The organism is Nocardiopsis gilva YIM 90087, assembly GCF_002263495.1.
Classification (GTDB): domain Bacteria; phylum Actinomycetota; class Actinomycetes; order Streptosporangiales; family Streptosporangiaceae; genus Nocardiopsis_C; species Nocardiopsis_C gilva.
In genome coordinates, this window is the sequence record NZ_CP022753.1 from 1,755,541 (window position 1) to 1,986,226 (window position 230,686).

The following is a 230,686-nucleotide window of genomic DNA, read 5'->3' on the forward strand; positions in this document are numbered from 1 at the left end:
ACGTGCCCTTGTCGAACCGCTTGAGCGGCGTGTGCACGTCACCGGTGCTGCGGTCGACCAGGGCGGCATGCCGCTGGCCGAACGTCCCGCGGCGGCTGTCTTGGCCGACCAGCCGGACGGGGTGCTCCTCCAGCAGCAGAGAGCCGAACGCCAGCATCTCGCCGGTGGCCCAGTCGAGAGCGTCGTCCTCGGCCATCTGCGCACGGCGCGCCAGCTGCGGCTGCAGCCGCGGGTGCGGGGTGAAGCCCTCGGGCAGGCTCACCTGCGTCTCGATGATCTGCTTGACGGCCTCGTCGGTGGTCGCGGTGGTGACGGCGGTGTGGTCGATCCGGCCCTCGTCGAACATCTCGGGCTTGATGACCGACCCCGGCTCGACCGGCTTCTTGTCCGCCTCACGCGTCTCGGCGAACGCGCGTTCCAGCTCGTGCTGGTAGTCGCGCAGTGCCGCCTCGGCGTCCTCCACGGAGATGTCGCCGCGGCCGATCAGGGCCTCGGTGTACAGCTTCCGGGTGGACCGCTTGGCGTCGATGATGTTGTACATCAGCGGCTGCGTGAAGTGCGGGTTGTCCGACTCGTTGTGGCCGCGGCGGCGGTAGCAGACGAGGTCGATGACGACGTCCTTGTTGAACGCCTGCCGGTAGGCGAAGGCCAGGTGCGCCACCCGCACGACCGCCTCGGGGTCGTCCCCGTTGACGTGCAGGATCGGCGCCTGCACCATCCGCGCGACGTCGGTCGCGTACACGCTGGAGCGGCTGTCGGTCGGGGAGGTGGTGAACCCGACCTGGTTGTTCACGATGACGTGCACGGTGCCACCGGTGCGGTAGCCGCGCAGCTGCGACAGGTTGAGGGTCTCGGCCACGACACCCTGGCCCGCGAAGGCCGCGTCGCCATGGATCAGCAGCGGCAGCACGGTGAAGCCGTGCGGGCCCTTGTCGAGAATGTCCTGCTTGGCGCGGACGATGCCCTCGGCGATCGGGTCGACCGCCTCCAGGTGGCTGGGGTTGGCCGCCAGCGAGATCGCGATCTTCTCGCCGTCGGGCGACTCGAACGTGCCCTCGGTGCCCAGGTGGTACTTGACGTCCCCGGATCCGTGGGCGCTGCGCGGGTCCATGTTGCCCTCGAACTCGCCGAAGATCTGGGCGTAGGACTTGCCGCAGATGTTGGCGAGGACGTTGAGGCGGCCGCGGTGCGCCATACCGATGACGACCTCGTCCAGCTCGGCCTTGGCGGCTCGCGAGATGACGCCGTCGAGCAGCGGGATCAGCGACTCGCCGCCCTCGAGCGAGAACCGCTTCTGGCCGACGTACTTCGTCTGCAGGAAGGTCTCGAAGGCCTCGGCGCTGTTGAGCCGGCGCAGGATGTGCAGCTGCTCGTCGCGGCCGAGCTTCTCGTGCTCACGCTCGACGTGCGACTGGATCCACTCCCGCTCCTCCGGGCTCTGGATGTGCATGTACTCGATGCCGACCGTGCGGCAGTAGGTGTCGCGCAGCACACCGAGCACGTCGCGCAGCTTCATGACCTGCTTGCCGCCGAAGCCCCCGGTCGGGAACGTGCGCTCCAGGTCCCACAGCGTCAGGCCGTGCTGCAGGACGTCGAGGTCGGGGTGGCGGCGCTGCTTGTACTCCAGCGGGTCGGTGTCGGCCATGAGGTGGCCGCGGACCCGGTAGGCGTGGATGAGCTCCTGGACCCGGCTGGCCTTGTCGAGCTGGTTGCTCGGGTCGACCGAGATGTCCTGGACCCAGCGCACCGGCTCGTAGGGCAGGCGCAGCGACTTGAAGATCTCGTCGTAGAAGCCGTCCTCGCCCAGCAGCAGCTGGTGGATGCGGCGCAGGAACTCGCCCGACTGGGCGCCCTGGATGATGCGGTGGTCGTAGGTGGACGTCAGCGTCATGACCTTGCTGACGGCCAGGTCGTTCAGGGTCTCCACGGACATGCCCTGGAACTCGGCCGGGTACTCCATGGAGCCGACGCCGAGGATGACGCCCTGGCCCGGCATGAGGCGCGGCACGGAGTGGACGGTGCCGATGCCGCCGGGGTTGGTCAGGCTGATCGTGGTGCCCTGGAAGTCCGGCACGCCCAGCTTGTTGTTGCGGGCCTTGCGGACCAGGTCCTCGTAGCCGCTCCAGAACTCCTTGAAGTCCATCTCGTCGGCGCGCTTGATGCTGGGCACCACGAGCTGGCGCGAGCCATCGGGCTTCTGCAGGTCGATGGCGAGGCCGAAGTTGACGTGCTCGGGCTTCGCGACGCCCGGCTTGCCGTCGACCTCGACGTAGGAGTGGTTCATCTCCGGCATCGACTTCAACGCCTTCACCATGGCGTAGCCGATGAGGTGGGTGAAGGAGACCTTCCCGCCCCGGGCGCGTCGCAGGTGGTTGTTGATGACGATGCGGTTGTCGAAGAGCAGCTTCACCGGCACGGCGCGCACGCTGGTGGCCGTCGGCAGGGTGAGGCTGGACTCCATGTTGGTGGCGGTGCGGGCAGGTGCGCCGCGCAGCCGCTCTTCCTGGACCTTCAGAGCGTCGTCCGCGGGACCGGCCTCACCGGTCGGGGTCGATGCTGCCGACTTCTTGGGTGCGGGGGCCGGCTTCGCGGCGGCACCGGAGGTCGGGGTGGCGGACGTGGCTGCGGCGCCCGGCTTAGCGCCGGTCGCGCCGTCGGCCTTGGTGGTGCCCGCCTTGTAATCGGCGAAGAAGTTCCACCAAGCCTTGTCAACCGAGTTCGGGTCGTGGAGGTACTTCTGGTAGAGCTCCTCGACCAGCCACTCATTAGGGCCGAAATCTGTCAGGGGTTGAGACGCCTCAGACGACACGGCGGAGATCGCCCTCTTCCGCAGCTCGCTTGTGAATGTGTATATGAAGAGATGGCTGCTACGCAGGCGGGCTCAACGTGCGGCGGCATCCACGTGGCCACCTGGACACACGCCCGGCCAGCAATCTCGACTTACAGGCTACTTGTCCGGGCATGAAGATGTAGCCCCCTGGCCGCGTGAGGACTGGGATATACCTAACAATCGTTCACATGGCCGTGGGCAACGCGTAACTCTCCCGTGGCCCAGATGTGACGTTTTTCCTGGTCAAGAGCGTGCGTGCGGGTGTGTCCCGGCGCAGGGCGAGGGCATCCGCCGCGCCGATTTCACGTCACCATGCCCACTTCCGGCCGTGTCCAACCGCGGCGATCTTCTCCGATTGGCAGGGAACCGGACTGTCGGGCTCGACGTCTCAAGGAATGTGCGCGGCCGGGCAGGACGGCCGCGTCCGCGGTCGGCGGACCTGGGCGTTGACGATGATCGGCCCCCCAAGCTCGCCGGGCGCGGACGCGGGCTCGGCCGCGCACGGTGACTTCAGGCGTCCGCAGAGTGTCATCAGAGCTTGCGGTGATCCCAGCTCACGACCCGGTCGACGTCCAGAAACACGGCCACGCGCTTGCGACCGGCCTTGGCCAGCTGCTCTTGGGCCTCCGGCACCCGCAGGTCCTCCTGGCCGACACCCGTCATGGCGGCGGTGACGCCGGCGCCCACCCGCAGCACCGACTCGGGGTCACCGGTCACCTCGGCGGTACCGTACAGGGCCACCCCGCGCAGCTCCGCGTAGTCCTCCCCGTCCTCGACCAGGCAGGTCATCCGCGCGTCGCGGCGCAGGTTCACGGTCTTCTGCGCCGCGGCGTACGTCCAGAAGGCCAGGCGGCCGTCCACCATCGCGTAGAAGAGGGTCGACAGGTGCGGTTCGCCGTGCCGCCCCACGGTCGCCACCTGCACCTTGCGGTGGGCGGCGAGGAAGTCCGCGACCTCGGCGCCGGTCATCCGGATCTGGGCGCGGCGGTTCCCCGCCCCGCTTCCCGGTGTGCCGCCGGTCGGGCGAGCTGGGCCGCGGGGTCCTGCCCCGCTCCCTCATCAGCGGTGTTTCCTGACACTGGCATGTCCGGCATCCCAACTCCTCGTCCGGGGTGATGTGGTGGGGCGCGCAGGTCGGTGACCCCGAGGAAACACCGGTATCGCGCCCAGAACCCGTATCCCCGGCCCGCAGCCCGTATTCTGACCGCCGCCGGAACAGCCGCACAAGCCCGTCCCGGCGGGGAATAACGCATAGCGGCACGATCGAGCACCCGCGCCCCCGCTCGGACGGGCGGAGCCCGGGAGTAGCCCACAGCTCGGAAGGAACAGCGAACATGACGGAACTGCGGCTCGACGGGCGTGTCGCCGTCGTCACCGGAGCCGGGCGCGGGCTCGGCCGGTCGCACGCCCTCGGCCTGGCCGCGCGCGGTGCCCGACTCGTCGTCAACGACGCCGACGGCGAGGCCGCCGCCCGGGTCGCGGGGGAGATCCGCGACAACGGCGGACAGGCGGTCGAGGACGACGGCGACATCTCCACCGAGGAGGGCGCGGAGGCCCTGGTGGACACCGCTGTCGAGGCGTACGGGCGGACCGACATCGTCGTGAACAACGCCGGGCTGCTGCGCGACCGCGCGTTTCGGAACATCACCGTGGCCGAGTGGGACACCGTGATCGGCGTCCACCTGCGCGGCACCTTCCTCGTCTCCCGCGCCGCCTTCGGGCCCATGCGGGAGAACGGCTACGGTCGCATCATCACCACCACCTCACCCGCCGGCCTCTACGGCAACTTCGGGCAGAGCAACTACGCCGCCGCAAAGATGGGCGTCATCGGGCTGACCAAGACGCTGGCCATCGAGGGCGCCGGATACGACATCACCGCCAACGCCATCGCCCCCGTCGCCTACACCCGGCTGACCGAAGACCGCTTCCCTCCCGCGGCCCGCGAGGCCCTGGCCCCCGAGCGCGTCACCCCTCTCGTCCTGTGGCTCGTGCACGAGGACTGCGAGACCACCGGGGAGATCTACTCGGTCGGGGGCGGACGGGTCGCCCGCGTGTTCGTCGCCGAGGGACCCGGGGCCACGCCACCCGACAACAGCCCCGAGGCGCTGCGCGACTGCTGGCCCGACGTCAACGCCGAACGCCCCTACGTGATCCCGCGCAACGTCGCGGAGCAGGCGGGGGAGTACCTCAAGAGGCTGGCCTGAGCCCGAGGCGCCGCGTGGCCGAACGCGCCGCCGGAGCGGCCCGGGGATCGGGAGTACGCCACCGAAACGGCGGCCGATGATGGTGGAATCGGCAGCGTTTGCCCGCTCGGTCTAGACAAATCAGCCACTATTCCGTTATCGCGGCTGCAGATCCGCTCCCTAGGTCCGGTTTTGCCCCGGCGCCCGGCTCCCGCTTTTAGCATGTCGGAACGGAGGTGGGGCGGGTGAAGGGTTTCGGGGAGCTCGAAGCCGCGATCATGGACGCGCTCTGGCGGGCCGACGGCCCACTCGTGGTCCGAGAGGTCCGCGAGGCGATGATCTACGACCGCGACGTCGCCTATACGACCGTCATGACGGTGACCAACATCCTCTACCACAAAGGGCTGCTGCATCGGGAGAAGGCCGGCCGTGCCTGGCTCTACTGGCCGCGGGAGACCCGCGAGGAGCACACCGCGCGCGTCATGTCCGAGATCTTCAGCGGCTGCGGGGACCCGGGAACGACCATGCTGCGCTTCGTCGAGAGCTTCTCCGACGAGGAGATGGCGCGCCTCAACGAGGTGCTCCGCGAGGTGCGCGCACGCCGCACCGCGCAGGCGCGCAGCCTCATGGACTGACCCGGCCGCAACGGCCTGAACTGGCCCAACAGAGCCAGCAGGCCCAGCGGAACCAGCCAGACCGACCGCCGGCCGGAACGGGGAACGCCGACGACGCGCGCCCAGCGTCACAGTGACGTCGGCCACGCGCGGTCCTATGCTCCTGTGCGTGGACGAACCTCTTGTGGAACGCATGCGACCGTTCGGCGAAACGATCTTCGCCGAAATGACCCGCCTGGCTGTCGAGACCGACTCCGTCAACCTCGGCCAGGGCTTTCCCGACACCGACGGCCCACGATCCCTGATCGACGCCGCCGCCCACCACATCCAGGACGGCGTCAACCAGTACCCGCCCGGCCTCGGCCGCCCCGAACTCCGGCGCGCCGTCGCCGCCGACCGCGCCCGCCGCCTCGGCCTCGACTACGACCCCGAGACCGAGGTCTACATCACCGTCGGCGCCACCGCCGGTATCGCGGCGGGCGTCCTCGGCCTGGTGGAACCCGGCGACGAGGTCGTGCTCTTCGAGCCGATGTACGACTCGTACGCCGCCGTCATCGCCATGGCCGGTGGCATACGCCGCCCCGTCACCCTGCGCCCCGGGCCCGACGGCCGGTTCACCTTCGACCCCGACGAACTGCGCGCCGCCATCGGCCCCCGCACCCGCATGATCATCGTGAACACCCCGCACAACCCCACGGGCACCGTGTTCACCCGCGAGGAGCTGGGCGTCATCGCCGACGTGTGCGCCGAACACGACGTCATCGTGCTCACCGACGAGGTCTACGAGCACCTCACCTACGACGGCGCCGAGCACGTCCCGCCCGCCTCCCTGCCCGGGATGCGCGAGCGCACCCTGTCGGTCTCCTCCGTGGGCAAGACGTTCTCCGTCACCGCCTGGAAGACCGGCTGGGTCATGGGCCCCGCCGCGCTCGTCCGGGCGGTGCGCACCGTCAACCAGTTCCTCACGTTCACCGCCAACGGCGCCCTCCAGCTCGCCATCGCCGACGCGCTCACCGGAGAAGCCGACTGGGTGCGCGCCCAGCGCGACGCGCTCCAGAACAAGCGCGACCGTCTCGCCGACGGACTGCGGCGCGCCGGGTTCGACGTCCAGCGCACCCAGGGCACCTACTTCGTCATGGCCGACATCCGCCCCCTCGGGTACGACGACGGCATCGCCCTGGCCCGCGCCCTGCCCCGCACCGCCGGGGTGGCCGCGGTCCCCGCCCAGGTCCTCTACGACGACCAGGACGCCGGGCGGCACCTCGTCCGCTTCGCCTTCTGCAAGCGCGACGAGGTCCTCGACGAGGCCGTCGACCGCCTCACCCGCGCCTTCGTCGGCTAACCCCTCGCTCTTCCGTTGATCTCGGGGAAATCGGGGTCTCACCGGCGTTCTTGACCCCACTATTTCCGAGATCAACGGAAGGGGGCCGTCGTGGCATGGTCGTGCCGGGGATAACGTGCTCGGCGGGACCGCACCCGGCTTTGACCGGGCACGGCCGCCCGCTGAGCACGCCGACCACCGAAAGAAGGCCACCGTGACCACGACGATGCCCGCCGACCTGCTGCGCGTGGCCGAGCAGGCGAAGGGCTTCATGCCCTCCGACGAGGGCACGGCCCTGTACGAGACCGCGCTGGCCTACGCGCCGCTGGGACCCGTCCTGGAGATCGGCACCTACTGCGGCAAGTCCACCGTGTTCCTCGGCGCGGCCGCCCGCCGGGCCGACGGCACCGTCATCACCGTCGACCACCACCACGGCTCCGAGGAGCACCAGGTGGGCTGGGAGTACCACGACCCGGAGATGGTCGACCCGGCCACCGGCCGGCTCGACACGCTGCGCGACTTCCGCCGCACGATCGCCGCCGCCGACCTGGAGGACCGCGTCATCGCCATCGTCGGGCGCTCCACCGACGTCGCCCGGCTGTGGAACACGCCGCTGGGCATGGTCTTCATCGACGGCGGCCACACCGAGGAGGCGGCCCAGGCCGACTACGCCGGGTGGAGCCCGCACGTCACCGTCGGCGGCGCCCTCGTCATCCACGACGTCTTCCCCGCCCCCGCCGACGGCGGGCGTCCCCCCTACAACATCTACCGGCGTGCGCTGGACTCCGGCGACTTCACCGAAGAGCGCGCCGTGGGATCACTGCGCGTACTGCGGCGCGTGCGCTGATCACCCGGCGCACGCGTCCCTCGACCCCCGCGTGCGGGGCCGATCCGCGGCGTACAAGCCCGGCCCCGCACCACTTTTCTCCCGTGTATGCGTGCGCACGAGGCACGCTGAGGACATAGGCTCGGTGAGCAGACGAACAGCACGATCGGCGCGGGCAAGGGGTGCATGAACTGGTGACGACCAACGGTGCGGCGGGACAGATCGGTCGCTTCACACTGGACAACGGGCTGCGCCTGGTGACCGCCCCGGCGGCGACCGGCCAGCTGGCCGCGGTCAACCTCTGGTACGGCGTCGGATCCCGGCACGAGGTCCCCGGCCGGACCGGCTTCGCCCACCTCTTCGAACACCTCATGTTCCAGGGCAGCGGCAACGTCAAGAAGAGCGAGCACTTCGACGCCGTGGAGCGGCTCGGCGGCGACATCAACGCCTCCACCTCCACCGACCGCACCAACTACTTCGAGACCGTGCCCGAGCACGCGCTCGACCTGGTCCTGTGGCTGGAGGCCGACCGTCTGGCCACGCTGCGCGACGGCATGACCCAGGAGGTCCTGGACAACCAGCGCGACGTCGTCAAGAACGAGCGCCGCCAGCGCTACGACAACGTCCCCTACGGCACCGCCCTGGAGCGCATCCTGCGCCTGGGCTACCCCGAGGGCCACCCCTACCACCACGCGACCATCGGGTCCATGGCGGACCTCGACGCCGCCGACCTCGACTACGTCCTCTCCTTCCACAAGCGCCACTACGGCCCGGACAACCTCGTCCTGACCGTCGTGAGCAGCCTCGACCCCGAGGACGTCCACGAGCGCGTCAAGCGCTACTTCGGCGGCATCCCCGCCCGCGAGACCGTGGCCGAGGCGCCCGACGCCGCCCTCGAGGGCCCCATCGGCGGCCCCGTCCGCGACCGGGTCGTCGAGACCGTCCCGGCCCCCGCGGTGTTCCTCGGCTTCCGTGTCCCCGCCTACGGCGATCGCGACTTCGACGTCATGCTCCTCGCCTCGGCCGTCCTCGGCCAGGGCCAGGGCAGCCGCCTCTACCGGCGGCTCGTCGTCGAGCGCGGCCTGGCCGTCGACGACGGCGGCGGTTCCGCCGACCTCCTCCCGTTCCGCTACACACCCAGCCTGATGCTGGTGAACATGATCGCCCGTGAGGGTGTCAGCGGAGACACGCTGGAGGAGGCGATCCTCGAAGAGGTCGTCCTGATGACCGAAGAGGGCATCACCGAGGAGGAGCTGGAGCGCGCCCGCGCCGTCCTGGAGCGCGACCACCTCCAGTCCGTGGCCCACCCCAGCGGCCTCGCCGACACCATCGGCAGCTGCACGATGCTCTTCGACGAGCCCGAGCTCGCCTACACATGGCCGCAGCGCTGGGCCGAGATCAGCGCCGACGAGGTCGTCGCCGCGGCCAAGCGCCTCCTCGGCCAGGAGAACCGGCTCACCGTGCGCTTCGACCCGGAGGAGACCCCGGAAGCCACGGAAGCCGCGGGCGAGTCCGCCAGCGCCTGACCCGCCCCCCGGTCGCCCTGATCGAACCGCAGTCGTCCACGTCCGTCCCGGCCAGCGTGCTCAAGCCGAAGAAAAGAGTCGTTTCCTCTCATGCTGCAGACCCGTCCCGAGCCCGGCGCCGCCCAGCCCTACACCTTCCCCAAGCCGCAGCGACTCCAGGTCGGCGGGGGAAGCGTGATCGCCATCGACGTGCCCGGCCAGTCCTTCGCCGCGATCCGCCTCATCCAGCCGGCGGGCGGCGCCGCCGAACCCCTCGACCGCATGGGCGTGGCCACCCTCACCGGTGAGGTGCTCGAAGACGGCATCCACGGCAACAGCTCCCTGGCCCCGGCCCTGGAGCGCCACGGCGCAGAATGGGTATCGCGCGTGAGCTGGGACGCCTTCGTCACCGGCGTGGACGCCCCGGTCAACCGGATCACCGACGCCACCGCGCTGTTCGCCGAGGCCGTGCGCACCCCGGCGCTGCGCGCCGACGATGTCCTGCGCCGCCGCGAGCAGCTGCTGGAGCGGTTCTGGCTGGACGTCTCCCAGCCCTCGACCCTGGCCAGCCGCGCTGTCGGCGGGCAGCTGTTCACCGGCCGGTACGCCACCCCGCTCAACGGCGGTCCGGTGCGCCTCGCCGACGTCACACCTGAGATCGTCGCGGAGTTTCACGCCTCCTCCATCGCCGGTGTCGCCGGGACTCTCGTGGTCGTCGGGGACCTGTCCGACGTCGACCTGGAGGCGCTCGGCCGCACGGTGTTCGGCGACGCCACCCCGACGGCACCGGAGCCGGTGACCGCGCCGGAGCGGGCCGCCGGCGAGTTCCCGCGGATCCTCCTGCTGAACCGTCCCGACTCGGTGCAGTCGGCGATCTTCATGGCGCACCACGCGCCGTCGCGCTCCGCGATCGACCTGCCCCGGGCCGAGGGCATGAGCGACGTCCTGGGCGGCATGTTCACCTCCCGGCTGAACATGAAGCTGCGCGAGGAGCTGGGCTACACCTACGGCGTCGGGTGCCGGTTCGACCTGCGCCGCGACAGCGGGGTGTTCTGCATCAGCACCCAGGTCGAGGCGCCCACCACCGCCCACTCGATCACGGCGTCACTGGAGGAGATCGACAAGCTGCGGACGGGCGGGGTCACCGAGGGCGAGCTGTCGGCCGTGCGGGAGTCCAACACCGTCGGGCTTCCGGTGACCTACTCCACCGCGCGCAGCCTCGCCTACGCCATGGTGGAGATGGTGGTGCACGACCTGCCCGAGGACCACGTCGACCGGCTGCGCGCCGGGTTCGAGCGGGTCACCGCCGAGGACCTGCGCCAGGCCGCTGTCGACTACCTGCACCCGGACCAGCTCGTCGCCGTCGTGGTGGGCGACGCCGGACAGCTGGAGAAGCCGCTGCGCGAGACCGGTGTCGGGCCGGTCGAGGTGCGCGACCCCGAGACGCTGTGGACCTGAGCGGAGCCGACGGGCTCAGCTGCGGTCAGATATCCGCTATGGGCAAGATCAAGTAAAAGAGCGGTAAGTGTTCGCATAAGGGGTTTTTGTGCGAGATAACGATACCGAACCCATGTGAGTGTGATCTTGCAACTACCAGCTCGGATGCCGCTCACAGCTGATATAACGAGTGATCCGACCAGTAACCGACGCGACCGCGACCGGAAGAGCCCGCAGGAGGCCGACGTGGCCCGTGATCAGACTCGCGACTAGCCGTGTCCTCCATCGAGAAGCCCGAAGCAGAGCGGCAGGACCAGCCGCTGGAGCCCGCACGCCCGAGCACGCTTGAGGCCCGTCCGCAGGAGCGGGTCCTCAAGGGGCGGTACCAGCTCCTGGAAGAGGTCGCCCGCGGCGGTGTCGGAACCGTCTGGCGCGCCACCGACCTGGTCCTCGACCGCGAGGTCGCGGTCAAGGAGCTGCGGCTGCCCACGGACCTGAGCACCGCGGAACGCGAATCACTGCTGCAGCGCACGACGCGCGAGGCCCGGGTGGCCGCACGGCTGACCCACCCGGGCGTCGTCACCGTGCTCGATGTCGTGGACGAGGACGATCGCCCGTGGATCGTCATGGAGTTCATCAACGCCCGGACGCTCGACGGCGTCATCAAACTCGCCGGTCCACTGCCCTACCAGCGCGTGGCCGAGATCGGCCTGCAGCTGATCGAGGCGTTGAAGATCGCGCACGACGAGGGCATCGTGCACCGCGACGTCAAGCCCGACAACGTGATGATCAGCGACAGCGGGCGCGTCGTGCTCACCGACTTCGGCCTGGCGGCGTGGACGGGTGAGTCCGCGCTGAGCAGCTCCGGTCGGATCATCGGCTCGCCCTCCTACATCCCGCCGGAACGCGCCAAGGCGGGGCCCGTGGGACCGGAGTCGGACCTGTGGTCGCTGGGCGCCACGCTCTACGCGGCGGTCGAGGGGCACCCGCCCTACGACCGCAAGGGCTACATCCGCATCCTGAAGGGCGTGGAGCTGGAGGAGCCGCCCGCGGCGACCAACGCCGGCCCGCTGGCCCCGGTACTGGCCGGGCTGCTGCACGTCAAGCCCACCGACCGGCTCACCCACGACAATGCCACCAAGATGCTGCGCATCGCGGCCCTGGCCCCGTGGGCACCGGAGACCAGCCCGGAGACCGCCAAGAACACGGCCGAGACCGGTGCGCAGCCGGTCATCCCGGCCCAGTCCGAGAACGACCAGAACGAATCGGCCCGCGAACACTTCCGCCAGGGCGCACAGGCGCTGCGCAACACCCTGCACGAGTCGATGTCGGAGAGCATGTCCCACCTGCAGGAGCGCCTGCAGCGCCACCGGCCCGAGTCGGTGAGCCACATGCTCACCTCGATCCGCGAGTCCACCGACACGCTGGGCCTGACCAGCTCGGGCAAGCACCGCAACAGCACCCTCCTGCCGGTGGCCGCGGCCGTCATCCTGGGCGTCGCCGTCCTGGTCGCCTTCGTGGTGTGGATGCTGGTGTCGAGGTAGCGTCCGACCATCCGACCACATGCGAAAGGCGCGGGACACGATGTCCCGCGCCTTTCGACCGTGTAGGGCCGGCGGGATTCGAACCCGCGCTGGCACGGACCTAAACCGTGTGCCTCTACCTGTTGGGCTACGGCCCCACGGGGTGACTAGCTCGCCCATGGTCGCGATGTACCACGGGCGGAATCAGTCGTCTGAGAATGGCAGCTTGGAGCAACGAATCGCAAGTTGTGGCGTGTGCCGCCGAGGAACGCTCCAACGCTCACCGGCGGCACTCCGCCAAGCGGCTCGTCCGCTGCCTACACCCCGAGTTCGCGCTTGATGCGGTCGACGTGGCCGGTGGCCTTCACGTTGTAGAACGCCTTCTCGACCTTGCCGTCGGGGTCGATGACCAGGGTGGAGCGGATGACGCCCTGGACGACCTTGCCGTAGTTCTTCTTCTCGCCGAACGCGCCGTAGGCGCGCAGGACGTCCTTGTCGGGGTCGCCGAGGAGGGGGAAGGTCAGGCCCTCCTTGTCGCGGAACTTGGCGAGTTTGTCCGTGGTGTCGGGGGAGATACCGAGGACGGTGAGCCCGGCGGCGTCGAAGTCGCGGAGGTTGTCGCGGAAGTCGCAGGCCTGGGTGGTGCAGCCGGGCGTCATGGCCGCGGGGTAGAAGTACAGCACGACACGCTTGCCGGTGGACTTCAGCAGCTCGCTGAGGGTGACGGGGTTGCCGTCAGCGTCGCTGAGGGTGAAGTCGGGGGCGTCGTCGCCAGGCTGCAGGCGGACGGTTGAGTCGCTCACAGTTCTCCTTGTCACGGTGGCTGCTGTCGTGATCAGCCTATTCACGGGCGTGGTCATCGGCGCGCCGTCCGGCGGGCGGGGGGAGGGCAGGCGAGGCCGCGGGCGCGGGGAAGCGCGGTGGGAGCGGCGCGCCCGGGCGGGGTGGCGGGGTGCGTTCCGGATTCGTCCCATGTGAGGGTGCCACGGACGCGCTTCGGTTGCGATCCGCACTCGGTTGATCCGCAATGGGTTGATCCTGGTCGGCGATGGCCTATTGTTGTCCGAACTCGTGTATCCGGCGTACCCCCGCCAGGGCGGCGTCCTGTACCTAGACTCATGCGCTACATCCCCCTTGTTCTCCGGCGCTGCAGTCGATGCCGCAGGTCCGGAGCACGTCCGCTTCGCGTTTGGGAGTTCAGGCAACGATGGCTGATTTCACTCTGGACGACGTCCGGGAACGCACGTGCCGGGAGCGTGACTCGTGGTGGACCGTGGGGCTGGTCGATCCGCTGGCGATCCGCCTGGTGCGGGCGACAGCCAACCGCACGGCGATCACCCCGAACCAGGTCACCGTGGCAGCCCTCTTCCTGGGGCTGGGGGCCGCGGCGTGCTTCGCGATCGGCACGTGGAAGTACCTCGTCGTCGGAGCGGTCCTCTACTACCTGTGCTTCCTGCTCGACTGCACGGACGGCAAGCTGGCGCGGCTGACCGACCGGGAGTCGCTGTTCGGCTCGTGGATGGACTACGTCTTCGACCGGTTCCGGGTGCTGATCTGCGCGATCGCGCTGATGGGCGGCCAGTACGTGCTGACCGGGCACGTGGTGTTCGTCTGGCTGGCGCTGGCCGTGGTCTTCCTGGACATGCTGCGCTACCTCAACGCACTGCAGGTCTACAAGGCGCGCCGCGAGATGCGGTCGCACATCGCCGGGGCGCTGGAGCGCGCGCGGGCGACGCTGTCCATGCTGGAGCCGGAGGACGAGGCGGCGCACCCGGACCGTCCCATGAGCGACCAGGGTGAGCAGGCGGTGCTGCGGCACGGGATCTCGGTGCTGGAGCAGATCCTGCGCACGCAGACGGAGAACGAGGCGCGCTGCGCCCGCGCCAGCGGCAAGCAGCCGGATGTGTCGCTGCCCAAGGTCGACCTGCATCAGGAGTTCCGCAGCCGGTTCCCGTGGTACCAGCGGACCTGGGATCACCTGCGGGCGCGTAGGATCCGGACGCACCTGGTCAGCGGCATCGAGTTCCAGATGGCGGTGTTCGTGATCGCCCCACTCGTCGGGGTGGTGTCGAGTGCGGCGATCGGGTGGATTACCGTCGTCATGGGCGTTTTGCTACTCGCTTTCGAGATCGCGATCGTCTATAAACTGTGGTTGTCCACGCGGGACTTCTTCCGGGTCGTGGACGGAATCGAAGGCGCGTTGGGTTTCACGCGCTCGTCTGATGACGTGGTCGATGGGACAGTGGCAGCTGCGCCCGCGGAATCGACTCAGACGACCCTGCGGTAGCGGAAGGAAGCGGCTGTATGGAGGATCGCGACCCCGCGGGGGCGCGCCGGGACCCTGCCAGTGTGCAGGCGGAGATCGAGCGCACGCAGCAGCGGTTGGCGTGGGCGATCGATGAGATCTCGGACCGGGCGAACCCGCGGAACGTGGCGCGCCGGAGCTGGGGCCAGGTGTGCCGGACCGGCACGTACCTGGCCGAGAAAGCACGGGCGCTGGTGGCCGGGGGTGGCGCGGTCCGGGTAGAGAGCCACGTGGAGGAGCCGCCCAAGGGCAGTATCCGGCTCAAGGGCGACGACGAGGTGGTGTCGACCTACACCACGCGTGGCCAGCTGCCCCCTGAGGTGGTGCTGCTCGGGGTCGGTGTCGGCGTGGTGGCCACGGTCGGCGTGATCGCGATGTGGCGGCGCAAGCGCAAGCGGTAGCGGCGAGCGGAAGACGAACAGAGACAGGGCCGAGGCCGGACCCGGGGGAAGATCCCGGACCGGTGTCGGCGATCGCGGCGGGGGCGCGGGCCACGGGGCCTGCGCCCCCGCCGCCGTTTGACCGGAGTCGGTCCGCGGCCGCAGCCGCGGGCCGCGGTCACAGGAAGGTGCGTCCCTCGCCCGGTAGGTGGGGACGGTCGCGACGACCCGTGGGACGGGGTCGGCCCCGGCGCCGCCCCCGTCAGCGGCGCCGGTCTCGATGAGGTGCAGTTCGGCGAAGCGTTCGCACAGCTCGCCGGCCTTCGCGTGGCGCATCCAGACGCGGTCGCCGATGGCGAGCCGGTCGGCGGCGGCGCCACGCAGCGGCGTCTGGGCTTCCCCCGGACCCTCGGTGGGGCTGTAGCCGAGCCCACCCGGGAGGTAGGGCTGGGGGAGCGCTGCCGCGCCGGCGGGGCCGGAGGCGACGTAGCCCCCGCCGAGGGCGGTCGCGTAGCCGCGGCCGGGGCGGCGCACGATCGGGAGGGCGAAGAGGGCGGCGGGGCGGCCGGTGAACCCGCTGAAGTGGTCGAAGAGGGCCGGCTGGAAGAGCCCGGATCCGGCGCCGATCTCGGTGACGGCGCGTTCGCGGCTGGTCAGATGGGCGCTGCCGGTGCCTCCCCCGTTGACGAAGCGGATGTCGGCGACCTCGCGGACGGCGCGGACGATGGCGGCGCGCCTGCGGGCGAGTTCGATCCGGGACTGGTGCTTGATCCAGCGCACGGCGCGCCCGTAGAGGGGGTTGCCGGGCGGGGTGTCGGCGACCCCGGCGATCTGGGCCTCGTAGGCCATGATGCCGTCGAGGCGCAGGGTGGGGCGCTGGGTGATGGCGCGGGCGAGCGCGGCGGTCTGGGCGGGGGTGCGGATGGGGGAGCGGTGGGCGCCGATGCGCAGGCGCGGACCGAGGGGCTGCCAGCTGGTGTCGACGTCGATGCAGACCTTGATGGGGTGGGCGGGGTCGGGCGCCGCCGCGGTGATGAGGTCGAGGTGGGCGACGTCGTCGACCATGAGGGTGATGGAGCGCGCTGCGCGCGGGTCGGCGGCCAGCTGGGCGATGGCGTGGGTGTCGACGGTGGGGTAGGCGACGAGGATGTCGTCGGTCAGCGGGGTATCGACGTCGTGGGTGCCCTCCCTAGCGTCGCCGGCGCCGGTGGTGGCCAGCCAGATCGCTTCGGGGAGCGTGAAGGCCATGATTCCGGCGTATCCGGGGAGGGCGAGGGCTTCCCGCATCAGGTGGCGGCAGCGGACGGACTTGCTGGCCAGGCGGATGGGCGTGCTGCTGGCACGTGCGGCGAGGTCGGCGGCGTTCGCGCGGAACGCGGTGAGGTCGACGGCGGCGAAGGGCGGCTCCAGGTGGGCGGTCGCGGTGTCGTAGATGTCGCGGGCGCTTCTCATGCGGTGAGGCATGCCACAAATTATGAGAGATATTCATGTATCGCGCGACGGCTGTGACGTGCGGGTCGCCGCGTTCTCGAACGTGCGGCTCGGTGGGCGGATAACCTGGAAGATCGTCCCCTGCCAGCAGAACGAAGTAGCCCGGGAGAGTTGCGACCCATGAGTGATCGCGAATACGTACTGACGCTGTCCTGTCCCGACAGCCGGGGAATCGTCGCCGGGGTGGCGAACCTCCTCAACGGGCACGGTTGCAACATCACCGAAAGCCAGCAGTACGGCGACCACTACACCGGACGGTTCTTCCTGCGCGTGCAGTTCCTCGCCGAGCCCATGGCCGGGAGCGGAAACGGGGACGACGTCGTGACCGAAGAGGTGCTGCGCGGGGCCGTCGCGGCGCTGGCCGGGGACTTCGACATGGAGTGGGAACTGTGGCGGTGCTCGGTGCGCCCCCGCATGCTGGTGATGGTGTCGAAGTTCGGGCACTGCCTGAACGACCTGCTCTACCGGCAGCGCAGCGGGCTGCTCGACATCGACATCGCCGCGGTGGTCTCCAACCACCCCGACCTGGAGTTCCTGGCGCGCTCCTATGACCTGGACTTCCACCACCTGCCGGTGCGCCGCGAGACCAAGGCCGAGCAGGAGGCGCGGCTGCTGGAGCTGGTCGACTCCTACAACGTCGATCTCGTGGTGCTGGCCCGCTACATGCAGGTGCTCTCCGAGGACCTGTGCGCGAAGCTGCCGGGGAAGATCATCAACATCCACCACTCCTTCCTGCCGAGCTTCAAGGGCGCCCGCCCCTACCACCAGGCGCAGGCCCGCGGTGTGAAACTGATCGGCGCGACCGCGCACTACGTGACGGCCGATCTGGACGAGGGCCCGATCATCGAGCAGGAGGTCTCGCGGGTCGACCACACCCACACGCCGGAGCAGATGACCGCCATCGGCCGCGACCTGGAGTCGTTGGCGCTGGCCCGAGCCGTCAACTGGCACGCCCAGCGGCGTGTACTGCTCAACGGCGGCAAGACGGTGGTGTTCCGCTAGATCGCGTTCGGTCCACGGGGGCGGGAACGGGTCACGTGGCGCCGCGCCCTCCACCACGGTCCATCGCGCGGATTCCGGGCGCCGGGCACTACGGGAATTCGGTCCCGGCGCAGCGGCTTTCTCTTGGAATCACCGTGATCTTCGGCGGCCGCGGAGTATTCTCATCGATCACACCCAAGATTCTCTACTTCTAGTGATTCTCTGGTTACCATGAGTGATGTGGGGGTTCGGTGGTCCGATCGCGGGTGAGGATGCCATGGAGGGCGACGCGCAGCTCGACGCGGCGACGATCGCTCGGCGGATCGCGGCCGAGGCCCGGACCATCCCCGACGTCGTCGACCTGTCGGCCGGTGCGTTCCGCACCACGGTCACGCCGGCTCCCGAAGGGCGGATCGTCGGGGTCGCGGTGCGCCCGACCAGTGTCGAGGTCGGCGTGGTCGTGCGCTACGGGCGCCCCGCGCCGCAGATCGCGGCCGAGATCCGCGACCAGGTTCGCCCGCTGGCGCTGGGCAGGATCGTGCACGTCACCGTCGAGGACATCGTCGCCGGGGCGGGCTGATCGCGCTGCACGGGCGGCCGCCGCCTAAGGCGGGCACCACCGCGCCGAAGGAGCAGGAACACAAGCGCACAAGGAGGCAGCCAGGCGGACACGGACGCGCGGCCGGATCGATGACGCGGATCGCGCCGCGCCGGGTCCGCCGGTGACCGCGGCGTCGGAGGTCTTCGGGGGGAGCCTCCGGCGCCGCTTCTCTGTCCCGCCGCGGTCAGTGCTCAGCCGAGGAGGGCGGCCAGCACGGCATCGGTGTCGGAAAGGTCATCGAGAACGGTGTCGGCGTCCAGCGAGCGCAGGGTGGCGGCGTCGGTCTCGCCCGTGGCGACGGCGACGATCCGGGCGCCGCCCTCCTGGGCGGCCCTGATGTCGTTGGCGTTGTCGCCGACGAGCACCGTTGTCGCGGGGGTGAACTGGACGCCGACCCGCTCGTAGACGCGGCGGCGGGCGATGGACACGAGCTCGGGCCGGTCCATGTGGTCGTCGCCGTAGGCGCCCAGCGAGAAGTCCACGAGGTGGTCGAGGCCGAACGCGGTGAGCTTGCGCTCGGCGTTGCGCCGCGTGTTGCCGGTCAGCAGGGAGGAGATGATGTCGCTGTCCTCGGCGCAGTGCCGCAGGATGCGCTCGGCTCCGGCGAGGACGCGGCCGCGCTCGACCATCTCGGCCGCCCGCGCGGCGAAGAGGCGGTCCTGCACGTCGAGGAAGCGCGCGAAGCCGTCGTCGGCGGGATCCACGCCGTTGGCCAGCAGCGTGTCGTGGAACCAGCGCCACTCGGTGCGTCCGGCGCCACGGGTCTCCTGGTGCTCGGTCAGGCCGCTGTATTCGGCGAACGCGGCCGAGAAGACCTCGAAGCCGACCCCCTCGACGTCGAGCAGGGTCTTGTCGATATCCCACAGCACCAGGCGCTTGCCCACGTGTTCTCCCATCAGCTCCACTGCACGTGCTGTCACCGTATCCGAGCGCGTGCGTCGGTTCCCCCTGTTCGTTGGAAATGTGCCGGTGACGCCCGATACGGGAGGGGCGACGTGCGTATCACCCAAAGGTGAGGCTAGGCTAACCTACGGAATCATTCGCTGGCCGTATCCGATCGCTCAGGAGTGCCCGTGCAGAGCTGCCATCCGCTGGTCGGCGTCGCCGCCTGGATCAACGCACGCGAGCTCTACATCGACGTGGACCTCCTGGGGGTCAACGATCCTGCCCCGCCCGGGGCGGAGTGGACGCGGCTCGACCGGATGCCCGACCGGGTTCCCGAACTCATCGCCCTCCTGCTGGAGCGCTCCTGCGCGGGACACACCACGTCCGCCGCGGCCTTCCTCGCCTCCGACATCGCGCGCCAGGTGCTCGCCTTCGCCTGCGTGGCGGCCTACCTGACCGGGCGGGCCCCGGACCTCGCGCCGGAGCGGACGTGGGTGCGCCACGACCCGGAGACGGGCCGGCTCGACCGGCTCGCCCTGCGCCAAGGCGCCGTGGCCGTCATCGACGGCGACCCGATGGAGCGCCGCCCCGGCGCCGTGTGCGTCGCGGACGAGGACGCACTGGACGCGTGGTTCATGGGTGCGGCGGTGGCCACCCTGGAGCCGGTGATCGATGCCGTGCGCGCCCATACGCGCTACGGCACCCGGCCGCAGTGGAGCATGGTGGCCGACGCGCCGCACGCCGCGCTCATCGGGGCCTCGCACGAGGTCGGCGCCGACCAGTGGGCCGCATGGGAGCGGGCCCGGCGGATGGTGGCGTGGATCAACGCCGACCGCGCCCGCGTCGCTCCCAAACAGCGCCCCTTCCCGCTCGCTTTGGCGGGCCAGCCGGAGCACCGGCCGGAGCGGATGTTCATGGTGCGCGGCGGCTGCTGTTTCTATTACCGCTTCGGTGACGCCAAGTGCGCCACCTGCCCGTTGTCGAGCGACGAGCAGCGCGAGAGCGCGCTGCGGGAGCACTTCGAGCCCACGACGGTTTCGACCACCACCTGACCGTACGCGGATGACACGTCGAGGCGCTCGCCTCGCCCTTGCCCTCTGTCCATCGCCCATCTTCCGCGGTAAACGGCTGCAGATCCGGTCTCTATCTGGCAATATAACTCTGAGTAGTTAATACCTTACAGAAAGAGATGGCTCTCGTGTACTCCACACCCCGCCGCCTGGCCGCGGCCTGCGGTGCCGTACTCCTGGGCAGCCTGCTGTCGCTGGCCATCGTGCTCCCGGCCCACGCGGAGCTCTTCAATGAGTGCTCGATCGCTCGCGGGATCAAGTACGGGCGGATCACCTTCCCCGACCCGTACAAGGAGAAGGCGCTGCACCCCTGCGTGAAGAACATCCCGGTGCTGTTCCAGTGCCCGCACGGCTTCCTCTACAACCACATCGACAACGTGTGTGACGCGCCCGGCCTGAGGTCCTGACCCACGACTCCGAAAGGCGCCGGACAGCAGCGAACACGAGGCATCGGTCGCGACGCGGGCCCATCCCGGGCCGCTGGTTCCCCGGGTTTGTCGGACCCCGTTGTTACGTTGGCGGCATGGCTCGAAAGATTTTCGTGAACCTGCCCGTCAAGAACCTCAAGCGATCGGTCGACTTCTTCACCGCGCTCGGATTCTCGTTCGACCAGCAATTCACCGACGAGAACGCCACCTGCATGATCATCAATGACGACGCCTTTGCGATGCTGCTCGTCGAGGACTTCTTCAAAGGTTTCACCAAGAAGGAGATCTGCGACGCGTCCACGCACACGGAGGCCATCGTCGCTTTGAGCGCCGATACCAGGTCGGAGGTCGACAGCCTGGTCGACTCGGCCCTCGTGGCCGGTGCGTCCGCGGCGAACGAGCCCATGGAGGAGTCGGGAGTTTACGTGCGATCGTTCCACGACCCCGACGGCCACCTCTGGGAGGTGGTCCACATGGACATGAGCGCACAGCAGGCGTGAACCCGCGTCAGCCGGTCTCCGTGCCGACAGCCGTGTAGCGGCCACACCCGCCGAAAGCCGTGGTGTCGTGATCGAGCGGTCGGGGTAAGCCCACTTCTGGGGCGGGACGTCGACTTCAGGGGGAATCCATGGCGACCGCTGCAGACATCATGCATTCAAACGCTCAGTGCATCGACGAGAGCGAGACGTTGGACGTCGCCGCCCGGATGATGCGCGACATGGGGGTGGGGGCGCTCCCCATCTGCGGTTCGGACAAGCGCCTCAAGGGCATCATCACCGACCGCGACATCGTACTCCGCTGTGTGGCCGAAGGCCGCGACTGCCGCACCACCACCGCCGCCGACCTGGCGCAGGGAACTCCGTTCTGGGTGGACGAGGAGGCGGACGTCAGCGAAGTCCTGCGGGGCATGATTGAACACCGCATCAAGCGGGTCCCGGTCATCCGCGACCACCAGCTGACCGGCATCATCAGCGAATCCGACCTCGCCCGCGCCCTGCCCGAGCAACAACTCGGGCAGTTCGTCGAAGCAATGAAGTCGGGGCCGGCCGACCTAGTCCCCGGCGCCGGCTCCCGGCCGCACCTCACCCACCACTGACCGACACACGTTACGCCCGACACCAGACCCCGCGCGGCCGACACACGGCGTGCGGGGTCGCATCATGCACGTCGTCCGAAGCCACTCAACGGGGCAACCCGTGTGACCTTCCCTCGGTCGTCGTTCACTCGCCAGGGAGAGGACAGCAACGCCTCCGCTGTCCGCAATCGGACAATTCGCTCTTCTCCGTTGCCCGCGGAATTCGGCAACCCTACGGTATTCGCGTGGGTGGTAGCCGCTGCAAGCACGAACTTCTACCCGGCCAGTGCGGGCTGTGTCGCGTGGCCAACAGTGTCCTTGTCGAACGCGTTGTGGTCACACGCGGGGGACTGGTATTCCGCCGGTCGACGCGCTGCGCCGCCCTGGTGGAGGGACAGCGGAAAGCCAGGTGGCGCGGAGACGAGGTGGGCGATCCGGAGAATGTTCCGATCGACCGTGTCCTCTACGACCGCGCCCCGTGTATCAACTGCTTTCCCGATTACGCTGGACCCGGTGCCAAGCTCTGCTGGGTTCTGCAATCGGGAGTGTGGCACAAAGGCCTGCTCAAACGGTGGCGGGGACGCAATTCCGTCGGCCTCTGGGAGGCCGACGTCGTCTACGCGGCCGATCACACCCAACGCACCCTGGTCCTCGACGAACGCTTCCTCCGCCCACGCGACCCGAACGAACAGACCTCGACCTGAACCGGCCGCGCGGTACCATCGGGCGGCATCCAAGCGGCAATCAGGCGGGGTGAGGGCATGGCGACGATCAACCTGGAGTTCAGCGAAGAGGAGCTGAAGCAGATCCGTCAGGCTGCCTAACTCGAGGAGACCGCCGTCTGTGAGCTGATCCGAAAGATTGTCCTCGCCGAAACCCACCATCGTCTTGTAATGGCGACGGCTCACCAGGTCACACGGACGTCTGCTGGACTGAACGCCAGGCTAGCGCGGTAGAGGCGGATCCTGAGCATCGAGACGGTCCGCTCGGCACGACGTTCCCTCGGCGACCACCGCAGTGACTTCAGGATTGGACACGGTCTCACCTCGGCCGTCGAACATGGGCCAGTCCAGCGGTTCGTCCCAGACACGGTTCGCCATGGCCGCCAGGTGGACACCTTGGCGGATGATCTCTGCTTCCGCAATACCGCGACGCCGCGCGGATTCCTTGATCAGAGCGAGGTCCGCTGAATCGACATAGACCGTCAATCTCTTCATGGCCATATACCGATGCTGCCCCACGAACCCGTCGTCTGAGGGGACAACGCGGCACAAGCGTTGTCGGTTCGCTCCGTGATCAGCACTCGATGACATTGACCGCGAGCCCGCCGCGGCTGGTCTCCTTGTACTTGTCGTGCATGTCACGGCCGGTGTCCCGCATGGTCTTGATGACCTTGTCCAGGGAGACGAAGTGGCTGCCGTCGCCGCGCAGGGCGATGCGGGTGGCGCTGATCGCTTTGACCGAGGCTAGGGCGTTGCGTTCGATGCAGGGGACCTGGACCAGGCCGCCGATCGGGTCGCAGGTGAGGCCGAGGTTGTGTTCCATGGCGATCTCGGCGGCGTTCTCCACCTGGGCCGGGGTGGCGCCCAGGGCCTCGGCGAGGCCGCCCGCTGCCATGGAGGAGGCGGAGCCGACCTCGCCCTGGCAGCCGACTTCGGCGCCGGAGATGGAGGCGTTCTCCTTGAAGAGGATGCCGATCGCGCCCGCTGTGAGCAGGAAACGGACGACGCCGTCGTCGTTGGCGCCGTCGCTGAAGTGGGTGTAGTAGTGCAGGACGGCGGGGACGATCCCGGCCGCGCCGTTGGTCGGGGCGGTCACCACACGGCCGCCCGCCGCGTTCTCCTCGTTCACGGCCAGGGCGTAGAGGGTGATCCAGTCGCTGCCGCGCATCGGGTCGCTGAGGTCGGTCCGGTCCGGCTTGGCCAGGCCGGTGGCGTCGCACGTGCCGCCCAGCTGGCGGTAGAGGCGGTGGGCGCGGCGGGGGACCTTGAGGCCGCCGGGGAGGGTGCCCTCGGTGGTGACGCCGCGGCGGACGCACTGGCGCATCACGTGCCAGATCTCCAGCAGCTCGTCGTGGATCTGCTGGCGCGTGCGGCCGAACGCCTGCTCGTTGGCGAGCATGATGGCGCTGATCGACATGCCCGTCTCGCGGCACAGCCCGAGCAGCTCCGCGGCCGTGGCGAACGGGTAGGGCAGCGGGGTGTCGTCCGGCTTGATGCGGTCGGCTCCGGCGGCTTCCTCGTCGACGACGAAACCGCCGCCCACCGAGTAGTAGATCCGCGAGCGGAGCTCGGCGCCCTCGGCGTCGAAGGCCACGAACCGCATGCCGTTGGGGTGCCCCGGCAGGCTCTCCTTGCGGCGGAAGTCGACGTGCTCGGCCGGGTCGAAGGTGATCTCGCGGTGACCGCCCAGCGCGAGGCGCCGGGTGGTGCGCACCTCGCTCAGCAGCCCCGACACCGCGTCGACGTCGACGTCCTCCGGGGTCTCCCCGAGCAGACCGAGGATGACCGCGGTGTCGCTTCCGTGCCCCTTGCCGGTGAGCGCGAGCGAGCCGTACAGCTCGGCGCGCACCGTGGCCACCCGGTCGAGCAGGCCGGTGTCGACCAGGCCCGTGACGAACGTGCGGGCCGCCTTCATCGGGCCCACAGTGTGCGAGCTGGAAGGGCCGATGCCGATCTTGAATAGGTCGAAAACGCTGATGGCCATGGTTCCTGCCCTCCTCGTTGAGTACAGGGTGCGGTAGTTGGAAGCGGTTGTGGGGGCACCGGCCGTAAAACGCCGACAGCCGGGCCCTGCGCCGAACTCGGTGCGACGGCGCACGGCCCGGCTGTCTGATGACGAGGTATGAGGTCGTGCGGCGGCGAACCGCCGCGCGACCCGATCCCGTTCGCCGGGGGTAGCGGGGGTGGCCCGCTACAGGCCCGGGTAGAGCGGGTGCTTGCGCGCGAGGGCGACCACGCGGTCGCGCAGGGCGGCCGCGTCGTACTCCGGCTCGAGCGCCTCGGCGAGGATGTCGGCGACCTCGGCGAAGTCCGTCTCGTCGAAGCCCCGGGTGGCCAGCGCCGGCGTGCCGACGCGCAGGCCGGACGTGACCATCGGCGGGCGCGGGTCGTTGGGCACCGCGTTGCGGTTGACCGTGATGCCGATCTCGTGCAGGCGGTCCTCGGCCTCCCGGCCGTTGAGCTCGGAGTTCACCAGGTCCACCAGCACCAGGTGCACATCGGTGCCGCCGGTGAGCACCCGCACCCCGGCCTCAACGGCGTCGGGCTGGGTCAGGCGCTCGGCGAGGATCCGCGCACCGGCCTGGGTGCGCCGCTGGCGGTCGGCGAACTCCTCGCCCGCCGCCATCTTCAGCGCGACCGCCTTCGCCGCGATCACGTGCTCCAGCGGGCCGCCCTGCATGCCGGGGAACACCGCCGAGTTGATCTTCTTGCCCAGCTCCTCCTTGGCGAGGATGAGCCCGCCGCGAGGGCCGCCGAGGGTCTTGTGCGTGGTGGTGGTGACGACGTCGGCGTAGGGCACCGGGTTGGGGTGCAGCCCGGCCGCCACCAGACCGGCGAAGTGCGCCATGTCGACGAACAGGATCGCGCCGACCTCGTCGGCGATCTCGCGGAACCGGGCGAAGTCCAGCTGCCGCGGGTAGGCCGACCACCCGGCCACGATCATCTTCGGCTGGTGCTCCTTGGCGAGCTTCTCGACCTCGTCGTAGTCGACGGTGCCGTCCTCGTCGCGCACGTGGTAGGCCACGGCGTTGAGGATCTTGCCGGAGTAGTTGAGCCGCATGCCGTGGGTCAGGTGCCCGCCGTGCGCGAGGTCCAGGCCGAGGATGGTGTCGCCCGGCTTGAGTAGCGCGAAGTACACCGCCGTGTTGGCCTGGGCGCCCGAGTGCGGCTGCACGTTGGCGTGCTCGGCGCCGAACAGCGCCTTGGCGCGGTCGATCGCGAGCTGCTCGACGACGTCGACGTGCTCGCAGCCGCCGTAGTAGCGGCGGCCGGGGTAGCCCTCGGCGTACTTGTTGGTGAGGACGGTCCCCTGGGCCTCCAGCACCGCCTGGGGCGCGAAGTTCTCGGAGGCGATCATCTCCAGCGTGTCACGCTGCCGGGCGAGCTCGTCGTTGACGGCCGCCGCGACCTCGGGGTCGTACTGCGCCAGCGGCTGGTCGAGGATGTTGCGCGTCTCGGTCATGTGATCAGCCCTCGCCTTCGGTGACCTGGGTGTACTGCTCGGGGGTCAGCAGGTCGGCCGGGTCCTCGGAGAGTTCCACCTTGAAGAGCCAGCCGCGCCCGTAGGGGTCTTCGCCGATGATCTCGGGGTTCTCCACCGCGGCCTGGTTGACGTCGACGACCTCGCCGTTCACCGGCGCGTAGATGTCGCTGACGGACTTGGTCGACTCGACCTCGCCGCAGGTGTCACCGGCCGCTACCGTCGTCCCGGTCTCCGGCGGGTCGACGAAGACGATGTCCCCCAGCGCCTCGGTGGCGAAGGCCGTGATGCCGATGGTGGCGACACCATCGTTGATGGCCACCCACTCGTGCTCTTTCGTGTAGTTCAGCTCAGCGGGAACGCTCAATTCAACTCCCCAGGAGATCATTCGTTGTCCGGCACCGCGCGACACGTCCGCGCGGTCGTGTCCTGCACCATGCGGCTCGTCATCGGCCCCGACAGAGATTCTGCCGGGTCGCCGACGTGGCCCGCACCGCGGCTCGCGCCCTGGCCCCAGAAGGCCAGGAACATCAGCGATCCCGCTTGTAGAAGGGCAGCTCGACCACGTCGACCGCCTCCGCGCGACCCCGCACGTCCACGGTGAACTCACCGGAGGCGATGTCGAGGTCGCCGTCGACGTAGGCCATCGCGATCGGCTTGCCCAGCGTAGGGGAGGGGGCGCCACTGGTGATGGACCCCACCGGCGTTCCCTCCCGCAGGACCTGCTGACCGTTGCGCAGCGGGCGGCGGCCCCGGCCGATGAGGCCGATCAGGCGACGTGTGCGCTCGGTCTCGGCGGCCTTGGCCAGCGCGGCGCGGCCCACAAAGTCGCCGTCCTTCTCGAACTTGACCACGCGGCCCTGGCCGGCGTCGAAGGGCGTGAGGTCGGCGCTGAGCTCGTTGCCGTACAGCGGCATCCCCGCCTCCAGGCGCAGCGTGTCGCGCGCGGACAGCCCGGCCGGCACGAGGCCGTAGGGCTCTCCGGCGGTGAGCAGCGCGTCCCAGACGGCGGGGGCGTCGGAGCCCGGCCGGAGGAAGATCTCGAACCCGTCCTCACCGGTGTAGCCGGTGCGGGCGAGCAGAACGGGGTGGCCGGCCACGGTGTGGGCGTAGCCCGCGTAGTACTTGATCTCGGAGAGGTCGGCGTCGGTGAGGGGAGCGAGGATCCGCACGGCCTCCGGGCCCTGCAGCGCGATGAGCGCGTAGTCGGCGGACTGGTCCGCCACCCGGGCGTCGAACCCCGCGACGCGCTCGGTGAGCGCGGCCACGACGGTGTCGTTGTTGGCGGCGTTGGCGACGACTAGGTACTCCTCCTCGCCGAGGCGGTAGACGATCAGGTCGTCGAGCACCCCGCCGTCCGCGGCGGTGATCATCGTGTAGCGGGCGCGGCCGACCTTGACCTTGGAGAGGTACCCGGCCAGCGCGTAGTCGAGGAACGCGGCGGCCTGCGGGCCGGTGACGCTGATTTCCCCCATGTGGGACAGGTCGAACAGGCCGGCGCGCTCGCGCACCGCCTTGTGCTCGGCGGTCTCGCTGCCGTAGCGCAGCGGCATCAGCCACCCGGCGAAGTCGACCAGGGTGGCACCCAGCCGCTCGTGGACCGCGTTCAGCGGTGTAGTGCGGGGGGCGCTCGTAGGCTCCGTCATGGGCACTCCCGAGAGGATGGACGTCGTATCTGCAAAGGCGTTGCCATCCTCCCCCTCTGTCATCGGTGCCTGAGAGCTTCACCCGCGCACGGCGTGGCTTGCACCTTCGGCGAGGAGCGGTGAGCTCCTGCTTTCCAGAGTGGTCTCGCCCGTACGGTCCTGTGCGCCTGAGAGGTTGTCTTCGGGGAGGAATTGCTCCTTCGGCGGCCCGCGCTGGATGCGCGGGCACTCTCCCGTACGGGGTCAGCAACTACCGGTCAGCCTAGCAGCGGCGATGACGCGCCCCCAAGGGTGCCCACCGGCAGGCCCCTCCCGGCGATGGCCATGGCGATTCTGTCGAAAAGCCGACGAAAATCGACAGACTTTCCGTGATCACCGCCGAGAGGCGGGAGCGTCAGGCCTTGCGGCGGTTGCGGACGGCTTCGGCCAGCCCGCTCAGGACGCCCTCGGTGGTCTCCCAGCTCATGCACTTGTCGGTGATGGACTGGCCGTAGGTGAGGTCGGCCGGGTCGTGGAGCTTCTGCGCGCCCTCGATGAGGTTGCTCTCCAGCATCACGCCGATGATGCCCTTCTCGCCCCCGGCGATCTGGTCGCCGATGGTGCTGGCCACGCCCGGCTGGCGGGTGTGGTCCTTGCCGCTGTTGGCGTGGCTGGCGTCGATCATGACGCGGCGGGGCAGGCCCGATTCCTCGATGACGTCGAGCGCCGCGCCGACGCTCTGCGCGTCGAAGTTGGGGCCGGAGCGCCCGCCGCGGAGGATGACGTGGCAGTCGGAGTTGCCATGGGTCACCACGACCGACCCGGCGCCGCTGGGGTCGATACCGAAGAAGGTGTGCGAGGCGGCGGCAGCGCCGCAGGCGTCCACCGCGACCTGGACGTCGCCGTCGGTGCCGTTCTTGAAGCCGACCGGCATGCTCAGCCCGCTGCTGAGCTGGCGGTGTACCTGGCTCTCGGTCGTGCGCGCGCCGATGGCACCCCACGCCACCGCGTCGGCGATGTACTGCGGGGTGATCGGGTCGAGGAACTCGGTGCCGGAGGGGACCCCCAGCGAGCCGATGTCGAGGAGCAGCTTGCGGGCGGTGCGCAGCCCGCGGTGGACGTCATAGGTCTCGTCCAGGCCCGGGTCGTTGATCAGGCCCTTCCAGCCGAGAGTGGTGCGCGGCTTCTCGAAGTAGACGCGCATCACCACGCACAGCTCGCTGCTGAGCGACGGGATGAGGCTCTTGAGGCGGTGCGCGTAGTCGAGCGCGGCGTCGGGGTCGTGGACCGAACACGGCCCGACGATCACCAGCAGTCGGTCGTCGGTGCCGTCGATGATCCCCTTGATCTCGGCGCGGGCGTCCTCGACGAGGGCGCTGCGCTTGGGGCCCATGGGCAGCTCGGCCAGGACGTCCTGTGGTGCGACCAGGGGAAGGTAGCTCTCGACCCTGGTGTCGTTGGTGTTCGGCATGCCGTTCCTCTATCCCTCATCCCCGGTTGGCCTTCGGCAACCCTAACGCTACGGAACTGTCGAGACTTCCGATGGCCCTCGATTGTGGTGCGGGTCATCGGTGCTGATCACGGGGGACAGGAATGCGCCCGCCCGGCCCGTCCGGGCGCGCGTGTCGCCCCCCGCCGGCCGCCGTCGGCCTCGTCGGTGCTGTCCTTGCTCATTGCTCATTCTGTCTCGTCCTTGAGCCCCGGGAAGTCCTCTTCCCAGTACTCGTGCTCGTTGCGGGAGCCGCTGTCGGCGCTGCGCCTCTCCTCGGCCGCGCGCAGCTGCACCCGCCGGATCTTGCCGGAGACCGTCTTGGGCAGCTCGGCGAACTCCAGGCGCCGCACCCGCTTGAAGGGGGAGAGGTTCTGCCGCGCGTAGCGGAGGATGTCGCGCGCGGTCTCGGGGTCCGGCGCTCTGCCCTCCACGAGGGCGACATACGCCTTGGGCACGGCCAGCCGCACCGGGTCGGGGGAGGGCACGACGGCGGCCTCGGCCACGGCCTCGTGTTCGATGAGCACGCTCTCCAGCTCGAAGGGGGAGATGCGGTAGTCGGAGGCCTTGAAGACGTCGTCGCCCCGCCCGATGTAGGTGATGTAGCCGCCGGCGTCGCGGTGGGCGACATCCCCGGTGTGGTAGCGCCCGTCGCGCATCACCTGCTTGGTGCGCTCGTCGTTGTCGCGGTACCCGGCCATCAGCCCGACCGGGTCGTCGGCCATGTCGAGGCAGATCTCGCCCTGGTCGCCGACCTCCCCGGTGACCGGGTCCTCCAGCGCGATGGTGAACCCCGGCATGGGGCGGCCCATGGACCCGGGCCGGATCTCCTGGCCGGGGCCGTTGCCGATCTGCAGGGTCGTCTCCGTCTGCCCGAACCCGTCGCGCACCGTCAGCCCCCAGGCGCGCCGCACCTGCTCGATGACCTCGGGGTTGAGCGGTTCACCCGCCGCCACCACCTCCCGGATGGGCACGTTCCACGCGCCCAGGTCGGCCTGGATGAGCATCCGCCACACCGTGGGCGGCGCGCAGAACGTGTCGACGCCGCAGCGCGCGATCTGGCTGAGCAGGTAGGCGGCGTTGAACTTGGACTGGTTTACCACCAGCACCGTGGCCTGGGCGTTCCACGGCGCGAAGATACTGCTGTAGGCGTGCTTGGCCCAGCCCGGCGAGGAGATGTTCAGGTGTACGTCGCCGGGGCGGATCCCCACCCAGAACATGGTCGACAGGTGCCCCACCGGATAGGACAGGTGGGTGTGCAGCACCAGCTTGGGCTGGGAGGTGGTCCCCGACGTGAAGTACAGCAGCAGCGGGTCGTCGGCGGAGGTGGGGCCGTCTGGCGCGAAGTCCAGCCCGGCGTGCTGGGCGTCGGTGTAGTCGAGCCACCCCTCCATGATCCCGACCGCGATGCGGGTCCAGTGGCCGCCGAGCCCCTCGAACTTGGGGGTGTCCGCGGCGCTGGCGATGACATGGGCGACTCCGCCCCGCTCGATGCGGTCGGCGAGGTCGGCCGTGGAGAGCAGCGTGGTCGCCGGGACGATGACCGCGCCGAGCCGCATCGCGGCCAGGGTCGCCTCCCACAGCTCCACCTGGTTGCCGAGCATGATCAGGATGCGGTCGCCGCGGCGCACGCCCTGGGCGTGCAGCCAGTTGGCCACCTGGCCGGAGCGCTGCGCGAGCTCGGCGTAGGTCTGCTTCGTCTCGGTGCCGTCCTCCTCGACGATCCACAGCGCGAGTCGGTCGGGGTGCTCCGCGGCCGCGACGTCGAAGTGGTCCAGCGCCCAGTTGAAGTGATCGGGCCGTGGCCAGCGGAACTCGCGGTGGGCCAGGGCCTGGTCCTCGCGGTGGTCGAGCAGGAAGTCGCGGGCGGAGCGGAACTCGCGGGTGGCCGGACTGGACATGGGCGGACCTCCACGTCGTCATTGTGACTCTGGTCACCATACCCGGGCGAATGACCCACGCCCGAGCCGACCCGCTCAAGATCAACGCGAGATGGAATCCTGTCTAGGATTGGAGCGATGGCCGCCGGTGCCGCGCGTCGTCGCCTCCCTTCGACCGCTCGCCGGCCGTGCCCGGTCCCCTGCTCTTGAGGTTCTGTCACACACGACCGTCCACGTGTATACGGAAGGTGCATGCCCGATGCGCACGCTGTACCCGCCGATCGATCCCTACGACACCGGCATGCTCGATGTCGGTGACGGGAACCGGATCTACTGGGAGCTCTGCGGGAACCCCACGGGTAAGCCCGTGGTGTTCCTGCACGGCGGCCCCGGCGGCGGGTGCGGGCCGGCGCACCGGCGCCTCTTCGACCCGGAGAAGTACCGCATCCTCCTGTTCGACCAGCGCAACTGCGGCCGCAGCACGCCGCACGCCAGCGGCATGGACGTCGACCTCAAGGCCAACACCACCCAGGCGCTGGTCAAGGACATGGAGCGGCTGCGCCGCATGATCGGCGTGGAGAAGTGGCAGGTCTTCGGCGGCTCCTGGGGCAGCGCGCTCGCGCTGGCCTACGCCGAGGAGCACCCGCACCGGGTCAGCGAGCTGATCCTTCGGGGCATCTTCACCCTGCGCAACGACGAACTGCGCTGGTTCTACCAGGAGGGCGCCTCCCACCTCTTCCCGGAGCTGTGGGAGACCTACCTGGAGCAGATCCCCGAGGACGAGCGCGACGACCTCATCGGCGCCTACGCCAAGCGGCTCAACTCGACCGACCCGGAGGTGCGGCTGGCCGCGGCGCGCGCCTGGAGCATGTGGGAGGGCTCCACGGTCACCCTGGTGCCCGACCCCGACATCCGCGCCCAGCACGCCGACCCCGACTACGCGCTGGCGTTCGCCCGGATCGAGAACCACTACTTCGTGCACGGCGGCTTCTTCACCCCGGACCAGCTGATCGACAACGCCAAGCGGCTGCGCGACATCCCCGGCGTCATCGTCCAGGGCCGCTACGACGTGTGCACCCCCGCCCGCACCGCTTACGACCTGCACAAGGCCTGGCCCGAGGCGGAGTTCACGATCGTGGACGACGCCGGACACGCCTTCAGCGAGCCCGGCATCCTGCACCACCTCATCGAGGCGACCGACCGGTTCGCCGACGCCTAGCAGCGGGTCGGGGATCGTCGGACGGACACGACCCGACAAATAGGGGTGGGCGGGGCGCGATCACCCGCATGGTGCGCGACTAAGCTCGGAGGAAAACGCGAGTGAGTGAGGAGCGCCACATGCGGGTGAAGGTGGACTTCGATCGTTGCGAGAGCAACGCGGTCTGCATGGGCATCCTGCCCGAGGTGTTCGAGGTTCGCGACGACGACTTCCTCTACATCCTGCAGGAGGAGCCGCCCGAGGAACTCCGCGACAAAGTGGAGGAATGCGTACGGATGTGTCCCAAACAGGCCATCAGCGTCGAGGACTGAACCCGGCCGCCGCCAGGGCGTCGTCCCACGCCGTCGGCTTCTCCAGGAGCGCGCGGTAGCGCATGGTCTTCGGTGTGGAGCGCAGGCCCAGGACGCCGATGAGTTGTCCGGACCGTCCGAGGAACGCCACGAACTTGCGGTCCTCGGGCGATCCGTGCACGAACTCCACGGTGTCGGCCGGTGCGGCCTGGCCGAGCAGCTGGATTTTCATCCCGTACTGGTCGGACCAGAAATAGGGCACCGGGGTGTAGTCGCGCCGGTCGGTACCGCTCTCCCCGGCGAGCAGGTTGTGCGCTGCGACGACCGCCTGCTCCCCGGCGTTGGTCCAGTGCTCCAGGCGGACCCGGCCGCCGTAGCGCGGGTGCGGCCAGTTCGCCAGGTCCCCGACCGCGTACACGTCCGGCACGGTCGTCGCGACCTGGGCGTCGCACAGCACCGCGCCGCCCTCGTCCAGCTTGACCCCCGACCCCGCCAGCCACTCGGTGTTCAGCTCCACCCCGAGCCCGGCCACGACCAGCGACGCCTCGATCGCGCTGCCGTCGGCCAGCAGCACCCGCTCTACGCGGCCCTCGCCCTCGAACCCGGTGACGCCGACGCCCAGCCGCACGTCCACCCCGCTGTCGCGGTGCAGGTCGGTCAGGACCGTGCCGATGCGCGGGTCGACGACCCGGGTCAGCGGCGTGGGCTCCGCCTCGACCAGCGTCACTTCCCAACCGCACGCCCGAGCGCTGGCCGCGACCTCGGATCCGATGAACCCGGCGCCGACGACCACGACGTGCCCGCCAGGTTCGGTGAATGCGGCGCGCACCGCCTCGGCGTCCTCGAGCGAGCGCAGCGTGTGCACGCCCGCCAGGTCGGTGCGGGGACGGCGGGCGCGCGCCCCCGTCGCGATGACGAGGCCGTCGTAGTCCACCCGGGCGCCGTCGTCGAGCAGGACCGCCTTCTCGTCGGTGAGCAGCCGCTCGGCGCGGCGCCCGAGCCGCAGGTCCAGGCCGAGCGCGTCGATCGCGGCGTCCTCGCGCAGGGGGAGGCTTTTCGGCGTGCCCTTGCCGGTGAGGACCTCCTTGGACAGCGGGGGCCGGGAGTAGGGGCGGTGGGGTTCGTCGCCGATCAGCGTGACCGTGCCGTCGAACCCGGCGTCGCGCAGTGCCTCCGCCGTGTGCAGTCCGGCCATGCCCGCTCCGACGATGACGATGTCGCGCATGCGGTGCGTTCCGCCCTTTCCCTCGTGCACTGACCCGTGCCTCCGGGGCCGTCCCGTTGAGGCCTCGTGAATGCTCAACGAGCGGTGCACCGGGGGGATTCCCGCGCGGCGGGCGCGAACGGACCCTACTCGGCGATCGGCCGGATCTCGCCCACCGGCTCCCCGCCGCCGAGAACGGGGGCGGACAGCATGTCCTCCACCGGGGTGATGTCGACACCGAGCGCGCGCAGCGCGGTCAGACCCACCATGGTGCGCGAGCGCGCCTTCGGGTCGCCGTCGCTCATCTTCACCGCGACGGTCTCGCCGGTGGGCGCGGCCACGACGATGACGCCCTCGGCGCCGATCTTGGAGATCACTCCCGGCATGCGGCGCATCAGCGTGGTGTCGTCGCGACCCTCACCGGCCACGTACTCCGGGAAGTCGCGCATCGCCCGCACGACCGCGGCCTCGTGGCTGTCCTCGGGAGACCGGACCATCGCCTGGATCCCCCGGGCCAGGCCGATCAGGGAGACGGCCAGCTGCGGCGCTCCGCAGCCGTCGACCGCGGTGTGGGCGATCGGCTCGCCGCACTTCTCCTCCAGGGTCGCGCGGACCATCCGCTGCAGGGGGTGGTCGGGGGCGAGGTAGGTCGCGGTGTCCCAGCCCTGCGCGACGCAGGCGCCGAGCATGGCGGCGTGCTTGCCGGAGCAGTTCATGTGCAGGCGGGTCGGCTCGCCGCCGGCGATCGTCAGCTCCCTGCGGGCCTGCGGCCCCAGCGGCCAGTCGGTGGGGCAGCCCAGCGCGTCGGGCGTCAGGCCGGACTCGGCGAGCATCTTCTCCGCGAGGGTGGTGTGGATCTGCTCACCGTTGTGGCTCCCGGCGGCGATCGCGATCTGCGCGCCGGCGATCGGGGCCCCGGCACGCAGGGACGCCAGCGCCTGGAACGGCTTGGCGGAGGAACGCGGGAACATGGGAGCCTGGATGTCACCGCGCGCGTAGGCGACCTCACCGGAGGCCGTGAGCCCGACGACCGTGCCGAAGTGCACACCCTCGCGCAGCCCGGACCGAACGATCTCGGCGAGCGGGGCGTAGACGGACTGCTGCGTTGCGGGCATGGGGTCTCCTGGCGCCGGTGGGATGCGTAGGGGTGCCGACACGGTGGTGCTCGGGTCCTACATCGGATGATGTGGCGGGGTGCCGGCCATGAGGATAAACGCGCACACAGGCCACTCTCATCCCGCGGGTGCCGTAAGGTCGGTCCCTGACCTGATCGACACGACACCGGCGGGCAATCCGGGTCGCAGCCCAACAGGTCGGAACCACCGAGACGAGCAGACAGGGGATGGTCGACGTGCCCGACGAAGGCCGCGCCGGTTCGCGGGCATTCCGCAGGGGCGCCCTCACCCGGAGCCGGTCGGCGGGCCGCTGCGCCAAGGAGCTCGACTACGCCGTGGTCGACGTGGAGACCACCGGCCTCGACCCGGACCAGGGCGCGCGGGTCTGCGAGATCGCGGTGGTGCGGATGCGCGGCGACGGCACGGTGACACGCGAGCTCAACACGCTCGTCAACCCTGGAGTTCCGGTCACCGGCCAGGAGTTCCACAGCATCGGGGCGAGCGACGTCATCGGCGCGCCGCAGGCCGCCGACCTCGTCGGCATCCTCGCCGAGCTGTTCTCCGGGGCCGTGGTCGTCGGACACAAACTCGACTTCGAGGGGGCGTTCCTGGCCGCCGAGTTCGTCCCGGCCGGGCTCCCCGCCGACCTGCCGGGTCTATGCACCCTGCGTACCCTGCGCTCGCAGGTCGACCTGGACCGCTACGCCCTGCCGCGGGCCAGCCACACCCTCACCGGCCACTGGCCCAGCGGACAGCACACGGCGCTCGGCGACGCCCGTGCCTGCGCCCAGCTGCTGGCCGAGCTGCTGTACAACGCGCCCGGTGAACTCCGCTACGTCGGCCCCGACCCCAAGCGGCTGACCGGGGCAGAGAGCGGAGAAACAGTCCGGCTCAAACCGCGCACGCCGGTGGCGCGCGGTCTGCGGCTGTCCGCGGTCCGCGAGGGCGCGGCCCGGCCTCTGGCGCCGTGGCCGAGCCGCTGGCGGCCGCTGGAGTTCGACCCCGCCCTGTGCGGGGGCAGGTTCGGCGCGGTCGAACGAGGGCTGGCCACGCAGGACGCGCGGCGCCGTGCGGTGACCCGGGACGCGCTGGCGGCCTCGGCCGCGTTGGCGGGCGTGGCGGCGTCGACGGCCGCCGCCCGGATGCTGCTGCGCCGCTTGGGCTGAGTCGGCCGGGGCCGGTCAGGCGGTCGGCCGGTCCCTCACGACCCCGACAGGGCGAGGAAGAAGGCCGCGATCAGCACGCTGCCGCCCACCGTGGTGAGGACGGCGCGACCGGTCTCGGTGAGGCGGGCGGGAACGAACGCCAGACGCGGACCCCGCTGCGTGGCGCGGGGGCGGTGCGGGGGTGCGGCCACACGGCCGTTCCGTTCGGCCGCGCGCGGTGTGCCGGGGGTGGCGGGCACCAGCCGCGGAACACGGTTGAACATAGCGATGCAGACCAGGGCGGCACCGGCCAGGATGAGCACGAGGGACACGTCTCGGCGGCCTTTGCGGGACGAGGGGTGGACACCAACGGTGGCCGATTCTCCCGCACTGCGCGGCCGGTGGGGAGAGGCGGGTTCGGATGCCGCCGGTTACGGCCGTGCCTCAATGACACTGGGTGGTCACGGAGCGCACTATTCTTCACGCTCGGTAGTGGCCCGTGGGGTTGCCGACACGTAGCGCTGCACCTTGTCCTCGGTGACGCCGAGCGCCCGCAGGGTGAACGCCGAGACCAGGACATGCGCCTCGGCGATGCTGACCTCGCCGCGCACCAGCGGCACGCGCTGTGCGCCGATCATCGTCAGCACCAGCCGCGCGGTGGCCTCCACGGGGAAGTCCGCGAACTCCCCGGCCTCGACTCCATCGCGCAGGATCTGCACGAGCAGCCGCTGCATGGGCGCGACGTGGTCGGCCAGCGCCTGGTAGGCGTCGGGGCCCAGGCTGGCCCCCAGCTCGGCGGCGGCCGGGTGCGGGTGCTCGGCGATCCCCTCCAGCTGGAAGCGGACGAACGCGGAGAGCCGCTCGGCCGCCGAGGCGTCGCTGGGCAGCTCCTGGCTGTAGCGGTCGACGAAGCCGTGGGTGACCTGCTCGGTGAAGGCGAGCAGCAGCGCCGCCTTGTCCGGGAAGTAGTTGTACAGGGCCGTGCGCGTGATGCCCGCTTCTGCTGCGACGTCGGTCATGGAGATGCCGTCGATCCCCTGGGTGCGCGTGAGGGTGGCCACCGCCTCCAGGATGCGCTCGCGGGTCTGGGCGCGGTGGGCGGCGATCGTCGGAGCGGAGATCTTGGGCATGGCCCTATGGTGACATGACTCAGGCCGCCGCCCCAGGGGCGTGATCGCGGCCGAGGTCGGCGAGGACCTCCACGTTGAGCTGGTAGGCCAGCTGGGTCTCGCGCACGATCCGGCGCCGGGCCGCCTCGTCCAGGTCGAGGGCGTCCAGTCGGGACCGGTAGGTGTCCTTGAACCGGGGCAGGCTCGTCAGCTCGTCGAAGACATAGAACGACACGCCCGCCGCGTCGGTGAGGCCGTAACTGCGCATCGCGATCTTGCGGATGAACTGGCCGCCGGAGAGGTCGCCGATGTAGCGCGTGTAGTGGTGGGCGACGTAGCCGCCCGGTTCGTCGGCCATCTGCTCGATGCGCGCCACATACGTGCGCGTGGGCGCGGAGGGGGCGATGCGGTCGCGCCAGTCGGGCCCGTAGAGCTCGGCGAGGTCCCGCCGCAGCGCCGGGACGCGGAAGAGCTGGGGGAACACCACGCGCCCGGCGATGGGGTCGTCGGCCAGGGCGCGGCCGACCTCCTCCAGCGCCACGTAGGCGAAGTAGTGCTGGGCGACCATCGCGGCGTACCCGTCCCGGGAGAGCGTGCCGTCCAGGAGCGCCTGGGTGAACCCGTGCTCCTCGGCCGTCGTGTGGTGCGCCCAGGTCGCGGCCTTCAGCTCGGCGGAGAAGGGCGCTGAGGAGGATGAGGAATCTGGGGATCCGGGGGACTCGGGGGTCGGTTCCGTCGCCGCCGCGCGCTGATGACTCTCCACGCCTGCTCCCTCTGTCTGTCCGGATCTGGACGGTTTATGACATGATGTCAGCAAGATATGGCCTGCTGTCAAGTCGTTGGTGACACTGTGTCGAAAAACCCGAGTGGGATGATGCCCAGTTCGATGGAGCGGTGAGGCCGGTATCCTGGCGTTGCACCAGGGTGCAGTGTGCGCTAGCCCGGCCGGTCAGAGCGTTGGATGGCTCTCGTGCAATCCCGCTAGCGACGAAAAGGGCCGGGCGATTATCGTTTGACTGCCGCAAAGGATCATCGGGCCTCGCTGAGCCGGCGGTCACCGTCTCGGAGAGTCATGGGGCCGATGCCCCGCGATCCCGGTCCGGGGGGTGGGAGGGATCCCCAAAGTCCGGGTGGAGCACGACGATGGTGCCGGGGGAAGACCGGTCGACGTAGAGGCGATGTGTGGATACAAGGAAAACAGGACACGAGCCCGTGACCATGGTAGATCCCGATTCCGCGGGGCCGGCGGGGACCGGCCGCGCATCGGCCGCCGTCGAATCGGTCGACATCCTGTTGATCGAGGACGACGCGCAGGACGCGTTCCTGGTCGAAGAGCTGCTCGCCGACACCGCGCTGGACGCCCGTATCACCTGGGTCGACACACTCGGTAAGGCACGTGAGCACCTCGACGACTTCCGCGGTTGTGTGCTCCTCGACCTCAACCTGCCCGACGCCGGCGGCATGGACCTGCTGCGCGAGGTGCTCACCACGGCCGACTCAGCGGCCGTCGTGGTTCTCACCGGCCTCAACGACGAACACGAAGGCATCGCCGCCGTCGCGGCCGGTGCCCAGGACTACCTGGTCAAGGGCCAGGTCGACGGCTCCCTCCTGGCGCGCAGCCTGCGCTACTCCGTCGAGCGCCAGCGCGCCGACGAGAACGCCCGCCAGCTGCGCGAGGCCGAACTCCACGCGCGCGAGAACATGCGGCTGGAGCGCGGCCTGCTGCCCCAGGTGCTGCTGGACGACTCCCCGCTGAGCCACCGCTCCTTCTACCGCCCCGGCCGCAAGCGCGCCCTGGTCGGCGGCGACTTCTTCGACGCCGTGCAGAAGGACGGCACCACGCACGCCATCATCGGCGACGTCAGCGGGCACGGCCCCGACGAGGCCGCGCTCGGCGTGAGCCTGCGCATCGCCTGGCGCGCCCTGGTCATGGGCGGCGTCGCCGAGGACACCGTCCTGCCCGCGCTGGAGGAGATCCTGGCCAGCGAGCGCGCCCAGGACGAGATGTACGCCACGCTGTGCCAGGTCAGCCTGGACGTGCGCAGCGAGAAGGCGCGGATCCGCCTGTTCGGCCATCCGCCGCCGCTGGTCATCAAGGACGGCGTGGTCGAGGAGGTCCCGGCCGTGCCCCGGCCGCCGATGGGCGTGTTCCCCGACGCCGACATCGACGTCGAGGAATTCCCGTTCCCGCAGGGCGCCACGCTCATGCTCTACACCGACGGCCTGGTCGACGCCTACGACGGCGCCCCGCCCGCGCGCCTGGAGGTCCAGGGCCTGTCCCGCATCCTCGACGGCGTCCTGAAGAGCGGCTGCTCCATCATGGACCTGCCCGAGCACCTTGTGGACGAGGCCGAACGCCACAACGGCGGCCCGCTCCAGGACGACGTCGCCATGATGCTCCTCACCCACGGGGCCGAGAGGTGAGCCCGATGGAACCGCCCCTCGGAGGTAGCGGGGGGCCGTGGTCGCTGCGCCGTCGCGTCACCGTCCTGCTGGCGACCGTCGCCGTGGTGCTGGTCGCCTCCGTGTCGACGATCGTCTTCGCCGCGTTCAACGCCCGCGAATCGCTGAACCGGCAGGTGGACCAGCTCACCCCCGCCCAGACCGCCGTCCAGCAGACCATGTCCGCCTACCTCAACCAGGACAACGGGATCCGCGGGTACGCGCTCACCGGCGAGATCGAGTTCCTCGCCCCCTACGAGCAGGGCAAGCAGTCGATCACCGAGAGCAAGCCCGTCCTGGACCAGATCGCCGCCGACGACAGCGACATCGGCTCCGACATCACCGAGCTGCTGGAGGCCGGCGACGCCTGGACCACGGACTTCGCCGACCCCACCCTGGAAAAGGTCCACCAGGGCAAGGAGGTCAGTGCCGAGGACTACCGGCTGGGCCGGGAGCGCTTCGACGAACTGCGCGCGGCCGGAACCAAGGCCCAGACCCGCATCGACCAGGAGCTCGACCAGGCCCGCGACGGCCTCACCCTCGCCACCCAGCAGGTCGTGGCGCTGCTGATGCTCGTCGGCTTCGTCGTCGTGGTGATGTCGGTCTTCCTGTGGGTGATGCTGCAGCACTGGGTGCTGCGTCCCTTGGACGAGCTCGCCGGACACCTCTCCCAGGTGTCGGAGGGGTACTACGCGCACCGCGTCGCCCTGCACGGGCCGCCCGAGATCGAACGCGTCGGCCGCGACGTCGACGCCATGCGCGAGCGCATCGTCAGCGACCTGCACGAGGTCGGCGCCGCCCGGCGCCAGCTCCAGGAGCAGTCGGACCTGCTGGAGCGCCAGACCGAGGAGCTGCGCCGGTCCAACCTGGAGCTGGAGCAGTTCGCCTACGTCGCCTCCCACGACCTGCAGGAGCCGCTGCGCAAGGTCGCCAGCTTCTGCCAGCTGCTGCAGCGCCGCTACCGCGGCCAGCTCGACGAGCGCGCGGACTCCTACATCGACTTCGCGGTCGAGGGCGCCAAGCGCATGCAGACCCTGATCAACGACCTGCTCGCGTTCTCCCGGGTCGGACGGACCAAGAACTTCACCCAGGTGGACCTCAACGTCGCGCTCGAAGACGCGCTGAGCAGCCTGGAAACCCGGCTGGACGAGGCCGGGGCGGTCGTCACCGGCGACGACATGCCCACCGTCGAGGGCGACAAGACCCTGCTCACCCAGGTCTTCTTCAACCTCGTCGGCAACGCGGTGAAGTTCCGCGGCGAGGACTCGCCGCGCGTGTACGTGAGCTGTGAGCAGCGCGAGGACGAGTGGGTCTTCTGCTGCTCCGACAACGGCATCGGCATCGAACCGCAGTACGCCGAGCGGATCTTCGTCATCTTCCAGCGCCTGCACACCCGCGACAAATACGGCGGAACCGGTATCGGTCTCGCCATGTGCAAGAAGATCATCGAGTTCCACGGCGGGCGTATCTGGCTCGACACGGATTCGGACTACACGGGGACCCGCATATGCTGGTCGCTGCCTGTCGAGGAGGGGGGCACGGAGGAGACCGAGCCGTCGCACCCCGCCGCGACCGAGCTCTCCAGCCACGACGAGGCGGGAGACGACACCACTCCCCGCGACCATGGGGACCGTTCCGAAAAGGTCTGAGACGTTGAGCGAGGTCACTTTGGTGCAACCCATAGAGGTGCTGCTGGTCGAGGACGACCCCGGTGACGTCCTGATGACCAAGGAGGCCTTCGAAGAGCACAAGGTGGGCAACCGTCTCCATGTGGTCTCCGACGGCGTCGAGGCGCTGCGGTTCCTGCGCCGCGACGGGGAGTACGCCGACGCGCCCCGTCCGCACCTGATCCTGCTCGACCTCAACCTGCCCCGCAAGGACGGCCGCGAGGTGCTGGAGGAGGTCAAGAAGGACGAGGCGCTGGCGCACATCCCGATCGTGGTGCTGACCACGTCGGAGGCCGAGGAGGACATCCTGCGCAGCTACCGGCTGCACGCCAACGCCTATGTGGCCAAGCCCGTCGACTTCGACCAGTTCATCCAGGTCGTGCGGCAGATCGACGACTTCTTCGTGACCGTGGTACGGCTGCCCAAGGGGTGAGCCGCCCGGCAGGCCGGCCGCGAATTCGCGTCCCACGACCGGTCGTCGGGCCCGTCGATGTCGGCCCGATGTCCGCGCGCGGGAGCGTACGTCCCGTTCAGGGGGTCGATCCTCCGTTACGGTAATGACCATGAGCTTGCCGGAACCTCGTGACCCCGCCGGGCCCTACCGGATCTGCATCGTGTGCCTGGGCAACATCTGCCGGTCCCCGATGGCGGCGAAGGTCCTGACGGCCGACCTGGAACGCGCCGGGATCGCCGATCTCGTGCAGGTCGACAGCGCCGGGACCGGGAGCTGGCACATCGGATCCGGTATGGACTCCCGTGCCGCGTCGACGCTCCGCGTCCACGGCTACCTCACCGAGCACGTCGCGCGGAAGTTCGACCCCGCCTGGTTCACAGAGCGGGACCTCATCCTGGTGATGGACCTGGACAACCTCGACGACGTGCTCCGGCTCGTCCCGGACCGCGCCGAGGCCGGCGAGCGCGTCCTGCTGTTCCGCTCCTTCGCCCCCGGCGGTGGCCCCAACCCCGAGATCCCCGACCCCTACTACGGCGGCGACGACGGTTTCAGCACCGTGTTGAGCATGGTGGAGGCGGCGGCCAAGGGGCTGACCGGCGAACTGGTCGCCCTTTTCGGTCCCCGCACCGGCTACGAGCACGGTCGGGACGACAGGCGGGACACCCCCGGTGCGTTCTGAGGAGCGCGTGGCGCCGCCCGTCGCCGACCGTGTCGCCGAGCTGACCGGCCGCGCGGTCGCCGCGCTGGCGCCGCTGGGATCGAGCCACGCCTGGGAGCTGTACCGTGCCGAACTCGCCGACGGCGCCGACGTCTTCGTCAAGGCGCTGCCGGACGGCACGCCCGACGGGGAGTTCGCCGGGCTGTTCGCCACCGAGGCGTGGGGCCTGGAGTGGCTGGGCGGGTCGTTCGGCTCCCCGGTGCCCGAGGTCCTCGGCGCCGACGAGCGCACGCTCGTGCTCTCCTGGGTGTCGGAGCGGCCCCCGACCCCCGAGGCCGCCGAGCGCTTCGGCCACCAGCTCGCCGGCATGCACGCGACACCGGCCGAGCACTTCGGGGCGCCGCGCGACGGCTACATCGGCCCACTGCCGCTCGACAACACCCCGCGCGACTCCTGGCCGGAGTTCTACGCCGAACAGCGGCTGCTGCCCTACCTCGCCCGCGCCACCGACCGGGGCGTGCTGACACCGGCCGACGTGCGCGTCATCGAGCGGGCCATCGACGCCATCGGCGACCTGCCGGGTGCCCCCGAACCGCCCGCGCGCATCCACGGCGACCTGTGGAGCGGCAACGTGATCTGGCAGGACGACGGCGCGGTGATCGTCGACCCCGCCGCCCACGGGGGCCACCGCGAGGCCGACCTCGCCATGCTCGCGCTGTTCGGCCTGCCCTACCTGGACCGGGTGCGCGACGGCTACAACGAGGCGTTCCCCCTGGCCGCCGGGTGGCGTGGACGGATCGCGCTGCACCAGCTGCACCCGCTGCTGGTCCACGCGTGCCTGTTCGGCGCCGCCTACCGGATCACCGCGCTCAACGCCGCCCAAGCCGTTCTGGGCGAGGTGTGAGCGGCCTGAAAGGGGCGCAGTGGTCGGCGGGCCAGCCGCCACCGACGGGCGGCGTTGGCCGTCCGGAGCACCTGCGGCGGCGTCCCGTCCTCACCAGCTCACCAGCACCGTGGTGTCCGGGTACAGCTCGCCGGCGCCCGCGACGACGCAGTCGGTGACGGTCTCCTCATCGTCGGGTTCCGCGGCAGCGACGAGGGCCGCTAGGTCCTTCTCGTCACCCGTCGTGGTGATTCCGGCATCCGACATGCACTCGCGGGCGTAGGACATGAGGTCGTCGGCCATGCGGGGTTCGTGGTCCTCGGAATACCGATTCTCCACTTTCTCCAGGTGCGCGGTGAAGCAGGCGTCGCCGATATCCGCGACCGCGTCGTCGGGAATCCCCTTGCCGTCGAACCAGAGATCCATTCTCAGCTGATCGACGGGATCCCACCCGTTGTTGTCGAGATCGATTCCTCGCGTGCGCAGACATTTCTCCAGGCGCTTCACCGCGGCGGCGTAGTCGTTCTCGTCGACCGTCCCTCCCGCCAGCAGCGCCTCCTGCTCGGCGATTCCGGCGTCGATCTCCGCCGCGCCCGGCGCGTCTGAGGACGCGGGAGCAGCGGCACCGCCGTCGGACGTGGGGAGCTGCGGGCCGCAGGCCGCCGCCGCGACGGCCAGGAGCGCGGCGGAGATGGTCGGTCGGGGGCGCATTCCACCGCCCTAGTAGTGCCGGATGCGATAGACCTTGCCGTTGCCCCAGCCCTTGTGGAAGCTGGTGCTGAGCCGGCCGGGCTTCGTCGAGATCTTCTTGAAGCCGGGAGCGTGGTGCCAGCGGCTGAGCGCACCGTCTCTCCGCTGCAACCGGACCCAGGCGTGGCCCAGACAGCCGCCGCGCGTCTTCTGCGTGGACGCGTAGGTATGGTCGCTCCTGCCCACATAGGTGCAGGTCCCGCGACGCATCGTGACCCAGTCCGTATGGGGTGGCGGGGCGGGGGCCATCGCGGTGGCCAGGGCCAGGGAGACCGTGATCGCGGCGAATCGCGCAATGGCGGTCATACGTTCCTTCACCTCCTCCAACCGTGCGCGGCCGGCGGGCCGCGGAGGCGCGACTCTCCCTCGGCGGCCGATCCGCGGCCTGCCGGTACCGCGCACAGCGCGCCTACCGGCTCAGCGGTGGTGGATCCGGTAGACCTTCCCCTTGCGCCATGTCTTGTGCATGCTCTTCTTGAGCTGGCCCTTGGTCGTGCGGATCTTCTTGAAGTTCTTGGCGTGCCGCCATGGGCTGTAGTAGCCGTTCTTCTTCTGCAGGCGGACCCAGGCGTGCCCCTTGCACTTGCCCCGCACCTTCTGCGTCCACGCGCTCGTGTGGTTGCTGCCGCCGATGTAGGTACAGCTTGCGCGGTTCATCGTGACCGACGCCCGGTGGGCCGATGCCGCGGGGGCGGTCGCGGTGAACAGGCCACCGACCAGCACGGCGGAGACCGCAGCAGCGCCGATTCTTCGTATGACCGTCATTCTTCTGCTCCGTCCAGGAATGATTTTCCTTTCTGCCCCGTTGTCGACCGACCCTTGCTGATATCGCGGGCGCGCACAAGGCGGTTTTCGTGTCCCAGTGTGGCCAGCGGTCGTCATTTCAATCGATGACAGCGGAAACTCTGTGCACACATGGAAATGCGGTGATCCACTTCTGCCCAATATCCCGATCCGGCACTCGGGGGCTTTCTGTCCGCTGCTTCGGGCATCACTGTGCGTAGCTGGGGCCCTGGGGTGATCGAGAAGTTATGGAGATCCTCTAAAGTCGGGGTCGTGACTTGGCCAGGAAACCCCCAGAACGGCAATTACGGCTACCCTCAGCAGCAGGGTGCGCCGGCACCACGTCACTCGGGCGGAATGAGCCCCCTCATGCTGGCCCTGCTGGCCATGGTCATGGTCGTGGCGGTGGCCATCGCGGTCGTGGTCGTGTGGAACACGCTGCGCGAGTCCCCCCAGATCGCCGCGCCGGAGCCGTCGCCCAGCGCCACGGCGCAGGAGGTCGACGACGAACCCTCCGCGGAGCCGTCGGAACCATCGGAGTCCCCCGACGAACCGGAGGAGCTGATCAACTCCGGGTGGCGGACCGTCAAGTCCGACAAATGGGGCTTCACCTACGAGGTGCCGCCGTCGGACGACGACTGGGCGGCCAAGGGCGACGGCTTCATCGTGGGACAGGGCGAGGACGAGAACGGCACGCCCGAGATCGCGATGAGCGGGGTCGCCATCTACAAGGACCAGCCCTGCGACGGCTGGGGCGACCGCGCGGTCACCGGGGCCCAGGGCATCACCGAGACCCAGGACACCGCCGCGATGGCCAAGGGTGTGGCCACGAAGTGGGCCGAACTCAGCTTCACGACCGACGCCGGTGCGGCCACCACGTCGGTGCGCACGGTCGAGGCGTTCTCCAACAACGGGCTGAAGGGGCACCGCGCGATCGTCGACGCCAAGCTGAAGAAGCCCAAGGCGGGCTGCCAGCCGCCCACCGCCGAGGTGCACACCGTGGTCGTCCCTAACCCCGACGAGGAGAACGCGGTCCGCGCCTTCACCATCGTCGCCGACACCGGCCTGCCCGACGCGGAGGACACGGACGTCCTGGAGAAGATCCTGAACAGCCTGCGCGACGAGGACTACGAGGTCGAATAGGAGGCCGGTGAGGGGGATGTGCGACCCTCCCGTCGCGAGTAGGGTAAGGACCTCCGGTGCGGCCCCACAGGGCGCATCGTGCCCGGGTTCCTCCGCGGTGACAAGGGCCCGGCGCCCGAGGGTGAGCCGAGCCGGACTCACTCGGAAGGAGCCTCCGATGCAGGACGAGCTGCCGACCCGGCTCTCCCTGACCCTGCCCGGCCCGTTCGCCACCTGGATGGCCACGACGGCGGTGGCCACCACCCGCGACGCGAACCCCTTCCACCAGGCGGCACAGGACGCGCTGGCCGCCGCCCAGACCGACGCCACCGGCCAGACCGTCGTCACCGGCACCGTCGACGCCATCTGCGTGATCGCCGATCACGCCTACAACCTGCTGCACAACCCCGCCATCGCTGGGGACCTCGGCGACGCCGCCATCACCGTGGTCAACCGCTTCCATGCCGCGATGGCGCCGTTCACCGGCAAGGAGGGGTTCTGCGTCGACTGCGGCGGCACGGGACGCACCCGGTCGGGCACCACCTGCCCCATCTGCAAGGGCACCGGGCGGCTGCCCACGGGCTGGTAGCTCGCCCAACCGGAGGAGCACCGGCCACACCAACGACACACGTGGGGGCGGCCGTTCCACGGCCGCCCACCAGGATTCCTCATCTCCCGTCATCGGTCCGCACGCATCACCGCTTGCCGTTCCTACCGTTCTTGCCGTCGCCATCCGTCGTGTCGGTGCCGGGAGTCCAGTTGAGCACGCTGGCGCGCTCCATGAACTCCTCGACGGTGAGGTCGCCCCGCGCGAACCGGTCGGCGAGTGTGCGCTTGGCGTCGGTCTCCGGCGGCTCCGGCGCGGAGCGGGCCCACGGCGGACGTCCGCCTCCCCGGCGCGCCATGAACAGGAAGGCGGCGAGGGCGAGCAGGAAGAGCAGGAAAAACACGGCGGCTCCGATCGCTGGGAAGAACGGGGGCGGTCCACCGCCCCAGTGCGGCATATTCGGCATCTCCCGGACGGCCGCCGCGAGGCCCGCGACGGCTCCGGCGCTCAATGTGGTGTTCATGTGTCCCAGACTCCGCCACGCCGCCTACACGTGTCATCGGCCCAGCTGCGGCTTCACGCGTACGCGCCCGGCCGTACCCGCCGTACGCCCTGCGCACGACGCCGTAGCGGGGGTGCCCGTCTAGTGTCGGAAGGGTGAGTGAACAGGTTGCGCCCGTCGACCCGCGGGTGACGCACCGGGGTGTTGCCTTAGACGTGCTCCTTGGGGTCGTCATCGGCGTCCTCGCGCTGGGCGCGGCCCACTGGCAGATGGCCGGTCCCCCGGAGAGGATGATGGGGCCCTCCGGAATGGACGGGCCCCCGTGGCCATCGGGTCCGCCCTGGGGGCCAGGCAGGCCGGGTGGGCCAGGGGCCTGGCAGGGCATGGAGTTCACGCCCCTCGCGCCGATCGCCTACCTGTGCGCGGCCGTGGTCGCGGGGAGCGTGATGGTGCGCCGGTTCCGGCCGCGCATCGGATTCGCCGCGGCGACGCTCGGGTCGACCGCTTTCATCGCACTGGGACCCGGCTACGGGCCGATCGTGCTCGGGCCCGCCGTTCTGCTGTTCACCCTCGCCTCCCGGCTCCCGCCGCGCCGCTGGGTCTGGTGGACGCCGCTGCTCATCCCGGTCTTCCTCGCCGGGCAGCTCGACCGTCCCTACCTCGGCCTGCTCAGCCTCGACACCCTGGTGCGGCTCGTCCCGGCGGTGGCCGTGGCGACGGCCATCGCCGCCATCGGCGTCGTCTTCCGCTCCCGCTGGGTGAGCAGTCGCCTGCAGCGGGAGGAGGAGGTGCGCCGGTCCGTCTACGAGGAGCGGCTGCGCATCGCCCAGGAGGTGCACGACGTCGTCGGGCACAGCCTCTCGGTCATCAACATGCAGGCCGGAGTGGCCCTGCACGTCCTGAACAAGCGCCCCGACCAGATTCAGCCCTCCCTGGAGGCGATCCGGCAGACCAGCAAGGACGCCCTGGAGGAGCTGCGCGGCACCCTCGCGGTCTTCCGCGACCCGCAGGACGTCCGCGAGCACGGCGCGCCCGTCGGCGACGCCGAGGACGCCGGGGAGACCGACCAGAGGCCCGGCCACACACCATCCTCTGGCCAGGGCCGCGAACCCCTTCCCGGCCTCGACCGCCTCGACGACCTCGTCGTCGGGATCGCCACGGCCGGGCGCACCGTCAACGTGCGCACCGAGGGCACACCGGCCGCGCTCCCGGCAGCGGTGGACCACGCGGCCTACCGCATCGTCCAGGAGGCGCTGACCAACGTCGTGCGACACGCGGGCCAGGCTGACGCCACCGTGCTGATCCGCTATGGTCCCACCGAGGTCGCCGTGGAGATCACGGACAACGGCTCGGGCGGGAGCACGGGAGATCCCGGCACCGGCAGCGGGATCGCCGGGATGCGGGAGCGCGCCCGTGCCGTCGGTGGCCGACTGACAGCGGGGCCGCGTCCCGAGGGCGGATTCGCCGCCCGCGCCGAGCTGCCGCTGGGGACAGGGCGGGGTGGGCAATGACGATCCGGGTGGCGGTGGCCGACGACCAGGCGCTCGTCCGCATGGGGCTGCGGGTGCTGATCGAGGCCGAGGACGACCTGGAGCCGGCCGGTGAGGCGGCCGACGGGCGCGAGGCGGTCGACCTGGTCCGCAGGGAGCGGCCGGACGTCGTCCTGATGGACGTGCGCATGCCGGTCATGGACGGCATCGCAGCGCTGCGCGAGATCGTGGCCGACGAGCGCCTGGCGGACACCCGCGTCATCGTGCTCACCACCTTCGAGCTGGACGAGTACGTCTTCGACGCGCTGCGGGCCGGGGCCTCCGGATTCCTGATCAAGGACAGCGACCCCGATGAGCTGCTGCGCGCGATCCGGCTGGCCGCGGCGGGGGAGTCGCTGCTGTCGCCGTCGGTCACCCGGCGGGTCATCTCGACCTTCGCCACGCGTGCCCCGGGCGACGATGGCGCGCGACGGGCGCTCAAGGAGCTCACCGAGCGCGAGCTGGAGGTGCTCGCGCTGGTGGGGGAGGGACTGTCGAACGCGGAGATCGCCGAGCGGCTCGTCGTCAGCCCGGCGACCGCGCGCACGCACGTGAGCCGTGCGATGGTCAAGCTGCACGCCAGGGACCGGGCGCAACTCGTCGTCATCGCCTACCGATCCGGCCTTGTCCGCTGACCCTTTCCCTCGTTGATCTCGGGGATATCGACCGAATTTCGGCGGGGATTCCGTCGATATCCCCGAGATCAACGGGGAACGCGGTCAGCCCTTCATACTCCCCGCGAGCAGTCCCCGCACGAAGTAGCGCTGCAGCGAGAAGAACACGATCAGCGGCACCACCATGGAGACGAACGCGCCCGCGGTGAGCCGCTGCCACTCCTCGCCGCGTGTGCCGGCCATCTCGGCGAGCCGGACGGTGAGCGGGGCGACCTCGACGCTGCCGCCGGCGAAGATCAGCGCCACCAGGAGGTCGTTCCAGCCCCACAGGAACTGCAGGATCGACAGCGACACCAGGGCCGGAACGATGAGCGGGAGCACGACCCGGCGGAAGATGACGCCGTGCCCGGCGCCGTCGGCGCGGGCGGCTTCGATCAGGCTCTTCGGCAGTTGGACGATGAAGTTGTGCATCAGGAAGACGCCCAGGGGCAGGCCGAAGATGGTGTGGGCGACCCACACGCGGGTGAACTGGAACGCGCCCTGCAGGTCCCAGGCGGGCAGGACCTGGGTGGTGCCGATGGTGAGTCCGTCGGAGAACAGGCTGAGCAGCGGGACCAGGGACATCTGCAGTGGGACGATCTGCAGCGCGAAGATGCCGATGAAGATCCAGTCGCGCCCGGGGAAGTTCATCCACGCCAGTGCGTAGGCGGTGAGCGCGGCGATGGCGACCACGAAGACCATGGTCGGCAGGGCGATGACGAAAGAGTTGACGAAGTAGCTGGCCAGCTGCCGGGTGCTGGTGCCGCCGAACAGCACCTCCTCGTAGTTGCGCAGGGTCAGGGAGGGGTCGCTGAAGAACGTCCACCAGCCGGTGCCCTTGATCTGGTCTTCGGGGCGGAACGAGGAGATGAGCAGCCCGGCGGTGGGCAGCGTCCACAGCACCGCGATGATGATGGCCGCGGCGCTCGCCCCGGTGCCGGAGAGCCTGCGGCGCACGCGGGCGGCGGCGCTCGGTCGTGCGGCGGCCGTGCGGTCGGGAGCGGGATCGGGGCCGGTGCGGGGCGGGGACAGGATCACAGCGACTGCGCCTCCCTGGTGCGTCGGGCGTTCCGGATCTGGATCAGGACGAGCGGGATGACCAGGAGGAACATGAACACGGCCAGCGCGGACCCGTGGCCCAGCTGGCCGTAGCGGAACGCCTGGCTGTACATCTCGTTGGCGATGACGGAGGTGCCGAACTGGCCGCCGGTCATGGTGCGGACGATGTCGAAGATCTTGAGGGTCTGCACCGAGATAGTGATGAGGACGACCGTGACCGTGGGCCAGATGGACGGCAGGGTGATGCGCCAGAACTGCTGCCAGCCGTTGACGCCGTCGATGCGGGCGGCCTCCACGATCTCGGCGGGGATGGCCTTGATGGCGGCCGAGAGGATGACCATGGCGAACCCGGCCTGGATCCAGATCAGGACGACGATCAGCAGCAGTGTGTTCAGCGGGCCTTCGAGCAGCCACTGGCGGGGCTCGCCCCCGGCCCAAACGAGGAGCTGGTTGAGCAGTCCGATCTGGTCGGCGTTGGCGGGGCGGAAGGCGTAGACGAACTTCCAGATGATGCTGGCGCCGACGAACGAGATCGCCATCGGCATGAACAGCAGCGACTTGGCGATGGACTCGTAGCGGGAGCGGTCGACGAGCACGGAGTAGACCAGGCCGGTGGCGGTGGCGAGGACCGGGGCGAAGATGACCCACAGGAAGGTGTTGCGCAGCACGAGCAGGATCTCGGGCCGCGTGAACATCCAGACGTAGTTGTCCCAGCCCACCGATGTGTCGCCGCCGGGGCCGTGGAAGGAGAGCACCGTGGTGCGGATGACGGGGTAGACCAGGCCGGTCAGGAGCAGGATTCCGGCGGGGGCCAGGAAGCAGGTGGCCTGCCACCAGTCGTAGCGGGTGCGCGGGCCGCCGTCCACGGCGAGCAGCAGGACACCGATGACGGCGAGGAACGCGGCCACGGCGATGACCAGCCAGAGGAGCTTGGGAAGCTCAGCGAAGATGTCGAATGCCATAAAGCCCGCCGGATCCCTCGCTCATCGTCGGTCGGTGTCGGAAGTCCGGTCCCAGAGCCGTCGGCCCTGGGTCACGACTTCGGCCAGGACTGCTCGACGTAGCCGAGCACGTCCTCGGTGTCCGAGCCGTTGATCCAGTTGGTCATGGCCCGCCAGAAGGTGCCGGAGCCGACCGCGGCCGGCATGTAGTCGCCGCCGTCCCAGCGGAACACGGTGTCGGGGTCGCGCAGCAGCTCGGCGGCGAAGCGGTCGTTGGGGTTGTCCAGCGCATTGAGGTCGAGCTCCTTGTGCGCGGAGAACCAGGCGCCCTCCTGGGCGCGGCGGTTGGCGTAGTCGACGGTGGCGAGGTACTCCTGCACGGCGACGACCTCGGGGCGGTCGCTGAAGGCGGCGGTGAACTCCCCGCCACCGAGAACAGGCGTGCCGATCTCCTCATCGATGGTCGGCAGGTTGAAGGCGAAGACGTCGCCGTCCTCCGCGATCTCGGTGCCCTCGGGCCACTGCGCGGCGTAGAAGGAACCCATCAGGTACATGCCGCACTTGTCCTCGAGGATGGGAATGCCGCCGTCCTGAGACGAGGTCGTGGCGATGCTCTTCACGCCCCCGTGTCCGCCGTTGACATAGTCGGGGTTGCGCAGGATGTCGCCGACGCGGTCGAGGGCCGTGGCGACCTTGGGGTCGTCGAACGGGATCTCGTGGTCGATCCACTGGTCGTAGACATCGGGGCCGTGCTCGCGGAGCATCACGTTCTCCAGCCAGTCGGTGACCGGCCAGCCGGTGGCCTCACCGGACTCGATGCCCGCGCACCAGGGCTTGACGCCGTCGTCGGCCATCGCGTCGCTGAGCTTGATGAGGTCGTCCCAGGTCGTCGGAGTCTCATAACCGTTCTCCGTGAAGAATCCGGGCGAATACCAGACGAACGACTTCACATTCGCGCCGAGGGGCGTGCCGTAGAGCTTCCCGTCATGCTCGACATACTGCAGCCAGTCTTCGGGATATCCCTCCTGCGCGCGCTTGGCGACGCTCTCGGGCAGCGGAAGGGCGTCGCCGGATTCGACAAAGCGCGAAAGCAGCCCCGGCTGCGGGAAGAACGCGATATCCGGCGCGTTTCCGCCGTCGATCTTCACCTGCACCTGCGCCTCGAACTCGCCGCTGCCTTCGTAGCGAATGTTGATTCCGGTGCACTCGGAGAAGTTCTTCCACGCCCGCTGCATCCGCTCGCCCTCTTCGTCGCGGATGGAGGCGTAGATGTCCACGGTCCCGCCCTCGACATCGGCCCATTCGGCAAAGGGCTCACATCCAGCACCGCCACGCTCGGCCGACGTACCGCCGGTGCCGCTCAGGTAGTCGCATCCGGTGGCGAGTAGCACCAATGACAGGGAAGTGGCCGCAACAGCGGTACCACGCGACGGACGGATGGGCGTGACCATGCTCGCACCTCCTGCTACAGCCCCCACAACTGGTATAGACCGGGGGATTTCGATGCAAGTGCCTTTCCCGCCCCGTGTCCATGATTTCACCCTTAACAGTTCCGTCACAGTAAGCGGACTCGCAGGTCAGACCCGGCGTGTCGGTCGCATTTCGGAACCTGGGAGTCCGCCTAAAAACGGCCATTGCCGGGTTTACCTGGGCCGCTGGCCGCATCCGGCCACGACGTGAAGATCATTCGCCTTCGTGAATGCTGAGGCCCAGGTGAAAGCAGGTATCTCAAGATCACAGCACGTCAACGGATGGCTCGACAGGGCTCTGTGGGCACTTTCAACCACGCTGTGTGGACTGTTAGCTTCACATCCGATTCAGGCATCGTGTGTTTCGCCCTGCTTCATGGCGTTATGCCGGTGTTCCCCCACCTGAGTACTAGACGGGATCCCCCATGCGTCGCCGGATGCCGGCCATGGTCGCTGCCGCGGTCATCGCCACGTCCCTCACCACACCTGTCGCCGTTGCCGCCGGTGAACGCGGAGACGACCCTTCCGCTGCCGGGAGTGCCGCGAGCGAGCGCTCCGCCGCGGAAGTGCCGGATTCGTCCAAAATGTCGGACTCTCATGGTGGAGCATGCTCCACCAATCCGGAGAATCCGCGGTTGATCAACACCACGTCTCCGACCCTGCGCGCGTATGTGCGGGACCGCGACTCGCAGGTCAACGGTGAGAAGGTCAAGGTCCGGTTCGAATGGAAAATCGGAGGCGAAGGCGACCGCGTCGGTTACGTGGACACGCCCTCCACCGATGTGGCTACGTGGCCCGATGGCAGCGAGCGCAGTGCCAAGGCCAAGGACCTGCCGGAACATAAGCTCATCGGGTATCGGGCGGCCGCGCATGACAGGACAGAGTGGGGGCCATGGTCTGACTGGTGCTATCTGGAAGTCAGTACGGCTCGGCCAGCCGCTCCACCCAAGGTGACGTCGGAGGACTACCCGGAGGGCCACAAGGTGACTGACGGTGTCGGCCGGCCCGGAGAGTTCACCTTTTCCGCCAACGGTGTGGCCGACGCGGCCGCCTACCACTACGGCTTCGGCGGTTCCTGCACCACAACGCTTACGCCGTCTGAGCCCGGCGGGACGGTGACCACGACGATTACTCCGCGGAGCAGCGGCCCGCACACGATTTATGCTCGCACCACCAACGCCTACGGTGGTTCTTCGGCGTGTGAGCCGGTCTACACCTTCACCGTGGCCCCATTGAGCGATCCCGTTGCGTATTTCCCGTTGGACGAAGGTAAGGGCAAGGCGTCGGCGGACATCATGGAAGAAGGCCGCTCGGTCACCGCTTCGGGCGGTGTCGAGTGGACCCGCGGTCGGGTTGGGGCAGTGGAGAACCCTGGCTTCAATCCGTCCTACCGGCGTGATGGCAGCGCCATCGCAACCGATGGCGAGGGCGGACGCCTGTCGACCAAGGATCCGGTCGTCGACACGAGCGCAACCTTCAGTGTCGCCGCCTGGGTGCGGTTGGACGACCCGAGCCGGGACCATATCGCCGTAAGCCAGCAAGGTAACCGGCGCAGCGGCTTTTACCTCGGGTACGAGCATCGGGATGGTGATGGGGCCTGGGTGTTCAAGACCGCCGCCGACGAGGGTTCGTCTTCCGATGCCATCGACGCGCGCGTGTATTCGAGTGAGTCAGCTGACGCAGGAGTATGGACTCATCTCCTTGGGGTCTTCGATTCCAAGGCCGGAGAACTCACGCTCTATGTGGATGGAATCAAGCAGGGGACCGCGCAGAAGGGCAGCCGTTGGGACGCCGCGGGTGCGTTCGTGATCGGCGGAGCCAAGTTCGACGGGAAGCCCTATGGAGCCTGGAGCGGCGGGATCGACGACGTTCGTGTGTGGGATCGTGTCGTCCACGATGAACCCATCGAGGCCAGGGAAGACCATCCCGAAACGTGGCGGCTCGCGAATCGGTGGATCGCGCTGGAGGGGCGCTGGCAGCTCGATGAATCCTCCGGAACCGCGGTGGAGGACTCCACTGACCACGGCCTGACGGGAACTCTGCATGGAGAGCCCGCCACGGCCTGGGGACACGCGGAGAACGACACCACGTTTTCACCGGGGGTCAGGCTCAACGGCGTCGACGAGCGAATCACCACCGACCGCCCGGCTGTTCGTACCGATCGCAGCTTCAGCGTCGCGGCTTGGGTGCGGGCCGACGAAAGGTCAGCCGGAGCCGACGCCACTGCCGTCTCCCAGGACGGTAGCGCACAAAGCGGTTTCTACCTCGGGAAACAAGAGACCGCAGATGGTGAGAAGTGGGTCTTCACGATGACCAGTTCTGATCAGGTCGGCGCCGACGCAGGGGCGGCGGCGGTATCGAGGTCGGGTGTGGCGCCAGGCAGGTGGACACACCTGGCCGGAACGTACGATCGCACGACGGGTGAGATGACCTTGTATGTCGACGGCATCCAGGCCGCCACGGCGGTGCAGGACACCCCCTGGCATGCTGATGGGCCTCTGGTCATGGGTGCAGCGCGACTGGACGAGCGCCTTGCGCAGCCCTGGCATGGTGACATCGATGACGTGCAGATTTATCAGGGCATTGTGGATGGGACCGACGTGGCGTCCATCAGGGCGGGAGCTGTGGCGTTTCCGTAGCCGTTCCCTGAACGTACACAGCGCCGAGGTTCGCCACCTGGTTCTCGCTCCAGGTTGGCGAACCTCGGCCTTGTAGATGTTCTGGTGGACCTGGCCTCAGCGGAGCGAACAGTGAGTTTGGCCTCGCGGGTTGTGGCGGACTTGTTGGCCGCGTTTTTCGTCCCCCGGATCATGGTTGATCCTGGCGTTGGTTTTCACGCTCGACTCGCATCCTGGAGCACGTGGGTAGCCGCTGTTCGCTCCGAATCCCGAGGGCACGTTCGGGGCAGAGGTCGGGCGAGCGTGCTCAACGCCAACGCTGGCCTCGATTCTGAAGTTCAGGCGTGAGGGCGCCAGGGAGTTGACCCTGTGCCGTTGGTGGTGGCGCAGGTGGTGGGCTATTTCCTACTTAATTGGTTGACAAAGGGGGAAATGGGTTGCAGAGTGTCGCTACGGCCATCTGTGATCAGCGGAGAGGACGGGGACTCCCTCATGGCACTGACGTTCCACTGGTTCCTGCCAACCCAGGGCGACGGTCGCGGCGTCGTCGGAGGCGGGCACGGCGTCGATGTGGATTCCGCGTGGCGCGACCGCGAACCGACGGTCGGCTACCTTGCCCAGATCGCCCGAGCCGCTGAGCAGCTCGGGTTCGAGGGGGTGCTCACGCCGACGGGGGCGTGGTGCGAGGATGCCTGGCTCACCACGGCGATGCTGGTCGAGGCCACGGAGCGGCTGAAGTTTCTGGTGGCGTTCCGGCCCGGGTTACTCTCTCCGACGCTGGCCGCCCAGATGGCGTCCACCTTTCAGCGGCTCAGCGGGGGACGACTGCTGTTGAACGTGGTCACCGGTGGGGAGGGCGCCGAGCAGCGTGCCCATGGGGACTTCCTGGACAAGGAGGCCCGTTACGCGCGCACCGACGAATTCCTGCAGGTCGTGCGCCGCCTGTGGACGGGTGACACCGTCGACTTCTCCGGTCGCCACCTCACCGTCGAGGGAGCCCGCCTGCACCGTCTGCCGGATCCACGCCCGCCGCTGTACTTCGGCGGCTCCTCCGAGGCCGCGCTGCGGGTGGCGGCAGAGCACGTGGATACCTATCTGACGTGGGGTGAGCCGCCCGCCGCGGTCGCCGACAAGATCGACCGGGTGGCGGCCCTGGCCGCCAAGCGCGGGCGCGCCCTGGAGTACGGAATCCGGTTGCACGTCATCACGCGCGACACGGCTCGGGAAGCGTGGGCCGAAGCCGAGCGGCTGCTGGCCAACGTCGACGACGCGACCATCCAGACCGTGCAGGGCGGACTGTCCGCCAGCGAGTCCGAGGGGCAGCGGCTGATGCGCGAACTGCACGGCGGTCGCCGCGACCGTCTGGAGGTCTATCCGAACCTGTGGGCCGGGATCGGCCTGGTTCGGGGCGGTGCCGGGACCGCGCTGGTGGGAAGCCACAGCGAGGTCGCCGACCTGATCGAGGAATACCACCGGCTCGGGCTCACCGAGTTCGTCCTGTCCGGCTACCCGCATCTGGAGGAGGCCTACTGGTTCGGCGAAGGCGTGCTGCCGATTCTGCGCGAGCGCGGGCTGTGGAACCCGCCGGGGGACCTCCCCACCCAGTCCGCGGCCGTCCCCTTCGTCACGTCGGCCGGGGCACCCGCCGCCACCCCCTCGGCGAACTGAGACCGTTCCCCTCCACGACCATCACCGTTCGCATCGCTGTCCCCGGCTCCGCCGGAGGGTCTGTACCGCCGTGTCCACCGTTCCACGCGCATGAAGGGCAGAACCGATGACCACCGTGCACACGATGCCAGCGCGGGCCACTCCCGGGCAGCGCACGCGGGCGAGTGCGCAGGCCCCGGAAGTCGATGCCGACGCTTTCCGCCGCCTCCTGGCACACCACGCCGCGGGCGTCGTGATCGTCACCGCTGACGTGTCGGGCGAGCCCGTGGGTCTCACGGCGACCTCGTTCACCAGCGTCAGCCAGTCACCGCCCCTTGTGGCGTTCTACATCGCCGATTCCTCCACCACATGGCCCGACCTGCGTAAGGCCCGACTCTTCGCCGTTCACCTGCTCGCCGAGGACCAGCGCCACCTGGCCGCGCGCTTCGCCGCCCGGGACGTGGACCGATTCGCGCCTCCCACCGCCTGGTGCCGGGGCGCCGAAGACGTCCCGCTGCTGGACGGGACGGCGGTGCATATGGTGTGCCGCCGCTACGACAGCCGTCTGATCGGGGACCACTGGCTGGTGGTCGGCGAGGTCGAACGCGGCTACGTGCTCAGTGACCCCCGTCCGCCGCTCCTGTACCACCGCGGCGCCTTCGGCGGCTTCGCTCCGCTCGCCTGACGCGGCGCGTTCCCCGTCCGTAACTAACTCTGTTCCGTCGTTGAGGAGGCACCCGTTGGGTCCGCCGTCCGTGTCCGCTGTGCGGACACCCGTCACCCGTGAACGATCTCAGCGGTCATCCACCCCGCCTTCGCTGCCGCCCAGCGCCGCCACGGCGGTTCCCAAGCGAGGCCGCGACGCCGCCTGGCAGCGCTGGATCAGCCCGGTAGCGCTCCTCGTCCTGTGGCAGCTGGGTGCATCGGCCGGGGTCATCCCCGAGCGGCTGCTGCCACCGCCCTCCGCGATCGCGGCCACCGGCATCGACCTCATGCGGGACGGCACCCTGCTCTCGGCCGTGGGAACGTCCCTACAGCGGGTCCTGGCCGGTTTTGCTGCGGGGGCCGTGGTCGGAACCGCCTGCGCCGTCGTCGCCGGGATCAGCCGATGGGGCGAGAAGCTGGTGGACCCGCCGCTGCAGATGCTGCGCGCCGTACCGATCTTGGGCCTGATCCCGCTGTTCATCCTGTGGTTCGGTATCGGCGAGACGCCCAAGATCACCCTGGTGGCCATCGCTGTCGCCGTCCCCCTCTACATCAACACCGTGGCTGGTATCCACGCTGTGGATGCCAAGCACATCGAGGTCGCGCGCGTCCTCGGGCTGGGCCGCGCCGCGGTGGTGCGCCATGTCGTCCTGCCCGGTGCGCTTCCCGGGCTGTTGACGGGGCTACGCCTGAGTCTGGGCGGCGCCTGGCTCGCCCTGATCGTCGCCGAGCAGATCAACGCCGACGCCGGGTTGGGCTTCATGATCAACAGTGCCCGGGAGTTCCTGCGGACCGACACCGTCGTCCTCGGGCTCGTCGTCTACAGCCTGCTCGGCCTGGCCACCGACGCACTCGTCCGGCTCCTGGAGAGGAGGGCCCTGTCATGGCGGCGCGGCATCAACGCGTGACCACGGCGCACGGCACGGAGACCGAGCCGCACTGGGCCGCGCACGTGCGCGGTCTGGACAGGGCTTTCGGCGGCGACCGGGTTCTGCGCGGCCTCGATCTCGACCTGGCCCCGGGCGAGTTCACCGCTCTGCTGGGGCGCAGCGGATCGGGCAAATCGACGCTGCTTCGGGTGCTCGCGGGACTGGACGGCGACTACGACGGCGAGGCTGCCGCCGACGGAGCGGTCGCCGTCGCCTTCCAGGAACCGCGGCTGCTGCCGTGGAAGAGGGTGTGGGCCAACATCGTGCTGGGAGTCGCGACCGACGCGCCGCGCGAGGCGGCGACGGCTGCGCTCGCCGAGGTCGGCCTGGCGGAGCGCGCCGACGCCTGGCCGCTCACGCTGTCCGGCGGCCAGGCCCAGCGCGTTTCCCTGGCGCGCGCCCTCATCCGCGAACCCCGGTTACTCCTGCTGGACGAGCCCTTCGGCGCCCTGGACGCACTGACCCGCGCCACCATGCACGACCTGGTCCTGAAGCTGTGGCAGCGGCACCGCCCCGCCGTCCTGATCGTCACCCACGACGTCGACGAGGCGCTGCTGCTCGCCGACCGAGCGCTCGTCCTCACCGACGGGCGTATCTCCCACGACATCGACGTGGACCTGGAACGTCCGCGTCGCCGACAGGACCCCCGAGCGGCGGAACTCCGCGCCGAGCTGCTCACCGCGCTCGGCGTCGCCCCCGCCGCACCGTGACGTGAGTCGCCAGCACCACTCCCTGAGACGAGATGGGACCCCACCGATGACCAGCAACGCGTCCGCGCCCACCGCCGCCCTGTCGGCCGTCCTCGCAGTGCTGCTCCTCGGGGCGGGTTGTTCAGCGGGCGACGGCGGCGCCAACGACGTCGGTGACGTGGTGCTCAGGGTGGGCGATCAGATCGACGGAGCCCAGACGCTGCTCGACGCGGCCGGGGAACTCGACGATGTCCCGTACACGATCGAATGGTCCACCTTCACCTCCGGCCCGCCGCTGTTGGAGGCCGTGCACGCCGGCGCGGTCGACATCGGCCAGGTCGGTAACACGCCTCCGGTCTTCGCCGCGGCCGCGGGCTCTGACATGCGGATCGTCGCCGCCTTCGCGTCGTCGCCGGACGGTACCTCGATCGTCGTGCCGACCGACTCCGACATCGACAGCCCCGAGGATCTGGCGGGACGCTCCATCGCCGTAACCAAGGGCAGTTCCGCCCACGGTCAGCTGCTGGGGGTCCTGGAGGCCGAAGGACTCGGCTTCGACGACGTCGACGTCAACTACGTGCAGCCCGCCGACGCGCTGGCGGCCTTCTCCGAGCGGCAGGCCGACGCCTGGGCGGCATGGGACCCCTACATCGCCCAAGCCGAGGACCGTGCGGACGCGAAGATCCTGGTCAACGCCGAGGGGTACAGCAACACCTTCACCTTCCAGGTCGCCGCGGTCGACGCGGTGGAGGATCCGACGAGAGAGGCGGCGCTGGAGGACTACCTGGGACGGATCCACCGCGCGGTGCTGTGGAGCGCGGCCCACCCTGACGCCTACGCGAAGGCGTGGTCCAAACACACCGGCTTGCCCGAAGAGGTCACCCGCATCGCCGCCGAGCGGCGTTCCCCCACACCGAGGGCCATCGACAAGGAGTTGATCGCTTCCGAACAGGACCTGGCCGACGCGTTCGCCGACGCCGGGGAGATTCCCGACGCGCCGGTGATGGCGGACTACGTCGATGACCGGTTCAACGATCTCGTTCCTGACGCCGCCGGGTGAGAGGGGCACGGCAGGACACGTCTCCGCGGCGAGGCCGTGCGGCGGTCGGGGCCGTTGGGCGGGTCGCACAGGCGCTCGTCCTGGCCAACGGCGTACCGCGGTGACGCGGCCGCCGATGGCCAGGAGTGTGCTACGGGCGTGGGTTGTGCCGTAGTGGCTAGTGGTCGGCGCCAGCGCGCTCGACGATGTCGGCGAAGCGGTTCAGGGTCTCGCGGAGGCCGGATTCCATACCGGAGGCGACCATGGCGTCGCGGTCTTCGACGGATTGGAAGACGGAGACGCTGGTGTACTTGGTCCTCTTGCCGCCGTCGATCTCCTCGAAGGTGGCGGTGTCGAGTTCCACGTGGCCTGGCACGCCTTCGAATTCGAAGGTGGAGACGATGCTTTCCGGGGCGACGAGGTCGTGGTAGACGCCCTTGAAGGCGTATTCGGTGCCGTTCTCGTCGCGGCTGATATAGCGCCACACCCCGCCCGGCCGGACCTCGGCACGGTCGACGGTCGTTTCGTACTGCGCGGGTCCCCACCACTTGGGGATCAGGTCCGGGTCGGTGAATGCCTGGTAGACCACGTCGCGCGGAGAGTCGAAGACGCGGGTGACGACGATGTCGTGGTGCCCCGGTTCGACGATGAGTTCGGTCTTGTCGGTCGTGTTGGTCTTATCGGCCATCGTTCTCATCCCCTTGGCCCTGGTGATCCTGTCGTTGGTTCTCGCGGTTGGCCTCCATGCGGTGCTGGAGGTTCTCGATCTCCTGGTCGAGGCGGTCGAACCGCTCTTCCCAACCGGCCCGATAGCTCTCGATCCAGTCGGAGGCCGACTGCAACGGCGCCGCCTCCAGGCGGCACGGCCGCCACTGGGCGTTGCGGCCCCGGCTGATGAGGCCCGCGCGTTCGAGCACCTTCAGGTGTTTGGAGATCGCTTGGAGGCTGACGGAGAAGGGCTCGGCCAGTTCGTTGACCGTCGCCTCGCCCTCAGCCAGGTGGGCCAGGATCTCCCGCCGGGTGGGGTCGGCCAGTGCGGCGAACGTCAGGCTGAGCTGATCTTCTGCCATGTCCTATTCAACCTCTCGGTTGTTCAACTTATAGGTTGATTATGTGCCTCAGGGGAGGGGGCGTCAAGGGGGTGGGGCGCCTTCGATCGCGATCGCTCACGGCGAACGCGGCGAGGGGAACAAACCCCGACTCTTTTTTATTGAGTGTTAGTGACTCAACAAGGAGGGTCCGATGAGTGAAGCCCAGTCCAGCGTGACGTTGCCCGTGCTCCCCCTCGACGGCGACGTGGTCCTGCCTGGCATGGTCGTGCCAGTGGACATTTCCGAGTCCGACGTCCGTGCCGCCATCGAGGCCGCCGAGGCCGGAGACGACCAGGGGGCGAAGGTTCCCGGCGTGACGTCGCAGGGGAGCAAGGGAAACAACAAGCCGCGGGTGCTGATCGTGCCGCGCATCGACGGCTCCTACGCCGGTGTCGGCACCGTCGCCGTCATCGAACAGGTCGGCCGCACCCCCGAAGGCGAACCCGCGGCCGTGCTGCGCGGAATCGCGCGCGCCCGTGTCGGTAGCGGGACCACCGGTCCCGGCGCCGCCCTGTGGGTGTCGGTCGACACCCACCACGAGGAGGTGCCCGAGGGCGGCTACCCCGGCAAGATCACCGAGGCGGCCCGCGAGTACAAGGCGCTTCTCACCACCTACCTGCAGAAGCGCGGCGCCTGGCAGATCCTCGACGGCATCCAGCAGCTGGACGACCCGGGCAAGCTGGCCGACCGCGGCGGCTACTCCCCGTTCCTGAAGACCGAGCAGAAGCTGGAACTGCTGCAGACCTACGACGTCGCCGAGCGGCTGCGCCTGCTCAGCGAGTGGACCCGCGAGTACCTCGCCGAACTCGACGTCGCCGAGACCATCGACGCCGACGTCCAGGAGGGCGTGGAGAAGCAGCAGCGCGAGTTCCTGCTGCGCCGCCAGATGGAGGCGATCCGCAAGGAGCTCAACGAGCTGTCCGGCAAGCCGGGCAGCGAGGAAGAGGACTACCGCGAGCGCGTCGAGGCCGCCGACCTGCCCGAGCACGTGCGCAAGGCCGCGCTCGACGAGGTCGACAAGCTGGAGCGGGCCGGCGACTCCTCGCCGGAGTCCGGCTGGATCCGCACCTGGCTCGACACGATCCTCGACATGCCGTGGAACGAGCGCACCGACGACGCCTACGACATCGCCGGAGCACGCGACGTCCTTGACGCCGACCACGCCGGCCTCGACGACGTCAAGGAGCGCATCGTCGAGTACCTGGCGGTGCGCAAGCGCCGCGAGGACAAGGGCCTCGGCGTGATCGGCGGGCGGCGCAGCGGCGCCGTGCTCGCCCTCGTCGGCCCGCCCGGCGTCGGTAAGACGTCGCTGGGAGAGTCTGTCGCGCGCTCCATGGGGCGGAAGTTCACCCGTGTCGCGCTGGGCGGCGTCCGCGACGAGGCCGAGATCCGCGGCCACCGCCGCACCTACGTCGGCGCCCTGCCGGGCCGCATCGTCCGGGCCATCAAGGAGTCCGGCTCGATGAACCCGGTCGTGCTGCTCGACGAGGTCGACAAGGTCGGCAGCGACTTCCGCGGCGACCCCACGGCCGCTCTGCTGGAGGTGCTGGACCCGGCGCAGAACCACACCTTCCGCGACCACTACCTGGAAGTCGACCTGGACCTGTCCGACGTCGTCTTCCTGGCCACCGCCAACGCGCTGGAGACCATCCCCGGCCCGCTGCTGGACCGGATGGAACTGGTCGAGCTCGACGGCTACACCGAGGACGAGAAGGTCACCATCGCCCGGGACCACCTGCTCCCGCGCCAGCTGGAGCGGGCGGGCATGGACGCCTCCGACGTCGACTTCGGCGAGGACGCGCTGCGTAGCATCGCCGCCGAGTACACGCGGGAGGCGGGCGTCCGCGGGCTGGAGCGCACCATCGCCCGGGTGCTGCGCAAGGTCGCAGCGGGAGTGGCGCTGGGCGAGCGGGAGCTCCCGGTGGCGGTGCGTGCCGAGGACCTGGCCGGGTACATCGGCCGTCCGAAGCACACACCGGAGTCGGCGGACCGGACCACCGTCCCGGGCGTGGCCACCGGCCTCGCGGTGACGGGGGTCGGCGGCGACGTGCTCTTCGTCGAGGCCTCGCTGGCCGACGCCGAGGCCGGGGGCAGCGGGCTGACCCTGACCGGCCAGCTCGGCGAGGTGATGCAGGAGTCCGCCCAGATCGCCCTCTCCTACCTGCGCTCGCGCGGCGCGGAGCTGGAGCTGCCGGTGGGCGACCTGAAGGAGCGCGGCGTCCACATCCACGTCCCGGCGGGCGCGATCCCGAAGGACGGCCCGAGCGCGGGTGTCACCATGACGACCGCGCTGGCGTCGCTGCTGTCGGGCCGCCCCGCGCGCTCGGACGTGGGGATGACCGGTGAGGTGTCGCTGACCGGGCGGGTGCTGCCGATCGGCGGCGTGAAGCAGAAACTGCTGGCCGCCCACCGTGCAGGCCTCACCACGGTGCTGATCCCGTCACGCAACGAGCCCGACCTGGACGACGTTCCGGCCGACGTGCTGGAGCAGCTCACCGTCCACCCGGTGAGCGACGTCCGCGAGGTCCTCGACCTGGCACTGGAACCGGCCCACAGCGGGGCGACGGCGGTGGCCGCCTAAGAGGTCGGCCGCCATGCGGAAGGGGGCCGTTGGCTGACACGTCAGCCAACGGCCCCGTTGGTTTCGGTGAGCGGCCTCACCACGACTCCTGGGGCGGACGGTTGCTCTCCCCGCCTGGCTTGTAGGGCGGCAGGTGGCAGGATCGTGGCGGGCGAGGGGGCGGTCGACTCGAGGGACAGCGCCCACCATTTCTCGTGTTTCGCGGCACGGTTGGCCGAGCCTTTGATGCTCGCCCGTACGGCGTGTCCGACGTCTTCGAGCAGTGCGGTGCTTCCGGGCCGACCTGGCTGCCCGGGACCACCACCTCGCGAACGGCTTCCCTGAATGGGCAGAAGTGGTGCTAGGCGAACACGCTGATGAGGTTCTGTCTGGCGTTCTGTTCCGAATTCTGTGGGAGCGATATCAGCGCGACGCGAGCAAGACGGCAAGTGTGCGGTGCGCGTTGCGCCGCGGCCGGTTCCCGAGCGGCATGAAGGATGGGCCGTCGGCCGGAGCCAACCCCGGCCGACGGCCCATCGGCGCGCGTCAAGGGCTCTTATAGATGGTGTGGTCTCCAATCCTGCGCCACACCAGCAGCGGTTCCCCAGTGTCGTCCTTCTCGACGTGGAACGTTGCGCGTCCGTCGGGCGACCCGAAGCTCCATGTCAAGGAAAAGACATCGTGGCCGCCGAGCTTGTGGATGCCGAGGCGTGTCGGCCGCGTTTCTGGTTCTCGATGTAGTCGCGCACGATCGACAGCGGCGCACCCCCACACGAGGCGACGAAGTACGACGGCGACCAGAACCGGCCGCTCATGCTCACGCGGTTCACCCTCCCGGTGAACTCCGAGCGCAACCGGCGCGACGACACCCCTTTGAGGCTGTTCACCAGCGTCGATAGGGCGACCTTTGGCGGGTAGTGCACCAACAGGTGCACGTGGTCGCGCTCGCCGTTGAACTCGGCAAGCTCCGCTCCGAAGTCCTCGCACACCTTGCGCATAGCGTTTTCGCACACCGTGAGCATGGCCTCATCGAAGACGCCGCGCCGGTACTTCGGAGTGAAGACCAAATGCGCGTGAAGATTGTATACGACGCTGCGTCCACGCCGCACGTCCGGGTCTGGTTCCCAACGAGGTGACATAGACCTAATGGTACGATCACGCGCGTGAAGATGGTCGTCCAACTCAAGCTGAAACCATCGCCTGACCAGGCGACGGTGCTTGAGTCGACCCTGCACGCGCTCAACCAGCAGGCCAACCGGGTCTCCGATGTCGCGTTCAGCGAGCGGGCGTTCCGCAACTACGCGTTGCGCCGTCTGGTCTATGCCGAGGTACGGTCCGCCGGTATCGGATCGCAAGCCGCACAGCACGTCATCAAGAAGGTTGCCGACGCCTACGCGACATTGAGGGCGAACGTGAAGGCGGGGAACTACGGCAAGCTGGGTTCCCAGCGTCGAAAGCGTGTGGAGTCCAGGCCGATCACGTTCCGAATCGACGCGGCTCACTCATATGACCAGCGCAACCTATCGTTCGCGGTGGATGCACAGACCATCTCGCTATGGACCCTGAACGGGCGCATGAAGGATGTGCCGTTCGTCTGCTCACCGGACGCGTTGAAGATGCTGGCAGAGCACAAGCGCGGGGAATCCGACCTGGTGTTGCGCGACGGCATGTTCTACCTGGCCGTATCCCTGGAAGTCTTCGACGCCGAGGTCTATGATCCGGACGGTTTCATCGGGGTTGACCTCGGTATTGCCAACATCGCCACGACGTCGAGCGGATACACGGCCGCAGGTCGGAAGCTGAACCGGTACCGGCGACGGGAACAGCGGCTACGCGCCAAACTCCAAGCTAAGGGAACCAAGTCCGCTAAGCGCCTGCTCAAACGGCGTGCACGCAAAGAGCAGCGGCGCGCCAAGGACACCAACCACGTCATATCGAAACGCATCGTGGCCGAGGCTGAACGCACCTCGCGCGGGGTCGCCCTGGAAGAACTCACGGGGATCCGGCAGAGGGTACGGCTCCGCAAGCCCCAACGGGTCGCGCTGCATTCCTGGGCGTTCGCCCAGCTCGGCGAGTTCATCACCTACAAGGCGCGCCGTGCTGGTGTGCCGCTGGTGTTCGTCGACCCTGCTTACACGTCGCAGACATGTGCTGAGTGCGATCACGTCGACAAGCGCAGCCGTGTTGACCAGGGGACCTTTATTTGCCGGGGATGCGGCGTCGTTGCGCACGCGGACCGGAATGCTTCCCGCAACATCGCTTGTCGTGGTGGTGTTGTGTGGGATGCGGGGCGGACGTCACACGTCCCACCCGCGAACCCTGAGGTTCGCGGGTAAGACGCGGGGAGCGCCTCACAGCCAGTGGGAACGTTTACTCGCAAGCTCGGTCCTTTAGGTCCGAGAAGCTGACTCTGGCCAGCCTTGCCGGTCCTGCCGCAGCGGGCTTGGTCGCCTGGATGGCAGGAGCCGCCACGGCGGTGGCCGCGTCGATCGCACTCATCGCGCTGGCCCTCCCCGCAGCATGGACGCTGCCCGAATCACACGGGCCGCCTGCCCTACGCACGCCGCCCCAGCGCCGCAGCGTCACCGGTGACCTCGTTTCCGGGCTCCGCGCGATCGTGCGGAGGCGTCCACTGCTCCGCGGGACGGCGACATCGACGGTCTCGTACGTCGGCGTCGGTATGTTCGTCGTGTACTGCCCGTTGGTCGCCGAGCGTGTGTTCGGCGATGCTCGCCATGGTGCCCTGCTGCTTGCCGTGGTGGCGGGGGCGGCGCTCGTCGCCAACGCGTGCCTCGCGCGACGACCCGGGGGCGCCGGTGCGCCGGACAGGATGCTTTGGCTCAGCACGGTCATGCTCGCTACCGCCTTCTGTACAGCGGCGGCGGCCGTGCACCCCGCCATCGAAGCAGCCGGGTACGCGGCACCACTCCTCATCACGGCCGCAGTGGTCGCCGGTGCGGCCGATGGCCCGCAGTTGACCGCGCTGATCGCGATCCGCCACCGGGAGGCTCCGGAGCACCTCCGCAGCCAGATCTTCACGACCGGGGCGAGTTTCAAGATCACCGGGTTCGCCATCGGATCAGCGCTCGCCGGTCCGCTGGCGACATGGTCCCTGAGCGGCGCCCTCGCCGCGGCCGCAGGCGTCGAGATCGCCGCCGCGCTCGCGTATGCCGCGTGTAGAGCCGAACGTCCTCGCCACTCGGGGCAGGCGGTCGGTGAACCCGGGTATCGCGGATGGATAGCGTGAGGATCATGAGCTCTGCGAACGGTGCCGAACCAGAACTGCATGTCGCCGTCATCGGATACGGCAAGGGCGGGGAAGTGTTCCACGCGCCGCTGGTCGATGCCACTCCCGGGCTGCGGGTCTCCGCGGTGGTGACGGGCAACCCCGGGCGGCAGGCCGCTGTACGCGCTCGGTACCCGCACGCGGCCGTGATCGACTCCGTCGAAGAGCTGTGGCAGCGCAGTGGCGAGTTCGAGATCGCCGTCATCACCACCCCGAACGCCACCCACGTGCCGCTCGCCCGCGCCGCTCTCAAGGCCGGGATGGCCGTTGTGGTCGACAAGCCGTTCGCGCTCACCGCCGACGATGCGCGCCAACTCACCGAGGAGGCGCAGCGGCTCGATCAGGTTCTCACCGTCTACCAGAACCGACGCTGGGACAGTGACTTCCTGACCTTGTGGAAACTGATCGAGGAGGGAGAGCTGGGCCAGGTGCACCGCTTCGAGTCCCGGTTCGAGCGGTGGCGGCCGACGGCCAAGGCGACGTGGCGCGAGCGCGGTGGGGCCGACGACGGAGCCGGGATCCTGTACGACCTCGGTCCCCACCTCATCGACCAGGCGATCAATCTCTTCGGCCCGGTGGCCTCCGTCTACGCCGAACTCGACGCCCGCCGCGACGGCGTCACCGCCGATGACGACTCCTTCCTGGCACTGACCCACGTCCGCGGCGTTCGATCGCACCTCTGGATGAGCGCGCTCAGTGCCCAGCTCGGCCCACGCTTCCGGGTGCTCGGCGACCGCGCGGCGTTCACAATCGACGGCCTGGACGGGCAGGAGGCGCGACTCGGGGAGGGGCAGCGCCCGGACTCCGCCGACTGGGGCGTCGAGCCCGAGTCGGCATGGGGCCGCATCGGTGCCGAGGGCGACCTGCGCCCGGTGCCGTCCGAACGCGGCGACTACCCGGCGTTCTACGCGGCCCTCCGCGACGCGGTCGCCGAGGGGGAGCCGATCCCAGTGGAGCCGCATGAGGTGGTGCACGGCCTAGAGGTCATCGAGGCGGCTCTGAGAAGTTCCGGAACCGGAGAACGTGTCGGCATACCCGCTTGGCGGGAGCCGTAATCGAATGTTCGGGCGAGGGGCGCTGAGCGGGAGGCCAGGGCCCCTTTGCGGAGAAACTTATCTATACTTTACTTCGGGCAAACTGTTACATTTGTTAAAAATAAGTAGAAATATCTCTTTGTCGGGAAGTTTCCTTGGTGCTACTGTTTGCCGTCAGTGTTCGGTAAATGGTGGTTTTGGGCGAAATTTCCCTTCTCGGGAGGTTGTCCTGCTTCCGTGGGTGGAGTCCTGATGGTTCTCTTGGGCCACTCGCGGGCTCTGCCGTCCATTTTTCGGACCCGCTGTACTGTATTAAGTAATTCCAGTCGAAGTGGACGGGGGAAGCGTATGTCATCGCAGGATCTGATCGGTGGCTTCGAGGCTTATACGACCAGCGACGAGGTTTCCGGTGCGTTGAAGGAAGACCTGGCGCCTGAAGCCGCTACGTGGACGACGACGACTTCTTCGGTTCCGTGCACGGAGAGCGTTGCGGCGACGGTTGTCTTCAAGTGTTGATGGCCGGATAATCATGATTCCGGCGCACGCGCGAAACGAGATGAATTCCGCCTCGTGCGTGCGCCCTACCGGCTAGGCAGCTGATGGTCGCGATTCGCAGCGCAGGCGAACATTACTCTGATTCGGATTCGGGTGCACGTAGTCTTCTGGAGGATATCGGGTTCGGTGTCCCAGTCGAACTCACCCTGACGGGAAAGGGCAGGAACTACTCCTACGTGGCCGTGAACGCGGCGGAAGATCGTGTCTTTGTCAAACGGATATCAGGGGGATCCCAAGAGGGCGAGGCGCGGCTCTGCAGGATGCTGGACTTCCACCGTGCGGAACGGGCGGCAGGATCGCCCGTGCGCACACCGGTCCTCCTCGGAGTCGCAGAGGAGGCCGGGGTCATCGCCTACGAATGGCTGGGCGCTGCTGAGGCTGTGGGAGGATCCGACGCAGAGGTCCGTATCTCCGAGAAAGTCGCGGGCTCGTGCGGCGAGGCGCTCGCTTCCCTGCATTCGTGGAATATTCCGCGGGAGATACAGGTCGACACCAGCCGGCCTCCGCTCCCTCCGGTCGACCGGTTGAAGGTTCTTCCGGTCTCGATGTATGCGGAATCCAGCGGGGCGGAACTTCAGCTCTTCGGGTTGTTGCAGAGGGATGACAAGCTCTTGGCAGCCCTCACCGGCCTGAGACGAGGTGAGGAGCTGGCAGCGGCTGCTCCGATCCACGGCGACGTACGACTGGATCAATTCCTTGTCGTCAACGGAACCGTGCACATCATCGATTGGGAGGAGTTCCGGAGCGGTGACCCCGCGCGTGATGTCGGAGCATTCGTTGGTGACGTCATCTTTCGGGCACTGCTGAGAATCTTCGAGGACGCCGACGTTGTGGAAGGAGCTGACCGTTCGGGTGAGCCATTCCGCCGCCGGATTCTCGAAGCGGGGGAGCGGGAGGTCGAGGCGGAGGCTCCGGTTCTCGCCTCCTTCTGGGATGCTTACTTCTCGGCGCGCTCTCCCCATGACAGGGAGTTCTCGAGGCGAGCGGTCGCCTATGCGGGATGGCACCTCATCGATCGGGTCGTTGCCAGCGCGCAGAAGAGCGTGCACCTTCCTGCGACATTGCGCGCCGTCATGGGGATCGGCCGTTCGGCGCTCCTGGCTCCGCACGTCCACGGTCGCGTTTTTGGGGTGGGAGGGTGAGATGGTGAGGGCTGCCCTGGGGACCGAACGAATAATGGATGCCCTCGGAGAAGTCTCGCTCGACCGTGACGGGACGTCCTGTTCCATATTCGGGACCACCCTCTCCGGTGGGACCAGAACCGAGCTCGAACGGAAGCTGGCAAGAACCATCTACAGGGCGCTCCACTCCGGTGAGCCTGTCGACAGAGACGCCGATGTCCGACTACGCACACCGTGGCTGGAGCGTGAACTGGTCTCCGCCATCCCCCACCGCTTCACCCGCGTCGCCACCCGTGTTCTGGGCCTGAGCGGTCGGCAGCTGCTCATTGAGGTCGACGGCCTGCGCATCGTTGTCGGAGCGGACAATCTCGACGACCGTGAGCCCTCGGCCGGCGGACTGCGTGTGGTGAGTCTGCCCGCCATCCGTCCGGCGCTGTCCCCGGGATTCCTCCTGGTCGACGGATCACGCGGCGCACCACGTGGTGGGGCGATCGCCCGGATCTACCTGCATCTGAGCGACGCCACGACCGCTGAGGGCGTTTGGGCGGCCGCGCTCGCACTTCTGGAGGACTGCGGTGCGCGCTACCGTGCCAAGATCCTGTCGAGCGCGGAACTCTACCCACGCCGTGACGGCATCGTGGTCTATCTGGACCGTGCGGAGTGGCCGCTGGTCCGCCCGCTGACTCTGCGGTTGACCGGAGTTGAAGGTGTGGGTGAGCAGGTCTCGGAATTCGCGTATGCGGCGGCTCGGGGGATCGGGGTCGCCAGCGAACCCGGGGCGACGGGGGACGGTGGACGCCCCCTGAGCTTCGGCCAACACCGAGCGAGGGCCGTGGCCACCGGAATCCTGAAATCTGCGAGGAAGAGGAATCGGCTCGAATCGGCGATCGCGGAGGAGCTGCGGTCGGCGGGCGTCGACCCGGATCGTCCGTTCATCGCAGAGAACGAAGTCAACGGACCTGACCACTGGTTGCGGCTGCTGCAGTGCGCCTGAGGGCGGCGGCTATTGGGCGGCCTACCAGCCATCGCAGTTGCGGGGGATCTGTGAAAGACGAAGGGGCCAGGGTGATCCGGCTCAAAGGGGTCGTACGGCACTACGGACCCAACCACGCGATCGGTCCGATCGACCTGGAGGTCGGCCCCGGTGAAAGCGTCGTGCTCATCGGACCGAACGGGTGCGGGAAATCGACGATGCTGCGTGTGGCTGCTGGACTTGAAACCTATGACTCGGGATCCGTGAACGTACTCGGCGGGGAGCCCCAGCAGGATTCGCCGGACTTCCGACGCCGCGTGTTCGTGCTGGACGAGCTCGCGTTCTTCCCCGATCTGTCAGTCCGTGAACACCTGGAACTCATCGCGGTCGGCCACGGGCTGGGCAATAAAGCGGCACGCCGTGTGGACGCGGTCCTCGCGCGGTGCCGACTCTCGCTCCATGGGGATCTCAGCCCCCGCCAGCTCAGTAAGGGACTGCAGCAGCTGCTGCTCATCGCCTCGATGCTCGTGCCGCCGAGCCCCGACCTGATGATCCTCGACGAGCCGGAGCGACATCTGGACGAGGACGCCAGGTCCTGGCTGGGAGAAGAACTCGTGCAGAAGAAGCTGGAGGGGACGGGACTCCTGGTCGCGACGCACCACCGCCCGCTTGTCGAGGCGCTGGGCGATCGTGTCGTGGACTTCGGTGGCGGTGGTCCGGTCGGCAGCGAGGGGGCCGAGTGAGCCCGACGACGCTGCGGGGAATCTCGACGGGAGGTGACGCCACGTCCGCCGGTGAAGTTCTCCAGCTGTTGCGCCGCCATCGCCGCAGCGCCCTTCTCCAGCGACGAGGCGACGTCGCCTACACCGCCTACGTGGTGGCGTTTGTCGCGGTACTGACCATTCCACCGGTCATCATGTCCTGCGTCGAGGTGGTCCGCGCGCCACTCGATGTGGCGCCGTGGCCCGTCTCGCGAGCCGTGGCCGTCTCCCTCCTCCTGGCCTCGGCCGTCCTCGCCCTGCTGTGGAGTTCGGTGCGCGAGGCCACCGTCCGGGGGCCGATCCAGCTCAGCGCGCCCGTGATCGACTGGGTCCTTCCACTTCCGATCGACCGGTCGCCCCTGCTCGGCGCTGCTCTGGTTCGGTCGGTCGCTCTGCGGGGCGCGGCGGGGACGGCGGTGGGACCGCTAGCTCTTGTCCTGCTGTGGCGTACGGTTCTGGGCGCGCCGGAGGGAGCGGCGGCCGCTGTCGCCCTGCTGCAGGTCGCCTGTGCCGGTTTCCTCATCGGGATATTGAGCAGCGCATGCGGTGCGTGGACGGTCGTGCGGGGGGCCGGGCCAGCGGCGAAGCTCAGGCCATGGCATGCCCTGCTCCAGGTCCTTCTCCTCGGCGGGGGCGGCCTGGTGTGGTTCGGGCTACTCCCGGCCCCCGTCGCCGCTGCGGCGCTGTGGAGTGCGCCGTGGTCGTGGGCTGTACAGCCGTTCGCCGAGGTAGCCGGAGCACCCGGGGCAGAACCGTGGTCCGCGCTCGCAGCCCTGGCCGTCGTGGGAATCGGCGTGGCGGCCCTGGTGGCGCGCTCGTTGGCACAGGTCCCGATGCGCTCCCTGCGCGAGCGTGCGGCGATGGCATCGAGCCTGAAATCCGGAGTCTGGCTGACGGATTCCACGTGGTTCCAGACGATGGTGAACGAGCGAAGCGGAGCCGTGCCTCGCGCCCGCATTCGCTTGCGACCACCACGCGACGCCAGGCTTCTCGTCGTATGGCGCGACGTGCTGGGCCTGCTGCGCGCACCATCCACGCTTACGCGTGCGTGTGGGCTCGGCTGGTGTGCGGCCATCGCGGCCCATATCGACGGGGACTTCCCGCAGGCACTCGCCATCGCTGTCGCACTCGCGCCGTCGATCTTGCTGTACGCGGCGGCTTCCCGGCTACTGCCCAATGCCCGCATGGAAGCGGCCGATCCGAGGCGCACACGCTATCTCCGGGTGCCGTATCACATCGGCGCCCTGCCGCTGCAGCACGCCATCGTCCCGATCGTCTGCTTGGCCACGGTAATGGCGGTGATCGCACCGGTGCTTCTCATTGCGGGCTGCTCCACCGAGGTCGTCGTCCGTACGGCGCTCATCATTCCGACGGCGGTCGCCGGGGCCCTGGCTGGTGTCTACCGCGGTGACCTGCCCGACCACCTCTCGCTCGGCGTCGAGACTCCGTTCGGCAACACCGCGCCCCTGCAGATCATCTCCTGGCACGCCTCCGGCCTCATCGGGCTCCTGGTCGCCGCAGGGCCGATGGCGCTCCCCAACGGACTCGGGGCCTGGTGGATCGACCTCCTCTGGTGGGCTGTGGGCACGATTTCCCTACTGCTGTGGGCGCGGAGGAGGGCGTACATGACCTGTGCCGGTCAGTGGTGAGGGATTCGATGCCCCACTCCCGAACGTCAGGACACAGAACAGGCACCATGGAATCGCTGTCGAACTATAGGCGGGTCTCGCTCTTCTATCCCTACATGGCCGAGGAGCCGACGACCTTCCACCGTTTCGCCGAGACGGTACGGGACACGCCGCTGCACCGGTTGTGGACCGGCCAGTCCCTCAAAGTTGACTCAGGCCATCTCATCGCGGCCTCGGTCGGCATGGGGACGAAGGTCCCAATCGGCCTTGGAGTGAGCCTCCTACCCTTGCGGCACCCCTACGAGACGGCCCTGCACGCCCGATCACTGGCTCTTTTGACCGGACACGCGCCGGTGATCGGGCTCGGGACGGCGACGCCCGAGTTCGTCGCCGGGCTTCATGGAGCCCCCTATTCCTCGCCGCTCGCGGTCGCCTCCGAATATGTCAGGATCGTGCGCGCGCTTCTCCGCGGTGAGGCCCTCGCAGAGGAAGGCACACACTTTCACATGCACGGCCGCCTCCTTCCCGCCGAATCGCCGGGCGCAGAAATCGGCCTCGGGGTGCTGCGTCCGGGAATGGCCGGCGTCGCCGGCCGCTGGGCGGATGCGGCCGTCACATTTCTGTCGCCTCCGCGCTATCTCCGCGAGGCCATCGTCCCCCGGATCAGGGAAGCGAGCCGAGAAAGGGATCGGCCGCCGAGGCTGGTCACCATCGCTCACTTCGTTGTGGAGAGGGCAGGCAGGGACTGTCCCCGGGCGATCGCCCCGACGATCACCACCCACATCAAACAGGCGCACTACGGACACGTGCTGGAGAAGGCGGGGATCTCCATCGACCCCCACGACCCGTTGGCCGCAGCAGAGCGATTGATCGGCTCGGGGGTCGTCATGTCGGGGACACCCGAACGGATCGTATCGGCGATCCGTCGGCTCCATGCGTCGGGGGTCGACGAGGTCGTGCTCAACCCGGCCGGAGTCGTCCATACCGAGGGCATCGTGGCCGGTCTGGCGGATGTCAATGAGGTCGTCCGCGCCTTCGAGGGGGCGGAAGGATGACCAGTCCGGCGTCCCGGCTGTCCCTCCGCAGACTCCTCATCGTCGGAAGCGGATCGATCGCTATCGCGATGTCTCCCTTCTGGCTGAACTGGATGCGTATGACGCATCCGGATGTCGAGTTGAGGATCATCGTGACGCGCGGCGCGGAACGCTTCGTGCGTCGTGATGTGCTGGCGGCTCTGACCCGACGCGAGGTTCCCGCCGACGCCTGGCCGGACGAGCCTTCGCCGCGTCCTCTCCACGTCGAGCTGGCGTCCTGGCCCGACGCGGTCGTCGTCCATCCTGCGAGCCTGAACTACACGGCGCGGCTGGCGCTCGGCATGGGGGACAGTCCCTCGCTCCTGGCCTTGCAGTGTACGGAGGCTCCCATCGGGGTGGCGCTGTCGCCGCCGCCCGGGGCCTTGAAGGGACACGTGATGGCTCGGCACGTGGCGGAGCTCCGGAGCCGACCCAATGTTCATGTGGCCATGCCCGAGCAACCTCCGGAACTAGCCGAACGCGATGGTGACTGGGGTGGAGTGGCGCCGCTTCCCAAGATCCTTGCGGCGTTGGACGCGATGTACTGTGCGCAGCTTGATGAGGGAAGGACGAGTGACGCATGAGTGAGGTCATCGTGTCCGACTATGGGACACGGCTCACCCGGACCCGGATCGTGCGGACCGACTACCGGCACTTCGCGTGGTTGGTTCGTAACGGCGCCGATCACCCGAGCGGTAGCGGGGTCAACTCCCTGGCCGGTGTGGAGAATCTGGGGCTGCAGGGGGAGTGCCCGACACGTCTCGTCGTCCCTCGCGAGGACGGTGGGTGGCTGCGATACGAGGCCCCGGGGCAAACCCCCGCGTTCTACCTGGTCTTCTCCGATGACGCAGAGGCGCGGAGGACACTGCACGCGGCTGTCAGCGGTGTCGGCCAGGCCCTGCGGGCACTGCACGATTCCCCCGTCAACGTCCCGGTCCGCGCCTCCCCGCCGGGGATCGCCCGACTGGAGGATTGGCTGCGGAATAAGGGGACAGCGGTCGGCGACTCCTCCCGGCTGTTCACGGAGGCGGTGCGGATCCTGGGTGAGAAGCGCCTATCGGTGGCCCAGGGGTGGATCGGGGAACTGCTGGCCAATGGCGATGGTTCGGTACTCCTCCACGGGGCACCGAGCCTGGGCTGCCTCGTTCCCTCTCCCGTGCGCCACAAGCACCACGTCCTGCTCACCGGTGAGGAGCTGAGCCAGGGGGCTCCCGAACTGGATCTGGGGTGGATACTCGGGGAATTCGCCGAGCTGCGCATGCTTGAGGCCCATGGGCGGATGTGCCTTCCCACGGCGATCGTGGCGGAGACCGCCCGACAGCTCAAGGTGGGCTACGCACGACCGATCGATCGGCGATTGACGGGAATGGCGGCGACCCTGCGCGTACTCCTCCATGCCCACGACGCCGCTTGCTACCACGTGTGGGACGAGTCGCTGCTCGACTATCTGGTGTTTGTCGCCGAACTTGTCGATGGCGAGGGCGACGGCGCCCAATTCCCTGACTGAGCCCCGTCCAAGGCTGAGCCCTGTCCGAGAAACGTATTGTGCCCTACCGATGAAGTGGAGGAGCCATGGGAGAGTTCTTCGGAATCTCCAAAGCCATCTACGACCTGAAGATACCGAACACCGTTGTCACCCCGATCTACGAGGGCTTCCACGGGTATGTCTACGGAGGCCTCGTCGAGCACAGCGAAGCCGACATCGGTGTGATCAAAACATGGGTCGGCGGTCGTGCGAGGCGAGTCCTCGACCTGTGTTGTGGGACCGGGCGTTTCGCGCGTCGTCTGGCGGCCGATGGGCATGACGTGGTCGGCGTGGACGCTTCACCCGACATGGTGGCCGGTGCGGGTGAGCGCTGGAGATCCTCGGCGCCCGAGGTGCCGGGCAAGGCGGTGTTCAAGGAGGACGACGCCACCGACATGGACCTCGGTGAGTCGTTCGACGCCGTCGTCATCGGCGGGCTCTCGATCAGCACTTTCGCGACCGAGGAGAGGAACTCCCTCTTGCGGGTGGCCCGTCGGCACGTTGGGGCTGGTGGCTCGTTGGTCTTCGACTACATGCCCTTCCCCGACAGCGAGGACGCCGACGAGTCGTACCACGTCTTTCCGTTCCCCGGGGAGAGCGATCGCGCCTTCATGGTCTTGGCGGTCCTTCAGGATCCGCAACGGGGTGTCCAGGTAACCAACATGTACTCGGAACTCATCGATGGAGAGGGCGGAACCAGGAGGATCCTCTCGTCGGAGTCCGTCTCCTACCTGTCCGACGAGGCGATCCGGGAGGAACTCGCGGTTGCCGGGTTCAAGGTGGTCGAAGGGAAGGACACGACGCCGGAGCCGCCCTCTGGAAAGCGGTTGCCGCGCGTCACGATGCTGCGCTGCGAGGCCGTCTGATCGCCGGATTCTGCGGCGTCGCCCCGGCTGTCGGTCCCTGCCGAGGGCGAGGGTGACCCGGCCTTACCGGTCTCGCTGTCCGGAGGCTGTCAGATTACCGGGTCAGGCTCGGTGCCGGGACCCTCTACGGTGCGCTCGATCGTCTGGACACCGAGGGGCTGGTGGAGGTGGCCGGTGAGGAGGTGGTGCGTGGCCGCAACCGGCGCTACTACTGACTGACCGAGGACGGTCGCCGGGTCCTGTCCGCGGAGACCGATCGCTTGGCCAAGCTGACTGACGTCGCTCGCCAGCTGCTTGGCCCTAGCGCTGGGCCACGTCCGGCGACGGGAACCGCATAGGCCACACAGTGGCCACAGGCTCGATGCATCGGAACCATGGAATGGGAGACCTACTGCACATGGACCGCTATGAGTCGGAACTGCGCCGGGCGCTGCGGTGGTACCCGCGGCACTACCGCGAGCGCCACGGAGACGAGATCGTGGCGACCGCTCTGGACAGCGCGAACCAGACGAGACGGTGCCGAGGCGAGCCGAGCTCTGGGGCCTGATGAAGGCTGGGCTACTCACCCGACTCCGCGAATTCCCGCCGCTGTGGCACTGGGTGGCCTACCGCTTCTTCGGCAAGCGGGTGCCGTTTCGCCACCGCATGTGGGCGCGCGACGACCTCACGGGGCATCGGTACCACGCGAGGAACATGGCATGGAGGGTGTTAGCCCCAGTTATCCCATTCATGGTGATCATGGTTCCGTTCACGGTATGGGGCACCATGACCTCTGGTGTCGATCCATGGGGCTACGAATACACGCTGGGCTTCGCGCCAAAGATCGTGGAAACGCTCGTCCAGAGTTTCCTGATTATGGCGATCACCTGGTGGCCCGTGACGCTCAATAACTTCGGCGAAGGGAGGCGTGTCGAGCTGTTGGCCAGGCACGATTTCCACCCCGACGGCCGCCCCGTGCATTGGGAGAAATAGCAGGAGACTGTCACGATCCCAAGGTTTGAGCGTTCGTGACGGGCGATAATGAGATAAGGGCGGCCAGCAATATCGCGGCCGCCCCCTCATGGGCTCAAACGGGCAGCATTACTCTGCTGCCGGAGCAGGGGCGCGCCCGGCCAGCGTCGCGGCCAGTGCTACGACAGCGAGTGCGCCGCCTAACCACATGGCCGAGACACCGCCGAATCCGTCCATCGCTATCCCGCCGACGAAGGCGCCCAAGGCGATGCTCCCATTGAAGACACCGACGAAGAGGGCGGTGACTGCCTCGCTGTCGTCAGGCGCTGACTTCATCATCCACGTCTGGGCGCTCACCGACACACCGCCGTAGGACAGGCCCCACACGATCATCAGGAACCCGGCGCCGAGTGCTGCTCCGCCCAGCTCCGGAAGAAGCAGCACCGCTGCACCCAGCCCCAGGCTGAGAACCACGAGTGTGGCGCGCGGAGCATGGACCGCGCGTGGCCCTGCTGCGAAGTTGCCCATGATTCCCGCGATGCCGTAGATGAGCAACATCGTGCCGATCAGACCTGCGCCGATGCCGGTGACCTCCTCCAGGACCGGCCGGATGTAGGTGTAGGCGGCGAAGTGGCCGCTGACGAGTAGCGCCGCGATGATGAGCCCGGTGGTCACTCTCGGGTTGGCGAGTACTCCCTTTACACCGCTCAGGCGTGTCGCCCTCTCGGTGGTGAGCCTCGGGAGGGGAACGGCGAGCGCGACCGCCACGAGTAGGGCCAGACCCGCGATCGCGACGAACGCGGCGCGCCACCCGACCAAGGCACCGATGTAGGCGCCCGTCGGTACGCCGAGGACCGATGCCACCGCGATACCGCTGAAGATCATGGACGTGGCCGAGCCGACCGACCTCGCCGGGACGAGGCGGGGCGCGAGTCCGGCAGCGAGTGCCCAGACGCCTGCCATGCCGACGCCGATGAGGACGCGCGCCACGACCATGACGGCGAAGTTCGGCGCCCATGCGGCGAGCAGGTTCGCGGCGGCCAGCAACATCATCAGCGCGACCAACACGACGCGTCGGTCGGACCGCCCGATGGCGAGAGGGACGAATGGCGCTGACACGGCCGCGACCAGGCCCGTGATGGTCAGCGTCAGGCCGGCGGTGCCCTCGCTGACGCTGAGCGCGTCACCGATCGGTGTCAGCAGGCCCACCGGCATCATTTCGGAGGTGACGACCGTGAAGGTCGCGATGGCCACGGCGATGACGGCAGGCCATCCCCGGGAGGGATGGAGGGGCTCTGTGGGCGCGGATCGACGCACAGACGAATTGGACATGCGGATCATCAAAACGGCGAGAGCCGATCGGAACAACAGCCGATTCGTCATGCTTCAATGAATCTGGCTTATCTATGCAGGCCGCCTCAGCGGGTGCGGGGCCCACGGCGCCCGGGGCAGGCATCACGGTCCCGGGGGAGGGGCAGTCACATGCGGGGGTTGGAGGTCCGGGAGCTGGAGTGCTTTCTCGTTCTCAGCGAGGAGCTGCACTTCGGCCGGACCGGTGAACGCCTCTACATCTCGCAGAGCCGGGTCAGCCAGCTGCTGCGCAAGCTCGAGGGGCGTATCGGCACCCGTCTCGTCGAGCGCACCAGCCGCCGCGTCCGCCTGACCGAGTTCGGTGAGGAGTTCGCCGCTTCGCTTCGACCCGCCTACGACGCCCTTGCCGCCACCGTCGAACAGGCGCGCACCCGAGCACGCGACGGGCGGTCGCGGATGCGCATCGGGTTCCAAGGGACCATCTACGCGCAGGTCACCAGGGCCATCACCGCATTCCACGACCACTATCCCGATCGCCGGATCGACCTGGTGGAGATCCCGCTCTCGGATCCCTTCGGTGCCATGCGGAGCGGCGACGTCGACGCCGCCGTGGTCATGCTTCCGGTCGATGAACCGGACCTGACATTGGGCATGGCGTTCTCCGAACAGCATCAGTACCTCGCTATGTCCGTGCACCACCCATTCGCGCGCCACACCCGCCTGACAGCAGAGGACCTCGCCCGAACCTCCCTCATCCCCCTCGCCGAGCCCGCTCCCGGGTACTGGAGGCGGGTCTATTACCCCGACACCACACCGTGCGGCCGTCCCATCCCGCAGGAGGACGGTGTGCACACGCTGCAGGAGGGACTGACACGGATCGCGGCCGGACGGGGAACGATGCTGCTGTGTGGCGCCACCGCGGAGTACAACCTCCGGCCCGACATCACATTCGCCCCGGTCGCCGGGCTTCCGACCTCGGCGCTTGGCCTGATCTGGCCAACCGATCGTGAAACCCCTCATCTCAGGGCATTCGCGACCGCGATTTCGGACTATTGGCGGTAATGTCCGCGCTGCACATGGCTGGATGTCAGAACAGGTGAGCTGCGAGCGAAGAGGTCGGGGTCAACCTGGCCTCTGGTTACTTGTTACAAGTGACACTTTGGGGGATTTGGGTACTTAATAATCCTCTCATTCTTGAACCCCCGGTTGTGGATTATTCCGTTGGCCACCCTCGCGGGGATATGGGGGTGTCCTGGTTTGTCCTGCACCTATCTGGGGTCCCGCACTCCAAGTCCGTTGCCGGGCTGGCGGCTGGGGCTCTGGTGGGGGGCGCTTTGCTGTCCGTCTATTTTATTATCGCCCCCTCGTTGGAAACGCAGCTATGGCAAATTCCAACAATGAGTCTGGCGGGTGCAGTTGCATGTTCGGTTGCAGTATATAGATCCCGAAACCATCGCAAGCGGATCGGGGGCGGCGGATAGTTGTCCGCGTCAGTGGAGTCGATTTAGACGAGGAGGATGCTCGCGAGGATTCAGGAATGCTGCGGATGCCTACTCCGGAAAATCGCGAAGCCCTGATCAAGTCCCTGGCTGAGCCCTGTGTTGAAGAGGGCTTTTCGTAATAGCGTTCCATGAAGAAATGCGAAGAGAACGGCTTCCCTTTCGGCGTCGAGGATGGCACGAGTCGTGATCACGTGGAGCCTGTTGCGGTAGTCCGGCGGAGTATCGCCTCATCGCCTTCTACCTGGAGCTCCACGTCTATGTCTGGGGAACAGTGACTCCTACTGGTCCGTCTCTTCTGCGTTGTTTGCTGCTTTTCTGGTGACCAATGGTCGCTGGAATGGCCTCAGTGATCGTGGGACTGGGGCAGCGGCATCGAGCAGTTGTGACACCTGCCCCCGTGCGTCGTCGTCTCGCCCATCGGCTGCGACCACTTTGCTGGCGCGACTTGGCGGCGCTTGGGCGCGACGTGTTCGGTTTGGGGTGCGGTGTGGGTCACTGCCCCCTCTGCTCTTCGAGGACTCTCACCCGTTGGGCGTGCGGGCCCCTGTCAGCCTCGACGAGTTCGAATTCGACCTGCTGGCCGGGTTCGAGAAGCCCGGAGCAGGGGAATTTGATGCCGCTGTCGTGGACGAACACCTCATCGCCTCCGTTGTCGGGAGCGATGAACCCGTATCGCGCCTCCGTGTCGAACCACTTCACTTTGCCTTTCACGGCTGAGCCTCCCTGTTGGCCGGTCCTGACTGCCGTAGGGGGGAACTCGAACGCTACTTTCCCGTGCGGCTGCAGAGTGGAGCGACACGCGAACAGCGATGTTCTGGGGGATCGTTCTCCCACGTTTGTGGACGTCTCCGGCGCGTGAGGCCGCCGTCCGGCAGTGAGCCGTTCAGCGTTCACATCGTGAGCCAGGACGCGAAGCGCATGGCGGTGTGCTCGCCTGGGCGCTGCCTGATGAGGCCTTCTTTGGCGGCCGCCCGGAGTCTGACGACGGAGTTCGCGGCTCGGCCCTCGGTCACCAGGGCCGTCACGACGACGGGGTTCTTGTACTTGGGACCCCCGTCGGTGAGGATGCGGACCATCCGCTGGCCCTCGTCGCGATCGGTATGGGTCGACTCGGCGTGGGGTGGCTCGATTCGTTGGCCCGCTTGTTCGAGGACACTGGCGACGTGCTTGACAGCACCCTCGAACGGCAACGGGATGACCAGATCGATCTCGTGCGCGTCGGTCTTCAGCCTGCTGGCGATGAACTCGTTCAAGCGGGCGCTACCGCCATTCGCGGCGGCTACCGCGCCATGCGCCTGGACCAGGATCTCGTCTTCGGTCTGAAGCATGTTCGCCCCTCCCCGCCTCCGCCCCGATCGCGTCTGCGGCCGAGCGATGAGGCGTGGACACCTGAGGGGCGGCAGGCTGGCCTTCACTTCGCTTTGTAGGTCTGTGATGCGGTGGGGAGCGGTTCTGAACTGCTGAGTTCGTGGCCGAGTTCGGTCAGGTTCCGCGCGGGCAGTGGGTTGTGGGCGGCCGACACGGCGCGGGAGGGGGCCCTTGTGCTGTTCGGGGGACCCGGGTGGGGCGTATGAAACATCCGACGTCTAACGTCGTACGAGTGAGCGACACCCTTACCGGGCACGGCCCCCACAACCGGGTTGGACATCGCGTCGGCACCCCCGGCTACCGGCGCGTGATGATCGCGATGACCGCCGCCGGGATCGCCACGTTCGCGCAGCTCTATGCCGTGCAGGCGGTGCTGCCCGGGCTCGCCGACAGCTTTGACGCCTCCGCCGCCGGCGTCGCGCTCAGCGTCTCGTTCGCCACCGCGGGGCTGGCCGGGTTCGTGCTGGTCTGGAGTGGCATCGCCGACCGCTTCGGGCGCGTGCGGGTCATGACCGTCGCCCTCACCGTCTCGACCATCCTGGGGCTGGCCGCGCCGTTCGCGCCCGACCTGTGGGTGCTGTTGCTGCTCCGGGCGCTCCAAGGAGCCGCCCTGGGCGGGGTTCCGGCCGTGGCCATGGCGTACCTCGCCGAGGAGATCGATCCGGCCCACCTCGGGCGCGTAGCCGGGATCTACATCGCGGGCAACAGCGTCGGAGGGATGAGCGGGCGGCTCGTGGCCGGAGCCGTCGCCGACATCGGTGGGTGGCGCTGGGGCGTGGGTGCCGATTCCGTGCTCGCGCTTGTCGCCCTCATCGTCTATCTGGTCGCCGTCCCCCGAGCGAACGGGTTCACGCCGCGGGTGCGCAGCTCAGCCGGGCCCGGCCTGCTCAGGCGCATCCTCACCGGCGTGGCCGATCCCGGCCTCGTCGCGCTCTACTGCCAGGCGCTCTTCCTCATGGGTGCCTTCGTGACCGTCTACAACTACCTGGGCTTCCGGCTGACCGGGCCCCCTTTCCACCTGTCCCAGACGCTGGTCGCCTTTCTCTTTGTGGCCTACCTGGCCGGAACCTTCAGCTCGGCCGTCGTCGGCCGGGTGACCGAGCGCGTGGGGCGGCATCCCGTGCTGCTGGCGTGCGTCGGGGCGATGGTGATCGGCGTGTGTGTGCTGCTCCTGCCGTCGCTGGTGGCGATCGTCGTCGGGCTGCTGCTCCTGACGTTCTCCTTCTTCGCGGCCCACGCTACGGCCGCCGCCTGGGTCGGCCACCGTGCTTCCGCCGCCAACCGCGCCCAGGCCGCCGCCCTCTACACGCTCGCCTTCTACGTCGGCTCCAGCCTCTTCGGCTGGCTCGGCGGCCTCTTCTACGACCACTTCGGCTGGCGCGCCGTCATCCTCTACGTCGTCTCCCTGTGCGCAGCCGCGGCGCTGTCCGGACTGGGGCTGCGTGTACGCAGCGTCCGCGCCTGATCACGATCTAACTCATGACCTGGGCCCGCATGGGCGGTTCCCTTTATGTTGGGGTTGACCGACCCATGAAACATGATTGACATCTAGGAGCCCCGCCGTGGTCCAGGTCCTCGTCGTGGCAGACGATCTCACCGGCGCGACCGCCACCGGTGCACGTTTCGCGCGCACCGGGATGCGAGTGGCCACCGTGACTCCCGAGCACGTGAGCGCGGTCGCCGACGAGTACGACGTCGTCGTCGCCAACCTCGACAGCCGCCACCTGCCCCCCGAGCAGGCGTCCGACCTCGTCACCGACGTCATCGAGGCGGTCTGGCCCGTCGGCCTGATCGTCAAGCGCACCGACACCACGCTGCGCGGCAACGTCGGCGCCGAAGTCGAGGCCGCATGGCGCTCGGTGCGCGAGAGAGTCCCCCCGGAAACGCCGGTCCGGGCGCTGATGGTGCCCGCGTTCCCCGCATCCGGCCGCATCACCGTCGACGGCGTCCAGCTCCTCAACGGTGTCCCGATCGACCACACCGAGCTGGCCACCGACCCGTTCAGCCCGATGACCACCGCCGACGTCACCGCCATCCTCGGCTGGCAGACCGACCTCCCCGTCCGCCACGTCCCCATCCGCCAGGTCACCCGGACCCTGCTCACCGCCGACCTGATGACCGGCGAGGAGCCCATCGTCCTGTGCGACGCGCTGGAGGACCGCCACCTGGAGGACATCGCCGAGGCCGCCGCCGAGGCCCACCGCCGCGACGGCACAGTCTGGGTCGCCGTGGACCCGGGGCCGACCAGCACCCTGCTCGCCTACGCGCTGCGCCTGCGCGGCCAGGCGGGTTCCCCCGGCCCGCTGCTGGCCGTCTCCGGAAGCAGCACCGGCCTCACCTCCCGCCAGCTCGACACTGTGGCCCGCATCGGTCCGGCCCGGTTCGTCGACTTCGAACCGGCCCGCCTCGCCGACCCCAAGGACGACCACTTCGACGACGTGGCACGCACCCTCACCGACCACCTCACCTCGGCGATCTTCCCCGAAGTCGTCATCCTGCGCGGCACCGCCCCGCAGGAGCGCGAGGGTGTCCCCCCGGCCCCCGCGGCCCCCGTGGAGGCCCGGCGCCACCTGCCCCAGCGCCTGGCCGAACTCGTCGCCGACGTGATCCACGACGTCGCCGCCGACGCCGGGGCGCATGCGCTTCCCAGCGGCCTCTACCTCGTCGGCGCCGACGTGACCTCCAGCCTCCTCGACGAGCTCGGCGTCCACGCGCTCGCGGTCGGCGGGGAGGTCGTCCCGCTGACGGTCCACGGCACGCTGAGCGGCGGCCCGCTCGACGGCGCCCCCATCGTGACCAAGGGAGGCTTGGTGGGCGACGACACCACCGCCGTGGAGTGCCTGCGCAAGCTGCGCCGCGCCGCCCAGGCGCGCCTGCAGCAGGTGCGTTCGGAGGTCTCCGAGCATGTGATGCCGACGGGGACTCCGTCCCGGCTGTGAGTTCGGCTACGGGGGTGTGAGGTACCGCCGACGTGGAAGCGCTGGCCGTGCCGGGTACGAAGATCTCGGGGGAGAGTGGGGTCACAGCGTCTCGGTGTGCCGAGAACGGCCCACATCGTCTAGACTCTCGGAAATTTATCCACGTTCCTTGATGAGGAGGACGATGACTCGACTCGGTACCGACACCATCCGGCGCCTGCCCAAGGTGCTGCTGCACGACCACCTCGACGGCGGGGTGCGCCCGGCCACGCTGCTCGATCTCGCCGCACAGGCCGGCTACCAGGGCCTTCCCGAGACCGATCCCGAGCGGCTGCGCGCCTGGTTCACCGCCCCGACCTCGGGCGACGTTGTCCGCACCCAGGAGGGCCATCTGGCCCGGTTCACCCCCGTCCTGGACCTCCTCCAGACCGCCCCGGCCCTGAGCCGTGTAGCCACCGAGTGCGTCCAGGACCTCGCCGAGGACGGCGTCGTCTACGCCGAGGTGAAGGTCGCCCCGGAGCAGCACACGCGCGAGGGCCTGACCCGCGAGCAGGTCGTCGACGCGGTCCTGGAGGGCGTGCGGGTCGGCACCGCCAAGGCGCGCCTGTTCGGCCGCCGCATCGACGTGCGGCTGCTCCTCACCGCGATGCGCCAGGCCGCCGACTCCCTCGAGATCGCCGACCTCGCGGTCCGCTACCGGCACGACGGCGTGGTCGGCTTCGACATCGCCGGCCCCGAGGCCGGATACCCGCCCACGCGGCACATCTCCGCCTGCGAGTACATCAAGCGGGAGAACTTCAACCTCACCCTCCACGCGGGCGAGGGCTTCGGCCTCTCCTCCATCTGGGAGGCGATCCAGTGGTGCGGCGCCGACCGGCTCGGCCAGGCCGTCCGGATCGGCGACGACATCGCCGTGGCCGACGACGGCTCCGCCAAGCTCGGCCAGCTCGCCGCCTATGTGCGCGACAAGCGGATTCCGCTGGAACTCTGCCCCACGTCGAGCGTCAGCACCGGCGCGGTCCGCGACATCTCCGAGCACCCGGTGGACGTGCTGCGGCGGCTGCGCTTCCGCGTCACCGTCAACACCGACAACCGGCTGCTCGACGGCACATCGATGACCGGGGAGTTCACCCGGCTCGTCGAGGCCTTCGACTACGGCCTGGACACCCTGCGCTGGTTCACGGTGAACGCGATGAAGTCGGCGTTCATCGGGCACGACGAGCGCTTGGAGCTGATCGACGGGGTCATCAAGCCCGGCTACGCGGGACTGAGCACCGAGCACGTCGGCGCCGCGTTCTTCCGCATGGAGGACTCCTGGTGAGCACCCCCTCCGCTGCCGGCCGGGCCGCGGGGGAAGGGTCGCACCGGGCGGCCGGCGGTCCCCTTTTGCCTATTAACGATCCGACCGCCCGGTGCGAGTCTCAGGTGTCCCCGTCGTCCGGATCCACTTCGGGGACGGCGAACGGGGGTGTGCCGGTCCCGGTGACCGTGTGGCCGCCCCAGACGTTGGGCTCGCCCAGGCTGCCCCGCCCCTCGCGGCCGTCGGCCGCGCGCACGACGACCTCGGTGCGTCCCTGCTCGAACGCGCTGGTGACCGCCGGGTCGGGGGACAGCCGCCCCACCCACCGGTAGGCACCGGTCAGCGGGTCGAAGTGCCCGGCGAGATGCGCGTCCAGGGCGACCGTGGCGGGTTCGCCTCCCTCGCTGAGGATGAGGAGGGTGACCGCTCCCCGGTACTCCTCTTCCTCGTCGCCCATGCCGCTCATCGGCGCACCGCCGCCTGTTTGCGCAGGTGGTAGTTGTGCGCGTCGAAGCGGCGGGTCTGGAGCGCGAACTCCCAGGAGAAGCCGGGCCACAGGGTCGTGTTGCGGCCCGCGGAGTTCAGGTACCAGCTGTCGCAGCCACCGGTGACCCACACCGTCGTGCGCATCTTGCGGTCCACCCGCGCGCAGTAGGCGGCCTGCGCGTCGGCGCGCGGGTCGATCCGGTCGATCCGGTTGCGGCAGGCGTAGCGCAGCGCGGCCATCGCGTAGTTGATCTGCGACTCGATCAGGAAGACCTGGGAGGTGTGTCCCGGTCCGGTGTTCGGGCCGGCCAGGATGAACAGGTTCGGGAACCCGGCGACGGTGGTGCCGCGCAGCGCCTGGGCGTCCTCGCCGTTCCCACCCCAGTGCCGCGCCAGCGAGACGCCGTTCCCGTCGTACACGCGCTTGGCGACGGGGATGTCGGTGACGTGGAAGCCGGTGCCGAAGATGATCGTGTCGACCTCGCGCTCGGTGCCGTCGCGGGTGACGATCGACCGCGGCCGGACCTCGGCGATGCCGTCGGTGACGACCGAGACGTTGGGCTGGGTCAGTGCGGGGTAGTAGTCGTTGGAGATCAGGATGCGCTTGCAGCCGGGCAGGTAGGTGGGCGTCAGCTTGGTCCGCAGCTCAGCATCCTTGACCTGGCGCTTCATGTGCGCGGTGGCCAGCTTGGCGACGAGCTTCATCAGCCGCGGGTTCTTCACGAACCCGAACACGTAGTTCTCGCGCGCCCAGTAGATGCTCTTGCGCGCGATCTGCTGCGTGACGGGCAGGCGGTGGAACAGCCAGTGCTCGGCGCGGGTGATGTCCCGGTCGGTCCGCGGGACGATCCACGGCGGGGTGCGCTGGAACAGGTGCAGGGCGCCGACCCTGGGCTGGATCTGCGGCACGAACTGGATGGCTGAGGCGCCCGTGCCGATCACGGCGACGCGGCGCCCGGTCAGGTCGTGGTCGTGGTTCCAGGTGGCGGAGTGGAAGACCGTGCCCTCGAACGCGTCCAGCCCGGGGATGTCCGGCGTGGCCGGGTCGGCCAGCGCTCCGGACCCGCTCACCAGGAACTGCGCGGTGATCGTCCCACCGGTGCTCTCCACGCGCCAGCGGTTGGCCTCCGGCTCCCAGTGGGCCGCCGTCACCTCGTGGTTGAACCGGACGTGCCGGACCACGTCCTCGTCCTTGGCCACCCGCCGCAGGTAGTCCCAGATCTCCGGCTGCGGGGAGAAGCTGCGGCTCCACTCGGGGTTGGGCGCGAACGAGAACGAGTAGAGGTGGGACGGAACGTCGCAGGTGGCGCCCGGGTAGGTGTTGTCGCGCCAGGTGCCGCCGATGTCGTCGGCGCGTTCCAGCAGCACCAGGTCGTTCAGCCCGGCCCGCTTGAGCCGGACCGCCATGCCGATGCCCGCGAACCCGGTGCCGATGATGGCGACCCGGTAGTGCGGGGGCGTCGTCTCCTGTTCGGTCACGTCGGCGGTTCCTCTCAGAGGTGGGAGCAGGGAGGGAGGAGGCGGGTGGAGCCCCGGACCGTGCGGGCTCCGGGGTGGAGGGGGAAACCGGCCCGGACCCCCGGCGCATGGGTCTCCGGGCCGGCGGTCTGTCAGGCCCGCGCACTCGTGGCGGCGGTCGCGCTGTTCCCCGGGCGGCCCAGCAGCCCGGCCTTGCGCCAGAAGTACCGGCCGGGCCCGGAGATGGCTCCGGCGCCGCCGAGGGTCGCCACGACCTTGCGCGCGGCCCAGGTCTTGGTGTCGATCCAGTGTGGGTTGCGGCGGGCGGCCCGGCGCGCCTCGCGCGGGTTCAGGCCGACCGCGGCGTAGACCTTGGGGTTGATCAGGCGGGTCGTGGAGTAGTAGACGACCAGTCCGAGCACGATCCTGCTGTAGAGCTTGGACACGGGGTTGCGCCCCTGCCACATGCGGGCGAACTCCTCGCGGGCGTAGCGCATGTGCCGGGCCTCCTCCACGACGTGGATCCGGGAGACGGCGCGCACGAGCGGCTCCAGGCTTTCGTCGACCATGGACTCACGCTGCAGCTGGTCCAGGATCTCCTCGACGAACAGCGCCCCGCCGAAGGTCAGCGGCCCGTTGGAGATCGTCTTGAAGACCCGGCCGAGGAACTGCGTCACGCTGTCGAGCCGGTAGTACGGCGCGCCGAGCCGACCTACCATCTTGGCGAACATGACCGAGTGGCGGCATTCGTCGGCGATCTCGGTGTAGGCGTACTGCACGTGGTTGGAGGTGGGGTCGCGGTCGTAGGCGTGCCGGACCAGCATCTGCATCAGGATGGTCTCGAACCAGATGCCGATGCTGGCGATGCTGGCGACCTCGTGGCGGCTGAGCTCCTTGCGCTGCTCCTCGGTGAGCCGCTCCCACAGCTCGGTGCCGTAGAGGGACAGCCGCTCCGGGCGGATCGCGTAGACGTCCTCGTCGATGGGGGCGTCCCAGTCGATCTCCACCAGCGGGTCGAAGGACGCTTTCGCCGAGGAGCGCAGCAGGCGCTTGGCGATGTCTTCTCGGTCGGTGATTGGGGTTTCGTCCTGGACGGTCATGGCGGTACTCCCGTGGGGCGTCGGGCGGTCAGGTGGTCGCGGGGGCGGCCGCGACAGTGGCGCCGTGGCGTTCGTGCAGGCCACGGGCGATCTCCGCGTCGCCGAAGTGGCCGGAGTGCGCGAGATCGGCGATCTGGGCGGCGGCGAGTCGGTCGGTGACGCCCGGCCAGCGCCGGGTGAAGCGCAGGACGGCGGTGCCGAAGTCGGTGGAGGCGAGGTCGCGGCGCGGGCGGGCGACGGCGGCGGCGCGGACAGCGGTCATCACGGTGTCGCGCACGCGTTCGGCGGGGACCAGGCCGTCCAGGCAGACGCCCGCGGCCCGCGAGCTGTCGTGGATGGGGGTGTCGACGTAGCCGGGGTAGACGGTGGTGACGCCGACGTGCGTGCCGTACTCGGCGCGCAGGGTGTCGGCGTAGGCGGTCAGGGCCCGCTTGGAGACGGTGTAGGCCCCGGCGAACGGCAGCGGGAGCCCGGCGAGGAGGGAGGCGGTGAGGATGACCCGGCCGCGCTGGCGCAGCAGCGCGGGCATCGCGGCGGCGGTGACCCGCCAGGCGCCGAGCAGGTTGACCTCCAGGGCCTCGTGCACGTGGCTGTCGGGGGCGGCCCCGATGTCCACGGCGGGTCCGACGCCCGCGTAGTGGATGAGCCGGTCGAGTCGCCCGCCGAGCCGCTCGATCGCCTCCGGGATGACCGCGCGCACCTGGTCGTCGTCGGTGATGTCGCAGGCGAGAACGGTGTCACCAACAGTGTCGGTCTTGCGGTCGATGCCGACGACCCGGGCGCCGAGGTGCCGCAGCACCTGGACGGTCGCGCCGCCGAAGGCGCCGGACGCCCCGGTGACGATCGCGGTGCGTCCGTCGAGGGTGCGCAGCGTCTTCAGACTCCGCGATGTCGCGTCGGGCATATGTGACCTCCTCTACGCGGCGTATCTGGCTGAACGTTACAATGACCATTGTCACGATGCAATAGGTCAAGTTCACGAACGTGCGGGGAGGTTTCGGTCGGGTGGCGGTTCGGATCGCCCCGCTTGAGGGGCGAGCGCGCGCGGCCCGCGGTCCATAGGGTGGAGCCCATGGCCGAATACCGCATCGATGAGCTCGCCCGGCTCGCCGAGACCACCGTGCGCAACGTCCGCGTGTACCAGGACCGCGGGTTGCTCTCCCCGCCGCGCAAGGAGGGGCGCGTGGGCATCTACACCGAGGCGCACCTGGCCCGACTGCGGCTGATCGGCCAGCTCCTGAAACGCGGCTACACCTTCGCCAACATCAGTGAGCTCGTCTCGGTGTGGGAGCGCGGCGGCGACCTCAACGACATCCTCGGCTTCGAGTCGGCCGTCGGCGACCCGTGGTCGGACGAGATCCCCACCTACATCACCATCGCCGAGCTCAGTGACCTGTTCAACGGCGAGATCACCCCGCCCAACATCGCCCGCGCCCTCCGCCTCGGCCTACTGGAACGCGAGGGCATCCGGTTCCGCGTGCCCAGCCCGCGCCTGCTCAACGCGGGCGCCGAACTCGTCGCGGCGGGCATGCGGGTGTCCACGGTGCTCGATATCGCCGAACGGCTGTGGGGACGCGTCGATGTGGCGGCGGGCGAGCTGGTGCACACCGTGGCCGAGCACATTCTCGCCCAGCACGCTCCCGAGGGCATCCTCGCCGGAAGCGACGTCGCCGAGGCCGCCGAGCTGGTCCGCCGACTGCGCCCGCTCGCGCAGGCCGCCGTGGACGCGATGCTCGCCAAGTCCATGGCCTGTCACCTGAACGACGCGATGGGCGAGCACTTCGCCGATGTCCTGGAGCACCTGGGAGCCGAACGGCTGGCCGAGGCCGGGGAGGGCGCGGAAGGCGTGGAGACGGAGCAGCGTCCGGCCTCCTAGGACGGTCGGCCGCCGCTCCGTGCGGCCGTCTAGTCGGTGCTGTCGGCGGCCGAGTCCACCACCTCCAGGGGCAGGCTGCGGCCGAAGCGCAGCTCGGCGAAGGCGCCCGCCGGCACGGCCGGGTCGGCGGGGTGGACGGGGTCCACGCGGCGGTAGGGCGCGCCCGGCGCCGGGCGGGGGTCGGTCTCTCCCTTGTTCGGCCAGAACGACATCGCCCGCTCGGCCTGCGCGGTGATGGTCAGGGAGGGGTTGACCCCGAGGTTGGCGGTGACCGCGGACCCGTCGACCACGTGCACACCGGGGTGTCCGAACAGCCGGTGGTAGGGGTCCACCACACCCTCGTCGGCGGTCGCGCCGATCGGGCAGCCGCCCAGGAAGTGCGCAGTCAAAGGGATGTTGAACACCTCGCCCAACGAGCTGCCGGGGAACCCGTCGATGCGTTCGGCGAGCCGGTTCATCACGTCCTGGCCCTCCGGGATCCAGGTCGGGTTCGGCTCGCCGTGGCCCTGCCGTGAGGTCAGCACCCGGCGGCCGAGCAGTCCGCGCTTGGTGTAGGTGGTCAGCGAGTTGTCCAGGGACTGCATGATCAGCCCGATGATGCTGCGCTCGGAGAACCGGCGCACCGACAGGCTGCGGGCGAAGACGTAGGGGTGCCGCGCCGCCTGGAGGAGGAACTTCATCCAGCGGGTGGCGCGCCCGCCGCCGGGGACCTGGATGGTGGCGAGCATCCCCATGGCGTTGGAGCCCTTGCCGTAGCGCACCGGCTCCACGTGGGTGCGCCCGTCGGGGTGGATGGAGGACGTGATGGCCACGCCGCGGCTGAAGTCCTCGGGCGGGTCGAGGCTGCGGGTCATCGCCCCGTTGATGGCCTCGGAGTTGGTGCGGGTCAGCGTGCCGAGCCGGTCGGAGATCCGGGGGAGCATCCGCTGGTCGCGCATGGCGTGCAGGAGGCGCTGCGTGCCATAGGTTCCGGCGGCGACGACGACCTGGCGCGCGGTGAGCGTGCGCGCGTTCTGTCGCGTGCGCGGCGCCCCCGTCACCAGGGTGTCGACCGCATAGCCTCCGCCGCGCTCGGCCGGGCGCTCGCGCAGTCGCTCGACCGTCGTCATCGCGTGGATGACGGCGCCCTTGCGCTCGGCGAAGTACAGGTAGTTCTCGGTGAGCATGTTCTTGGCGCCGTGTCGGCAGCCGGTCATGCACTCGCCGCACTCGATGCACGCCCGCCGCTTGGGCCCCGCCCCGCCGAAGTAGGGGTCGGCGACGACGCTGCCCGGCTCGGCCGCCGCCTCGGCGGAGCCGTCGCGCCCGTCGCCGAAGTGCACCCCCACGGGCGCGAGCTGGAAGGTGTGCCCCACCCCCATGTCCTCGGCGACCTGCTTCAGGTGGACGTCGTGCGGGGTCATGGTCGGGTTGGTGCGCACCCCCAGCATGCGTTTCGCCTGGTCGTAGTAGGGAGCGAGCTCGGAGCGCCAGTCGGTGATGTCCCGCCACTGCGGGTCGGCGAAGAAGTCGTCGAGCGGTTCGTAGAGCGTGTTGGCGTAGTTGAGCGAGCCGCCGCCCACCCCGGCGCCGGCCAGGATCATCACGTCGCGCAGCAGGTGGATGCGCTGGATGCCGAACATGCCCAGCGCGGGGGCCCACAGGAAGTTCTTCAGGTCCCAGGAGTTCTTCGGCAGGGTCTCGGTGGTGTAGCGCCGCCCGGCCTCCAGGACCGCGACGCGGTAGCCCTTCTCGCTGAGGCGCAGCGCGCTGACCGACCCGCCGAATCCGGAACCGATGACAAGGACGTCGTAGTCGAACCCGGCTTCTGTTTCGGACGTGTGGGTCTGTGATCGGTTCCTCGCGGTGGGCACGTGCGGACACCTCTCAGCGCGTCGGATTAGGTGCGGGTTACGGGGGGTAATCGCAGATTGCGACGAATCTGTTACAGGCGGATAAAAAGTGGCACTTGGAAGTGTGACATTCGCTATTGTAATGTTCGTCACCTACTTCCGAGTAGGTGTGGTCCATATAACCCCCGGGGCATCACGCGGCGCAACACCCCCATCCCCCCGGCACCGCCGACCACCTGCGGTGCGGGACAAAGGAGGAGAGCCTCATGTCCGACGACTCCACCCCCGAGTCCACTCCCCAAGCCACCGAAGGCGGCACCCGCTGGCGCAGGTTCGGGCTTGCGCTCATCCCCGGCCTGGCGGCGGCCGGAATCCTCGGCGGGATGACGACCCAGGGAATGCTCGCCGCCTCCTTCGCCGTCTCCGGCGACAGCTTCAAACTCTCCGCCGACTCCCTGAGGGGCCAGGGCTTCGCCCAGTACGGCGACGTCGCCACCTCGGTGGACGAAACGTCGCGGCCCGTGGGCCTGTCCCTGATCAACAGCGCCGAACTGGACAACCTGTGCATGTCCTCGCTGGTCGATCTGCCGATCGGTGAGGCGACCCTGCTCATCACCGCCGGCGAGGACAAGCCCGTCGAAGCCTCCTCGATGGTGGTCGACGTCGAACAGCTCGACGGCAACGCGACCTTCGAGACCATCGAGATCGGGCGCGACGCCAGCACACTCGACAAGGTCTCCGGCCCCAAGGGCCCGGCCGGGGCGTTCGGCCTGCAGTCCGACGGCGCCGTGATCGACGACCTCGAGCTCACCGCCTGGTCGGTCAATGCCGGAACGCTGAAGCTCGCCGGGCTCAACCTCGGCGTGCAGCCCGGCAACCACGAGTGCTTCTAGTCCCATGGCCGACACCGAGCGCGGGCCGGGAACGTGGGCGCGGGTGCGGGCACTGGCCTGGAGGCCGACCCGCGAGCGCAGGCCCCTGCGGATGAGCCGAAGCGGGTTTCGCGACTGGCGTTGCTCCCGCCCGTTCTGGGGCGGGGCGCTGGTGCTCGCCGCAGGCGTGGAGCTCCTCGTCGCCCCCGCCGCGCAGTCCCTGATCCTCCCGCTTGACCTGGTCATCTACGCCGGAATCGCGGGTATCGCCGGGTACCTGATCGGGCTGGTGCTCATCAGCCTCGGCGTGCTGGTCTGGGTGCAGCCCCAGCACCGCGTCTTCTTCGGCGTCACCGCCACCCTCCTCTCCCTGGCCTCCTTCCTGGCCTCCAACTTCGGCGGGTTCGTCATCGGCATGCTGCTCGGCATCGTCGGCGGGGCGATGCTGATCGCCTGGGACCCCGCGTGCGGACGCCGCGCCCGGCACGCGGCACCGGCCGACGACCGGCGCGACGGGAAAGCCGACGAGGTGCGGGCAGGTGACGACGACGGGACGCGCGGCGGGGACCTGCGCGCCATGGCGGCCCTGCCCATCGCCCTCGCGCTGGCCCTCCCCGGAGCCGCGCCCCCTCCGAAGTCCTGGCCCTGGGACTGGTTCCTGCCCGGCGGCGGCCAGGAGGAGGCGCCCTCCCCGCGCCCCACACCCGCGCCGTCCTCGCCGTCCCCCTCCCCCGCACCTTCCCTGGGGGAGGGGGACTCCCCACCGACCGGCGACGATGGCCCGGGCGAACAGGGACCGGGGGCGGACGACGGTGACGACGGCACCAACGAGGACGCCGACCCGGACAAGGGCGACGGCGACGCGCGGAACCAGGACGCCGAATGCCGGATCGAGCAGGGAGACGCGTCGATCGCCCAGAGCGAGGACGAGTTCCTGGAGGCCGTGGGCGCCTGCGAGGCCGCCCGCGAGCGCGGAGAGTCCCCGGACGTCCAGGTTCGGCAGGGCGACGACCGCTTTACCGCCGCCGTCGCCGAGTCGGGGCTCTCCGCTGAGCGCTTCACCATGAGCGGGGCACGGTTCGACGGCGTCGTCGAGTACCCCACCACCAACGGCCCCGAGCGCTACCTGAAGATCTCCATGAGCCGGGGCCAGCTGCGCGACGGCGAGCTGTGGGCACTCTTCGGCGAGGACGCCCGCAAGACACTCACGCTGCCCTCCATGGAGCTGTCGGGCGATGTCGTGCTGCACGTGACCCGGCTGGAGGCGCGCATCCTCGGCATCAAGGTCGTCTTCACTCCCGACTTCCCGCCCCCGCTCCTGCTGCCTTACATGGTCGTCACCGACCTCAAGGTCGACCGCCCACTGGCCCAGGCCGGGACCATCACCATCGACGGGCTCCGCAACCACTTCGGCCCGAACACGGGCTGAGCGCCCGCGGGGCGGGCGCTCAGCGCCGGCGTGCCTGTTGCGGTCAGGCGGGCTGGACCTGTTCCTCGACGCTGCTGGGCAGCAGTCGGCTGGGCGCACCCACGTAGGAGACGTACAGCGCGTCGCGGGCCCGCGTGCACGCCACGAAGAGGAGGTTGCGCTCCTGCTGGTGGATCTGCTCCAGGGCGACGGGGTCACCCTCGGCGGAGTCGAGCGCGGCCTTCGGCGGCAGCAGCGGCTCGCTCATCCCGATGACCGCCACGCACCGGAACTCCTGCCCCTTCAGCGCGTGCAGGGTGCCCACGCGTACGGCCCGGATGCTCTCCGCCGAGTCCAGCGGCGCGGTCGGGATTCCCCGGGCCTGGAGTTCCTTGCCGATGCTGCGGACGATCCAGTGGTTGCGCCCGGCCACCGCGATCGACGACGGGTTCACGCCCGCCTCCAGCCAGACCCGCACCCACTCGCCCAGCGCGGCCCGCTCCTCGTTGCGGTCGGTGCACCCGCGCAGCACCGGATCGGTGCCGTGCAGCAGCGAGCGGTAGCCCACCAGGGTGTCGGCGTTGTCGTCCATGCCGATGGCGGTCGGACGGCCCAGCATCGGCATCGCCCAGTTCAGGATCTCCTGGGTGACCCGGTAGCTGACGCGCAGCCGGTGGCTGCGCCCGCGCACGTTGATGCCGAGCGAGGCGAGCGAGACGCGGTTGTCGTAGATGCGCTGGTGCGGGTCGCCCACGATGAACAGGTCGTCGGGGCCGTCGGGAACGGCCGCACGCAGCATCCGCCACTGCGCCGGGTGCAGGTCCTGGGACTCGTCGACGATCACGTGCCGGTAGCGCGTCCCCGAGCGGCGCAGCAGCCGCGCCGCCTCCAGCGCGATCTGGGGGTAGGACCACTCGCCGGTGACGCGCATGGCCGCCGTGTAGCGCTGGATCGTGTCCCACACGTGGCCGCGGTGCTCGGGCGCCAGGTGCAGCACCCGGCCGCTGCGTTCGCAGCGGATGTAGGCCGGCATCGTGGTGATGTTCTGGGCGAGGATCACCTGCTCCCATTCGTCGGCGAGGAACCGGCCGGAGAAGGGGATGCCGTCGGCCCAGGCCGACTCGCGCCAGCGCTCGCTCAGCGCCTCTTTGCCGACCGCCTCGGGGATACGGCCGGTGTGCTCGTAGACGACGCCGCGGGCCAGGCTGTCCACGGTCGCGACCTCCACTCGGCCGCGCACCTCAGGGTCGGGGAGGAGCCGGTCGAGGCGGCTGGAGAGCCGTTGGGCGAGCAGTCGGTTGAAGGTGGTGAGCAGAATAGTGTGCCGCTCCTCGCCGGGGAAGCGGGCGGCGTCGCGCGTGGCCAGGTGGGCGGCGCGGTGCAGGGCGAGCACGGTCTTCCCGGTGCCGGGGCCGCCGGTGATCTGCGCGGATCCGGCGAAGTGCGCGTCGACGACGCGGTGCTGGTTGGGGTGCAGGGTGATTTGCCAGTCCTCGAACGGCCGGTCGAGGGCGAGCTCGTCGGGGCCGGTCACCTCAGGCAGCCCGGGGTGCGCGGGCGCGGGGGAGCGGTGCGGGTCGGCGAGTGCCAGCTCGGGGACGTCGGTGGGAGTGAACTCGCGGGCGTAGCCGATGGCCTCGTCGTGCGGCCGGATCGCGACGAGGCAGTCGCCGCCGTCGGCGGCGAGGGTGACGACACCGGACCAGCCGGGGCCGATGTGCAGCAGGCGGACACGGGGATCGATCGCCTCGGTGAGGGGTTCGAGGGGCTCGCCATTGCCGTCGAGATAGGCCTGAACCGCCGTCAGGGCCGCGGCCTGGATTCCGGTGTCGAGACGGGAGAATTCGGTGAGGAGGTTCGGGGAAATCGCGAGCTTGGGCACGTCCTGTGTTCCTCCGGGTGCTGTCGTGACGTGGGAAGTCGCGTGGGGAAGAGGTTGGGGGCCAACCAGCGCGTCTCATATCAGGCATGCTCGTGGCCGAATTCCGGCAAACGCCGCGCGACGGCCGATTGCACACCTGGTCGGTGAAGCTGAACCGGTCGATATATCAGTAGGTCAGAGCGGTTTTCCACAGGTGTTTTCGAAGATTTTTTCGAGTGATTTCGGTGGGTGGTGCTGACCTGCGGATCTCTACGGAGCTTCGATGTCCGAAAGCCCGCATAGGTGTGGGCCGAAACCCGCCACTCGGTGCTGGGCGGGCGCTTCTCCGGTGCCGTGGTGGCCGCGCGCCGATGCTGCGGGCCGTGCCGCAAACCGCCTTCGACGGGTGTGATCGTGTCGTTGCAGGACGAAACCGGGCATCCGGCGACGAACGAATCGCAAGGGTTGTTTTCGGATACTCTCTCTGGAGAACCTGGAGGTCATCCCGCACGGACATCCCTGTGCCCCGACCCCCGTGACCGGCGCCCCGACGCCCGCCCCACACTGGTACGGGCGACTCGCGCCCCGCACGCTTTTCCACGACGTCCCCACCGAACAGGAGCCCCTGTGTCTCTCGTGTCCACCCGACGGATCCTGACCGCGTTCCGCGCCATCGCCGCCGCCGAGGCCGTCACCTGGGCAGCGCTGCTGATCGGGATGTTCTTCAAGTACGTGGTCGTGCACAACGAGATCGGTGTGCAGATCTTCGGCCCGGTGCACGGGGTCGCGTTCATCGTCTACGTCGCCATCACGCTGCTGGCGTGGCACCGGCTCGGCTGGAACCTGCTGACGGGGGTGCTCGCGCTGGTGGCGAGCGTGCCGCCGTTCGGCACCGTCATCTTCGAGCGCTGGGCCTCGCGTACCGGGCGCATCGCCCCCGCGGCGCCCGCCGCGACGCCCGCGAACACCCCCGAGCGCTCGGCGCGAGCCTGAGGTCCGGCCGGAAGCGACTCAGGACCCTGCCGGGGCCCGTCCTACCCCGGCAGAGGCCTCAACCGCCCGCAGCGCCCTCTCAGGGACCTTGCTCCGGGGACAAGCCCCAGGGATGCATTACCCAGATGGGGGCGCGGCCAATTGACCTTATGTCCGGCGGACGACATTTCTTCACCGACAGTGCACGGCCCGTGAGCTGACAATCATCGCATGAGAAGTGCCGGAGGGTGGGGTTTCGGTTAACTGCTGGGGCACATGAGTGGCCGCGTCGCCCTGGACGTGGCGGTGCAGCGGAAATGTGTAGCTACAGTAGCTACGATTAACCACATGGAACGCATCCTGCGTCTGACCGCGACCATCACCCCGGACTCCGAGCTGGGCGGGTACGTCGCGCGGGCCGTCGACGTCGAGGTCGCCTCGCAAGGCGAGACCATTGAGGAAGCCGTCGCGAACCTGAGAGAGGCCCTCGAGCTGTACTTCGAAGACGAAGAACTTCCGGTGGATACTCCCGATGAACCCGGCTTCGTCACGTCCGTCGATGTACGTTTGTCCGCGTGAGCCCTTCTCATCTGCCGATCACATCAGGCCAGAAGGTCGTACGCGCCCTAGAGAAGATCGGGTACACACAGGTCAGTACCCGTGGCGACCATGTGAAGCTGCGAAGAGGCAATCGGCGCGTCATTGTGCCACTGCACAAGGAGATCAAGCGTGGCACCATGGCATCGATCCTCAGCCAGGCCGGGATCAGCGCGGACGAGCTCCGCAAACTCCTGTGACCCCTGAGGGCAGTTCAACCGACGACATGACCAACGTCGTCATCTGGTGCGAGCGGTTCTCCGGGGCCTTCGGGTCGGCGCCCGTAGCGCTGTGAGCGTTCACGGCACCCCGAGGGCGTCGCGGTACCAGCCCTCCCGCGCGGCCAGCTCGGCCGGGGATCCGTGTTGCAGCACCCGGCCTTCGGCGACCACGTAGATCTCGTCCACCCGGTCCAGGCCCGCCAGGTCGTGTGTGATCAGCAGGGTCGAGTATCCCTCCGCCGCGTCGAGCAGGTCGGTGACGACCGCGTCGCGGGTGTCGGGGTCCAGGTGGGCCGTGGGCTCGTCGAGGACGAGCACGCGTGGCGCCGCCAGCAGTGCGCGGGCCAGGGCCAGGCGCTGCCGCATGCCTCCGCTGAGCCGCGTCCCGTGCGAGCCGACCTCGGTGTCCAGCCCCCGCGGCATGGCCTCGACCTCGTGGGCGAGCCGGGCGCGGCGCAGGGCCGCCCAGAGCTCCTCGTCGGTGCAGCCGGGCCGGGCCAGCCGCAGGTTCTCGCGCAGCGTGCTGGCGAAGATGTGCGGATCCTGCGGCACCCCGGTGATCACCCCGCGCACCTCGTCCACGGGGAAACGGGTGATGTCGGCGCCGCCGAGCTCGACCATCCCGGCGTCGGGGTCGCGGAACCGCAGCAGGACGGCGGCCAGCGTGCTCTTCCCGGCCCCGCTCGGGCCCAACACCGCGACCGTCCGTCCGGGCGCGATGTCGATGTCCACACCGTCCAGCGCCCAGGGCTCGTCCGGGCCGTAGCGCACGCGCAGCGAGCGGATGCGCAGCCCGGTGTCCTCAGGGGCGCCGTCGGAGAGGGGCCGGTCGGCGGTGGCGTCCGGCTCCGGGGCGGTGACCGACGGCGGGGTGTCCAGCACGCCGAACAGCCGCTCCCCGCTGGCCCGGATGGCGCCCAGGCGGGCGGCCACGGCCGGGAGCGGGGCCACGATCTCGAATGCGGCCAGCGTGGTCAGCACCAGGACGGCCAGCGAGACGGCGTCGAGCGTGCCGCCCTCGACGGCCGCGACCCCCAGCACCAGCGCGCCCCACACGGTCAGCCCGGTGATCAGCGCTGTGGCCCCGGCACCGAAGCCGAGCAGGGCGGAGTCGCGGCGCGCCACGCGGGTGAGTTCGGCGTCGGCCTCCTCGACCCGCCGCACGGCCTGGTCCATGGCCCCGTAGGCGATGAGGTCCGGCGCCCCGTACAGCGTGTCGACGAGCGCCGTGGACAGATCACCGCGCGCCGCTGCCTGGCGTCGGCCGGGACCACGGCCCAGTGCGGCGGCCATCAGCGGAACGGCCAGCCCGGCGAGCAGCAGCCCGGCGGCGAGTAGCAGGCCGCCCGGGACCAGCAGAGCGGTGCACAGCGCCACCACCGCCCCTCCGGTCAGGACGGCGATCAGCGGCGGGGTCAGCCCCCGGATCAGCAGGTCCTGGGTGGCGTCGGTGTCGCTGACCAGCCGGGAGACCAGGTCGCCGGAGCGGAACCGGCGGACCGGCTCGGTGCGGGCGAGCCGCTCATAGACCCGTACCCGCACGTCGGCCAGTGTCCGGAACGCGGCATCGTGCGTGACCAGCCGCTCCAGGTAGCGAGCGAGGCCGCGCGTGACGCCTAGGGCGCGTGTGGCCACGACCGCGACGCTGAGGGCGGTGATCGGCGGGTGCTCGGCGGCTGTGGCCAGCAGCCACGCGGCGACGCTCAGCAGCGCCACCCCCGCGCCCGTCGCCACGGCGCCCAGCAGCACCCCCAGCGCGAAGCGCCCCCCGCGCGGCCACGCCAGCGCGATCATCCGCCACAGCGGGTCGCGTCCGGCACGGGCGGTCTCGGCGGTCATGACTGGGCCTCCAGTTCGCCGTGGATTCGGCCTGCCTCGACGCGGACCACGTCGTCCACGAGGTCGGCCCATCCGGTGTCGTGCGCGACGATGACGCCGGTGCGGCCCGCCAGCAGGCGCGCCACGGCGGTGCGCACGGCCGCGGCGTTGTCCGGATCGAGGTGCGCGGTGGGTTCGTCGAGCAGCACGATGGGCGCGTCGCGCAGGAACGCTCGGGCCAGCGCGATGCGCTGGCGCTGCCCGGCGGAGAGCCGGGCGCCGCGCTCGCCCAGGCGGGTGCCGTAGCCATCGGGCAGTGCTTCGATGAACGCGTCGGCCTCGGCGAGGCGGGCGGCGCGCCGCACCTCGTCGCGGTCGGCCTCGGGCGCGCCGAGGGCGATGTTCTCGGCGACAGTGGCGTCGAAGAGGTAGGGGTGCTGGGGCACCCAGGCGATGCGCCGCCGCCACGCGTCGGCGGGGATGTCGGCCAGCGGGGCCCACCCCTCGCGGTCGTCGTGCACCTGGATCGTTCCGCCGGTGGGTTCGGTGAAGCGGAGCAGCAGCGCGAGCAGGGAGCTCTTGCCCGAGCCGCTGGGGCCGGTGAGCAGCAGGCGGCGCCCGGGCTCGATGCGCAGGTCGACGTCGCACAGGGCGGGCACGTCCCGGTCCGGGTAGCGCAGGCTCACCCCGTCCAGGAGGATCCGTACGGGGCCGGAGGGTGCGAGGGCGGCAGGGCGCGGCGCCGCTGCTCCCGGTCCGGGGCCGCCCCGGTCGAGCTCGGTGAACACCTGATCCGCCGCGGCGACGCCCTCCATGCTGGCGTGGAAGCGCGCCCCCACCTCGCGCAGCGGCAGGTAGGCCTCCGGCGCCAGGATCAGCACCATCAGAGCGGTCTGATAGTCGAGCATCCCGTACATCAGCCGGATGCCGATCTCCACCGCGACCAGCGCGACCGAGAGCGTGGCCAGCAGCTCCAGCACCAGCGCCGACAGGAACGCCACGCGCAGCGTGGACATGGTGGTGCGGCGGTGCTCGTCGGTGATCCGCCGGATGATCTCAGCCTGGGCTTTGGCGCGGCGGAAGATCGCGAGCGTGGGCAGGCCCTCCACGACGTCGAGGAAGTGGCCGCCCAGCCGGTTGAGCAGCTTCCACTGCCGCTCGGTACGCGCCTGGGTGTGCCAGCCGACCAGCGCCATGAAGATCGGGATGAGCGGCAGCGTCACCGCGATGATGACGCCCGAGAGCATGTCGGCGCCGAACACGACGACAAGGACGGCGAGGGGGACGAGCACCGCCAGCACCAGCTGCGGAAGATACCGGGCGAAGTAGTCATCCAGCGCGTCGAGGCCACGAGTGGCGAGTGTGACCAGTTCACCGGCGCGGGGAGTGCCCGCCCCCTGATCGGTTCCGGCCTGCCCTGACAACCAGACCGGCCCCGAACCCTGTGCGCCGGCCGTGGTCGCGTCGGCGCGTGTGTCTGTACTTGTGTCGGTCCCCGTCACGTGGGCGACGAGGCGGCGGCGCAGCTGCGACTTGGCGCGCGCCGCCGAGCGCAGCGCGGCCGTCTCGGCGCCGTAGGACAGGGCCGCACGGGCGACCGCGACCGCAGCGACGGCCGTGATCGCCCACGCCAGGTCCCGCGAGCCCGACCCCGCTGCCGCTCCGGCGATGATGTGCGCCAGCAGCCACGCCTGGGCGAGGATCAGGGCGGTGATCGCCAGCCCGCTGACCACGGTGACGACCAGGTGTACCCGGACCGCCCGCGCGGTGCGCACGAGCCGGGGGTCAAGGGGTTTCATCGCGGGACGCGCGTCCTTTCCTCAGCTCCTCAGCCGGTGCCGGGCGACGGGGCGGAGTCGTCGGCGTTTCCGGTGTCACCGCCACCGTAAGCGGGGACCGGCTCGATGTGCTGGCGGGTGACGCGCTTGCGGAACACCCAGTAGCTCCATGCCTGGTAGCACAGCACGAGGGGAAGGAACACGACGCCCACCCACGTCATCACGGTGAGCGTGTAGGGCGCGGAGGACGCGTTGGTGATGGTGAGGCTGTGGGCGGCGTCGGTGGTCGAGGGCAGCACGTTGGGGAACATGGCGCCGAAGACGGCGACCGACAGGGCGATGATCGTCACCGCCGTGGCGGTGAAGGACCAGCCCTCCCGCCCTCGGATGCCCAGGATCACCCCGATGACCAGCGCGGCGCCCGCCAGCGCCACGACCGGCCCGGTCCAGGCCTTGCCGTAGGCGAGCTGCGTCCAGGTCAGGAACGCCAGGGTCACCGGGATCGCGACGTAGGCGGTGCGGAGCAGCAGCGCGCGGGCGCGGGTGCGGACCTCGCCGTCGGTCTTGAGGGTCAGGAAGACCGCGCCGTGCAGGACGAACAGCGACAGTGTCGTCGCCGCTCCGAGTAGGGCGTAGGGGCTGAGCAGGTCGAGCAGACCCGCGCGGACCACGTGGTCGGCGCCCATGGGCAGGCCGCGCACGAGGTTGGCGAAGATGAGGCCCCACAGCACGGCGGGTGCGGTGCTGCCGAAGATGATCGCGGCGTCCCAGCGGGCCCGCCACTGGTCGCTGTCGCGCTTGCCCCGGTACTCGAAGGCGACGCCGCGCACGATCAGCGCGAGCAGGATGATCAGCACCGGGAGGTAGAAGCCGCTGAACATGGACGCGTACCAGGCCGGAAACGCGGCCAGGGTGGCGCCGACGGCGGTGATCAGCCACACCTCGTTGCCGTCCCAGATCGGGCCGATGGAGTTGATCATGACCCGGCGGTCGGTGTTGTCCTTTCCGAGCACGGGCAGCAGCATGCCCACGCCGAAGTCGAAGCCCTCCAGGACGAAGTAGCCGGTCCACAGGATGGCGATGGTGAGGAACCAGATGAGTGGGAGATCGAGGTCCATGGTGGCGGCTCCTAGTAGACGAAGGCGGGGACCGGGGCGTCGGTGGCGCTGCCGTCGCCGTCCTCGCTGTCGTCGAGCGCGGGCACGACGTGGGAGGGTCCGGCCTTGATGTAGCGCCACAGCAGCCCGGCCTCGACCACAGCGAGGACCCCGTAGGTGAGGGTGAACAGAGTGAGGCTGATGGCCACCTGGACGAGGCTCACGCCGGGGGAGACGCTGTTGGCGGTGAGCAGCTGGCCGTGCACGGTCCAAGGTTGACGGCCCATCTCGGTGAGCACCCAGCCGAGGATGTTGGCTGCCAGGGCGGCGGGCAGCGCGAGCATGGCGACGAAGTAGAAGCCGTTCTTCGCCCAGCCCGGCAGCCAGGAGGGGGCGGTCGGCGGCTCAGGGAGCCGCCGCTTACGGGTCAGCAGCAGGCCGAGGGCCGACAGCGCCACGCCGACCATGCCGAGCCCCATCATCAGCCGGAACGACCAGTAGGTGACAAAGACGTTCGGGATGTAGTTCCCCGGCCCGTAGTACTCCTCGTAGACCCGCTGGAGGTTGTTCATGCCGTGCACCTGGCCGTCGAACTCGCCGGTGGCCAGGAAGCTCAGCACGTTGGGGATGGTGACGTCGATGGTGTTGAGGCCCTCGTCGGTGTCGCCGACGGCGAAGGCGGAGAAACCGGCGCCCTCCTCGGTGTCCCACAGGGCCTCGGCGGCGGCGAGCTTCATCGGCTCGTACTCGGCGGCGAGCTTGGCCTGGTGGTCGCCGGAGTAGACCACCAGGATCCCGGCGAGGAGCGTGACGACCATGCCGGCCCGCATCGTCTTGCGGAACAGCTCGTGGTCGCCCTTGGGCGGGACGACGCCCTTCTCCCCGGTGTCGTTCTTGGCCCGGTTGCGCCAGAGCTTGAACGCGCTGACGGCGACCACGAACATCCCCGCCGTGATGAACGCGGCCGAGACGACGTGCAGGTAGGTGGACCAGGCCTGGGTGTTGGTGAGGACCGCCCAGATGTCGGTGAGCTCCGCCCGTCCGGTGTCGTGGTTGACCCGAAAGCCGACGGGGTGCCGCATCCAGGCGTTGGCGGCCAGGATGAAGTAGGCGGACAGGTTGGTGCCGATGGCCACCGCCCAGATGCAGGCGAGGTGGACCCGGCGCGGCAGCTTGTCCCAGCCGAAGATCCACAGGCCGATGAAGGTCGACTCCAGGAAGAAGGCGAGCAGCGCCTCCATGGCCAGCGGCGCGCCGAACACGTCGCCGACGAAGGTCGAGTAGTCGCTCCAGTTCATCCCGAACTGGAACTCCTGCACGATGCCGGTGACGACACCCATCGCGAAGTTGATCAGGAAGAGCTTCCCGAAGAACTTGGTGGCCTGCAGGTACTCGTGCTTGCCGGTCCGGTGCCAGGCGGTCTGCAGCGCGGCGACGATGACGGACAGCCCGATCGTCAGCGGCACGAACAGAAAGTGGTACACGGTGGTGAGTCCGAACTGCCACCGCGCGAGATCCAACGCGTCCATCTGAGCGCCTCTCCAGGGACCAACGGGTCGACGGGCTGTAGTACTACGAAGTGTAGTACTTCCGCCTGTAGTTGACCTATTGGGGTCAACGAGGCATGGATCACGCGCTCATTGCCACGCTTCGCGTGCGGTTCTCCCGCTTGCGCTGCCACCGGGCGATGGGAATTCGCGTCCCCGACGCACCTGGTCGCGCTTCGCGCGCGGTTCGTTCTGGGCTGCCACCCTGTGGTTGGGGTTGCCGGCCCCACCGCCCGTCGCCGCGGTGCACATGTGCGTGCGGGCCCGCCCAACCCCGCCGGGCCGCTTACTAAGCGTTTCAGAACGAGTTGTCACGGCCGAGACGGCTGTGATCGCGCGATGCGGAACCCCACGTCGTCAATTCGTAAGGTCGGATGGCTGCGCCGCCGCACCGAGGCCCGGCAGCTCCAATGCTCGTCGAACCATCCACCGCCGCGAAGCAGCCGGTAGGTGCCATACATCTCGGCGTCGTAGATGTCCCAGCACCAGTTCCAGACATTGCCCAGCACGTCGTACAGGCCCCACGCGTTAGGCTGCTTGCCGCCAACAGGATGGATCTGCCCATGTGAGTTGCCCCGGTACCAGGCGACCTCGTCAAGCTGGCCGTACCGAGGACCGGTGGTACCCGCACGGCAGGCGTGCTCCCACTCGGCTTCGGTCGGTAGTCGGTACCCGTCGGCAGAGACGTCCCATTCGGCCGCCGTGTCGTCGGCGTGGAAGCGATACGCGGGCATCAGCCCCTCGCGCTGGGACAGCGCATTGCAGAACTGGACCGCGTCCTCCCACGAAACACTCTCAACAGGCAGCTGGTCGCCTCGGGCGGTGCTCGGCCGCTGACCGATGACCTGCGCGTACAACGACTGCGTGACCGGGAACGCCGCCATCTGGAACGCTGCGACGTCGACCGACCAACTCCGCTGCGTCCGCCGGTCCGACAGCGTTACCCGTCCGGGCGGGACCGCGACCATCTCGTTTCCTAGGCCAGCGTCCATAACGGGTCACCCTACCGGCGTCTTCTACCCGGGCGATGGTCGAGGTCGGCGGCCGATTCCGAGACGGTCTGTCCTCCGCGGGCTCAGGCGCCGCGGGCGGCGAGCATGTCCTGCATCAGTTCGATCTCGCTCTGCTGCGCCTTGGCCATGCCCGCGGCGAAGTCGGTGACGATTTTCTGGTCGCCCGCCGACACGGCCGCCTCGGCCATGTCGATGCCGCCCTTGTGGTGGTCGATCATCAGCTGCAGGAACAGGATCTCGGCCTCGGTCCCCTCGGCCTGCTTCAGCTCTTCCATCCGGTCGTCGGGGACCCAGCCGGGCATGGTTTTCGGGGCCTCTTGCGCGCCGTGGGAGCCGTGCCCGGCCATCCACGCCATCGGGGGCTGGGCGCCGCGGATGTTCAGGCCCCACTGCACCAGCCATCCCCGCATCCGGCCGATCTGGGCCTGCTGCGTGCGCGCGATGTCCTGGGCGACGGTCGACAGCTGCGGGTCGTCCGTCTTCTCCAGGATCAGCAGCGACATGTCGACGGCCTGGGAGTGGTGCACGCTCATGTCGCGGAGGAACCCGGCGTCGGCGCTGCTGTCCAGCGGGACCGCGGGGCGTCCGAGCAGGAATCCGCCGAGCAGCGCGACGACGGCGATGGCCGCGGCAAGCCACAGCGGGACCGAGCGTCCCAGCCCTGACCTCGTCGGGTGCTCAGGAGCGGTTTCGGTCTCGGTTTCGTTTCCCACGGAACCATCCTGCATCAGGCGACGTTTTTGGGCATGTAGGTAAAGCATAGGGAAAGACCACAAGTCAGCGCCCCGAGGGAGACGCCGTGAGTAAGAAATCCGCCGAGGAACGTCGGCGCCGAGCTGCCGAGATGCGCGCCCAGCGGCAGCGGCAGGAGCGCCGCCGCAACATCGCGATCGGCGTCGGTGTGGTTCTGGTCGGTGCCCTGGTGCTCGGCGCGGCCGGCTTCGGCGTCTATAACGTGTGGAACCGCCGCAACATCGAGGGGCTGGAGTCGTTCGATGTGGGGCGGGGGCACGTGGCCGCGTCGGTCGACTACGAGCAGAACCCTCCCGCCGGGGGCGAGCACAACCCCGCCTGGCAGAACTGTGACGTCTACACCGAGCCCATCGTCAACGAGTTCGGCGTGCACGCACTGGAACACGGCGCCGTGTGGATCACCTACCAGCCGGACCTAGACGCCGAGCAGGTGCAAAAGCTCGAAGCGCGCTACACGCCCGGTAGCTACGTACTGATCAGCCCCTACGAGGACAACCTGCCCGCGCCCATCGTGGCCTCCGCCTGGGGCAAGCAGATCAAGCTCGACAACGCCGAGGACGAACGGCTGGACAAGTTCCTGCGCACCTACGAGCAGCACCCGGGCGTGCCCGAGCCGGGGGCCGCCTGCTCCGGAATGGTCGGCTTCACCGCTAAGCAGTTCGAGGAGCAGGGCGGGTTCGAGAACCTCGACCTGAGCGGCGGGATGGACGACCCGACGAGCTGAGCGCGGCGGGGCGCGGTGGCCGCGGGGCGGTCGGCGACTAGAGCTCCCCGTCGGGCAGGGCGGGGACCTCGTCGTTGATCAGGTCGCTGATGGCCACCAACCCCTCGGCCGGAGCACCGTAGGAGGGCGGGAGGGACAGCTCGACGTAGGCCTCGCGCCCCACGGCGGTGAAGAGGTTGGGTTGGTCCGCCGGCTCCGGCAGCCACGCGATGTCGTTGACCACCATCAGCTCCGAATCGGGCCGCAGCGCGGAGGGGCGGTCCACGCCGCAGCGCAGGGCGATCGGCGGGTCCCCCCACGCGGCCACGAAGTCGGAGGCGGGGTCCACGTCGACCCTGTTCTGGTCGAACAGGGTCTCGGGCGCCCGCTTCACCAGCGCGCGGCACAGCTCCGCCGCCTTCTTCCCGGGCGTGGGCTCGGGCACCTCGACGGCGCCGCCGGTACAGCCCGCCAGCAGCGCCAGTGCCGGCGCGAACACCGCCACCGCTCGGCTCACCGTTGCCGCGCGTCGCATCACGTCGCCTTTACTCCTGTTGTTCCGGCTGTTCCTCGGCCTCAGATTTTGACGATCGGGCAGGTCAGTGTGCGGGCGATGCCCTCCAGCCGCTGGATCCGGGCCACGACCAACCGGCCCAGCGAGTCGATGTCGTCGGCGTACGCGCGCACGATGACATCGTAGGGCCCAGTGACGTCCTCAGCCTGGCGTACGCCCTCGATCTCGGCGATCCTGCTGGCGACCTCGGCGGCCCGTCCCACTTCGGTCTGCACCAGGATGTATGCCTCCACCATGAAACCCCTCCAGGAGAAGAAGAACGTGACCGTGCGCGCCGGGCCACCCGGATCGTCGCGGGGTCTAGACCACCTCGACGCGAGCGTCACCGTACCCTGTGGTCTGTGTTGAGCACCATTGGGGACCTGGGTGAGTTCGGCCTGATCGAGCGCGTGACGGCGAGATTCCCCGGAACCGACGACGTAATCCTCGGGCCGGGCGACGACGCCGCCGTGATCAAAGCTCCTGATCAGCGTGTCGTGGCGACGACCGACATGCTCGTCGAGGGACGGCACTTCCGCCGCGACTGGTCGACGCCCCGGGACATCGGGCACAAGGCCGTCGCGCAGAACGTCGCCGATATCGAGGCCATGGGCGCGCGGCCGACCGCGCTGCTGATCGCCCTGGGGGTGCCCACCGACCTGCCCGTCGCGTGGGCGGACGAGTTCGCGGCGGGGGTCGCGGACGAATGCGGGGCCTCGGGTGGCGCCGTGGTCGGCGGGGACACCGTCCGCTCCGAGGTCCTGACGGTCTCCGTCACGGCCCTGGGCGACCTGGGCGGCCGGGCCGCGGTGCGCAGGGACGGGGCGCGCCCCGGCGACGTGCTCGCGGTGGCCGGACGGCTCGGGCTGTCGGCCGCCGGACTCGCCCTCCTGGAGCGGGGCCTGGACGACCCCGCGGCATGCGTCCGAGAGCACCGGCGCCCCCGCCCGCCCTACTCCGAGGGAGAGCGGGCGGCCCGATTGGGGGCCACCGCGATGCTCGACATCAGTGACGGTCTCGTGCAGGACCTGGGCCACATCTGCGCGGCCTCCGGCGTCGCCGTCGACCTGGAAAGCGCCGCGCTGGTGCCGCCCCCCGAACTGCGCGCGGCGGCGGAGCTCCTCGCCGCGGACCCCGTCGGACTCATGCTTGCCGGGGGAGAGGACCACGCCCTGGCGGCCACCTTCCCGGCCGATACCGAGCTGCCTGAGGAGTGGACACGGATCGGTACGGTGACACCGGAGAGAACGGGGGCGGCGGGCGCGGCCGTCACCGTGGACGGGCGGCCGAGCGAGGCGGCCGGGTGGCGACACTTCGGCTGATATCCCCAGGCGGGCGCAATGGTCGCTCCGCCCTCGGTGGAAAACTTCCGTCACTGTGGGTCAGTATTAGGTAACGGCTCGAGGGGTGTCGGTTTTAGGGGGTAAATCACGCTAAGCTGCTGCCCCGAACGGCCCTTGTGAAGCGGGAACGAACCGCACTCGCGCCGGGACCGACACTGGCCGGGGCGGAGGAGAACAGGGGGTAGCCGTCAACGCGACGGGGACCCATCGCCACGTGGCGCAGTGCCACTCGGGGAAGACGGGGACGACAAGGGTCGTCGTTTCACGGGCAGACGTGTCGGAAGGCGGTACATGGGGCGGCATAGCGGGGCTGGCGGCAGCCGACGCGGCGCGCACCGGTCCGAACCGGAGAACACCAGTGCCCTGGCCAGCGTCGGGCACGTGCTGGAGAGTACCGTCCCCAAGCGTGTCGACCCCCCGCGCCTGCTGACCGTCCTGCTGATCTCCGGGGTCACGCTGGCGCTCACCCTCTTCGGGTACAGCACCACCCAGATCTACCTGAGGTTCAGCGACCCTCCCGCGGGCCACGAGGCCAGCCCCGGCACCGGACAGAGCGAGCGGCTGGACCAACCGGACGCCAGACCGTCGGCGTCGGCCACGCCCGAAGGTGACGGCGAGCCGCGCTCGGCCACCGAGAACGCCCCCGCCGCCGATGACCCGGAGCCCAGCACGGTCACCTACCGGCTGGTCGAGGCCACCGACACCACCTTCACCGGTGCGGTCACCGTCACCAACACCGGCGACAGCACCCTGCGCGGCTGGGAGCTGGCCCTCGGGTTCTCCGACGCCACCGTCACCTCCGCCTGGGACGCCGACTGGGAGACCACGTCGAGCGGCCTGATCGCGCGTCCGAGCGACGGTCAGGGCGGCCTCGCCCCCGGTGCGTCGGTCACCGTGCACTTCATCGCCGAGGGCTCCGCCCAGAGCCCCACCAGCTGCTCGCTGAACGGGCACTTCTGCGACCTGTAGCCCCCAGTTCCCCGTTGATCTCGGAGATATTGGGGTAAAAATCGCGCGTGAGACCCCAGTATCTCCGAGATCAACGGGGAATGGACGCGGGGGAGTACACCAACGCTTGAGGGCGCCATGGCGATGCTGCCATGGCGCCCTCAAGCGTTCGTTATGGACGAAAGGCGACCGTCCGCTGGATCAGCGGTCGACCTTGCCGCCCTTGATGCACGACGTGCACACGTTCTTGCGCTGGGGCGTACCGCCCACGCGGGTGCGCACAGTCTGGATGTTGGGGTTCCAGCGGCGGCGGGTGCGGCGGTGCGAGTGGGAAACACTGTTACCGAACCCTGGTCCCTTGCCGCAGACGTCGCAGACGGAAGCCACGGTAACTCCATTCAAGCGCTCGGGCCCGCACGCTGTCACACGCGCGGTGAACGACCCGAGAGAGGTCTGATGAGCAAACAGGTCAGCGCGGGCGCGCCAACCGTGGAAGCGTACACGACCGCCGACGTTGACCCCCAAACGGGAGAAAGCACCGGCGCTATGCCCCGCGTACGCGCCTAACCGGGACCGGAGACCGGCCCCGCACCCCCCGTCCGATCGGCCGGTGAGGCGGCGTCGCAGGTGGGAATGCTGGATCGAGTATAACCCGGCGCGCGTCCCCCGGCGCCATCGTCGAGCGCTGTCGCCCATTGCCCCCTGTTCGTTGTACACACGTTCTAACGTTGGGGATGTGGTTCGTGTGGGGACGCGGCCCCCGTGGGCACGGCCGTGCGGGAGGAGACGACCAGTGGGAGGCGACCAGTGATCGCTTGGGACGAGCCGCTGCGCAAGTCGCTGGGGGACAGCGCGGCCAAGAAGCTCGCCGCCGACTTCGATCTGCACACCGTGGGCGACCTGCTGCGCCACTATCCGCGCCGCTACGCCACCCGGGGCGAGCTCACCCCGCTCGGCGCCCTGGCCGAAGGAGAAGAGGTCACCGTGGTGGCCGACGTGCACAGCGTGCGCCGCCGCGAGTTCCGCCAGCGCGCCACCGGGCGCAAGACCGAGCGCCTCGAGGTCGTCATCACCGACGGCGCCCACCGGCTCACCCTCGTCTTCTTCCAGAAGGCCGGGTACCACATGAAGTACCTCCGGGTCGGCGCCCGCGGCCTGTTCGCTGGACGGGTCAGCGACTACCGCGGCACCGCCCAGCTCGCGCACCCCAAGTACGAGATGCTGCCCGAGGACGGCAACGAGGAACAGCGCGTCCGGGAGTTCGCCGACAAGATCATCCCTATCTACCCGGCGACCAAGGACATCTCCTCCATGGACATCGAGCGGTGCCTGCGCACCCTGCTCGACCAGATCGACGACGTCCCCGACCCGCTCCCCGCCGAGCTGCGCGAACGCCACCGCCTCTCCACCCTCCACTCCGCCCTGCTGGCCATCCACCGCCCCGCCGACCAGGCCGACATCGGCCGCGCCCGCAAGCGCCTCAAGTGGGACGAGGCCTTCGTGCTCCAGCTCGCCCTGGCCCGGCGCCGCCACGAGGCCGCCGCCCTGCCCGCTCGGCCCCGCCCTGCCACCACGGGAGGGCTGCTCGACGCCTTCGACGCCCAGCTGCCGTTCACCCTCACCGACGGACAGCGGGAGGTCGGCGCGACCATCGCGGCCGGGCTCGACTCCACCCACCCCATGCACCGGCTACTCCAGGGCGACGTGGGGGCCGGCAAGACCCTGGTCGCCCTGCGCGCGATGCTCCAGGTGGTCGACGCCGGAGGGCAGGCCGTGCTGCTCGCCCCCACCGAGGTCTTGGCCCAGCAGCACCATCGCTCCATCTCTGCCATGCTCGGGCCGATGGCGCGTGCCGGGCAGATCAGCGACGCGAAGCCGAACGAGCGAGCGGAGCCGTCGATGCCACCTGCCGAAGGCGGACCCGCGTCGGCGGCAGAGACGAGCGAGGAGGCCGAGCGCGCAGACAGCAGCGACGCGAAGCCGAACGAGCGAGCGGAGCCGTCGATGCCACCTGCCGAAGGCGGACCCGCGTCGGCGGCAGAGACGAGCGAGGAGGCCGAGCGCGCAGACAGCACCGCCGCCGACCAGGCCACCCGGGTCGCGCTGCTCACCGGGTCCCAGGGGGCCGCGGCCCGCCGCGAGGCCCTGTTGGACGCCGCCTCCGGGGCCGCCGGGATCGTCGTCGGTACCCATGCTCTGCTGCAGGACGAGGTGAGCTTCGCCGACCTCGGCCTGGTCGTCGTGGACGAGCAGCACCGGTTCGGCGTGGAGCAGCGCGACGCCCTGCGCGCCAAGGCCACAGACGGCCGCCCGCACGTGCTGGTGATGACCGCCACGCCCATCCCCCGCACCGTCGCCATGACCGTCTACGGCGACCTCGACGTCGTCGCCCTCACGCAGCTGCCCTCGGGCCGGTCGCCCGTGGACACGCACGTCGTCCCGGCCCGGGACAAGCCGCACTACCTGGCGCGGGCGTGGGAGCGGATCCGGGAGGAGGGGCGTCAGGGGCGCCAGGCCTATGTGGTGTGCCCGCGCATCGGCGGGGACGAGAACGGCGCCGGGGACGCCGCGGACGAGGCGGACGCACCGGTCGACGAGGACGCGGGTCAGGCGGCGCGGCGCCCGCCGCTGGCCGTCCTGGACGTCTCCGCCGGACTCGCCGAGGGACCGCTGTCGGACCTGCGGGTGGCCGCGCTGCACGGTCGGCTCGCGCCGGAGGAGAAGGACGCGGTCATGCGCCGCTTCGCGGCGGGCGAGCTGGACGTGCTGGTGGCCACCACCGTCATCGAGGTCGGTGTGGACGTGCCGAACGCCACCGTCATGGCGATCATGGACGCCGACCGCTTCGGCGTCTCCCAGCTGCACCAGCTGCGCGGCCGTGTGGGTCGGGGCGATATGCCCGGCCTGTGCCTGCTGGTGACGGAGGCGGACGCCGAGACCCCCGCCCGCGAGCGGCTGGCCGCCGTGGCGGCCACCACCGACGGGTTCGAGCTGTCGCGGGTCGACCTGGAGCAGCGCCGTGAGGGCGACGTCCTGGGCGGTGCCCAGTCCGGTCGCCGCTCGTCGCTGAAGATGCTCACGCTGCTGCGTGACGAGGACCTCATCCACGAGGCGCGGAGCGAGGCCCAGCACTACATCGAGGCCGATCCCGCGCTCAGCGGCCACCCGATGCTGGCGGCGGCGCTCGACGACCTCCTCACCGAGGAGCGCGCCGAGTACCTGGAGAAGACCTGACCGGCCCGCTGTGCGGCGGCGCCGCCCCGCCGCCGCGCTAACGTGGCGCTATGACCCGCATCATCGCCGGTACCGCGGGCGGGCGCACGCTCGCGGTCCCCGACGGCCGCACCACCCGGCCCACCAGCGACCGGGCGCGCGAGGCCCTGTTCGCCTCCGCGCTCAGCGACCTCGGCTCGCTCGACGGAATCCGGATGCTCGACCTGTACGCGGGGTCCGGCGCCATTGGGCTGGAGGCGCTGTCCCGCGGCGCGGGGCACGTCCTGCTGGTGGAGGCCGACCGCAGGGCGGTGGCGGCCATCCGGAAGAACATCGCCACCCTGGGGCTGTCGGGAGCGCGCGTCGCGGCGGAGAAGGTCCAGCGCGTGCTGGAGCGGGGCCCGGGCGGCGAGGGCTACGACCTGGTGGTGGCGGACCCGCCGTACGCGGTCTCCGACGCCGAGGTCGAGGCGATGCTGGTGCTGCTGCGCGACCACGGCTGGCTGGAGCCCGACGCGCTGGTCGTCGTCGAGCGGGCGACCCGCGGGGCGGGGCCCGAGTGGCCCGAGGGGTACGTTGGGGACAGGGTCCGCCGATATGGCGAGGCGTCCCTTTGGTACGGTCGCGCGGCGAACCTTCCCGAACCCACCTGACCGTCCGCGCGCCTGTGTCCCACGGGGACGCGGTCAGCAGGACCCCACCGGTCGCCAGAGAGGAGCGGTGCATCGTGCGCCGTGTCGTCTGTTCCGGGTCGTTCGACCCGGTCACCATCGGTCACATCGACATCATCGGTCGCGCCGCGCGGCAGTATGACGAGGTGGTCGCCGCGGTCCTGAACAACGTGAACAAGCGGGGGCTGTTCACCGTCCCGGAGAAGCTCGACATGCTGCGCGAGTGCACCCGGGACATCGAGAACGTGCGGGTCACCGAGTTCGACGGGCTGCTGGTGGACTTCTGCCGGCGCAACGGGATCGACATGATCATCCGCAGCCTGCGGTCGGTCAGCGACTTCGACTACGAGTTGCAGATCGCCCAGATGAACTACCGCCTCTCCGGCGTTGAGACGATGTTCATGACGGCCAACCCGCAGTACTCCTTCCTCAGCTCCAGCCTGGTCAAGGAGGTCGCGCAGTACGGCGGTGATGTCAGCAGCCTGGTCAGCCCCTACGTCGAGGAGCGGCTGCGGGAGAAGTTCGCCGGATCCGACACCGCGCGGGCGCGTGGAGACGCGTCGGGTCCCAACGGCCACGCGCCGGATGCCTGAGGGCGGGGGTGTGCCGCGGTCCGGGCGGGCCCGCTGATTTGGGGGTGGCCTGGGCTGATCGGTAGACTCCGCGGTTGACCATGGTCGCGGATTCGGTGGGGCGGGCGACTCCCGCCACCTGGCCGGATCCGGTCGGCGACCAAACGTGCTGCCGCCCGCGCGAGCGGGTGTGCGGATCCCGATACCGAAAGCGCGATCACTCTGTCTCGTTCAGATCTCCGTTCCCCCTTCGTGGTCGACACCCGGCCGCTGGGGCGCCAGCCAGGTTCGATGCGGACCATGGAGCGCGTCGTTCCCGCGCCCGGTTCGTACGCGACCGGGATGGCCGGTGTGCCCGAGGGCACCGATATCGAGCTCGACTTCCGGCTCGAAGCGGTCATGGAGGGCGTGCTCGTCACGGGCACGGCGCGGACGGTCACGGCCGGGGAGTGCTCCCGCTGCCTGGATCCGGTCTCCGACTCGCTCGAAGCCGGGTTCCAGGAGCTCTTCCACTACCCGGTGGAGGACGAGGCCAAGGGGAGCCGGGCTGCGGACGGGGTGGACACGGAGGACGACAAAGAGGACTACTATCTTGAGGGCGAAGTTCTCGACCTCGAACCGGTGGTCCGCGACGCGGTCGTTCTCGCCCTACCGCTTTCACCGCTCTGCCGGGACGACTGTCCCGGTCTGTGCGTCGAGTGCGGTGAGAAACTGGCCGAGGCAGGCGCCGACCACGACCACGGTGAACGTGTCGACCCCCGGTGGGAGGCGCTGCGGAAGCTGAGCGACGAGCTCGGCGACCAATGAGTTCTTCGGCTTCGCGGATGTGATCCGCCGCGCGCCCGGTGCGTGGTGGACGATTCGGCGGAGACGAGTGTTTCCCGCGCATGCGGGGATGTACCGAGATTTCCCGCGACCGCGCGGGTGACCCAGGAGGATTGAAGTGGCTGTCCCGAAGCGGAAGATGTCGCGGAGCAACACCCGCACCCGCCGTTCGCAGTGGAAGGCGTCGCGCCCGGTACTGGTCGACTGCCCGCGCTGCCGCGACCCGAAGCTCCCGCACGTCGCGTGCCCCTCGTGCGGCACCTACAACAACCGCCAGGTCGTCAACCCGGCCTAGGTGAGCGCTGAGGCGGGTCCGGACCACCGGGCCCGCCCTTTTGGCTACCTGAGGGTCGCCAACGGACGGAGACAAGAGAAGAAAGCGCCGACACGGGCTATCCCGAGGCCGTGGTGGCCGTCGCGGAGGCACGACCCCTTCCGCGACGCTCACCTCGTTCTCGAGCGTCCCGGATCGGCCCCAAGATGCGCGGCGCGCCCCATCCTCCGGCCCCAGCAGGTGCGGCGAGGGCACGCGCGGCGTCCGAGAAGGGGTGTGAAGGTCCAGTGGCCACGCAACTCAGTGCGGCTGAGGCGCGCGATTTCTACCGCGCGATCGGCATCGAGTTGGATCTCAAGGTGCTCACCCGCGCGTTGACGCACCGCTCCTACGCCTACGAGAAGGGCGGTCTGCCCACCAACGAGCGGCTGGAGTTCCTCGGGGACTCGGTGCTCGGGCTGATCGTCACCGACACGCTCTTCCGGGAACACCCGGACCTGCCCGAGGGCCAGCTGGCCAAGCTGCGCGCCGCCGTGGTCAACATGCGCGCCCTGGCCGATGTGGCGCGCGGCCTGGACATCGGCCGCTACATCCGGCTGGGCCGGGGCGAGGAGGGCACCGGAGGCCGGGACAAGTCCTCGATCCTCGCCGACACGCTGGAGGCCATCATCGGCGCGGTCTACCTCGACCGCGGTCTGGACGCCGCCTCCGACCTGGTGCACCGCCTGTTCGACCCGCTGATCGCCACGGCCTCCGGGCTGGGCGCGGGCCTGGACTGGAAGACCTCGCTGCAGGAGCTGACCGCCTCGGAGCTGCTGGGCGTTCCCGAGTACCACGTGGACGAGAGCGGCCCCGACCACCAGAAGACGTTCCGCGCGACCGTCCGGGTCGCGGGGGAGGACTACGGCCTGGGGCAGGGGCGCAGCAAGAAGGAGGCCGAGCAGCAGGCGGCCGAGTCGGCGTGGAAGGCGATCCGCGCCCGTTCCGAGCAGCAGAGCGAGAACGAGAAGGCGAACTGAGGCGTCGATGCCCGAGCTCCCCGAAGTCGAGTCGGTCCGGATGGGGCTGGACCGGTGGGTGGCCGGTCGCACGGTCGAGGCCGTGGACATGCTGCATCCCCGTTCGATCCGTCGGCACCTGAGCGGCTCGGGGGACTTCGCGGGGCGGTTGGCCGGGTGCAAGATCACCGCCACCGCGCGGCGCGGCAAGTACATGTGGCTGACGCTGGACTCCGGCGAGGCGCTTCTGGCCCACCTGGGGATGAGCGGCCAGCTGCTGGTGCAGCCGCCCGAGTGCGCCGATGAGAAGCACCTGCGGGTGCGGATGCGGTTCGATGACGGCGGCAGCGAGTTGCGCTTCGTCGACCAGCGGACGTTCGGCCACCTGATGGTGGAGCCGCTCGTGCCCGATGCCACGGGCGTCGAGGTGCCCGGCGCCATCCGGCACATCGCGCTGGATCCGCTGGACCCGGCCTTCGACGGCGACGTGTTCGCCGGTGTGCTGCGCCGTCGGCGCACCGAGATCAAGCGGGCGCTGCTCGACCAGTCGCTGATCAGCGGGATCGGCAACATCTACGCGGATGAGGCGCTGTGGCGGTCGCGGCTGCACTGGGCACGCGCCACGGGCGGGCTCCAGCGCCGGCGGGTGGCCGACCTGCTGGAGCACGTGCGCGGGGTGCTGGGTGAGGCGCTGGCCGAAGGGGGTACCTCCTTTGACGGGCTCTACGTCAACGTCAACGGGGAGAGCGGCTACTTCGAACGCGGGCTGAAGGCGTACGGCCGCGTGGGGCTGCCGTGCGAGCGCTGCCAGACGCCGATCCGGCGGGACGCGTTCATGAACCGGTCGTCGTTCAGCTGCCCGAAGTGCCAGCCCCGGCCGCGCGGCGCACGGGTGTCGCCCGCGTCCCGCTGACCGCGGCGGGGAAAGCCGGAGGCGAAGAAGAAGGGAACGACCGGTTGAGCGATATGCGGATGACCGCATGGGTGCGCGGCCGTGTGCAGGGGGTCGGCTTCCGCTGGTGGGTCCGCGCCCGCGCGCTGGAGCTGGGGCTCGTGGGGCGGCGACCAATCTCGCCGACGGCAGGGTGGAGGTCGTCGCGGAAGGGACGCACGAGGCGTGTGAGCAACTGCTCGCACACCTGCGTGGCGGTGAGACGCCTGGTCGCGTGGATTCGGTCGTTGAACGTTGGGGAAATCCGGGGTTCCTTCTCCGGATTTACCGAGCGGTGAGTATGCTGGAAGGACAACGCGATTCGTGGGCGCCGTGCGCCGCGTCGTGATCCGCCTTCCCACTGCTGCACGGGATGTGGGCGTGTCTCGACCGGGGGTACCCGATGCCGGATCGTGCGGTGCGACATGCCCGGTTACTGTTTGATTACTTACGGTTTCAGTCAATCTTGACCAGGGGCGCCCATAGTGAGACGCTGGAAGGCAGACCGCGCGCCTTTCCTTTCACGACGCGGACGGCGAGCAGCACCCGCCCGCGAGATCGTGGCTCAAATGTGCGTGCCAACAGTCTGGTCACTCAGTGTGGAGGACCCACATCATGGCGAAGGCTCTGTTCGGCCACGTTGGCGGTCCTGATCCTCGTATGGTTCAGGAGATGCGACGGCTGCAGAAGCGAGTACGTGACCTCGAAGACGAGATCGGACGACTTCAGGCCCACAACGATCAGCTCTCCGCAGCTGTCACCGACGTCACGGTAAGTGCGACCGACCGCGAGCCCGCACTCGCGTAACGCCCACCCCGCGCAAAATACGAACCCGCGTTGACGCAACGGCCGGTCAAGGGACGCCTAGCGCAACAGTTCCGGCGTCCCTAGGGTTCGCTAGGGGTTTTCGTTGCCCTCTGTTTCCCGGCCCTTGACCCTTCCTCTTTATCTAAGGGCATACCCCCGGGGCGATTTCCACAATCTTCGGTGAATCGGGCAATTGGTATGCCCAGGGGTCGGTTTCACCTTCCCTCGCGCATGTCCGTCGCTAACGGCTCCGTCACCCCTGCTGTGGCTATGACCATGGCCGACACCGCGACGATCGGGCCGCATCGGCGCGATGTTCATGGCACCCTTATGCATTAGCCAAGGAACGGTGCGCGTAGGGGAGGAGGCCGCCGGGCGTGTACCTGAAGAACCTCACGCTGCGGGGATTCAAGTCCTTCGCGTCGGCCACCACGCTGCGCTTCGAGCCCGGCATCACGTGTGTCGTCGGCCCCAACGGCTCGGGCAAGTCCAACGTCGTCGACGCGCTTGCCTGGGTCATGGGGGAGCAGGGTGCCAAGTCCCTGCGCGGCGGCAAGATGGAGGACGTCATCTTCGCGGGGACCTCCTCCCGCCCCGCGCTCGGCCGCGCCGAGGTCAGCCTCACCATCGACAACACCGATGGTGCGCTGCCCATCGAGTACTCCGAGGTCACCATCAGACGGACGCTGTTCCGCAACGGCGGCTCCGAGTACGCGATCAACGGCGACACCTGCCGTCTGCTCGACATCCAGGACCTGCTCAGCGACTCTGGCATCGGCCGCGAGATGCACGTCATCGTCGGCCAGGGCCAGCTCGACACCGTCCTGCACGCCGGCCCCGAGGAACGCCGCGCCCTCATCGAGGAGGCGGCGGGCATCCTCAAGCACCGCAAGCGCAAGGAGAAGGCGCTGCGCAAGCTCGAGGCGATGCAGGGCAACCTCGACCGCGTCACCGACCTCACCGCCGAGCTGCGCCGCCAGCTCAAGCCGCTGGGCCGCCAGGCCGAACTCGCGCGCCGCGCCGCCGTCATCCAGGCCGACCTGCGCGACGCCCGGCTCCGGCTGCTCGCCGACGACATCGTCACCCTCACCGAGGCGCTGCGCAAGGAGGAGGCCGACGAGTCGGCCGTGCGCACCCGCCGCGAGGCCACCGAGAAGTCGCTCGCCGACGCCCAGGCCCGCGAGGCCGAGCTGGACGCGGCCGCCGCCGAGGCCGCGCCGCTGCTCGCCCAGGCCCAGGACACCTTCCACGGGCTGTCCCGGCTCAAGGAGCGGCTGAACGCGGTCGCCGGCCTGGCCACCGAACGCCACCGCAATCTCGCCGCCGAACCCGAGGAGGAGCGGCACGGCCGCGACCCCGAGGAGATGGAGGCCGAGGCCGAGGAGGTGCGCGCGCAGGAGGAGGAACTCCAGTACCGCCTCGATGACGCCCGGGAGCGGCTGGAGGCCGCTGTCAGCGAGCGCACCGCCGCCGAGGAGGCCCTGAAGGCCGAGGAACAGCGCATCGCCCATCTCGCCCGCGCCGCGGCCGACCGGCGCGAGGGCATGGCCAAGCTGCGCGGCCGCGTCGACGCGCTGCGCAGCCGCCTGGCCGCCAGCGAGGCCGAGCTGGAGCGGTTGGACGACGCCGCCACCGAGGCCCGCGAGCGCGCGGAAATCGCCCAGGCCGAGTACGAACAGGCCGCCGAGGACTCCGCCGGGCTCGACGAGGGCGACGCCGAACTCGACGCCGCCCACGAGCACGCGCAGAACGAACTCGCCGCCACCGAGGCGCGGGTGAACGAGCTGCGCGACGCCGAGAACACGGCCGAGCGCGAGCGCGCGGCGCTCGCCGCTCGCAAGGAGGCCCTGGAGATGGGCCTCAACCGCAAGGACGGCGCCGCCGCGCTCCTGGGCGCGGCGGAGCGGCTCCCCGGCCTGCTCGGCTCGTTCGCCGCCCTGGTGGAGGTGGAGCCCGGCCACGAGACCGCCGTCGCCGCCGCGCTGGGAGTGGCGTCCGACGCCGTGGCGGTCGCGGACCCAGCTGCCGCCGAGGCCGCGCTGGAGCTGTTGAAGAGCGACGACGCCGGGCGGGCCGGCATCGTCATCGCCTCGTCGCAGGCGTCCGGAGGCGGGACGGCACCGCCGCGCGCGCAGTGGCCGCGGCTGGGCGACGGACTGCGGTATGCCGTCGACGTCCTCAGCCCGCCGCCGTCCCTGGAGGCGGCCGTCACCGAGCTGCTCGACCGCGTCGTCCTCGTCGCCGACGCCGCCCAGGCCCGCGAGGTCGTGGCGGCCCATCCCGGGGTGCGCGCCGTCAGCCCCGAGGGGGACGTGTTCACCCCCGCCCTCGTGCACGGCGGGTCCTCGACCGCGCCGAGCCTGCTGGAGGTCCAGGCCGCGGTCGACGAAGCCACCGAGCAGCTGGAGGAGGCGGTGACCGCGGCCAAGCGGGCCGCCGCCGACCTGGACGAGGCCAAGCGGGAGCGGGCACAGGCGGCGAGCGCCGTAGAGGAGATCGCCGTCCGCCGCCGGTCCGCCGCCAAGCGCCGCAACGAGGTCGCCCAGCAGGTCGGCAAGCTCGGTGGACAGGCCCGCTCGGCCGCCGCCGAGGTGGAGCGCTACACCGCCGCCGCGGCCAAGGCCGCCGCCGGACGCCAGAGCGACCTCGACCGCCTCGCCGAGCTGGAGGAGCGGCTCGCCGAGGCCGAGGCCGAACCCGTCGACGACGGCGAACCCGACACCGATCGGCGCGACGCCCTCGCCGAGAGCGCCGCCGCCGCGCGCGCGTCCGAGATGGAAGGGCGCCTGGCGGTCCGCACGGCCGAAGAACGGGTCCGATCGATCGCCGGGCGCGCCGACAGCCTGCTGCGCGCGGCCGCCGCCGAACGCCAGAGCCGCGAGCGCGCCGCCCTGCGCCGCGAGCGCCGCCGTCGCCAGTCGCTCGTGGCCGAAGCGGTGGCCAAGGGCGCGGCCGAGGCCCTGCGCCGCATCGAGTCCTCCCTGGCCGGGGCCGACGCCGAGCGCGCGGCGGCCGAGGAGGAGCGGGCCGCCCGCGACGGCGAACTCAAGACCGTCCGCGCACGGGTCCGCGAACTGTCGGTGGAGCTGGAGAAGCTGGTCAACGTCGTCCACGGCAGCGAGGTCGCGCGCGCCGAGCGCAAACTGCGCCTGGAGCAGCTGGAGACCAAGGCCGTGGAGGAGATGGGCGTCGACGTCCCCAACCTCATCTCCGAATACGGCCCCCGTGTTCCCGTCCCGCCCCCGGCCGACGCGCCCGAGGGTGAGGCCGTGGCCGTCCCGTATGTCCGCGAGGTCCAGGAGAAGCGCGCCCGCACCGCCGAGCGGCAGCTCAACCAGCTCGGCAAGATCAACCCCCTCGCCTTGGAGGAGTTCGCGGCCCTGGAAGAGCGCCACGCCTTCCTCACCGCGCAGCTCGAGGACATCAAGAAGACCCGCCGCGAACTGCTCGGTATCGTCGAGGAGGTCGACGGCCGCGTCCGCGAGGTCTTCACCGCCGCCTACGCCGACGTGGAGCGCGAGTTCGCCGCGATCTTCGGCCGCCTCTTCCCCGGCGGCGAGGGCCGACTCGTCCTCACCGACCCCGACAACATGCTCACCACGGGCATCGAGGTGGAGGCCCGCCCACCGGGCAAGAAGGTCAAGCGCCTCTCCCTCCTGTCGGGCGGCGAGCGCTCCCTGACGGCGGTCGCCTTCCTGGCCTCGATCTTCAAGGCCCGCCCCTCGCCCTTCTACGTGATGGACGAGGTCGAGGCCGCCCTGGACGACACCAACCTCCAGCGACTCCTGGTGATCTTCGACGAGCTGCGCTCCTCGTCCCAGCTGATCGTGATCACCCACCAGAAGCGCACCATGGAGGCGGCCGACGCGCTGTACGGCGTGACCATGCAGGGGGACGGCATCTCCCAGGTCATCAGCCAACGCCTGGAGCGCCGCTGACCCATCGCCCACCCTCCCGTTGATCTCGGGAAGGTGCGCCAAAAAACCGCCGGAATTTGGCGCACCTTCCCGAGATCAACGGGGAAGGGGGACGGGCATTCGGTGGGGCGTGGAGTGAAACGGATAAAGTGGACATGTTGTGCTGCCGGACCCCACCGGCGGTCCAACGGCACTGGGTGAGCGAAGTCCGGTCCGGGTCACCGCGAGGTCCCCGGGAACCCGGCGCTGTCCCGCAACCGTGATGCCCGACGCCTGCGCCGCAGGGGCCGGGACGAGCCGGGCCGCCTCGCTCAGCTGTCGACGACACCTGTCCTCGTGGGAAGGACGGTCCGTCCTGACACCGGCGGGCTGCGCGCTTTCCCCCTGTCCTGCGTTCCCCCGAAGGAGTCCCGTGCGCATCGCACGCCGCATGTCGGCCCTACTGCTGCCGGCCGCGCTCGTTCTGACCGCCGCCTGCGGTGGCCCCGACACCACCGACGACTCCGCGTCCAGCACGTCCGCCGGAAACTTCCCGGTCACCGTCAAGGACGCGCGCGGCGAGGTCACCATCGACGAGGCGCCGGAGCGCATCGTCTCCCTGTCGCCCAGCACGACCGAGATGCTCTTCGCGATCGACGCCGGAGACCAGGTCGTGGCCGCCGACGACTACTCGAACTACCCCGAAGAGGCGCCCACCACCGACCTCTCCGGCTTCACCCCCAACGTCGAGGCGATCACCGAGGAAGACCCCGACCTGGTGATCCTCGCCCGCAGCGCCGAGGACGCGGCCGAACAGCTGGAGAAGGTGGGGGTCCCGGTCCTCGTCCTGGACGCGGCCGCGAGCCTGGACGACACCTACGACCAGATCCGCCTGCTCGGCAAGGTCACCGGCGACGAGAAGAAGGCCGACGCCGAGGCCGACCGCGTCGAGTCCGAGATCGACACGATCGTCACCGACACCAAGAAGAAGATCGGCGACACCGACCTCACCTACTACCACGAGGTCGACGACACCATGTACTCGGCGACCTCGGACACCTTCATCGGGCAGATCTACGGCGAGTTCGGGCTGGAGAACATCGCCGACAAGGCCGACGACGCCGCGAGCGGCTACCCGCAGCTCTCCCCGGAGTTCATCGTCGAGGAGAACCCCGACCTGATCTTCCTCGCCTACGCGGGCAAGGACGCCGTCGCCGACGTCGAGGATCGGCCCGCCTTCGACAAGGTCAGTGCCGTCAAGGACGGCAACATCGTGCAGCTGGACGAGGACATCTCCTCGCGCTGGGGGCCGCGCGTCGTCGACCTCGCGCAGGACGTCTCCGACGCCGTCCTGGCCGCTGAGGAGAACTAACCCCAGTGTTCGGACGCACTCGGCCGTCGTGGGCGTGGCTCCTCGGCGGCCTGGCGGTCCTCCTCGCGGCGGTGATCACCGGCGTCGCCTCAGGGGCCGCCTCCATCACCCCCGGGGACATCGCGCAGACCCTGCTCGCCAAGGTCGGGGCGGGGACGGAGTCCCCGCTCAACGACCGCCAGATCGCGGTCCTGGTGCAGCTGCGCCTGCCGCGCGTCGTCCTCGGCGCGATGGTCGGCGGCCTGCTGGCCACCGCGGGCGCCGCCTACCAGGGCGTGTTCCGCAACCCGCTGGCCGACCCCTACCTACTGGGGGCGGCCGGCGGGGCCGGGCTCGGCGCGACGATCATCATCGCGTTCGGCGGCGACATCTTCGACTCACCGCGCGGACTGGTCCCGGTCGCGGCCTTCCTCGGGGCGCTCCTCGGGGTCGCCGCCGCCTACGCGCTCGGTCACACCACCGGGCGCGGCGGCACCGCCTCGCTCGTCCTCGCCGGTGTCGCCGTCTCCTCGTTCCTGGCCGCGATGCAGACCCTGCTCCAGCAGATGCGCATCGAGGAGCTGGAACGCATCTACGCCTGGGTCCTCGGCGGACTGGGCCGGGGCGGCTGGGACGACATCACCATGGTCGCGCCGTATGCCGCCGTGAGCGTGATCGTCCTGCTCGGCTGCGGCTACCTGCTCGACCTGCTCGCGCTCGGCGACGAGAAGGCGCTGAGCCTCGGGCTCAACGCGACGGTGGTACGGCTGATCGTGATCTCCACCGCCTCCCTGGCCACGGCCGCCGCGGTGGCGGTGAGCGGGCTGATCGGCTTCGTCGGCATCGTCGTGCCGCACATCGTGCGACGGCTCGTCGGCACCGGCTACCGGATGATCCTGCCGATGTCACTGCTCCTCGGCGGCGCGTTCCTCGTCCTGATGGACATCGTGGCACGCACCGTCCTCGCCCCGGCCGAACTCCCGCTGGGCGTGGTGACCGCCTTCCTCGGCGCCCCGTTCTTCGTCCTCGTGCTGCGGGGGACGCGCGACCGCGCGATGTGATGTCCGCCCACGTCACCCCCTCGGTGACCTGATCGTGCCCCTGCTTCTGCGAAACTGGACGACGTTATGGACTACACGATCTTCGCCGTTGCCATCTTCCTCATCGCCGTCCTGGTGTTCGGCGGCGTCTTTCTGATCCGGCCCCGGCGCCCCGGGGTCACCGACGAGAAGCCGACCGCCGAGGTGAAGGACGAGGCCGCCGCCACCGGCACGGCTGTCGCCGAACCGGAGGAGCGGGAAGCGGCCGGGGGCGTGGAGACCGCCGAGCCCGAGGCGCCGCCCGCCGCGGCTCCGGCCGCTCCGGAGCTGGAGACCCCGCCGCCGTCGGCCGGCCGGCTGGTGCGGCTGCGCGCCCGGCTCGCCCGGTCGCAGAGCGTCTTCGGGCAGGGGCTGCTCTCGCTGCTCGCCGCCGACAAGCTCGACGACGACGCCTGGGACGAGATCGAGGACACCCTCATCACCGCCGACGTCGGCGTGACCTCGGCCGCCCAGATCGTGGACAACCTGCGCACCAAGGTCAAGGTGCACGGCGGGCGCACCCCCGAGGAGGTGCGCGACATGCTGCGCGCGGAGCTGATCGCGCACATCGACCCCGACATGGACCGCGGCGTGCGCACCGAGCCGCACGGTGACCGCCCCGCCGTGGTCATGATCGTCGGCGTGAACGGCACCGGGAAGACCACCACCACCGGCAAGCTCGCCCGCGTGCTCGTCGGGGACGGCCGCAGCGTCGTGCTGGGTGCCGCCGACACCTTCCGCGCCGCCGCCGCCGACCAGCTGGAGACCTGGGGCGGCCGCGTCGGCGCGCCGGTGATCCGCAAGGACGAGGGCGCCGACCCGGCGAGCGTCGCCTTCGACGCGGTGGCGCGCGGCGTCGACGACCATGTCGACACGGTCATCGTCGACACCGCGGGGCGCCTGCACACCAAGACGGGGCTGATGGACGAGCTCGGCAAGGTCAAGCGCGTCGTGGAGAAGAAGTCCCAGGTCGACGAGGTGCTGCTGGTCCTCGACGCCACCACGGGGCAGAACGGGATGCGCCAGGCGCGCGTGTTCGCCGAGGCCGTCAACATCACCGGCATCGTGCTGACCAAGCTGGACGGTACCGCCAAGGGCGGCATCATCATCCAGGTGCAGCGGGAGCTGGGCGTCCCGGTCAAGCTCGTGGGCCTCGGCGAGGGCCCCGACGACCTCGCGCCGTTCGACCCCGAGACGTTCGTCGACGCGATCCTCAGCACGGATTGAACGACTGACGTCTCACCACCGCAGTCACAGCCCCTCCGTTGATCTCGGAGATATTGGGGTCTAAATCGCTCGTGAGACCCCAATATCTCCGAGATCAACGGAGGGGCGAGGCGGAGAGGGCGAGGGCTCACACCGCGATGTCGCGGCGCGCGAACACCCCCAGGCCGAGTGCGACCAGGACGACCGGGATCGCGACGAGCACGCTCGTGTAGGCGGGATCGAATCCGTTGACCAGCGGGTCCGGGTCGAAGCCGTAGTAGAACGGCGACAGGAAGCGCAGCCACTCGAGCTCCTCCACCTGCAGGGCGAAGGTGTTGCCGAGGTAGCCGATCACCGCCAGCAGAGCGGCCCCGCCCAGGGCGAAGGACCGGCGGCCGGTGGCCGCGCCGATCGCCAGCGCGACCGCCCCGTAGGCGAGCGCGATCAGCACCACGATCGCCGAGGCCGCGAACAGGTGGTAGGGGCTGATGCCGAGGTCCAGGCCGGGGTTGAGCAGGAGCAGGGTCACCAGCGAGGCGAGCCCGATCACCGCGATGACCACCACCAGGGCGGCGAACCGCTGGACGAGCAGCCGCACCCGGCTGACCGGGTGGGCCAGGACCAGCTCCAGGCCGCCCTCCTCCTCGTCACCGGCGATGGCGCGGGTGCCGAAGGTGACGGCCGCGATCACCATGAGGATGGGGACGAGCAGGCCGTAGACCGTCCCGTTGAGGTAGCCCTCAGGGGTGGTCATGTCGGCCCAGCCCATGGCCTCGGCGACCTCGGGCATCGACTGGGCGTAGGCGTCCATCAGATCGGCCGAGTCCTTCATCGTCGGCCAGAAGGCGCTGTACATGGCGGTGACAGCGGCCACGGCGATCGCCCAGCCGATGGTCGCGCGCCGTGTGTCCTGGAGGAACTTGCCGAAGACGCTACGCAGCAGCATCGCGCTCCGCCCCCTCGCTGTCCGTGCCGCTGTTGTTGTAGTGCGTGAAGAACAGCCGCTCCAGGTCGGGCTCCTCGCTGTTCAACATGAGCACGGTGTGCCGAGCGGCGAGCTTGACCAGCGCGTCCGGGCTGCCGTGCATCGTGCAGGTGAGGGTGGTGCCGTGGACCACGAGGTCGTGCACGTTCCCCTCGGCTCGGAAGCGCTCCACCTCCTCGGCGGGGAGCTCGGCGCCGAAGCGGACGGTGAACTCGCGCGCCACCCGGTTGCGCAGCGCGTCCATGTCCTCGGTGGCCACGATGCGCCCGTCGCGGATGATCGCGGCGCGGTCGGAGACCTCCTGGACCTCGCTGAGCACGTGGGAGGACATGAACACGGTGCGGCCCTCGGCGCGGGTCTCGCGGACCATCGCCAGGAACTCCTGTTGCAGCAGCGGGTCGAGGCCGCTGGTGGGCTCGTCCAGGATGAGCAGCTGGGGGTCGTGCATGAACGCCTGCACCAGGCCGACCTTCTGCTTGTTCCCCTTGGACAGACCGCGGACGGGCTTGTCCAGGTCGAGCTTGAAGCGGTCGGCCAGCGCCGCGATGCGGGTGGGGTGGACGCCCCCGCGCAGGTTGCCGTAGTAGGTCAGGAGTTCGCGCGCGGGGCGCCGGCTGCCCATGGTCAGTTCTCCGGGCAGGTAGCCGATGTCGGCGCGGAGCCGGGACCCGGCGGTGCGCGGGTCGTGCCCGAGCAGGTTCACCTCGCCGCCGTCGCGCCGGATCAGGTCCAGCAGGATGCGGATCGTGGTGGTCTTACCCGCCCCGTTCGGACCGAGGAAGCCGAAGATCTCGCCCTGGCGGACGTCCAGGTCCACCCCGGACAGGGCCTGGGTGCGGCCGTAGCTCTTGGTGAGCCCCCGGGCCGAGATGATGGTCACGCGGTGTGAGGGCATGTCGGTTCATCTCGTTTCTTCCGCTCGCTCATTCCTCCGTACCCGTTTTCTGTCGGGGGCGCGCCTCAGGGGGTGGTGCGGCCGCGGCCGCACCGCTGACCGTGGCGGTCGATCAGCGGGATTCGTAAGGTTCAGTAGTTTTCGAACTAACGAAAATCGTTCCCGGCGTCGCCCGGTACACGGGACGCTTTAGCGAGTTCTTAACGGGCGGAAATGCGCTGTTGACGCCTCCCTGACGCCGCGCTGACCACGCGCCTGAGCTTGTAGATCTCTCCCATGCGTCGCCGTTTGACCTGTCGATTCACCCAGACGTAACACGCGGGGTGATCTCTTCATATTCGTGCAACATCACCTGTCGCATCGAGAAACACGCAGCTAGGAGCCTGGTCCGCGCAGAAGATCCCCGCCGAGCCCGACGATGTGCTCGCCGTCCATCTCTTCGGATCGCCAACGACACATCCCCCCACCCCGAATCACGGAGGCGACATGATCGACAGCGGCAACACCGCGTGGCTGCTCATCAGTGCCGCGCTGGTGATGTTGATGACACCAGGGCTGGCCTTCTTCTACGGAGGCATGTCCCGGGCCAAGAGCGTCCTGAACATGATGCTGATGAGCTTCGCGAGCATCGCGATCGTCAGCGTCCTGTGGGTGGTCGTCGGACACTCGCTGACCTACGGCGGCGGTGCCGGACCCCTCACCCCCTTCATCGGCGGCTTCGAGTACGCCGGGCTCAACAGCCTGGTCGGTGAGGTCGCGGACGACGGCTACCCCGAGCTCGTCGACGTCGGTTTCCAGATGATGTTCGCCATCATCACCGTGGCGCTGATCAGCGGCGCGATCGCGGACCGCGCCAAGTTCGGCGCCTGGCTGGTGTTCGTCCCCGTATGGGCGCTGCTCGTCTACTTCCCCGTTGCCCACTGGGTGTGGGGCGGCGGCTGGTTCGACTCCCTGAGCATCGGCGGCGCCAGCGTCGTCGACTTCGCCGGTGGTACCGCGGTGCACATCAACGCGGGTGCCGCCGCGCTCGCCCTCACCTTCGTCCTGGGCCGCCGCAAGGGCTTCGGGTCGCAGGAGATGCGCCCGCACAACCTGCCCTTCGTTCTGCTCGGCACCGCTCTGCTCTGGTTCGGCTGGTTCGGGTTCAACGCGGGCTCCGCCTACGCCGCCGATGCGGTCGCCGCTCTCGCGCTGGTCAACACCCAGGTCGCCACCGCCGCGGCCGTGGGCGCGTGGATGCTGGTGGAGCTGCTGCGCTACGGCAAGACCAGTGCCCTGGGCTTCGCGTCGGGCGCGATCGCCGGCCTGGTGGCCATCACTCCGGCCGCCGCCAACCTCACCCCGCTCGGTTCGATCGTCCTCGGCCTCGTCGCCGGTGGCGTCTGCGCCTACGCGATCAGCTGGAAGTACCGCTTCAAGTACGACGACGCCCTCGACGTGGTCGGCATCCACATGGTGGGCGGTGTCATCGGCTCGCTCCTGATCGGGCTGCTGGCCTCCTCGCTGACCGGCGAGGGCGCCCCCAACGGTGTCTTCGGTCCGCTGTTCGCCGGTGAGGGCTTCATCGACACCGCCGGCCTCTCCCTGCTGGCCGTCCAGCTCATCGCGGTCGTCGCGGTGCTGATCTACTCCTTCGTGGTGACGTTCGTCATCGGCAAGGTGATCGACCTGGCCATGGGCTTCCGGATCGCGGAGCACATCGAGACCAACGGCCTCGACCACGAGCTGCACGCGGAGAGCGCCTACGCCTTCGACGAGCTGGACGAGCTTGAGAGCGGGAACGAGCTCTCCTCGCCGACGCCTCCGGGCGAGGAGGTGACCTTGCGGTAGGTCCGGGCAGGGCGCTCAACGTAGAGCGCGCCCCCGCGCCACAAGCGCCGCAAGGTAGAAGGAGCCGGACCGGTGAGGGACACCCTCGCCGGTCCTGGTGCGTTTCGGGGCACCTGCTCAGCCCACTCGGACGCGCGTCCGGATATGACCGGCTACGATCGGACCCGAACCCCACCCATTCGTGATCTTCTGTGCCGGGAGTGGCTGAGGGGTTCGATACGCTTGTCAAGCGACGGGGGCACTGCGCCGATCGTGCCAGGGGTGATCTCCCGGCGCCCAGGACGCCTGAGGACGCCCCCCGTACTACCCGGAACCGCGAGCCGTGTTTCGCGCGTCCGAAGACCCGAAGGCAGCAGAGCCCGAACGATCCCGTGTACCCCGTATTCCGTGGGGGCTGGAGGCAAGATGGCGCCGGTCAATCTCAACAGACGCCGATCGAGCGGACCACTCAGGTTCGCGGCCGTGCTGGCCGCGTTCGCACTCGGTGCGTCGGGGTGCTCGATCGACCTGAGCGGGTTGCGGCCCGGGGGCGGGGAGTCGCCGTCGCCGTCGCCGACCCCGGTTGACGCCAAGCCGGTGCTGGACGCCGCGGTCAAGGCGCTCGGCGAGCTGCCGGCGGTGGCCGTGCAGGGCCAGATCGCCCCCTCCGGCGGGGAAGGGGAGGAGAGCGGCGTCAACGAGGTCGCGCTCACCGTCACCGACTCCGGTGCCGTCTCCGGGACGCTCCAGGAGAACGAGAACGAGGCCAAGGTGATGGAGGCCGACGACAAGCTCTTCATCAACGCCCCGACCGAGTACTGGCTCGACCAGGATGTCGCCAACCCCGACTCCGACAAGTACGCGGGCAGCTGGGTGCGGGTGTCGGGCGGCCAGCTCGGCATGGACCCGTCGGAGGTTCTCGCCCCGGAGAAGCTGGCCGCGATCCTCGGCAAGCTCGCCCCGGCGAAGGACACCGCCACCCTGGAGAACCTCGACGGTACGTCCGCCTACCGCGTGGACCTCGACGGCGGTGAGAAGAACCGCGTGTGGATCAGCGAGAAGGAGCCCTACCGGCTGCTCCGGATGGAGATCGAGGAGCTCAACCCGGAGGACGGCGAGGGCGGTCCGCGGACGCGGCTGAACTTCACCGAGCCGGAGAGCGCGGATGTCGACAAGGTCTTCGGGGACCTGATCGGCGCGACCGAGGACGACCTCTCCGGTTCGCGCGACGCCCGTGTCCCGGTCGCGTGGAAGAGCCAGCTCGAGCTCGACTGCCAGACCGGCGGGAAGTGCACGGTCAGCGGCACCGTGAAGGACGACTCCACGGGTGGGGAGAAGGCCGAGGGCACCGTCCTCGTCCGGCTCGACGCCACACTCCAAAACGAGGAGCTGGGCGAGAAGAAGTGCGATGACACCGCCTCGCTGAAGGCCGGGGGGACCGTCGACGTCTCCTGCAGCGTCGACTACAAGCTCGGCGCCAGCTCCAGCCCGAAATCCTATGAGGTCACGGGCAAGGGCCTGCTGTCTACCCGCGGTCTGAGCGGCAAGGACAAGGACAAGCTGCTGAAGTCCCTCAAGGAGCAGCGCAAGACCGCCAAGGAGGGCGGCGAGGGCGAGAAGTCGGACTCCTCCGAGGAGCCCTCCGGTAACTGATCGCGTTGGCGTGGCGGGGCGGCCCCCGGGCGATGGCACAGGTGCGTCGCCTCCGGCGGTCGCCCCGTCGCCGTGTACGCTGCGGTGGCCGGAGCCGCCGCCGGCCGGGCGCACCGGGGTGACCCAGCAGGTAGCCTTGGAAGCCAATCCCGAGACGAAGGACTGGCCAGACTCGTGTTCGAGACGCTTTCCGACCGACTGACATCGGTCTTCTCCTCGCTGCGCGGCAAGGGCCGGCTGTCCGAGGAGGACATCAACGCCACCGCGCGCGAGATCCGTCTCGCGCTGCTGGAAGCCGACGTCGCGCTGCCCGTCGTCCGCGAGTTCATCGGGCACATCAAGGAGCGCGCCCGCGGCGAAGAGGTCTCCAAGGCGCTGAACCCGGCGCAGCAGGTCATCAAGATCGTCAACGAGGAGCTCATCCAGATCCTCGGCGGCGAGACCCGAGAGATCCGCTTCGCCAAGAACCCGCCGACCGTCATCATGCTGGCGGGTCTGCAGGGCTCCGGTAAGACCACCCTCGCGGGCAAGCTCGCGCGGTGGCTGGCGGGTGAGCGGAACACGCCGCTGCTCGTCGCGGCCGACCTGCAGCGCCCCAACGCCGTCACGCAGTTGCAGGTGGTGGGCGAGCGCGCGGGTACCCCGGTCTTCGCACCGGAGCCGGGCAACGGTGTCGGCGACCCGGTCGCGGTCGCCAAGGCGTCCATCGAGCACGCCGAGCGCAACAACCACAACGTCGTCATCATCGACACCGCCGGCCGGCTGGGCATCGACGCCGAAATGATGCAGCAGGCCGCCGACATCCGCGACGCGGTCACGCCCGACGAGATCCTGTTCGTCGTCGACGCGATGATCGGTCAGGACGCGGTCAACACGGCGCAGGCGTTCCTCGACGGCGTCGGCTACGACGCGGTGGCGCTCACCAAGCTCGACGGCGACGCGCGCGGCGGTGCGGCGCTGTCCATCCGGCACATCACCGGGCGGCCGATCATGTTCGCCTCCACCGGTGAGAAGCTGGAGGACTTCGACCTCTTTCACCCGGACCGGATGGCCGGGCGCATCCTCGACATGGGTGACGTCCTCACCCTCATCGAGCAGGCGCAGCGGACGTTCGAGGAGTCCGAGGTCGAGAAGATGGCCAGCACGCTGGCCTCCGACGAGGACTTCACGCTCGACGACTTCCTGCAGCAGATGTCGATGGTCCGCAAGCTCGGACCGATCAGCAACCTGCTCGGCATGATGCCCGGCATGGGGCAGATGCGCGACCAGCTCAGCAACGTCGACGAGAAGGACCTGGACCGCATCGCGGCCGTCATCCAGTCGATGACACCCAGTGAGCGCGCCAACCCGAAGATCATCAACGGGTCGCGGCGGCTGCGCATCGCCAACGGCTCCGGTACGCAGGTCAGCGACGTCAACGGCCTGGTCACCCGCTTCTTCGAGATGCAGAAGATGATGCGTCAGATGAAGAACGGCGGGATGCCGGGCATGCCCGGGATGCCGGGAATGCCGGGGGGTGGCGGCCGGAAGAAGGCCAAGGCCCAGGCGAAGAAGGCCAAGAAGGGCAAGCAGCGCAGCGGCAACCCGATGAAGGCCAAGGAGCAGGAGGCGCAGAAGGCGGCCGAGCGCCAGAAGCGCCGCGACGAGGGCGGCGCGGCGGGCCAGCCGCAGCTGCCCCCGGGCCTCGGCGGCGGTGGTGGCCCGCAGCTTCCGCCCGGGCTCGGCGGGGGCAAGATGCCCGACCTGTCGGACTTCAAGCTGCCCAAGGAGTAGCGGCCTCCGTGCCGCGTGGTGTGGGGGTGTCACCCGGGACGACCGGGTGGCACCCCCACGCTCGTCGGATGTGAGGTGCCGCTCATCGCCGGGACGCGGCGGCCCGCGTGCGCCGCGCGGCAGGGCGGGTGGGTACGGGCCGCCGCCGCACGGCGGCGGCCGGGGCGTCAGCGCGGACGCGCCGAGGAATGCCCGGGCACGCACGCAGACCCATCAACATCTGGCACAATTGAGTGTTGACTAACGGCGAATCGGACCGGCCCTCTACTTGTCCGGTCGCCCACGTCCTCGCTTCGGTGGCGTGCCGCAACCCCACGTGGCGCCGATCCGGGCATCCATACCGTAATCAGGAGAAGACCACTCCGTGGCTGTCAAGATCAAGCTCAAGCGACTGGGAAAGATCCGCGCGCCCCAGTACCGCATCATCGTCTCCGACGCCCGTACCAAGCGCGATGGCAAGCCCATCGAGGAGATCGGCCTCTACCACCCGAAGGAAGAGCCGAGCCGCATCGAGGTGAACTCCGAGCGGGCGCAGTACTGGCTGTCTGTGGGGGCCCAGCCCACCGGCCCGGTGAAGACCCTCCTGTGCCGCACTGGCGACTGGCAGAAGTTCAAGGGCCTTCCCGCGCCGCAGAACCCGCTCAAGGTCGCCGAGCCGCGCGACAAGGAGGCCGAGGAAGCCGCCTTCCAGGCCGTCCTGAAGGAGCTCGTCCTGCCCGGTGACGAGGGCAAGGGCAAGGGTAAGAAGGCAGACAAGAAGGCTGACAAGGCCGAGAAGGCTGAGAAGGCCGACAAGCCGGAGAAGGCCGCGGAGAAGTCCGAGGGCGAGGCCTGACGTGCTGGAAGAGGCGCTTGAGCACCTGGTCAGGGGGATCGTTGAGAACTCTGACGATGTCCAGGTGAGAGCCCGGCGGCTCCGCAAGGGCAAGGTGCTTGAAGTCCGGGTCCACCCCGATGACCTCGGGAAGGTGATCGGCCGCAACGGCCGCACCGCCAAGGCGCTGCGGACCGTCATCGGTTCGCTGGCCGGCGGGCGGTACGTCCGCGTCGACCTGCTGGACCTGCACGAAGTGCGCTGAATCGCGCGCTAGGGCGTCGACCGATCACCGGATGGGTCGGCGCCCTAACGTCATGTTCGGACACCGCGCCTGTCGTGTGGTTCGGACCCCTGCCTCAAGGAGAAGGATGCGTCTCGTTGTCGGTCGGATCGGCCGGGCGCACGGTATCCGCGGCGATGTCGCGGTGGACGTGCGCACCGATGATCCGGCGGAGCGTTTCGTGGCCGGTGCGAAGCTGCTGACCGATCCGGTCGCGGCCGGGCCGCTCACCGTCAGGTCGGTCCGCATGCACGCGGGCCGACTCCTCGTGCGCTTCGAGGGCGTCGCCGACCGGAACGGCGCGGAGGAGCTGCGCGGTGTGACCCTGCTCGTCGAGTCCGCCGACATCCCGCCGGTGGACGACCCCGACGAGTTCCACGACCACGAGCTCATCGGCATGCGCGTCGTGACGACCGAGGGGGGCGAGGTCGGTGTGGTCGACGACGTCCTGCACCACGCCCAGGACGTCCTGGTGATCAAGGACCCCTCCGGCGAGGACGTGCTCGTCCCGTTCGTCCGAGAGCTCGTCCCCGAGGTCGACACCGGCGCCGGCCGCATGGTGATCGACCCTCCGCCCGGCCTGCTGGACCTCGGCCGCTGACCACGGGCCACGGGCCTCAAGAGAGCCGTACACGCTTATGCGCATCGACATCATCACCATCTTCCCCGACTACTTCACCCCGCTGGAGCTATCGCTGATCGGCAAGGCGCGGACGTCGGGGATCCTCGACGTGCGCCTGCACGACCTGCGGTCCTGGACCTATGACCGGCACAGCACCGTCGACGACACCCCCTACGGTGGCGGTCCCGGCATGGTCATGAAGCCCGAGCCGTGGGGCGAGGCGCTGGACGCCGTCACCGCGAAGCCGTCCCAGGGCGGTCACGGGGATGAGACGGCGGCTCCGGCCGTGCCGCGGCTGATCCTGCCCACACCCAGCGGCGTCCCGTTCACCCAGGCGCACGCCGACCGGCTGGCTGCCGAGCCGTGGCTGGTCTTCGCCTGCGGCCGCTATGAGGGGATCGACTCCCGCGTCGCCGAGGACGCCGCGCAGCGCATGCCGGTGGAGGAACTCAGCATCGGCGACTACGTCCTGGCGGGCGGAGAGTCGGCGACGCTGGTCATGGTGGAGACGATCTCCCGGCTGCTGCCCGGGGTGCTGGGCAACCGCGAATCGGTGGCCCAGGACTCCTTCGCGACCGGCGAGATGCGGCACCTGGTGGAGGGGCCGGTCTACACCAAGCCCGCGGTCTGGCGCGACCACGAGGTCCCGCCGGTGCTCCTGTCCGGAAACCACGGCGCCGTCGACCGCTGGCGGCGTGACCAATCGCTCCGCAAGACCGCCCGCAACCGCCCGGATCTGCTGGAGAGCATGCCGACCGACCGGCTTGACCAGCGTGACCGGGACGTCCTGGAGGAGGCTCGGTTACAGACCGGTGCCGAATCTGTGGCAGACTAGACGAGTTGCCCCTGCCGATGAACATCGTCGGCGTGTCGTCATCGCCGTTGGAACCAGCGCGAACGACCGCGGATGAGCCGCCAGAGGCACACCATTTCGACCCGAGCAGCAGATCCGCCCGCGCGAACCGCCATGTCCGTCGCCGCGGCGCGCAATCGATGAGGAACCGCTGAGATGCACACCGCTATTCAGGAGCTTGAGAAGGCGCAGCTGCGCTCCGACATCCCCGACTTCCGCCCGGGCGACACGCTGAACGTTCACGTGCGGGTCACGGAGGGCAACCGCTCCCGGATCCAGGTCTTCAAGGGTGTCGTCATCCGGCGGCAGGGCGCCGGGAACCGCGAGACCTTCACGGTCCGCAAGATCAGCTACAGCGTCGGCGTGGAGCGGACCTTCCCGGTCCACACCCCGGCGATCGAGAAGATCGAGATCGCGGCCCGCGGCCGCGTCCGTCGCGCCAAGCTGTACTACCTGCGTGACCTGCGCGGCAAGGCCGCCCGGATCCCCGAGCGCCGCGAGTCCTCCAAGGGCTAGGCGCTCCCGGCCGCGGCCGTCGCCCCTGTCGGGGCCAGCCTTTCCCGACGCGTGGCGTCCTGCTCGGCTAGGCTTCGTTGCCGATGAGCAACGAAGAATCGCAGTCGCGACCGGACGGGCAGCCCGAGGACGACGCCGATCGGCGCGAATCGGGCGGCCCGGCCGATGACACTGGCTCCCCCATGACCGATCATGGGGGAGCCAGAGTTGTATCCGGGGGTACCGGGAACACTGCGTCAGATGAGGGTTCGGCCGCGGAGGCGGTCGGCACGGAGGAGAGCGTTGGCAAGACGATGAGCGCCAAGAACGAGGGGTCGAAGGAGAAGCAGGGTTCCTTCTGGAAGGAGCTGCCGATCCTGATCGTGATCGCGCTGGTCCTGGCGTTCGTCATCAAGACGTGGGTCGTCCAGGCGTTCTACATCCCGTCGAAGTCAATGGAGGAGACCCTCCTCGTCGGTGACCGCGTGCTGGTCAACAAGCTCGTCTACCAGGTGCGCGACATCAAACGGGGCGACGTCGTGGTCTTCAACGGCTCCGGCTCCTGGGACGAGGGCGAGACCGTGGTCGTGGAGGAGCCGACCAACCCGGTCTCGCGGCTGTTCACCTGGGTGGGCCAGCAGCTCGGGGTGCAGCCCACCGGCAAGGACTACATCAAGCGCGTCATCGCGCTGCCCGGCGACACCGTCGCGTGCTGCGACGCGGAGAACCGGGTTACCGTCAACGGGGTCCCGCTGGACGAGGAGGACTACCTCTTCCCGGGCAGCGCCGCCACCGAAACCGAGTTCGGCCCCGTGACCGTGCCCGAGGGCCGGGTGTGGCTCATGGGCGACCACCGCGCCATCTCCTATGACTCCCGGCTGCACCAGAACGACCCGGGGGAGGGGAGCGTCGCCATCGACAGCGTGGTCGGCCGCGCCTTCGTGATCGTCTGGCCGCTGGACCGGTGGGGCACCTTGCCCATCCCCGACACGTTCGAGAAGCTGAACGACGAGACCGCGGAGGGGAAGAAGTCGGCGAGCGGATCGGACGTCGGGGGTGAGCCCGATCTGGCGAGCGCGCCCGTGGCGGCCGCCGCGCTTCCGTTCGCCCCCTTGCCCTCGGAACCGCCGCTGCCGTCCCCCTCCACCTGGGCGGACGCCGCGCCCAGCGGGCGCTGCGCCGGCGGTTCCGGAAGTCACACGCCGAAGATTCCGGGATTGATCGCGCGCGGTTGACATGTGTCGCATCATGGATTCAGTGACGACGGATTCGTCGGCCCCCGCACCGGGGCGACGACGTCACCGACACGTGTACAGCGACGGGGTCGAAGGGGGCCAGAAGACCGAACCGGGAGTGCACGACGAAAGCGAGCGCGAAATGAGTTCTGAGGACCTGGAGAAGTACGAAGCCGAGATGGAGCTGCAGCTCTATCGCGAGTACCGGGATGTTGTCGGCCTCTTCGGGTACGTGGTGGAGACCGAGCGCAGGTTCTACCTCACCAACCACGTCGACCTCCAGCCGCGCAGCACCGAGAACGGTGAGATGTACTTCGAGGTCACGATGGAAGACGCCTGGGTGTGGGATATGTACCGCCCCGCCCGGTTCGTCCGCAACGTGCGCGTGGTGACGTTCAAGGACGTCAACGTCGAAGAGATCACCAAGTCCGACCTCGAGGTCCCCGGTTCCGGCCATACGGTCTAGGGAATCCCGACGACGTCTCCCGATCCCGTCGCCTGACCACCTGCGGTTCCCCGGTGGCCCAAGGCGACTCACCATCGCATGACCGGCCCCTCCGGTCATGCGATATTTCTGTGTGCGCCGCCTGGTGAGCGAGTCTCACCTCTCCTCCACGCCCGCCCCCGCGCCAGAGGTGGTGGGCGACGGGTTATCCACAGCCGGAGAAACGTGGGTCGCGCCGGACGCCGCCGTCCCCGCACTTTGGGGCGGGGAGGTGATCGCATATGGCGATCGACGTCCGGGCGTGGGTCCGGCGCAGGATGGACCTGGGGCGGCGAGGAGAGGAGCTCGCCGCGGCGTTTCTGGAGCGTCAGGGGATGCGCGTCCTGGCGCGCAACTGGCGATGTCCCCAAGGGGAGATCGACATCGTGGCGCGTTCCGGGTCCACACTCGTCATCGCGGAAGTGAAGACGCGGACCAGCGTGCGGTTCGGGTCGCCACTGGAGGCGGTCGATCGCCGCAAGCGCGATCGGCTGCGCATGCTGGCGCGGCTGTGGTCGGAACGCAACGGCGCAGCCGCCGCTCGGGTCCGGATCGACGTCATCGCCGTCCTGGTCCGCTCCGACGGCCGCACCTATGTCGGCCACCATCGGGCGGTGGCGTGAGATGGGTCTGGCACGCGTCCGGTCCATGGCCCTGATCGGGGTCGATGGGCACATCGTGGAAGTCGAGGCGCACATCGGTGACGGTCCCGCGGGGCTCACCCTGGTCGGGCTGCCCGATACCGCCCTGCGCGAGGCCCGCGACCGCATCCGCGCGGCCCTCGTCAACTCAGGCGAGCGCTGGCCGGAGGGCCACATCACAGTTAGCCTGTCGCCCGCCAGCTTGCCCAAGCGCGGCAGCGGATTCGACCTCGCGATCGCCGCCGCCGTCATCGCTGCCGACGGCGCCATCCCGGTCGAAGGCGTCCAGAACTCCGTCTTCCTCGCCGAGCTCGGCCTCGACGGCCGCACCCGCGCGGTCACCGGGGTACTGCCCGCCGTCCTGTCCGGAGTCCGCGCCGGATATCCGAGCTTCGTGGTCGCGCGCGGCAACGCGGACGAGGCCCGGCTCGTCCCGGACGCCGAAGTCGAGCCCACCGCCTCACTCGCCGAACTCTTCGCCCGGCTGCGCGGCCACCCCGTCGAACTGTCACTCTTCGACGAGGAGACCGAGTCCGCCGCCCCGGCACCACGCCCAGCGCGCCACCTGGATCTCGCGGACGTCCTCGGACAGCCCGTGGCCCGCCGCGCGGTCGAGATCGCGGCGGCCGGAGGCCACCACCTGATGCTCGTCGGCCCGCCGGGAACCGGCAAGAGCCTGCTGGCCGAGCGCCTGCCGACCATCCTCCCGCCCCTCAGCCAGGCGGAGGCCATCGAAGTCACCGCCGTCCACTCGGTGGCCGGGGAGCTTCCCGAAGGCTCGCCGCTGGTCGACCGCCCTCCGTTCTGCGCGCCGCACCACACCGCCACCCGGGCCGCGATGGTCGGCGGCGGCAGTTCGCGGCTCCACCCGGGCTGCGTGTCGCTGGCCCACCGGGGCTGCCTGTTCCTGGACGAGGCCCCGGAATTCGACCGCAACGTCCTCGACTCGCTGCGGCAACCCCTGGAGAGCGGGGAGGTGACGGTGTCCCGGGTGGCGGCCACCGCGCTCTTCCCGGCACGATTCCTCCTGGTACTCGCCGCCAATCCGTGCCCATGCGGGAAAGGCGGCCCGGCCTGCGTGTGCCCGTCGGTGCGGCGCCGCCGCTACCTGGCGCGGCTGTCCGGACCGCTGCTCGACCGTGTCGACTTGAAGGTCGAGCTACAGCCGGTCGCGAACGCCGAACTTCTCGCCGACCGTGCCTTCGCCGAGTCGTCCGCGACCGTCGGCGAACGCGTGGTCCAGGCCCGGGAGCGGGCGGCCAAGCGGCTCGCCGCGACACCGTGGTCCACGAACGCCGAGATTCCCGGTGCGGAGCTGAGACGCCGCTTCCCGGTCGCGTCCGACGCGCTGCGCCTCCTCGGCGCGGCACTCGATCGCGGCGAGGTCAGCGCCCGGGGTGTCGACCGCGCCCTGCGCGTCGCCTGGACCCTGGCCGATCTGGCGGGGCGTGGTGAGCCCGGGATCGACGACACCGCCTACGCGTTCGCGCTCTGGTCGGGGCGGGCGCAGTGAGCGGCGCGCCGACGGACGACGCCCGAGCGCGTGCCTGCCTCACCGCCGCGGCCGACGCCGGAGATCCTCTCATGGGCGCGCTGATCGGCGAGCACGGCGCCGCCGAGATCTGGGCCGCGCTGCGCGCCGGGACCAAGCTTCCCGATGTGGAAGGAACGGACACACAACAGCGATCGACCCGCACCGCCAGGCAGGAGCGGTGGCGCGCCCGTGCTCAGGGGATCGACCCCGATGCCCTGCTGTCCGCGTCAGCCGAGATGGGAGGGCGGCTGGTCGTTCCCGGAGACCCGGAATGGCCCGGACGGTTGGACCGGCTGGGGCAGCGGCGCCCCTACGCACTGTGGCTGCGTGGCGTCCAGGACCTGCGCAACGCCTGCCTGAGGTCGGTGGCGATGGTGGGCTCCCGTGCCGCTACCGGTTACGGACTGCACGTCGCGGCGGACCTGGCCTGCGGGCTCGCCGAACGCTCCTGGTCGGTGGTCTCCGGCGGCGCCTACGGTATCGACGGAGCCGCGCATCGCGGGGCACTCGCGGGCGGGGCGCCCACCGTCGCCGTCCTCGCCTGCGGGCTCGACATCGACTACCCGCGCGGGCATGAGGCCCTGTTCGTCGACATCGCCGCGCGTGGCACGCTGGTCAGCGAACACCCACGCGGGACCGTCCCCACCCGGCACGGATTCCTGGTTCGGAACAGGATCATCGCCGCGCTGACCCCGGGCACCGTCGTGGTCGAGGCGGGACTGCGCAGCGGCGCGCTGAACACGGCCCGGCACGCGCAGGACCTGTGCAGTGTGCTCATGGCGGTACCCGGACCGGTCACCTCCGCACTCTCAGCCGGCTGCCACCGGCTGCTTCGGGAGTGGCAGGCCGCCTGTGTCACCGACGCCGCCGACGTCGCCGAACAGCTCGGCCCGATCGGCGAGGAGCTGCGTCCTGGCGGCGGCACCGCACTGGCACGCGACGGCCTGGACGAAGAGTCGCGGCGCGTCCTCGACGCCGTCCCGGACCGCAGGGGAACCGGAACCGCCACCATCGCCCTCGCAGCGGATCTGGATCTCGACGCCGCCCTGGGGCGCCTGGGACTGCTCGCGGCCGGTGGTTTCATCGAACGGTGTGCCGAGGGCTGGCGCACCCGTCCTGACAGTGGCATGCAGGAGAGATGAGCTGGAGCGAATGATCCGCGGCGGCACGGCTACGTCCTTAAATCGGTGCTGTGACGGGCCTGAAGGGTAATGTTGCGCCATGACGAGGAACTACAGCGCCGCATTCCTGGCGGATGGACCGCTTGTTTTCGTCTCCGGTCAGACTCCCGAGGCCCCGGATGGCAGTGTCGCCTCCGGTGACGCCGTGGAGCAGACCCGGCAGGTCTTCCGCAACGTTGAGGCGGCTCTCGCTCCATACCAGGCGGATCTCCGGAATCTGGTCAAGGTCACCTACTACCTGCGGCATATCGCCGACCTGCAGGCCGTCCGGCAGGTGCTGAACGAGTTCCTCGTGCAACAGCCACGTCCAGCCAGCACCCTCCTCGAAGTGACCGGGTTGGTCGACTCCCGCTTTCTGGTGGAGATCGACGCCGTGGCGTGCCTGCCCGGCTCGGGTGGTCGCAGCGAGGCGAGATGAGTGAGGACCAGCCCGCACACGAGACGAGCCGGGAGCAGGGCGACGCCGACGCGGAGTCGCAGGCGGGGCATGCCGAGCTCCTCGCTGAGTTCCGCGGCCACCTCGAAGGCGCGGGGCGTTCGCCGCACACGGTCCGTGCCTACCTCAGCGACCTGCGCGGCCTCCTTGGCCACCTCGACGATACCGGTCGCGGAATCCAGGACATCGACATCGCGCTGCTGCGCGACTGGCTCTCCCGGTCGCATGCGGCGGGCGCGGCCCGCTCCACCATGGCGCGGCGCACGGCCGCGGCGCGCGGCTTCACCGCCTTCCTGTATCGCTCCGGGCGGCTAGCGGTCGACCCGGGGCCGCTGCTCGCCACTCCGGCCCCACGGCGCCCGCTCCCCGACGTCCTCGACGAGGAACAGGCCCACACCGCACTGCGGCCGAACGGGGAGGACGACGATTCCCCGACCGCGCTCCGCCGCACCGCCATCGTCGAAGTCCTCTATGCCACCGGCATCCGCGTGGCCGAGCTGTGCGCGCTCGATCTCGACGACGTCGACCGCGAACGCCGCACCCTGCTCGTCCATGGCAAGGGCGCCAAGGACCGCGTCGTGCCCATCGGCGTCCCAGCGCTGGACGCGGTGGACCGCTGGTTGCACGCGGGACGCCCGCACTGGGCGAACGCCGGCAGCGGACCCGCGCTCTTCCTCGGTGCGCGCGGGGGGAGGCTGGGCACCCGCACGGCCCGTCGCGACGTCCACGAACGCATGCGGCACGAGGAGACGGGCGACGACATCAGCCCGCACGGCCTGCGGCACAGCGCCGCCACCCACCTGCTGAACGGTGGCGCCGACCTGCGCAGCGTCCAGGAGATCCTGGGCCACGCCTCACTGCGCAGCACCCAGATCTACACCCACGTCTCCATCGAGCGGCTCACCCGCGCCTACAACCAGGCCCACCCCCGCGCGTGACGCGCGTCCGGTGCCCAGCACCGGAAGGAGCCGGATCTCGCCCATGCCGAGGAGCGCCAGGGGATCCAGGTAGGCGCGATCGCGCAGCAACCCCCAGTGCAGACAGGCCCGCCGACCGCAGTGGCGCGGCGCGGCCGCGACCGTGCCGATGACGTCCCCGGCATCGACCGGGTCGCCGCGTTCCACCTCCGCCTCGACCGGCAGGTAGGTCGTGCGCAGTTCGCCATGGGCGATGCTCACCACACCCGTTCCGGCCACGGGTCCGGCGAAGGCCACCCGACCCGCGCCTGCCGCCATCACCACCGCGCCCTCGTCGGCCGCGAGGTCGACACCTCGATGCCCCGGCAGCCACCGCTCCTCCGGAGGATCGAACGGGCGGACCACCTCCCGCTTGCCCTCCAGTGGCCACCGCCACGCCGCCTCGCTGTCCGCCGACGCGGACGTCCCCCGCACCAGGACCAGCAGGACCAGTACGACTAGGGCGACGAATCCGACGGCGACCGCCGCCGACACGAGCGCGGCGATGGTCGACGACGGTGCGTCTGAGGCCGGAGCACGCATGTGAGGAGAGGACGATGGGATGGGACGGCAGGGGCGAGAGGTGGGAGACCGGTAGCGGCGGCGCGAGATCTTCATGGACACCAGGGTGGGGAGAGCCCACCCCTCCCGCCACGCGGATCCCGGCTCCTGTGGACGACCAGGCCGCCGACGCACCCCCGGACAACGCCCCCGACGTGCTTGACATCTCCCCATCGCGGCGTCTCACCGGCGCGCGAGGGCGCTGCTCCGGTTAGAATCTTCTGTGGCTCAACTTGAGTCACCAACTACGCACGTCCCCGTGCTTTCCCCGGAAGGGGTCGGTCTTACGGTCCGCGCCGCCGCAGGCGGTGCGGCGGATCGGCCGGGACGTCAGGAACAACCGAGGCGGGATCCGTCCCGCCGCACAGGAAGGACCCGGTCATGGCCACCACAGTCGTGACGATCCGTCAGCTGCTCGAGAGCGGCGTCCACTTCGGGCACCAGACCCGTCGCTGGAACCCGAAGATGAAGCGCTTCATCTTCACCGAGCGCAACGGCATCTACATCATCGACCTGCAGAAGTCGCTCGCCTACATCGACCGCGCCTACGAGTTCGTCAAGGAGACGGTCGCCCACGGCGGCACCATCCTCTTCGTCGGCACGAAGAAGCAGGCGCAGGAGGCCATCGACGAGCAGGCTCGCCGCGTCGGCATGCCCTACGTCAACCAGCGTTGGCTCGGCGGCATGCTCACCAACTTCTCCACCGTCCACAAGCGGCTGCAGCGTCTGAAGGAGCTCGAGGAGATCGACTTCGACGACGTCCCCGGCTCCGGCCTGACCAAGAAGGAGCTTCTTGGCCTGCGCCGCGAGAAGGAGAAGCTGGAGCGCACGCTCGGCGGTATCCGCGACATGTCCCGCGTGCCCAGCGCCGTGTGGATCGTGGACACCAAGAAGGAGCACATCGCGATCAGCGAGGCTCGCAAGCTGAACATCCCGGTCGTCGCCATCCTCGACACCAACTGCGACCCGGACGAGGTCGACTACCCGATCCCGGGCAACGACGACGCCATCCGCAGCGTCAGCCTGCTCACCCGCGTCGTCGCCGACGCGGTCGCCGACGGTCTGCTGGCTCGCTCCGGTGCCTCCACCGACGAGCAGAAGGCCGCCGCCGAGGAGCCGCTGGCCGAGTGGGAGCGGGAGCTCCTCGAGGGCAAGGGCGAGGAGGCCAAGGCTGAGGCTCCGGCTGAGGCCAAGGACGAGGCCCCGGCCGCTGAGGCTCCGGCTGCTGACGCCGAGGCCCCGGCTGCCGAGACCCCGGCTGCTGACGCCGAGGCCCCGAAGGAAGACTGAGCCGTCGGCCGCCTCAGGTAACGCTCCGCCCTCCACACACAAGCCCGCGCCTCGGCGCGAGCGTGTGTGGAGGGCACCTTTGAGACACCGTAGACCCACTCTCCTAGGGGATGAGAGAAACAGCCATGGCGAACTACACCGCCGCTGACGTCAAGAAGCTGCGCGACACGACCGGCGCCGGCATGATGGCCTGCAAGAAGGCGCTGGAGGAGCACGACGGCGACTTCGACAAGGCCGTCGAGTTCCTGCGCGTCAAGGGCGCCAAGGATGTCGGCAAGCGCGCCGACCGCACCGCCGCCAACGGCCTCGTGGTCCTCAAGCAGGACAGCGACTCCGCCGCCGTTCTGGTCGAGCTGAACTGCGAGACGGACTTCGTCGCCAAGAACGACCAGTTCCAGGCCCTCGCCAACGGCATCGCCGACTTCGTCGCCGCCAACGACTTCGCCGACGTCGAGACGCTGCTCGCCGCCGAGTACGCCGACGGCAAGTCCGTGCAGAAGGTCATCGAGGAGACCAGCGCGGTCATCGGCGAGAAGCTGGAGCTGCGCCGCTTCGCCAAGTACGAGGGCGCCTACGTCGCCAGCTACATGCACAAGTCCGACCCCGACCTTCCCCCGACCATGGGTGTGCTCGTCGAGCTGGACAAGGCCGAGGCCGAGATCGGCAAGGACCTCGCCCAGCAGATCGCCGCTCTGGCTCCGAAGTACGTGAGCAAGGACGACGTCCCCGCCGACATCGTCGACAACGAGCGCCGCATCGCCGAGGCCACCGCCCGCGAGGAGGGCAAGCCGGAGCAGGCTCTGCCGAAGATCATCGAGGGCCGCGTCAACGGCTTCTTCAAGGACGCCACGCTGCTCGGGCAGCCGTTCGTCAAGGACAACAAGAAGACCATCCAGAAGGTGGTCGACGAAGCCGGCGTCACCGTGCGCCGATTCGTCCGGTTCAAGGTCGGCCAGGCCTAGACCTTTGACATGATGGAGGTGCCGGGGGATTGATTTCCCCGGCACCTTCGGTGGATAAAGGCGGGGTTCGGGCCGAACCTAGGAGGGGACCCCGCGCCGCAAACCGCTCGGGGGAACCAGAAGGAGGCCGATCGCCGTGCCGGAGAACGAAGGTCATAGCAGCACGAAGGACCCGGATATGCACGACACGGGCTGGAAGCGCGTGGTGCTGAAACTGTCGGGAGAGGCCTTCGCCGGCGGTAGCGAGCTGGGCATCGATCCCAGCATCGTGCAGTTCGTGGCGGAGGCCGTGGCGGAGGCCGCGTCCGAGGGCATCCAGGTCGCCATAGTGGTCGGTGGCGGCAACTACATCCGCGGCGCCGAACTGTCCGAGGGCGGGATGGAGCGCGGGCGCGCCGACTACATGGGCATGCTCGGCACCGTCATCAACTGCCTGGCCCTGCAGGACTTCCTGGAGCGCCTGGGCGTCGAGACGCGCGTGCAGACGGCGATCCACATGAGCCAGGTCGCCGAGCCCTACATCCCGCGCCGCGCGGTGCGCCACCTTGAGAAGGGCCGCGTCGTCATCTTCGGCGCCGGTCTCGGTGCGCCGTTCTTCTCCACCGACACCACCGCTGCGCAGCGCGCGCTGGAGATCGGTGCGCACGCTGTTCTCAAGGGCACGCAGGTCGACGGTGTCTACGACTCCGACCCGCACCGCAACCCGAACGCGGTGAAGTTCGACCGCCTCGACTACAACGAAGTGCTCACCCGAGGCCTGAAGGTCATGGACGCCACCGCGGTGAGCCAGTGCATGGACAACGGTCTGCCGATCGTCGTCTTCGACCTCATGGGGCAGGGCAACATCGTCCGCGCCGTGCGCGGGGAGAAGATCGGCACCATCGTGTGTCCGGCCGACAGCTGATCCAGTGATCCAGCGCTGATTCAGCGCAGACCTCGAATCGACGGACCACAGCGACACACGGGAGCCGCAATGATCGAAGAGACACTCCTCGAGGCAGAGGAGAAAATGGAAAAGGCGGTCGTGGTCGCCAAGGAGGATTTCGCCGCGATCCGCACGGGCCGTCCCGGCCCCGCGACGTTCAACAAGATCACGGTGGACTACTACGGCGCCCAGACCCCCGTCAACCAGCTCGCGTCGTTCTCCGTCCCCGAAGCGCGCATGGTGGTCGTCTCGCCGTTCGACAAGACCTCGATGCAGGCCATCGAGAAGGCCATTCGCGACAGTGACCTCGGCGTGAACCCCGCCAACGACGGCAACATCATCCGTGTGGTCTTCCCGGAGCTGTCCGAGGAGCGCCGCAAGGAGTACATCAAGGTGGTCCGCGGCAAGGCTGAGGACGGCAAGGTCTCGATCCGCAACGTGCGTCGGCACGCCAAGGACGCGCTGGACAAGGCCGTCAAGGGCGGCGAGATCGGCGAGGACGAGGGCCACCGTGCGCAGGACGAGCTGGACGAGCTCACCCAGAAGTACACGGGTGAGATCGACGAGCTGCTGAAGCACAAGGAAACCGAACTGCTCGAGGTCTAGGGTCCGTGTCCTACTCTGAGCCCGGTTCGGATTCCACCGACGACAATGGGCGGGCCGCCGCTGGCCCGCCCGCTGACTCTGTCGACTCCGCGGACGCACCGGTGACGCCGTCCTCCAACGGCACAGCGTCCGCCGCCGCCAACGGGTCCGGGTCGGACAATGGCTCGGCCGCCGTCAGCGGTCCTCCGGCGGGCGGCTCCACATCGGCCGGCGGCCCCGCACCATCGGCGGAGAACAGGAACGGTTCAGGCGCATCGGGCATGAACGGCACGAGCAACGGAAAGCCCCGCAAGGGGCTGCGCAAGCCCGGCGGTGACCCGATCCGAACCGGCCGCAACCTCCCGCTCGCCACCGTGAGCGGGATCGCCCTCGGCGCGCTCGTCCTGCTGTCGATCTACCCCTTCCCCGCGGCGTTCGTCGCGATCACCTCGGCGGCCGTCCTCATCGGCCTGCGCGAGCTGAAGCGCGCGGTCGCGGAGAAAGGCGTGTCCCTGGCGGTGGCCCCGCTCCTCGCGGGCGGGATCGCGATGCAGCCGGCGGCGTACTTCGGCGGCCCGGGCTGGCTGGCGGGCACGACCGCGGTCACCGCGATCGCGGCCCTGTCCTGGCGGCTGCGCGGGGGTGCGGACGGGTACGTGCGGGACGCGGCGGGCAGCCTCTTCGTGCTGCTGTACCTGCCGTTCCTGCTGGCCACGTGGCAACTGCTGATCTCGACCCCCGGTGACGGCCAAGAGCGGCTGATCGCCTTCATCCTCGTGACGATCAGCAGCGACATCGGCGGCTACTTCGCCGGTATCACCACCGGCCGACACAAGATGGCGCCGAACATCAGCCCCAACAAGACCTGGGAGGGCTTCGTCGGGTCGGTCCTCGCCTGCATGCTGGCCGGTGCCCTCACGGTCTCCCTGATGCTGGACGGCCCCGTCTGGGCCGGGGTGGTGCTCGGCGTCGCGGTGGTCCTGGCCGCGACCGTGGGTGACCTGATCGAGTCGCTCATCAAGCGCGACCTCGGCATCAAGGACATGGGCCGCTTCATGCCGGGCCACGGCGGCCTGATGGACCGCCTGGACTCCCTCCTCCTCGGAGGCGCAGTGTCCTGGGTGGTCCTGACCCTCCTGGTCTAGCCGCGAGACGAATCGGCACCTTCAAGCGGTAGCAGCTGGGGCGGGGCGCGGATCGCGCTCCGCCCCACGCGTGTCACACCCTGGTCAGTCCGCGAACACTCCTGCTGCCCAGCGCACCGCCCGTCGCCAGGACGGTGAGTACTGCCATCCCCACCAGCGTCGCCTCAAGTCCCACGACCGTGGCGATCGGTCCGACCGCGACCTCGCCGAGCGGCATCGCGATGAACGACCCGAGCGCGTCGTAGGAGTAGACACGCGAGAGCTTGTCCGGTGGAATGTTCTGCTGCATCGAGACTTCCCACGCCACGCCGAACTGCTCCATCGCGACCCCGGCCACGAACATCGAGGCGAACAGGAACGGGATCCCCGTCCCCGTCCCGAGCACCGTCAGCGGCAGCGCGTCGAGGGCCGCGAGGGCCACACCGAAGACCAGTGCCCGCCGCGGCTGCCACCGGGCGGCCAGCACCCCGCCCAGGAGCATGCCGATGCTGTTCGTCGCGAGCACCAGCCCCCAGACCGTGCGGCCGAACGAGGCGTCGGCGACCGCCGGACCGAGCACCGCCACCGTTCCCGACCACGTGGCGTTGACGACCATGAACTGCAGTACGACGACCCACACCCAGGGCCGAGCGACCACCTCGCCCCACCCCTCGCGCAGATCCCGCAGCACGTCGGCGCGCTCCTCAGCGCGACCGGCCGCAGGCGGCAGCCGAAGGAGGAGAAAGCAGAGCGCGGCCAGGACGAAGACCAGGGCGTTGACGGCGAGTGCCCACCCGGGACCGAACAGATCCGCCATGCCCGCCGCCGCGGACATCCCGACGAACATGCCGATGTGCACCCCGATCCGCACCAGCGCGTTGGCCGGACGCAGCAGCGCAGGGGGCACCGTCTGCGGGGTCAGCGCGGCCGCGGCGGGCAGGTTCGCGGCCGCCGCAGCTCCATTGACCAGGCTCAGCACGATCATCACCGGGAGCGACGCGAACCCGAGCAGCACACTCGCCGCGAGCATCCCCTGCGACAGAGCCGCAAGCGCACACCCGCCGCGCAGGATGAGATCCCGCGGAAACCGGTCGGCGAGCACCCCGCCGAACAGCAGCAGCGCCACATTCGCCAATGACCGGGCACCCACGACCAACCCGAGATACACCAGCGATCCGGTGACCTGAAGCACGGCGAACGCGAGCGCGACGGTCGCGACGCCGTTGCCGAAGTACATCAGAGCACGCCCAGCGGCCAACGCCCGAAACGCGGGATGCCGCAGCGGCGCCGTGATGGAGATCCGTTCGTCGGGAAGGAGGTTCATTCCCCTCCCGCCATGGCGGTCGACTCATATGGGGGAGATGAGGGCACGGCTACGAAGCATGCGCGAGGCCGCATTCGAGAGTCAACGGATTTTCTCGTCGCCGACGACGGAGCGATTCGGTCGGCTGCTACCTTCCGGACACATGGACGACACCGTTTATGTGGGGAATGCGGGCGAGGACGCGGCACTGGACCGAGGATGGCTGCTCGGCCACTTCAAGAACGTCGCCGACCCGCGCCACAGCGACGCCGTCGAGATCAAGTGGGGTGTCCACGCGCAGGGCGACGAGCGGGCGCAGTGGGTGACCGGCGAGGAGCGTACGGCCCTGCTCGTCCTCATCAGCGGGCGCTTCCGGGTGGAACTGCCAGAGCGCAGTGTTCTGCTGTCCCAGCAGGGGGACTACGTCGTATGGGGTAGGGGCATCGACCATTCTTGGTTTGCGGAGGAAGACTCTGTCGTACTGACCGTTCGCTGGCCATCGGTTCCCGGCTACAAGGTGAGCGGTGATACCGCGCGGCTTGTCCCGCTTTCCCTCGATGATCACGGTAATCCCTCGGACAGTCGGACAGAGTCAGCGGCATACCCGTGATCGCCGCCTGCGGGGGCGGGGGGAGGGGTCTGCTGTGCGGCCTTGTCGGCGGTTGTCTTCCCGGTGTTCTGTGGGGAAAGCGGCACCGAGGGCGGTGGGGGCCGGGCGCGCCGGTCGCGTCGGGGATGCGGCCGGGCGGGGCGGCGGCCCGCAATGCCGTGCACCTCCCAGGGGAGCGGCGGGGGCAGCGACGGCGGAGAGGGTGGGGCGCCTCCTATCGGCTCCCGGGCGGGCCATGCGGGCTGCCGGGTGCCGGGTATGCCTTGTTTGCCACAAGTTCCCAGCGATGATCATGGGAATCCTGTCGAAAATCGGCCGGAAATCGACAGAATTCCCGTGATCATCGCCCGAGGGTCCTGCGATGAGGCGGCAAGGCGGGAAGAGGTGAGTGCTTTGTCCTGTTTGTCATGGTCAGCGCTGGGTAGATCCGTTGATCTCGGGGATATCGACCGAATAGTTGCCAATATTCGGTCGATATCCCCGAGATCAACGGAGGTGCGGACAAAACGGGCACACAGAGAGCGCTTTCCCGCCCCCGGGCACCGCCGGATCCGGTAGCCGACAGGGGCGCCCCCCGGCGCTATCGGCCGTCGCTGCCGCTTTTCCCCAGCCCGCCCCTACCGGGAGGATTCATGGCCAGCGGACCGCCGCCGCGCCCCCGGCCCAGCCCCCACCCCCATGAGAACCGGCGCCCCCAGCCCCCTCCGACCTCGGCGCTGCTTGTGGAGGCTCGACCGAGGTGGTGCGTTGGGAGCGAGCCGCCGACGCGAATCCAGCTCCGGCACATCGGAGAGAAGTGGGAAAGAAAAAGGCCCGTCCAGGCCTATATCGCCGCTACCCCAGCACCCAGCTGCGTCCTTCCGCCGCGAGTTTGTCGATGAGGGTGGCGGCGTCGTGTTCCTTGGCGAAGAGGTGTTCGGGGCGGGTGATGGGGACGATCCAGAGCCAGTGGACCGGGTCGCCGTGGAAGGTGAGGCCCGAGGTGTTGGGTGGGAGGTGGCCTTCCGGGGCCGACAGTGGGGTCGGGTCGGCGATGAGGAGGACGGCGGTGTTGGTGCCGCGGACGGCGCGGTCTTCGAGGTTGTCCAGCCACTTGACGCTGTGGCCGGTGCCGAACCAGGTGACGGCGCGCCAGGGGAAGGCGCCGATCCAGCGGAAGATGCGGGCGGCCTCGTGGGCGGGGCGGGTGGTGGCCAAGGCCAGTTCGATGCGGGCGTAGGGGGAGGTGTCGGCCATGTAGCGGTCGAGTGTGGGCATTCTCTGGCCGCACATGCCGACCGTGCTGAGGATCGTGAAGGGCCGGTTCCCTTCGGGAGGGCGTTCGGAGACGCGGATCAGGGGGGCATGGCCGTCGGAGACGTCCCAGTAGTGGCCGGCCGTGCCCACGCATCTGTTGAGGTGGTTGAACACGGCGCGCTGGACGCTGCGCCAGGCGCCGGGGACCGCTCTCCAGTCCCAGTAGGCCTCGGCGTGGACCACGCGTGGCCACAGCCGGTCCGCCTCCGGGTCGAGTGCCCAGGCATACGGGCTGCGGCCGATCGCCTCGCGGGCGTAGCCGGGAAGGCCGCTGTCGGCCTCGGCCCATCCGGGGATGACCGCGAGGAGGCCGTCGTTGTCGAGCAGCGCCAGCCCGTCGCCCTCCTCGAACCACACCACGCGCAGCTGTTCGGGGTCGAAGCGGGCGTGGCCCTGGGGGTGTTTGGTGTGCGCGGCGGGCATCAGCGGGGCCTGCCCCTCGTACAGGCCGCTGGGGTCGCTGGTCTCCGGGGCCATCTCGTGGTTAGCGAGCCACACCGGCACGCGGATCCGGTCACGGGCGTCGAGCAGGTAGGCCGCCGTGGTCCGGGAGTCGCACTCGACGATGACGCGGCGGCTGCGGTACGGGCTGAACTGGTCCAGCAGGATGTGCGTTCCGCTCAACTGACCTCCCGACCTCAGCCACCGTCACCGCCGCCACCGCACGACAGTGTCCACGCGTCGCATAGCATGAACCGTAATGCCCTGACGGGCGGTGCCGCATCTCAGAGGCCCCAAATGGCCGCCGAATCGCGGACCATGCGGCCACCCCGCCCGAACCCTGTCGCCCAAGATCCTTCTAGGACCTGCATGCCTGCCGAGCTCACCTTCGTCGCCCCGCGCCGTGCCAAGCCGCCGCGGCACCTCGCCGACCTCAGCCCGGAGGAGCGCCGCACCGCCGTCACCAAGCTCGGAGAGAAGCCCTTCCGCGCCAAGCAGCTGGCCCAGCACTACTTCGGCCACCTGGAATCGGACACCTCGGCGATGACCGATCTCCCCGCCGAATCCCGCGAACGACTCGGTGAGGCGCTGCTGCCGAAGCTGCTCACACCGGTCAAGCACATCACCTGCGACAACGGCATGACCCGCAAGACGCTGTGGCGCGCCTTCGACGGTGTCCTCTTCGAGTCGGTGCTGATGCGCTACCCCGACCGCGTCACGCTGTGCGTGTCCTCCCAGGCCGGCTGCGGCATGAACTGCCCGTTCTGCGCGACGGGACAGAACGGCCTCACCCGTAACCTGTCTACTGGCGAGATCGTCGACCAGATCGTGTCCGTCGCGCGCGACCTGGAGCGCGGCGAGGTTGCGGGCGGCCCGGGACGCATCAGCAACATCGTCTTCATGGGCATGGGCGAGCCGCTGGCCAACTACCGCCGGGTGCTCGAATCCGTGCGCCGCATCACCGACCCGGTCCCCGGTGGGCTCGGCATCTCGCAGCGCGGCGTCACCGTCTCCACTGTCGGCCTGGTCCCGGCCGTCGAGAAGCTGACCGCAGAGCGCATGCAGGTGCGCCTGGCCATCTCGCTGCACGCTCCCGATGACGAGCTGCGCGATGAACTCGTGCCGGTCAACAACCGGTGGAAGGTCTCGGAGGTGCTCGACTCCGCCTGGAAGTACGCCGCGACGACCGGCCGCCGGGTGTCGATCGAGTACGCGCTCATCCGCGACATCAACGATCAGGCCTGGCGCGCCGATCTGCTGGGCCGTCTGCTCAAGGGCAAGCTGGTGCACGTCAACCTGATCCCGCTGAACCCGACCCCCGGGTCGAAGTGGACCGCGTCGCGCCCTGAGGACGAGCACGAGTTCGTCCGCCGTTTGGAGTCACACGGCGTCTCGGTCACCATCCGCGACACCCGCGGACAGGAGATCGACGGGGCCTGCGGCCAGCTCGCCGCCGCCGCCGAGAACTAGGCGGCGACGATCCGCCGCGCCCGCCAGACCGCTCCTGAGGAAGGCCGGACGTGACCGAGACCGCTCTGGCCTTCGGCTTCGGCCTGGTCTCGGCGCTGCTGCCGTTCCTCAACGTGGAGCTGTACCTGCTGGGCGCGGCCACGCTGATGGGCGATGGCGCGCTGTTCGCGATGGCGGTGGCGGCCGGGCTCGGCCAGACGCTCGGCAAGATCGTCTACTACTACCTCGGCAAGGGCGTGCTCGACATCCCCTGGCTGAAGCGGCGATCGGAGACCCCGAGCCGCTGGAGCGCGCGGATGGCCCAGTGGCGGACCAAGGCCGAGGGGCGTCCCTGGTGGGCGGCGGGCCTCCTGGGCGTCAGCTCCTTCTCCAGCATTCCGCCCTTCATGGTCATCGCGGTGTTGGCGGGAACCGTGCGCATGCCGCTGTGGTCGTTCGTCGTCGTCACCATGGTGACGCGGACGGTGCGTTTCCTGCTGCTCGTCTACGCGCCGGGCACGGTCATGGCGTTCCTGCCCGGCTGACGGGCCCAGTGCCCGCCGGGGCCTACCGCGTCCCCCAGGCGTAGGTTTGCTTGCGCAGCTTCAGATAGAGCGGTACTAGCCCAGGGGGGCGACCCCCTTCGACCCCCGGCGGCGCGGGCGGGGCCTACCGCGTCCCCCAGGCGTAGGTTTGCTTGCGCAGCTTCAAATAGAGGAAGCTCTCCGTCCCCGTGACGCTGGGCACCGCACGGATCTGGGTGAGGACTTCCAGCAGCTGCTCGTCGTCCGCGGCCACGACCTCCACCAGGAGGTCGAAGGAGCCCGCGGTGATCACCACGTATTCCACGCCCGCTACCTCGGCGAGCTCGTCAGCGGCCTCGTTGAGGTCGCCGTTGCACTTGACGCCGATCATGGCCTGGCGGCTGAAGCCCAGCATCATCGGATCGGTGACGCCCACGACCTGGACCACCCCGGTCTCCAGCAGGCGCTGCACGCGCTGGCGCACCGCCGCCTCCGAGAGGCCGACGGCCTTGCCGATGGCCGCGTACGAGCGGCGCCCGTCCTCCTGCAGCTGCTCGATGATGCGCTTGGCGGTGTCGTCGAGCGCGGGACCGGAGTTGTTCTTCCGGCCCGACGGCTGGGGGTCGCCCTTGTCGGTCACGTGCTCCTCCGAGCTGTGCATGAGGTATTCGTTATGGATAGTTCTTGCGGGTGTGAAGCAAGGAATTGGTTGAATCGGCCGCAGCTGGCGACGGAATCAATGCTAGGTGCAGTATTCCATGTCGTCCGTCGGCTACTGCGAGAGGCGGTCGCGGACCGAGTCCAACGACAGGAGGGCGACGTGGAGGGACAGGCAGGTCTCCACCGACTCCAGGTCGGCGTCCAGGACGTGGGAGATTCTGCGCAGCCGCTCGTAGAACGCCGGTCGGGAGAGGTGGGCGCGTGACGCCGCCAGCGCCTTGTTCCGCCCCGCCGCCAGGTAGTGGCGGAGCATATCGGTCAGGTCGCTGGAGTGGCGGTCGTCGTACGCCAGCAGCTGGCCCAGCTCGCGCTCGACGTAGGTCTGCAGCCGCTCGTCGTCGCGGAAGAGGTGGAGCAGTCCGCGCAGGTGCAGGTCGGGGAGGCGGTAGAAGGGCCGCTGGTCGGCCTGGTGGACCGCGACGTCCCCCACCTGGCGCGCCTCCAGGAAGGAGCGGCGCACGTCGCGGATGTCCTCGGTGCCCGAGCCGACCGCGAGGACGCTCGCGCTTCCGACGCGGTCGCGGATCCGGTCGGCCAGCCGGTGCAGCCACGAGTCCAGGTCGTCCTGGGGCGCGAGCGCGAGCAGGATGCCCACGCGCAGGTCGTCGAGTGAACCGACGAGAGCGGGCAGTCGCAGTTCGCGGCAGGCACGCGCGGCCCCTTCGGCGGTGTCGGCGAGCCGGGCCTGCGCCGCCAGGCCGGTTCCGCCCTCTCGGAGGCGCAGGACCAGACCGATGAGGTGGCGACCGGCCAGCGGCACCCCCACGGCGCGGGCACGGACCAGGGCCTCCTCCGGGTCGGAGTAGGAGCGGTCCACGATGCCGGCGATGATGGTGCGGTGCGTCTGGCGCTCCAGGCTCTCCTGGTGGCGCTCCAGGAGGCGGCCCAGCGCCAGCGTGGTCGCCGCCCGCTCCACGAGCATGGTCTGCCGCGGCGCCGGGGAGGCGCCGCAGACGAGGATCAGGCGCCCCCAGTCCTGGCCGCGCGCGCCCACCATGGTGACCAGCCATCCGGTGGCCGGGTCGTGCACGGTCCGCTGGCCGCCGCGCACCGCCCGCGAGCGGCTCTCCCAGGAGGCGAGGACGGTGGCCGGGTCCTCGCCGTTGAGGTCGCAGGCGAGCACCTGGTGGGCGAGGTTCTCCAGCACGACCGGGCAGCCGGACAGATGCGCCACCTCCCGGAGCACATGCGCGGGACGCGCGCCCTCGACCGACAGCTGGGTGAAGACCTCGTGCAGCCGCTCGGACTCGCGCAGCTCCTCCAGCTGCTCGTTGACCACCCGGATGTGCACGGCCTCGGTGATCTCGACGAACCGCGTCTCGCGCTCCAGCGAGACGATCGGGATGCCCGTCTCGGTGGCGGCGTCCAGCAGCGCCTTGGGCAGATCGGTCTCGGAGGGGTACTTGCGGCCCAGCTCGACGGCGATGCCGCTCACCCCGACGGCGGCCAGGTCCTCGACATAGCGCCGCAGCTCCTCGGGGGAGTCGGGCATCGCGATGCCGGTGGTGAGCACGAGCTCACCACCGCGCAGCAGGTGGGCGAGGTCGGTGACCTCGGCGATATGCACCCATCGCACCTGCGTGTCCAGGTGCTTGGCACCGGCCACGACCTTGGGGCGGGCGCGCTGGAGCGCGGGCAGGCGGAGCACGTCGGCAAGGGTGGGCAGCACGGCATCAGTCTAGATCGGCACGTCAGGGCGGCCACGCGACGCTTTACAGGGTGATGCCGCGTCATGCGGCGCATGGCCGCGAATGCGGGCCGCGATGCCCCGATTCATGGTCATTCGTCACAGGACCCGGGTGGTTCTTCACTCTGCGTCAGTGGCGAATTGACAGCGTGTCAGATCCCCCCACGCGAAATCAACAGTGTGACGCTGGTCAATCCAGGGCACGGAGCGTGAGACTGAGGTCATGTCGGAACTTCTCGCTCGTCACCGCGCTGTCATGCCGTCCTGGCTGTCCCTCTACTACGAGACGCCCATCGAGATCACCAGCGGCTCGGGGTCCCGCGTCACCGACGCCGAAGGCCGCACCTACCTGGACTTCTTCTGCGGAATCGTGACCAACATGCTCGGCTACGACATCGCCGAGGTCCGCGAGGCCGTGGAGCGCCAGATCGCCACGGGTGTCGTGCACACTTCCACCCTCTACCTGCTGCGCGGCCAGGTCGAGCTGGCCGAGAAGATCGCCCGCCTCTCCGGTATCCCCGACGCGAAGGTGTTCTTCACCAACTCCGGTACGGAGGCGAACGAGACCGCACTGTTGCTCGCCACCTGCGCCCGCGGCACCGACCAGGTGCTCGCGCTGCGCAACAGCTACCACGGCCGGTCGTACGGCACCGTCGCCGTCACCGGCAACCGGGGCTGGAAGAACTCCTCGCTCTCCCCGCTCAACGTGCACTACCTGCACGGCACCGACCAGGCCGCCCCCGCGTTCCGCGGGATGTCGGACGCCGAGTACATCGACGCCTGCGTCGCCGACCTGCGCGATGTCCTCGTCACCGCCACCGCCCCCGATGTCGCCTGCATGATCGCCGAACCGATCCAGGGCGTCGGGGGGTTCGCCATGGCCCCTGAGGGGCTGCTCGCCGCGTACAAGGAGGTTCTGGACGAGCACGGCATCCTGTTCATCGCCGACGAGGTCCAGACCGGGTGGGGCCGCACCGGCTCCAGCTTCTTCGGCATCGGCAACCACGGGGTGACCCCCGACGTCATGACGTTCGCCAAGGGTCTGGGCAACGGGTTCGCGGTCGGCGGCGTGGTGGCGCGCGGCGACCTGATGGACGGGCTCACGGCCAAGGGGGTCGCCACCTTCGGCGGCAACCCCGTATCCATGGCGGCGGCCAACGCCACCCTCGACTACGTCCTCGACCACGACCTGCAGGGCAACGCCGCTCGCAGGGGCGCGCTCATCATGGAGGGGCTGCGCCCGCTCACCGACCTGTCCAGCGTCGCCGATGTGCGCGGCAAGGGCCTGATGTTCGCCATCGAGATGGTCGACCCGGTCAGCGGCGCGCCCGCTCCCGCGCTGGCCGGCGCCGTGCTGGAGGGCGCCCGCGAGCGCGGCCTGCTCGTCGGGCAGGGCGGGGTGCACAACAACGTCCTGCGCATGGCGCCGCCGCTGACGCTGAACGAGGAGGACGCCCGCGAAGGGCGGGACATCCTCATCGACACCGTCACCGCGGTGGACACCAAGGTGCGCAGCGCCTGAGCGCCCGCCCTTCCCCGGTCCCCATCCCAGCAGCCAGCAGACAAGAAAAGGTCGTCTTGAGATGAGTAAGCACGTCACGCACTGGATCGACGGCAAGCCGTTCGCCGGAACCGCCGAGCGACGCGGCGACATCTACAACCCGGCCACCGGCGAGGTCGCCGGGACGGTCGACTTCGCCGGGGCCGCCGAGGTCGACGCCGCCGTGGCGGCCGCCCGCGCCGCGTTTCCCGCCTGGCGCGACACCTCGGTGACCAAGCGCGCCGCGGTGCTCTTCCGGTTCCGCGAGCTTCTGCACGCCAATCGAGAGAAGTTGGCCCGGACGATCAGCGCCGAACACGGCAAGGTGGTCTCCGACGCCTTCGGTGAGGTCTCCCGCGGTCTGGAGGTCGTGGAGTTCGCCTGCGGCATTCCGCACCTGCTCAAGGGCGGCTACTCGGAGAACGTCTCGACCAAGGTCGACGCGTACTCGATCCTGCAGCCGCTGGGCGTCGTCGCGGGGATCACCCCGTTCAACTTCCCGGCCATGGTGCCGATGTGGATGTTCCCCATCGCCATCGCCTGCGGCAACACCTTCGTGCTCAAGCCCAGTGAGAAGGACCCGTCGGCGGCGGTGCTGCTCGCCGAGCTGTGGGCCGAGGCGGGCCTGCCCGAGGGCGTGTTCAACGTGGTGCACGGAGACAAGGCCGCGGTGGACGGGATTCTGGAGCACGACGACGTCAAGGCGGTCAGCTTCGTCGGCTCCACCCCCATCGCCCGCTACATCTACGAGACCGCCGCCCGCCACGGCAAGCGGGTGCAGGCGCTGGGCGGCGCCAAGAACCACATGGTGGTGCTGCCCGACGCCGACCTCGACCTCGCGGCGGACGCCGCCGTCTCGGCCGGATTCGGCTCGGCGGGGGAGCGGTGCATGGCGATCTCGGCCGTGGTCGCCGTCGAGAGCATCGCCGACGACCTGGTGGAGCGCGTCAAGGATCGGGTGGCCCGGTTGCGGGTGGGACCCGGCGACGACGAGCGCAGTGAGATGGGGCCGCTGGTGACCGGTCCGCACCGCGACAAGGTGGCCTCCTACCTGGAGTCGGGGGTGCGCGAGGGGGCGACGCTGGCGATCGACGGCCGGGTCCACCCCGTGCTCAGCGGTGAGAACGGCGGGTTCTGGCTCGGTCCGTCGCTGCTCGACCACGTCACGCCGGAGATGGGCTGCTACCGCGACGAGATCTTCGGCCCGGTGCTGAGCCTGCTGCGGGCGCCCACCTATGACGCTGCACTGGATCTGGTCAATGCCAATCCATACGGGAACGGCACGGCGATCTTCACCAACGACGGCGGCGCCGCGCGGCGCTTCCAGAACGAGGTCGAGGTGGGGATGGTCGGGATCAACGTGCCCATCCCAGTGCCGATGGCGTTCTACTCCTTCGGCGGGTGGAAGTCGTCGCTGTTCGGGGATTCGCACGCGCACGGTACCGAGGGCGTGCACTTCTACACGCGGACCAAGGCCGTCACCGCGCGCTGGCTCGACCCCAGTCACGGCGGGGTGAATCTGGGTTTCCCCACCAACGGTTGATCACCGCCCGACCCGCAATGCGGGTTATTCGCCATCGAAATGGCGCGTTCACGGACCGCAGAGCGCGTTAGGGAGTAAGGTGGGCACCGGTTCGTCACCCCGCGACACCGCTGGCCGGTGCCGTGGGCTGGCGCTCATGAGCCGATCAGGGAAGACGTACTCATTTCCCCTCCTCCCCCCATGGAAGCGGGTGCGTCGGCCGAGGCGCTCCGGGTCCTGTCTCCCCCTGGACCCGGAGCGTCCTCGCCCCGATATTTCGGTTATCGGTGGGGTGGCCTTGCGGTCACCTGGGTTTCCCCGCTTTCGGCCCGTGGCTCCGAACGTTTTTGACCCCCTTGAAAAGGGCGTGACCCTCACGTTCGGTGCTGTAAAGGCCGCTGCGGACCGTTCGTCAGTGGATCGCCAGTGCGTGCTCCATCGAACGGGCCGTGTGCGCCTCGACGATTCCGGCGCACTCCTCGCATCCGTAGACTTCGTGACCCTCGGGCAGTTCGCCCAGTGGATTTCGGGGTCGTGGCCACTTCACATGGCAGATCGCACAGGCTTCCCCCATGATCTGTGCGGTGCTCAGCGACCCTGGATCGAAGATGTACCTCTCGGTTGTGGCTGTGTCTGCATTCGCTGCGTCCGATGGGCGCATGATGCTCAGACCGCTCAACGTCCTTGCTCCCCCCGTGGTTGAGGACAGTCTGGCGGGCCTCTCGATTCGGGCTCTTATTGAACCAGAAACGCTCTGCGATCGGAATAGCTCGGTCCGATTTTCGTGACTATGAGCTTACCGAGAATAACTCTCGGTAGCAATAGCGGTAATGACCTGACCAAGAGCGTCATAGAACGCGTAAATTGTCCGCTATGCCCTATCGCCTCGGAGCGACGGTGAAACGCCGCAGCCGGAGAGCCGGGTTTTTGGCGCGGACTTCTGCCACCCGCTCTTCTGTGATCCGGCCAACCGCTATCGCGGTCTGTTCACCCAACGCGACGATCGGGGTCCCCATGGGATCGATGATCATGCTGTTGCCCGCGCCCGTGGGAGCGTTCTGCCCGGCGGCCGCCACGTACATGGTGTTCTCGATGGCGCGCGCCCGGGCGAGGGTGACCCAGTGGTCCTCCTTCAACGGCCCCGGGACCCAGTCCGCCGCGAGCAGCAGCACGTCGGCCCCCGCGTCGGCGATCCGTCGGGTGACCTCGGGGAAGCGCAGGTCATAGCAGGTCTGCAGGCCGAAGGTGAGGCCGTCGACGGCGAACGTCTCGGGCTCGTCGATCTCCCCGGGCTCCACGACCTCCGACTCGGTCATCCCGAACGCGTCGTACAGGTGCAGCTTGCGGTAGGTCGCGGAGATCATTCCGTCGGGTGCCACGGCCACCAGCGCGTTGCGGAACCGCTCGGCGTCCGGCCGGCCCTCCAGCACACCGGCCACGACGTGCACGCCGTGGCGTTCGGCGAGCTCGGCCAGGCCGGAGGCGAACGGGCCGTCGAGCGGCTCGGCCGCCGCGACGAACCGGCGGTCGATCCGGGGCGCGGTGAACATCGCGTACTCCGGGAGCAGCACCACCCGGGCCCCCTGCTCCGCGGCCTCGGCCACCATCCCGCCAACCGTAGCGAGGTTCTCCTTCTTGTCCTCTCCGGGGGCGAATTGCCCCACGGCGACGTGCACCATGCTCCAGCTCCCTCACACATCGGCGGGCCGCACCGGTGGGCCCTGTCGGCTCCGTCCCATCGTGGCAAAACGGTGGGGTGCCCGCAGCCGCTGCGGACACCCCACCGCTGTCAGGGAAGGACGAGAGAGAAAAGTGGAGACGAGATGAGGGAAGCGGCCGCTACAGCCGGGCGAACGCCTCCTCCAGGATGGACAGCCCCTCGTCGAGCAGGTCGTCGCCGATCACCAGCGGCGGAAGCATCCGGATGACGTTGCCGTAGGTGCCCGCGGTCAGCAGCACCAGCCCCTGGGAGTGGCAGTAGCGCATGACCTCGGCGACGGCGTCGGTCGCCGGGCTCAGGTCCCCGCCGCCCTTCACCAGCTCGATCGCGATCATGGCGCCGCGCCCGCGCACGTCGCCGATGATGTCGTGCTTGTCGGCCAGCGCGCGCAGCCGCTCCAGCATCGTCGCGCCGATGGCGCGCGCCCGTCCGGCGAGGTCCGCCGACTCGATGGCCTCCAGGGCGGCCAGTGCGGCGGCGCAGGCCGCCGGGTTGCCGCCGTACGTGCCGCCCAGTCCACCGGCGTGCACGGCGTCCATCAGGTCGGCCCGCCCGGTCACCGCGGCCAGCGGGAGGCCGCCGGCGATGCCCTTGGCCGTCGTGATCAGGTCCGGCACGACACCCTCGTGCTCGCAGGCGAACATCTGCCCGGTGCGGGCGAACCCGGTCTGCACCTCGTCGGCGATGAAGACGATGCCGTTGGCCCGGCAGAACTCCGCCAGCTCGGGCAGGAAGCCCGGGCCGGGCTCGATGAAGCCGCCCTCACCCTGAATCGGCTCGATGAGCACCGCGGCCACGTTCTGCGCGCCGATCTGCTTGGTGATCTGGTCGACGGCCTGCTGGGCCGCCTCGGGCCCGCAGTTCTCCGGGCCGGTCGGCCACCGGAACGGGTAGGCCATCGGCATCCGGTACACCTCGCCCGCGAACGGGCCGAACCCCTGCTTGTAGGGCATGTTCTTGGCGGTCAGCGCCATGGTGAGGTTGGTCCGGCCGTGGTAGGCGTGGTCGAACACGACCACCGCCTGCCGCCCGGTGGCGCTGCGCGCGATCTTCACCGCGTTCTCCACCGCCTCGGCGCCGGAGTTGAGCAGGATGGACCGCTTCTCGTGGTCGCCGGGGGTGACGCGGTTGAGCGCCTCGCACACCTCCACATAGCCCTCGTAGGGGTTGACCATGAAGCAGGTGTGGGTGAAGCGCGACAGCTGCTCGGTCGCCCGCTCCACCACCCGCGGGTCGGCGTTGCCCACGTTGGTCACGGCGATGCCGGAGCCGAAGTCGATGAGGGCGTTGCCGTCGATGTCCTCGACGATCCCGCCGCCCGCCCGCTGTACGTAGACGGGCAGGACACTGCCCACCCCCTGGGCCACCGCCTGCTGGCGGCGCTCCTGCAGTGCGCGCGATTTCGGTCCGGGGATCTCGGTGACGATCCGGCGGGCCTGGGCGATCTCCGTCGTGGCCATGGGCAGTCCTCCCTCAAGTACGCGAGTCGGCTCGACCCTACGGTGCGCGGACCGGTCCGGTTATCTCCGCAGTGGATAAGATCAGGGGAGTTCTTGGCCAATGTGGTAATCGGGGGTTTCCGTGCCGCCCACACTCGGCGCCCTGCTGCGCACGCCCCGCCTGCAGCTGCGGCTGCTCGCCGGGGACGACCGGCTCGACCGCGAGGTGCGCTGGGTCGCCGTCAGCGAGCTCACCGACCCCACCCCCTACCTGGAGGGCGGCGAGCTCGTCCTCACCACCGGCGTGCGCTGGGCCGCGGGCGCCGACGCCACCCGCGACTACGTGCGGCGGCTGGTCCGACGCGAGGTCACTGGCCTGGGCTTCGGTAGCGGCGTGGCGCACGACGACGTCCCCGCCGACCTCGTGGACGCCGCCCGCGAACTCGGCCTCCCGCTCGTCGAGGTGCCCCGGCCGACCCCGTTCATCGCCGTCGGCAAGGAGGTCTCCCGGCTGCTGGCCAAGGAGTCCTACGAGGGCCTGAGTCGCGCGTTCGCCGCTCAGCGCAGGCTCACCCAGGCGGCTCTGCGCGGCGCCGAGGCCATCGTCGACCGCCTCGCCGGGGAGGTCGGCGACTGGCTGCTGCTGCTCGCCCCCGACGGCACGCCCCGGCACGCCGTCCCCGCCGCGGCCGCGGAGCGCGCTCTGGAGCTGGCGGGGGAGGTGCGCCGCCTGCGGCAGGCCCGGCAGCGCGCCGGTGCGTCGGTGGCGTCCGGCGGGGAGACCGCCTCGGTGCAGCCGCTGGGCGTGGGCGGCCGGATCCAGGGCTTCCTCGTCGTCGGGGGCGCCCAGCGCCTCGGAGCCGATGAGCGGACCCTGGTCAACGCGGCGGCGTCACTGCTCTCCCTGGAACTGGAGCGCACCGCCCCCGGGCGAGGTGAGGGGCTGCGCGGCGGCCTGCTGGAGGCCCTGCTCGACGGGGCGATCGAGGTGGATCGCGCGGCATCGGCGCGATTGCTCGCGGCTCTTCCCACCGAACCTGTGGTCGTGGCGCTCGCCGCGGCGGCTCCCGGGGAGGGCGTGTTGCGCGACCCGGCCCTGGACGGCTGCCTTGTGGCGGAACTCGACGACCGACTCGTGGTGCTGGCCACCGAGGACACCGATCCGGGCGGCGCCGTGGCCCGGCTGACCGGCGCGCCCGTCGGCGTGGGTGGACCGGTCGGCTACCGCGACCTTCCCATGGCGCGCGTCCAGGCCGAGCGGGCACTGCAGGCGGCGCAGCGCGACGGTCGGCCGGTGGTGCGCGCGGCCGACCTGCCCGGCGGGTTCCTCGGCCTGGTCGACACCCCGGCCGGGACCCGGCTGGCCCACGACCTGCTGGCCCCGCTGCTGTCCCATCGCTCCGCCGACGATCTTATGCGGTCGCTGCGCGCCTACCTGGCCGCCGCCGGCCGCTGGGACGCCGCGTCGGAGGAGCTGGGGATCCACCGGCACACGCTGCGCTACCGGATCACCCGGATCCGGGAACTGCTCCCCGGGGACCTCGACGACCCCGATTACCGCGCCGAGCTGTGGATGGCCCTGCGCACGCTGGAGCCGGACCGAGTCTGAGACGGTCGGCGAGCGCCGCCTGGCCCGCCCCCGCATCGTGGAATTCCGCTCCCGTCGGGCGGAGAAACCAGGCGTCGGGATAGCGCGATTGCGATCAATGACGAAGTGGAAAGCAATGTCTGCGCATTTTATCGCTTCGGCTTACTGATCGTTTCCGTCACGCCCCGTTCGCCCGGTTCACCGGCCGGTCCCGAGGGAGCCGTGGCCACCGGGGAATATGTGCGAGGCCGGTCGTGGGGGCGCCTCTGGCATCGCTTATTCCTGATCTCTCGCCCATCCGCCGCGGGCGCCCGAAGGGCGCGGCAAGCGCGGTAGGGCAGGCTCTACCGCGCCTTCAGCGGGTCCGGTGCTGCGGTGGATCCCGACATTCGTGCTCCCAGGTCGACAACAGGATGTCCGGGCGGAGAACCAAGGAATCGTATGGTTCGTTCACCAATAAATCTCCGAGAAACGATGCGAAAGCGGGTCGTGTCGCAATACGCTCACAATCCCCTGAAGCTATCCATGCGCTCCGGGTGGCACTGCGGAACCCGGTCGCGGATGGAGACGTCTGGAGGTACGCCATGTTCGCGTTCGATGATCAGTTACGCGAAATCCTGGCAATACCCGGCGTATGCGGTGCGGCTTTGGTGGATTATCGAAACGACCACGTCGTCGCCGCCATCGGCCCGGATCCTGCGGAAGAGCGTGAACAGGCCCGCTGGTCGGCCAGAGCCGTCGGCCAGGTCGTGGGCGACCGCCTCTTCCGCGCGCGGCACGCGTGCGGCAAGGGGTCGCTGGACGACCTCGTCATCACCCGGGGCAACACCCGGTTGCTGGTGGCGGCGGTGCGCGCCGGACCGGGGGCGCAGCTGTGCGTCCAGGTCAGGATGGACCGCCGGGACGGAAACCTCGCCTTCGCCCGCAGACGGTTGCGCGGGGTGCTGCGCCCGACCGCGCACACCCGGCCCTCGCCCACCCCCGAGCCGCCACACGCCCCGTTGCCGCCCCGGCCCCGCCATCCCGAGCGTCCCGCGTCGGGAACCACGCTGGTCGCCGGCCGCCCCGACACCGCCACCCTGTACCGCGTCCTGGAGGCGCTCAAGCAACTCTGAGCACCGCTGTCGCACAGCGTGACCGCAGCCTCGCGCCTGGTGGTGCTGATGGCCCCAAGCTCCGGCTCCACCGCCGTCACCTGGACTTTTTTCTCCGTTCTCGCTGTGCACCCATCGGCGATGCCGCACAATGGGGGCCATTGGCCGGATGTGATCCGCTGGTCACCTCCCGCTCGGCCGGTTCAGTCCGCGATACACCATGGGGTGCGACGTGTCGGTCCCTTCTCCCGACTCATCCGTTCGGGACCGCCGCAGAGGCGGCCCGGCGCGTGAGGAACACAGTCCACGGTCGGCAGAGTCCAACGGCGATGTGACCGTCCTGATCGTGCCGCCCGCGACCACGTCCCGACCGTCGGTCCCCACCCCCGCCCCGCAGCCCGAACCCCACCCCGGCCACCACCGCACCACCGACGGCCGCGTCCGCGCGCTCCTCGACTACTACCGCGCCTGCGTCCACCGAGAGGCCGTCCTCGACCACCTCATCGAACTCGGCGGTGCCGACACCCCGAGCGCGTCCAGCGGCCACCACTGCCTGCCCGCCGGGACCGAGACACTGTTCAGCGGAGCAGGTGAGGACCTGCTTGTTCCGCCCGAGGCCAACGGCGTGTTACGGGCGGCCCGGCGCGAGGGCCGCCCCCTGCGCTACGGCTACCCGGTCGTCCTCCTCGCCCCCGACCCGGCCGCCGACGCCGCGGACGAGGGGCCCGGCGACGTCATCGACTCCCGCTGGCGCGCCGCCCCACTGCTCGTCACCGACGTCGAGGTCGTCCCCGACACCGAGGAACCCCGGGTCCGCGCCGTCTCCGAGCCCGACGTCAACCCCGCGCTGCTCCGCCGGGCCGGCATCACCGACCCCGAGGAGCTCGCCGCCCTGCGCGCCGTCCTCCGCCAGGGCGCCTCCGAGGGCGACCGCCCGCACGACGGCGTCGTCCTGGACCTGGAGGCCAAGGTCCGTACCCTGCTCACGCGCCTCGACATCGACCGGGTCGACGACATCGTCCCGCGCGCGATCCGCGGCACCCTGCCGCACCTGTACCCCCGTGCGGGAGCGCACAACGTCGCGGTGCTGTTCCGCTCCGGTCCGGCCGAACACGCCGCGCCCAACGACGAACGTCCGGGGACGATCACCGGGCTGCTCGCCGACCTCGACCCCGGGCACCGCGACGGTCCCCGGCCGGGACAGGCCGACGGCACCGCGCTCGAAGCCCTGCTGGAGGGCGAGGGCGGAGCGGGATCGCCGCACACGGCGCCGCCGGGGCGGCCGGCACGGGGCTCCGAGGCCACACGCGAGGAGGCCGTCCTGCCCGTCGCCGACGGCCGCCTCACCGAGGCGCAGTACGCGATCCTGCGCTCGGCGATGCGCGAACGCCTCACGGCGGTCGCCGCACCGCCCGGGACCGGACTGGCCGACCTCATCGACGCCGCCGTGCGCACCGCCGTGGTCGCCGACCAGAGCGTGCTCGTCGCCTCCGCGGAGGAACCCCTGCTGGACCGGATCGTGCGCCGGGCCGGGGAGGCCCCCGGCCACCTGGTTCTGCGCACCGGCCACCCCGACCACCGGAGCAGAGAGATCCGCACCCTGGAACGGCTGGTCGAACAGCCGACGTCACCCCCCGATCTCACCCCGCACAACGGCAGCCTGCGGGACGACTGGTCCCGGGTCGACAGCGCGTGGAAGTCCATCGACGCGATCGCGCACAACGGGCACTCTCTCGCGCGCTTGGCCGAGGAGCGCGGTGAGATGATCGGCCACGGGTGGGACCCTGATGCGCTCTTCACCCCCGAACACGGCGACCCGGGCTACTGGCTGCGGCGCGCCGAACGGGCCCGGGGCGGCGGGTTCGTCGCGCTCGCGCACCGGTCGGCCATCCGCCGCGAACTCGGCGTGGAGCCCACACCGGAGAACCTGCAACGGCTGTGCCGGGTAGCGCGGATCGAACTCGACTGGCGCACCGCCCTCGACCGCCGCCGCCGAACCCCGATGCTGGCCGGTCTGCTGGCCGACCTCGAAGCGGCGCAGGCCTGCCACCGCCTCTCCGGCGACTCCTGCCTGCGCGGTGTCGTCTCCCGGCGGGCCGGCCGGGGCCGACAGGCGCTGCTCAACCGCCTGGAGACCCTCAACTGGCACCACACCACCGGCTGGCCCGGCTTCGCCCACCTGCTCACCGTCGTCCCCGCCTGGGCGGTCGGCGTCCGCGCGGCACGCGCCCTGCCGCCGCAGGCCGGACTGTTCGACCTGGTCGTCGTGGCCGGGGCGGAGCACTGCCGGATGGCCGAGGTGCTGCCGCTGCTCTACCGCGCCAAGCGGGCGCTGGTCATCGGCGACCCCGCCCAGCCCGCCCCGCCCACCCTGCTCGAACCGGCGGAGGAGCAGCGGTTGCGCGGCGCCGCCGGTCCCACCTGGCTCGACCGGCGTCCCGAGCTTGGCTACGCCGGATACTCCGCCTACGAGGCATGCGCCGCGGCGACCTCCGCCTCCCGGAACCAGCACCACTGGCTCGACGAGCACGACCGCTCCCACCCGACCATCGCCGCCCTGGCCTCCCGCCACTGCTACGGCGGCCGGATCGCGGTGACCACCGAGCCCGCGAACCTCCCGACACCGGTGCGGACGGCGCCGGAGGACCGGGCGACGAACGGGCATCACCCGGCGCCGCCGTCGCGCGGGGCCGACCGCGGCGGCCGGGCCGTGGAATGGCGGCACTTCTCCGGGGACTGCGAGCCCGTCCCCGGCGCGTCCGGCATCAACCGCGAGGAGGCCTACCGGGTCGCCGTCGTCCTCCAGGAGCTCGACGGCGCGCTGCCCGAGGATGCCGTGATCGGGGTCATCGCCCCTTTCCAGCCGCAGTGGGCGCTCCTGCGCAGACTCGTGCGGCGGCAGGGCTTCGGCCGGCAGATCAGAGTGGGCGGCGTCGAGGAGTTCCGGGGCGAGGAGAACGGTGCCGTGGACGTCATGGTGGTCTCGCCGACGGTGGCCACCGACGCCCCCGCGCGGCTCGTCGACCGCGCCGTGCGTTCCCAGGCGTGGGCCACCGCGCTCACCCGCACGGTGTCGCGGTTGATCGTCGTCGGCGACCGCTCGTTCTGGTCCGGCACCGACAGCCCCCTGCGCGACCTGTGCCCCTTCGCCGACACCGTCGAGGAGGAGAGCACGGCACTGCGCAACCTGCGTTCCGCCCTGCAAGCGCGAGGCGCCCCGGTCACGCAGCGCCCCTCGTTCCATGGACACCAGGCCGACCTGTGCGTCGACACCGGCCGGGGGCCGGTCCTGGTCCTGCTCGACCACGCCCGCAGCGGCCTGGAACTGCGCCGCCTGTTGGCCCACGGCGAGCTGCTGACGCGGCTCAGCGGCCACCCCGCCGTGTGCGTCCCCGCCTGGCGCTGCCTGCACGACCCGCCCTCGGTGGTCAACGAGATCCTGCACGGCGGCGACTGAGACGCCGCCCCACGCTGTTCCGCTTCCCCGCGGTGATCACGGGAATTCTGTCGATTTTCGGCCCTTGGTCTCTGGTGTCCGTTGCGGCGGCCCGATGACGGCGGAGTGTCCGACCGCTTGGCCGAGGGTGGACGGCCCGGCGGATAGAGTGCGGTTCGGCCGCCCGGGGCGCGGCCGGACGATGACGCGGGAGGAGCGACGTGCCCGAGGGCCACACACTGCACCGGCTTGCCGGCCACTTCACCAAGCACTACGGGGGGTCCCGCGTCCGGGTGAGCAGCCCGCAGGGGCGGTTCGCCGACGGGGCGCGGCGGATCGACGGCCGTACCCTCCTCGGTGCCGAAGCCCACGGCAAGCAGCTCTTCTGCGGGTTCGACTCCGGCGAGTGGCTCCGCGTGCACCTCGGCATCTACGGGGCCTGGACGTTCGGCGACGCCGATGGCGAGCGCTACCTGGGCGCGCCGCGCGCGGAGAACGGCGAGCGGCGCGAGCTGGAGCGCGACGGCGACGGGTTCGTCGTCGCGCCGCCCCCGGTGGGCGCCGTTCGGGTGCGCGTCGTGAACTCCTCGGGCTGGGCCGACCTACGCGGGCCGACCGCCTGCGAGGTCATCGGCGAGGAGGAGAAGCAGGCGATCCAGGCCAAGCTGGGGCCGGACCCGCTGCGCGCCGACGCCGATCCAGAGCGGGCGTGGCGGGTGATCAGCCGGTCGCGCACGACGATCGCCGCGCTGCTGATGCGTCAGGACGTCATCGCCGGGGTGGGCAACATCTACCGGGCCGAGTCGCTGTTCCGGGCCGGGATCGATCCCTACCGCGCGGGCCGCGACCTCACCCGGGGGGAGTGGGACTCCCTGTGGGCCGACCTCTGCGGGCTGCTCGCCGACGGTGTGCGGGACGGCTACATCATCACCACCCGGCCCGAGCACCGCCCCGACCCCGAGGTTCGTCCCGTGCCCCGTCCGGACACGCTCTACGTGTGCTACCGCACCGGCGATCCGTGCCGGGTCTGTTCCTCGCCCATCAGCGGTGCGGAACTGGCCGGCCGGAACCTCTACTGGTGTCCGGGGTGCCAGACCCGGTGACCGCCCTCGGCGTCACCGGGCCGGTGCCGTAGCGGAGGGTCAGTCCACGGGCTTGCGCTGCTCCACGATGCAGTCGGGCCCGGGGAAGATCAGGGATTCGTGGCCGTCGTCGAAGCGGACGCGGTAGGGGGGTTCCCCCTCGGCACCACGGACTTCGACGATCTCCCCGACATGCTCCTTCATACCGACAACACGACCCTTGATATGGACTCGGTCGCCGACGGTTGCGTGCATTGGGATCTCCCGGATAGCGGTCTCGAACTTCCGCGGTGGCGGCACGGGATGTCCCACGCGCCACACAGGTGGGGACCTACCCAGCCGCTACGACGCCTGAACGTAGCCGCCCGGACACGCGACGGCGCCCGGCCGGAGCCGGGCGCCTGGACCCTGGAGCCTCGGGGGACACCGCCCGCGGGCCCCTCTCCCCGGGCGGTGGGGTACGGGGCGCCGGGTCAGCTCACCGGGAAGTCCTGGGCGATCTCGACCCGGTGGTCCTCCTCGAAGTCCTCGACGATCCGGTCGGCCTCGGCCTGGGTGTCGGCCTGCTCCAGGTCGTCGGCCGCCTCGACGAGGTTCTCCACCTTCTCCGCGGCGTTGCCGCGCACCAGGGCCTCGGCGGTGGTGGCGCCCGAGCCGCCGAACTCGCGCACGGCGTTGTAGTAGATGTCGGCGACGCCCCGGCACAGCCAGTCGCCGTCGCAGATGCCGTAGAGGTCGTCGCGGAAGTTGTTGTCGATCTTCAGCCGGTTGGGCTCGGTGAACCGGGACTGCTTCTTGTAGTTCCGGTAGCCGAAGTCGTGGCGCTTGCACCCGGGGTCGAAGTTGTACCCGACGGGGTTGTCCGGGGACCAGCTGCAAGAGTCGGAGCTCCAGTCGAGCTGGCCCGCGTACGGGGCGCTGTCACGGATGGTGATGAACCGGCTGAGGCTGACGCCGAAGAGGTACTCGTCGGTGACCCGACGCAGTTCGTCGGGCGTCAGGTCGGCGTGCGCTGTTCCGCCCATGCCGAAGGAGAGCAGGACAGCGGAGGCGACGGCGATCGAGGAGCGGGCCGCACGCCGGGCAAAGGGACGCATGTGGGGGATTCCCTTCCGTCGTTCGAAGAACAGACAACCATTGAGTAATAAGGGAGATCCCCGGCGCAACGGAAGGGCTTACCGGCGAAGGGATAGTGACGGTTCAGTAATCTTTCGGCAACCCTGGTACACCCCTCGCGGCACCCCCGCCTCAGCCGGGCGAAACCTCGCTGGTCAGTTCCCAGGCGATGGTGTCGGCGAGGTCCTCGGTCAGCTCCGCGTCGCCCAGACGGCGGGCCAGCCGCGCGGCGTCGAACACCACGTGGAACCCGAGCGCGCGGGCCTCGCCCGCGCTCATCAGCGCGTACTCCTGCCACAGCGTCGGGTCCACGGCGATCACGTGCATGTCCTCGTTCTGCGGGACGGCGCCGGGCTCATGGGCCTCGTAGAGCTCGCGGATGTCGTCGGCCTCCACGGCGGGGACGTCGCGCTCGGTGAGGTAGACCTCCTCCAACACGGCGGCCTGCCCGATGGACAGGGCACCGGGGTCGTAGCCGAAGTCCGCGGCCAAGACATCGAGCCGTTTCGCGATCACGCCGATCTGACGGTCGACCGCCTCCGCGCTCGCCGGACCGTAACTCGCGGCCCTGACGCGCGCCGCCAGCTCTTGGATGTCCACTGCTGTCGCTCCCTAGCTTCCGAGGGGGTGTACTTCCGGTGGTGAGTGCAGGCTTCTGCCCTCACCATGCTCCCATTCGTCAGGGGTCGCACGCGCCACAATGACGATATCGGAATTCCGCTCATCGATAAACGGACAGTTCGGGGAAGCGCGGAACGGACACGGTTGCATTGATGATGCGTTACATATTCCCGATCTCTGGTTCGGGCGATTAGGGTTCGTCCCAACGACCGCAGTGCCACCAGCCCCCTTAGTGAGGTGGACAGTGTTCAAACCGGAGTCGGCCAGATCACTCTCGATCACTGCAATTGCGATGATCATGGCATTGATCGCCACAGGTTGTGCGGAAAGTACCCGAGAGGGCGGTGGCGGTGATCCCAATGAGAGCCAGCCCCTGGTGTTCGCCGGGGCCGGGGATCCGCGTTCGGTTGACCCCGTCCTGGCCAACGACGGCGAGACGTTCCGCGTCACCCGGCAGATCTACGACACCCTGCTCACCCACGAACCCGGCGGCACCAAGATCGTCGGCGGCCTGGCGGAGTCCTGGGAGCAGTCCGACGACGGCACGGAGTGGACCTTCAAACTGCGCGACGGTGTGAAATTCCACGATGGCGAAGCCCTCGACGCAGAGGCGGTATGCGCCAATTTCAACCGCTGGTACAACTTCACCGGCAACTACCAGAACAGCAACCAGACCTACTACTGGCAGAAAACTTTCGGGGGATTCGCCGAGAACGAGGACAAAGACACTCCCGAGGCCAACTTCTCCTCGTGTAGCGCGCCCGAGGAACTGACCGCCGTGATCAAGGTGGAGGAGCCCTCGGCCAATTATCCGGGCGCGTTCAGTCTCGCCTCGTTCGGGATCATGAGCCCGAAGGTCATCGAGAAGGTCACCGATGAGAAGGTCACCGGCGATCCCGGCTCGCCCGTGCTCCCCGACTACAGCCAGGAGGCCGGGACGGTCGCGGGCACCGGGCCCTACCGGCTCGTCGACTGGGACCACGACGCCCAGGAGGTCACGCTCGAACGGTTCGACGACTACTGGGGCGAGAAGGCCAAGGTCAAGACCCTGATCGTCAAGACGATCTCCGAGGAGGCCGCCCGCAAGCAGGCCCTGGAGGCCGGTGACATCCACGGGTACGACCTCGTGGCCCCGGCCGATGTGGAGCCGCTCAAGCAGGCCGGATTCCGGGTCCCCGTCCGCGACGTGTTCAACATCCTCTACCTCGCCTACCAGCAGGAGACCAGCGAGGAGCTGGCCGACCGGAAGGTGCGCCAGGCCATCGCGCACGCCGTCGACCGGCAGCGGATCGTCGACACCATCCTCCCCGAAGGCGGCAAGGTCGCCAGGCAGTTCATCCCGGAGACCGTCGAGGGCTGGTCGCCGGACGTCACCACCTACGACTTCGACCCGGAGAAGGCCAAGTCACTGCTCAAGGAGGCCGGGCAGGCCGACCTCGAAATCGACATGTGCTTCCCCACGGAGGTCACCCGGCCCTACATGCCCGCACCGCAGGACATCTTCGACATCATCAAGGCCGACCTCGAAGCCGTCGGCATCACCGTCACGGCCAACTCGATGCCCTGGGGCGACTACATCCCCTACACCGACAGCGGCGGCTGCAGCCTCTACCTGCTCGGCTGGACCGGTGACTTCAACGAGGCCTTCAACTTCCTCGGCACCTGGTTCGACGGCTACGACAGCGGGTGGGGGTTCCGCAACGATGAGCTGTTCGCCCTGATGGACGAGGTGTCCTCCGTACCCGACCAGGAGCGGCGCACCAAGCTGTACCAGGAGGTCAACCGGGAGATCATGGACTACCTCCCGGGGCTGCCGATCTCCCACTCGCCGCCGTCGATCGCGTTCGCGCCGAACGTCAACCCGCCGGCCGTCAGCCCGCTCACCCAGGAGAACTTCTCCGAGGCCTCCTTCAAGTAGCAACCCCGGCCCTTCCGTTGATCTCGGCGATATCGACCGAATGGTCGCCAATATTCGGTCGATATCCCCGAGATCAACGGAGGAGGGGTAGCCAGCCCAAGGACGACGGAAGGAGGCGGCCCCCAGGTGCTGCGCTTCATCGTCAGGCGGACACTGCAGCTGGTCCCGACCCTCGTCGGCCTCTCGGTGCTGCTGTTCTTCTGGCTCCGCCAACTGCCCGGCGGCCCCGAATACGCGCTGCTCGGCGAGGACGCCACCCCCGAACAGCGGGCGGCGCTGCGCCGAGCGCTGGGCCTCGACGATCCGCTGATCGTCCAGTACTGGCGGTTCGTCACCCGCCTCGCCGAGGGCGACCTCGGCACCTCCCTGCAGACCGGCCGCCCGGTCCTCGACGAGTTCGCCCTACGGTTCCCGGCGACCGCCGAACTCGCCATCTCCGCCATCGTCATCGCCGTCGGCATCGGTATCCCCCTCGGCTACCTCGCCGCGCGCCGCCGCGGCGGCGTCCTGGACTCCGCCGTCGTCGGCGGCTCCCTCATCGGGATCTGCACCCCGGTGTTCTTCCTGGCCTTCGTGCTCAAGGTGATCTTCGCCGAGCACCTCGGCTGGTTCCCCTCCGCATTCCGGCAGACCCCCGGATTCAGCGCGACCCGCATCACCGGCTTCTTCGTCCTCGACGGGCTGATGACCCGTGAATGGGACTCCGCCTGGGACGCGATCACCCACCTGGCGCTGCCGGGTCTCGCCCTGTCCAGCATCCCGCTGGCCGTCATCGTGCGGATGACCCGGGCCAGCGTGCTGGAGGTCCTCGCCGAGGACTACGTGCGGACCGCCGAGGCCAAGGGGCTGCACCGCCACGTGGTGCGCACCCGACACGTGCTGCGCAACGCCATGCTGCCGGTGACGACCGCGATCGGTCTGCAAACCGGAGCCCTGTTCGCCGGGGCGGTGCTCACCGAGAGCGTCTTCGCCTTCGGCGGCATCGGATCGTTCGTCTACGCCTCCACCCAGACGCGCGACTACCCGGCGTTACTCGGCTTCATCCTGATCATCGCCTGCATGTACGTGCTGATCAATCTGCTGGTGGACATCTCCTACAGCCTCCTCGACCCGAGAGTGCGGGTGAGCTGATGTCGACAAAGGCCGAGAGGGTCGACCGGCTCGCCGAGCTCACCGCGGCCCGCGCCGAGGAAGGGCACGGACACGGCGTCTGGCGCGAGGCCTTCGACCGGCTGCGCCGCAACCCCATGGCCATCGCCGGTGCCGCCACCGTCCTGGTCTTCATCTTCGTCGCGGTGTTCGGCCAGTGGCTCGCCCCCTACAGCCCCGTCGCCCAGAACTGGGGCGACGAAGTCTTCCCCAACCGGAACGTGTTCGTCGGGCCGCGCGCCGAAAACTGGCTCGGCCTGGACAACCTCGGCCGCGACCAGTTCTCCCGCATGGTCGTCGGGGCTCGCCAGACCCTCCTGGTCGGGGTGGTCGCCACCCTGCTCGGCTTCACCGTCGGCGCGCTCCTCGGCGGCTCGGCCGGTGCCGCGCACGCCCTCGGCCGACAGTGGGGGCAGCGGCTGGACGCGGTGCTGATGCGGCTCACCGACATGATGCTGGCCGTGCCCGCGCTGCTGCTGGCCGTCAGCGTGGCGGCGCTGCTCGGGCAGAGCCTGGCGACGGTGATGATCGCGGTCGGTGTCGCGCAGATCCCCATCTTCGCCCGGCTGCTGCGCGGCGCCATGATCGCCCAGGCCGGACGCGACTACGTGCTGGCCGCCCGCGCGCTGGGCGTGCGCACGCGCCGCATCGCCCTGGTCCACATCCTGCCCAACTCGCTGGGGCCGGTGCTGGTCCAGGGGACGCTGACGCTGGCCACCGCGATCATCGACGCCGCCGCGCTGTCGTACCTGGGACTGGGCAACCCGGACCCGTCGGTCCCCGAGTGGGGCACCATGCTCGCCGACGCCCAGCGGTTCCTGGGCGGCGCACCACAGCTCGCGGTGTACCCGGCGCTGGCCATCATCGTCACCGCCCTGGGCTTCACCCTGCTCGGCGAGGCGATGCGGGAATCCCTCGACCCCCGACTGAGGAAGTGACGCCGATGCCCCTGCTCACCGTGGACGATCTGTCGGTCACCTTCTCCGGCCGCGGACGGCGCGACGTACGGGCGGTGGACCAGGTGTCGTTCACCCTTGACGAGGGACAGGTCGTCGGGCTGGTCGGGGAGTCCGGGTGCGGCAAAAGCGTCACCTCCCTCGCCTTGATGGGGCTGCTGCCGCGGCAGGGCGTCACCGTCGCGGGCCGTGCCCTGTTCGACGCGGGCGGCGCGCCCGACGACCGGTCCGCCCAGGGCACGGTCGACCTGCTCGCGCTGGACCCCGAGCGGATGCGCGACCTGCGCGGTGCCCAGCTGGCCATGGTCTTCCAGGACCCGCTGTCGTCGCTCAACCCGGTGGTGCCCATCGGCCTGCAGGTCACCGAGATCCTCACCCGCCACCGGGGGCTGCGCCGCGCCGCCGCCCGCACCGAGGCCGCCGAGCTGCTGCAGCGCGTGGGCATCCCCGACCCCGCCCGGCGGCTCCGGGAGTACCCGCACGAACTGTCGGGAGGCATGCGGCAGCGCGCGCTGATCGCCATGGCGGTCGCCTGCCGCCCCCGGTTGATGATCGCCGACGAGCCCACCACCGCCCTCGACGTCACCATCCAGGCGCAGATCCTGGAGCTGCTCAAGGACCTGGTTCACCAGGAGGGGACCGCCCTGCTGATGATCACCCACGACCTGGGCGTGGTGGCCGGGCTGTGCGACGAGATCAATGTGCTCTACGCGGGAAAGGTGGTGGAGGGCGCGGCGCGGCGGCGCCTGTTCGCCGAGCCGACCCACCCCTACACCGTCGGCCTGCTGGGCTCGATCCCGCGGTTGAACGCGCCGCGGGAGGAACCCCTGACGCCGATTCGGGGGTCGGTGAACGACGACATCGCCTGGGCCGACGGCTGCGCGTTCGCGCCCCGCTGCGACTCCTACACCGCCGAGTGCTTGGGCGGGCCGCCGGAGCTGCGTGGGGGCGACAAGGGGCACCGGTACCGCTGCGTCCACCCGGTCACCCACGGCCGGGACGCGGCCCGGGGGAGGCACCGGGCGTTCGGCGACGCCCCCACGAGGGAAGGAGAGCCCCGATGAGCCCGACCGGGCGGGAGACCGCGGACGGTACGGACCTGCTGGAGATCGCCGGACTCAAGGTGCACTTCCCGATCCGCAGCGGCGTCCTCGTCGACCGGACGGTCGGGTACGTGTACGCGGTCGACGGCGTGTCGCTGGCGATCCGGCGCGGGAGTACCTACGGCCTGGTGGGCGAGTCGGGCTGCGGGAAGACCACGCTGGGCCGCGCGGTGCTGCGGCTGGTCGACATCACCGACGGGCGGGTGTGGCTGGACAACGTCGACCTGGCGCACATGCCCGCCGAGAAGATGCGGCGTACGCGCCGCAGGGCGCAGATGGTCTTCCAGGACCCGCTGGGCAGCCTCAACCCACGGCAGAACGTCGAGTCGATCCTGCTGGAAGGGTTGATCGCGCACGATATCGGGGGGGGTAGGGAGGGACGGCGGGCCACGGTCATCGAGGCGCTGGAGGCCGTGGGGCTGTCGAGCGCCGTCCTGTCGCGCTACCCACACGAGTTCTCCGGCGGACAGCGCCAGCGCATCGGCATCGCCCGCGCGCTGGTGCTCGAACCCGACCTGGTCATCTGCGACGAGCCGGTGTCCGCGCTCGACGTGTCGATCCAGGCCCAGGTGCTGAACCTGCTGGAGGAGCTGCAACGGGCGCGCGGACTGACCTACCTGATCATCGCGCACGACCTGGCGGTGGTGCGGCACGTGAGCGACACGGTGGGCGTCATGTACCTGGGCGCCCTGGTCGAAGAGGCCGCCAGCGACACCCTCTACGCCACGCCGATGCACCCTTACACCCGTGCGCTGATGTCGGCGGTGCCCGTACCCGACCCGGACATGGAGGACGCCCGGGAACGCGTACTGCTGCCGGGGGACCTGCCCTCCCCGGCCGATCCACCGTCGGGATGCCGGTTCCACACCCGCTGCCCGTGGCGGCAGGAGGAGCGGTGCTCCACCGAGCGCCCGGCGCTGCGGACCGTGGCCGAGGGGCACAGGGTGGCCTGCCACTACGCGGAGGAGATCGCGGCGGGGGAGATCCAGCCCAGGACCGGCCGACACGCCAGCCGGGCCTGACGTGCGTTGAGCAGTCCACACCCGGCGTTCCGCCGACGAGCGGCGAAGCTCAGGCCGCGGAGCGCCGAAGAATGGTCCGGAGGGTCAGCACGGCGGTCGCACCCGCGATGGCGGCCAGCGGGACGATGAGGGAACTCGCCGGGCGGCCGATCGACTTGAACGCCGCTGCACCGTCCTTGACCTCGATGTAGCCCACGGGTCCGGCCGTACCGAGTCCACCGGTCGTACCGCCCTCGGCGCCACGCTCCCGGTTCCGCCCATTTCCGGCCCCGGCGCCGCCGCCGACCCCGAACCGGATCCGGGCGACCGGGATGACCGTCACCCCGTCACACTCGATCGGGTCACCGAAGACGGCGGACACCGACGCCGTGCCACCCAGTCGCGCGTTCACCCGGTCCAGCCACGCGATCGCTGGAGCGGCCCCTCGCTGCCCCGCCCCGCCGTTAACAGGTGCATCGAGCTCGTTCACGGCAGTCTCCTTCTGCAGGGGTGGTCGACCAGCGCGAGGCAGCCCGGTGAGCGGTCCGTGCCCCGGTGCTCAGCCCGCGTCCGCCCATCGTCCCATTTGGGAAGGCCCAGCGATGCCGCCGCCTTCCGCTCGGCCTCCCCCGACACGCACCCCTCCCGTGGGTTGCGTTCGTCCTGGACAACCACACGACCGCGACGTGCGTCCACACTGGTGATCTCCGGGCCCTACGCAATACATCCCCCATATCCCCCATTCGGTCCGGAGAAGAACAAAGGTGGTGCCCATGCCCGGGATCCCCGCGATCCTTCGACCGGCCGCCGCGACCGGTGTGCTCGCCCTCTCGGCGTTCGTTGGGGCAGCAGCCCCGGCCACCGCCGATACCTGCGTCCCTCCTACAGCGGACGGCAGCGTGCCCGAGCTGTCCCACGAGGAACTGCTCGCAGCCCTCGACTGCCCGGGGGACCTGTCGGACACGCTGGCGGAGGCCACTCGTGGCCCGGATCCCGTCTACGTGCATCCGTACCTGACCGCGCTCTACCCGGATCTCACCCCTGAGCAAGTCGGGGCGTCGTTCGACGGCCAGTTCCAGATCGCCGTCATCCCCTCCGATGTCGCGTCCGCCCCCGAGCTCGCCGAGCGGATGCGGCAGCAGCTCAGCGACCACGGGCTGGCCCTCGTGTTCGAATGGCGCGGAAACCACCGTTTCTCCCTCGGCATCGCCGCCGGGGCCGCGAGAAGCCACAGCTGGCAGTCGCGTCGGCATGTGGTCAACGACGAGGTCGAGGTCGGACAGATCACCCCGACACTCAAGACGCTGGCGCTGCCCTTCGAGAAGGCGCTCGACACGGCGGGCAAGCAGCTGCGACACCAGCACGTCTACTTCGGCCACGCCTCCGAGGAGACGTGGCCCCACACCCCCGACTACTTCGTGCACGCCAACGAGAGCCTCACCGACCTCGAAGCGCCCGTCCGCGTGGCATTCCTCCCGGAGGCCGCCGTCACCTACGTCACGCGCGACACCCCGGGCAAGGCGCTCGGCGACGCCGCCGCGATGGTCCGCGCGGCGGGCAAGATCGACGAGCCCGTCGTCGTGTACCTGGTCAACGCGCGGGGCGAGGTAACCGGAGCCTCCACGAGCGGCGCGATCCCCACCCTGATCCCGGGTACCGGCGAGGCCGAGCTGGCGCAGCGGGCCGTGTTCGCCGCCGACCACAACCCCTACTCCACACTGCAGTCCCTGGTCGCACGCCTCGGCGGGCCATCGGACATGCGCGGTTCGCAGCCGGTAACCACTCCCGCCAAGCAATGGAAGGTGTTCGGCGGGATCGCCGCCGGGTTGCTGGCCCTACTCGTCGGCTACTCGTTCCTGCTGCGGCGGGTCCGCCCGCGCGGGCGCCCAGCGGTCGCTCGGCAGGACGCGGCGGCACTCAACACACGGCGTGCGGCGGCGCAGGCGGCAGTCACCAGCCTCGGCGAACTCATCGCCGCCACCCCGGTGCCGGACACGGCCGAGGAGAACCACGAACTCCGCGCGATCCTCGCCGACTACCCGAAGCTCCGTGAATCAGTTGACCATGCCGCAACCACGGAACAGATCGCCGACGCGCTCGCCGCCGTGGCCGAAGCACAGTCCGCCGTGACGCGTCTGGCTACCGGCCGCCCCTGAGCCGTGATCACTCGACTGCGCCACCCCGCGCCGCGACAGCCGCACCGATCCGCGCGATCGCGGCATCGATGTCGGCGTCACCGATCTCGAGGTGGACCACCAAGCGGATGAGATCGGGGCCGATCGCCACGCACCCGACACCCTGCTCGGCGAAGGCCGCCGCGTAGTCGTGAGCCTCGCTTGGGGCGGTTTCCACCAGGACCATGTTGGTCCGGGCCTCGGCGGCCAGGCCCGTCGTCGAGGTGATGCCCTTGGCCAGGCGTGCCGCCCGGCTGTGGTCATCGGCCAGACGCTCGACGTTGTTGCGGAGCGCGTACAGCGCGCCCGCCGCGATGATCCCGGCCTGGCGCATCCCGCCGCCGAGTAGCTTGCGGGCGCGGCGGGCCCGCTGGATCGTGTCGGCATCGCCCGCCACCGCCGAACCGACGGGGGCACCCAGCCCCTTGGAGAAGCAGGTGGAGACCGTGTCGAAGCCTTCGGTCACCTCGGCGGGGGCGACACCCAGCGCCGCCGCAGCGTTCCACAGCCGCGCGCCGTCGAGGTGGGTACGCATGCCGTGGGAGTGGGCGAAGGCGGTGACCCGCCGCTGTTCGGACAGCGGGATGACCACGCCGGTGAAGGTGTTCTCCAGGCAGAGCAGGGCGGGGCGGGCGCGGTGCACGTCGTCGATCCCGGCGCTCCAGCGTTCGAGCAGCGCGGTGTCGGGAACCGCGTCGGGCGAGTCGAACGTTCGGGGCAGGACCCGCGCCAGGACCGAGCTGGCCCCCTGCTCGTTGCCGAGCAAGTGGCTGGTGGCGTGTGCCCAGATCTCCTCACCGCTGCGTGCCGAGACGTACACCGCGATCTGGTTGGCCATGTGGCCGGAGGGGACGTAGAGCGCCTGCTCCTTGCCGAGCAGTCGCGCGGTCTCCTCTTCGAGCGCGCGGATCGTGGGGTCTTCGCCGAAGACGTCGTCGCCGACCTCAGCCTCCGCCATGGCCCGTCGCATTTCGGGGGTGGGCTTGGTGACCGTATCCGAACGAAGGTCGATCATCGTGGGCTGTCCTTCCGGCGGCTCGGGTCCACTGCGTCGGCGGCATCACCCTAATGAGCGCAAGCCCGTGCCCGAGTCGTGGGGGCGTCCGAGCCGCTCCCGCGCTCGCCCCGCGCTTCTCACCCCTCGGCCCGCGTGCCCAGGACACCGGCGAGGGCTTCGAAGACCAGGGCGGTGGATGTCGCGCCGGGGTCCTGATGCCCGATGCTGCGCTCACCCAGGTACGACGCGCGCCCCTTGCGGGCGAGGAGGGGGATCGTCGCCTGCGCGCCCTCCTCGGCGGCGGTCGCGGCCGCGCGCGCCGCACCGAGGAGGTCTCCGCCGTCGCCCAGGGCCGCCGTGAACGCGTCCATCGCCGGGGCGTAGGCGTCGATGATCGTCTTGTCGCCGGTCTGGGCGCCGCCGAGTTTCTGTACGGCTTCCATCCCGTCGCGCAGAGCCTCGGCCAGGTCGTCCGCTGTCGCGGTGGTGCCGGTGAGGCGTTTTCCGGCCGCGCGGAAGATCGCGCCGTAGAGCGGTCCCGAGGCGCCGCCCACCGTGGAGATGAGGGTCCGGCCGGTCAGCACGAGCAGCTCACCCACGGTTGCGGGCTCCGTCCCGGCGAGCTTCTCGATGACGCCGGCGAAGCCACGCCGCATGTTGGTCCCGTGGTCGCCGTCGCCGATGGCCGCGTCCAGAGCGGAGAGCCGCTCCGCGTTGTCGTTCATGCTCGCGGCCGTCGCCTGGAGCCACGCGCGGGTGATCTCGATGTCCAAGGTGCTCATCGCCGTTCCTCGTCCTGCCCCGTCTGTTCTTCGTCCCCTTGATTCCTTCGTCCTCAGACGCCCCACCGCAGTGCCGGGGTGCGTACCGGCGCGTCCCACAGCTCGATCATCCGGTCGTCGGCGTGGCAGACGGTCAGCGACGCCCCGGCCATGTCGAGGCTGGTGACGTAGTTGCCGACGAGGCTGCGGGCGATGCGGACACCGCGCTCCTCCAGCCGCGTGCTCACCTCGCCGTAGAGGACGTAGAGCTCGATTAGGGGAGTGCCGCCCATGCCGTTGAGCATGACGATCGCGGGGGAGTCCGACGACGGCGGAAGGTCGTCCAGCACGGTCTCGACGAGCTCGGCGGCGAGGTCGCTCGCCGGGCGCATCTTCTCCCGGCTCCGGCCCGGCTCGCCGTGGATACCCACGCCGACCTCGATCTCGTCGGAGGGGAGGTCGAAGCCGGGCTTGCCCGTGGCCGGGGTGGTGCAGGCGGTGAGGGCGATGGCGAACGAGCGCGAGGACGCGTTGACCCGGCGCCCGATGTCGGCCACGGCGGCCAGGTCGGCGCCCTGATCGGCCAGTGCGCCGGCGATCTTCTCGACGAACAGGGTCGCGCCGGTGCCGCGCCGTCCGGCGGTGAACGTGGAGTCCTGCACGGCGACGTCGTCGTTGACCAGCACGCTGGCGGTCTCCAGGCCGTCATCGGCGGCCAGTTCCGCGGCCATCTCGAAGTTCATGACGTCGCCGGTGTAGTTCTTCACGATGAAGAGGACGCCGAAGCCGGAGTCGACGGCGGAGGCGGCGCCGAGCATCTGGTCGGGCACGGGAGAGGTGAAGATCTCTCCGGGACAGGCGGCGTCCAACATGCCGGGGCCGACGAACCCGGCGTGCAGCGGCTCGTGGCCGGACCCACCTCCGGAGACCAGGCCGACCTTTCCGGGGCGGGGTGCGTCCGCGCGCGTGACGAACCGCCGTTCGACGTCGACCGAGAGTTCGGGGTGGGCGGCGGCGACTCCGGTGAGGGCGTCGCGCAGGATGGTGTCGGGGCTGTTGACGAACTTCTTCACGGCGCATACCTCCTGCTCGGACTCCGACCCGCCGTGGTCGGGTGGCAGGTAGGAGCGGACGGATGGAAGAGCGAGATCGGCTGATGGCCCGGTATGGGAAGTGTGGCGGAAAAGGTGGGAATGGGACAGGGGTGAACCGGCGTGATCGGGTACCGAAAATGACCTACCCGCTGATGCGCGGCCGGAACACCCCTTCCACGTCGGGAAACGCAGGGGTAGGGTCTGCTTCCATGACAGCCAGGGTGGGCATCGTCCTCGTCTCGCACAGCGCCGACCTCGCCGCGGGAGTGGCGGCGATGATCGGCGAACTCGGCACCGAACACGTCGACATCGCGGTGGCCGGGGGAACAGACGACGGCGGGCTCGGCACGTCCTATGAGAAGGTGAGCGCGGCCATCGAGAAGGCGGGATCGGGCGCTGGCGTGGTCGTCCTGGCCGACCTCGGCAGCTCGGTGCTGACCACCAGGATGGTGCTGGAGGACGAGCCGAATCCCCAGGTGCGCCTGGTGGACGCGCCCTTCGTGGAGGGGGCGGTCGCGGCCAAGGTGGCCGCTGGCAGCGGCGCCGAGCTGTCCATGGTCGCCACCGCCGCCGAGGAAGCCCGCGACTTCCGCAAGCTCTGACCAGGGGCCTCTGCCACCCTTTCCCGCCCCTCCCTTCGCATCGTCCTCCCCGCTGGAAGGGCCCTTGCCGACGCCCGGTCCCGGCCCCCGTCCCCAGTCTGGGGAAGTCGGGGCCGGGCGTCGGAGACGCAGGGGCGCTGCACTCACACCGTCGTCTTCATCTCGCTGACCTCGGCGTCCTCGGAGCTTTCGGTACGCGCGGTCGGCCGTCGGCCGAACACCAGGGGGAGCGCCGTCAGCGCGACTCCCAGCAGAGCGACCGCGGTGACGAAGTACAGGCCGGGCTGGAACTGCGCGAGCATCTGCTCTGCGGTGGCACCGGAGGTGGCACCCTCGCCGGTGGCGTGGTCGACCGAGATGAGCGCCGTCGTGATGGCGAGCACCAGCGCGCCGCCAACCTGCCCCGAGGTCTGGACCAGACCGGCCGCCAGGCCCTGTTCGTCATTGTCGACCCCGGCGGTGGCCTGGACGTTGATGGACGGGAAGCCCAGCGCGAAGCCGACGCCGAGCAGCAGGGCGGTCGGCAGGATCATCGTGGCGTAGACGGGGTCGGTGTCGACGCGCAGGAAGAGCAGGTACCCCGCCGACAGCGCGAGCAGCCCGACGGCGATGAGGCGCGGGGTGCCGATCCGGTCGATGAGGCGGTCGGAGAAGAACGCGCTGAGCGCGACCAGCAGTCCGGTGGGGAGCAGGGCCATCGCCATTTCGAGCGGGGTGCGGCCCAGCGCCTGCTGCAGGAAGAGGGTGAGGAGGAACTGGAAGCTCGCGAATGAGCCGAACAGGGCCATCATGGCGACGTTCGCGCGGACGAGGGAGCCGAGGCGCAGGATCCCGAGGCGCACGAGGGGGTGGGCGACGCGTCGCTCGGTCATGATGAACGCGGCGACGAGTGCCGCGGCCACGAGGAACAGGCCGATGGTCTGCGGGTGCAGCCAGCCGGTCTCCGGTGCCGTGACAACCGAGTAGACGAGGACCAGCATGGCGGACGTCGAGGTGATCGCGCCGAGCAGGTCGTAGCCGCCGGTGGCGTCGGGGCGGTCGCGGGGGATGAGGACGAAGCCGACGACGAGCGCGGCGATGGCGATCGGGACGGGGAAGAAGAAGGTCCAGCGCCAGCCGATGCCGGTCATCAGGCCGCCGAAGATGAGCCCGGAGGAGAACCCGCTGGCTCCGAAGATGGTGTAGATGGACAGGGCGCGGTTGCGCTGTCGGCCTTCGGCGAAGGTCGTGGTGATGATCGATAGGCCGGTGGGAGCGGTGAAGGCGGCGGCAATGCCCTTGAGGAAGCGGCTGGCGATGAGCAGCGGTCCGCTGTCGACCAGACCGCCGAGCAGGGAGGCGAGGGCGAAGGCGGCCAGGGCGATCAGGAACACCCTGCGCCGCCCGACCAGGTCGGCGGTGCGGCCGCCGAGGAGCAGCAGGCCGCCGAACCCGAGCACATAGCCGCTGACGACCCACTGCAGCTCGGCGGTGGCCAGGCCGAGTTCCGCGCCGATGGACGGCAGCGCCACACCGATCATCGACACGTCGAGGGCGTCGAGGAACAGCGCGAGGCACAGGACGATGAGCAGTCCCCAGCGGCGGAGGGGCCAGCGCTGCGCATCCGAGGGGCCTCGGGAGGTGTCGGAAAGGGAGTGCGGAGGGGCAGGCGGGACGACAGATGTAGGCACGGTGGAAGTCACGAGCCGAGACATTACATGCTCGTGCATCTAATGTCTAAGCATTAAATGCCCGTGCATAAGATGTTCCTGCATGTTAGGCTGCAGGCCATGACGCCGACACGTGACGTGGACCTGGCTTCCAGGTGGCGGGAGCTTCTCGCTCGCTACCACACCCTGTCCTGCGCGCTCGATCGCGCACTGCAGGAGGAGCACGGCATCGGCATGAGTGACTTCGAGGCCCTCGACCTGCTCATCGACGCGGACCACGAGAAACTCCGCATGCAGGACCTGGCCGCGGGGATGTACCTCAGCCAGAGCGCCCTGTCCCGCACCATCGCCCGCCTGGAAAGCCGAGGCCTCGTCACCCGCGCGATGTGCGCCGACGACCGTCGCGCCGTCTTCGTCGCCCCCACCGACTCCGGCCGAGCCCTGCACGCCCAGGCCCGCCCGACCCATCGCGCCGTCCTCGCCGACTGCCTTGACCGGCCCGAGGATGCACCGCGGCCCGATGGGCCGCAGTGCGGCTGAGGTGAGTGACGGCTACGGCGCCCCGCTGCCCAACGTCTCGCCCGGGTCATCGGGTCAGTCAGTCGCTCGCGTCCGTGTCAGCAGCACGAACGCGGCGCACGCCGCCAGGGCCATGGTGAGGATCGTGGCGGCCATGGGCAGTGCGCTGCTGCCGTCGCCGAGTCCGGAGAGCGGCCCCGCCACCGCGCCGATGAGGAACTGGGCCGTGCCGAGCAGGGCCGACGCCGCTCCCGCCGCGTGCCCGGCGCGCTGCAGGGACAGAGCGGTGGAGTTGGGCAGGATCAGCCCCATGCCCGAAGCCAGCACGAACAGCGCCGCCGCGACCGCCCACAGCGGCGCGTGCGCCAGGGCCAGGGCGACCAGGGCGGCCCCGGCAGCGGCGATAACGGTCAGCCCGATAGCGAGCAGCCGCTCCATGCGGAAGCGGCCGAGCAGCACTTTGCCGTTGATCTGGCCGGTAATCACGATGCCTACACCGTTGAGGCCGAACAGCAGGCTGAAGGTCTGCGCTGACGCCCCGTAGATGTCCTGCACGACAAAGGACGAACCGGAGATGTAGCCGAACAGCGCGGCGAAGGCGAGGGCGCCGGTGAGCACGTATCCGGTGAACACGCGGTCCCGAAGGAGTCCTCCCATGGTCTGCAGGGCCGCCCCGAGCGCTCCCTCGGATCTCCGCTCGGGCGGGAGGCTCTCCCGGACGGCCGAGACGGTGAGCACCAGGATCACCGCGCTGACGGCACCAAGGACGAGGAAGATCCCGCGCCAGTCCGTGACGCGCAGCAGCTGCCCGCCAACGAGCGGAGCGGCCACCGGAGCCGCTCCGGAGACCAGCATCAGCGTCGAGAAGAACCGGCCGGCCCTCACCCCGTCGAACATGTCCCGGACGATGGCCCGCGCGATCACGATCCCCGACGCCCCGGCGATCCCCTGCACCACCCGCAGCCCGATCAGCGCCGTCGCATCGGTCGCGAACGCGCACACGAACGTGGCGGCGGTGTAGACGGCCATCCCTACGATCAGCGGCCGGCGCCGCCCAAGCGCGTCGCTCAACGGCCCCACCACGAGCTGCCCCACCGCCAGACCGAGGAGGCACGCGGTCAACGTGAGCTGCGCCGTCGAGTCGGGAACCCCGAGATCGTCCGCCACCCCCGGCAGCGCCGGCAGATACATGTCCAGGGACAGCGGCGCCAACGCGGTCAACGCCCCAAGCGCCAACACGATCAACAACGGCGCCCGTCCGTTGCGCGCCTCACTCTCCACAGGCGCGCGATCGTGCTCGGTCCCCGTTGATTCCATGCGTTCTCCCTTGATCTGAGACAGGTGACAGGTTGACGGGCGGAGACTCGACCGAGTGGGGGTGAGATCCGGTGATCCCATCACTTCAGGGCCGGGCACCCGGCATCGGATCGGCGCCGGTGGGCCTCGCCGTGATGGGGTGCCGACGGTGTCGAGCGTCCTCCGCCCAATGGCAACAATATCTTTACAGCGAGATATTTCCGAAGAAGGGGTATGTGTTCCATCACCTGTGGTGCCACGGACGCCACGCATGCCCCCCAGAGCCGGAGGCGAGCCGCATGCATAGCGGCATCGAGGGACCAGTGACCATCCCCCTCCGCCGGGTGGTAGGCATGACCGGTGAGCATTTCATCCATGCAGGCCCTACTGGCCGACTTCGCCGCCCGCCGCGGCTGGGAACCGTTCCACACCCCCAAGAACCTCGCCATGGCCCTGACCGGCGAGGCAGGTGAGCTCGCCGCGGAGTTCCAGTGGTTGGACACCGAAGAATCCGCCCAGGTCATGAACGACCCCGACAAGGCCCACGCCGTGCGCATGGAGATGGCCGACGTCCTGAGCTACCTCCTCCGGCTCGCGGACGTGTTGGGCGTCGACCTTGAGGCGGCCCTGAAAGAAAAGGTCGCCATCAACGAGGGTCGCTTTCCGACGGAGGTCTCGATGACCCGGGATGTCGACCGGTAACTGGGGTGCTCAGTGGAGCCGCAGTTCCAGCTGCCCCGATTTCGGTGGAGGATTCGGTTTCTTCAGCTCGACGGGGCCGAGCCTGTTATTCGCCCCTTCCTTTCTCCTTTGACATCGACCCCGAAGTCGGGCCGTGCCTGTAGGGCAGGAAGGTGAACCTCGCCATAGACTGAAACGGCAGTTCCGAGTGTCCTGGTGCTGGGGTTCCCGAAGTCCCCTTGTGTATTCCGGTGTCATTTGGCGTTCCGCTTGGTCTTCGAAGTGTGGGTGTGTCCTATAGGACACATGTCACTGCTCATCCCGCCGATCTCCTGGGGACGCGGGCATCGAGTCGCTTCCTGCGGAATAATCGGGCGGATCCGGTACCAATCAGATACGCGCCGCAGAGGACACGATGACGAAACTCTCCACGCTCTTGGATCATGTCGACAGTGGGGCGATGCTCCTTCCGGAGTTCCAGCGCGGTTACGTGTGGAACCGCGACCAGGTCAAAGGGCTGATGCGCTCTCTGTACCGCGCCTATCCGGTCGGTTCGCTCCTGGTCTGGGAGACGGAGGTGGACTCCGCATCGGTCCGGGGCGAACAGGATGTCATCGGTACTCGCTCGCTACTGCTGGACGGACAGCAGCGCATCACGTCGCTGTACGGCGTGATGCGGGGCCGGCCGCCGAAGTTCTTCGAGGGGAACCCCAGCGCCTTCTCCGGCCTGTACTTCAATGCCGAGGGCGAGGACTTCGAGTTCTACATGGCCACGAAGATGCGTGACGACCCCCTGTGGGTGGACGTGTCCCGCCTCTTCCAGGAAGGCATCGACCCGATCTTGGATGACTTCGACAATGGCGTCTCCCGGTCCGACGAGCGCGTCTTCATGCGTCGACTGACAAAGCTCCTCGCGATCCAGGAGCGTGACTTCCATGAAGAGAAGATCACTGGCAAGGACAAGACCGTCGAGGTCGTCGTCGACATCTTCAACCGCGTGAACATGGGCGGGACCAAACTCCGCAAGGGAGATCTCGCGCTCGCCAGGCTCTGTTCGGAGTGGCCCGAGGCCCGCGCCACCATGAGCGAGTACCTGGACAGGTGGAAACAGGTCGGGTTCAAGTTCAGTCTCGATTGGCTGCTCCGGTGTGTCACCGCTGTCGCGACCGGTCGTGCCGTGTTCTCCAGCCTGGCCAAAGTCTCGACCGAGGAATTCCGTTCGTCGTTGGAGGCGACCGTCCGCTACATCGGGAAGTTCCTCGACGCCCTTGCCGGCCGCCTCGGACTGGACCACGACCGCGTCCTGATGGGCCGCATGGCCATCCCCGTTGTCTGCCGCCTGCTCCACCTCAACGGCGGCGACTTCGACGACGCGGCGCACCGCGACCGCGTCCTGTACTGGTACGTCCACGCCTCCCTTTGGGGCCGTTTCACTGGACAGGTCGAGACCGTCCTCGCACAGGACTACGCCATGGCCCAAGCAGAAGGCATCGACGGCCTGATCCGGGTCCTGGAGGAGTCGCGTGGTGGCTCATTGCGGATCAGGCCGGGCGACTTTTCCGGGTACACCGTGGGCGCGCGCTTCTACCCGCTGCTCTACCTGTTGACCCGGGTCGGCGATGCCCGGGACTTCGGATCCGGACTGCCCCTGCACGCCGAGATGCTGGGCCATCTCACCGGCCTCCAGATGCACCACATCTTCCCCAAGGCCCTGTTGAAGCAGCACTACCCCCACGATAAGGTCAACGCGATCGCGAACTTCTGCTTCCTCACTCAGGACACCAATCTCAAGGTCAGCAAGCGTGACCCCGCGGAGTATTTCGTCGACGTCGAGGGGCGCCAGCCCGGCGTGCTCGCATCCCAGTGGATTCCGCTCGACACGGAGCTTCGCGACATCGCGCGCTACGAGGACTTCCTCCACCGGCGCACCGAACTCCTGGCTGATGCCGCCAACCGCTTCCTTGATGAGCTGCGCAAGGGCGCGACCAGTGCCCGCGACGACCTGGAGCGCCTCGACGCCGTCGCCGCCGAGGAGCCGGAACGCGACACCCGCTCGGCCGGGTTGCAGGAGCTCATCGCCGAACTCGCCTCGATGGGGTGCGCACGTCCCGAGCTCGACGTGGAGATCTCCGACCCTGTCAGCGGCCGACCGCTCGCTGTCGCCGAGGCCCTGTGGGCTGACGGTTTGCAGACCGGGCAGGACGATCCCGCGGTCCTGGAACTCGATCCCGAGGAGGCCGACATCGCGGCGCTGGAAGCCCTCGGATACCGGGTCTTCACCTCGACTGAGGCCATACTCGGCTACGCCCGTCGGCGTAACGCCGAAGTTGCGGGGACCGGCTCACTCCCGGAGACCTCGCTGCCGCCGATGTCGATGGGGTGACCTCGGCAGCGGGGCGCACGCCCGAACAATTCGTGCACGATGACCGGAAGTGGCCATATTCCGTCGTATACATCCCTGGCACATCATGGGCTGTTAGACGTATTGGTCATACGGAATTTATGTCTGTCCGGTATCCGGGCAGTAAGCCGAAGGGTGAACTGAAGAGAGTTGGTGGCCGTGGGGTCGAACGTAGGGGAAATGACGCTTCGCATCGCATTCGACGACGAGGTGACGGAGCGGGAGGCGGACCAGCACACCAGGAACTTGCTGCGGCTGCTTGAGCGCCTCGACATCGACGAGGTGGATATCGCGCGAGGCGAACCGGTTCCGGGGACACGCGTCGATGCCCCCATGATCCTCGGCTCCATCAGTCTCGTCGGCCTTTCCCTCAAGACCGTCCTTCCGCACATCGTCACCATTGCCACGGCCTGGTTGGAAAGAAGCGCCCAGAAATCGGTCACGCTGGAGGCCGGGGGAGTGAAGCTGGAGGTCAAGGGCGATCACGATCCAGCCGAGGTCGCGGCCTATCTCGCGCTCATCGAGGAGCGGTCGAACGCCGGAATCGAGAGTGAGGACAGCGAGCGCACAGCCGAGGACGGTCACCGGTGAGACGTGTCGCGATTTTGATCGGCACGGGGAAGTACCGTGATCCCGGCTTGCAGAATCTGCTGTCGCCGCAGGCCGACGTCGCAGCGATCGGGGGCGCCCTCGAAGCCAACGGGAACTTCGACGAGGTGATTTCACTTCTCGACCCGACGCACGACGAGGCCTCCGGCGCCATAGAGCAGGCGTTGAACTCTGGGAAACCCGACGACCTGGTGTTCGTGTCGTTTTCCGGTCACGGGGTCCGAAACACCCCGGGCCGGCTGCACCTCACCTTCTCCGACACACGCCTGGATCGTGTGGCTTCGACAGGGCTGTCCTCGGAAGGTCTGCAGCGCATGCTGCACGATTCGCGTGTGACCAAGAAGGTGGTTCTCCTCGACTGCTGCTACAGCGGATCCTTCGCTGACGGTTTCGCAACGCGGTCCAGCGGCGAACAGGAGTTCATCGACTTTCAGCGTGAGTTTCTCGGCGGAGAAGGAACATACGTCCTCGCCTCCTCAGCGCCTGACAAGCCTGCCCACGAGGGAGACAATTCGGCGGGTGCACAGCCGTCACCCTTCAGCGCGGCTGTGGCCCGGGGGCTGTCCGGGGAGGCCGAGGACGTCGACGGCACTGGCTGGATCGACTGGGAGAGCCTGCACAAATTTGTCCGAGCCGAGGCGGAGCGCGACGGACGGCAGCGCGTCACGGGTTTTGCGCTGGGAGCCGTCGGCCGTGTCCCGCTCGCGCGGCACGTCGAGGCGGCTACGGCCGTGCGGGTGGATGGCGGGACGTCGGGCCGCCCTGCGAAGCCTGTGCACGATGACGCCGGGCAGGGCGCGGATCGATCCGACAGCGGGACGCCGGGAGCCGCCACGGGGCGTGCGGAGACGTCGGACGACACCGGCGCGGCATACACGGGAGGCCCGCATCCCGACTTCGACCTCCGTCAGTGGAGGTCGCTCTTCGCTTACCACCGCGCCTGCCTGGCACGGCAGAGCGTCCTTCAGCAGCTCCCGGATGCGAAGCACAAGGACGGTCGGCAGTACGCCCCCTGCCCGATGGGTAAGGAGGCGCTGCTGAGCGGGATCGAGACGAGATGGCGGCTGACCGGGGCCGCTGAGACGCTGGCCCGCGGCGCCGCGGACGGTGGGCGGACCCTGCGTTACGGGTATCCCGCCGTTGTCTTCGATACGGCCGCGCACCGGCCGGGGAAACGAGCGGAGTGGAAGGTCGCCCCGCTGTTCGTCATGGATGTGGAAGCGGTTGCGGACAACGGCGCTCTCTACCTGACGCCGGTCGGCGAGATCGAACTCAACGCCGAACTCGCCGCCACAGCCGCCGATCTCGACCCACCCGACCTGGACGAACTCACCACCTGGTTCCGCGCGGACTGGGCCAGTGGAAGCCTCGCCAAACTCGGTGACAAGGCCCGCAGCGTCTGCAAGGTGCTCGACCTCACCTGTGTGAACGACCTCGAACCAGGACGACTGCGCGCTCAGCTGGACCTTGCCATCCCCCTGCGCTCGGGGGCGCAGAACGTCGCCCTCCTGTACGTCGCCGACCCCGCGGTCGGCGCCGCCAAGCAGCTCATCAGTGACCTGGACGTCGACGGTGACCACTCGATCAAGCCGGACCAGATCGAGGGCACGGCGCTCGCGGCGCTCACCGGCCGCCCCGCGGAGCGAACGCCCTCGCGTCAGCGTGTCACTCCGGTGATCACCGGTCTGAGCAACGCCTCCCAGGAGCGGATTCTCGTCTCGGCCATGACGCGGCGGCTCACCGTCGCCACGGGGGCGCCGGGAACTGGCAAGAGTGAGCTGATCACCTCGGTCGTCACCTCAGCTGTCGCGGACGGCGAATCTGTCCTTGTCGCATCGACGAACAACACGGCAGTGGACGAAGTGGTCACACGGGCGAACAAGCTGCTTCCCGGCGCCGACCTGGTCGTACGTACCGGCAACAGCGATGAACGCCGCAACGAACCAGGAATCCTGTCCGACCTGCGCGCTGCTCGGTTCGACCCGGTCGACGTGCGGACGCTCGCCGAACGGCTCAAGGGGCATGAGCGTCGGCTCGGCGAGATCAGGGCCGAGCTCGCCGCAGTCGCCGAGGCCGAGTATCGGCTCACGGCCCTCGCCACAGCGCGTCGGCGCGACATCGCCGACCTGCCCCCGGACCTGTCCCCTCAAATCTTCTCCGACGCCGACACCGTGCAGCGATGGACCGAGCGCGTCGAAAAGGCGGTGGAAGGGAGATGGGCACGGTGGTGGCACCGATGGCGGCTCCGACGCGGCCTCGGGAGAGAGCTTCGGGACGACGAATTGCGTGCCCTCTGGCGTTTCCTGGTGACCGAACAGCAGTGGCGCACGGCGCGCGCCGACCTCGACGCCCGGTCCGCCCCGGACACCCTGCACCACGACGCGAACGAGATCCGCACAGCACGGCGCGATGACAGCGCGCCCTTCGTCGTCGGACAGGTCGCCGCTGCTCTGCGGCACGGCCACGAGCGCATCGACCATCGCCTCCAGGCGCTTGCCGACAACAAACAGTGGAAGGGCGTTTCCTCCCTGCTGCAGGTAGTGCGGGCCTGGGCGACGACCTCCCGCTCAGTGCGCGTCTTCCCGCCCCAGGCCGGCCTGTTCGACCTGGTCGTCATCGATGAGGCCAGCCAGTGCACGGTCGCCGACCTGATCCCGCTCCTCTTCCGGGCCAAACGAGCTCTCGTCATCGGCGATCCGCATCAACTGCAGCCCGTTCACACTCTGGACCCGGCCGAGGACCGGCGGGCGCAGCGCGAGGCCGACATCAGCGAGGAGTGGTTGGAGGACCGATCGCTCACCCACAGCAGCGGGTCCGCCTACCACGCCGCCGCCACGGCGCTGGCCAGCGCAGGGGGCGAGGTTATGTGGTTGGACGAGCACTACCGGTGCCACCCGGATATCGTCGCTCCCGCCAACCGCCGCTTCTACGGGGAGCGGCTGGCGATCCGTACCCGGACGCACAAGCTGAAGGATCCCATGGACCCGGCGGTGGACTGGGTCGATGTGCGGGGTGAAGCGGAACGGCCCGACGGCGGCTCGTGCCGTAACCTCGTCGAGGCGCGGCACGTCATCAGCCTGTTGCGTGAGCTGTGGTCGCTGCCCGCTGATACGTCGATCGGCGTCGTCACTCCGTTCACAGCCCAGCGGCGCGCCATCGAGGATCTGCTGGGCGCGGCCGGACGGAATCGGATCCGCGTCGGCACGGTGCACACGTTCCAAGGCGGGGAACGCGATGTCATCGTGGTCTCTCCCACGGCTGCGACGGGGGTGGACCCGCGGTCCGGCAACTGGGCCGCCTCTCAGCACAACCTGTGGAACGTCGCCATCACCCGCGCCAAATCTCGGTTGTATGTCGTTGGTGACCGCTCCTACTGGTCGGGCCGTGACGGCGTACTCGCGGAACTCGCCAGGTCGAACGAGAAGGCGGGCGGCTCGCCGCTGCCGGATGACGCGGCGCGTGAAGCGCTGTTCTCGGCTCTGACGGAGAGGGGCGTGGCCGTGACGGTCGGCCGCCGCCTCGGCGGCTATTCCTGTGATCTCAGCATTCCGACGGGCTCGGGGGAGATCGCCGTCTTCATAGACCGGGCCGGAATCGACGAGGCCGCGTGCGACCGGGGACGGGCGCTGTACCGCACGCTCGATCTGGTCGCCCTCTTCGAAGAGGTGACAGGGATCCCCGCTGTGCGCGTCCCGGCGTGGCGCTGCCTGAGCGACCCGAAGGGTGTGGCGGCGGACCTGCTGACGCAGTGAGGGGAGCGCGTTCTCGGCCGGTCGCCCCGTAAGGTGACGACCGGCCCGAGTACGTCGGTTTTCCGCTCAGAACAGTGCGCCCGTCGGCTTGAAGAGCCCGTCGCCGACGTTAGGCGCGGGGGCGGAGGCAGCCTTTGCCGGTACGAAGGGGCTGGGCGCACCGTGCCAGGACACGGCGAGCGCATCGCGTGCCCGGGTGGCCGCCACGAAGATCAGCGAGCGAGCCTTCTGCACTTCGCGTCGGCAGCGCAGGGGGTCGGCATCCCGAAAGCGTTCGATGTCCCGGCGCGGAACCAGGCCCTCGCACATCCCGGCGATCGCCACGAAGCGGTACTCCAGCCCCTTGAATCGGTGCAGAGTGCCGACGTGCACGGCGTCCTCGACGCGCGGCCCGTCCGGACCGATCGTCGCCGAGCGGATCCCTGCCTTTCTCAGCCGCTGCTCCACCTCGCCCACCATGTCGCGGGTCGGGACGGCCACGGCGATGGAGGCGTCCTCATCTTCATCGGCGAGCCCGCGCCATTCGCTGACCTGAGCCGCCAGGGCGTTCATCTCCTCGTCCCAGGTGTCGGCACGCACGAACGTCGGCGCGGGGCCCTGCAGAATCGATCGGTAGCCGCCGAGGTGGGCGGTGCCGTCGTCGAGGTCGTCCCACGTCTCATCTCCCAGCAGACCGAGGGCGGAGCCGAGGATCTGCTTGGTCGTCCGGTAGCTGAGCGTGAGCCGCGACGATCGACCACGGATGTTGACGCCGAGGCTGGCTAGCGACACGTAGTTGTCGTAGATGCGCTGGTGGGTGTCGCCGACTAGGAAGATGTCGTCGTCCTTCTCCGCCACCATCGCACGCAGCAGTTTCCAGTGCGCCGGGTTCAGGTCCTGGGCCTCGTCCACCACGATGTGCTGGTAGTCGTGGCGCAGGGTCGCCCACGACTGGTCCAGACGGTGGAGCAGCGGCCCCCCGTGCTCGGCCTCAGCGTTCTCATAGGCGGCGATCTTGGCGGCCTGCTCTCCCTTGATCCGGGCGGCGATCTCCGCGACCTGCCGGTGCGTCCACAGCCGTTTCTCATCGAGTCCCATGGTGAACCGCTCGACCAGCTGCCAGATCTCGGCGCGCTGTGCCCGGCTGATGCGCTGACCGCGACCCGCGCGCCGGGCGCGGAAGTAGTCGGCCCGTGAGTTGACCGCTTGGCCCAGGATGACCTGGCTCCATTCGGCGTTGAGGAACTCCGCGTCCCAGCGGGTCTCACCGATCTCGGTGAGCATGTCCTGCCACTCGTCCAGCGCCTGGGCGTCGGTGATCCACCGGCGGCGGCCGCCCTGGGCGGCTTCGGCCACGATCTGGGTGGCCAGGCTGTCGATGTTGACGATGTGGACGCGGTCAACGACCTCCTGGCCGCCGAGATCGAGCAGCCGCTTGCGCAGGTCACCCGCGAGATTCCGGTTGTAGGTGGTGAGCAGCACGGCTTTGGACCGTCCCTGGGACAGGCGGTCGACCAGGTACTTCACCCGGTGCAGGGCGACGATGGTCTTGCCGGTCCCCGGGCCGCCGCTGACCCGAGCGGGACCTTTGTAGCGACGCTTGACCAGCTTCTCCTGCGTCGGGTGCAGGTACACCTTCCACCGGCCGAAGCCATCCTCGATGGCCTCACGCAGATCCGTGTCCTCGGTCGTCACCCGTGTCGTGGACCGGCGCAGAGCGGCGGAGTAGTCGGTGACATCGACGGGCTCGGCCACCTTGACCGGCTGGGTGATGCTCTCCAGGACGTCACCGAAGCTCTTGCCGTCGGCGAGAGCGAGCAGGACCTCCTCGGAATGCGCCGGGGCGTACTCCACCAGCCCGAGCATCTTCTCGTCGGTGGTGACATCCAACGCCAACGGGATCAGCGCCTCGGCCACGCCGAGCTCGCGCAGCTGCTCCGCGCTGAACGCCGCGAGGAGGGGTTCACGCTGGGAGGCCGACGGCGCGGCGGAAGGGGCCTGCTCCGTCTGCTTGCACTGTTCAGCCGTCGGCTGCCCGACGGGGGCCGACACACTCCGGGCCGTCGGCTCGGCGGTTTCTCCGCTGCCCGCGGGGGATGACACTGGGGCGTCATCGGCGCCGCCGGGTGCCCGGACCGTCGTGGACTCCACGACCTCCAGGAACTCGATACCACCGGTGACAGGGTTCACCTGGTGGTGGAACCGTTCGAGGTTGTCGTAGACCTCGTTGCGGTGCCGGACCGCGACGAGGATGTAGTCACCGTCCCCCACGTGCAGCAGCAGGGCCCTGTAGTCGTCGGCGACCCGCGCCGAGTAGAGGCGGTCGTGCCCCTTCAGCTGCTTGAGTCGGAGGCCAGGGGAGTGCGGGTTCTCCCGGAACTTGTACTGGAAATCGTAGATGGCGCCCTTGACGACCCGGGGCAGCCGCTTGATCTCCTTGTCCGCCTTGTCCAAGAGCCTCAGCGTCACCTTGCCCTGCACGCTCAACCTTCCGTTCCCATCACCCGCGCCGCCAGTTCGGCGGCGTCCCACTTCTGTGCCTCGCGCGCTGTCCACCCGGCATCGGCGTAGGCCGCGTCGCCCTTGGCCTTGTCCTCGTGGTTCGTCAGTAGCGCGTCGGACAGAACGACCGCGACGCGCTGCTCGGGCCAGGCCAGCTCGGCCGGCCACAGTCCCCCGGACAGCTCGTATCCGGCCTCCGGAACCGGAACACCGCGCTCCATGAGGCTGCGCACCAATGGCTCCAACCCCGGCTCGTCGCGCTCCAGATACTCCAGAACCTCGGTCCACCCCTCCCGGTCCGGTTCAGCGGCCACCGGCGCCGCACCCGCTCCGGGACCGTCGTCCGGGCCGGAGGGGGACATGGGCGGGACCGCTGTCGGCTCGGGCCGGGGCGGTTGTTCGGGGGGACCCCCGGCGGCCCCTGCGCCGCCGTTGACCCCGACGCGCGTCGGAGCCGGTGTGCCGATCTCTGCGCCCTCGGCTCGCTCGCTGTCCTCATCTGCGGCCGCCGCGACGGCCGCCTTGCGGCCGCCGGGCAGGGAGTCGCCGAACAGCGCGGCGGTTTCGTCGTCCAGCGGCAGGCGTGCCTTGGTCTCCTCCAGCCCGATGCCTCCGGCCGCCGCGACGATCTCGGCGTCGAACGCGTCCATGTCGCTCAGCGCGAACTGGCCTCCGTCGCTGTGCTCGTCCGTGAGGAACTGGACCAGGTTGCCCCAGTACAGCCACGCCTGCCAGCGGCGCTTGTGCGCCTCAGGGTCGGCCTCGATCACCGCGCGCCGATCGTCGACGACGGTGAAGGCACTGACCGACCGGGTCGCCGGGTCGAGCAGCACCACCACGCGACAGTCGGCGTCGTCGACCCCGCGGAACAGAAGCATCGGCCCGCCCGCCCTCTGCCCATGGAGCGGCTCGCCGGTGAGGGCCGCGGTGAGAACTCCGCCGACCGTCTCCGCTCCCACCCGGGCGGCGTCCACCCCCGGGGTGCGGGCGATACCGGTCGCCGAGGCCGCTGTGCGGCGGCGCCAAGTCTCCCGATCGGGATGGGCCAGGAACGCCAGAAGCACGTCGATGGGGCGCACCCACACCGTGGACCGCAGCTCCTCGCCATCGCCGCCCTCCTGCCGGTAGGTCGTGAGCGCGGCGCCCTCCCCGTGGTGGCCGTAGGGTTTCCAGGGTTCCGGGCCCGGGGCGTCCCGCTTCTCCCATGAGGCGATGTCGTCCCAGGTGAGCTGGAAGACGGTGCACCCGTGAGCGCGCAGCCGGGCCCGCCTCTCGGCATCGTCGGCCAGCCGGTTGCGATGCGGCGCCGCGTGGTACTCATAGCCGTCGAGATAGACGGCCACCTGCGTCGGCTCGGCGTCCAGCCGCCGGAACAGCACATCGGGGCGCGTGCCCTTGATGGTGTTCTGCAGGATGACCTGCCAGCTGACCACGGACCCGTTGGAACCCGTCAGCCGCAGCTCGGCCGTGCTCCGGTCGTTGACCCGCGCCGCCTGACTGAGCGAACGGCCCGCCTGCGGCTGGTTGGCCCACGATGTGAGCGCGGCCAGGAATCGGGCCTCCAGCTCGCTCTCCACCTGGTCCCACAGCGAGATCTCGCTGGTCCCGGCGATACTCGCGGTGGTCCAGTCCGTCAGCAGGTCGCGCAGCATCTCCTCGGCCAGCGCGCGGTCGGTGTCGGGGAACTCGCGGTCACTGACGTAGGCGAGCAGGCATCGGTGGCACGCCGCCCGATCGGACTGCTTGGCGCACTCGCAGCCCTCCACCACTTCCAGGGCGTGTGTCAGGATCTCGCGGATGCCCTCCTCCCCGGAGCGGGGGTTGAGGTAACCGGTTCCGCCGGGCAGGGTGTCGTAGACGATGAGGTACTGCCGACGCCGCCCTGTCTCCTCGTCGGGCATGGTCGCCACCGTGGACGCCAGGTGCGGCAGCGCTCCGCCGTAGACGGCGGCGAACCCGGCCATCAGTGCCGCCTTGAAGCTTGTGGTGCGCTCGGGCACCTGCACCGTGGCCGCGGGCAGCAGAATGCGCAGCGCCTCGGTGCGCAGCGTGTGGGCGAGCACCAGTGGGAGATGCTCGACCGCGTCGCCGCGCCGCTGGCGGCACCAGGGCCGGTGGTGGCTCGGGGAGGAGTCGTAGCCGCTCGTCGTCACATACTCGTCGCGCCGGTCGGGCCCGGGGTCGTCAGGGGTGGCGCCGCCGCACGTCGTGCACACCCGGAACGGATTGGGCCGCACGAGTTCCCCGGCGAACGGGGTTTCCGCCGGACGGTCCATCCGCAGCGCACCCAGGTTGAACCGGCGGATCACCGCTTCGCGGGTGAACTCCACGCCGAACGCCCGCGTCCGGTGCCGCCACGCCCCCGGAGCGATGTCCTCGCGCGCGATGTCCACGGCCACCGGCGTCTCGTAGAAGCGGCGCTGCCGCTCGTCGTGGTCATCGCGAATGAGCGCGTCTTCGCGCCGGTCCCGGGCGTAGACGCGGGTCGGCTCGATGACGTTGTGCAGGGCGCTCCGGTCGCCGATGCTCGCGCTGCGGCACTGCGGACAGGGGCCGGTGTCCTCGACCGCGGTGGTGGTCCGTACGTACCCGCACTCCGGGCACACGCGCCACTGCGTCCACGTCGGCCGGTTGTGTGTACCGATGTCGACGCCGTCGATCTGGTGGCGGTATCCGCGCACGTAGAAGTGGTTTCCAGGGGCCAGCTCGGTCAGCGCCGAGGTCGCCGCGCGCTCGTACTCGCGGATCTCGCTGTGGTACGTGGTCTTGCCCTCGGCGCCGGTCTCCTCCCACGAGATGGTGGCCTCCAGCTCGGTGGCCGAGTCCACCAGGGAGTAGTTCGGCAGCACACCGAGCTCGACCAGGGCGCCGTGCGCGCTTCCCTTGCCGGTCGAGGTGATCACGCGGGCGATCTCCCGGCGCTCGGCGGACAGCTGCCGCTTGCGGGAGCGCTGCTGGGGGTCGGAGTCGAGCAGGGCCGCCACTGCGGCGCCGATGACCTCCAGCCGGGCGCGCAGGTCGGCTAGGCGCGCCTGCCACTTGCGTTCGGCTTCGGCCAGGAACCCCTTGATGCCGGAGGCGGCGTATGAGCGCAGTTCGGCGGCTGCCTCCTCGCTGACGTCGGCTCCGGCCCCGTCGAAAAGGGCGAGGAACTCCTCCACCAGCCGCGGCCCCTCGGACACGGCGGCTTCGGTGAAGGGACCGAGCCAGCCGGTGTCCCCGAACAGCGCCGAGGCACGCCGCGGCAACGCGGGCACCCCGGGTAGGCGGCCCCGGGCCGCGAGGTCGAGCAGGTGCGCGGCGTACTGGCGACGCAGGATCTCCACGGCCGAGGGGTAGCTCCCGGGCGGTGCGATCTGCCCGGCGATCATGTCGCGCGGCGCGGCAAGGTAGTAGCGTTCGCGCGGACGCCGACCGATGAGGGTGAGCAGGAAGGCGTTGCCGGAGCTCCGCCCGGCGCGCCCGGCGCGCTGGACGTAGTTCGCGGGACCGTTCGGCAGTGACCCGAGGATCACGGCGGACAGCGCCCCGATGTCGATACCGAGCTCCAGCGTGGGCGTACACGACAGCACGTTTGGGTCGCTATAGCGGGTGCCCTCCCGGAACGCCTCCTCGGTGCGTTCACGCTGGGCGCGGGTCAGCTGCCCGGTGTGCTCGGCGGTGGTCACCCGGAACGGGTCGGCCGACAGGTACAGCTCCCGGTAGTAGTCGGCTTCGAACCGCCGCTCCTCGTCGATCTGGAGGACGCCGTCGCACCGGTAGCGGGGGCAGCGCATCTCGTCCCATTCGGGGAGGAGAGCGGGTTGCACGGTCTGCTTCCAGTTGCACGTCGGGCAGGTCAGCCCGGCCGTGACCACCTCGGCGTCGGCCAGGCGGCGTACGTGGATGTGGCCCGGCATCAGCCCGTAGACGCGCGTGGCGCCGTCAGCGGCGGTGCGGCGGATGAGGACGCCCTCGTCGGCCAGGACCTCCAGCAACCGCCCCAGGTAGCGGGTGGCCGTGTCGGCGTCCACACCGAGGCAGCGCGAGGTCCAGTCCTGGTACCAGTTGCCGCGGCCGGTGATGGAGTCGAACTCGCTTCGGTTTTTGGCCTGGCCGAGCAGGAAGCGTGGCGACGGCAGTCCGGCCGGGAACGCGGGCATGCCGTCGGGCCGCTTGCCCCAGATGGTGCCGTAGCGTCGGGTCCCGGCGGCGTCCAGCCAGGGAGTGAGCCAGTGGTGGGCGACGCCGCCGCGGGTACGCAGCCGCTCCAGCAGTCCGCGCAGGTAGCCGCGGAAGACCCCCGGTTCGGGAAGGCCGCCGGTGATGGTCTGGCGTGGGTCGTGTTGGAGCAGATCGCGGGCGAGAGCGGCGCTCTGGTCGGGATTGTCGATGCGGACCTCGGCGGCAGCCGTGCGCGTGAGCTCCAGGGTGCGGCCCTGGCGCGAGCGCAGCCCGAACTCCAGGACCGAGGAGAAGGCGAGCCGTTCTCCGATGAGGTCCCACACCCGCGTCCCGCCTGGGTCCTCCCCGGCCAGCAGCTGGTCGACCTCGGTGCGCTCGTGCAGGTCGGGCGGGACCACACAGGCGAGGAACTTGGGGTCGGCGGCGCTGGTGACGGTGTCGGCGATCAGGTCGTTGAGGGCGATCGGGGAACCGTCGGGCGGCAGGTGCGCGGCCAGGAGCGTCCGCAACGAGAACGTGTAGGAGCGGTTCGACACGAACCCGGCGCGGTGCGCGGCGTCCTGGACCGAGTCGTTGAAGATCAGCGTCTTGGGCTGCTCGTCGTCGCCGGAGGGGGAGCGGCCGCTGAGCTGGCCGCTGGTGAACAGTTCGGTGACCGCCACCGAGGCGAGCGCGGCCGGTCCGGAGCCGAGGAAGCGGGTGCCCTGTTCGGAGCGGCAGGCCGGGCACCGGTCCATCTCGGCGTCGCGGAACGACTCCTTGGTGTGTGCCAGGTCGGCGATGACGAACACGCCGTCGAGCTCGCCCTTGGCAGCGTCGGCCACGTCGGCGTCGTCGATCGGGCGCACGGTCTCGCCGGAGGCGGTGAGCACGTGGATGTTCTGACCGGCGGTGCGCTGCGCGGCTTCGTGGCGACTGGCGTGGATGAACACGCGGAGGTACTTCTTGGCGGAGATCGCGCCCCGGTAGATCCGTTCCGGATCGGTGACGAGCTGGGTCGGAGTACGCTCCGGCGAGATCGCCGCCCAGCCGGACCGGCCGCACTGGCGGCAGTACACGGCGGGCAGGCGGCCCCGACCGATGCCGGATGCAGTGGACTCGCCGTCGAGCGGCGGTGCCGCCTCGCCATGCCAGCTGAAGGCGGGTTTGTCGGACACGGCGCGCAGCAGCCGGGCGATCGACCGCGTCCACAGGTGGGTCTCGATCGCCACGAACGGCCGCGACGGGTCGTCCGGGTCGCGGGCAACGGACAGCAGCGCGACATAGCGGGCCAGGGCCTCGGCGGTCTGGGCCGGCGCGCTGCGCAGCGCTTGGCCCCACGTGTAGGCGCCGCGCTTGGGAAGCGCTTCGAGGATCTCGTCGAGCGTGCAGACGCTGCCGCCGAGGATTTCCAGGACGGCGTTGGTGAGAATGTGTGTCTTGAGAACCTTGCCCAGTTGCTGCGGGGAGAGGTCGTTCTGCCCGGTAAAGGCCTCCATGATGCGGGCCATGGCCTCACGGTCCCCGCCGTGCGGGTCGGGGAGGTTGGCGACCTCAATCGGGTTGGGCAGCGGAAGGTGGTACTCGATCTTCTTGAAAGGGACGAACTCTTCGGCGGTGAGGCGGTCCTCGCCGATGACAGAGTCAGGCCCGAACTTCGTGCCGAAGACGGTCTCCGCGACTTCCCGAACAGCCTGCCCGGAGTCGGCGGAATCGTCCCCCGCGCCGAGCGTCGCGCTGGTCGCGACGGGGCAAATGTCCCCGAGCGGCTGCCCCGGGCGGCTCTCCCCGGTGGCGGCAGCCAGACGTCGCAGAAGCATCGCCACATCGGTGCCCTGAGCGCCGTCGTAGGTGTGGAACTCGTCCACGACGACGTAGGAGATGTCGGCGCCCTCCCAGAGCGGCAGGTCGTGCTCGCGGAGGAGGAGCAGGTCGAGCATTTTGTAGTTGGTGATGAGAATGTCAGGTCGGACCCGACGAATCTCATCGCGGCTGGTGAGGATGCGCTCATAGCCGGTCTCGGGAGTGTCCCCGATGTACAGCCCTGCGGTGACGTTTTCGAGTCCCTGCTGGGCCAGGTACTCGTTCAACCGCTGCGCCTGGTCGGTGGCAAGCGCATTCATCGGGTAGAGGAGAACAGCCTTCACCCCGACGTTGCCGCGCGCTCGCTCCCGACGACAGTGATCCAGAACCGGAATCAGAAACGACTCGGTCTTCCCAGACCCTGTGCCAGTGGTGATGATTGTCGGCTCAGCGGTCCCGTGAAGCGTCGACAAGCGCTGAAACGCCCGCGCCTGATGCAGGTAAGGAGCGAACCCAGCCAGAGCCCACTCCAGACTCTTACGCCACTCGTCATCGGCAGGACGGAATGGTGTCCGGACTCTAAGATATGGGCCCCGGAAGATCCCGTAAGTGGGGTGGTTGAGAAACGCCTCCAAGCCTTCACGGACAGGCGCGTCAGCGAGCGCAAAGGTGGTGGAGAGGTACTGGGTGATGTTCCGCTTGATCTCAACGGCGGCGAGGGTGGGTTGCATGGTCAGACCTCGCCGTCCCACTCGCCATTGGCCTTGGCGCGCTCTAGCTTCTCAGTGAAGTAGGCATGCGCCTGACGGTATTCGTTCTCTCGGTCGGCCTTGTAGAAAGGCGCAGAGTAGCCCTCAGGAACTGGTTCTGTATCAGGTGAATCGAGGTGTTTATGGAGTTGGAGGTAGTGCTCCTTGGTCTGGTCAAATCCATACGCGTATCGATCAGCGGCGATCTTTCGGCAATTGGCGTCGAACCAGATATTTTCGTCTCGTTCGGCCAAGATCTGAAACCGCGCTTTGTATATGGCTATTAGCTGTTCAAATGTGAGTCCCAGCCATGCTGCCACCAGTGCATCAATCTCCACAAGGCATGCCCGGCGAGCATGCTCTGACCTGAGAGGAGTTGAATAACGCCAATGCGAATCGATCTCGCCAAGCGGTTCAAGGCGTGGCCAGTCGCAGGCCCACGTGGCGTCTTGCCATGTGGGTTCAAAGAGTTTGGACCAAAGGGGTGCATACGCGTTGGTGAGGCAATTTAGTCGTAGTGTTCTCAGGATTAGGTCGGATGACAGAGGGTGGCCAGGGATCGGGGCGGGCATCATATTTGCTTCGGCTATCCGTAGATGGGATCGTCCCGTAATGCGAAGCAGGTAGTCCAAGGGAAGCGATGCCCAAAACCCGGCGGTGAGGGCTGTCTTCTCCCACGTGTCTAAGGCCAAGGAGTGGACTGCGTCAACATGGCTTGGTCCTGGAGGGATGAGGGCGGCAAAGAGGCTGCGTTCGATATCAAAGGCAATCATCCCCCGCCAAGCTACTCTGTAATATTCCGTGTAGTTATAGACTTCCTGCGTCTCTTGGAGTGATGGGAGTTCCTTCTTTGTGAATGTGCGCTTGTAATTGGTGTCTGGGGTAGCGTTTTCGTCGAGCTTTGTGGGGTCGCAGGGGTGCCAGTCTTTTGCGTGAGTGAATGGTATGCTTGGGTTCTGTGCGAAGGGATTTGCTGGAGAAATGTGGGGGCCTTGTAGTACGACTTCCTTGAGGGAGTTGGTTGATGAATTCTCCCATTGGATAAGGCCCAACTTCTTGCTATTTGCTTCGTGGAAGCCGAAGCTGATGTGAGGGTTGTTGAGTCCCAGGCGATTGCTATACCTAGCCAGTGTCCGCATGGCACTTGTTTCTGAGGCTGTTACAGGATGGAGCAATGGGGCATGCTCGACTGGCTGGTCTGATGAGCCTGTAAGGCGCCTCCACTCGGCAAGTTGCTCGTAGTTTACGTGGACTAACCGATCCTTGTGTGCCCGCAGGTCCCACCGGCCCTCATGTCTAATTCCTGGGGCAGCCCCGTGTCCATCATGCTCCAGTGAGCCCATGACAACCGACGCGTTATACAGCCAGTTCATGGTCGTAAAGTCAATAGAGGATGGGAATGAATAGATATGAACGCCAAATTCTCGACTTCGGCCCACGGGGCTTGGAAATGCCCAGTTTCCAGCATTGACAAAGTGTGCATGGAATCGCAAGCGCCGGTAAGTCTGGGCTCGGAGTTCGCCTTCTCGTTTTCCGCCGAAATGAGTATCCGGGTGGACGAGGCCGACCGCACCTCTATCGCTAATATTGTTCCATGTGCGGCACATGAAGGCGCGGTAGAGATCTGGTTGGGTCCCGGAAATAAGGGGGTAGGTTGTCTTGTCTGCCAGGAAAGAGCTCATGCCAGAGGTCTCGGCAAGGTTAGTGAGGAAGTAGAAAACTCCTTCTTGCTGAAGTATGCTCGCCTTGCGATTCGCGACGGTGGCAGTGTCTACTCGTTCATGCAGTTTGAACCACGGGTCCAGCTCTGAAAGAACTGCATCTTCATCCCATTGTGGGCGTACCCACGGGGGATTGCCTGTCTGGAGGGTGAATCCACCTGGTTGGAAGATGTGTGCAAACTGAAGTTCCCAGTGGAGGTATCCGTGCTGATCCGCGATTTCCTCAATTGTGTGGACCCACGGGAACCGCTCTGCCAACTTGAATTCAGACTCCATCCCGGTCCACGTGGGGAGCTGATCCTCGTACTCGCTCAAGTCGTCGAGAGTGGCGAAGTGATCGACGAGCGATCCCTTCGGGACATCAGCCCTACCGAGTAGAGCTTCCGCGAATTCTAACCAGTTGTCGAGGTTTGCGAGCGGGATGCTCTTGCTGGGCGTTCCGAACAGTGAACCATTGGTTCCTGGCCGACTGATGTCAAGCGTGTCGTCAAGCCGCTGATAGACAGCGTCGCTTCCGTCTAAGAGCCCGGAATTTTGCACTGGCCAGAACCACAGTGCACACCAGGCGTCCATAAGGGTTTTCAAGCGCCAGTACGGCGTTCCGTGAGCCGTTAGGTCATTGAGGACCTTCTCCCGAGGAACGGCTGTCTTCGGGTGCTCCAGATCCTCGGCTCCCCAAACGTCGATGTGGCGGCTGATCTCCCTCTCGGAGATCTCCAGACGGCGGATAACCAACCCCCACAGGTACTCGGCCCGGCGGGCAAGGCCCTGCAGGCGCTGGACCTGGGACTGCTTCTCTCCGCGCTTCTTCGTCGCCGAGGGCGCCTTACGAATCTCCTTGCGCCAGGTGGCGAGACGCTTGGCGTCTTCTGGGGCGAACGCCTTTGCTTCCTTCTCGGCAGCCACGCAGCCCCACCCCTGAGCGGGGAGAAGGAAGTGGTGGATGTGCCCCTCCGGGATTTCGCCTTCCCGGAGGGGGCAGTCGTCTGGCGCCTCCTTGAGCCAGGCGCCCTTGGCCAACTGGTCGGGGCTGTACAGCCTCCGCCCGGCACCGATCAGCGAATTACCCCGACGGAGGTGCAAGCCGAACCACGGAGCCTGCAGGCCCGGGTGCATAACGTTCAGCCAGAGAGACACCTCGGCTAGCTCGACCGCCGTCACGTTCAAGTCAACGCCGTAGCAGCGGTGAAGCGCGATGTACGCCTTCACCTTCTGCAGCTCGTTGGTGTAGTCCTCCGGCTCCAGACGGACGCCGAGTTCGTCCTGCCGCCGCTTGAGGTACTCGGCCGCCACCTGGTTGATGGCCTCGTTCAGGAACGCGCCGGACCCGAGCGCTGGCTCGCAGATGGTCCAGTCGAGCAGTTCTCGTGCCTTGGTGGTCTTGCCGTCTTTGTCCAGCAGTTCACGCAGGGCCAGCTGCACCGTCAGCTGGGTCAGAGACTCGGGCGTGTAGTAGGACGCACTCGTCTCCCGGTCACGCCCGGCCAGTCGGTAGACGAACGATCCCGGCTTGTAGACCACACGCTCGCCGGTCGGGAAACCGTCCTCGTCCTTTTCCGGGACCCACACGCTGTTGGGGTAGTCCTCCACCGCCGAGTGCGGCACCAGCCAGGACCCGTCCTTCGGGTCGCCGTTCTTAGCGGCCTCGTACAGCATTTCCTCGGCGATGAAACCGGTGTAGGACATCAGTCCCTCGTACACCGCGCCGAGCTGGTTGATGCCGAGCTGCGCGTACGAGATGAACCCGCCGCGCTCCTTGCGCTTGCCGCGCGCGAGCATCAGCAGGCGCAGCACGCGGTGCAGTGCCTTGTTCCGCAGCCGGGTGTCGAGCCGCGGCATCACCGGATCATCCTGGTCGTCGTCGGGGTGGATCAGCGAGCGGCCGATGAGTCGCGTCCGCTCGGGGTCGAACAGGTCGGCCTTCAACGCCTCGAAGCGTAGGCCGTCGCCCTCTGACGTGTCCCGCGCCTCTTCGTCCGACAGAACTCGGCCGCGCGGGCGGTGGCCCTCGTTGACCATGCGGAACAGCAGGTCCAGCGACTCGTAGAGGTGGACGCTGTTGCGCGACTCTTCCCCGACCAGTCCGTGTACGACCAGGTCGCCGAGCCGCGCCATGCTGTACCCGCGCATGTACGCTTCATCGTCCGCGGGGACGACCCCCAGTTCCGGACGTGCCTCCGCGTAGAGGAGGAACAGGATCCGGTACAGGTACCGCAGCGACTCGCGGGCCAGTTCGTCGGCGAACTCCTTGTTGGAGTCGACCAACTGATCTGGGCGCACCTTTTGCTCGCGCAGCCGCTCCAATACCTCGTTGGCGATGATCTCGACCGACTTCTGCAGGCCCTCCCGCAGGTCCTTCGAAACACCGACCGCGTGCTGGCGCGACGCGTCCAGCAGAGCCTGGATTGGCTCGGCGCCGCCCTCCTCCGGCGGGAGCAGCGCCTCGGCGCCGAACAGCGCGGCGATCGTGCCGAGTTCGTCGGTGTCGCCACGTCCCAGCGCCACATCCAGGCTGACTGCCAGATACCGGCCCTCGCCCCACACCGTTCGGTCGGCGAGCACGATCACACCGCCCGCGAGGATCAGCACGTACCGCAGCCGCTCGTCCTGGTTGAACAGCCACGATGCGAGCTTGGTGCCGAGCGTGATGGGTTCCCGCTCGCCCACCTCCGCCGGGTCGAGCAGGCGGCCCGCCTCGGCCTCGTCCATCGCCGCGTCCACGTCCGGGGCCCAGCCGCACTCGATCGCGGCCAGCGTCGGCTCTTGGAGGGCGACCCGCACCGATCGCTGCTCGTCGCCGTCCTCCACAGTCAGCTCCACCGGCTCGGGCTTGACGCTGTAGCCCAGCGCCGACAGCACGTTCCGGTGCAGCGCGTGCAGCCGTTCGCGGTATGCGGCGGCCTCCTTCGGGCGGAACCCGCCACCCTCGCGGATGTCGGCCGTCGCCTCGGCGAACGTGGGGCGATCCTTGAAGTAGCGCGACTTAAGGGCACGCAGGCCGGCGCGGGGCGTGGGCTTGGTGGAGTCGGTCGTCTCGCCGGTCGCGGCCGCACCTTCGGCTTCCGCGCTCTCAGCGGACGTTTCGGGCTTCCCTGCCGCCCTGCGGGCGCGCTTCTCCTGCTCGGCCTCCTTCTCCAGCTCCGTCCACCGACGGAACGGGCCGTCCTTGCCCTTCAGGGCCTTGGGAAGTACCTCGGCGAGGTAGTGGGCGGAGAAGTAGTCACCGCGATTCACCAGCGAGTCGTAGCTCACGACGCCCCCTTCACCACGGCGAGGATGCGCAGCAGCGGCTCCCCGTTCGTCCGCATCTTCTTCATCAGTCGTTCCTGCTCGGCGACGGTCGCATCGACCTCGCGACGCCGTCGCTCGCTGCGCGGGTCGCCGCCGATCCCCTCAAGGCTGAGTTGTTGCCACTGCCTCAGTTGCTGCTCGGGCCGGGCGAGCTGCTCCTCGATCCGCACGTCGTAGTCGGCTCTACACGCGTCCAGGTGCTCGCGCGCCGCGCGCACCGCCGGTTCGACGAGCTTTTGCAGCGGCTCAAGGTCTCTGTGCATGCCCGTGTTGATCATGTCCGGGCCGATACCGGCGCGTCGGAGCACACCGAACATGTCCTCCACCTGCGGCTGGTCAGGCAGGCCGGTCACCGCCATCCACTCGACGACCGTGGGCTGCCCCAGCTCGTTGGAGTAGATGCCCTGCACAAGGAACACCGGGCTGTCCACCTGCGCCGTGATGACCGGTGCCTGCCTGCGATGCAGCCGCACCTGTACCTTGTCCACTAGCCACTCGACCATCGGGTGCAGGTCGCTCACGTAGCCGACCTCCGGCCAGGTGGTCTTGGTCTTACGGGCTTCTTCACGCTTGTCGTCCGCCAGCTTCGCGTCGAAGGTGGCGCGCATGCGCTCGGCCACCTTGCGCTTCTTCAGGTAGGAGGCGGGCAGCGCGGAGAGCCGATGCTTGAGGTCCTCGGGCGGCTCGAAGGCGAGCATCGTGCCGTCCTCGTCTATCTCCAGCTCCGGGCAGACGGTCTGCAGAGCGGTGCGTGCGAACGCCTCGGTCGAGTCGAAGAGCCGTGGAACGGGTGCGAGCTCCGGCTCCGCAGCGGACTCCGGCACCCCGAGTCCGTCGCCGAAGAGATGGCCCGCCCATACATCCGCTCCATTTGCATCCTCGGCGTCGGCGTGGTCCAACGACTCGTCGACCGACTTTCCCCGGAAGAGGTCGTGGACCAGCCGGTCCTCCTCCTTCTTCGCGCTGAACTGGCCGGTGACCGCCTCGGCCGTGCCGATGCTGCGATGCGCCTTCGCCTCGCGGTCGAGCAGCTTCTCCGCCACCTCGCGGTCGTCAGTGACGCCTTCGACGGTGGACGTGTGGATCAGCGCCTTGAACTGCGGGTTGTGCGTCTGGCCGTAGCGGTCGATACGGCCGTTGCGCTGCTCGATGCGAATGAGGCTCCACGGCACGTCGTAGTGGATCAGGTGGTGGCATTGCCGGTGCAGGTTGACGCCCTCGGACGCGATGTCACTGGTGAAGAAGACCCGGACCTTGCTGTCCTCCAGCGCGAAGTCGTCGATGATCCGCTGCTGCTCCTGGTCGGACATGCCGTTGCCCTTGAGCAGTGTGATCTGGTCACTCGCCAGACCGAGTTCGGCGGGGACGGTCTCGACCAGCCACTCAAGGGTGGGGATGGACTCGGAGAACACGACCGCGCGGGTCTTCTTTCCCTTCCCGACGCCGATGCCCTTCAGTTGCTCGATCAACGCGGTGCGCTTGGCCGAGTCCTCGTCGCTGATGTTCTCTACCAGCTGCCGCAGGTCCTGGAGGGCGGCGAACTCGCGCTCGTCCTGGCCCTCCTTGAGAGCCCCCGTGTCGCGCACGGTCATGCTGGCCAGGCGGTTGTCGATGGTGGTGGCGAGAGCCCGGTGGGAGGACAGGAACGCCTTGACGAGGGTGTAGGGGAACAGCCGGCGCTCTGGGCGCACGACCGGCCCGCCCCCACGGCCGTCACCACGCAGCCAGACGCGCGTCAGCTCGTCGAACACCGCCTCCTCGGCCGCGCTCGCGGGGCAGTAGACGGACTCCGAGGGGCCGCGCTCCGGCCACTTGTCGCCCATCTGCGCGCGCACCTCCGGATTCACCTTGGTGCGCCGGATGTAGAGGTGGGCGATGTCGTCGGCCGAGTAGTCCTTGGGGTTGACGATCGCCGCCGGGTCGAGCATCCGGATCAGCTCGGCGAACGAAACGGGGTCGCCGTTGTGCGGGGTGGCGCTGGCCAGCAGGAGTGCATCGGTCTGTGCGGCGAGCAGCTTGGCCAGGCGGTTGCGGAGGTTGCCCTCGTTGATGAGGTTGTGCGATTCGTCGATGACGACCGCGTCCCACGTCATGTTGCGCAGGTGCTGACCGTACTTGCCCTGGTTCTTCAGCGTGTCCACCGAGATGATGGCCCGCTTGAAGTACAGGAACGGGTTGCGACCGGCCGGAATCTCGCGCTGTACCCGCTCAAGGCCGACCGAGTCCAGTCGGACGAGCGGGATAGAGAAGCGGGTCCACAGCTCCTGCTGGAACTGCTCCAGAACCTGCTGCGGGGTGACGACGAGGATGCGCTCGCCGCGCCCCCGCCGGATCAGCTCGGCGAGGATGAGCCCGATCTCCAGGGTCTTGCCGAGGCCGACGACGTCGGCGATCAGGATGCGGGGCCGCAGGCCCTTCAGTGCGAGCTCGGCCGGTCGCTGCTGGTAGACGTGCTTATCGAGGAGGAACCCGTCGGTCATGGCGAGCCGTCGCTCCGACTGGGGGAGCGGGGTGCGGCGGAGGACCGACTCCAGGTACAGGCGGCTGTGCGCGAATCGGGCGGAGTCGTCGGGAACGAGGACGGTCTCCTCGGGACGCAGTGGGACCACGTCGTCGATGCGGGTGAAGAAGACGGCCTCTTCCTCACGGACGAACTCGGAGACGCCGACGGCGCGCACCATATAGCCGTCGTCATCGAGGTGATCGGTGGGGATGCAGGTGCGCACCATCCACTCGGCGTCGCGGACCTCGATGCGGGCGCCGGGGGCGAACGGGGTCGACTCCGCTGAGGTGGTGGGAGAGCTCGTTGCTGCCGTCGTCTCCGCGCTTGTGCCCGCGGTCGTACCGGCCCCTGTATCCCTTTCCGGTATTCCGGTCGTGTTGCCATCGCCGCTGATCATCGCCGGAACCCTGCCATCCCCACTAGTCACGGTGACTCACTGTGCCATGAGTTGCCACTTGCTGACGCCGTTGTGCTGGAACACGGTCGTTCGCCTCCGAACCCGGCCCGACCATCGACGAGGCAGTCCCCTCCCGGAACCGCCGTTCTGACACGAAAGCCGTGGTGCTCGTCCCAGTGCGGTATGGCGGACACCTCATGTGCTCTTCTCCTGGTCTGCTGTGCTTTTCCTCCGCCTGGTGTGAGCTATCGGGCGGGCAGGGGTGCGCCGCGGTCGTAGCCGCGCCGGAGCCTCTCTGCGACGGCTGCCACGAGAGGAGTGGGGGCCGAGGAGCCGGAGGGCGCCGGGGGGTGGTGAGGCCGTTGTTCTAGAACCAGAGAGGCGCTCATCGGCACTGGGGCGTCGTCGCCGTCGTCCGGTCCGGCCACATAGGTGGTGTGCGCGAGCCGGATCCTGGCCGCGCCAGGGGACTGGCCGAATCCGGCCAACATTTCGGTTAATTTGGCGCGGACGTCGGGCAGCTCCGGCCGGTCGGCTGGTGTGCGTGAGAGCAACGCAGTAACCAGGGGGCGAAGCTCCTCGGGAACGCGCGTGAGGTCAGGTGCCACACCTGTCACCAGTGCCGCGAGTAGCGCGTTGGGGGTCTTCCGCTCAATGGGGAAGTGGCCGGTCACGGCGAACGTGAGCGTGGCGCCAAGGGCATAGATATCGGCGGCCGGGCCTACGCTCTTCGCGTCCTCCGCCTGTTCGGGCGCCATGCAGAGCGGGGTGCCGAGCATGGCGTGGGTCGCAGTCAGCTCTCCCACGACGCCGCCGATGGCGACGAGGCCAAAGTCGATGACGCACGGACCGTCGGGGCCGAGGATCACGTTCCTGGGCTTCAGATCGCGGTGCAGCAGAGCAGCGTCATGGATGTCGGTGAGCGCGCGGGCGAGCACGAGTCCGAGAGCCATTGCATCGTTGCTGCTCAGTGGCCCATTGCGGTCGACATAATCGCGCAGGGTGAGGCCGGGCACGTACTCCATGGCGAGCCACTGCGGATCGGCATCGGGTGGGGAAGCCGCCAACAGGGCCGCTGTCGCCGGTCCCTGGACCATGCGCATCGCCGCTACCTCGCGGTCGAAACGTTCGCGCAGGTCATCTCGGTCAGCTACGGCAGACTTCAGTGTCTTGACGGCGACCCGATCCCCGTCCTGGGTCTCTCCCGAGTAGACCTGGCCCATGCCGCCTGCGCCAAGCCTGCCGCGCAGGGCGATGTCGCCGAGGGTCCGGGGGTCGGATGCGCTCAGGGGTTCCACTCTCACCTGCCGTTCGCAGTGCCGAGATGCACGTAGGGGAAGAATCAGGACAAAGTCGGGCCGCGGGGAGTCAGAACAGCTTATTACGACGGTTGCGTTCCGTGATAGGAGAATCGTTCAAAGCGGACGCATTCGGCGCCTGTGGAGATAAGGAACTTCCGGAAGCTGATACACGCGGTGACAGAGGGGTGTATCCTCGTGCGTCTTGCCCCCGGTTTTAAGTCAATACATGTGATGAAGGAACGGTCTTGGCGCGCAAGGATCTCGAACGGACGTACCTGGGACACTCCCACCAGGAGCAGTTCGAGAGGAACATCGCCTACGCGCAGGCGTTGATCGTCGGGGGCCGAGCGCTGGATGGGCTGCGTTCCGCTGGTGCGAACTTCGGCGACCTGAGCGCTCCCCACCCGGAAGACCTGTACCGAGCCGCCTGGACTCAGGCGGTATCAGCGCTGGATCACTGGCTCCATCTCGAAGTGGTGGAGCATGCGGTGGCGATCGTCGCCGATCACACCCGGCGGCGCCCTCCGAAGCTCAACAAGATCCAGGTTCCATTCGATGTCGCGGAGCGCCTGCACAGCGATCCCGCTGATTCCTCGGGTGACGTGTTCCGCGATTTCATCACCAAGCACATCCAGCGCGACACCTACCAGCGCAGCGTGGGGATCGGCGAGGCCATCCGGCTGGTAACGACGCTTGAAGGCAATGACATCTGGCGTCGGGTCGGTGCCACGCTCGGTATGCGCGCCGACGAGGTCCGGAAGCGGCAGGACGACATCGTCGACCGGCGCAATCGCATCGCTCACCACGCCGACCTCGGCCCTGATGGTCGCCGCTCTCCCATCTCGGCTGATGAGGCGGACGCGGCTGTCGAGTGGATCAATACGCTCGCCACCGCGTTGGCGCAGCGCTTCTTCCCGCTGGCGGGGATGCCGGTACGGGCGTCGACCGAGCCGGCGGGCACTGCTGAGGCATCGGCTGGAGCGTCGGCCGTAGCCTCGCGTCCTGTCGGTAGGCACGAGGTCAAGGCGTGGCTCGTGCGTGCGGGCCGGGGTGGCATCGATGCCGACTGGGCCTTGAAGAACGGTGTCGCGGTCGTCGGCTTTCACGAAATCGACGACCTTACTGCGGCTGACACCCGAGACAAGGTCGAGAGGCACGTCCGGTCGAGTCTCCCGTCCGATGCCAAGGACGGACGGATCGAGAACTTCTCCCGGCAGCTGTGGGCCTTCCGCGGGCGGATCGAGGTCGGCGACCTCGTGGTGCTCCCTGTCGTAAAGCGCCAGCAGATCGCCATCGGCGAGGTCACCAGCGATTACTTCTTCCGTGAGGACAATAACCTCCGCCATCGGCACTTGCGCCAGGTCAACTGGATTCGGGAGGACATCTCGCGCAGTGCCATCCGGCAGGACCTGCTCAACACGCTTGGTGCGTTCATGACGGTGTGCAAGATCCACCAGAACGACGGTGCGTGGCGGATCGCCCGCCTTGCCGAGAACGGTGAAGACCCGGGCCCGCGCTCCGAGACGATCCGAGCACCGGAAGACGCCGAGGAAGAGACGGACCCGGGCAAGGTCGCGCCTGAGGAGGAGTAGGGGATTCAGGGGAGCGTGTCGGTGGGCGGCGGGGAACTCTAGAGCTGCCCACCTTGGGTAGCGGTGAGGAAGGCGGCCCACTCCCCGCTTGGGAAGGCAAGATGCCCCTTCGTGGGATGTTTGGAGTCGCGGAGCGCGGCGCCGTGGGCGAGGTTGGCCACCTCAACACAGTTCACGCCTTGTCCGCTGTGGCTGCTCTTCCGGAAGTCGGAGGGGATGTGAGCTACTTCGACACATGCTTGGCCTTGTGCGCTGTAGCTGCTCTTCCAGAATCTAAGCATCTCGGTCATTGGTTGCCTTCAAACGACAGCAGGATTTGATCGATGAACTTGACGGAGAGGGCGGTGGACAGAGCCACTCCCTGGACATTGCTGAACGCCAAGGTATACCGCTCTAGCTCATCGGGCTGTTCCAGGAACAGGCTGTCTGTTGCGGTCTCCACGTGCACGATCGGCTGATCCTTCGAGCCGGGGAATTCCAGGATTCTGAACGGGCCAGCGAGGGCAAGATGGGCTCCTGCCTCGTAGGGCAGAACCTGCATGTCGATGTGGTGGCGAAGTGCGAGGTGCTTGAGGTGGGTTAGCTGCTCGCGCATTACATCAGGGCCGCCGATCAGGCGGCGTAGGGCACCCTCGTCGATGACGGCAAGCACATGTGGCGGCTTGATCCGGTTGAAGATCTCCCTGCGGGCCATCCGAGCTTCGACGCGGCGCGCGACGTCGTCCTCGGGCATGGCGCGTCCGGCCCGAAAGACCGCGGCCGCGTAGTCGGGGGTCTGGAACAGGCCGGGGATGGTGAGTCCTTCGAAGGTGCGGATCATGCAGGCCTCGGCCTCCCAGTCGGGAAGGGCGCGGTCGCCGAATACGTCCCGGTACTTCGACCACCAGCCGCGTTCCTTGGATTGGCGGGCATGCTCGTGCATGGCCTCCCGCGTCTGCTGGTCGACCTTGTACAGGTCGGCCAGTGCGTCCAGGTCGGTGTGGCGTAGGCGGCGGGCATCGGCGGTTTCGATGCGGCCGATGGTCGCACGGGGGACCCCCGATGCCTGAGAGGCGGCCTCTAGGGTCATCCCGGCGTCCTCGCGGAACCGGCGAAGGGCGTGGCCCAGGCGACGGCGTCGGATGTTGGGGCTGTGAGCTTCCATGGGGGACCCCTCGCAGAAGGTAATGGGAATCTCAATATTTAGCTTGACTGATGGGAATCTGAGTTTAGCCTAGGAGTAGTCAGACAGCTACAGCTCACAGTGTTGGGCTGAACGCTACGGCGCGCCCGCCGTTCATGCTCCCGAAACGGGCCGATTCGCGGACGTCGCCTCCCCTCTCTGTCCGCCCGCGACCTGTTCACTCAGGAGCACGCATGTCTGTCCTGACCCCCGTACCCCCGATGCCTGAGGTGACGATCCCGCTCAACCTGCTCATCCCGCACGGCTACGAGCACTACTTCAACCGCAGCACCGACCACCCCCACTTCACCCGTCGCTCATTCGAGTTCCGCGGCGAGACAGTTCTCATGCCGCTGGTTCACGCCTACCTGACCACCTGCGCTGCGGCCGGCAGCCCCGAGTACCGTTACCTCTTCGACCTACTCGGCACGGAATTGGCCAGCAACGCCATCAAGCACACGCGCTCTGGTCTGCCGGGTTACACCTACACGCTCAAGGTGGTGCGCTCGGTCACCGGCCTCACCCTGATCTGCACCGACTGGGGCAGCATCGACCGGCGTGACTCCGCTCAGGAGCGGCGTCCCCTGAGCCCCACCGACCCGGATGAACTCCTCACCTCCGAATCCGGCCGTGGGCTTGCGCTGGTCGACCGCCTGTCCACTGAGTGGGGTGACAACGGACAACCCGCCTTCCGCAGGGTCTGGTTCCGCCTGGACTATGACCTCACCAAAAGCGCCTGGCCAACGGCCTGAGCGTGAGGTACGGCACGGCCCCCAGGGTGCAGATGCGCGTCCCGTTGTCAGCACCCTGTTAGAACATTTGTTCTATCGCGAGGCTCGGCATATCGGACGCGAGGCGGAGGAAAGGAGGCGGCGATGTGGGCAGGGTCGCCACGGACACGCTCACTGTGTGGGGAAGCGGCACAGGTCAGAGGCTGTAACGAACCCTCTAGTCTGGGGTCCATGCCGCAAGACGACGAACGAGCCGCGCTCATCGCTCTGCTGCGCATGGGATCGGGCTGGGCGAAGATCGCCGACTCCGTCGTCGACTTCGGGAGCGCCAGGAGCGTCCTGGAGGACAGGCTCGCGCACGAGGAGACTCTCTTCTCACCAGTGTCCGACCGCCTCTCGGAGCTGATTGACGAGTCTCGTCACCTGCTGGATGACTGGTCCGCGCGGGGCATGGACGTCCTCGCTTTCTGGGAGGACGGCTACCCCCCACAACTCCGTGAGATCCACGAGATGCCGCCCGTCGTCTTCACCCGCGGTGAGCACGCCGACGACCGCCGAGCCATCGCGGTCGTCGGCTCCCGGTCGGCGTCACCCCGAGGCCAGGAGATCGCCGGGAACATCGCCGAACGCCTGGTGTCGGAGAAGGTGACCGTCGTCAGCGGTCTCGCAGTCGGAATCGATGCGGCCGCCCACACCACTGCATTGCGAGCCGGGGGTCGCACCGTCGCCGTTGTCGGAACCGGTATTGACCGCTACTACCCGAAGGACAACCGCACTCTGCAGGACGAGATCGCCGACCGCGGCATGCTCCTGAGCCAGTTTCTGCCGGGATCTCCACCGACACGACGGACCTTTCCCATGCGTAACGCTGTCATGAGCGGATACGCAGCCGCCACCATCGTGGTCGAAGCCGGCGAACACAGCGGTGCCAGGATCCAGGCCCGCTACGCGCTGAAGCACGGCAGACAGGTCATCTTCACCAAAGAGTTGCTGGCCAACGAATGGGCTCGGGAATTCCAGAGCCGACCGGGTGTGCACGTCGTCGCCAGCATGGATGAATTGATGGAGGTCGTCCGCGAGGTGTTCGCCGTGAACGAGTCACCGCTGGGACCGTTCGCTGAGTGGATGGAGCCGGAGGGGCCGGTCTGGTGACGTCGGGTGAGCTGCGTCGTGTCCGCGCGAATGTTGTACTCCAGACCAACTACCTGCACGCCGTACCGCGCCAAGGCGCGGGCATCTGCACGGTCTGCTACGGCGCGATCGATCCCCAGTACACGCGCTGCTTCAAGTGCAAGAGCACGGATAGCGCCGCCAGGGGCAACGTCGCCGACCTCGTCGTGCCAATCACCTACCGGATTGATGGCCAGCACGCTCACGACCTGCGGTGGTACAAGAAGACCGACGTGTCGGGGACGGAAGCCCATCGGCGTCGCCTGGCCGCCCTCTTCTGGTATTTCCGGGACCACCACATCGCGTGCGTCAAGGCGGCAGCGGGTCTGTCCTCCTTCTCGCACGTCTGCTTCGTGCCGAGCACGAAGACACCGGAGCACACACACCCGCTGCAGGAGCTGCTTGCGCCAGCGGTCAGTACGCTCTGCCGGATCGACCTGGCAGTGAACACAGACGTCGATTCTGAGTCGCGCGAGTTCCACAAGGACTGGTTCAAGCTGGACCGGATCCCTGAGGGGAGGCGGCCCGAGGCCGACGTTGCGCTGATCGACGACACCTGGGTCACCGGCTCCCGGGCGCAGTCGGCGGCGTACCGTCTGAAGCGGGCAGGGGCGCGCACGGTTGTGGTTCTGGTACTTGCTCGCCAGCTAGATTCCGCATACGCGCACACCAAGCGGATTCTCGGACCCATCCGGGATAGCACATACGACCTCGACGACTGTGCTGTGCACGATCAGAGACGCCGGACGGGGTAGGTGAATCGGCGCGCTGAGACAGTTCCAGCGCTTGGTGCGACTGGGCCTGAGGCGCCGACGATTCCGCCAGAACTCAGCCCAGCAGCTTGACCCACACCGTCCTTCGGCCGGGGTACGACTTGCTGGGGCGAGCATGACTGGACCAGGCCTCGTTCTCTTCGCCGAGGATCTCGGTCAGCGCCCTCTTGACCAGCTTGTGCTCGTGCACCCATGTGGGCAGGTCGTCGCTGAGTGAGGAGGGAAGCTCCTCAGCCACCATCTGCCCGATGCCACCCCAGGGGATGCTGTGCTTGCGTAGGTCACGTTGAAAGTCGTCACGGCGGCTCAGACCCTGGATCGCGGCGCGTATGTGTGTTTCCACGGCGTCCACGGGAACGTCTCGGGCACTCCCAACTGTCGGGCTGGTCCTGGGCTCCAGCTCATCGTCAGCCCCGGAAGGGACCGCCGCGCCGGCCTTGGCGATGGATGCGTTGAGTTCTTCCTCCAAGTGGACGCGCAGACGGGTGGCATAGACGTTCACCGCCGGGCGCGCGTAGTCCGGGTCGGCGACCTGGTGGGCGGCTTCGAAGGACAGGACCCGAAGCGGGATGGGGTAGGGGCGTTCGCCGGCGCTGGACCAGAAGATGCCGTGGCCGGGGATCGGCTCGTTGAGCAGGGAGGACAGGAGGTCGTCGGAGAAGTGGGAGTTCGCCTGGCGCAGTACGCGCAGGTCCTTCTCCGCGAGCAGGTGGAAGACGAACCAGTTGTCGCCCTGGGAGAGGAGGTCGGAGGTGATCGATCCCGGTTGCTGCGTGATGAGCACGGCGCCGAGGTCGTACTTGCGGCCCTCCTTCACCCACGACACGAACGGCCCTTCGGACTGCGGCCCCGCGGAGGACAGCATCGACTGGGCCTCCTCGACCACCGCGATCGTCGGGATGGTGCGGGAGTCGCGCCGGGTGAACTGCTCCTGGTTGTGCTCGAACAGGTCCTCCAACAGCACGCCCGCGAGGGCCAGCCCCTGCGGGCCGCGCATCCGCGAGATGTCGACGACGCACAGCTTGCCCTCGCTCAGCGCGGCCTTCAGTGCCTGCAGCAGGCGGCTGGAGGGGTCGTGCAGGGTGCCGACGATGCGCGCCATGTTGGAGCGGGCCGCGATGGCCTCGTAGTCCTGGCCGTTCTCCAGCCGCAGTACGTCGTAGAAGACCTGGAGATCAGCGGCGTTGCCGTCCTTGTACACGGCGTTGACCAGGCGTGCCCAGCGCTCGTCCCGCTTGAGCTGGCGCAGCTTCACGATGTTCTGCTGGTCTTGGCGCTCGGGCGGGATGACCAGGGCGACGACTCTGCTGGGCGGCAGCTCTCGGATGTCGAGCTTCACGGTGTCGACGGTGACGAACGAGCCGTAGAAGTCGGAGGGCGGTTCCTTGTCGGTGAAGATCGCGATCCGGTCGGCGAGTTCGGGGACGTCACACAGGCCGGGGCGGCCTTTGTCGTCCGGCCAGTAGTACTCGCCGTCGGGGTCGAAGATGACGGTGCCCACGGGGACCTGGCGGTTGCCTCGCTTTTCAACGACGGGCACCTGCTCGCCTCCGTAGAGGTTGGCGAAGAGCAGTTTGACCAGGTTGGACTTGCCGAACCCGGCACGTGCGAACACGAACGAGCGACGGCTCACCAGCTGCCGGATGTCGAATCGGGCTGCGACAGTGGGTTTGCGGATCTCCAAGCGGGGATCTCCGTTGGCCCGAGGGTCGCCCGCCGCGTAGACGAACTCACCGAAGGCGAGGAAGCCGAGCTCGGCCGTCGTCGCTGGATCGGCGGTGGCGCCCGCGACGTGCTGGAGCATCTGATCGGAGAGGAAGGCCACCTTGGCCCCGACATGCGGGAGCCGACGATGCGAGGGAACGAAGATCGGCGGCTGTCCCGGTGCCTTCTGCCGGAGGACGCCCAGGATGCGGATGTCCACGCGGTACTTGAGGTACTGGTCGCGCAGATTCTCCGGGATCGGCCGATCCTCCCGCTGCTGCCGGATCGCATAGTCCTCGCCGATGGGGGACACGAGACGGCCGTGCGCTGACAGCGTGGTGATCCTGCCCAGCACCGCCTCGGAGTCGTGCTCCAGACCAACCAGAACGAACTGCCCGTGCATGGGGGACGACTGGAAATCGCTTCGATACGGCAGGACCAGATCGGCGTGGAACTCCAGGCCACCGGAGGAGAATCCGAGAAAGGTGCCGACGACGGTGGCGGACTCGAACAGGCTCATCGGTACCTCCGGGCGGCGACGTCGGACACGTGCAGCTTGTTGAACGCGTCGAAGAGATGGCGCCGCTCCTCAGGGATCTGGCCGCGCACCGCGTCCTCCAGAGGGTGTCCTGCAGGATCTGCAGGTCGAAGTCGGTGACCTGGGCGTGGTGATCGGCCTCCTGGAGGCACAGCGGGTAGTACGGCACGGGAAAGCCCGCCTGAGCGTCGTGCAGCAGGCAACCGAACACCTCTTGGGCGCGCTCGCGTTGGGAATGGAGCAGGTCGACCGTCCACACCGGGTCGCCCGACTCCCGCCCGAATCTCACGAGGTGCATCGCGCCCATGTTGTAACTCGGCTCTGCCACGCGAGCGGGGGCGTCCGGGGCGTCGGGTGGCCGGATGTAGTCGGCGCGCTGGTAGACGGCGCGCTGGAGCTTGTAGGGAACGGCTGCAAAATACGGATGCCCTCTCGGGAAGAGACCCGCGATGGACATGGCGAGCCGATAGCGCTCTACGACCTCGCTCCGCTTGGCGATTCCGACCAGAAAAATGTCCCGTTTCCAACGCTTTTTCGCGATGGTGATGGACTCCTGTATCCGCTCGTACATCGCGTGGAAGAGGTTCCCGGCGAAGACCCTGGACCTCAGGAGGCCATCGCGCACGATCAGGGTGTTCGTTCCCCAGTTGCGGTCGCGGATGAGGAAGTAGAGCACCGCCCATTCGCACAGGTCACGAAAGACCATTGGCCACCGCGCGAAGGACGGTTCTGGTGGGATCATCGGGCTCAGCTCGGCGAGCGAGGAGACGCCGAGGTCGCGCATGAGATAGCCGAGAGCGCTGTTCGGGTCGTCGAGGTGTCTCCGCCCGAGGGCGACGGTGTCGGTGGTCGGAGACACCACATCGGTGAACATGGCGACGCCGTGGCTGTCGACGATCTGCACGACCTGCAGGGTGAACGGGTTGAATTCCAACCGGTTGTCGCCGCCGTCGGAAGCGACGAGCGAAACCGCGCTCGTGTGACGCGGTTGGATCGGCCTGACTTCTCCCCTGAGGACTTCGACGTCGTCAAGCACGCCGTCGAGGAGTCGTGAATCTCTCGCTGTCGTTTCCCGGACCAGCTGTTGGATCGAGGGGATGCCGTCGGGGTCGAACACTCACGCTCCTGCTAAATCGCCGTTCTCGAAGAGAACTCTAGCGACTCGCCGACTTCGCCCGCATTTTGGTGATCATGGTCGACCGGTTCCCGGTACGCATGAGAGCGCCGATAAGGAGGAAGAGCAGGAGACAGATTCCCGCGAGGATGAGGAGAACGGTGTGGAAGGCGCCGTCGTAGGAGTGGATGAGGAAGTCGAGGAAAGCTCTGCCCTCTCCGCTCCGGGCGTCGATCGCGGCGTCTGGTCCTGATGTGTGGCCTCCTGCGACCTTGTTCGCGACTGCGGCTGCGTCGCCGACTCCCGGGAATTCGTTGATGCCGTTGGCGATGCGTGAGGTCAGGAGCGTGGTCAGCAGCGAGCCATACAGAGCCACGGCGATGGCTTCGCTGCCCAGGCGGAGGGTGTTGAGGAATCCTGCGGCCATTCCGGCCTTGCTCTCGTCGACGATCTCCAGGGCGAGCCGGTCGACCAGTCCGGCGGAGATGCCCATCCCCGCGCCGGTGACGAGCATGGGCAGGGCGACGACGGCGATGGAGACGGTGGGGCTGAATAGGAGAAGGGTGAGGTCGCCGACCACCAGGAAACCGAGGCTGATGTAGACCAGCATCCGCGCGGAGACGCCGCGGTCGACGAGGGCGGCGGCCAGCATCGGGCAGGCGAAGACCGGGAAGGTCAGCAGCACCATGATGAGCCCGGCGGTTCCCGCGCCGTAGCCGCCGACGGCCGTCAGGTAGCTGGGCAGGTACGTCAGGATCGTCACGAAGCCGAAGGATGCGGCCACCGGGACCAGGCACAGGCCGACGAAGCGGGGGTTGCGCAGCAGGCTGAGGTCGAGCATGGGGTCCTCGCGTCGCTGTTCCACCGCGGCGAAGACGGCGAGGACGATGACGGTACCGGCGAAGAGGCCGATGACGCCCGCGCTGCCCCAGCCCCACTGCGAGCCCTGAACGATGCCGGTGGTCAGCAGCAGCATGGCGAGGATGAACAGGGCGCTGCCGATCACGTCGATCCGCGCCCCGGCGCGGCCGGTCTGGGTGGTGTTGCGTGCGATCACCGGGACGGCCAGCAGGACCACTCCAAGAGCCAGGGCGTGTACGCCGAAGACCCAGCGCCAGCCCAACCCTTCGGTGATCAGTCCGGACAGGGATGGGCCGAGGGAGACGCCGATGCCCGCGACCGTACCGAAGAGCGCGAACGCCTTCGCCCGCGCCGGGCCGTCGAAGACCGTGGCGAGGATGGCGCTGCCGCAGGCGAAGATGGCCGCGCCGCCCAGACCCGCGAGGGCGCGGGCGGCGTCGAGCAGGTAGATGCTGCCGACGAGCGCGCTGGCCAGCGATGCCACCGCGTAGATGCCCGCGCCCAGGGCGAAGGCCCGAACCCGGCCGACGATGTCGGCGAGCGAACCCCAGGCGAGGGTGAAGCACGCGAAGGCCACGTTGAAGGCGTTGACCACCCACTGGAGCGGCACGATGTCGGCGCCGGTGTCGGTACCGATCGCGGGCAGCGCCACGGCCGTCCCGGAAATCGAGGTCGGCACGACGAAGACCGCGAGCAGGATCGCCGCCAGCGTCAGTGCCTGGCTTCGGTTGTGGTCTCGGCTCATGGTGTGGGCCGTCTCAGCGATGGCGGGCGGCCGATCTGAGGGATGGTCCTGGGGCTGGCCTGGCTGGGTGGTCACGGCGTTCTCCTTGCTCGGTCCGCCCGCGGCGGATTCAGGTTCGAAAAAATTCGAACCTGAGACTTGCACGCAACCGAGGTACGATGCAAGTCGAACCTCAATCTCGCAGCCGACAATCGAGGAGCCCCGCCATGCCCGACGCCGAGGGCCACCCGGTGCGCACGGAGATCCACCTGATGACCGTGCTGAGCGCCCTCGCCGACCCGGTGCGCTATCGGGTGGTGACCGAACTCCTCCGGGAACCGGTAGGAACCGAGCGGCACTGCTCGTCCTTTGGTCTGTCGGTGTCGAAGTCGACGCGCGCCCACCATTTTCGGATCCTGCGCGAGGCGGGCTTGATCCGACAGGTGGATCGGGGAAACAGCCGTAAGGCGCAGTTGCGCTGGGACGATATCGAATCCCGATTTCCCGGACTGCTTGCTCTGATCGTGCGGAACCCCCCGGCTGGCGACACCCCCGCTATATCCCGCGCGAACGCCTGACGGGATGCCCCGCTGCCCTGTGCCCTCCTGGTGGCCGAATGCGGTCGCGATAGCGCGTGTTCCTGTCACGTAATGTGGCCTGGCGTTGGGACTTTTCCTGTGCAGCCCCCCACGCAGGAGGACGGATGGAGAGCAAGGACATTCCGAGGTCAACAGGCCTGTTACCGAGGGGGACACACGCAACGATTTCTCCGGACAGGCGGAATCGGTGCTGATGGCCCGGGACGTCGGGCAGGTGACCTTCGTGAATGGCAGTGATAGGGGCAGGCAGCGCGTTCCCCAGCAAGTTCCGGCCGCTCCCGCCTGTTTCGTGAACCGGGACGCCGACCTGGCGGGGATCGGATCCGCCCTCGGGCATCGTGACGGAGCACAGGTCGTCGTGTTCCAGGGGGCACACGGAATCGGGAAGTCGTCGTTGCTGCGGCGCGGAGCCGCGGCCCTTCGAGACCGTTTTCCCGGTGGCCAGTTCTATTTCGAGTTTCCGCAGGTCAACGCGGAAAAGCGCGCTGATGCAGACGTGGCGGTCACGACATTTCTCCGCCACCTCGGCGTTGGCGGGAAATACCTGCCTGACTCCTACGAGGGGCGCGTCGCGGAGTTTCGGACGCTCACCCGGGATTCGGCGACGCTGGTGGTCCTCGAAGGGGCACGGGAACCCGCGCAGGTCCGGGCGTTGATTCCCTCCGGAGCCGGCAGCGCGGTGCTCGTGGCGAGCGACGGACCATCGCTCGCTGAGCTCGAACTGGACGGAGCGCGCTCCATGACTCTGCGTCCGCTCGATGCCGAGGACGGCCGAAAGCTGCTGATCAAGCTCGCCGACGGACGGATCGCCGAGGAGGAACGGGAAGCGGCCGACCGCCTGGTCGCCGCGTGCCACGGACTGCCGCTCGCCATCGTCATGGTGGCGGCACGCCTGCGAGGGCAACCGACTCTGAAGGCGCGGGCCCTGGCCAAGGAACTGGAGGACGAGAAGCGCAGGCTGACCGCGATGGGGGTCAACGATCACCTCACCCTCTCGGCCACCTTCGGACTCACCTACCGGCGCCTCTCCGCCCCAGCGTCCACCCTCTACCGCGCACTCGGCTCATGGCCCGGCCCCCACGTCGACAGCGGATTGGCCGCGTGTGTCGCGGAGATCGACGAGAACGAGGTGCGGCCGCTGTTGCGTGAGCTGGTCGACGCCAATCTCATCGAGGAGTGCAGAGCCGACCGCTATCGGTTCCGGCACGCGCTCATCCACCTTGATGCCCGCAACCGCGCCGACCGGGACGACCCCGACCGCGAACGGCTGGCTCGGCTCCGCCGTGGTCTCGACCGCTTCCTCGCACTGATGGCGTTCGCCGACCTGGCCGTGATGGGAACCCGGACGCGCGTCACCGACATCGCGCCCCTGATGGCCGACGCCTCCGACCCGTTCGACGGGGACAAGGCGTGGGCGCTGGAGTGGCTGGACGGGGAGCGGGAGACCATAGTGGAGCTGGTCTCGGCCGCCGCGCGTTCCGGGCTTTCCGATCACGCGTGGCAACTCGCCGAGATGGCGACCGCGCTCTACATGAACATCCGCTACATCGGCGACTGGGTGCGGACCGGAACGATCGGCGCCGACGCCGCCCAGAAGGCGGGCAACGCCCGCGCCGAGGCACGGCTGCGCTCGGTCGTCTCGCGCCCCTTGACCGATCTGGGCAAGCTCGATCAGGCCGGAGAGCAGCTCGACCGGGCGCTGGAGGTCGTAGCGCACGTTGACGACCTCATGCTGCGCTCCTCGGTGCAGGAGTTCCACGGCCGCTACCTGGACCAGGTCGATCCCGACCGCGCCATCGCCGCCTACGACCGCTGCCAGGACCTCAGCGAGCGATTCGCGCAGTCTGCCGCGACCGAGGAAGAGCGACGGAACGGGCGGCGCGGCGCCGCCCTGGCCGTCTACTTCCGTGGTTGCTCGCATGCGGCTGCCGAGCGGGATGAGATTGCGCTGACGGAACTCTCCAATGCCCTGGACCGGTTTCGCGCCTTGCGGGACGAGCGCATGGCCGCGCGCGCCCGCGTCAGCCTGGGGCGAGTACACCAGCAGGCCGGGCGGCTGCGCGAAGCGTCACGCGAGTTGAATGACGCCGTTCGCGCGTTGCGGGACGGCGGGCACAGCTACTACGAGGCCGAGGCCCAAGAGACCCTGGCCGACATCCACGTCGAACTCGGTGCTGAGAAGGAGGCACGGCGTCACCTGACCCGGGCGGTGGAGATCTACGAGGCGGGCGGCAGCCCCCGGGCGCGAACCGTGCGTGCCCGGTTGGCCGATCTTGGCGAGGACGGCGACTGAGGAGACCCGCCGGTGCCACCCTTCCGTTGATCTCGGGGATAGTGGCGTAAAAATCGCCGCTGGGACCCCAATATCCCCGAGATCAACGGAAGGGTGGGAGGGGGCGTCATGCTGGGAGGGTCAGCGGGGCGTCGAAGAGAGCGTGTCCTCCACCAGGACACGCTCGTAGCACACGCTGATGTCGCTGTCGGCGTAGTAGCCGTAACGGTCGATCCGGTAGTAGCCGCACCGTTCGTACAGCCGCATCGCGTCCGGCATCCTGTCGCCGGTCTCCAGCCGAATCCGGGCGGCTCCCCGCTCCTCCGCAGTGTCTTCCAGCGCCCCGACCAGGACCTTCCCGATCCGGCGTCCGCGCCACTCGGGGACCACGTACATGCGCTTGATCTCGAAGGTGGTCGGGTCCAGACGGCGGAGGCCGCCGCAGCCCACGGTTTCACCCGTGTCGGTGTCCGTGGCCAGGAGGAACACGTCGATGTCCGCCGCTGAGGGCTTCGGCCCCTCTTCGTGATCCTCGCCGTCGTAGATTTGTTTCGTCTCCCGCACCTGTTCCCGGCGCAGGCGCTCGCCTACGGGGTGGTCCCAGGGGACCTCGTCGATGGTGATCGGCATGCCCGACAGGTTAGGAGATGACGCGGACACGAGGTTCGACTGCCACCGACCTTTCCAGCGCGATGCGCCTTCGCGCCCCTCCGTTGATCTCGGGGATATCGGCGTAATACCGGCGAGTATTACGCCGATATCCCCGAGATCAACGGAGGATCTGGCGCCGTTGTTGGTAGAAGGTCAGTCAGGGAACGTGGACAGCGAGCAGGTCCACACGCGGGTACCAGCGCGCAGGGTGTGGTGTCCGCTCGGCTTTCTGCGAGCGCGCAGCAGCGCATAGACGACCGAGGCGAGGAGACATGCGTCGGGCGCGTCCGGTGCGGCGGGAATCTCTGGTGTGGAGACCTGGACGATCCGGCCGTCGCGGATGGCCACCAGGCAGCCGTCCGGCGTGCCGACGGCGGTCATCAACGCGCCGGGGTTTCGGGCGAGGGCCGAGCGGGTCCACTCCTGGGCGCGGTCCCACAGGAGAGGACCCGCCCGGTAGATCACCGAAGCCGAGCGAGCCAGCGCGTCGTCGGGCTCGGTCGCGGCTGCCGCGAGGTGTCGGATCGTGCCCGGCGGTGGGTCCTCAGGTGCGCGGACGGCCGCCGGATACCGGTCGACGGCAACTGTGTATGGGTTGGTGAGCGTGGTGTGCACCTCGAACGCGGTGACTGCGGTGCGCTCCGGTTCGGCGGCGGGAACGGCGCGGATCCGCCCGCTCTTGGTCGGGGGCGTCAGACCCAGGAGCTCGTAGAAGAGCTCCGCCTGCCGTCGCGCGGCCTGGCCGACGTGCGCGAAGGCCAGATCGGCGGCGGCCGCGTGTCGACCGGGGCGGTGGTCGTCCACCGTGGCCTCGACCTGACCCAGGAGGTCGCGATTGTGCTCCAGATGTGGGGCCGAGACGGCGAGCTGGGCGATCGCCGTGCCCGGCACCGACTCCTCGCCGAACGCACCGATCAGCACGGGCCGGTCCACCGCCGCACCGTAGAGGGTCACCGACCCGTGGTCGCCGATCACACAGTCGGCCGCCACCAAGCCCGCGCCCCACCCCCGGTCCGGTGGGATGAGGAGAAGCCCGGCGTCGAGAGCGTCAGCGAGCCAGTCCCGGACCTGCCAGGGACTGTGCGCGAACCAGATGTTGGGGTGCAGGATCGCCGCCACTCGGTAGCGGTCGTGCGGGAGCTGGGCCAGAAGCTCCGAGGGGAGCGTGGGCCGCTGGCCGAAGAGGCCTTGCCCATTCCAGGTTGAGGTGATGGTGACGAGCCGATGGTGGTCCGCCACTCCGAGACGTCGGCGGTATTCGTCGCGGAGCCGGACACTGGCCTGAATCTTGTCGTGGATGGGGTCGCCGATCACCACTGCGTTCTCGGCGAGCCGTGGGTAGTCGGAACGAAGCTGCTCGCGCTGGGCGGGGTGCGAGAGCACCATGTGCACGTTTGGCGCGTCGGTGAATTCTTCACGGACGACACCGGAAAGGCGGCGTCGATTGGTGAGTGAGTCCGGAACGTACTTCTGGAATCCGATTCCGTGCGGGAGGACGACGATGGGCGCCTTGAAATCGGTCAGATCGACATTCTCGCTGGCGGTGAGGACCAGATGGGCATGTGTCTTGCGTCGTGCCTCATCCCAGGGGAGCAGGCATACGTCGTGGTCACGGAGCAGGGCTTCCGTCCCGGCGTTGAAGGCCGAGGTGTCGTCGAAGGTGAAAACCACCTGGATTCGGTGGTCTCCCCGGAAGGCCGAGAGCGCGTCGAGGAGGCGGGCGGTGGAGGTGAAGGTGCGCGCGATGGCGAGGACCACGTGGGGGTTGGCGAAGGTGGTCCAGCGCTGTGCGTCGTCACCTGCCTGGGCCCGTACGTACGGTAGGCCCATCAGCGGGATCTCTTAGGAGAGGAGGCCGCCTGGGCAACAGTGGTCGCTGCGATTCCGCGATTCCGCGATTCCGCGATTCCGCGATTCCGCGATTCCGCGATTCCGCGATTCCGCGATTCCGCGATTCCGCGATTCCGCGATTCCGCGATTCCGCGATTTCTGTGGTGATTCTAGTGGGTGGGAGGTTCAGGTCGATGGTGGTTGGTGGGATTGACAGGGGAATTTCGGCCATCGCTTCCGTGTGGGGTTCCGGTCAGCGGTGCCGATTCTAGCCCCGAGTCCTCCACCGCGGTCGACCGGCCGGTGCCGTCATCGTCGCCGTGGTGGCCGGGCACTGGGGAAGGTGTCCGGCCACCAGCGTGGATCTTCCGATGAGTGATGGGGGTCAGCCGGTGATGCTCTCGTCGCCGTTCTCGATGTGGCCGACGAGACGGCGCGCGAAACCGTCGTCCTCTGCCAGCGTGACTTCCAGGTCGTACCAGCCGTGACTGTCCTTGGTCGGCCACACCACGGTGTGTTGGGAAGAGGGCCGTACGGTGAGCGTCTGCTCAGGCTGCTCCGCGTAGGCCTTCGCCTGAACGGTGAACGTTAGTGATCGCGATCCGTTGTTAGCGATCCGAAGGTGCAGTTTGCGTGGGGTCGGCTTGATCTCCGTGCTGACCTCGGCCGCGTGCGAGGCACCCTCCGCGACCGATCCCGCGAACTCGCGGCGGAAGCCGTTGGGGCCGGTGAGAGCGAGGTGATAGTCGCCGTCGACCGGGATACGCGCTGTGGTCTCCCCTGACACGTCGAAGTGGCGCGGGCGCGGCAACTCGTCACCGTACGGGAACAGGATGAGGTGGACGCTCTCGGTGCCCTGGTTCCGCAGCGTCAGCTCTACCTCCCCGTCCACCGCCCGGGCGAACGCGTCGGGCTGGTAGGGCAGTGCACGGGCCGGGCGCGTCCCCGGTTCCTGGTCGGGCATCCGCTGCTCGCGCGGTGGTTTCGGCTTCCATCGGCCGTCGAAGGGCGGGACCTCCCCCGGCGCGGTTGGCCGCGGTGCCGCACTAGCCCCGCTGAAGTCGAACACCGACGTCAAGTCGCCGGAGACCGTGCGCCTCCAGGCACTGATGTCCGGTGCCTTCACACCGAACCGCTTCTCCAGGAACCGCACCGACGCGGTGTGGTCGAACACCTGGGAGTTGACGTACCCGCCGACCGTCCACGGCGAGACCACGATCATCGGCACCCGCATGCCGAGCCCGATCGGATCCCCGGCATAGAACTCATCGTCCACGCCCTCCGGGGGAGCCGGTGGCGGCATGTGGTCGAAGAAGCCGTCGTTCTCGTCGTAGTTGATGAACAGCACCGTCGAGTCCCACACCTCAGGGTTCGACGCGATCGCGTCCAGCACCTGGTAGGTGATGTTCGCGCTCTGGATCGGTGACGACGCCGAGGGGTGCTCGGAGTCGGCGGCCGACGGGACGATGTAGGACACCCGCGGCAGCTTCCCCGTCTCGACATCGTCGCGGAACGCCGCCGCCGTCCGGCCGGTGGGGTGGCGTCGCAACGCCCGCTCGAACAGACGCCGCTCGTGGTCGCTGAGCTGGGCGACCCCCTCGTCCAGGCGCGCCTCCATCCGCTCACGCTCCTCCGGCGTCGCCTTGCTCAGCGCCTCGTAGTAGTAGACCATCGCCGGGTAGTCGCCCTGGAGCGCCTTGACCGCGATGTCCTTGAACGTCGCGTAGAACTCCAGCTGGTTGTCGGTGAAGTTGTCCCACTCTTGGTAGACGTTCCAGCTCACCCCGGCCTGCTCCAGCAGCTCCGCGCACGTCACCCAGTCGTATCCCGGGTGCCTGTCCTCCGCGTAGGCGTCGTTGCCGACCGCGCGACGCCGCGTACCCGGCTCGTGTCCCGTGTACCCGGTGAAGTGGTAGTTGCGGTTGGGGCTGGTGGACGACAGCACCGAGCAGAAGTAGTGGTCGCAGATGGTGAAGGTGTCCGCCAGCTCGTACTGGAACGGAATGTCCTGTCGCTCGTAGTAGGTCATCGTGGCGGCGCCCTTCGCCGGGACCCACCCGTCGTGCCAGCCGTCGCCGCGCGCCCGCTGTCCGTCGGTCCAGTAGTGCGGCAGCGCCCCGATGTACTGCAGGTTCTTCTTCACCAGGTCCGCGGCGTCCCGGACCGGGAACGGCAGCACGGTCCTGCCCCAGCCGGCCGGCTGTTCGAAGACGCTTCCGCCGTCGGGCAGTTCGATGGCGTTGCGGTCGCCGAATCCCCGTACGCCTTTCAGCGCACCGAAGTAGTGGTCGAAGGAACGGTTCTCCTGCATGAGGAAGACGACGTGCTCGACAGCCTCCAGGCCGCCGGGGCGGATTGGGCGGGCGAGGGCGGTGTGCACGGACGGGGGCAGGAGGGAGGCGGCGAGCGTACCCGCGCCTATGGTGAGGAAACGCTGGCGGGAGAGGGTCATGGCCGCTGTTATAGGCGGCAGGGCGGGCCGGGTTCTGACCTCGGGCTGAACGGGGGCGGTATCCCGGCTTACGTGTGGTTTGCGCGGCCGCGGCGGATGATCGACTGTGGTGCGGAATCCCGTTTCCACCTGAGGGGAGGGGAGAATAGGAGCGGTGATGACGTCCGCTTATGGTTCCCATTCGTCGAGGTCCGGTCGCGCCGAGGAGGTCTCGTGACGGATCCGTACGGATATATTCCCATCGTGATCCTCGCTTCGGAGATACTCGTCATTGTCGTGGTCCTCGGCATTTTCGAGATGCGCGGATTCCTCGTGCACCGAGCCCTGTGCCAGGAGGAGTCTCCCGTCTCCTTCCCCAATGCCGACAAGCTTTCCCCGACGGAACTGGCCTGTCTCGCGGGTGGGCGGCGGCGCATGGCCGAAGTGGCGTTGACCGGGATGTACCTGAGGGGTCGGATCCGCCGTCAGGACGACGG

General features: G+C 69.2%; 199 protein-coding genes, 1 tRNA gene, 2 pseudogenes and 1 riboswitch (2 of these 203 running past the window's edge). Of the genes and pseudogenes, 123 read left to right on the forward strand and 79 right to left on the reverse strand.

From position 1 onward, the window contains the following. Positions 1–2,809: the 5' portion of a multifunctional oxoglutarate decarboxylase/oxoglutarate dehydrogenase thiamine pyrophosphate-binding subunit/dihydrolipoyllysine-residue succinyltransferase subunit gene (locus CDO52_RS08260; RefSeq protein ID WP_017617326.1), read on the reverse strand. 854 nt of this gene lie to the left of the window's left edge; the window shows 2,809 of its 3,663 coding nt (coding positions 1–2,809); it begins with the start codon at positions 2,807–2,809; its stop codon lies off the left edge, out of view. A gap of 552 nt (positions 2,810–3,361) precedes the next feature. Then, entirely contained in the window at positions 3,362–3,799 is a 438-nt protein-coding gene (locus tag CDO52_RS08265) for a pyridoxamine 5'-phosphate oxidase family protein (RefSeq protein ID WP_033299376.1), read from the reverse strand. Positions 3,800–4,164: 365 nt separating this feature from the next. On the opposite strand from CDO52_RS08265, the gene CDO52_RS08270 reads away from it, so the two are divergent. The 7 genes from CDO52_RS08270 to CDO52_RS08300 all read left to right on the forward strand — a co-directional run bounded on the left by CDO52_RS08270 (position 4,165) and on the right by CDO52_RS08300 (position 12,260). After that, entirely contained in the window at positions 4,165–5,034 is an 870-nt protein-coding gene (locus CDO52_RS08270; RefSeq protein WP_017617328.1) for an SDR family NAD(P)-dependent oxidoreductase, read from the forward strand. Between the two features lie 224 nt (positions 5,035–5,258). Continuing rightward, entirely contained in the window at positions 5,259–5,648 is a 390-nt protein-coding gene (locus tag CDO52_RS08275) for a BlaI/MecI/CopY family transcriptional regulator (protein ID WP_017617329.1), read from the forward strand. A 148-nt stretch (positions 5,649–5,796) separates the two neighbouring features. Continuing rightward, positions 5,797–6,969 carry a pyridoxal phosphate-dependent aminotransferase gene (locus tag CDO52_RS08280; RefSeq protein ID WP_269769179.1) on the forward strand — a complete coding sequence of 391 codons (1,173 nt, stop codon included), beginning with the start codon at positions 5,797–5,799 and terminating at the stop codon, positions 6,967–6,969. Positions 6,970–7,162: 193 nt separating this feature from the next. Then, positions 7,163–7,795, forward strand: a complete 633-nt coding sequence (locus CDO52_RS08285; protein ID WP_026125525.1) for a class I SAM-dependent methyltransferase — start codon at positions 7,163–7,165, stop codon at positions 7,793–7,795. Positions 7,796–7,968: 173 nt separating this feature from the next. Then, a complete protein-coding gene (locus CDO52_RS08290; protein WP_094932811.1) occupies positions 7,969–9,300 on the forward strand; it encodes a M16 family metallopeptidase in 1,332 nt (443 codons plus the stop codon). A gap of 90 nt (positions 9,301–9,390) precedes the next feature. Continuing rightward, positions 9,391–10,737 (forward strand): M16 family metallopeptidase, encoded by a 1,347-nt coding sequence (locus CDO52_RS08295; RefSeq protein WP_017617333.1) that lies wholly within the window; start codon positions 9,391–9,393, stop codon positions 10,735–10,737. Positions 10,738–10,991: 254 nt separating this feature from the next. Next, the gene (locus tag CDO52_RS08300; RefSeq protein ID WP_232524415.1) at positions 10,992–12,260 is read left to right on the forward strand and encodes a serine/threonine-protein kinase; all 1,269 of its coding nucleotides are present in this window, start codon (positions 10,992–10,994) and stop codon (positions 12,258–12,260) included. A 63-nt stretch (positions 12,261–12,323) separates the two neighbouring features. Here CDO52_RS08300 and CDO52_RS08305 read toward each other — a convergent pair. Then, positions 12,324–12,397, reverse strand: a tRNA-Leu gene (locus CDO52_RS08305). Positions 12,398–12,556: 159 nt separating this feature from the next. Beyond that, a complete protein-coding gene (gene bcp, locus CDO52_RS08310; protein ID WP_017617334.1) occupies positions 12,557–13,042 on the reverse strand; it encodes a thioredoxin-dependent thiol peroxidase in 486 nt (161 codons plus the stop codon). Positions 13,043–13,446: 404 nt separating this feature from the next. Between bcp and CDO52_RS08315 the strand changes: the two genes are divergently transcribed. Together CDO52_RS08315 and CDO52_RS08320 are read left to right on the forward strand one after the other, a co-directional pair. Further along, a complete protein-coding gene (locus CDO52_RS08315; protein WP_017617335.1) occupies positions 13,447–14,526 on the forward strand; it encodes a CDP-alcohol phosphatidyltransferase family protein in 1,080 nt (359 codons plus the stop codon). Between the two features lie 17 nt (positions 14,527–14,543). Continuing rightward, on the forward strand, positions 14,544–14,945 hold the full coding sequence (locus tag CDO52_RS08320) for a DUF3618 domain-containing protein (RefSeq protein WP_017617336.1): 402 nt from the start codon (positions 14,544–14,546) through the stop codon (positions 14,943–14,945). 157 nt (positions 14,946–15,102) lie between these two features. Here CDO52_RS08320 and CDO52_RS08325 read toward each other — a convergent pair. Beyond that, positions 15,103–16,376, reverse strand: a pseudogene (locus tag CDO52_RS08325) (alanine racemase). A gap of 159 nt (positions 16,377–16,535) precedes the next feature. Between CDO52_RS08325 and purU the strand changes: the two are divergent. Both purU and CDO52_RS08335 read left to right on the forward strand, forming a co-directional pair. Beyond that, complete coding sequence (gene purU, locus CDO52_RS08330; RefSeq protein ID WP_017617338.1) at positions 16,536–17,417, forward strand: formyltetrahydrofolate deformylase; 882 nt, start codon at positions 16,536–16,538, stop codon at positions 17,415–17,417. A gap of 256 nt (positions 17,418–17,673) precedes the next feature. Then, positions 17,674–17,976: a hypothetical protein gene (locus tag CDO52_RS08335; RefSeq protein ID WP_026125528.1), complete on the forward strand. Its 303-nt coding sequence runs from the start codon at positions 17,674–17,676 to the stop codon at positions 17,974–17,976. Positions 17,977–18,188: 212 nt separating this feature from the next. Here the strand turns inward: CDO52_RS08335 and CDO52_RS08340 are convergent, their stop codons facing one another. After that, a complete protein-coding gene (locus tag CDO52_RS08340) occupies positions 18,189–18,893 on the reverse strand; it encodes an HAD family hydrolase (RefSeq protein ID WP_026125529.1) in 705 nt (234 codons plus the stop codon). Between the two features lie 177 nt (positions 18,894–19,070). On the opposite strand from CDO52_RS08340, the gene CDO52_RS08345 reads away from it, so the two are divergent. From CDO52_RS08345 to CDO52_RS08360, 4 genes are all read left to right on the forward strand, one after another. After that, positions 19,071–19,934 carry a (2Fe-2S)-binding protein gene (locus CDO52_RS08345; protein ID WP_017617341.1) on the forward strand — a complete coding sequence of 288 codons (864 nt, stop codon included), beginning with the start codon at positions 19,071–19,073 and terminating at the stop codon, positions 19,932–19,934. Positions 19,935–20,071: 137 nt separating this feature from the next. Further along, complete coding sequence (locus tag CDO52_RS08350) at positions 20,072–20,359, forward strand: hypothetical protein (RefSeq protein ID WP_033299370.1); 288 nt, start codon at positions 20,072–20,074, stop codon at positions 20,357–20,359. A gap of 116 nt (positions 20,360–20,475) precedes the next feature. Next, positions 20,476–20,880, forward strand: a complete 405-nt coding sequence (locus tag CDO52_RS08355; protein ID WP_026125530.1) for a VOC family protein — start codon at positions 20,476–20,478, stop codon at positions 20,878–20,880. A 128-nt stretch (positions 20,881–21,008) separates the two neighbouring features. Next, positions 21,009–21,476, forward strand: a complete 468-nt coding sequence (locus tag CDO52_RS08360) for a CBS domain-containing protein (RefSeq protein WP_017617344.1) — start codon at positions 21,009–21,011, stop codon at positions 21,474–21,476. A gap of 254 nt (positions 21,477–21,730) precedes the next feature. Here the strand turns inward: CDO52_RS08360 and CDO52_RS27330 are convergent, their stop codons facing one another. From CDO52_RS27330 to CDO52_RS08400, 8 genes are all read right to left on the reverse strand, one after another. Then, positions 21,731–22,363: a hypothetical protein gene (locus tag CDO52_RS27330; RefSeq protein WP_157745491.1), complete on the reverse strand. Its 633-nt coding sequence runs from the start codon at positions 22,361–22,363 to the stop codon at positions 21,731–21,733. Positions 22,364–22,399: 36 nt separating this feature from the next. After that, complete coding sequence (locus CDO52_RS08370) at positions 22,400–22,678, reverse strand: ribbon-helix-helix domain-containing protein (RefSeq protein WP_033299373.1); 279 nt, start codon at positions 22,676–22,678, stop codon at positions 22,400–22,402. A 73-nt stretch (positions 22,679–22,751) separates the two neighbouring features. Continuing rightward, the gene (locus CDO52_RS08375) at positions 22,752–24,161 is read right to left on the reverse strand and encodes an L-serine ammonia-lyase (protein WP_017617347.1); all 1,410 of its coding nucleotides are present in this window, start codon (positions 24,159–24,161) and stop codon (positions 22,752–22,754) included. 207 nt (positions 24,162–24,368) lie between these two features. Continuing rightward, positions 24,369–25,640, reverse strand: coding sequence for a serine hydroxymethyltransferase (locus CDO52_RS08380; protein WP_094932295.1), 1,272 nt, complete (start codon positions 25,638–25,640; stop codon positions 24,369–24,371). 4 nt (positions 25,641–25,644) lie between these two features. Continuing rightward, complete coding sequence (gene gcvH, locus CDO52_RS08385; RefSeq protein WP_017617349.1) at positions 25,645–26,025, reverse strand: glycine cleavage system protein GcvH; 381 nt, start codon at positions 26,023–26,025, stop codon at positions 25,645–25,647. A gap of 163 nt (positions 26,026–26,188) precedes the next feature. Then, positions 26,189–27,304, reverse strand: coding sequence for a glycine cleavage system aminomethyltransferase GcvT (gene gcvT, locus CDO52_RS08390; RefSeq protein ID WP_017617351.1), 1,116 nt, complete (start codon positions 27,302–27,304; stop codon positions 26,189–26,191). A 144-nt stretch (positions 27,305–27,448) separates the two neighbouring features. Further along, positions 27,449–27,550, reverse strand: a riboswitch (glycine riboswitch). 148 nt (positions 27,551–27,698) lie between these two features. Then, a complete protein-coding gene (locus CDO52_RS08395; protein WP_017617352.1) occupies positions 27,699–28,754 on the reverse strand; it encodes a 3-deoxy-7-phosphoheptulonate synthase in 1,056 nt (351 codons plus the stop codon). A 206-nt stretch (positions 28,755–28,960) separates the two neighbouring features. Next, positions 28,961–30,673, reverse strand: a complete 1,713-nt coding sequence (locus CDO52_RS08400) for an AMP-binding protein (protein ID WP_017617353.1) — start codon at positions 30,671–30,673, stop codon at positions 28,961–28,963. A 238-nt stretch (positions 30,674–30,911) separates the two neighbouring features. On the opposite strand from CDO52_RS08400, the gene pip reads away from it, so the two are divergent. Next, the gene (pip, locus tag CDO52_RS08405) at positions 30,912–31,871 is read left to right on the forward strand and encodes a prolyl aminopeptidase (RefSeq protein WP_017617354.1); all 960 of its coding nucleotides are present in this window, start codon (positions 30,912–30,914) and stop codon (positions 31,869–31,871) included. A gap of 119 nt (positions 31,872–31,990) precedes the next feature. Further along, a complete protein-coding gene (locus tag CDO52_RS08410) occupies positions 31,991–32,182 on the forward strand; it encodes a ferredoxin (protein WP_026125531.1) in 192 nt (63 codons plus the stop codon). Here the strand turns inward: CDO52_RS08410 and CDO52_RS08415 are convergent. Next, positions 32,166–33,386: an NAD(P)/FAD-dependent oxidoreductase gene (locus tag CDO52_RS08415; RefSeq protein ID WP_026125532.1), complete on the reverse strand. Its 1,221-nt coding sequence runs from the start codon at positions 33,384–33,386 to the stop codon at positions 32,166–32,168. The genes CDO52_RS08410 and CDO52_RS08415 overlap by 17 nt on opposite strands. A 125-nt stretch (positions 33,387–33,511) precedes the next feature. Beyond that, on the reverse strand, positions 33,512–34,480 hold the full coding sequence (locus CDO52_RS08420) for an asparaginase (RefSeq protein WP_017617357.1): 969 nt from the start codon (positions 34,478–34,480) through the stop codon (positions 33,512–33,514). A 227-nt stretch (positions 34,481–34,707) separates the two neighbouring features. Between CDO52_RS08420 and CDO52_RS08425 the strand changes: the two genes are divergently transcribed. Continuing rightward, positions 34,708–35,646, forward strand: coding sequence for a 3'-5' exonuclease (locus CDO52_RS08425; protein WP_094932296.1), 939 nt, complete (start codon positions 34,708–34,710; stop codon positions 35,644–35,646). Positions 35,647–35,681: 35 nt separating this feature from the next. Here the strand turns inward: CDO52_RS08425 and CDO52_RS08430 are convergent, their stop codons facing one another. The 3 genes from CDO52_RS08430 to CDO52_RS08440 all read right to left on the reverse strand — a co-directional run bounded on the left by CDO52_RS08430 (position 35,682) and on the right by CDO52_RS08440 (position 37,497). After that, positions 35,682–35,957, reverse strand: a complete 276-nt coding sequence (locus CDO52_RS08430; protein WP_017617359.1) for a hypothetical protein — start codon at positions 35,955–35,957, stop codon at positions 35,682–35,684. 141 nt (positions 35,958–36,098) lie between these two features. Continuing rightward, positions 36,099–36,755 (reverse strand): TetR/AcrR family transcriptional regulator, encoded by a 657-nt coding sequence (locus tag CDO52_RS08435; protein WP_017617360.1) that lies wholly within the window; start codon positions 36,753–36,755, stop codon positions 36,099–36,101. Between the two features lie 19 nt (positions 36,756–36,774). Beyond that, on the reverse strand, positions 36,775–37,497 hold the full coding sequence (locus CDO52_RS08440; protein WP_017617361.1) for a biliverdin-producing heme oxygenase: 723 nt from the start codon (positions 37,495–37,497) through the stop codon (positions 36,775–36,777). Between the two features lie 455 nt (positions 37,498–37,952). Here CDO52_RS08440 and CDO52_RS08445 point away from each other — a divergent pair, with 455 nt between their 5' ends. The 5 genes from CDO52_RS08445 to CDO52_RS08465 all read left to right on the forward strand — a co-directional run bounded on the left by CDO52_RS08445 (position 37,953) and on the right by CDO52_RS08465 (position 42,859). Then, on the forward strand, positions 37,953–39,158 hold the full coding sequence (locus CDO52_RS08445; protein ID WP_193373647.1) for a PP2C family protein-serine/threonine phosphatase: 1,206 nt from the start codon (positions 37,953–37,955) through the stop codon (positions 39,156–39,158). A 5-nt stretch (positions 39,159–39,163) separates the two neighbouring features. Next, positions 39,164–40,825, forward strand: a complete 1,662-nt coding sequence (locus tag CDO52_RS08450) for a HAMP domain-containing histidine kinase (RefSeq protein ID WP_017617363.1) — start codon at positions 39,164–39,166, stop codon at positions 40,823–40,825. A 37-nt stretch (positions 40,826–40,862) separates the two neighbouring features. After that, a complete protein-coding gene (locus tag CDO52_RS08455) occupies positions 40,863–41,276 on the forward strand; it encodes a response regulator (protein ID WP_017617364.1) in 414 nt (137 codons plus the stop codon). A gap of 130 nt (positions 41,277–41,406) precedes the next feature. Continuing rightward, complete coding sequence (locus tag CDO52_RS08460; RefSeq protein WP_051060652.1) at positions 41,407–41,976, forward strand: low molecular weight protein-tyrosine-phosphatase; 570 nt, start codon at positions 41,407–41,409, stop codon at positions 41,974–41,976. A gap of 7 nt (positions 41,977–41,983) precedes the next feature. Beyond that, positions 41,984–42,859, forward strand: a complete 876-nt coding sequence (locus CDO52_RS08465; protein WP_017617366.1) for a fructosamine kinase family protein — start codon at positions 41,984–41,986, stop codon at positions 42,857–42,859. A 90-nt stretch (positions 42,860–42,949) separates the two neighbouring features. On the opposite strand, the gene CDO52_RS08470 is transcribed toward CDO52_RS08465, so the two are convergent. From CDO52_RS08470 to CDO52_RS08480, 3 genes are all read right to left on the reverse strand, one after another. Next, a complete protein-coding gene (locus CDO52_RS08470; RefSeq protein ID WP_017617367.1) occupies positions 42,950–43,549 on the reverse strand; it encodes a hypothetical protein in 600 nt (199 codons plus the stop codon). Positions 43,550–43,558: 9 nt separating this feature from the next. Continuing rightward, positions 43,559–43,894, reverse strand: coding sequence for a hypothetical protein (locus CDO52_RS08475; protein WP_232524416.1), 336 nt, complete (start codon positions 43,892–43,894; stop codon positions 43,559–43,561). Positions 43,895–44,005: 111 nt separating this feature from the next. Next, a complete protein-coding gene (locus CDO52_RS08480) occupies positions 44,006–44,353 on the reverse strand; it encodes a hypothetical protein (RefSeq protein WP_017617369.1) in 348 nt (115 codons plus the stop codon). A gap of 375 nt (positions 44,354–44,728) precedes the next feature. On the opposite strand from CDO52_RS08480, the gene CDO52_RS08485 reads away from it, so the two are divergent. After that, on the forward strand, positions 44,729–45,514 hold the full coding sequence (locus tag CDO52_RS08485) for a hypothetical protein (RefSeq protein ID WP_157745494.1): 786 nt from the start codon (positions 44,729–44,731) through the stop codon (positions 45,512–45,514). 157 nt (positions 45,515–45,671) lie between these two features. Continuing rightward, positions 45,672–46,082 carry a hypothetical protein gene (locus CDO52_RS08490; RefSeq protein WP_017617371.1) on the forward strand — a complete coding sequence of 137 codons (411 nt, stop codon included), beginning with the start codon at positions 45,672–45,674 and terminating at the stop codon, positions 46,080–46,082. 106 nt (positions 46,083–46,188) lie between these two features. On the opposite strand, the gene CDO52_RS08495 is transcribed toward CDO52_RS08490, so the two are convergent. Beyond that, positions 46,189–46,563: an SHOCT domain-containing protein gene (locus CDO52_RS08495; protein ID WP_017617372.1), complete on the reverse strand. Its 375-nt coding sequence runs from the start codon at positions 46,561–46,563 to the stop codon at positions 46,189–46,191. A gap of 362 nt (positions 46,564–46,925) precedes the next feature. On the opposite strand from CDO52_RS08495, the gene CDO52_RS08500 reads away from it, so the two are divergent. Together CDO52_RS08500 and CDO52_RS08505 are read left to right on the forward strand one after the other, a co-directional pair. Continuing rightward, positions 46,926–48,053 carry a sensor histidine kinase gene (locus CDO52_RS08500; RefSeq protein WP_017617373.1) on the forward strand — a complete coding sequence of 376 codons (1,128 nt, stop codon included), beginning with the start codon at positions 46,926–46,928 and terminating at the stop codon, positions 48,051–48,053. Continuing rightward, on the forward strand, positions 48,050–48,706 hold the full coding sequence (locus CDO52_RS08505; RefSeq protein ID WP_017617374.1) for a response regulator transcription factor: 657 nt from the start codon (positions 48,050–48,052) through the stop codon (positions 48,704–48,706). The genes CDO52_RS08500 and CDO52_RS08505 overlap by 4 nt, the downstream gene beginning before the upstream one ends. Positions 48,707–48,790: 84 nt before the next feature. Here the strand turns inward: CDO52_RS08505 and CDO52_RS08510 are convergent, their stop codons facing one another. The 3 genes from CDO52_RS08510 to CDO52_RS08520 all read right to left on the reverse strand — a co-directional run bounded on the left by CDO52_RS08510 (position 48,791) and on the right by CDO52_RS08520 (position 52,175). Beyond that, on the reverse strand, positions 48,791–49,756 hold the full coding sequence (locus CDO52_RS08510; protein ID WP_026125535.1) for a carbohydrate ABC transporter permease: 966 nt from the start codon (positions 49,754–49,756) through the stop codon (positions 48,791–48,793). Positions 49,757–49,758: 2 nt separating this feature from the next. Continuing rightward, on the reverse strand, positions 49,759–50,745 hold the full coding sequence (locus CDO52_RS08515) for a carbohydrate ABC transporter permease (RefSeq protein WP_017617376.1): 987 nt from the start codon (positions 50,743–50,745) through the stop codon (positions 49,759–49,761). Between the two features lie 71 nt (positions 50,746–50,816). Then, on the reverse strand, positions 50,817–52,175 hold the full coding sequence (locus CDO52_RS08520; protein WP_017617377.1) for an ABC transporter substrate-binding protein: 1,359 nt from the start codon (positions 52,173–52,175) through the stop codon (positions 50,817–50,819). A 443-nt stretch (positions 52,176–52,618) separates the two neighbouring features. On the opposite strand from CDO52_RS08520, the gene CDO52_RS08525 reads away from it, so the two are divergent. The 6 genes from CDO52_RS08525 to CDO52_RS08550 all read left to right on the forward strand — a co-directional run bounded on the left by CDO52_RS08525 (position 52,619) and on the right by CDO52_RS08550 (position 59,841). Further along, positions 52,619–54,832 carry a LamG domain-containing protein gene (locus CDO52_RS08525; protein WP_094932298.1) on the forward strand — a complete coding sequence of 738 codons (2,214 nt, stop codon included), beginning with the start codon at positions 52,619–52,621 and terminating at the stop codon, positions 54,830–54,832. 471 nt (positions 54,833–55,303) lie between these two features. Then, positions 55,304–56,479 carry an LLM class flavin-dependent oxidoreductase gene (locus CDO52_RS08530; RefSeq protein WP_026125537.1) on the forward strand — a complete coding sequence of 392 codons (1,176 nt, stop codon included), beginning with the start codon at positions 55,304–55,306 and terminating at the stop codon, positions 56,477–56,479. 106 nt (positions 56,480–56,585) lie between these two features. Further along, complete coding sequence (locus CDO52_RS08535; protein ID WP_017617380.1) at positions 56,586–57,143, forward strand: flavin reductase family protein; 558 nt, start codon at positions 56,586–56,588, stop codon at positions 57,141–57,143. A 55-nt stretch (positions 57,144–57,198) separates the two neighbouring features. Next, positions 57,199–58,071, forward strand: coding sequence for an ABC transporter permease (locus CDO52_RS08540; protein ID WP_232524417.1), 873 nt, complete (start codon positions 57,199–57,201; stop codon positions 58,069–58,071). After that, a complete protein-coding gene (locus tag CDO52_RS08545; protein ID WP_017617382.1) occupies positions 58,047–58,802 on the forward strand; it encodes an ABC transporter ATP-binding protein in 756 nt (251 codons plus the stop codon). Before CDO52_RS08540 ends, CDO52_RS08545 begins: the two co-directional genes overlap by 25 nt. 46 nt (positions 58,803–58,848) lie before the next feature. Further along, positions 58,849–59,841: an ABC transporter substrate-binding protein gene (locus CDO52_RS08550; RefSeq protein ID WP_017617383.1), complete on the forward strand. Its 993-nt coding sequence runs from the start codon at positions 58,849–58,851 to the stop codon at positions 59,839–59,841. 157 nt (positions 59,842–59,998) lie between these two features. Here the strand turns inward: CDO52_RS08550 and CDO52_RS08555 are convergent, their stop codons facing one another. Together CDO52_RS08555 and CDO52_RS08560 are read right to left on the reverse strand one after the other, a co-directional pair. Continuing rightward, positions 59,999–60,508 (reverse strand): SRPBCC family protein, encoded by a 510-nt coding sequence (locus CDO52_RS08555; protein ID WP_017617384.1) that lies wholly within the window; start codon positions 60,506–60,508, stop codon positions 59,999–60,001. Continuing rightward, positions 60,498–60,890 (reverse strand): ArsR/SmtB family transcription factor, encoded by a 393-nt coding sequence (locus CDO52_RS08560; RefSeq protein ID WP_017617385.1) that lies wholly within the window; start codon positions 60,888–60,890, stop codon positions 60,498–60,500. The genes CDO52_RS08555 and CDO52_RS08560 overlap by 11 nt, the downstream gene beginning before the upstream one ends. Before the next feature lie 172 nt (positions 60,891–61,062). Here CDO52_RS08560 and lon point away from each other — a divergent pair, with 172 nt between their 5' ends. Then, positions 61,063–63,492, forward strand: a complete 2,430-nt coding sequence (lon, locus tag CDO52_RS08565) for an endopeptidase La (RefSeq protein WP_017617386.1) — start codon at positions 61,063–61,065, stop codon at positions 63,490–63,492. A gap of 644 nt (positions 63,493–64,136) precedes the next feature. On the opposite strand, the gene tnpA is transcribed toward lon, so the two are convergent. Continuing rightward, positions 64,137–64,610, reverse strand: coding sequence for an IS200/IS605 family transposase (gene tnpA, locus CDO52_RS08570; RefSeq protein ID WP_083919727.1), 474 nt, complete (start codon positions 64,608–64,610; stop codon positions 64,137–64,139). A 30-nt stretch (positions 64,611–64,640) separates the two neighbouring features. On the opposite strand from tnpA, the gene CDO52_RS08575 reads away from it, so the two are divergent. The 14 genes from CDO52_RS08575 to CDO52_RS08635 all read left to right on the forward strand — a co-directional run bounded on the left by CDO52_RS08575 (position 64,641) and on the right by CDO52_RS08635 (position 77,265). Continuing rightward, positions 64,641–65,807 (forward strand): RNA-guided endonuclease InsQ/TnpB family protein, encoded by a 1,167-nt coding sequence (locus tag CDO52_RS08575; RefSeq protein WP_033299399.1) that lies wholly within the window; start codon positions 64,641–64,643, stop codon positions 65,805–65,807. Positions 65,808–65,926: 119 nt separating this feature from the next. After that, the gene (locus CDO52_RS08580) at positions 65,927–66,718 is read left to right on the forward strand and encodes an MFS transporter (RefSeq protein ID WP_157745497.1); all 792 of its coding nucleotides are present in this window, start codon (positions 65,927–65,929) and stop codon (positions 66,716–66,718) included. 5 nt (positions 66,719–66,723) lie between these two features. Beyond that, complete coding sequence (locus CDO52_RS08585; RefSeq protein WP_033299403.1) at positions 66,724–67,812, forward strand: Gfo/Idh/MocA family oxidoreductase; 1,089 nt, start codon at positions 66,724–66,726, stop codon at positions 67,810–67,812. Between the two features lie 578 nt (positions 67,813–68,390). Then, positions 68,391–69,488 carry a class V lanthionine synthetase subunit LxmK gene (gene lxmK / locus CDO52_RS08590; RefSeq protein ID WP_083919728.1) on the forward strand — a complete coding sequence of 366 codons (1,098 nt, stop codon included), beginning with the start codon at positions 68,391–68,393 and terminating at the stop codon, positions 69,486–69,488. 34 nt (positions 69,489–69,522) lie between these two features. Then, complete coding sequence (locus tag CDO52_RS08595; RefSeq protein ID WP_017617392.1) at positions 69,523–70,461, forward strand: T3SS effector HopA1 family protein; 939 nt, start codon at positions 69,523–69,525, stop codon at positions 70,459–70,461. A gap of 71 nt (positions 70,462–70,532) precedes the next feature. After that, positions 70,533–71,183: an ATP-binding cassette domain-containing protein gene (locus CDO52_RS08600; protein ID WP_017617393.1), complete on the forward strand. Its 651-nt coding sequence runs from the start codon at positions 70,533–70,535 to the stop codon at positions 71,181–71,183. Further along, positions 71,180–72,850 (forward strand): hypothetical protein, encoded by a 1,671-nt coding sequence (locus CDO52_RS08605; protein WP_017617394.1) that lies wholly within the window; start codon positions 71,180–71,182, stop codon positions 72,848–72,850. Before CDO52_RS08600 ends, CDO52_RS08605 begins: the two co-directional genes overlap by 4 nt. Positions 72,851–72,897: 47 nt before the next feature. Next, positions 72,898–73,884: an LLM class flavin-dependent oxidoreductase gene (locus tag CDO52_RS08610; protein WP_017617395.1), complete on the forward strand. Its 987-nt coding sequence runs from the start codon at positions 72,898–72,900 to the stop codon at positions 73,882–73,884. After that, a complete protein-coding gene (locus CDO52_RS08615; RefSeq protein ID WP_017617396.1) occupies positions 73,881–74,486 on the forward strand; it encodes a flavoprotein in 606 nt (201 codons plus the stop codon). Before CDO52_RS08610 ends, CDO52_RS08615 begins: the two co-directional genes overlap by 4 nt. Then, the gene (locus tag CDO52_RS08620; protein WP_017617397.1) at positions 74,483–75,409 is read left to right on the forward strand and encodes a hypothetical protein; all 927 of its coding nucleotides are present in this window, start codon (positions 74,483–74,485) and stop codon (positions 75,407–75,409) included. Before CDO52_RS08615 ends, CDO52_RS08620 begins: the two co-directional genes overlap by 4 nt. 65 nt (positions 75,410–75,474) lie before the next feature. Beyond that, a complete protein-coding gene (locus tag CDO52_RS08625; protein WP_017617398.1) occupies positions 75,475–76,293 on the forward strand; it encodes a class I SAM-dependent methyltransferase in 819 nt (272 codons plus the stop codon). An 86-nt stretch (positions 76,294–76,379) separates the two neighbouring features. After that, complete coding sequence (locus CDO52_RS29075; RefSeq protein WP_083919732.1) at positions 76,380–76,508, forward strand: PadR family transcriptional regulator; 129 nt, start codon at positions 76,380–76,382, stop codon at positions 76,506–76,508. A gap of 164 nt (positions 76,509–76,672) precedes the next feature. Continuing rightward, the gene (locus tag CDO52_RS27335) at positions 76,673–76,840 is read left to right on the forward strand and encodes a hypothetical protein (protein WP_017617399.1); all 168 of its coding nucleotides are present in this window, start codon (positions 76,673–76,675) and stop codon (positions 76,838–76,840) included. A gap of 53 nt (positions 76,841–76,893) precedes the next feature. Next, complete coding sequence (locus CDO52_RS08635; RefSeq protein WP_152471518.1) at positions 76,894–77,265, forward strand: hypothetical protein; 372 nt, start codon at positions 76,894–76,896, stop codon at positions 77,263–77,265. A gap of 108 nt (positions 77,266–77,373) precedes the next feature. Here CDO52_RS08635 and CDO52_RS08640 read toward each other — a convergent pair whose 3' ends face one another. Next, positions 77,374–78,498, reverse strand: coding sequence for an MFS transporter (locus CDO52_RS08640; RefSeq protein WP_017617401.1), 1,125 nt, complete (start codon positions 78,496–78,498; stop codon positions 77,374–77,376). 228 nt (positions 78,499–78,726) lie between these two features. Here CDO52_RS08640 and CDO52_RS08645 point away from each other — a divergent pair, with 228 nt between their 5' ends. After that, positions 78,727–79,617 carry a LysR family transcriptional regulator gene (locus tag CDO52_RS08645; RefSeq protein ID WP_017617402.1) on the forward strand — a complete coding sequence of 297 codons (891 nt, stop codon included), beginning with the start codon at positions 78,727–78,729 and terminating at the stop codon, positions 79,615–79,617. Between the two features lie 932 nt (positions 79,618–80,549). Here the strand turns inward: CDO52_RS08645 and CDO52_RS08650 are convergent. Then, positions 80,550–80,768, reverse strand: coding sequence for a cold-shock protein (locus CDO52_RS08650; protein WP_026125538.1), 219 nt, complete (start codon positions 80,766–80,768; stop codon positions 80,550–80,552). 179 nt (positions 80,769–80,947) lie between these two features. Next, complete coding sequence (locus CDO52_RS08655; RefSeq protein WP_017617404.1) at positions 80,948–81,385, reverse strand: hypothetical protein; 438 nt, start codon at positions 81,383–81,385, stop codon at positions 80,948–80,950. A gap of 272 nt (positions 81,386–81,657) precedes the next feature. Here CDO52_RS08655 and CDO52_RS08660 point away from each other — a divergent pair, with 272 nt between their 5' ends. From CDO52_RS08660 to CDO52_RS08670, 3 genes are all read left to right on the forward strand, one after another. Next, positions 81,658–82,890 (forward strand): MFS transporter, encoded by a 1,233-nt coding sequence (locus CDO52_RS08660; RefSeq protein ID WP_198345838.1) that lies wholly within the window; start codon positions 81,658–81,660, stop codon positions 82,888–82,890. A 97-nt stretch (positions 82,891–82,987) separates the two neighbouring features. Beyond that, positions 82,988–84,364, forward strand: a complete 1,377-nt coding sequence (locus tag CDO52_RS08665) for a four-carbon acid sugar kinase family protein (RefSeq protein ID WP_017617406.1) — start codon at positions 82,988–82,990, stop codon at positions 84,362–84,364. Positions 84,365–84,527: 163 nt separating this feature from the next. After that, positions 84,528–85,664: an adenosine deaminase gene (locus tag CDO52_RS08670; RefSeq protein ID WP_017617407.1), complete on the forward strand. Its 1,137-nt coding sequence runs from the start codon at positions 84,528–84,530 to the stop codon at positions 85,662–85,664. A gap of 100 nt (positions 85,665–85,764) precedes the next feature. Here CDO52_RS08670 and CDO52_RS08675 read toward each other — a convergent pair whose 3' ends face one another. The 4 genes from CDO52_RS08675 to CDO52_RS08690 all read right to left on the reverse strand — a co-directional run bounded on the left by CDO52_RS08675 (position 85,765) and on the right by CDO52_RS08690 (position 89,591). After that, on the reverse strand, positions 85,765–86,109 hold the full coding sequence (locus CDO52_RS08675; RefSeq protein ID WP_026125541.1) for a DUF4873 domain-containing protein: 345 nt from the start codon (positions 86,107–86,109) through the stop codon (positions 85,765–85,767). Continuing rightward, on the reverse strand, positions 86,106–87,608 hold the full coding sequence (locus CDO52_RS08680; RefSeq protein WP_017617409.1) for a flavin-containing monooxygenase: 1,503 nt from the start codon (positions 87,606–87,608) through the stop codon (positions 86,106–86,108). Before CDO52_RS08680 ends, CDO52_RS08675 begins: the two co-directional genes overlap by 4 nt. 131 nt (positions 87,609–87,739) lie before the next feature. Then, positions 87,740–88,687, reverse strand: coding sequence for an AurF N-oxygenase family protein (locus tag CDO52_RS08685; protein ID WP_017617410.1), 948 nt, complete (start codon positions 88,685–88,687; stop codon positions 87,740–87,742). Positions 88,688–88,715: 28 nt separating this feature from the next. After that, on the reverse strand, positions 88,716–89,591 hold the full coding sequence (locus CDO52_RS08690; protein ID WP_017617411.1) for an SDR family NAD(P)-dependent oxidoreductase: 876 nt from the start codon (positions 89,589–89,591) through the stop codon (positions 88,716–88,718). A 168-nt stretch (positions 89,592–89,759) separates the two neighbouring features. On the opposite strand from CDO52_RS08690, the gene CDO52_RS08695 reads away from it, so the two are divergent. After that, a complete protein-coding gene (locus CDO52_RS08695; RefSeq protein WP_017617412.1) occupies positions 89,760–90,563 on the forward strand; it encodes a MerR family transcriptional regulator in 804 nt (267 codons plus the stop codon). Positions 90,564–90,592: 29 nt separating this feature from the next. Here CDO52_RS08695 and CDO52_RS08700 read toward each other — a convergent pair whose 3' ends face one another. Next, positions 90,593–92,416, reverse strand: a complete 1,824-nt coding sequence (locus CDO52_RS08700) for a GMC oxidoreductase (RefSeq protein WP_094932300.1) — start codon at positions 92,414–92,416, stop codon at positions 90,593–90,595. 245 nt (positions 92,417–92,661) lie between these two features. On the opposite strand from CDO52_RS08700, the gene CDO52_RS08705 reads away from it, so the two are divergent. Together CDO52_RS08705 and CDO52_RS08710 are read left to right on the forward strand one after the other, a co-directional pair. Beyond that, entirely contained in the window at positions 92,662–93,288 is a 627-nt protein-coding gene (locus CDO52_RS08705) for a DUF6230 family protein (RefSeq protein ID WP_017617414.1), read from the forward strand. 4 nt (positions 93,289–93,292) lie between these two features. After that, complete coding sequence (locus CDO52_RS08710; RefSeq protein WP_017617415.1) at positions 93,293–94,696, forward strand: DUF6114 domain-containing protein; 1,404 nt, start codon at positions 93,293–93,295, stop codon at positions 94,694–94,696. 43 nt (positions 94,697–94,739) lie between these two features. On the opposite strand, the gene CDO52_RS08715 is transcribed toward CDO52_RS08710, so the two are convergent. Next, positions 94,740–96,557 carry a UvrD-helicase domain-containing protein gene (locus CDO52_RS08715; protein ID WP_094932301.1) on the reverse strand — a complete coding sequence of 606 codons (1,818 nt, stop codon included), beginning with the start codon at positions 96,555–96,557 and terminating at the stop codon, positions 94,740–94,742. A gap of 606 nt (positions 96,558–97,163) precedes the next feature. Between CDO52_RS08715 and CDO52_RS08720 the strand changes: the two genes are divergently transcribed. The 3 genes from CDO52_RS08720 to CDO52_RS08730 all read left to right on the forward strand — a co-directional run bounded on the left by CDO52_RS08720 (position 97,164) and on the right by CDO52_RS08730 (position 98,305). Beyond that, entirely contained in the window at positions 97,164–97,529 is a 366-nt protein-coding gene (locus CDO52_RS08720) for a DUF3817 domain-containing protein (protein ID WP_017617417.1), read from the forward strand. 327 nt (positions 97,530–97,856) lie between these two features. Next, a complete protein-coding gene (locus CDO52_RS08725) occupies positions 97,857–98,087 on the forward strand; it encodes a type II toxin-antitoxin system HicB family antitoxin (protein ID WP_017617418.1) in 231 nt (76 codons plus the stop codon). Beyond that, positions 98,084–98,305 (forward strand): type II toxin-antitoxin system HicA family toxin, encoded by a 222-nt coding sequence (locus tag CDO52_RS08730; protein WP_026125545.1) that lies wholly within the window; start codon positions 98,084–98,086, stop codon positions 98,303–98,305. Before CDO52_RS08725 ends, CDO52_RS08730 begins: the two co-directional genes overlap by 4 nt. Positions 98,306–98,404: 99 nt before the next feature. On the opposite strand, the gene cydC is transcribed toward CDO52_RS08730, so the two are convergent. The 6 genes from cydC to CDO52_RS08760 form a co-directional block, all read right to left on the reverse strand. Continuing rightward, entirely contained in the window at positions 98,405–100,165 is a 1,761-nt protein-coding gene (cydC, locus tag CDO52_RS08735; RefSeq protein ID WP_094932302.1) for a thiol reductant ABC exporter subunit CydC, read from the reverse strand. Continuing rightward, positions 100,162–101,943 carry a thiol reductant ABC exporter subunit CydD gene (gene cydD, locus CDO52_RS08740; protein ID WP_017617422.1) on the reverse strand — a complete coding sequence of 594 codons (1,782 nt, stop codon included), beginning with the start codon at positions 101,941–101,943 and terminating at the stop codon, positions 100,162–100,164. The genes cydC and cydD overlap by 4 nt, the downstream gene beginning before the upstream one ends. A gap of 29 nt (positions 101,944–101,972) precedes the next feature. Beyond that, positions 101,973–103,040 carry a cytochrome d ubiquinol oxidase subunit II gene (gene cydB, locus CDO52_RS08745; protein ID WP_094932303.1) on the reverse strand — a complete coding sequence of 356 codons (1,068 nt, stop codon included), beginning with the start codon at positions 103,038–103,040 and terminating at the stop codon, positions 101,973–101,975. A gap of 11 nt (positions 103,041–103,051) precedes the next feature. Further along, positions 103,052–104,548, reverse strand: a complete 1,497-nt coding sequence (locus tag CDO52_RS08750; RefSeq protein WP_017617424.1) for a cytochrome ubiquinol oxidase subunit I — start codon at positions 104,546–104,548, stop codon at positions 103,052–103,054. 329 nt (positions 104,549–104,877) lie between these two features. Further along, positions 104,878–105,534 (reverse strand): formylglycine-generating enzyme family protein, encoded by a 657-nt coding sequence (locus tag CDO52_RS08755; RefSeq protein ID WP_017617425.1) that lies wholly within the window; start codon positions 105,532–105,534, stop codon positions 104,878–104,880. A gap of 107 nt (positions 105,535–105,641) precedes the next feature. After that, entirely contained in the window at positions 105,642–106,292 is a 651-nt protein-coding gene (locus tag CDO52_RS08760; protein ID WP_017617426.1) for a DUF305 domain-containing protein, read from the reverse strand. Positions 106,293–106,378: 86 nt separating this feature from the next. Here CDO52_RS08760 and CDO52_RS08765 point away from each other — a divergent pair, with 86 nt between their 5' ends. After that, complete coding sequence (locus CDO52_RS08765; RefSeq protein WP_232524418.1) at positions 106,379–107,056, forward strand: DUF3105 domain-containing protein; 678 nt, start codon at positions 106,379–106,381, stop codon at positions 107,054–107,056. A 37-nt stretch (positions 107,057–107,093) separates the two neighbouring features. On the opposite strand, the gene CDO52_RS08770 is transcribed toward CDO52_RS08765, so the two are convergent. Continuing rightward, positions 107,094–107,570, reverse strand: a complete 477-nt coding sequence (locus CDO52_RS08770) for a DUF3515 domain-containing protein (protein ID WP_033299431.1) — start codon at positions 107,568–107,570, stop codon at positions 107,094–107,096. 41 nt (positions 107,571–107,611) lie between these two features. Next, positions 107,612–107,845, reverse strand: a complete 234-nt coding sequence (locus CDO52_RS08775; RefSeq protein ID WP_017617429.1) for an Lrp/AsnC family transcriptional regulator — start codon at positions 107,843–107,845, stop codon at positions 107,612–107,614. Positions 107,846–107,950: 105 nt separating this feature from the next. Between CDO52_RS08775 and CDO52_RS08780 the strand changes: the two genes are divergently transcribed. Together CDO52_RS08780 and CDO52_RS08785 are read left to right on the forward strand one after the other, a co-directional pair. After that, on the forward strand, positions 107,951–108,910 hold the full coding sequence (locus tag CDO52_RS08780; RefSeq protein ID WP_026125547.1) for a thiamine-phosphate kinase: 960 nt from the start codon (positions 107,951–107,953) through the stop codon (positions 108,908–108,910). A gap of 312 nt (positions 108,911–109,222) precedes the next feature. After that, positions 109,223–109,900: a cellulose binding domain-containing protein gene (locus tag CDO52_RS08785; RefSeq protein ID WP_017617431.1), complete on the forward strand. Its 678-nt coding sequence runs from the start codon at positions 109,223–109,225 to the stop codon at positions 109,898–109,900. Between the two features lie 180 nt (positions 109,901–110,080). Here CDO52_RS08785 and rpmB read toward each other — a convergent pair whose 3' ends face one another. Beyond that, positions 110,081–110,266, reverse strand: coding sequence for a 50S ribosomal protein L28 (gene rpmB, locus CDO52_RS08790; RefSeq protein WP_017617432.1), 186 nt, complete (start codon positions 110,264–110,266; stop codon positions 110,081–110,083). A gap of 420 nt (positions 110,267–110,686) precedes the next feature. Between rpmB and CDO52_RS08795 the strand changes: the two genes are divergently transcribed. The 13 genes and pseudogenes from CDO52_RS08795 to ftsY all read left to right on the forward strand — a co-directional run bounded on the left by CDO52_RS08795 (position 110,687) and on the right by ftsY (position 125,723). After that, positions 110,687–113,113: a DEAD/DEAH box helicase gene (locus CDO52_RS08795; RefSeq protein ID WP_094932305.1), complete on the forward strand. Its 2,427-nt coding sequence runs from the start codon at positions 110,687–110,689 to the stop codon at positions 113,111–113,113. A 50-nt stretch (positions 113,114–113,163) separates the two neighbouring features. Further along, entirely contained in the window at positions 113,164–113,745 is a 582-nt protein-coding gene (rsmD, locus tag CDO52_RS08800; protein ID WP_017617434.1) for a 16S rRNA (guanine(966)-N(2))-methyltransferase RsmD, read from the forward strand. 74 nt (positions 113,746–113,819) lie between these two features. Next, positions 113,820–114,356 (forward strand): pantetheine-phosphate adenylyltransferase, encoded by a 537-nt coding sequence (gene coaD / locus CDO52_RS08805; protein ID WP_017617435.1) that lies wholly within the window; start codon positions 113,820–113,822, stop codon positions 114,354–114,356. 279 nt (positions 114,357–114,635) lie between these two features. Then, positions 114,636–115,142, forward strand: a complete 507-nt coding sequence (locus CDO52_RS08810; protein ID WP_017617436.1) for a YceD family protein — start codon at positions 114,636–114,638, stop codon at positions 115,140–115,142. A 136-nt stretch (positions 115,143–115,278) separates the two neighbouring features. Then, positions 115,279–115,455: a 50S ribosomal protein L32 gene (gene rpmF, locus CDO52_RS08815; protein WP_017617437.1), complete on the forward strand. Its 177-nt coding sequence runs from the start codon at positions 115,279–115,281 to the stop codon at positions 115,453–115,455. 266 nt (positions 115,456–115,721) lie between these two features. Further along, positions 115,722–116,453 carry a ribonuclease III gene (gene rnc / locus CDO52_RS08820; protein ID WP_017617438.1) on the forward strand — a complete coding sequence of 244 codons (732 nt, stop codon included), beginning with the start codon at positions 115,722–115,724 and terminating at the stop codon, positions 116,451–116,453. A gap of 7 nt (positions 116,454–116,460) precedes the next feature. Beyond that, complete coding sequence (gene mutM, locus CDO52_RS08825; RefSeq protein ID WP_017617439.1) at positions 116,461–117,345, forward strand: bifunctional DNA-formamidopyrimidine glycosylase/DNA-(apurinic or apyrimidinic site) lyase; 885 nt, start codon at positions 116,461–116,463, stop codon at positions 117,343–117,345. A gap of 53 nt (positions 117,346–117,398) precedes the next feature. Further along, a pseudogene (locus tag CDO52_RS08830) lies at positions 117,399–117,662 on the forward strand (acylphosphatase). 316 nt (positions 117,663–117,978) lie between these two features. After that, positions 117,979–118,170 (forward strand): hypothetical protein, encoded by a 192-nt coding sequence (locus CDO52_RS08835; RefSeq protein WP_026125550.1) that lies wholly within the window; start codon positions 117,979–117,981, stop codon positions 118,168–118,170. A 377-nt stretch (positions 118,171–118,547) separates the two neighbouring features. Then, positions 118,548–122,108, forward strand: a complete 3,561-nt coding sequence (gene smc / locus CDO52_RS08840; protein WP_017617442.1) for a chromosome segregation protein SMC — start codon at positions 118,548–118,550, stop codon at positions 122,106–122,108. 391 nt (positions 122,109–122,499) lie between these two features. Continuing rightward, positions 122,500–123,438 (forward strand): ABC transporter substrate-binding protein, encoded by a 939-nt coding sequence (locus CDO52_RS08845; RefSeq protein ID WP_017617443.1) that lies wholly within the window; start codon positions 122,500–122,502, stop codon positions 123,436–123,438. 5 nt (positions 123,439–123,443) lie between these two features. Beyond that, the gene (locus CDO52_RS08850) at positions 123,444–124,478 is read left to right on the forward strand and encodes a FecCD family ABC transporter permease (RefSeq protein ID WP_094932306.1); all 1,035 of its coding nucleotides are present in this window, start codon (positions 123,444–123,446) and stop codon (positions 124,476–124,478) included. Positions 124,479–124,544: 66 nt separating this feature from the next. After that, complete coding sequence (gene ftsY / locus CDO52_RS08855; RefSeq protein ID WP_017617444.1) at positions 124,545–125,723, forward strand: signal recognition particle-docking protein FtsY; 1,179 nt, start codon at positions 124,545–124,547, stop codon at positions 125,721–125,723. Between the two features lie 127 nt (positions 125,724–125,850). Here the strand turns inward: ftsY and CDO52_RS08860 are convergent, their stop codons facing one another. After that, positions 125,851–126,648 (reverse strand): ABC transporter permease subunit, encoded by a 798-nt coding sequence (locus tag CDO52_RS08860; protein ID WP_017617445.1) that lies wholly within the window; start codon positions 126,646–126,648, stop codon positions 125,851–125,853. Next, positions 126,635–127,582, reverse strand: a complete 948-nt coding sequence (locus CDO52_RS08865; RefSeq protein ID WP_017617446.1) for an ABC transporter ATP-binding protein — start codon at positions 127,580–127,582, stop codon at positions 126,635–126,637. The genes CDO52_RS08860 and CDO52_RS08865 overlap by 14 nt, the downstream gene beginning before the upstream one ends. A gap of 486 nt (positions 127,583–128,068) precedes the next feature. Between CDO52_RS08865 and CDO52_RS08870 the strand changes: the two genes are divergently transcribed. The 15 genes from CDO52_RS08870 to CDO52_RS08940 all read left to right on the forward strand — a co-directional run bounded on the left by CDO52_RS08870 (position 128,069) and on the right by CDO52_RS08940 (position 142,333). Next, positions 128,069–129,412 (forward strand): ammonium transporter, encoded by a 1,344-nt coding sequence (locus CDO52_RS08870; RefSeq protein WP_017617447.1) that lies wholly within the window; start codon positions 128,069–128,071, stop codon positions 129,410–129,412. Positions 129,413–129,874: 462 nt separating this feature from the next. Then, the gene (locus tag CDO52_RS08875; protein ID WP_152471522.1) at positions 129,875–131,044 is read left to right on the forward strand and encodes a LolA-like protein; all 1,170 of its coding nucleotides are present in this window, start codon (positions 129,875–129,877) and stop codon (positions 131,042–131,044) included. A gap of 174 nt (positions 131,045–131,218) precedes the next feature. Continuing rightward, entirely contained in the window at positions 131,219–132,817 is a 1,599-nt protein-coding gene (ffh, locus tag CDO52_RS08880; RefSeq protein WP_017617449.1) for a signal recognition particle protein, read from the forward strand. 364 nt (positions 132,818–133,181) lie between these two features. Then, positions 133,182–133,652, forward strand: coding sequence for a 30S ribosomal protein S16 (gene rpsP, locus CDO52_RS08885; protein ID WP_017617450.1), 471 nt, complete (start codon positions 133,182–133,184; stop codon positions 133,650–133,652). Position 133,653: 1 nt separating this feature from the next. Further along, entirely contained in the window at positions 133,654–133,896 is a 243-nt protein-coding gene (locus CDO52_RS08890) for an RNA-binding protein (RefSeq protein ID WP_017617451.1), read from the forward strand. Positions 133,897–134,002: 106 nt separating this feature from the next. Continuing rightward, positions 134,003–134,515, forward strand: a complete 513-nt coding sequence (gene rimM, locus CDO52_RS08895) for a ribosome maturation factor RimM (protein ID WP_017617452.1) — start codon at positions 134,003–134,005, stop codon at positions 134,513–134,515. Positions 134,516–134,552: 37 nt separating this feature from the next. Beyond that, positions 134,553–135,371, forward strand: a complete 819-nt coding sequence (trmD, locus tag CDO52_RS08900) for a tRNA (guanosine(37)-N1)-methyltransferase TrmD (RefSeq protein ID WP_094932307.1) — start codon at positions 134,553–134,555, stop codon at positions 135,369–135,371. A 174-nt stretch (positions 135,372–135,545) separates the two neighbouring features. After that, positions 135,546–135,905 (forward strand): 50S ribosomal protein L19, encoded by a 360-nt coding sequence (rplS, locus tag CDO52_RS08905; RefSeq protein WP_017617453.1) that lies wholly within the window; start codon positions 135,546–135,548, stop codon positions 135,903–135,905. 293 nt (positions 135,906–136,198) lie between these two features. Next, complete coding sequence (gene lepB / locus CDO52_RS08910) at positions 136,199–137,119, forward strand: signal peptidase I (protein WP_394340780.1); 921 nt, start codon at positions 136,199–136,201, stop codon at positions 137,117–137,119. Between the two features lie 142 nt (positions 137,120–137,261). After that, the gene (locus CDO52_RS08915; RefSeq protein WP_026125551.1) at positions 137,262–137,585 is read left to right on the forward strand and encodes a DUF2469 domain-containing protein; all 324 of its coding nucleotides are present in this window, start codon (positions 137,262–137,264) and stop codon (positions 137,583–137,585) included. 260 nt (positions 137,586–137,845) lie between these two features. Next, the gene (locus CDO52_RS08920; protein WP_017617456.1) at positions 137,846–138,226 is read left to right on the forward strand and encodes a YraN family protein; all 381 of its coding nucleotides are present in this window, start codon (positions 137,846–137,848) and stop codon (positions 138,224–138,226) included. 1 nt (position 138,227) lies between these two features. After that, positions 138,228–139,757: a YifB family Mg chelatase-like AAA ATPase gene (locus CDO52_RS08925; protein ID WP_026125552.1), complete on the forward strand. Its 1,530-nt coding sequence runs from the start codon at positions 138,228–138,230 to the stop codon at positions 139,755–139,757. Next, positions 139,754–140,920, forward strand: a complete 1,167-nt coding sequence (gene dprA / locus CDO52_RS08930) for a DNA-processing protein DprA (protein ID WP_232524419.1) — start codon at positions 139,754–139,756, stop codon at positions 140,918–140,920. The genes CDO52_RS08925 and dprA overlap by 4 nt, the downstream gene beginning before the upstream one ends. A gap of 79 nt (positions 140,921–140,999) precedes the next feature. Further along, positions 141,000–141,377: a RidA family protein gene (locus tag CDO52_RS08935; protein ID WP_017617459.1), complete on the forward strand. Its 378-nt coding sequence runs from the start codon at positions 141,000–141,002 to the stop codon at positions 141,375–141,377. Beyond that, entirely contained in the window at positions 141,374–142,333 is a 960-nt protein-coding gene (locus tag CDO52_RS08940; RefSeq protein WP_094932309.1) for a tyrosine recombinase XerC, read from the forward strand. The genes CDO52_RS08935 and CDO52_RS08940 overlap by 4 nt, the downstream gene beginning before the upstream one ends. Here the strand turns inward: CDO52_RS08940 and CDO52_RS08945 are convergent. Then, the gene (locus tag CDO52_RS08945; protein ID WP_083919736.1) at positions 142,250–142,894 is read right to left on the reverse strand and encodes a murein hydrolase activator EnvC family protein; all 645 of its coding nucleotides are present in this window, start codon (positions 142,892–142,894) and stop codon (positions 142,250–142,252) included. The genes CDO52_RS08940 and CDO52_RS08945 overlap by 84 nt on opposite strands. 399 nt (positions 142,895–143,293) lie before the next feature. Here CDO52_RS08945 and rpsB point away from each other — a divergent pair, with 399 nt between their 5' ends. The 4 genes from rpsB (at position 143,294) to frr (ending at position 146,695) form a co-directional block, all read left to right on the forward strand. Further along, on the forward strand, positions 143,294–144,202 hold the full coding sequence (gene rpsB / locus CDO52_RS08950) for a 30S ribosomal protein S2 (RefSeq protein WP_017617462.1): 909 nt from the start codon (positions 143,294–143,296) through the stop codon (positions 144,200–144,202). Between the two features lie 125 nt (positions 144,203–144,327). Further along, positions 144,328–145,164, forward strand: coding sequence for a translation elongation factor Ts (tsf, locus tag CDO52_RS08955; RefSeq protein WP_017617463.1), 837 nt, complete (start codon positions 144,328–144,330; stop codon positions 145,162–145,164). Between the two features lie 178 nt (positions 145,165–145,342). Continuing rightward, positions 145,343–146,068: a UMP kinase gene (gene pyrH, locus CDO52_RS08960; RefSeq protein ID WP_017617464.1), complete on the forward strand. Its 726-nt coding sequence runs from the start codon at positions 145,343–145,345 to the stop codon at positions 146,066–146,068. A gap of 69 nt (positions 146,069–146,137) precedes the next feature. Next, complete coding sequence (gene frr / locus CDO52_RS08965; RefSeq protein WP_017617465.1) at positions 146,138–146,695, forward strand: ribosome recycling factor; 558 nt, start codon at positions 146,138–146,140, stop codon at positions 146,693–146,695. 10 nt (positions 146,696–146,705) lie between these two features. On the opposite strand, the gene CDO52_RS27340 is transcribed toward frr, so the two are convergent. Next, positions 146,706–146,957, reverse strand: coding sequence for a hypothetical protein (locus tag CDO52_RS27340; RefSeq protein ID WP_157745500.1), 252 nt, complete (start codon positions 146,955–146,957; stop codon positions 146,706–146,708). Here CDO52_RS27340 and CDO52_RS08970 point away from each other — a divergent pair. After that, positions 146,956–147,819: a phosphatidate cytidylyltransferase gene (locus CDO52_RS08970; RefSeq protein ID WP_017617466.1), complete on the forward strand. Its 864-nt coding sequence runs from the start codon at positions 146,956–146,958 to the stop codon at positions 147,817–147,819. The two genes, CDO52_RS27340 and CDO52_RS08970, sit on opposite strands and share 2 nt — an antisense overlap. 73 nt (positions 147,820–147,892) lie before the next feature. On the opposite strand, the gene CDO52_RS08975 is transcribed toward CDO52_RS08970, so the two are convergent. After that, the gene (locus CDO52_RS08975) at positions 147,893–149,122 is read right to left on the reverse strand and encodes an MFS transporter (RefSeq protein ID WP_017617467.1); all 1,230 of its coding nucleotides are present in this window, start codon (positions 149,120–149,122) and stop codon (positions 147,893–147,895) included. A 142-nt stretch (positions 149,123–149,264) separates the two neighbouring features. Here CDO52_RS08975 and CDO52_RS08980 point away from each other — a divergent pair, with 142 nt between their 5' ends. After that, positions 149,265–149,711: a cupin domain-containing protein gene (locus tag CDO52_RS08980; RefSeq protein ID WP_017617468.1), complete on the forward strand. Its 447-nt coding sequence runs from the start codon at positions 149,265–149,267 to the stop codon at positions 149,709–149,711. Positions 149,712–150,545: 834 nt separating this feature from the next. Here the strand turns inward: CDO52_RS08980 and CDO52_RS08985 are convergent. Next, entirely contained in the window at positions 150,546–151,631 is a 1,086-nt protein-coding gene (locus tag CDO52_RS08985; RefSeq protein WP_017617469.1) for a suppressor of fused domain protein, read from the reverse strand. A 186-nt stretch (positions 151,632–151,817) separates the two neighbouring features. Between CDO52_RS08985 and rlmN the strand changes: the two genes are divergently transcribed. After that, positions 151,818–152,918 (forward strand): 23S rRNA (adenine(2503)-C(2))-methyltransferase RlmN, encoded by a 1,101-nt coding sequence (rlmN, locus tag CDO52_RS08990; RefSeq protein WP_017617470.1) that lies wholly within the window; start codon positions 151,818–151,820, stop codon positions 152,916–152,918. Between the two features lie 50 nt (positions 152,919–152,968). Continuing rightward, positions 152,969–153,442, forward strand: a complete 474-nt coding sequence (locus CDO52_RS08995; protein ID WP_017617471.1) for a VTT domain-containing protein — start codon at positions 152,969–152,971, stop codon at positions 153,440–153,442. Positions 153,443–153,566: 124 nt separating this feature from the next. Here CDO52_RS08995 and CDO52_RS09000 read toward each other — a convergent pair whose 3' ends face one another. Both CDO52_RS09000 and CDO52_RS09005 read right to left on the reverse strand, forming a co-directional pair. Then, a complete protein-coding gene (locus CDO52_RS09000) occupies positions 153,567–154,082 on the reverse strand; it encodes an Lrp/AsnC family transcriptional regulator (protein ID WP_017617472.1) in 516 nt (171 codons plus the stop codon). A gap of 111 nt (positions 154,083–154,193) precedes the next feature. After that, positions 154,194–155,810, reverse strand: coding sequence for a PucR family transcriptional regulator (locus CDO52_RS09005; RefSeq protein ID WP_094932310.1), 1,617 nt, complete (start codon positions 155,808–155,810; stop codon positions 154,194–154,196). Between the two features lie 241 nt (positions 155,811–156,051). On the opposite strand from CDO52_RS09005, the gene CDO52_RS09010 reads away from it, so the two are divergent. After that, on the forward strand, positions 156,052–157,350 hold the full coding sequence (locus CDO52_RS09010; protein ID WP_026125555.1) for an aspartate aminotransferase family protein: 1,299 nt from the start codon (positions 156,052–156,054) through the stop codon (positions 157,348–157,350). Positions 157,351–157,411: 61 nt separating this feature from the next. Beyond that, positions 157,412–158,911 (forward strand): CoA-acylating methylmalonate-semialdehyde dehydrogenase, encoded by a 1,500-nt coding sequence (locus CDO52_RS09015; RefSeq protein ID WP_094932311.1) that lies wholly within the window; start codon positions 157,412–157,414, stop codon positions 158,909–158,911. A gap of 391 nt (positions 158,912–159,302) precedes the next feature. Here the strand turns inward: CDO52_RS09015 and CDO52_RS28645 are convergent, their stop codons facing one another. The 3 genes from CDO52_RS28645 to gabT form a co-directional block, all read right to left on the reverse strand. Then, positions 159,303–159,551: a hypothetical protein gene (locus tag CDO52_RS28645; protein WP_083919738.1), complete on the reverse strand. Its 249-nt coding sequence runs from the start codon at positions 159,549–159,551 to the stop codon at positions 159,303–159,305. A 217-nt stretch (positions 159,552–159,768) separates the two neighbouring features. Next, entirely contained in the window at positions 159,769–160,569 is an 801-nt protein-coding gene (locus CDO52_RS09025; protein WP_017617475.1) for a carbon-nitrogen hydrolase family protein, read from the reverse strand. 160 nt (positions 160,570–160,729) lie between these two features. Next, positions 160,730–162,070 (reverse strand): 4-aminobutyrate--2-oxoglutarate transaminase, encoded by a 1,341-nt coding sequence (gene gabT, locus CDO52_RS09030; protein WP_094932312.1) that lies wholly within the window; start codon positions 162,068–162,070, stop codon positions 160,730–160,732. A 121-nt stretch (positions 162,071–162,191) separates the two neighbouring features. On the opposite strand from gabT, the gene CDO52_RS09035 reads away from it, so the two are divergent. The 4 genes from CDO52_RS09035 (at position 162,192) to CDO52_RS09050 (ending at position 169,270) form a co-directional block, all read left to right on the forward strand. Next, the gene (locus tag CDO52_RS09035) at positions 162,192–163,658 is read left to right on the forward strand and encodes a PucR family transcriptional regulator (protein WP_017617477.1); all 1,467 of its coding nucleotides are present in this window, start codon (positions 162,192–162,194) and stop codon (positions 163,656–163,658) included. A gap of 629 nt (positions 163,659–164,287) precedes the next feature. Further along, a complete protein-coding gene (locus tag CDO52_RS09040; protein ID WP_152471523.1) occupies positions 164,288–164,752 on the forward strand; it encodes a hypothetical protein in 465 nt (154 codons plus the stop codon). 310 nt (positions 164,753–165,062) lie between these two features. After that, positions 165,063–168,188, forward strand: a complete 3,126-nt coding sequence (locus CDO52_RS09045; RefSeq protein WP_094932313.1) for a DEAD/DEAH box helicase — start codon at positions 165,063–165,065, stop codon at positions 168,186–168,188. A 200-nt stretch (positions 168,189–168,388) separates the two neighbouring features. Next, the gene (locus CDO52_RS09050; protein WP_017617481.1) at positions 168,389–169,270 is read left to right on the forward strand and encodes an Fpg/Nei family DNA glycosylase; all 882 of its coding nucleotides are present in this window, start codon (positions 168,389–168,391) and stop codon (positions 169,268–169,270) included. 39 nt (positions 169,271–169,309) lie between these two features. On the opposite strand, the gene CDO52_RS09055 is transcribed toward CDO52_RS09050, so the two are convergent. From CDO52_RS09055 to CDO52_RS09065, 3 genes are all read right to left on the reverse strand, one after another. Then, complete coding sequence (locus CDO52_RS09055; protein ID WP_017617482.1) at positions 169,310–169,504, reverse strand: DUF1918 domain-containing protein; 195 nt, start codon at positions 169,502–169,504, stop codon at positions 169,310–169,312. A 218-nt stretch (positions 169,505–169,722) separates the two neighbouring features. Next, the gene (locus CDO52_RS09060) at positions 169,723–170,346 is read right to left on the reverse strand and encodes a phospholipase (RefSeq protein ID WP_017617483.1); all 624 of its coding nucleotides are present in this window, start codon (positions 170,344–170,346) and stop codon (positions 169,723–169,725) included. 151 nt (positions 170,347–170,497) lie between these two features. After that, positions 170,498–170,965, reverse strand: coding sequence for a hypothetical protein (locus tag CDO52_RS09065; protein ID WP_017617484.1), 468 nt, complete (start codon positions 170,963–170,965; stop codon positions 170,498–170,500). Between the two features lie 265 nt (positions 170,966–171,230). Here CDO52_RS09065 and CDO52_RS09070 point away from each other — a divergent pair, with 265 nt between their 5' ends. The 5 genes from CDO52_RS09070 to CDO52_RS09090 all read left to right on the forward strand — a co-directional run bounded on the left by CDO52_RS09070 (position 171,231) and on the right by CDO52_RS09090 (position 177,134). After that, entirely contained in the window at positions 171,231–172,904 is a 1,674-nt protein-coding gene (locus tag CDO52_RS09070) for an ABC transporter substrate-binding protein (RefSeq protein ID WP_026125556.1), read from the forward strand. Between the two features lie 126 nt (positions 172,905–173,030). Beyond that, positions 173,031–174,035 carry an ABC transporter permease gene (locus CDO52_RS09075; RefSeq protein WP_094932314.1) on the forward strand — a complete coding sequence of 335 codons (1,005 nt, stop codon included), beginning with the start codon at positions 173,031–173,033 and terminating at the stop codon, positions 174,033–174,035. Continuing rightward, a complete protein-coding gene (locus CDO52_RS09080; RefSeq protein WP_017617487.1) occupies positions 174,035–174,991 on the forward strand; it encodes an ABC transporter permease in 957 nt (318 codons plus the stop codon). Before CDO52_RS09075 ends, CDO52_RS09080 begins: the two co-directional genes overlap by 1 nt. Before the next feature lie 5 nt (positions 174,992–174,996). After that, positions 174,997–176,073: an ABC transporter ATP-binding protein gene (locus CDO52_RS09085; RefSeq protein ID WP_017617488.1), complete on the forward strand. Its 1,077-nt coding sequence runs from the start codon at positions 174,997–174,999 to the stop codon at positions 176,071–176,073. Further along, positions 176,070–177,134 (forward strand): ABC transporter ATP-binding protein, encoded by a 1,065-nt coding sequence (locus CDO52_RS09090; RefSeq protein ID WP_094932315.1) that lies wholly within the window; start codon positions 176,070–176,072, stop codon positions 177,132–177,134. Before CDO52_RS09085 ends, CDO52_RS09090 begins: the two co-directional genes overlap by 4 nt. 49 nt (positions 177,135–177,183) lie before the next feature. Here the strand turns inward: CDO52_RS09090 and CDO52_RS09095 are convergent, their stop codons facing one another. Continuing rightward, positions 177,184–177,603 (reverse strand): spore germination protein GerW family protein, encoded by a 420-nt coding sequence (locus CDO52_RS09095; RefSeq protein WP_017617489.1) that lies wholly within the window; start codon positions 177,601–177,603, stop codon positions 177,184–177,186. Between the two features lie 283 nt (positions 177,604–177,886). On the opposite strand from CDO52_RS09095, the gene CDO52_RS09100 reads away from it, so the two are divergent. Next, on the forward strand, positions 177,887–179,269 hold the full coding sequence (locus CDO52_RS09100; protein ID WP_017617490.1) for a hypothetical protein: 1,383 nt from the start codon (positions 177,887–177,889) through the stop codon (positions 179,267–179,269). A gap of 7 nt (positions 179,270–179,276) precedes the next feature. Here the strand turns inward: CDO52_RS09100 and CDO52_RS09105 are convergent, their stop codons facing one another. The 3 genes from CDO52_RS09105 to dhaK all read right to left on the reverse strand — a co-directional run bounded on the left by CDO52_RS09105 (position 179,277) and on the right by dhaK (position 182,118). Further along, positions 179,277–180,302 (reverse strand): threonine aldolase family protein, encoded by a 1,026-nt coding sequence (locus CDO52_RS09105; RefSeq protein WP_017617491.1) that lies wholly within the window; start codon positions 180,300–180,302, stop codon positions 179,277–179,279. A gap of 119 nt (positions 180,303–180,421) precedes the next feature. After that, positions 180,422–181,066, reverse strand: a complete 645-nt coding sequence (gene dhaL / locus CDO52_RS09110) for a dihydroxyacetone kinase subunit DhaL (protein WP_017617492.1) — start codon at positions 181,064–181,066, stop codon at positions 180,422–180,424. Between the two features lie 53 nt (positions 181,067–181,119). After that, positions 181,120–182,118: a dihydroxyacetone kinase subunit DhaK gene (gene dhaK / locus CDO52_RS09115; protein ID WP_017617493.1), complete on the reverse strand. Its 999-nt coding sequence runs from the start codon at positions 182,116–182,118 to the stop codon at positions 181,120–181,122. Positions 182,119–182,348: 230 nt separating this feature from the next. Here dhaK and dhaM point away from each other — a divergent pair, with 230 nt between their 5' ends. After that, the gene (gene dhaM, locus CDO52_RS09120; protein ID WP_026125558.1) at positions 182,349–182,741 is read left to right on the forward strand and encodes a dihydroxyacetone kinase phosphoryl donor subunit DhaM; all 393 of its coding nucleotides are present in this window, start codon (positions 182,349–182,351) and stop codon (positions 182,739–182,741) included. A 143-nt stretch (positions 182,742–182,884) separates the two neighbouring features. Here dhaM and CDO52_RS09125 read toward each other — a convergent pair whose 3' ends face one another. Then, positions 182,885–184,435 (reverse strand): MFS transporter, encoded by a 1,551-nt coding sequence (locus CDO52_RS09125; RefSeq protein ID WP_017617495.1) that lies wholly within the window; start codon positions 184,433–184,435, stop codon positions 182,885–182,887. Between the two features lie 75 nt (positions 184,436–184,510). Here CDO52_RS09125 and CDO52_RS09130 point away from each other — a divergent pair, with 75 nt between their 5' ends. Further along, the gene (locus CDO52_RS09130; RefSeq protein WP_051060660.1) at positions 184,511–184,930 is read left to right on the forward strand and encodes a MarR family winged helix-turn-helix transcriptional regulator; all 420 of its coding nucleotides are present in this window, start codon (positions 184,511–184,513) and stop codon (positions 184,928–184,930) included. 54 nt (positions 184,931–184,984) lie between these two features. On the opposite strand, the gene CDO52_RS09135 is transcribed toward CDO52_RS09130, so the two are convergent. Next, positions 184,985–186,226 (reverse strand): multidrug effflux MFS transporter, encoded by a 1,242-nt coding sequence (locus CDO52_RS09135; protein WP_017617497.1) that lies wholly within the window; start codon positions 186,224–186,226, stop codon positions 184,985–184,987. 354 nt (positions 186,227–186,580) lie between these two features. Here CDO52_RS09135 and CDO52_RS09140 point away from each other — a divergent pair, with 354 nt between their 5' ends. The 4 genes from CDO52_RS09140 (at position 186,581) to CDO52_RS09155 (ending at position 193,648) form a co-directional block, all read left to right on the forward strand. After that, complete coding sequence (locus tag CDO52_RS09140; protein WP_017617498.1) at positions 186,581–186,907, forward strand: nucleotide pyrophosphohydrolase; 327 nt, start codon at positions 186,581–186,583, stop codon at positions 186,905–186,907. A gap of 394 nt (positions 186,908–187,301) precedes the next feature. Then, positions 187,302–189,269: a GmrSD restriction endonuclease domain-containing protein gene (locus CDO52_RS09145; RefSeq protein WP_083919740.1), complete on the forward strand. Its 1,968-nt coding sequence runs from the start codon at positions 187,302–187,304 to the stop codon at positions 189,267–189,269. Positions 189,270–189,440: 171 nt separating this feature from the next. After that, positions 189,441–189,878 carry a hypothetical protein gene (locus CDO52_RS09150; protein ID WP_152471525.1) on the forward strand — a complete coding sequence of 146 codons (438 nt, stop codon included), beginning with the start codon at positions 189,441–189,443 and terminating at the stop codon, positions 189,876–189,878. After that, complete coding sequence (locus CDO52_RS09155; protein ID WP_026125561.1) at positions 189,875–193,648, forward strand: AAA domain-containing protein; 3,774 nt, start codon at positions 189,875–189,877, stop codon at positions 193,646–193,648. Before CDO52_RS09150 ends, CDO52_RS09155 begins: the two co-directional genes overlap by 4 nt. Before the next feature lie 66 nt (positions 193,649–193,714). Here CDO52_RS09155 and CDO52_RS09160 read toward each other — a convergent pair whose 3' ends face one another. The 5 genes from CDO52_RS09160 to CDO52_RS09180 all read right to left on the reverse strand — a co-directional run bounded on the left by CDO52_RS09160 (position 193,715) and on the right by CDO52_RS09180 (position 212,034). Next, a complete protein-coding gene (locus tag CDO52_RS09160) occupies positions 193,715–196,114 on the reverse strand; it encodes a UvrD-helicase domain-containing protein (RefSeq protein ID WP_026125562.1) in 2,400 nt (799 codons plus the stop codon). Further along, complete coding sequence (locus CDO52_RS09165) at positions 196,111–202,806, reverse strand: DEAD/DEAH box helicase (RefSeq protein ID WP_232524422.1); 6,696 nt, start codon at positions 202,804–202,806, stop codon at positions 196,111–196,113. The genes CDO52_RS09160 and CDO52_RS09165 overlap by 4 nt, the downstream gene beginning before the upstream one ends. Before the next feature lie 2 nt (positions 202,807–202,808). After that, positions 202,809–207,797 carry a class I SAM-dependent DNA methyltransferase gene (locus CDO52_RS09170; protein ID WP_017617504.1) on the reverse strand — a complete coding sequence of 1,663 codons (4,989 nt, stop codon included), beginning with the start codon at positions 207,795–207,797 and terminating at the stop codon, positions 202,809–202,811. Then, positions 207,794–210,736, reverse strand: coding sequence for a DEAD/DEAH box helicase (locus CDO52_RS09175; protein WP_094932317.1), 2,943 nt, complete (start codon positions 210,734–210,736; stop codon positions 207,794–207,796). The genes CDO52_RS09170 and CDO52_RS09175 overlap by 4 nt, the downstream gene beginning before the upstream one ends. A 245-nt stretch (positions 210,737–210,981) precedes the next feature. Continuing rightward, on the reverse strand, positions 210,982–212,034 hold the full coding sequence (locus CDO52_RS09180; RefSeq protein ID WP_017617505.1) for a serine/threonine-protein kinase: 1,053 nt from the start codon (positions 212,032–212,034) through the stop codon (positions 210,982–210,984). Positions 212,035–212,282: 248 nt separating this feature from the next. Between CDO52_RS09180 and CDO52_RS09185 the strand changes: the two genes are divergently transcribed. After that, the gene (locus CDO52_RS09185) at positions 212,283–213,629 is read left to right on the forward strand and encodes a restriction endonuclease (RefSeq protein WP_017617506.1); all 1,347 of its coding nucleotides are present in this window, start codon (positions 212,283–212,285) and stop codon (positions 213,627–213,629) included. A 38-nt stretch (positions 213,630–213,667) separates the two neighbouring features. On the opposite strand, the gene CDO52_RS09190 is transcribed toward CDO52_RS09185, so the two are convergent. Both CDO52_RS09190 and CDO52_RS09195 read right to left on the reverse strand, forming a co-directional pair. Next, a complete protein-coding gene (locus CDO52_RS09190) occupies positions 213,668–213,919 on the reverse strand; it encodes a DUF397 domain-containing protein (RefSeq protein WP_083919741.1) in 252 nt (83 codons plus the stop codon). Continuing rightward, positions 213,916–214,773: a helix-turn-helix domain-containing protein gene (locus tag CDO52_RS09195; RefSeq protein WP_017617507.1), complete on the reverse strand. Its 858-nt coding sequence runs from the start codon at positions 214,771–214,773 to the stop codon at positions 213,916–213,918. Before CDO52_RS09195 ends, CDO52_RS09190 begins: the two co-directional genes overlap by 4 nt. A 212-nt stretch (positions 214,774–214,985) precedes the next feature. Between CDO52_RS09195 and CDO52_RS09200 the strand changes: the two genes are divergently transcribed. The 3 genes from CDO52_RS09200 to CDO52_RS09210 all read left to right on the forward strand — a co-directional run bounded on the left by CDO52_RS09200 (position 214,986) and on the right by CDO52_RS09210 (position 217,447). Further along, positions 214,986–215,543 carry an ATP-binding protein gene (locus CDO52_RS09200; RefSeq protein WP_026125564.1) on the forward strand — a complete coding sequence of 186 codons (558 nt, stop codon included), beginning with the start codon at positions 214,986–214,988 and terminating at the stop codon, positions 215,541–215,543. 210 nt (positions 215,544–215,753) lie between these two features. After that, positions 215,754–216,674: a DNA-processing protein DprA gene (locus CDO52_RS09205; RefSeq protein WP_017617509.1), complete on the forward strand. Its 921-nt coding sequence runs from the start codon at positions 215,754–215,756 to the stop codon at positions 216,672–216,674. Continuing rightward, positions 216,671–217,447 (forward strand): hypothetical protein, encoded by a 777-nt coding sequence (locus CDO52_RS09210; RefSeq protein ID WP_017617510.1) that lies wholly within the window; start codon positions 216,671–216,673, stop codon positions 217,445–217,447. The genes CDO52_RS09205 and CDO52_RS09210 overlap by 4 nt, the downstream gene beginning before the upstream one ends. Positions 217,448–217,520: 73 nt before the next feature. Here the strand turns inward: CDO52_RS09210 and CDO52_RS09215 are convergent, their stop codons facing one another. Beyond that, on the reverse strand, positions 217,521–219,689 hold the full coding sequence (locus CDO52_RS09215; RefSeq protein ID WP_017617511.1) for an ATP-binding protein: 2,169 nt from the start codon (positions 219,687–219,689) through the stop codon (positions 217,521–217,523). A 145-nt stretch (positions 219,690–219,834) separates the two neighbouring features. Here CDO52_RS09215 and CDO52_RS27345 point away from each other — a divergent pair, with 145 nt between their 5' ends. Continuing rightward, the gene (locus CDO52_RS27345) at positions 219,835–220,761 is read left to right on the forward strand and encodes a hypothetical protein (RefSeq protein ID WP_161627233.1); all 927 of its coding nucleotides are present in this window, start codon (positions 219,835–219,837) and stop codon (positions 220,759–220,761) included. A gap of 100 nt (positions 220,762–220,861) precedes the next feature. On the opposite strand, the gene CDO52_RS09225 is transcribed toward CDO52_RS27345, so the two are convergent. Further along, positions 220,862–222,502 (reverse strand): MFS transporter, encoded by a 1,641-nt coding sequence (locus CDO52_RS09225; protein WP_017617515.1) that lies wholly within the window; start codon positions 222,500–222,502, stop codon positions 220,862–220,864. A gap of 131 nt (positions 222,503–222,633) precedes the next feature. On the opposite strand from CDO52_RS09225, the gene CDO52_RS09230 reads away from it, so the two are divergent. Together CDO52_RS09230 and CDO52_RS09235 are read left to right on the forward strand one after the other, a co-directional pair. Then, on the forward strand, positions 222,634–222,984 hold the full coding sequence (locus CDO52_RS09230; protein ID WP_017617516.1) for a winged helix-turn-helix domain-containing protein: 351 nt from the start codon (positions 222,634–222,636) through the stop codon (positions 222,982–222,984). A 310-nt stretch (positions 222,985–223,294) separates the two neighbouring features. Next, positions 223,295–225,298 (forward strand): tetratricopeptide repeat protein, encoded by a 2,004-nt coding sequence (locus CDO52_RS09235; protein WP_157745506.1) that lies wholly within the window; start codon positions 223,295–223,297, stop codon positions 225,296–225,298. A 120-nt stretch (positions 225,299–225,418) separates the two neighbouring features. On the opposite strand, the gene CDO52_RS09240 is transcribed toward CDO52_RS09235, so the two are convergent. The 3 genes from CDO52_RS09240 to CDO52_RS09250 all read right to left on the reverse strand — a co-directional run bounded on the left by CDO52_RS09240 (position 225,419) and on the right by CDO52_RS09250 (position 230,210). Further along, the gene (locus CDO52_RS09240; protein WP_017617518.1) at positions 225,419–225,907 is read right to left on the reverse strand and encodes a GNAT family N-acetyltransferase; all 489 of its coding nucleotides are present in this window, start codon (positions 225,905–225,907) and stop codon (positions 225,419–225,421) included. Positions 225,908–226,081: 174 nt separating this feature from the next. Next, positions 226,082–227,758 (reverse strand): hypothetical protein, encoded by a 1,677-nt coding sequence (locus CDO52_RS09245; protein WP_017617519.1) that lies wholly within the window; start codon positions 227,756–227,758, stop codon positions 226,082–226,084. A gap of 385 nt (positions 227,759–228,143) precedes the next feature. Beyond that, a complete protein-coding gene (locus CDO52_RS09250; RefSeq protein ID WP_017617520.1) occupies positions 228,144–230,210 on the reverse strand; it encodes a phosphocholine-specific phospholipase C in 2,067 nt (688 codons plus the stop codon). A 213-nt stretch (positions 230,211–230,423) separates the two neighbouring features. Between CDO52_RS09250 and CDO52_RS09255 the strand changes: the two genes are divergently transcribed. Further along, on the forward strand, positions 230,424–230,686 hold the 5' portion of the coding sequence (locus CDO52_RS09255) for a TIGR04222 domain-containing membrane protein (protein ID WP_157745509.1). 829 nt of this gene lie beyond the right edge of the window; the window shows 263 of its 1,092 coding nt (coding positions 1–263); its start codon is at positions 230,424–230,426; the stop codon falls past the right edge of the window.

Excerpts from the sequence above, each read along its gene's own strand:
- CDO52_RS27335 (WP_017617399.1), top strand. The coding sequence starts at position 76,673 with ATGGGAGACCTACTGCACATGGACCGCTATGAGTCGGAACTGCGCCGG.
- CDO52_RS09015 (WP_094932311.1), top strand. The coding sequence starts at position 157,412 with ATGAGTAAGCACGTCACGCACTGGATCGACGGCAAGCCGTTCGCCGGA.
- CDO52_RS08395 (WP_017617352.1), bottom strand. The coding sequence starts at position 28,754 with ATGCCGAACACCAACGACACCAGGGTCGAGAGCTACCTTCCCCTGGTC.
- CDO52_RS08370 (WP_033299373.1), bottom strand. The coding sequence starts at position 22,678 with ATGGCCATGAAGAGATTGACGGTCTATGTCGATTCAGCGGACCTCGCT.
- cydB (WP_094932303.1), bottom strand. The coding sequence starts at position 103,040 with ATGGACCTCGATCTCCCACTCATCTGGTTCCTCACCATCGCCATCCTG.
- CDO52_RS08410 (WP_026125531.1), top strand. The coding sequence starts at position 31,991 with ATGCGGGTGAAGGTGGACTTCGATCGTTGCGAGAGCAACGCGGTCTGC.
- CDO52_RS09060 (WP_017617483.1), bottom strand. The coding sequence starts at position 170,346 with ATGCGTCCCTTTGCCCGGCGTGCGGCCCGCTCCTCGATCGCCGTCGCC.
- CDO52_RS08550 (WP_017617383.1), top strand. The coding sequence starts at position 58,849 with ATGACCAGCAACGCGTCCGCGCCCACCGCCGCCCTGTCGGCCGTCCTC.
- CDO52_RS08350 (WP_033299370.1), top strand. The coding sequence starts at position 20,072 with ATGGCTCTCGTGTACTCCACACCCCGCCGCCTGGCCGCGGCCTGCGGT.
- CDO52_RS08750 (WP_017617424.1), bottom strand. The coding sequence starts at position 104,548 with ATGGACGCGTTGGATCTCGCGCGGTGGCAGTTCGGACTCACCACCGTG.
- CDO52_RS08520 (WP_017617377.1), bottom strand. The coding sequence starts at position 52,175 with ATGGTCACGCCCATCCGTCCGTCGCGTGGTACCGCTGTTGCGGCCACT.
- tsf (WP_017617463.1), top strand. The coding sequence starts at position 144,328 with ATGGCGAACTACACCGCCGCTGACGTCAAGAAGCTGCGCGACACGACC.
- CDO52_RS08435 (WP_017617360.1), bottom strand. The coding sequence starts at position 36,755 with ATGCCCAAGATCTCCGCTCCGACGATCGCCGCCCACCGCGCCCAGACC.
- CDO52_RS09195 (WP_017617507.1), bottom strand. The coding sequence starts at position 214,773 with ATGGAAGCTCACAGCCCCAACATCCGACGCCGTCGCCTGGGCCACGCC.
- CDO52_RS09090 (WP_094932315.1), top strand. The coding sequence starts at position 176,070 with ATGAGCCCGACCGGGCGGGAGACCGCGGACGGTACGGACCTGCTGGAG.
- frr (WP_017617465.1), top strand. The coding sequence starts at position 146,138 with ATGATCGAAGAGACACTCCTCGAGGCAGAGGAGAAAATGGAAAAGGCG.
- dhaL (WP_017617492.1), bottom strand. The coding sequence starts at position 181,066 with ATGAGCACCTTGGACATCGAGATCACCCGCGCGTGGCTCCAGGCGACG.
- CDO52_RS08685 (WP_017617410.1), bottom strand. The coding sequence starts at position 88,687 with ATGACCGTCCAGGACGAAACCCCAATCACCGACCGAGAAGACATCGCC.
- CDO52_RS08655 (WP_017617404.1), bottom strand. The coding sequence starts at position 81,385 with ATGCTTCAGACCGAAGACGAGATCCTGGTCCAGGCGCATGGCGCGGTA.
- CDO52_RS08495 (WP_017617372.1), bottom strand. The coding sequence starts at position 46,563 with ATGAACACCACATTGAGCGCCGGAGCCGTCGCGGGCCTCGCGGCGGCC.
- CDO52_RS09130 (WP_051060660.1), top strand. The coding sequence starts at position 184,511 with ATGACGCCGACACGTGACGTGGACCTGGCTTCCAGGTGGCGGGAGCTT.
- CDO52_RS28645 (WP_083919738.1), bottom strand. The coding sequence starts at position 159,551 with ATGCGCCCATCGGACGCAGCGAATGCAGACACAGCCACAACCGAGAGG.
- CDO52_RS09125 (WP_017617495.1), bottom strand. The coding sequence starts at position 184,435 with ATGTCTCGGCTCGTGACTTCCACCGTGCCTACATCTGTCGTCCCGCCT.
- pyrH (WP_017617464.1), top strand. The coding sequence starts at position 145,343 with ATGCACGACACGGGCTGGAAGCGCGTGGTGCTGAAACTGTCGGGAGAG.
- CDO52_RS08975 (WP_017617467.1), bottom strand. The coding sequence starts at position 149,122 with ATGAACCTCCTTCCCGACGAACGGATCTCCATCACGGCGCCGCTGCGG.
- CDO52_RS08870 (WP_017617447.1), top strand. The coding sequence starts at position 128,069 with ATGATCGACAGCGGCAACACCGCGTGGCTGCTCATCAGTGCCGCGCTG.
- CDO52_RS08375 (WP_017617347.1), bottom strand. The coding sequence starts at position 24,161 with ATGGCCATCAGCGTTTTCGACCTATTCAAGATCGGCATCGGCCCTTCC.
- CDO52_RS09200 (WP_026125564.1), top strand. The coding sequence starts at position 214,986 with ATGTCTGTCCTGACCCCCGTACCCCCGATGCCTGAGGTGACGATCCCG.
- CDO52_RS08675 (WP_026125541.1), bottom strand. The coding sequence starts at position 86,109 with ATGAGCGGCATGGGCGACGAGGAAGAGGAGTACCGGGGAGCGGTCACC.
- CDO52_RS08610 (WP_017617395.1), top strand. The coding sequence starts at position 72,898 with ATGGAATCGCTGTCGAACTATAGGCGGGTCTCGCTCTTCTATCCCTAC.
- CDO52_RS08865 (WP_017617446.1), bottom strand. The coding sequence starts at position 127,582 with ATGCCCTCACACCGCGTGACCATCATCTCGGCCCGGGGGCTCACCAAG.
- CDO52_RS08525 (WP_094932298.1), top strand. The coding sequence starts at position 52,619 with ATGCGTCGCCGGATGCCGGCCATGGTCGCTGCCGCGGTCATCGCCACG.
- CDO52_RS08415 (WP_026125532.1), bottom strand. The coding sequence starts at position 33,386 with ATGCGCGACATCGTCATCGTCGGAGCGGGCATGGCCGGACTGCACACG.
- ftsY (WP_017617444.1), top strand. The coding sequence starts at position 124,545 with ATGGACTACACGATCTTCGCCGTTGCCATCTTCCTCATCGCCGTCCTG.
- CDO52_RS08625 (WP_017617398.1), top strand. The coding sequence starts at position 75,475 with ATGGGAGAGTTCTTCGGAATCTCCAAAGCCATCTACGACCTGAAGATA.
- trmD (WP_094932307.1), top strand. The coding sequence starts at position 134,553 with ATGCGCATCGACATCATCACCATCTTCCCCGACTACTTCACCCCGCTG.
- CDO52_RS08915 (WP_026125551.1), top strand. The coding sequence starts at position 137,262 with ATGAGTTCTGAGGACCTGGAGAAGTACGAAGCCGAGATGGAGCTGCAG.
- CDO52_RS08450 (WP_017617363.1), top strand. The coding sequence starts at position 39,164 with ATGGAACCGCCCCTCGGAGGTAGCGGGGGGCCGTGGTCGCTGCGCCGT.
- CDO52_RS09140 (WP_017617498.1), top strand. The coding sequence starts at position 186,581 with ATGCAGGCCCTACTGGCCGACTTCGCCGCCCGCCGCGGCTGGGAACCG.
- CDO52_RS08810 (WP_017617436.1), top strand. The coding sequence starts at position 114,636 with ATGGAGCGCGTCGTTCCCGCGCCCGGTTCGTACGCGACCGGGATGGCC.
- CDO52_RS08835 (WP_026125550.1), top strand. The coding sequence starts at position 117,979 with ATGGCGAAGGCTCTGTTCGGCCACGTTGGCGGTCCTGATCCTCGTATG.
- CDO52_RS08320 (WP_017617336.1), top strand. The coding sequence starts at position 14,544 with ATGGAGGATCGCGACCCCGCGGGGGCGCGCCGGGACCCTGCCAGTGTG.
- rplS (WP_017617453.1), top strand. The coding sequence starts at position 135,546 with ATGCACACCGCTATTCAGGAGCTTGAGAAGGCGCAGCTGCGCTCCGAC.
- CDO52_RS09105 (WP_017617491.1), bottom strand. The coding sequence starts at position 180,302 with ATGATCGACCTTCGTTCGGATACGGTCACCAAGCCCACCCCCGAAATG.
- CDO52_RS08620 (WP_017617397.1), top strand. The coding sequence starts at position 74,483 with ATGAGTGAGGTCATCGTGTCCGACTATGGGACACGGCTCACCCGGACC.
- CDO52_RS09245 (WP_017617519.1), bottom strand. The coding sequence starts at position 227,758 with ATGGGCCTACCGTACGTACGGGCCCAGGCAGGTGACGACGCACAGCGC.
- CDO52_RS09145 (WP_083919740.1), top strand. The coding sequence starts at position 187,302 with ATGACGAAACTCTCCACGCTCTTGGATCATGTCGACAGTGGGGCGATG.
- CDO52_RS08710 (WP_017617415.1), top strand. The coding sequence starts at position 93,293 with ATGGCCGACACCGAGCGCGGGCCGGGAACGTGGGCGCGGGTGCGGGCA.
- CDO52_RS08555 (WP_017617384.1), bottom strand. The coding sequence starts at position 60,508 with ATGGCCGATAAGACCAACACGACCGACAAGACCGAACTCATCGTCGAA.
- CDO52_RS08270 (WP_017617328.1), top strand. The coding sequence starts at position 4,165 with ATGACGGAACTGCGGCTCGACGGGCGTGTCGCCGTCGTCACCGGAGCC.
- CDO52_RS08585 (WP_033299403.1), top strand. The coding sequence starts at position 66,724 with ATGAGCTCTGCGAACGGTGCCGAACCAGAACTGCATGTCGCCGTCATC.
- CDO52_RS08535 (WP_017617380.1), top strand. The coding sequence starts at position 56,586 with ATGACCACCGTGCACACGATGCCAGCGCGGGCCACTCCCGGGCAGCGC.
- CDO52_RS09135 (WP_017617497.1), bottom strand. The coding sequence starts at position 186,226 with ATGGAATCAACGGGGACCGAGCACGATCGCGCGCCTGTGGAGAGTGAG.
- CDO52_RS08470 (WP_017617367.1), bottom strand. The coding sequence starts at position 43,549 with ATGCGCCCCCGACCGACCATCTCCGCCGCGCTCCTGGCCGTCGCGGCG.
- CDO52_RS08560 (WP_017617385.1), bottom strand. The coding sequence starts at position 60,890 with ATGGCAGAAGATCAGCTCAGCCTGACGTTCGCCGCACTGGCCGACCCC.
- CDO52_RS08505 (WP_017617374.1), top strand. The coding sequence starts at position 48,050 with ATGACGATCCGGGTGGCGGTGGCCGACGACCAGGCGCTCGTCCGCATG.
- CDO52_RS09085 (WP_017617488.1), top strand. The coding sequence starts at position 174,997 with ATGCCCCTGCTCACCGTGGACGATCTGTCGGTCACCTTCTCCGGCCGC.
- CDO52_RS08860 (WP_017617445.1), bottom strand. The coding sequence starts at position 126,648 with ATGCTGCTGCGTAGCGTCTTCGGCAAGTTCCTCCAGGACACACGGCGC.
- CDO52_RS09215 (WP_017617511.1), bottom strand. The coding sequence starts at position 219,689 with ATGAGCCTGTTCGAGTCCGCCACCGTCGTCGGCACCTTTCTCGGATTC.
- CDO52_RS08355 (WP_026125530.1), top strand. The coding sequence starts at position 20,476 with ATGGCTCGAAAGATTTTCGTGAACCTGCCCGTCAAGAACCTCAAGCGA.
- CDO52_RS08725 (WP_017617418.1), top strand. The coding sequence starts at position 97,857 with ATGGAACGCATCCTGCGTCTGACCGCGACCATCACCCCGGACTCCGAG.
- CDO52_RS08295 (WP_017617333.1), top strand. The coding sequence starts at position 9,391 with ATGCTGCAGACCCGTCCCGAGCCCGGCGCCGCCCAGCCCTACACCTTC.
- CDO52_RS08945 (WP_083919736.1), bottom strand. The coding sequence starts at position 142,894 with ATGCGTGCTCCGGCCTCAGACGCACCGTCGTCGACCATCGCCGCGCTC.
- cydC (WP_094932302.1), bottom strand. The coding sequence starts at position 100,165 with ATGACCGCCGAGACCGCCCGTGCCGGACGCGACCCGCTGTGGCGGATG.
- CDO52_RS27340 (WP_157745500.1), bottom strand. The coding sequence starts at position 146,957 with ATGCCCGATGCGCCTGAACCGTTCCTGTTCTCCGCCGATGGTGCGGGG.
- CDO52_RS08265 (WP_033299376.1), bottom strand. The coding sequence starts at position 3,799 with ATGACCGGCGCCGAGGTCGCGGACTTCCTCGCCGCCCACCGCAAGGTG.
- CDO52_RS09055 (WP_017617482.1), bottom strand. The coding sequence starts at position 169,504 with ATGCACGCAACCGTCGGCGACCGAGTCCATATCAAGGGTCGTGTTGTC.
- mutM (WP_017617439.1), top strand. The coding sequence starts at position 116,461 with ATGCCCGAGCTCCCCGAAGTCGAGTCGGTCCGGATGGGGCTGGACCGG.
- pip (WP_017617354.1), top strand. The coding sequence starts at position 30,912 with ATGCGCACGCTGTACCCGCCGATCGATCCCTACGACACCGGCATGCTC.
- CDO52_RS08475 (WP_232524416.1), bottom strand. The coding sequence starts at position 43,894 with ATGACCGCCATTGCGCGATTCGCCGCGATCACGGTCTCCCTGGCCCTG.
- CDO52_RS08400 (WP_017617353.1), bottom strand. The coding sequence starts at position 30,673 with ATGTCCAGTCCGGCCACCCGCGAGTTCCGCTCCGCCCGCGACTTCCTG.
- CDO52_RS09240 (WP_017617518.1), bottom strand. The coding sequence starts at position 225,907 with ATGCCGATCACCATCGACGAGGTCCCCTGGGACCACCCCGTAGGCGAG.
- CDO52_RS09205 (WP_017617509.1), top strand. The coding sequence starts at position 215,754 with ATGCCGCAAGACGACGAACGAGCCGCGCTCATCGCTCTGCTGCGCATG.
- CDO52_RS08575 (WP_033299399.1), top strand. The coding sequence starts at position 64,641 with ATGGTCGTCCAACTCAAGCTGAAACCATCGCCTGACCAGGCGACGGTG.
- CDO52_RS08775 (WP_017617429.1), bottom strand. The coding sequence starts at position 107,845 with ATGGTGGAGGCATACATCCTGGTGCAGACCGAAGTGGGACGGGCCGCC.
- CDO52_RS08460 (WP_051060652.1), top strand. The coding sequence starts at position 41,407 with ATGAGCTTGCCGGAACCTCGTGACCCCGCCGGGCCCTACCGGATCTGC.
- CDO52_RS08755 (WP_017617425.1), bottom strand. The coding sequence starts at position 105,534 with ATGGTCGCGGTCCCGCCCGGACGGGTAACGCTGTCGGACCGGCGGACG.
- CDO52_RS08670 (WP_017617407.1), top strand. The coding sequence starts at position 84,528 with ATGACTCGACTCGGTACCGACACCATCCGGCGCCTGCCCAAGGTGCTG.
- CDO52_RS08380 (WP_094932295.1), bottom strand. The coding sequence starts at position 25,640 with ATGACCGAGACGCGCAACATCCTCGACCAGCCGCTGGCGCAGTACGAC.
- dhaM (WP_026125558.1), top strand. The coding sequence starts at position 182,349 with ATGACAGCCAGGGTGGGCATCGTCCTCGTCTCGCACAGCGCCGACCTC.
- CDO52_RS09080 (WP_017617487.1), top strand. The coding sequence starts at position 174,035 with ATGTCGACAAAGGCCGAGAGGGTCGACCGGCTCGCCGAGCTCACCGCG.
- lepB (WP_394340780.1), top strand. The coding sequence starts at position 136,199 with ATGAGCGCCAAGAACGAGGGGTCGAAGGAGAAGCAGGGTTCCTTCTGG.
- CDO52_RS08580 (WP_157745497.1), top strand. The coding sequence starts at position 65,927 with ATGGCAGGAGCCGCCACGGCGGTGGCCGCGTCGATCGCACTCATCGCG.
- CDO52_RS09100 (WP_017617490.1), top strand. The coding sequence starts at position 177,887 with ATGCCCGGGATCCCCGCGATCCTTCGACCGGCCGCCGCGACCGGTGTG.
- lon (WP_017617386.1), top strand. The coding sequence starts at position 61,063 with ATGAGTGAAGCCCAGTCCAGCGTGACGTTGCCCGTGCTCCCCCTCGAC.
- CDO52_RS08970 (WP_017617466.1), top strand. The coding sequence starts at position 146,956 with ATGAACGGCACGAGCAACGGAAAGCCCCGCAAGGGGCTGCGCAAGCCC.
- gabT (WP_094932312.1), bottom strand. The coding sequence starts at position 162,070 with ATGGCCACGACGGAGATCGCCCAGGCCCGCCGGATCGTCACCGAGATC.
- rlmN (WP_017617470.1), top strand. The coding sequence starts at position 151,818 with ATGCCTGCCGAGCTCACCTTCGTCGCCCCGCGCCGTGCCAAGCCGCCG.
- CDO52_RS08980 (WP_017617468.1), top strand. The coding sequence starts at position 149,265 with ATGGACGACACCGTTTATGTGGGGAATGCGGGCGAGGACGCGGCACTG.
- CDO52_RS08485 (WP_157745494.1), top strand. The coding sequence starts at position 44,729 with ATGAGCCCCCTCATGCTGGCCCTGCTGGCCATGGTCATGGTCGTGGCG.
- CDO52_RS09165 (WP_232524422.1), bottom strand. The coding sequence starts at position 202,806 with ATGCAACCCACCCTCGCCGCCGTTGAGATCAAGCGGAACATCACCCAG.
- CDO52_RS09230 (WP_017617516.1), top strand. The coding sequence starts at position 222,634 with ATGCCCGACGCCGAGGGCCACCCGGTGCGCACGGAGATCCACCTGATG.
- CDO52_RS08360 (WP_017617344.1), top strand. The coding sequence starts at position 21,009 with ATGGCGACCGCTGCAGACATCATGCATTCAAACGCTCAGTGCATCGAC.
- CDO52_RS09175 (WP_094932317.1), bottom strand. The coding sequence starts at position 210,736 with ATGATCAGCGGCGATGGCAACACGACCGGAATACCGGAAAGGGATACA.
- CDO52_RS08595 (WP_017617392.1), top strand. The coding sequence starts at position 69,523 with ATGGATGCCCTCGGAGAAGTCTCGCTCGACCGTGACGGGACGTCCTGT.
- CDO52_RS09025 (WP_017617475.1), bottom strand. The coding sequence starts at position 160,569 with ATGGTGCACGTCGCCGTGGGGCAATTCGCCCCCGGAGAGGACAAGAAG.
- CDO52_RS09190 (WP_083919741.1), bottom strand. The coding sequence starts at position 213,919 with ATGACCGAGATGCTTAGATTCTGGAAGAGCAGCTACAGCGCACAAGGC.
- CDO52_RS08530 (WP_026125537.1), top strand. The coding sequence starts at position 55,304 with ATGGCACTGACGTTCCACTGGTTCCTGCCAACCCAGGGCGACGGTCGC.
- CDO52_RS08420 (WP_017617357.1), bottom strand. The coding sequence starts at position 34,480 with ATGCCCGCAACGCAGCAGTCCGTCTACGCCCCGCTCGCCGAGATCGTT.
- CDO52_RS08445 (WP_193373647.1), top strand. The coding sequence starts at position 37,953 with ATGGTAGATCCCGATTCCGCGGGGCCGGCGGGGACCGGCCGCGCATCG.
- CDO52_RS08695 (WP_017617412.1), top strand. The coding sequence starts at position 89,760 with ATGGCCGAATACCGCATCGATGAGCTCGCCCGGCTCGCCGAGACCACC.
- CDO52_RS08480 (WP_017617369.1), bottom strand. The coding sequence starts at position 44,353 with ATGACGGTCATACGAAGAATCGGCGCTGCTGCGGTCTCCGCCGTGCTG.
- CDO52_RS08785 (WP_017617431.1), top strand. The coding sequence starts at position 109,223 with ATGGGGCGGCATAGCGGGGCTGGCGGCAGCCGACGCGGCGCGCACCGG.
- CDO52_RS08705 (WP_017617414.1), top strand. The coding sequence starts at position 92,662 with ATGTCCGACGACTCCACCCCCGAGTCCACTCCCCAAGCCACCGAAGGC.
- rsmD (WP_017617434.1), top strand. The coding sequence starts at position 113,164 with ATGACCCGCATCATCGCCGGTACCGCGGGCGGGCGCACGCTCGCGGTC.
- CDO52_RS08500 (WP_017617373.1), top strand. The coding sequence starts at position 46,926 with ATGGAGTTCACGCCCCTCGCGCCGATCGCCTACCTGTGCGCGGCCGTG.
- CDO52_RS08515 (WP_017617376.1), bottom strand. The coding sequence starts at position 50,745 with ATGGCATTCGACATCTTCGCTGAGCTTCCCAAGCTCCTCTGGCTGGTC.
- CDO52_RS09010 (WP_026125555.1), top strand. The coding sequence starts at position 156,052 with ATGTCGGAACTTCTCGCTCGTCACCGCGCTGTCATGCCGTCCTGGCTG.
- CDO52_RS08935 (WP_017617459.1), top strand. The coding sequence starts at position 141,000 with ATGACGAGGAACTACAGCGCCGCATTCCTGGCGGATGGACCGCTTGTT.
- CDO52_RS08690 (WP_017617411.1), bottom strand. The coding sequence starts at position 89,591 with ATGCCCGACGCGACATCGCGGAGTCTGAAGACGCTGCGCACCCTCGAC.
- CDO52_RS08645 (WP_017617402.1), top strand. The coding sequence starts at position 78,727 with ATGCGGGGGTTGGAGGTCCGGGAGCTGGAGTGCTTTCTCGTTCTCAGC.
- CDO52_RS08925 (WP_026125552.1), top strand. The coding sequence starts at position 138,228 with ATGGGTCTGGCACGCGTCCGGTCCATGGCCCTGATCGGGGTCGATGGG.
- gcvT (WP_017617351.1), bottom strand. The coding sequence starts at position 27,304 with ATGACGGAGCCTACGAGCGCCCCCCGCACTACACCGCTGAACGCGGTC.
- CDO52_RS08340 (WP_026125529.1), bottom strand. The coding sequence starts at position 18,893 with ATGGGAGAACACGTGGGCAAGCGCCTGGTGCTGTGGGATATCGACAAG.
- rimM (WP_017617452.1), top strand. The coding sequence starts at position 134,003 with ATGCGTCTCGTTGTCGGTCGGATCGGCCGGGCGCACGGTATCCGCGGC.
- CDO52_RS08315 (WP_017617335.1), top strand. The coding sequence starts at position 13,447 with ATGGCTGATTTCACTCTGGACGACGTCCGGGAACGCACGTGCCGGGAG.
- lxmK (WP_083919728.1), top strand. The coding sequence starts at position 68,391 with ATGGTCGCGATTCGCAGCGCAGGCGAACATTACTCTGATTCGGATTCG.
- CDO52_RS08920 (WP_017617456.1), top strand. The coding sequence starts at position 137,846 with ATGGCGATCGACGTCCGGGCGTGGGTCCGGCGCAGGATGGACCTGGGG.
- CDO52_RS08940 (WP_094932309.1), top strand. The coding sequence starts at position 141,374 with ATGAGTGAGGACCAGCCCGCACACGAGACGAGCCGGGAGCAGGGCGAC.
- rpsB (WP_017617462.1), top strand. The coding sequence starts at position 143,294 with ATGGCCACCACAGTCGTGACGATCCGTCAGCTGCTCGAGAGCGGCGTC.
- CDO52_RS08545 (WP_017617382.1), top strand. The coding sequence starts at position 58,047 with ATGGCGGCGCGGCATCAACGCGTGACCACGGCGCACGGCACGGAGACC.
- CDO52_RS08615 (WP_017617396.1), top strand. The coding sequence starts at position 73,881 with ATGACCAGTCCGGCGTCCCGGCTGTCCCTCCGCAGACTCCTCATCGTC.
- CDO52_RS08425 (WP_094932296.1), top strand. The coding sequence starts at position 34,708 with ATGGTCGACGTGCCCGACGAAGGCCGCGCCGGTTCGCGGGCATTCCGC.
- CDO52_RS08335 (WP_026125528.1), top strand. The coding sequence starts at position 17,674 with ATGGAGGGCGACGCGCAGCTCGACGCGGCGACGATCGCTCGGCGGATC.
- CDO52_RS09250 (WP_017617520.1), bottom strand. The coding sequence starts at position 230,210 with ATGACCCTCTCCCGCCAGCGTTTCCTCACCATAGGCGCGGGTACGCTC.
- tnpA (WP_083919727.1), bottom strand. The coding sequence starts at position 64,610 with ATGTCACCTCGTTGGGAACCAGACCCGGACGTGCGGCGTGGACGCAGC.
- CDO52_RS08770 (WP_033299431.1), bottom strand. The coding sequence starts at position 107,570 with ATGCGACGCGCGGCAACGGTGAGCCGAGCGGTGGCGGTGTTCGCGCCG.
- CDO52_RS09000 (WP_017617472.1), bottom strand. The coding sequence starts at position 154,082 with ATGCACAGCTCGGAGGAGCACGTGACCGACAAGGGCGACCCCCAGCCG.
- purU (WP_017617338.1), top strand. The coding sequence starts at position 16,536 with ATGAGTGATCGCGAATACGTACTGACGCTGTCCTGTCCCGACAGCCGG.
- cydD (WP_017617422.1), bottom strand. The coding sequence starts at position 101,943 with ATGAAACCCCTTGACCCCCGGCTCGTGCGCACCGCGCGGGCGGTCCGG.
- CDO52_RS08490 (WP_017617371.1), top strand. The coding sequence starts at position 45,672 with ATGCAGGACGAGCTGCCGACCCGGCTCTCCCTGACCCTGCCCGGCCCG.